Origin of the sequence: Oleiagrimonas sp. MCCC 1A03011 (assembly GCF_003267965.1) — a bacterium.
Taxonomy (GTDB): domain Bacteria; phylum Pseudomonadota; class Gammaproteobacteria; order Xanthomonadales; family Rhodanobacteraceae; genus Oleiagrimonas; species Oleiagrimonas citrea.
In genome coordinates, this window is record NZ_MSPY01000003.1 from 111,343 (window position 1) to 336,645 (window position 225,303).

General features: G+C 64.9%; 206 protein-coding genes, 9 tRNA genes and 1 pseudogene (2 of these 216 cut by a window edge). 119 read left to right on the forward strand and 97 right to left on the reverse strand.

The window, feature by feature from the left end:
* Window positions 1–526: the 5' portion of a zinc-dependent alcohol dehydrogenase family protein gene (locus tag BTJ49_RS07030; RefSeq protein ID WP_113064685.1), read on the reverse strand. The gene continues 461 nt to the left of window position 1, outside the view; 526 of the gene's 987 nt are visible here — the first part of the coding sequence; its start codon is at window positions 524–526; its stop codon lies beyond the left edge, outside the window.
* Window positions 527–910: 384 nt separating this feature from the next.
* On the opposite strand from BTJ49_RS07030, the gene BTJ49_RS07035 reads away from it, so the two are divergent.
* The 4 genes from BTJ49_RS07035 to BTJ49_RS07050 all read left to right on the forward strand — a co-directional run bounded on the left by BTJ49_RS07035 (window position 911) and on the right by BTJ49_RS07050 (window position 5,288).
* Window positions 911–2,434 carry a thymidine phosphorylase family protein gene (locus tag BTJ49_RS07035; RefSeq protein WP_240601763.1) on the forward strand — a complete coding sequence of 508 codons (1,524 nt, stop codon included), beginning with the start codon at window positions 911–913 and terminating at the stop codon, window positions 2,432–2,434.
* A complete protein-coding gene (locus tag BTJ49_RS07040; RefSeq protein WP_113064687.1) occupies window positions 2,431–3,342 on the forward strand; it encodes a ribose-phosphate diphosphokinase in 912 nt (303 codons plus the stop codon). The genes BTJ49_RS07035 and BTJ49_RS07040 overlap by 4 nt, the downstream gene beginning before the upstream one ends.
* Window positions 3,339–4,745: an MBL fold metallo-hydrolase gene (locus tag BTJ49_RS07045; protein WP_113064688.1), complete on the forward strand. Its 1,407-nt coding sequence runs from the start codon at window positions 3,339–3,341 to the stop codon at window positions 4,743–4,745. The genes BTJ49_RS07040 and BTJ49_RS07045 overlap by 4 nt, the downstream gene beginning before the upstream one ends.
* 105 nt (window positions 4,746–4,850) lie before the next feature.
* Complete coding sequence (locus tag BTJ49_RS07050; protein WP_113064689.1) at window positions 4,851–5,288, forward strand: universal stress protein; 438 nt, start codon at window positions 4,851–4,853, stop codon at window positions 5,286–5,288.
* A gap of 59 nt (window positions 5,289–5,347) precedes the next feature.
* Here BTJ49_RS07050 and BTJ49_RS07055 read toward each other — a convergent pair.
* A tRNA-Ala gene (locus BTJ49_RS07055) sits at window positions 5,348–5,423 on the reverse strand.
* 58 nt (window positions 5,424–5,481) lie between these two features.
* Entirely contained in the window at window positions 5,482–6,606 is a 1,125-nt protein-coding gene (locus BTJ49_RS07060; protein ID WP_240601764.1) for an HRDC domain-containing protein, read from the reverse strand.
* Between the two features lie 165 nt (window positions 6,607–6,771).
* On the opposite strand from BTJ49_RS07060, the gene BTJ49_RS07065 reads away from it, so the two are divergent.
* From BTJ49_RS07065 to BTJ49_RS07075, 3 genes are all read left to right on the forward strand, one after another.
* Window positions 6,772–8,733, forward strand: a complete 1,962-nt coding sequence (locus BTJ49_RS07065) for a formylglycine-generating enzyme family protein (protein ID WP_113064690.1) — start codon at window positions 6,772–6,774, stop codon at window positions 8,731–8,733.
* A 97-nt stretch (window positions 8,734–8,830) separates the two neighbouring features.
* Window positions 8,831–10,099: an MFS transporter gene (locus tag BTJ49_RS07070; protein WP_113064691.1), complete on the forward strand. Its 1,269-nt coding sequence runs from the start codon at window positions 8,831–8,833 to the stop codon at window positions 10,097–10,099.
* A 58-nt stretch (window positions 10,100–10,157) separates the two neighbouring features.
* On the forward strand, window positions 10,158–10,643 hold the full coding sequence (locus BTJ49_RS07075; protein WP_113064692.1) for a peptidylprolyl isomerase: 486 nt from the start codon (window positions 10,158–10,160) through the stop codon (window positions 10,641–10,643).
* Between the two features lie 7 nt (window positions 10,644–10,650).
* Here the strand turns inward: BTJ49_RS07075 and BTJ49_RS07080 are convergent, their stop codons facing one another.
* Window positions 10,651–11,481: a fructosamine kinase family protein gene (locus BTJ49_RS07080; protein ID WP_113064693.1), complete on the reverse strand. Its 831-nt coding sequence runs from the start codon at window positions 11,479–11,481 to the stop codon at window positions 10,651–10,653.
* A gap of 180 nt (window positions 11,482–11,661) precedes the next feature.
* Between BTJ49_RS07080 and BTJ49_RS07085 the strand changes: the two genes are divergently transcribed.
* Both BTJ49_RS07085 and BTJ49_RS07090 read left to right on the forward strand, forming a co-directional pair.
* Window positions 11,662–12,504 (forward strand): PP2C family serine/threonine-protein phosphatase, encoded by an 843-nt coding sequence (locus BTJ49_RS07085; protein ID WP_168184690.1) that lies wholly within the window; start codon window positions 11,662–11,664, stop codon window positions 12,502–12,504.
* 262 nt (window positions 12,505–12,766) lie between these two features.
* Complete coding sequence (locus tag BTJ49_RS07090; protein WP_113065080.1) at window positions 12,767–13,483, forward strand: LysM domain-containing protein; 717 nt, start codon at window positions 12,767–12,769, stop codon at window positions 13,481–13,483.
* 19 nt (window positions 13,484–13,502) lie between these two features.
* Here the strand turns inward: BTJ49_RS07090 and BTJ49_RS07095 are convergent, their stop codons facing one another.
* The 4 genes from BTJ49_RS07095 to BTJ49_RS07110 form a co-directional block, all read right to left on the reverse strand.
* Window positions 13,503–15,212: a protein kinase gene (locus BTJ49_RS07095; RefSeq protein ID WP_113064695.1), complete on the reverse strand. Its 1,710-nt coding sequence runs from the start codon at window positions 15,210–15,212 to the stop codon at window positions 13,503–13,505.
* 4 nt (window positions 15,213–15,216) lie between these two features.
* Window positions 15,217–15,750, reverse strand: a complete 534-nt coding sequence (locus tag BTJ49_RS07100; protein ID WP_113064696.1) for an FHA domain-containing protein — start codon at window positions 15,748–15,750, stop codon at window positions 15,217–15,219.
* 229 nt (window positions 15,751–15,979) lie between these two features.
* Window positions 15,980–16,066: transfer RNA gene (locus tag BTJ49_RS07105), tRNA-Leu, on the reverse strand.
* A gap of 23 nt (window positions 16,067–16,089) precedes the next feature.
* Window positions 16,090–16,668, reverse strand: a complete 579-nt coding sequence (locus BTJ49_RS07110; protein WP_113064697.1) for a cysteine dioxygenase family protein — start codon at window positions 16,666–16,668, stop codon at window positions 16,090–16,092.
* A 120-nt stretch (window positions 16,669–16,788) separates the two neighbouring features.
* Between BTJ49_RS07110 and BTJ49_RS07115 the strand changes: the two genes are divergently transcribed.
* Entirely contained in the window at window positions 16,789–18,333 is a 1,545-nt protein-coding gene (locus tag BTJ49_RS07115) for a DHA2 family efflux MFS transporter permease subunit (RefSeq protein WP_113064698.1), read from the forward strand.
* A 157-nt stretch (window positions 18,334–18,490) separates the two neighbouring features.
* Here BTJ49_RS07115 and BTJ49_RS07120 read toward each other — a convergent pair whose 3' ends face one another.
* From BTJ49_RS07120 to BTJ49_RS07170, 11 genes are all read right to left on the reverse strand, one after another.
* Entirely contained in the window at window positions 18,491–19,597 is a 1,107-nt protein-coding gene (locus tag BTJ49_RS07120) for a homoserine O-acetyltransferase (protein WP_113064699.1), read from the reverse strand.
* Between the two features lie 104 nt (window positions 19,598–19,701).
* Entirely contained in the window at window positions 19,702–20,784 is a 1,083-nt protein-coding gene (locus tag BTJ49_RS07125; RefSeq protein WP_113064700.1) for a tetratricopeptide repeat protein, read from the reverse strand.
* Between the two features lie 43 nt (window positions 20,785–20,827).
* On the reverse strand, window positions 20,828–21,262 hold the full coding sequence (locus BTJ49_RS07130; protein ID WP_113064701.1) for a cytochrome c-type biogenesis protein: 435 nt from the start codon (window positions 21,260–21,262) through the stop codon (window positions 20,828–20,830).
* Window positions 21,259–21,816, reverse strand: a complete 558-nt coding sequence (locus tag BTJ49_RS07135; protein ID WP_113064702.1) for a DsbE family thiol:disulfide interchange protein — start codon at window positions 21,814–21,816, stop codon at window positions 21,259–21,261. The genes BTJ49_RS07130 and BTJ49_RS07135 overlap by 4 nt, the downstream gene beginning before the upstream one ends.
* Entirely contained in the window at window positions 21,813–23,798 is a 1,986-nt protein-coding gene (locus BTJ49_RS07140) for a heme lyase CcmF/NrfE family subunit (protein WP_113064703.1), read from the reverse strand. Before BTJ49_RS07140 ends, BTJ49_RS07135 begins: the two co-directional genes overlap by 4 nt.
* Complete coding sequence (gene ccmE / locus BTJ49_RS07145; protein ID WP_113064704.1) at window positions 23,798–24,271, reverse strand: cytochrome c maturation protein CcmE; 474 nt, start codon at window positions 24,269–24,271, stop codon at window positions 23,798–23,800. Before ccmE ends, BTJ49_RS07140 begins: the two co-directional genes overlap by 1 nt.
* Window positions 24,268–24,498, reverse strand: a complete 231-nt coding sequence (gene ccmD / locus BTJ49_RS07150; RefSeq protein WP_113064705.1) for a heme exporter protein CcmD — start codon at window positions 24,496–24,498, stop codon at window positions 24,268–24,270. The genes ccmE and ccmD overlap by 4 nt, the downstream gene beginning before the upstream one ends.
* A gap of 1 nt (window position 24,499) precedes the next feature.
* Entirely contained in the window at window positions 24,500–25,252 is a 753-nt protein-coding gene (locus BTJ49_RS07155; protein ID WP_113064706.1) for a heme ABC transporter permease, read from the reverse strand.
* A gap of 48 nt (window positions 25,253–25,300) precedes the next feature.
* On the reverse strand, window positions 25,301–25,987 hold the full coding sequence (ccmB, locus tag BTJ49_RS07160) for a heme exporter protein CcmB (RefSeq protein ID WP_113064707.1): 687 nt from the start codon (window positions 25,985–25,987) through the stop codon (window positions 25,301–25,303).
* Window positions 25,984–26,619, reverse strand: a complete 636-nt coding sequence (ccmA, locus tag BTJ49_RS07165) for a cytochrome c biogenesis heme-transporting ATPase CcmA (RefSeq protein WP_113065081.1) — start codon at window positions 26,617–26,619, stop codon at window positions 25,984–25,986. The genes ccmB and ccmA overlap by 4 nt, the downstream gene beginning before the upstream one ends.
* Before the next feature lie 144 nt (window positions 26,620–26,763).
* The gene (locus tag BTJ49_RS07170; RefSeq protein WP_113064708.1) at window positions 26,764–27,684 is read right to left on the reverse strand and encodes a LysR family transcriptional regulator; all 921 of its coding nucleotides are present in this window, start codon (window positions 27,682–27,684) and stop codon (window positions 26,764–26,766) included.
* 182 nt (window positions 27,685–27,866) lie between these two features.
* Between BTJ49_RS07170 and BTJ49_RS07175 the strand changes: the two genes are divergently transcribed.
* The 3 genes from BTJ49_RS07175 to BTJ49_RS07185 are packed head-to-tail and all read left to right on the forward strand — an operon-like array spanning window position 27,867 to window position 30,382.
* Window positions 27,867–28,181 carry a hypothetical protein gene (locus BTJ49_RS07175; RefSeq protein ID WP_113065082.1) on the forward strand — a complete coding sequence of 105 codons (315 nt, stop codon included), beginning with the start codon at window positions 27,867–27,869 and terminating at the stop codon, window positions 28,179–28,181.
* Window positions 28,182–28,232: 51 nt separating this feature from the next.
* Complete coding sequence (locus tag BTJ49_RS07180) at window positions 28,233–29,366, forward strand: alkene reductase (RefSeq protein WP_206098381.1); 1,134 nt, start codon at window positions 28,233–28,235, stop codon at window positions 29,364–29,366.
* Complete coding sequence (locus tag BTJ49_RS07185) at window positions 29,363–30,382, forward strand: zinc-binding alcohol dehydrogenase family protein (protein ID WP_113064710.1); 1,020 nt, start codon at window positions 29,363–29,365, stop codon at window positions 30,380–30,382. The genes BTJ49_RS07180 and BTJ49_RS07185 overlap by 4 nt, the downstream gene beginning before the upstream one ends.
* Window positions 30,383–30,522: 140 nt before the next feature.
* Here BTJ49_RS07185 and BTJ49_RS07190 read toward each other — a convergent pair whose 3' ends face one another.
* From BTJ49_RS07190 to gluQRS, 4 genes are all read right to left on the reverse strand, one after another.
* Complete coding sequence (locus BTJ49_RS07190; protein ID WP_240601765.1) at window positions 30,523–30,900, reverse strand: DUF3293 domain-containing protein; 378 nt, start codon at window positions 30,898–30,900, stop codon at window positions 30,523–30,525.
* A gap of 78 nt (window positions 30,901–30,978) precedes the next feature.
* Window positions 30,979–32,385, reverse strand: coding sequence for an NAD(P)/FAD-dependent oxidoreductase (locus BTJ49_RS07195; RefSeq protein WP_113064712.1), 1,407 nt, complete (start codon window positions 32,383–32,385; stop codon window positions 30,979–30,981).
* 76 nt (window positions 32,386–32,461) lie between these two features.
* On the reverse strand, window positions 32,462–32,944 hold the full coding sequence (gene phaR / locus BTJ49_RS07200; protein WP_113064713.1) for a polyhydroxyalkanoate synthesis repressor PhaR: 483 nt from the start codon (window positions 32,942–32,944) through the stop codon (window positions 32,462–32,464).
* 84 nt (window positions 32,945–33,028) lie between these two features.
* Window positions 33,029–33,901, reverse strand: coding sequence for a tRNA glutamyl-Q(34) synthetase GluQRS (gluQRS, locus tag BTJ49_RS07205; protein ID WP_113064714.1), 873 nt, complete (start codon window positions 33,899–33,901; stop codon window positions 33,029–33,031).
* A 122-nt stretch (window positions 33,902–34,023) separates the two neighbouring features.
* Here gluQRS and htpG point away from each other — a divergent pair, with 122 nt between their 5' ends.
* Both htpG and BTJ49_RS07215 read left to right on the forward strand, forming a co-directional pair.
* Window positions 34,024–35,895: a molecular chaperone HtpG gene (gene htpG / locus BTJ49_RS07210; protein WP_113064715.1), complete on the forward strand. Its 1,872-nt coding sequence runs from the start codon at window positions 34,024–34,026 to the stop codon at window positions 35,893–35,895.
* A 125-nt stretch (window positions 35,896–36,020) separates the two neighbouring features.
* On the forward strand, window positions 36,021–36,626 hold the full coding sequence (locus BTJ49_RS07215; protein ID WP_113064716.1) for an ATP-dependent Clp protease proteolytic subunit: 606 nt from the start codon (window positions 36,021–36,023) through the stop codon (window positions 36,624–36,626).
* Between the two features lie 101 nt (window positions 36,627–36,727).
* Here BTJ49_RS07215 and BTJ49_RS07220 read toward each other — a convergent pair whose 3' ends face one another.
* The 4 genes from BTJ49_RS07220 to parE all read right to left on the reverse strand — a co-directional run bounded on the left by BTJ49_RS07220 (window position 36,728) and on the right by parE (window position 40,793).
* Window positions 36,728–37,252, reverse strand: coding sequence for a 3-hydroxyanthranilate 3,4-dioxygenase (locus BTJ49_RS07220; RefSeq protein WP_113065083.1), 525 nt, complete (start codon window positions 37,250–37,252; stop codon window positions 36,728–36,730).
* A gap of 207 nt (window positions 37,253–37,459) precedes the next feature.
* Complete coding sequence (locus BTJ49_RS07225) at window positions 37,460–38,227, reverse strand: anti-sigma factor (RefSeq protein ID WP_113064717.1); 768 nt, start codon at window positions 38,225–38,227, stop codon at window positions 37,460–37,462.
* Window positions 38,224–38,787, reverse strand: coding sequence for a sigma-70 family RNA polymerase sigma factor (locus BTJ49_RS07230; protein ID WP_113064718.1), 564 nt, complete (start codon window positions 38,785–38,787; stop codon window positions 38,224–38,226). Before BTJ49_RS07230 ends, BTJ49_RS07225 begins: the two co-directional genes overlap by 4 nt.
* 116 nt (window positions 38,788–38,903) lie before the next feature.
* Window positions 38,904–40,793 carry a DNA topoisomerase IV subunit B gene (gene parE, locus BTJ49_RS07235; protein ID WP_113065084.1) on the reverse strand — a complete coding sequence of 630 codons (1,890 nt, stop codon included), beginning with the start codon at window positions 40,791–40,793 and terminating at the stop codon, window positions 38,904–38,906.
* 215 nt (window positions 40,794–41,008) lie between these two features.
* On the opposite strand from parE, the gene BTJ49_RS15475 reads away from it, so the two are divergent.
* Window positions 41,009–41,524 carry a hypothetical protein gene (locus tag BTJ49_RS15475; RefSeq protein ID WP_146742293.1) on the forward strand — a complete coding sequence of 172 codons (516 nt, stop codon included), beginning with the start codon at window positions 41,009–41,011 and terminating at the stop codon, window positions 41,522–41,524.
* Window positions 41,525–41,641: 117 nt separating this feature from the next.
* On the opposite strand, the gene BTJ49_RS07245 is transcribed toward BTJ49_RS15475, so the two are convergent.
* On the reverse strand, window positions 41,642–43,441 hold the full coding sequence (locus BTJ49_RS07245) for an aminopeptidase P family protein (protein ID WP_113064720.1): 1,800 nt from the start codon (window positions 43,439–43,441) through the stop codon (window positions 41,642–41,644).
* Between the two features lie 59 nt (window positions 43,442–43,500).
* The gene (locus BTJ49_RS07250; RefSeq protein ID WP_113064721.1) at window positions 43,501–44,397 is read right to left on the reverse strand and encodes a LysR family transcriptional regulator; all 897 of its coding nucleotides are present in this window, start codon (window positions 44,395–44,397) and stop codon (window positions 43,501–43,503) included.
* A gap of 97 nt (window positions 44,398–44,494) precedes the next feature.
* Here BTJ49_RS07250 and BTJ49_RS07255 point away from each other — a divergent pair, with 97 nt between their 5' ends.
* The 13 genes from BTJ49_RS07255 to truD all read left to right on the forward strand — a co-directional run bounded on the left by BTJ49_RS07255 (window position 44,495) and on the right by truD (window position 56,441).
* Entirely contained in the window at window positions 44,495–45,058 is a 564-nt protein-coding gene (locus BTJ49_RS07255) for a DsrE family protein (protein ID WP_240601766.1), read from the forward strand.
* 28 nt (window positions 45,059–45,086) lie between these two features.
* The gene (locus BTJ49_RS07260) at window positions 45,087–46,091 is read left to right on the forward strand and encodes a substrate-binding domain-containing protein (protein ID WP_113064723.1); all 1,005 of its coding nucleotides are present in this window, start codon (window positions 45,087–45,089) and stop codon (window positions 46,089–46,091) included.
* 18 nt (window positions 46,092–46,109) lie between these two features.
* On the forward strand, window positions 46,110–46,793 hold the full coding sequence (locus tag BTJ49_RS07265) for a c-type cytochrome (RefSeq protein ID WP_113064724.1): 684 nt from the start codon (window positions 46,110–46,112) through the stop codon (window positions 46,791–46,793).
* A complete protein-coding gene (locus tag BTJ49_RS07270) occupies window positions 46,790–47,764 on the forward strand; it encodes a c-type cytochrome (RefSeq protein ID WP_240601767.1) in 975 nt (324 codons plus the stop codon). Before BTJ49_RS07265 ends, BTJ49_RS07270 begins: the two co-directional genes overlap by 4 nt.
* 158 nt (window positions 47,765–47,922) lie before the next feature.
* Window positions 47,923–49,599 carry a CTP synthase gene (locus BTJ49_RS07275; protein WP_113065086.1) on the forward strand — a complete coding sequence of 559 codons (1,677 nt, stop codon included), beginning with the start codon at window positions 47,923–47,925 and terminating at the stop codon, window positions 49,597–49,599.
* Window positions 49,596–50,426, forward strand: coding sequence for a 3-deoxy-8-phosphooctulonate synthase (gene kdsA, locus BTJ49_RS07280; protein WP_113064725.1), 831 nt, complete (start codon window positions 49,596–49,598; stop codon window positions 50,424–50,426). The genes BTJ49_RS07275 and kdsA overlap by 4 nt, the downstream gene beginning before the upstream one ends.
* Window positions 50,427–50,473: 47 nt before the next feature.
* Window positions 50,474–50,851, forward strand: coding sequence for a hypothetical protein (locus BTJ49_RS07285; protein WP_113064726.1), 378 nt, complete (start codon window positions 50,474–50,476; stop codon window positions 50,849–50,851).
* A 9-nt stretch (window positions 50,852–50,860) separates the two neighbouring features.
* Window positions 50,861–52,162 carry a phosphopyruvate hydratase gene (gene eno / locus BTJ49_RS07290; RefSeq protein ID WP_113064727.1) on the forward strand — a complete coding sequence of 434 codons (1,302 nt, stop codon included), beginning with the start codon at window positions 50,861–50,863 and terminating at the stop codon, window positions 52,160–52,162.
* A 19-nt stretch (window positions 52,163–52,181) separates the two neighbouring features.
* Window positions 52,182–52,484 carry a cell division protein FtsB gene (ftsB, locus tag BTJ49_RS07295; RefSeq protein ID WP_113064728.1) on the forward strand — a complete coding sequence of 101 codons (303 nt, stop codon included), beginning with the start codon at window positions 52,182–52,184 and terminating at the stop codon, window positions 52,482–52,484.
* The gene (ispD, locus tag BTJ49_RS07300; RefSeq protein WP_113064729.1) at window positions 52,474–53,172 is read left to right on the forward strand and encodes a 2-C-methyl-D-erythritol 4-phosphate cytidylyltransferase; all 699 of its coding nucleotides are present in this window, start codon (window positions 52,474–52,476) and stop codon (window positions 53,170–53,172) included. Before ftsB ends, ispD begins: the two co-directional genes overlap by 11 nt.
* Window positions 53,173–53,188: 16 nt before the next feature.
* Window positions 53,189–53,665, forward strand: coding sequence for a 2-C-methyl-D-erythritol 2,4-cyclodiphosphate synthase (ispF, locus tag BTJ49_RS07305; RefSeq protein WP_113064730.1), 477 nt, complete (start codon window positions 53,189–53,191; stop codon window positions 53,663–53,665).
* 212 nt (window positions 53,666–53,877) lie between these two features.
* Window positions 53,878–55,320, forward strand: a complete 1,443-nt coding sequence (mgtE, locus tag BTJ49_RS07310) for a magnesium transporter (protein ID WP_113064731.1) — start codon at window positions 53,878–53,880, stop codon at window positions 55,318–55,320.
* A gap of 98 nt (window positions 55,321–55,418) precedes the next feature.
* The gene (truD, locus tag BTJ49_RS07315) at window positions 55,419–56,441 is read left to right on the forward strand and encodes a tRNA pseudouridine(13) synthase TruD (protein WP_113064732.1); all 1,023 of its coding nucleotides are present in this window, start codon (window positions 55,419–55,421) and stop codon (window positions 56,439–56,441) included.
* Between the two features lie 151 nt (window positions 56,442–56,592).
* On the opposite strand, the gene BTJ49_RS07320 is transcribed toward truD, so the two are convergent.
* The 3 genes from BTJ49_RS07320 to BTJ49_RS07330 form a co-directional block, all read right to left on the reverse strand.
* The gene (locus tag BTJ49_RS07320) at window positions 56,593–56,979 is read right to left on the reverse strand and encodes a host attachment protein (RefSeq protein WP_113064733.1); all 387 of its coding nucleotides are present in this window, start codon (window positions 56,977–56,979) and stop codon (window positions 56,593–56,595) included.
* A 73-nt stretch (window positions 56,980–57,052) separates the two neighbouring features.
* The gene (locus BTJ49_RS07325) at window positions 57,053–57,502 is read right to left on the reverse strand and encodes a CBS domain-containing protein (RefSeq protein WP_113064734.1); all 450 of its coding nucleotides are present in this window, start codon (window positions 57,500–57,502) and stop codon (window positions 57,053–57,055) included.
* 109 nt (window positions 57,503–57,611) lie between these two features.
* Window positions 57,612–58,154 carry a Smr/MutS family protein gene (locus tag BTJ49_RS07330; RefSeq protein WP_113064735.1) on the reverse strand — a complete coding sequence of 181 codons (543 nt, stop codon included), beginning with the start codon at window positions 58,152–58,154 and terminating at the stop codon, window positions 57,612–57,614.
* Window positions 58,155–58,257: 103 nt separating this feature from the next.
* Between BTJ49_RS07330 and surE the strand changes: the two genes are divergently transcribed.
* From surE to BTJ49_RS07350, 4 genes are read left to right on the forward strand one after another with little or no spacing between them, the layout of a single operon-like run.
* Window positions 58,258–59,040 carry a 5'/3'-nucleotidase SurE gene (surE, locus tag BTJ49_RS07335; RefSeq protein WP_113064736.1) on the forward strand — a complete coding sequence of 261 codons (783 nt, stop codon included), beginning with the start codon at window positions 58,258–58,260 and terminating at the stop codon, window positions 59,038–59,040.
* Window positions 59,037–59,720 carry a protein-L-isoaspartate(D-aspartate) O-methyltransferase gene (locus BTJ49_RS07340; protein WP_113064737.1) on the forward strand — a complete coding sequence of 228 codons (684 nt, stop codon included), beginning with the start codon at window positions 59,037–59,039 and terminating at the stop codon, window positions 59,718–59,720. Before surE ends, BTJ49_RS07340 begins: the two co-directional genes overlap by 4 nt.
* Window positions 59,721–59,773: 53 nt before the next feature.
* The gene (locus BTJ49_RS07345) at window positions 59,774–60,382 is read left to right on the forward strand and encodes a VTT domain-containing protein (protein ID WP_113064738.1); all 609 of its coding nucleotides are present in this window, start codon (window positions 59,774–59,776) and stop codon (window positions 60,380–60,382) included.
* A gap of 32 nt (window positions 60,383–60,414) precedes the next feature.
* Window positions 60,415–61,323, forward strand: coding sequence for a peptidoglycan DD-metalloendopeptidase family protein (locus tag BTJ49_RS07350; protein ID WP_240601768.1), 909 nt, complete (start codon window positions 60,415–60,417; stop codon window positions 61,321–61,323).
* Window positions 61,324–61,419: 96 nt separating this feature from the next.
* Here the strand turns inward: BTJ49_RS07350 and BTJ49_RS07355 are convergent, their stop codons facing one another.
* The gene (locus tag BTJ49_RS07355) at window positions 61,420–61,788 is read right to left on the reverse strand and encodes a DUF805 domain-containing protein (RefSeq protein ID WP_113064740.1); all 369 of its coding nucleotides are present in this window, start codon (window positions 61,786–61,788) and stop codon (window positions 61,420–61,422) included.
* A gap of 213 nt (window positions 61,789–62,001) precedes the next feature.
* Here BTJ49_RS07355 and BTJ49_RS07360 point away from each other — a divergent pair, with 213 nt between their 5' ends.
* Together BTJ49_RS07360 and BTJ49_RS07365 are read left to right on the forward strand one after the other, a co-directional pair.
* Window positions 62,002–62,919 carry an arginine deiminase-related protein gene (locus tag BTJ49_RS07360; RefSeq protein WP_113064741.1) on the forward strand — a complete coding sequence of 306 codons (918 nt, stop codon included), beginning with the start codon at window positions 62,002–62,004 and terminating at the stop codon, window positions 62,917–62,919.
* 63 nt (window positions 62,920–62,982) lie between these two features.
* Window positions 62,983–63,657: a nitroreductase family protein gene (locus tag BTJ49_RS07365; protein WP_113064742.1), complete on the forward strand. Its 675-nt coding sequence runs from the start codon at window positions 62,983–62,985 to the stop codon at window positions 63,655–63,657.
* A gap of 97 nt (window positions 63,658–63,754) precedes the next feature.
* On the opposite strand, the gene BTJ49_RS07370 is transcribed toward BTJ49_RS07365, so the two are convergent.
* The gene (locus BTJ49_RS07370) at window positions 63,755–65,281 is read right to left on the reverse strand and encodes a peptide MFS transporter (RefSeq protein WP_113064743.1); all 1,527 of its coding nucleotides are present in this window, start codon (window positions 65,279–65,281) and stop codon (window positions 63,755–63,757) included.
* A 115-nt stretch (window positions 65,282–65,396) separates the two neighbouring features.
* On the opposite strand from BTJ49_RS07370, the gene BTJ49_RS07375 reads away from it, so the two are divergent.
* The 4 genes from BTJ49_RS07375 to mltF all read left to right on the forward strand — a co-directional run bounded on the left by BTJ49_RS07375 (window position 65,397) and on the right by mltF (window position 69,156).
* Window positions 65,397–66,233, forward strand: coding sequence for a hypothetical protein (locus tag BTJ49_RS07375; protein ID WP_146742294.1), 837 nt, complete (start codon window positions 65,397–65,399; stop codon window positions 66,231–66,233).
* A 68-nt stretch (window positions 66,234–66,301) separates the two neighbouring features.
* Window positions 66,302–66,670 (forward strand): DUF5668 domain-containing protein, encoded by a 369-nt coding sequence (locus BTJ49_RS07380; RefSeq protein WP_113064745.1) that lies wholly within the window; start codon window positions 66,302–66,304, stop codon window positions 66,668–66,670.
* A 79-nt stretch (window positions 66,671–66,749) separates the two neighbouring features.
* Window positions 66,750–67,658, forward strand: coding sequence for a glutaminase (locus tag BTJ49_RS07385; RefSeq protein ID WP_113064746.1), 909 nt, complete (start codon window positions 66,750–66,752; stop codon window positions 67,656–67,658).
* A gap of 88 nt (window positions 67,659–67,746) precedes the next feature.
* On the forward strand, window positions 67,747–69,156 hold the full coding sequence (gene mltF, locus BTJ49_RS07390; protein WP_113064747.1) for a membrane-bound lytic murein transglycosylase MltF: 1,410 nt from the start codon (window positions 67,747–67,749) through the stop codon (window positions 69,154–69,156).
* On the opposite strand, the gene BTJ49_RS07395 is transcribed toward mltF, so the two are convergent.
* From BTJ49_RS07395 to BTJ49_RS07415, 5 genes are all read right to left on the reverse strand, one after another.
* On the reverse strand, window positions 69,150–69,803 hold the full coding sequence (locus tag BTJ49_RS07395) for a methyltransferase domain-containing protein (protein WP_113064748.1): 654 nt from the start codon (window positions 69,801–69,803) through the stop codon (window positions 69,150–69,152). The two genes, mltF and BTJ49_RS07395, sit on opposite strands and share 7 nt — an antisense overlap.
* 554 nt (window positions 69,804–70,357) lie before the next feature.
* Window positions 70,358–70,996 carry a glutathione S-transferase family protein gene (locus tag BTJ49_RS07400; protein WP_113064749.1) on the reverse strand — a complete coding sequence of 213 codons (639 nt, stop codon included), beginning with the start codon at window positions 70,994–70,996 and terminating at the stop codon, window positions 70,358–70,360.
* Window positions 70,993–71,475, reverse strand: coding sequence for a MarR family winged helix-turn-helix transcriptional regulator (locus BTJ49_RS07405; RefSeq protein WP_113064750.1), 483 nt, complete (start codon window positions 71,473–71,475; stop codon window positions 70,993–70,995). Before BTJ49_RS07405 ends, BTJ49_RS07400 begins: the two co-directional genes overlap by 4 nt.
* A gap of 62 nt (window positions 71,476–71,537) precedes the next feature.
* Window positions 71,538–72,107 (reverse strand): gamma-glutamylcyclotransferase, encoded by a 570-nt coding sequence (locus BTJ49_RS07410; protein WP_113064751.1) that lies wholly within the window; start codon window positions 72,105–72,107, stop codon window positions 71,538–71,540.
* Window positions 72,108–72,137: 30 nt separating this feature from the next.
* Window positions 72,138–72,671, reverse strand: coding sequence for an META domain-containing protein (locus tag BTJ49_RS07415; RefSeq protein ID WP_113064752.1), 534 nt, complete (start codon window positions 72,669–72,671; stop codon window positions 72,138–72,140).
* A 105-nt stretch (window positions 72,672–72,776) separates the two neighbouring features.
* On the opposite strand from BTJ49_RS07415, the gene BTJ49_RS07420 reads away from it, so the two are divergent.
* On the forward strand, window positions 72,777–74,183 hold the full coding sequence (locus BTJ49_RS07420; protein ID WP_113064753.1) for a deoxyribodipyrimidine photo-lyase: 1,407 nt from the start codon (window positions 72,777–72,779) through the stop codon (window positions 74,181–74,183).
* 12 nt (window positions 74,184–74,195) lie between these two features.
* Here BTJ49_RS07420 and BTJ49_RS07425 read toward each other — a convergent pair whose 3' ends face one another.
* Both BTJ49_RS07425 and nhaD read right to left on the reverse strand, forming a co-directional pair.
* Window positions 74,196–75,425 carry a cation:proton antiporter gene (locus BTJ49_RS07425; protein WP_113064754.1) on the reverse strand — a complete coding sequence of 410 codons (1,230 nt, stop codon included), beginning with the start codon at window positions 75,423–75,425 and terminating at the stop codon, window positions 74,196–74,198.
* A 130-nt stretch (window positions 75,426–75,555) separates the two neighbouring features.
* Window positions 75,556–76,962 carry a sodium:proton antiporter NhaD gene (gene nhaD, locus BTJ49_RS07430; protein WP_113064755.1) on the reverse strand — a complete coding sequence of 469 codons (1,407 nt, stop codon included), beginning with the start codon at window positions 76,960–76,962 and terminating at the stop codon, window positions 75,556–75,558.
* Window positions 76,963–77,103: 141 nt separating this feature from the next.
* Here nhaD and ligA point away from each other — a divergent pair, with 141 nt between their 5' ends.
* The 3 genes from ligA to BTJ49_RS07445 all read left to right on the forward strand — a co-directional run bounded on the left by ligA (window position 77,104) and on the right by BTJ49_RS07445 (window position 81,182).
* The gene (gene ligA, locus BTJ49_RS07435) at window positions 77,104–79,506 is read left to right on the forward strand and encodes an NAD-dependent DNA ligase LigA (protein WP_113064756.1); all 2,403 of its coding nucleotides are present in this window, start codon (window positions 77,104–77,106) and stop codon (window positions 79,504–79,506) included.
* A gap of 6 nt (window positions 79,507–79,512) precedes the next feature.
* Complete coding sequence (locus BTJ49_RS07440; protein ID WP_113064757.1) at window positions 79,513–80,511, forward strand: cupin domain-containing protein; 999 nt, start codon at window positions 79,513–79,515, stop codon at window positions 80,509–80,511.
* Window positions 80,512–80,615: 104 nt separating this feature from the next.
* Window positions 80,616–81,182 carry a DUF1453 domain-containing protein gene (locus tag BTJ49_RS07445; protein WP_240601769.1) on the forward strand — a complete coding sequence of 189 codons (567 nt, stop codon included), beginning with the start codon at window positions 80,616–80,618 and terminating at the stop codon, window positions 81,180–81,182.
* A 19-nt stretch (window positions 81,183–81,201) separates the two neighbouring features.
* On the opposite strand, the gene BTJ49_RS07450 is transcribed toward BTJ49_RS07445, so the two are convergent.
* Both BTJ49_RS07450 and BTJ49_RS07455 read right to left on the reverse strand, forming a co-directional pair.
* Complete coding sequence (locus tag BTJ49_RS07450) at window positions 81,202–82,092, reverse strand: NAD(P)-dependent oxidoreductase (protein WP_113064759.1); 891 nt, start codon at window positions 82,090–82,092, stop codon at window positions 81,202–81,204.
* Between the two features lie 164 nt (window positions 82,093–82,256).
* Window positions 82,257–83,801, reverse strand: a complete 1,545-nt coding sequence (locus BTJ49_RS07455) for a cryptochrome/photolyase family protein (protein WP_113064760.1) — start codon at window positions 83,799–83,801, stop codon at window positions 82,257–82,259.
* A gap of 560 nt (window positions 83,802–84,361) precedes the next feature.
* Between BTJ49_RS07455 and BTJ49_RS07460 the strand changes: the two genes are divergently transcribed.
* The 4 genes from BTJ49_RS07460 to BTJ49_RS07475 are packed head-to-tail and all read left to right on the forward strand — an operon-like array spanning window position 84,362 to window position 86,349.
* Window positions 84,362–84,994: a hypothetical protein gene (locus tag BTJ49_RS07460; protein WP_146742295.1), complete on the forward strand. Its 633-nt coding sequence runs from the start codon at window positions 84,362–84,364 to the stop codon at window positions 84,992–84,994.
* Complete coding sequence (locus tag BTJ49_RS07465; protein ID WP_113064762.1) at window positions 84,991–85,527, forward strand: ATP/GTP-binding protein; 537 nt, start codon at window positions 84,991–84,993, stop codon at window positions 85,525–85,527. Before BTJ49_RS07460 ends, BTJ49_RS07465 begins: the two co-directional genes overlap by 4 nt.
* A complete protein-coding gene (locus tag BTJ49_RS07470) occupies window positions 85,524–85,937 on the forward strand; it encodes a roadblock/LC7 domain-containing protein (protein WP_113064763.1) in 414 nt (137 codons plus the stop codon). The genes BTJ49_RS07465 and BTJ49_RS07470 overlap by 4 nt, the downstream gene beginning before the upstream one ends.
* 52 nt (window positions 85,938–85,989) lie before the next feature.
* Window positions 85,990–86,349, forward strand: coding sequence for a hypothetical protein (locus tag BTJ49_RS07475; protein WP_113064764.1), 360 nt, complete (start codon window positions 85,990–85,992; stop codon window positions 86,347–86,349).
* A 107-nt stretch (window positions 86,350–86,456) separates the two neighbouring features.
* Here the strand turns inward: BTJ49_RS07475 and BTJ49_RS07480 are convergent, their stop codons facing one another.
* Entirely contained in the window at window positions 86,457–88,442 is a 1,986-nt protein-coding gene (locus tag BTJ49_RS07480; RefSeq protein WP_113064765.1) for a CocE/NonD family hydrolase, read from the reverse strand.
* Window positions 88,443–88,648: 206 nt separating this feature from the next.
* On the opposite strand from BTJ49_RS07480, the gene BTJ49_RS07485 reads away from it, so the two are divergent.
* On the forward strand, window positions 88,649–89,548 hold the full coding sequence (locus tag BTJ49_RS07485; protein ID WP_113064766.1) for a hypothetical protein: 900 nt from the start codon (window positions 88,649–88,651) through the stop codon (window positions 89,546–89,548).
* 170 nt (window positions 89,549–89,718) lie between these two features.
* Here the strand turns inward: BTJ49_RS07485 and BTJ49_RS07490 are convergent, their stop codons facing one another.
* Window positions 89,719–90,588 (reverse strand): CDP-diacylglycerol diphosphatase, encoded by an 870-nt coding sequence (locus BTJ49_RS07490; RefSeq protein ID WP_113064767.1) that lies wholly within the window; start codon window positions 90,586–90,588, stop codon window positions 89,719–89,721.
* A 169-nt stretch (window positions 90,589–90,757) separates the two neighbouring features.
* Here BTJ49_RS07490 and BTJ49_RS07495 point away from each other — a divergent pair, with 169 nt between their 5' ends.
* Together BTJ49_RS07495 and BTJ49_RS07500 are read left to right on the forward strand one after the other, a co-directional pair.
* Complete coding sequence (locus BTJ49_RS07495; protein WP_113064768.1) at window positions 90,758–92,011, forward strand: crosslink repair DNA glycosylase YcaQ family protein; 1,254 nt, start codon at window positions 90,758–90,760, stop codon at window positions 92,009–92,011.
* An 89-nt stretch (window positions 92,012–92,100) separates the two neighbouring features.
* Window positions 92,101–93,252, forward strand: a complete 1,152-nt coding sequence (locus tag BTJ49_RS07500; RefSeq protein ID WP_113064769.1) for an MBL fold metallo-hydrolase — start codon at window positions 92,101–92,103, stop codon at window positions 93,250–93,252.
* A 36-nt stretch (window positions 93,253–93,288) separates the two neighbouring features.
* Here BTJ49_RS07500 and BTJ49_RS07505 read toward each other — a convergent pair whose 3' ends face one another.
* A complete protein-coding gene (locus BTJ49_RS07505) occupies window positions 93,289–94,629 on the reverse strand; it encodes an MFS transporter (RefSeq protein ID WP_113064770.1) in 1,341 nt (446 codons plus the stop codon).
* Between the two features lie 603 nt (window positions 94,630–95,232).
* Here BTJ49_RS07505 and BTJ49_RS07510 point away from each other — a divergent pair.
* Window positions 95,233–97,116: a S53 family serine peptidase gene (locus BTJ49_RS07510; protein ID WP_168184692.1), complete on the forward strand. Its 1,884-nt coding sequence runs from the start codon at window positions 95,233–95,235 to the stop codon at window positions 97,114–97,116.
* 299 nt (window positions 97,117–97,415) lie between these two features.
* Here BTJ49_RS07510 and BTJ49_RS07515 read toward each other — a convergent pair whose 3' ends face one another.
* Window positions 97,416–97,790: an IS1595 family transposase gene (locus BTJ49_RS07515; RefSeq protein WP_206098387.1), complete on the reverse strand. Its 375-nt coding sequence runs from the start codon at window positions 97,788–97,790 to the stop codon at window positions 97,416–97,418.
* A gap of 52 nt (window positions 97,791–97,842) precedes the next feature.
* Between BTJ49_RS07515 and BTJ49_RS07520 the strand changes: the two are divergent.
* Window positions 97,843–97,953 (forward strand): annotated as a pseudogene (locus BTJ49_RS07520) (transposase); the annotation flags it as partial.
* 154 nt (window positions 97,954–98,107) lie between these two features.
* Here BTJ49_RS07520 and BTJ49_RS07525 read toward each other — a convergent pair.
* Window positions 98,108–99,526 carry a hypothetical protein gene (locus BTJ49_RS07525; RefSeq protein WP_113064772.1) on the reverse strand — a complete coding sequence of 473 codons (1,419 nt, stop codon included), beginning with the start codon at window positions 99,524–99,526 and terminating at the stop codon, window positions 98,108–98,110.
* A 232-nt stretch (window positions 99,527–99,758) separates the two neighbouring features.
* Window positions 99,759–101,147 carry a sulfotransferase gene (locus tag BTJ49_RS07530; RefSeq protein ID WP_240601770.1) on the reverse strand — a complete coding sequence of 463 codons (1,389 nt, stop codon included), beginning with the start codon at window positions 101,145–101,147 and terminating at the stop codon, window positions 99,759–99,761.
* Between the two features lie 364 nt (window positions 101,148–101,511).
* Here BTJ49_RS07530 and BTJ49_RS07535 point away from each other — a divergent pair, with 364 nt between their 5' ends.
* On the forward strand, window positions 101,512–104,058 hold the full coding sequence (locus tag BTJ49_RS07535; protein ID WP_113064773.1) for an excinuclease ABC subunit UvrA: 2,547 nt from the start codon (window positions 101,512–101,514) through the stop codon (window positions 104,056–104,058).
* Window positions 104,059–104,169: 111 nt separating this feature from the next.
* Here BTJ49_RS07535 and BTJ49_RS07540 read toward each other — a convergent pair whose 3' ends face one another.
* Window positions 104,170–104,973, reverse strand: a complete 804-nt coding sequence (locus tag BTJ49_RS07540; protein WP_113064774.1) for a hypothetical protein — start codon at window positions 104,971–104,973, stop codon at window positions 104,170–104,172.
* Between the two features lie 345 nt (window positions 104,974–105,318).
* Between BTJ49_RS07540 and BTJ49_RS07545 the strand changes: the two genes are divergently transcribed.
* Complete coding sequence (locus BTJ49_RS07545; protein WP_113064775.1) at window positions 105,319–105,954, forward strand: DUF6348 family protein; 636 nt, start codon at window positions 105,319–105,321, stop codon at window positions 105,952–105,954.
* A 277-nt stretch (window positions 105,955–106,231) separates the two neighbouring features.
* Window positions 106,232–106,444 (forward strand): cold-shock protein, encoded by a 213-nt coding sequence (locus tag BTJ49_RS07550; protein ID WP_113064776.1) that lies wholly within the window; start codon window positions 106,232–106,234, stop codon window positions 106,442–106,444.
* A 111-nt stretch (window positions 106,445–106,555) separates the two neighbouring features.
* Here the strand turns inward: BTJ49_RS07550 and BTJ49_RS07555 are convergent, their stop codons facing one another.
* Both BTJ49_RS07555 and BTJ49_RS07560 read right to left on the reverse strand, forming a co-directional pair.
* On the reverse strand, window positions 106,556–107,347 hold the full coding sequence (locus tag BTJ49_RS07555; RefSeq protein WP_206098388.1) for a class I SAM-dependent methyltransferase: 792 nt from the start codon (window positions 107,345–107,347) through the stop codon (window positions 106,556–106,558).
* Window positions 107,348–107,675: 328 nt separating this feature from the next.
* Window positions 107,676–108,101, reverse strand: a complete 426-nt coding sequence (locus BTJ49_RS07560) for a fosfomycin resistance glutathione transferase (RefSeq protein WP_113064777.1) — start codon at window positions 108,099–108,101, stop codon at window positions 107,676–107,678.
* A gap of 180 nt (window positions 108,102–108,281) precedes the next feature.
* Here BTJ49_RS07560 and BTJ49_RS07565 point away from each other — a divergent pair, with 180 nt between their 5' ends.
* Together BTJ49_RS07565 and BTJ49_RS15480 are read left to right on the forward strand one after the other, a co-directional pair.
* Complete coding sequence (locus BTJ49_RS07565; RefSeq protein WP_113064778.1) at window positions 108,282–108,512, forward strand: hypothetical protein; 231 nt, start codon at window positions 108,282–108,284, stop codon at window positions 108,510–108,512.
* Window positions 108,513–108,801: 289 nt separating this feature from the next.
* Window positions 108,802–109,017, forward strand: coding sequence for a hypothetical protein (locus BTJ49_RS15480; RefSeq protein WP_146742296.1), 216 nt, complete (start codon window positions 108,802–108,804; stop codon window positions 109,015–109,017).
* Between the two features lie 140 nt (window positions 109,018–109,157).
* Here BTJ49_RS15480 and BTJ49_RS07570 read toward each other — a convergent pair whose 3' ends face one another.
* The 4 genes from BTJ49_RS07570 to BTJ49_RS07585 all read right to left on the reverse strand — a co-directional run bounded on the left by BTJ49_RS07570 (window position 109,158) and on the right by BTJ49_RS07585 (window position 113,966).
* Entirely contained in the window at window positions 109,158–109,625 is a 468-nt protein-coding gene (locus BTJ49_RS07570; RefSeq protein ID WP_146742297.1) for a hypothetical protein, read from the reverse strand.
* 257 nt (window positions 109,626–109,882) lie between these two features.
* Window positions 109,883–110,659: a hypothetical protein gene (locus BTJ49_RS15485; RefSeq protein ID WP_146742298.1), complete on the reverse strand. Its 777-nt coding sequence runs from the start codon at window positions 110,657–110,659 to the stop codon at window positions 109,883–109,885.
* A gap of 143 nt (window positions 110,660–110,802) precedes the next feature.
* The gene (locus BTJ49_RS07580; RefSeq protein WP_113064781.1) at window positions 110,803–112,170 is read right to left on the reverse strand and encodes a hypothetical protein; all 1,368 of its coding nucleotides are present in this window, start codon (window positions 112,168–112,170) and stop codon (window positions 110,803–110,805) included.
* 635 nt (window positions 112,171–112,805) lie between these two features.
* Complete coding sequence (locus BTJ49_RS07585; RefSeq protein WP_113064782.1) at window positions 112,806–113,966, reverse strand: PilT/PilU family type 4a pilus ATPase; 1,161 nt, start codon at window positions 113,964–113,966, stop codon at window positions 112,806–112,808.
* Between the two features lie 566 nt (window positions 113,967–114,532).
* Here BTJ49_RS07585 and BTJ49_RS07590 point away from each other — a divergent pair.
* On the forward strand, window positions 114,533–114,745 hold the full coding sequence (locus tag BTJ49_RS07590) for a cold-shock protein (protein ID WP_113064783.1): 213 nt from the start codon (window positions 114,533–114,535) through the stop codon (window positions 114,743–114,745).
* A gap of 107 nt (window positions 114,746–114,852) precedes the next feature.
* On the opposite strand, the gene BTJ49_RS15840 is transcribed toward BTJ49_RS07590, so the two are convergent.
* The 3 genes from BTJ49_RS15840 to ppsA all read right to left on the reverse strand — a co-directional run bounded on the left by BTJ49_RS15840 (window position 114,853) and on the right by ppsA (window position 120,143).
* Complete coding sequence (locus BTJ49_RS15840) at window positions 114,853–115,710, reverse strand: hypothetical protein (protein ID WP_206098383.1); 858 nt, start codon at window positions 115,708–115,710, stop codon at window positions 114,853–114,855.
* Window positions 115,711–116,263: 553 nt separating this feature from the next.
* Window positions 116,264–117,346: a hypothetical protein gene (locus BTJ49_RS15490; RefSeq protein WP_146742299.1), complete on the reverse strand. Its 1,083-nt coding sequence runs from the start codon at window positions 117,344–117,346 to the stop codon at window positions 116,264–116,266.
* 409 nt (window positions 117,347–117,755) lie between these two features.
* The gene (ppsA, locus tag BTJ49_RS07600; RefSeq protein WP_113064784.1) at window positions 117,756–120,143 is read right to left on the reverse strand and encodes a phosphoenolpyruvate synthase; all 2,388 of its coding nucleotides are present in this window, start codon (window positions 120,141–120,143) and stop codon (window positions 117,756–117,758) included.
* Between the two features lie 190 nt (window positions 120,144–120,333).
* Here ppsA and BTJ49_RS07605 point away from each other — a divergent pair, with 190 nt between their 5' ends.
* Together BTJ49_RS07605 and BTJ49_RS07610 are read left to right on the forward strand one after the other, a co-directional pair.
* Complete coding sequence (locus BTJ49_RS07605) at window positions 120,334–121,149, forward strand: pyruvate, water dikinase regulatory protein (RefSeq protein ID WP_113064785.1); 816 nt, start codon at window positions 120,334–120,336, stop codon at window positions 121,147–121,149.
* A 64-nt stretch (window positions 121,150–121,213) separates the two neighbouring features.
* Window positions 121,214–121,699: a DUF1249 domain-containing protein gene (locus BTJ49_RS07610; RefSeq protein WP_113064786.1), complete on the forward strand. Its 486-nt coding sequence runs from the start codon at window positions 121,214–121,216 to the stop codon at window positions 121,697–121,699.
* A 150-nt stretch (window positions 121,700–121,849) separates the two neighbouring features.
* Here BTJ49_RS07610 and BTJ49_RS07615 read toward each other — a convergent pair.
* From BTJ49_RS07615 to BTJ49_RS07625, 3 genes are all read right to left on the reverse strand, one after another.
* Window positions 121,850–121,926, reverse strand: a tRNA-Asp gene (locus BTJ49_RS07615).
* A gap of 37 nt (window positions 121,927–121,963) precedes the next feature.
* Window positions 121,964–122,039, reverse strand: a tRNA-Glu gene (locus tag BTJ49_RS07620).
* 9 nt (window positions 122,040–122,048) lie between these two features.
* Window positions 122,049–122,124, reverse strand: a tRNA-Ala gene (locus tag BTJ49_RS07625).
* Window positions 122,125–122,293: 169 nt separating this feature from the next.
* On the opposite strand from BTJ49_RS07625, the gene BTJ49_RS07630 reads away from it, so the two are divergent.
* From BTJ49_RS07630 to BTJ49_RS07650, 5 genes are all read left to right on the forward strand, one after another.
* The gene (locus BTJ49_RS07630; RefSeq protein ID WP_113064787.1) at window positions 122,294–124,090 is read left to right on the forward strand and encodes a cation:proton antiporter; all 1,797 of its coding nucleotides are present in this window, start codon (window positions 122,294–122,296) and stop codon (window positions 124,088–124,090) included.
* Between the two features lie 202 nt (window positions 124,091–124,292).
* The gene (locus BTJ49_RS07635; RefSeq protein ID WP_113064788.1) at window positions 124,293–125,057 is read left to right on the forward strand and encodes an FKBP-type peptidyl-prolyl cis-trans isomerase; all 765 of its coding nucleotides are present in this window, start codon (window positions 124,293–124,295) and stop codon (window positions 125,055–125,057) included.
* 155 nt (window positions 125,058–125,212) lie between these two features.
* Window positions 125,213–126,559: a UDP-glucose/GDP-mannose dehydrogenase family protein gene (locus tag BTJ49_RS07640; protein ID WP_113064789.1), complete on the forward strand. Its 1,347-nt coding sequence runs from the start codon at window positions 125,213–125,215 to the stop codon at window positions 126,557–126,559.
* A gap of 11 nt (window positions 126,560–126,570) precedes the next feature.
* Window positions 126,571–126,783, forward strand: a complete 213-nt coding sequence (locus tag BTJ49_RS07645; RefSeq protein ID WP_113064790.1) for a SlyX family protein — start codon at window positions 126,571–126,573, stop codon at window positions 126,781–126,783.
* A 56-nt stretch (window positions 126,784–126,839) separates the two neighbouring features.
* Window positions 126,840–127,400, forward strand: a complete 561-nt coding sequence (locus BTJ49_RS07650; protein WP_113064791.1) for a DUF2058 family protein — start codon at window positions 126,840–126,842, stop codon at window positions 127,398–127,400.
* A 39-nt stretch (window positions 127,401–127,439) separates the two neighbouring features.
* Here the strand turns inward: BTJ49_RS07650 and BTJ49_RS07655 are convergent, their stop codons facing one another.
* A complete protein-coding gene (locus BTJ49_RS07655; RefSeq protein WP_113064792.1) occupies window positions 127,440–129,500 on the reverse strand; it encodes a 3-hydroxyacyl-CoA dehydrogenase NAD-binding domain-containing protein in 2,061 nt (686 codons plus the stop codon).
* Window positions 129,501–129,710: 210 nt separating this feature from the next.
* Between BTJ49_RS07655 and BTJ49_RS07660 the strand changes: the two genes are divergently transcribed.
* The 11 genes from BTJ49_RS07660 to recO all read left to right on the forward strand — a co-directional run bounded on the left by BTJ49_RS07660 (window position 129,711) and on the right by recO (window position 141,491).
* Window positions 129,711–130,190, forward strand: coding sequence for a hypothetical protein (locus BTJ49_RS07660; RefSeq protein WP_146742300.1), 480 nt, complete (start codon window positions 129,711–129,713; stop codon window positions 130,188–130,190).
* A gap of 2 nt (window positions 130,191–130,192) precedes the next feature.
* Entirely contained in the window at window positions 130,193–132,781 is a 2,589-nt protein-coding gene (locus BTJ49_RS07665; RefSeq protein ID WP_240601771.1) for an EAL domain-containing protein, read from the forward strand.
* 178 nt (window positions 132,782–132,959) lie between these two features.
* Window positions 132,960–133,550 carry an RNA polymerase sigma factor RpoE gene (rpoE, locus tag BTJ49_RS07670; RefSeq protein WP_113064794.1) on the forward strand — a complete coding sequence of 197 codons (591 nt, stop codon included), beginning with the start codon at window positions 132,960–132,962 and terminating at the stop codon, window positions 133,548–133,550.
* 2 nt (window positions 133,551–133,552) lie between these two features.
* Window positions 133,553–134,269 (forward strand): sigma-E factor negative regulatory protein, encoded by a 717-nt coding sequence (locus BTJ49_RS07675; RefSeq protein ID WP_113064795.1) that lies wholly within the window; start codon window positions 133,553–133,555, stop codon window positions 134,267–134,269.
* A 166-nt stretch (window positions 134,270–134,435) separates the two neighbouring features.
* Window positions 134,436–135,863, forward strand: a complete 1,428-nt coding sequence (locus tag BTJ49_RS07680; protein ID WP_113064796.1) for a DegQ family serine endoprotease — start codon at window positions 134,436–134,438, stop codon at window positions 135,861–135,863.
* Between the two features lie 147 nt (window positions 135,864–136,010).
* Window positions 136,011–137,801, forward strand: coding sequence for a translation elongation factor 4 (gene lepA / locus BTJ49_RS07685; protein ID WP_113064797.1), 1,791 nt, complete (start codon window positions 136,011–136,013; stop codon window positions 137,799–137,801).
* Window positions 137,802–137,917: 116 nt separating this feature from the next.
* Window positions 137,918–138,724 (forward strand): signal peptidase I, encoded by an 807-nt coding sequence (gene lepB, locus BTJ49_RS07690; RefSeq protein WP_113064798.1) that lies wholly within the window; start codon window positions 137,918–137,920, stop codon window positions 138,722–138,724.
* A 48-nt stretch (window positions 138,725–138,772) separates the two neighbouring features.
* On the forward strand, window positions 138,773–139,150 hold the full coding sequence (locus BTJ49_RS07695) for a DUF4845 domain-containing protein (protein WP_113064799.1): 378 nt from the start codon (window positions 138,773–138,775) through the stop codon (window positions 139,148–139,150).
* A gap of 4 nt (window positions 139,151–139,154) precedes the next feature.
* Window positions 139,155–139,811, forward strand: a complete 657-nt coding sequence (rnc, locus tag BTJ49_RS07700; protein WP_113064800.1) for a ribonuclease III — start codon at window positions 139,155–139,157, stop codon at window positions 139,809–139,811.
* The gene (gene era, locus BTJ49_RS07705) at window positions 139,808–140,716 is read left to right on the forward strand and encodes a GTPase Era (RefSeq protein ID WP_113064801.1); all 909 of its coding nucleotides are present in this window, start codon (window positions 139,808–139,810) and stop codon (window positions 140,714–140,716) included. The genes rnc and era overlap by 4 nt, the downstream gene beginning before the upstream one ends.
* A 58-nt stretch (window positions 140,717–140,774) precedes the next feature.
* Window positions 140,775–141,491 carry a DNA repair protein RecO gene (gene recO / locus BTJ49_RS07710; RefSeq protein WP_113064802.1) on the forward strand — a complete coding sequence of 239 codons (717 nt, stop codon included), beginning with the start codon at window positions 140,775–140,777 and terminating at the stop codon, window positions 141,489–141,491.
* A 7-nt stretch (window positions 141,492–141,498) separates the two neighbouring features.
* Here the strand turns inward: recO and BTJ49_RS07715 are convergent, their stop codons facing one another.
* Window positions 141,499–142,224, reverse strand: a complete 726-nt coding sequence (locus BTJ49_RS07715) for a response regulator (RefSeq protein ID WP_113064803.1) — start codon at window positions 142,222–142,224, stop codon at window positions 141,499–141,501.
* A 46-nt stretch (window positions 142,225–142,270) separates the two neighbouring features.
* Here BTJ49_RS07715 and BTJ49_RS07720 point away from each other — a divergent pair, with 46 nt between their 5' ends.
* The 8 genes from BTJ49_RS07720 (at window position 142,271) to BTJ49_RS07755 (ending at window position 149,623) form a co-directional block, all read left to right on the forward strand.
* Window positions 142,271–144,298, forward strand: coding sequence for a YdbH domain-containing protein (locus BTJ49_RS07720; RefSeq protein ID WP_240601772.1), 2,028 nt, complete (start codon window positions 142,271–142,273; stop codon window positions 144,296–144,298).
* A 69-nt stretch (window positions 144,299–144,367) separates the two neighbouring features.
* Window positions 144,368–144,985 (forward strand): YdbL family protein, encoded by a 618-nt coding sequence (locus BTJ49_RS07725; protein WP_113064805.1) that lies wholly within the window; start codon window positions 144,368–144,370, stop codon window positions 144,983–144,985.
* A 68-nt stretch (window positions 144,986–145,053) separates the two neighbouring features.
* The gene (gene rlmD, locus BTJ49_RS07730; RefSeq protein ID WP_113064806.1) at window positions 145,054–146,361 is read left to right on the forward strand and encodes a 23S rRNA (uracil(1939)-C(5))-methyltransferase RlmD; all 1,308 of its coding nucleotides are present in this window, start codon (window positions 145,054–145,056) and stop codon (window positions 146,359–146,361) included.
* Window positions 146,361–146,876, forward strand: coding sequence for a CYTH domain-containing protein (locus BTJ49_RS07735; RefSeq protein ID WP_113064807.1), 516 nt, complete (start codon window positions 146,361–146,363; stop codon window positions 146,874–146,876). The genes rlmD and BTJ49_RS07735 overlap by 1 nt, the downstream gene beginning before the upstream one ends.
* A 1-nt stretch (window position 146,877) precedes the next feature.
* Window positions 146,878–147,903 (forward strand): beta-N-acetylhexosaminidase, encoded by a 1,026-nt coding sequence (gene nagZ, locus BTJ49_RS07740; protein ID WP_113064808.1) that lies wholly within the window; start codon window positions 146,878–146,880, stop codon window positions 147,901–147,903.
* 14 nt (window positions 147,904–147,917) lie between these two features.
* On the forward strand, window positions 147,918–148,460 hold the full coding sequence (locus tag BTJ49_RS07745) for a hypoxanthine-guanine phosphoribosyltransferase (protein WP_113064809.1): 543 nt from the start codon (window positions 147,918–147,920) through the stop codon (window positions 148,458–148,460).
* 23 nt (window positions 148,461–148,483) lie between these two features.
* Window positions 148,484–149,230, forward strand: coding sequence for an S-methyl-5'-thioinosine phosphorylase (locus BTJ49_RS07750; protein WP_113064810.1), 747 nt, complete (start codon window positions 148,484–148,486; stop codon window positions 149,228–149,230).
* A 186-nt stretch (window positions 149,231–149,416) separates the two neighbouring features.
* Window positions 149,417–149,623: a cold-shock protein gene (locus BTJ49_RS07755; protein WP_113064811.1), complete on the forward strand. Its 207-nt coding sequence runs from the start codon at window positions 149,417–149,419 to the stop codon at window positions 149,621–149,623.
* Between the two features lie 90 nt (window positions 149,624–149,713).
* Here the strand turns inward: BTJ49_RS07755 and BTJ49_RS07760 are convergent, their stop codons facing one another.
* From BTJ49_RS07760 to BTJ49_RS07800, 9 genes are all read right to left on the reverse strand, one after another.
* Window positions 149,714–151,501, reverse strand: coding sequence for an ABC transporter transmembrane domain-containing protein (locus tag BTJ49_RS07760; RefSeq protein WP_113064812.1), 1,788 nt, complete (start codon window positions 151,499–151,501; stop codon window positions 149,714–149,716).
* Window positions 151,498–152,112 carry a YigZ family protein gene (locus tag BTJ49_RS07765; RefSeq protein WP_113064813.1) on the reverse strand — a complete coding sequence of 205 codons (615 nt, stop codon included), beginning with the start codon at window positions 152,110–152,112 and terminating at the stop codon, window positions 151,498–151,500. The genes BTJ49_RS07760 and BTJ49_RS07765 overlap by 4 nt, the downstream gene beginning before the upstream one ends.
* Complete coding sequence (locus tag BTJ49_RS07770) at window positions 152,109–152,981, reverse strand: hypothetical protein (protein ID WP_113064814.1); 873 nt, start codon at window positions 152,979–152,981, stop codon at window positions 152,109–152,111. The genes BTJ49_RS07765 and BTJ49_RS07770 overlap by 4 nt, the downstream gene beginning before the upstream one ends.
* Entirely contained in the window at window positions 152,978–153,532 is a 555-nt protein-coding gene (locus tag BTJ49_RS07775; RefSeq protein WP_113064815.1) for an RNA polymerase sigma factor, read from the reverse strand. Before BTJ49_RS07775 ends, BTJ49_RS07770 begins: the two co-directional genes overlap by 4 nt.
* 43 nt (window positions 153,533–153,575) lie before the next feature.
* Complete coding sequence (locus BTJ49_RS07780) at window positions 153,576–155,333, reverse strand: VWA domain-containing protein (protein WP_113064816.1); 1,758 nt, start codon at window positions 155,331–155,333, stop codon at window positions 153,576–153,578.
* 182 nt (window positions 155,334–155,515) lie between these two features.
* Window positions 155,516–156,943, reverse strand: coding sequence for an aldehyde dehydrogenase family protein (locus BTJ49_RS07785; protein WP_113064817.1), 1,428 nt, complete (start codon window positions 156,941–156,943; stop codon window positions 155,516–155,518).
* A 79-nt stretch (window positions 156,944–157,022) separates the two neighbouring features.
* Window positions 157,023–158,672, reverse strand: coding sequence for an acetolactate synthase large subunit (locus BTJ49_RS07790; protein WP_113064818.1), 1,650 nt, complete (start codon window positions 158,670–158,672; stop codon window positions 157,023–157,025).
* A 63-nt stretch (window positions 158,673–158,735) separates the two neighbouring features.
* Window positions 158,736–160,082, reverse strand: coding sequence for an exodeoxyribonuclease VII large subunit (gene xseA / locus BTJ49_RS07795; RefSeq protein ID WP_113064819.1), 1,347 nt, complete (start codon window positions 160,080–160,082; stop codon window positions 158,736–158,738).
* 39 nt (window positions 160,083–160,121) lie between these two features.
* Window positions 160,122–161,594, reverse strand: a complete 1,473-nt coding sequence (locus tag BTJ49_RS07800) for a phospholipase D-like domain-containing protein (protein WP_113064820.1) — start codon at window positions 161,592–161,594, stop codon at window positions 160,122–160,124.
* A 118-nt stretch (window positions 161,595–161,712) separates the two neighbouring features.
* On the opposite strand from BTJ49_RS07800, the gene BTJ49_RS07805 reads away from it, so the two are divergent.
* The 4 genes from BTJ49_RS07805 to BTJ49_RS07820 all read left to right on the forward strand — a co-directional run bounded on the left by BTJ49_RS07805 (window position 161,713) and on the right by BTJ49_RS07820 (window position 166,700).
* Window positions 161,713–163,902: an acetyl-CoA hydrolase/transferase C-terminal domain-containing protein gene (locus tag BTJ49_RS07805; protein ID WP_240601773.1), complete on the forward strand. Its 2,190-nt coding sequence runs from the start codon at window positions 161,713–161,715 to the stop codon at window positions 163,900–163,902.
* Window positions 163,903–164,213: 311 nt separating this feature from the next.
* The gene (gene ispG, locus BTJ49_RS07810; RefSeq protein WP_113064821.1) at window positions 164,214–165,485 is read left to right on the forward strand and encodes a flavodoxin-dependent (E)-4-hydroxy-3-methylbut-2-enyl-diphosphate synthase; all 1,272 of its coding nucleotides are present in this window, start codon (window positions 164,214–164,216) and stop codon (window positions 165,483–165,485) included.
* 13 nt (window positions 165,486–165,498) lie between these two features.
* Window positions 165,499–166,167 (forward strand): class I SAM-dependent methyltransferase, encoded by a 669-nt coding sequence (locus BTJ49_RS07815; protein WP_113064822.1) that lies wholly within the window; start codon window positions 165,499–165,501, stop codon window positions 166,165–166,167.
* A 53-nt stretch (window positions 166,168–166,220) separates the two neighbouring features.
* Entirely contained in the window at window positions 166,221–166,700 is a 480-nt protein-coding gene (locus BTJ49_RS07820) for a hypothetical protein (RefSeq protein ID WP_146742301.1), read from the forward strand.
* A 54-nt stretch (window positions 166,701–166,754) separates the two neighbouring features.
* On the opposite strand, the gene aat is transcribed toward BTJ49_RS07820, so the two are convergent.
* From aat to trxB, 4 genes are all read right to left on the reverse strand, one after another.
* Window positions 166,755–167,504, reverse strand: coding sequence for a leucyl/phenylalanyl-tRNA--protein transferase (gene aat, locus BTJ49_RS07825; RefSeq protein WP_113064824.1), 750 nt, complete (start codon window positions 167,502–167,504; stop codon window positions 166,755–166,757).
* Window positions 167,505–167,541: 37 nt separating this feature from the next.
* Window positions 167,542–167,958: a TIGR03067 domain-containing protein gene (locus BTJ49_RS07830; protein WP_240601774.1), complete on the reverse strand. Its 417-nt coding sequence runs from the start codon at window positions 167,956–167,958 to the stop codon at window positions 167,542–167,544.
* Between the two features lie 33 nt (window positions 167,959–167,991).
* A complete protein-coding gene (locus tag BTJ49_RS07835) occupies window positions 167,992–169,125 on the reverse strand; it encodes a GNAT family N-acetyltransferase (protein WP_113064825.1) in 1,134 nt (377 codons plus the stop codon).
* Between the two features lie 63 nt (window positions 169,126–169,188).
* Entirely contained in the window at window positions 169,189–170,151 is a 963-nt protein-coding gene (trxB, locus tag BTJ49_RS07840; RefSeq protein WP_113064826.1) for a thioredoxin-disulfide reductase, read from the reverse strand.
* Window positions 170,152–170,390: 239 nt separating this feature from the next.
* On the opposite strand from trxB, the gene BTJ49_RS07845 reads away from it, so the two are divergent.
* The 4 genes from BTJ49_RS07845 (at window position 170,391) to BTJ49_RS07860 (ending at window position 175,407) form a co-directional block, all read left to right on the forward strand.
* Complete coding sequence (locus BTJ49_RS07845) at window positions 170,391–171,455, forward strand: alanine dehydrogenase (protein WP_113064827.1); 1,065 nt, start codon at window positions 170,391–170,393, stop codon at window positions 171,453–171,455.
* 221 nt (window positions 171,456–171,676) lie between these two features.
* The gene (locus BTJ49_RS07850) at window positions 171,677–173,947 is read left to right on the forward strand and encodes a DNA translocase FtsK (protein WP_113065091.1); all 2,271 of its coding nucleotides are present in this window, start codon (window positions 171,677–171,679) and stop codon (window positions 173,945–173,947) included.
* Window positions 173,948–174,018: 71 nt separating this feature from the next.
* The gene (gene lolA, locus BTJ49_RS07855; protein ID WP_113064828.1) at window positions 174,019–174,681 is read left to right on the forward strand and encodes an outer membrane lipoprotein chaperone LolA; all 663 of its coding nucleotides are present in this window, start codon (window positions 174,019–174,021) and stop codon (window positions 174,679–174,681) included.
* Window positions 174,682–174,714: 33 nt separating this feature from the next.
* Entirely contained in the window at window positions 174,715–175,407 is a 693-nt protein-coding gene (locus BTJ49_RS07860; protein ID WP_113064829.1) for a YoaK family protein, read from the forward strand.
* 10 nt (window positions 175,408–175,417) lie between these two features.
* Here BTJ49_RS07860 and BTJ49_RS07865 read toward each other — a convergent pair whose 3' ends face one another.
* Window positions 175,418–178,438: a ligand-binding sensor domain-containing diguanylate cyclase gene (locus BTJ49_RS07865; protein WP_240601775.1), complete on the reverse strand. Its 3,021-nt coding sequence runs from the start codon at window positions 178,436–178,438 to the stop codon at window positions 175,418–175,420.
* 290 nt (window positions 178,439–178,728) lie between these two features.
* On the opposite strand from BTJ49_RS07865, the gene BTJ49_RS07870 reads away from it, so the two are divergent.
* Window positions 178,729–180,066: a replication-associated recombination protein A gene (locus BTJ49_RS07870; RefSeq protein ID WP_168184693.1), complete on the forward strand. Its 1,338-nt coding sequence runs from the start codon at window positions 178,729–178,731 to the stop codon at window positions 180,064–180,066.
* 18 nt (window positions 180,067–180,084) lie between these two features.
* On the opposite strand, the gene BTJ49_RS07875 is transcribed toward BTJ49_RS07870, so the two are convergent.
* Entirely contained in the window at window positions 180,085–180,843 is a 759-nt protein-coding gene (locus BTJ49_RS07875) for a DUF3047 domain-containing protein (protein ID WP_240601776.1), read from the reverse strand.
* Window positions 180,844–181,046: 203 nt separating this feature from the next.
* Here BTJ49_RS07875 and serS point away from each other — a divergent pair, with 203 nt between their 5' ends.
* From serS to BTJ49_RS07890, 3 genes are all read left to right on the forward strand, one after another.
* Entirely contained in the window at window positions 181,047–182,324 is a 1,278-nt protein-coding gene (serS, locus tag BTJ49_RS07880; protein WP_113064832.1) for a serine--tRNA ligase, read from the forward strand.
* 15 nt (window positions 182,325–182,339) lie between these two features.
* On the forward strand, window positions 182,340–182,711 hold the full coding sequence (locus BTJ49_RS07885; RefSeq protein WP_113064833.1) for a hypothetical protein: 372 nt from the start codon (window positions 182,340–182,342) through the stop codon (window positions 182,709–182,711).
* A gap of 72 nt (window positions 182,712–182,783) precedes the next feature.
* Window positions 182,784–182,873: transfer RNA gene (locus BTJ49_RS07890), tRNA-Ser, on the forward strand.
* Between the two features lie 100 nt (window positions 182,874–182,973).
* Here BTJ49_RS07890 and BTJ49_RS07895 read toward each other — a convergent pair.
* On the reverse strand, window positions 182,974–183,555 hold the full coding sequence (locus BTJ49_RS07895) for an FMN-dependent NADH-azoreductase (RefSeq protein ID WP_113064834.1): 582 nt from the start codon (window positions 183,553–183,555) through the stop codon (window positions 182,974–182,976).
* A gap of 109 nt (window positions 183,556–183,664) precedes the next feature.
* Between BTJ49_RS07895 and BTJ49_RS07900 the strand changes: the two genes are divergently transcribed.
* From BTJ49_RS07900 to BTJ49_RS07910, 3 genes are all read left to right on the forward strand, one after another.
* The gene (locus BTJ49_RS07900) at window positions 183,665–184,624 is read left to right on the forward strand and encodes a LysR substrate-binding domain-containing protein (RefSeq protein WP_240601777.1); all 960 of its coding nucleotides are present in this window, start codon (window positions 183,665–183,667) and stop codon (window positions 184,622–184,624) included.
* 80 nt (window positions 184,625–184,704) lie between these two features.
* The gene (locus BTJ49_RS07905) at window positions 184,705–185,850 is read left to right on the forward strand and encodes a pyridoxal phosphate-dependent aminotransferase (RefSeq protein WP_113064835.1); all 1,146 of its coding nucleotides are present in this window, start codon (window positions 184,705–184,707) and stop codon (window positions 185,848–185,850) included.
* Between the two features lie 2 nt (window positions 185,851–185,852).
* Window positions 185,853–186,686: an amidohydrolase gene (locus tag BTJ49_RS07910; protein WP_113064836.1), complete on the forward strand. Its 834-nt coding sequence runs from the start codon at window positions 185,853–185,855 to the stop codon at window positions 186,684–186,686.
* Here the strand turns inward: BTJ49_RS07910 and arsC are convergent.
* The 4 genes from arsC to BTJ49_RS07930 are packed head-to-tail and all read right to left on the reverse strand — an operon-like array spanning window position 186,683 to window position 190,110.
* Window positions 186,683–187,033: an arsenate reductase (glutaredoxin) gene (arsC, locus tag BTJ49_RS07915; protein ID WP_113064837.1), complete on the reverse strand. Its 351-nt coding sequence runs from the start codon at window positions 187,031–187,033 to the stop codon at window positions 186,683–186,685. The genes BTJ49_RS07910 and arsC overlap by 4 nt on opposite strands.
* A gap of 14 nt (window positions 187,034–187,047) precedes the next feature.
* Window positions 187,048–188,355, reverse strand: a complete 1,308-nt coding sequence (locus BTJ49_RS07920; RefSeq protein WP_113064838.1) for a pseudouridine synthase — start codon at window positions 188,353–188,355, stop codon at window positions 187,048–187,050.
* Window positions 188,352–189,236, reverse strand: a complete 885-nt coding sequence (gene scpB, locus BTJ49_RS07925) for an SMC-Scp complex subunit ScpB (protein ID WP_113064839.1) — start codon at window positions 189,234–189,236, stop codon at window positions 188,352–188,354. The genes BTJ49_RS07920 and scpB overlap by 4 nt, the downstream gene beginning before the upstream one ends.
* A gap of 4 nt (window positions 189,237–189,240) precedes the next feature.
* A complete protein-coding gene (locus BTJ49_RS07930) occupies window positions 189,241–190,110 on the reverse strand; it encodes a ScpA family protein (RefSeq protein WP_113064840.1) in 870 nt (289 codons plus the stop codon).
* Window positions 190,111–190,574: 464 nt separating this feature from the next.
* Here BTJ49_RS07930 and BTJ49_RS07935 point away from each other — a divergent pair, with 464 nt between their 5' ends.
* Window positions 190,575–191,129, forward strand: a complete 555-nt coding sequence (locus BTJ49_RS07935; RefSeq protein WP_343125524.1) for a PilZ domain-containing protein — start codon at window positions 190,575–190,577, stop codon at window positions 191,127–191,129.
* 24 nt (window positions 191,130–191,153) lie between these two features.
* Here BTJ49_RS07935 and BTJ49_RS07940 read toward each other — a convergent pair whose 3' ends face one another.
* Both BTJ49_RS07940 and BTJ49_RS07945 read right to left on the reverse strand, forming a co-directional pair.
* Window positions 191,154–191,612, reverse strand: a complete 459-nt coding sequence (locus BTJ49_RS07940) for a cupin domain-containing protein (RefSeq protein WP_113064841.1) — start codon at window positions 191,610–191,612, stop codon at window positions 191,154–191,156.
* Between the two features lie 8 nt (window positions 191,613–191,620).
* The gene (locus BTJ49_RS07945) at window positions 191,621–193,303 is read right to left on the reverse strand and encodes an AMP-binding protein (protein ID WP_113064842.1); all 1,683 of its coding nucleotides are present in this window, start codon (window positions 193,301–193,303) and stop codon (window positions 191,621–191,623) included.
* A gap of 166 nt (window positions 193,304–193,469) precedes the next feature.
* On the opposite strand from BTJ49_RS07945, the gene BTJ49_RS07950 reads away from it, so the two are divergent.
* A complete protein-coding gene (locus BTJ49_RS07950; RefSeq protein WP_240601778.1) occupies window positions 193,470–193,871 on the forward strand; it encodes a hypothetical protein in 402 nt (133 codons plus the stop codon).
* A gap of 57 nt (window positions 193,872–193,928) precedes the next feature.
* Here BTJ49_RS07950 and BTJ49_RS07955 read toward each other — a convergent pair whose 3' ends face one another.
* Window positions 193,929–195,122, reverse strand: coding sequence for a DUF4097 family beta strand repeat-containing protein (locus tag BTJ49_RS07955; RefSeq protein WP_113064843.1), 1,194 nt, complete (start codon window positions 195,120–195,122; stop codon window positions 193,929–193,931).
* A 158-nt stretch (window positions 195,123–195,280) separates the two neighbouring features.
* Window positions 195,281–198,031, reverse strand: a complete 2,751-nt coding sequence (gene acnA, locus BTJ49_RS07960; protein ID WP_113064844.1) for an aconitate hydratase AcnA — start codon at window positions 198,029–198,031, stop codon at window positions 195,281–195,283.
* A gap of 260 nt (window positions 198,032–198,291) precedes the next feature.
* Between acnA and BTJ49_RS07965 the strand changes: the two genes are divergently transcribed.
* Complete coding sequence (locus BTJ49_RS07965) at window positions 198,292–199,266, forward strand: LysR family transcriptional regulator (protein WP_113064845.1); 975 nt, start codon at window positions 198,292–198,294, stop codon at window positions 199,264–199,266.
* Window positions 199,267–199,334: 68 nt separating this feature from the next.
* Here the strand turns inward: BTJ49_RS07965 and BTJ49_RS07970 are convergent, their stop codons facing one another.
* From BTJ49_RS07970 to BTJ49_RS07990, 5 genes are all read right to left on the reverse strand, one after another.
* A complete protein-coding gene (locus BTJ49_RS07970) occupies window positions 199,335–200,900 on the reverse strand; it encodes a tetratricopeptide repeat-containing sulfotransferase family protein (protein WP_113065096.1) in 1,566 nt (521 codons plus the stop codon).
* Window positions 200,901–200,961: 61 nt separating this feature from the next.
* Entirely contained in the window at window positions 200,962–203,256 is a 2,295-nt protein-coding gene (gene pgi, locus BTJ49_RS07975) for a glucose-6-phosphate isomerase (RefSeq protein ID WP_113064846.1), read from the reverse strand.
* Between the two features lie 70 nt (window positions 203,257–203,326).
* Window positions 203,327–203,950, reverse strand: coding sequence for a high frequency lysogenization protein HflD (hflD, locus tag BTJ49_RS07980; RefSeq protein WP_113064847.1), 624 nt, complete (start codon window positions 203,948–203,950; stop codon window positions 203,327–203,329).
* Window positions 203,951–204,023: 73 nt separating this feature from the next.
* The gene (gene mnmA, locus BTJ49_RS07985) at window positions 204,024–205,136 is read right to left on the reverse strand and encodes a tRNA 2-thiouridine(34) synthase MnmA (RefSeq protein WP_113064848.1); all 1,113 of its coding nucleotides are present in this window, start codon (window positions 205,134–205,136) and stop codon (window positions 204,024–204,026) included.
* Window positions 205,133–205,630 (reverse strand): NUDIX hydrolase, encoded by a 498-nt coding sequence (locus BTJ49_RS07990; RefSeq protein ID WP_113064849.1) that lies wholly within the window; start codon window positions 205,628–205,630, stop codon window positions 205,133–205,135. Before BTJ49_RS07990 ends, mnmA begins: the two co-directional genes overlap by 4 nt.
* 128 nt (window positions 205,631–205,758) lie before the next feature.
* On the opposite strand from BTJ49_RS07990, the gene clpS reads away from it, so the two are divergent.
* Together clpS and clpA are read left to right on the forward strand one after the other, a co-directional pair.
* A complete protein-coding gene (gene clpS / locus BTJ49_RS07995; RefSeq protein ID WP_113064850.1) occupies window positions 205,759–206,103 on the forward strand; it encodes an ATP-dependent Clp protease adapter ClpS in 345 nt (114 codons plus the stop codon).
* Window positions 206,104–206,172: 69 nt separating this feature from the next.
* The gene (gene clpA / locus BTJ49_RS08000) at window positions 206,173–208,446 is read left to right on the forward strand and encodes an ATP-dependent Clp protease ATP-binding subunit ClpA (protein ID WP_113064851.1); all 2,274 of its coding nucleotides are present in this window, start codon (window positions 206,173–206,175) and stop codon (window positions 208,444–208,446) included.
* 188 nt (window positions 208,447–208,634) lie between these two features.
* Here the strand turns inward: clpA and infA are convergent, their stop codons facing one another.
* Window positions 208,635–208,853, reverse strand: coding sequence for a translation initiation factor IF-1 (infA, locus tag BTJ49_RS08005; protein ID WP_043101035.1), 219 nt, complete (start codon window positions 208,851–208,853; stop codon window positions 208,635–208,637).
* Between the two features lie 95 nt (window positions 208,854–208,948).
* Window positions 208,949–209,239: a polyhydroxyalkanoic acid system family protein gene (locus tag BTJ49_RS08010; RefSeq protein WP_113064852.1), complete on the reverse strand. Its 291-nt coding sequence runs from the start codon at window positions 209,237–209,239 to the stop codon at window positions 208,949–208,951.
* Window positions 209,240–209,361: 122 nt separating this feature from the next.
* Here BTJ49_RS08010 and BTJ49_RS08015 point away from each other — a divergent pair, with 122 nt between their 5' ends.
* The 5 genes from BTJ49_RS08015 (at window position 209,362) to aroA (ending at window position 214,956) form a co-directional block, all read left to right on the forward strand.
* Entirely contained in the window at window positions 209,362–210,207 is an 846-nt protein-coding gene (locus BTJ49_RS08015) for an FHA domain-containing protein (protein WP_113064853.1), read from the forward strand.
* 118 nt (window positions 210,208–210,325) lie between these two features.
* Window positions 210,326–211,414 carry a 3-phosphoserine/phosphohydroxythreonine transaminase gene (gene serC / locus BTJ49_RS08020; RefSeq protein WP_113064854.1) on the forward strand — a complete coding sequence of 363 codons (1,089 nt, stop codon included), beginning with the start codon at window positions 210,326–210,328 and terminating at the stop codon, window positions 211,412–211,414.
* A 10-nt stretch (window positions 211,415–211,424) separates the two neighbouring features.
* Entirely contained in the window at window positions 211,425–212,528 is a 1,104-nt protein-coding gene (gene pheA, locus BTJ49_RS08025; protein ID WP_113064855.1) for a prephenate dehydratase, read from the forward strand.
* Window positions 212,525–213,628 (forward strand): histidinol-phosphate transaminase, encoded by a 1,104-nt coding sequence (hisC, locus tag BTJ49_RS08030; protein ID WP_113064856.1) that lies wholly within the window; start codon window positions 212,525–212,527, stop codon window positions 213,626–213,628. Before pheA ends, hisC begins: the two co-directional genes overlap by 4 nt.
* Entirely contained in the window at window positions 213,628–214,956 is a 1,329-nt protein-coding gene (gene aroA / locus BTJ49_RS08035) for a 3-phosphoshikimate 1-carboxyvinyltransferase (protein ID WP_113064857.1), read from the forward strand. Before hisC ends, aroA begins: the two co-directional genes overlap by 1 nt.
* Before the next feature lie 4 nt (window positions 214,957–214,960).
* Here the strand turns inward: aroA and BTJ49_RS08040 are convergent, their stop codons facing one another.
* The gene (locus tag BTJ49_RS08040; RefSeq protein WP_113064858.1) at window positions 214,961–217,219 is read right to left on the reverse strand and encodes a glycoside hydrolase family 3 N-terminal domain-containing protein; all 2,259 of its coding nucleotides are present in this window, start codon (window positions 217,217–217,219) and stop codon (window positions 214,961–214,963) included.
* A gap of 136 nt (window positions 217,220–217,355) precedes the next feature.
* Between BTJ49_RS08040 and kdsB the strand changes: the two genes are divergently transcribed.
* The 7 genes from kdsB to BTJ49_RS08075 all read left to right on the forward strand — a co-directional run bounded on the left by kdsB (window position 217,356) and on the right by BTJ49_RS08075 (window position 221,677).
* Window positions 217,356–218,135 (forward strand): 3-deoxy-manno-octulosonate cytidylyltransferase, encoded by a 780-nt coding sequence (kdsB, locus tag BTJ49_RS08045; protein ID WP_113064859.1) that lies wholly within the window; start codon window positions 217,356–217,358, stop codon window positions 218,133–218,135.
* Window positions 218,132–218,602, forward strand: coding sequence for a low molecular weight protein-tyrosine-phosphatase (locus tag BTJ49_RS08050; protein ID WP_240601779.1), 471 nt, complete (start codon window positions 218,132–218,134; stop codon window positions 218,600–218,602). Before kdsB ends, BTJ49_RS08050 begins: the two co-directional genes overlap by 4 nt.
* 49 nt (window positions 218,603–218,651) lie before the next feature.
* Window positions 218,652–220,478 carry an excinuclease ABC subunit UvrC gene (gene uvrC, locus BTJ49_RS08055; protein ID WP_113064860.1) on the forward strand — a complete coding sequence of 609 codons (1,827 nt, stop codon included), beginning with the start codon at window positions 218,652–218,654 and terminating at the stop codon, window positions 220,476–220,478.
* A gap of 65 nt (window positions 220,479–220,543) precedes the next feature.
* A complete protein-coding gene (pgsA, locus tag BTJ49_RS08060; RefSeq protein WP_113065098.1) occupies window positions 220,544–221,140 on the forward strand; it encodes a CDP-diacylglycerol--glycerol-3-phosphate 3-phosphatidyltransferase in 597 nt (198 codons plus the stop codon).
* Between the two features lie 94 nt (window positions 221,141–221,234).
* Window positions 221,235–221,310, forward strand: a tRNA-Gly gene (locus BTJ49_RS08065).
* Between the two features lie 78 nt (window positions 221,311–221,388).
* Window positions 221,389–221,462: transfer RNA gene (locus tag BTJ49_RS08070), tRNA-Cys, on the forward strand.
* Between the two features lie 128 nt (window positions 221,463–221,590).
* A tRNA-Leu gene (locus BTJ49_RS08075) sits at window positions 221,591–221,677 on the forward strand.
* A gap of 760 nt (window positions 221,678–222,437) precedes the next feature.
* Here the strand turns inward: BTJ49_RS08075 and BTJ49_RS08080 are convergent.
* A complete protein-coding gene (locus BTJ49_RS08080; protein WP_113064861.1) occupies window positions 222,438–222,644 on the reverse strand; it encodes a hypothetical protein in 207 nt (68 codons plus the stop codon).
* Window positions 222,645–222,969: 325 nt separating this feature from the next.
* Between BTJ49_RS08080 and BTJ49_RS08085 the strand changes: the two genes are divergently transcribed.
* From BTJ49_RS08085 to BTJ49_RS08095, 3 genes are all read left to right on the forward strand, one after another.
* Window positions 222,970–223,623, forward strand: coding sequence for a response regulator (locus BTJ49_RS08085; protein WP_113065099.1), 654 nt, complete (start codon window positions 222,970–222,972; stop codon window positions 223,621–223,623).
* Between the two features lie 308 nt (window positions 223,624–223,931).
* Window positions 223,932–225,008 (forward strand): diguanylate cyclase, encoded by a 1,077-nt coding sequence (locus BTJ49_RS08090; protein ID WP_113064862.1) that lies wholly within the window; start codon window positions 223,932–223,934, stop codon window positions 225,006–225,008.
* Window positions 225,009–225,089: 81 nt separating this feature from the next.
* Window positions 225,090–225,303 carry the 5' end (the start) of a rhomboid family intramembrane serine protease gene (locus BTJ49_RS08095; RefSeq protein ID WP_113064863.1) on the forward strand. Its footprint extends 398 nt past the window's final position, so 214 of the gene's 612 nt are visible here — the first part of the coding sequence; its start codon is at window positions 225,090–225,092; its stop codon lies beyond the right edge, outside the window.

Sequence of the window (225,303 nt, forward strand, 5' to 3'; positions counted from 1 at the left end):
TGTGTGCTGCGGCGCCGAAACCGTACAGTCCGATGCGGCGCGCGTCGCCGGCGATCTTCAGCGAACGCCAGCCGATCAATCCTGCGCACAGCAGCGGTGCCTGCGCGGCGGCGTCGCCGTGCTCGCACATGGGCAGAGCGAAGCGCGCGTCGGCAAGGACATGCGTGGCGAAGCCGCCGTTCCGGGTATACCCGGTGAACTGCGGGTGGTCGCAGAGGTTCTCGCGTCCGGACCGGCAATAGGGACACGCGCCGCAGGTGTGGCCGAGCCACGGCACGCCGACACGGTCGCCCGGCGCGAGCGCTTCGACGTTCGCACCCACGGCCTCGACGCGACCGACGATCTCGTGGCCGGGAACGATCGGCAGGCGTGGGTTCGGCAGTTCGCCGTCCACGACATGCAGATCGGTGCGGCATACGCCGCAGGCGTGGATGCGGACGCGGACTTCGTCCGGGCCGGGGTCGGGCGTGGGTTGCTCGGTCCAGGTCAGCGGTTCGCCGATACGGTGCAGGATCATGGCGTGCATGGGTATCACCTCCGCGTCATGCCGTTGTCGATGCCGACATGCGCTTCGTCCCGTGCGTCCTTGTTGTGAGCAAAAGCCACGGACAAGCTGGGCATGGCGTCGGTCCGTCACGGGGTCAGGATATCGCCACAGCGGGTTCGCGCCATAGGGGCCCGAGCCATGCGTATCGGCGATATGCTTGCTGCGCACTCGTCGATATCCCCGTGAACGCTCTAGAATCGATTCTCATTGTGCAGACCTCGAGGTGAAGGCCGCCATGCAAGCCGAAATTTCGATGCCAGGAAACGCGGAGCGTGTGCATGCTCACGCGTCGGACAGGCGGACGTGCGGTTTCTCCGTTTCGTGCGGGGGCGGTGCATGAGTGCGACCGGGGAGGCTTCGGACATGTCTCGCGAGAAGGGCGTCTCGCCGGGTCTGAAGGCACGCCGTCTCGGCATCGATACGCATCATGAGCCGGTGGTGGTGTTGCGCGCCGACGCGCCGGTGTGTCGAGCCGAGGGCTTCGAGGCCCACGCCCGCATCGAGGTCGTGGGACGACACGGGAGCATCATCGCCACACTGAATGTGCTGACGACTGGTGAACTGCTCGCCGTCGATGAAGTGGGACTGTCCGAGTCGGCCTGGTTGCGGTTGAAGCCGGAGGCGGGCGAGTGCCTGCGCTTCCGTCATCCCGCACCGACCGAGGCCATGAGCCACATTCGCGCCAAGATCGATGGCGGCGAACTCAGCGAGCGGCAGTGCGACGCGATTGTCCGCGATGTCGTGGCTGGCCGCCTGAGCAACGTGGAAATCGCCGCGTTCCTGGTCGCGTGTGCGGATGGTCGCATGCATGCGCGCGAGGTCACGGGTCTGACCCGCGCCATGGTGAACACGGGCAATCGGTTGTCCTGGTCACAGCAGCAGGTCGTCGACAAGCACTGCATCGGCGGACTGCCGGGCAATCGCACCACGCCGATCGTGGTGCCCGTGGCGACTGCGCTGGGTCTGGTGATGCCCAAGACCAGCTCGCGCGCGATCACGTCGCCGGCCGGTACGGCCGATACGCTGGAGACACTGACCCGTGTCGATCTGAGTCTGGAGGACATCCGTCGCGTGGTCGAAGCCGAAGGCGGCTGCATGGTCTGGGGCGGGGCCGTGTCGCTCAGTCCGGCGGACGACTTGCTGATCCGGGTCGAACGCATGCTTGATCTGGACAGCGAGGGACAGCTGGTGGCGTCGGTGCTGTCGAAGAAGGCGGCGGCCGGTTCCACGCACGTGCTCATCGACATTCCGGTCGGGCCCACTGCAAAGGTTCGCAGCCAGGCGGAGGCGGAATCGCTGCTCGCGTCGCTGCAGGCCACGGCCACAGACATCGGCCTGACGCTGCGCGGCCTGCTCAGCGACGGAAGCCAGCCGATCGGACGCGGCATCGGTCCGGCGCTTGAGGCCCATGATGTGCTTGCAGTGCTTGAAAACCGTCCCGACGCGCCTGCCGACTTGCGTCGCAAGGCACTGGAAGTGGCCGCCGGGGTGATCGAGCTGGGCGGGCTGGCGCAGGGCGCGGATGCGCTGGCGATGGCGGAGCGGACCTTGTCCGATGGTCTTGCCTGGCGCAAGTTCCAGGCGATCTGCGAGGCGCAGGGCGGTCTGCGTGAACCCGGGCGTGCGCCGTTCACGCGCGTGATTCCGGCGTTGCATGCCGGCACGGTTTCGCGCATCGACAATCGCCTGCTGGCGCAGGTGGCCCGATTGGCCGGCGCGCCCCAGGCCGGCACCGCCGGGGTCTATCTGGAGGCACATGTGGGCGTCGCGGTGGAACGCGGGCAGCCGCTGTTCACGGTGCATGCGGAGTCGCGTGGCGAACTCGAATACGCCATGGATTTCGTCGACCGTCATCCATCCATCGTGCATGTCGAGGTGCGCGCATGATCGTGTTTCACGCCATGCCCGGAAACGGGACCATGGCCGCGCATCTGGCGAGGGAGTTCGGCGGCGAGGCGCGGATCGCCGATGTCGACGTGCATGCGTTCCCCGATGGCGAGAGCCTGGTTCGCGTGGAACCGCCTGACGCGGAGACCGACGCGGTGCTGGTCTGCACGCTGGATCATCCCGACACGGTTACTGTGCCCTTGCTGATGGCTGCCGCGACGCTGCGTGAACTCGGCGCGCGGCGCGTTGTGCTGGTCGCGCCGTATCTGGCCTACATGCGTCAGGACAAGCGTTTCGCGCCGGGGCAGGCGGTTTCGGCGCGCATCTACGCGGCCTGGCTGTCGACACATTTCGACGACCTGGTGACGGTCGACCCGCATCTGCACAGGATTGCGCGATTGGACGAGGTCTACACGTTGCGCAGCCGCGTGGTGCATGCCGCGCCGGTGCTGGCCGCATGGATCCGGGAACAGATCGACGATCCCTGGATCGTGGGACCGGACGGCGAGAGCGCGCAATGGGCCCGGGATGTCGCCGCCCGCATCGGTGCGCCGGTGACGGTGCTGGAGAAGACCCGCTTCGGCGATACCGATGTGGCCGTCACTGCGCCGGAAGCGCACGCGCATCGGCATCGCACCCCGGTTCTGCTGGACGACATCATTTCCAGCGGACGCACGCTCGCAGCCGTGGTCGAGCATCTGCACGCCCAAGGCATGCGCGATGCCGTGTGCGTCGCGGTGCACGGTCTGATGGCCGGTGACGCGCGCGAGTTGCTGCGGAAAGCGGGCGTCGCGCGCGTGGTGTGCACCAACACAGTCGGCGATGCGCGCGATGCCATCGACGTCAGTGCCGCGATTGCCGACGGCCTGCGCGACCTGCTGTTCAACATGGAGGAGGGCAACACATGATTCGTCTCAGCAGCCACGGGGCCGCCAAACAGGTGACCGGGTCGTGCCATCTGATCGAGTCCGATCGTGCGCGGGTACTGGTCGATTGCGGCATGTTCCAGGGCGGTCGCGAACTGGAGGAGGAAAACGCCGAACCGTTCGCGTTCGACGCTTCGCAAATCGACGCGGTGGTGCTCACGCATGCGCATCTGGACCACTGCGGGCGGCTCCCGTTGTTGCGCAAGCGCGGATTTCGCGGTCGGGTGTATGCCACCGATGCCACGCGTGATCTGACGCGGTTGCTGCTCATGGATTCGGCGGGGTTGCAGGAAGAGGATACCCGGCGCGCGCGGCGTCGCGCCTCGCGCAGCGGAGAGAAGGTGTCCGAGCCGTTGTACGGCCTCGCCGACGCCCTGCGCACCATGGATCTTTTTGCGCGTCCGGTGGCCTACGGCGAAACGCGCGAGGTGGCGCCGGGCATGCGCGCGACCTTCGTCGATGCCGGACACATCCTCGGTTCGTCCTCGGTGCAACTGGAGATCGAGGAAGAGGGCAAGCGCGTGCGGGTGCTGTTCTCGGGCGACATCGGCAACCCCGGGCGACCGCTCCTGAACGATCCGGCCCCGCCTCCGGAGCCGCCCGACTATGTGGTCATGGAGACCACGTACGGCGACCGCGATCATCGCCCCTGGCAAGCGTCGGTGGATGAGCTGGTCGAGGCGGTGTCCTCGGCCTATCAGCGCGGTGGCAATGTGCTGATTCCGACTTTCGCGCTGGAGCGTTCGCAGGAGATTCTCTATGTCCTGTTCCACGCCATCGAAGAGGGTCGCCTGCCACGCCGGCTCCCGGTGTTCCTGGATTCGCCGATGGCGATCTCGGCAACGCAGATCTTCATGGAGCATCCCGAGGCGCTGCGCACGGAGTTCGCAGAGGAGCTTTCCCGGATCGATCCGCTGGATCTGGGTGGCTTGCACATGACGCGAGAAACCGCCGAGTCGATGGCCATCAACCGCATCCGCGGCGGCGCCGTCATCATGGCCGGTTCGGGCATGTGCACCGGCGGCCGCATCCGGCATCACATCCGGCACAACATCTGGAACGAGAACAGCAGCATGATCTTCGTCGGCTATGCGGCCTCGGGCACGCTGGCGCGTCGGATCATCGACGGTGCCGGCCGCATTCGCTTGTTCGGCGACGATATCGTGGTGCGGGCGAAAATCCACACGATCAATGGGTTTTCTGCGCATGCCGGTCAGAGCGCGCTGCTCGACTGGCTGCAGCGCTGCGGCAAGCCGAAGAATGTGTTCCTGGTGCACGGCGACTACGATCGTGGCATGCAGGCGTTCGCTGCGCAGCTCGACCGGATCGGCCAGCCCTGGCACATGTCGGGCATGGGTGAGCCGATCCTGCTGGACGCTTCCTGACGCGTGCCGCGGCGCACGTCAGGAGCTAAGGCTGGGTTGACCGACGTCAACGCATGCCGGCATGCGACAGCGGATACTGTCTCCATTCCGAAAGAGGACACTGACATGTACAAGCACATCCTGCTTCCCACGGACGGTTCGGACCTCTCCCTACGCGCGGTGGACGCCGGCATCCAACTGGCGGCGAAGTTGGGCGCGAAGGTCTACGGCCTGCATGTGGCGATGCCGTATCCGGCGATGAGCTACATGACCGAGATCATCACCATCAGCGAGGCAACCTACAGCGAGGAAGCCGCCGAGCGCGCCGAACGCTATCTGGCCGAGATCAAGAGTCGTGCCGATACCGCCGGTGTGACCTGCGAAACCCACTACACCTTCGACGAGCATCCGGCCAAGGTCATCATCGATACCGCCGAGAGCAAGGGCTGCGACCTGATCGTGCTCGCCTCACACGGCCGCCGAGGCTTCGACCGCCTGCTGCTGGGCAGCGAAACGCAACGTGTGCTGGTCGGTTGCGAGCTTCCAGTGCTGGTCTACCGCTGATCCGTTTCAGCACAACGAAAAAGGCCGCCCTTGCAGGCGGCCTTTTTCGTCGAATCGATTGGTGGAGCGGAGGAGGATCGAACTCCCGACCTTCGCATTGCGAACGCGACGCTCTCCCAGCTGAGCTACCGCCCCACGTGAGCGGCGCATTCTAGCAGCGTGTGGTGGCGTCGCCAATAGGGTGCGTGAAGATTTATCGGTCGGGCAGGCGGGCCATCAGGCGGTCGTGCAGCAGATCCGTGCGCCAGCCAGTCAGGGCGCGGGGCCAGTTGCGGGTGGCGATCAGTTCTTCCAGCACCTTGCGCGGCGCGAGCAGCCCGGGCGGAAGGTCGATCGATTCGGCCAGGGCATGCACGTCGTGTTTCATCTCCGCGAGGACGCGCTTGCCGGCGCCGTCGAGCGGCGCGGGGATGGCATCGGTGGCCTCGATCTCGTCGTCGGTGACCGGGCGACGCAGCAGTTCCAGCAGTTCGGTGCGCTGCGGCGCGCGCAGGGCACGCTGTCCCTGGGTGAGGGCGGCGATGGCTGCGTCGCTGTCCGGACGTTCGTCGACCAGAGCCATGATCTGTGCGTCCTGAAGCAGCCAGGGCCTCGGCTTGTCGAGTGTGCGCGCCGTGTTCTCGCGCCACAGCAGCACGCGGCGCAGCAGGGCCTGCTTGTCCGGCGACCAGAAGGCGCCGCCGCGCAGGGCGCGTTGCGGCTGTGGATCGATGCCGCGATCGGAGGCGCGTTGCTTGAGCTGTTGGCAGTCGTGCTCGAACCAGTCGAGGCGATCCCGTGCTTCGAGTTCGCGCTGCAGGTGCTCGTGGATGGCATGCAGATAGACCACGTCGAGCGTGGCATAGCGGCGCTGCGAGGCCGTCAGCGGACGCTGCATCCAGTCCGAGCGCGTCTCGCCCTTGTCCAATTGCACGCCGGTTACGTGTTCGACCAGGGCGCGATAGCTCATGCCCAGGCCGAGGCCGCAGAAGGCGGCGGCGAGCTGGGTGTCGAACAGGCGCGCGGGGCCGCCAGGAAGCAGCGGCGCCATGACGTCGAGGTCCTCGCTGGGGCTGTGCATGATCCACAGTGGTGCAGCCGCGCGGTCCATGTTCGCCAGTGCGTCGCCGATCTCGAAGGCGAGGGGATCGATCAGGGCGCGGCGTCCGTCGTGTCCGAACTGGATCAGCGCCAGTTGAGCGTAGTAGGTGTTGCGGCGCATGAACTCCGTGTCCACGGCCAGCAGACCGTCGACGCTGGCGAGCCACGTATCGAGCTGTCCGCGGGTATCAATCCATTCGGCCTCGGCCGCAGCCGTGGAGGAGGTGTTCTGGTTCACGATGAAAGCTTCCGCAGCGCGTTGCGCGGAGGATCGTTGCCCTCGCGCACGGGTTTGCTTAGGGTGGTCCGACACGATAGCAGGCCGCCCGGTGCTTGGCATGTTCCACGGACCGGGTACCATGCGCGCAACGGTCCTCCCATCGTCCGGCCAGCGAGAGCCTCCATGCCCAACAGCAAGTCCGAACGTCGTCAGCGCGCCATGGGCGGCGCGATCGGCGTGAGCCTGCTCGGACTGGCCATGCTGTATCACTTTTTTCCCGCCTTGCTGCATGTGCCGGCCGAGGCCGACCGTCCGCAGCGGGCGGCGCGTCCGGGCGGCCCGATGGCGCCGCCGCTGGGGTTCGACCGTCGTCCGCAGGGCACGCAGAGCGCGTCGGTGCGCATCAATGAACTCGATGCGGGACCGCCGCTCTCGCTGGCACCGCGCGCGGTCATCGCTGCCCGATTGCGTCCGGCGCCTGCATCTTCGGCCGCGGCCCAGACCGAGACGCCTGCGCTCACCGATCTGCTGACGCGTGCCGCGGATGCGCTCGGCAAGGGCAACCTCAGCGGTGATTCGGACAGCGCGATGAGTCTGTACATGCAGGCGTTGAAGCTGCGTCCCGACAGCAACCGTGCGCGTGAGGGCCTGGCGCACGTGCAGCAGCGCCTGATTGCCGAGATCGAGGACGATCTGTCCAGCGGTGATGCCGATGCCGCGCAGACCACGCTGCAGGTGCTGCAACAACTGCCGAACGCGGGGGCGGAAAGCCAGCGTCTGCAGCGCAGCCTGCAGACGCTGCGCCAGGTGCGCCCGCTGCTGGCGCATGCGGCCGACCTGATGGGGCAGGGCCACGACATGCTGCCGGCCGACGACAACGCGTTGGCTGTCTATCGCCAGGTACTGGGCATCGATCCGGGCAACCATGTGGCCCGGCAGGGTCTGCAGCGCATTCAGCGCAAGCTGCTGGACCAGGCGTTGGGCGCCGTGGCGCAGGACGATTTCGACGGCGCCGACGCGGCCCTGGCACAGGCTGCGAAGATCGATCCCAATGCCACTGCGCTGCAGGATACGCGGGGCCGCATCGAGGGCATCCGCCGGCAGCGCGCGGAAAGCCGGCTGCAGCAGGCGGGCACTGCGCTCGATGGCGGCGATCTGGCGCTGGCGCAGAAGCTGCGCGATCAGGCGTTGCAGATCAGCCCGGACGTGCCCGGCGTCAATGCCTTCGATCAGCGTCTGCACAACGCGCGCATCTACGCGAACTACCGGCCGGGCCAGACCTTCCGCGATGCCTACGTGGACATCAGCGGGCATGCGCCGACCATGGTGGTGATTCCGACCGGCAGCTTCATGATGGGATCGCCGGACAGCGAGTCGGGACACGAACCCAACGAGTCGCCGCTGCACAAGGTCGACATCAAGCACGGTCTGGCGGTGTCGCGCACAGAGATCAGTGTTGCCCAGTTCCGCGAGTTCGTGCGTGAAAGCGGCTACGTACCGGATTCGGTGCGCCTGCACGGTTCCAACATCTACGACGGTCGGCGCGGCACGATGCGCGATGACAGTGATGCGACCTGGCAGGATGACTACGCGGGGCGTCCCGCGCGCGGCGATCACCCGGTGGTGAACGTGTCCTGGCGCGACGCCACCGCGTATGCCGCGTGGTTGTCCAAGCGCACTGGCAAGACCTATCGCCTGCTCAGCGAGGCCGAATACGAATACGTCATGCGCGGCGGCACGACCACGCCGTACTGGTGGGGCAGTGGGTCGCCCACGCGCGAGGTCGAGAATCTTCCGGGCAGTCGCGATCGATCGCCGCTACGGCGAAGCTGGACGCATGCCTTCCGAGGCTACCGAGACGGCTACTGGGGCGACGCGCCTGTCGGACATTTCGCACCCAATCCGTTCGGTCTGTACGACATCGACGGAAATGTTTCCGAATGGGTGCAGGATTGCTGGCACGACAACTACACGCGCGCGCCGCGCGACGGCAGCGCCTGGGTCAATCCGGGGTGCAGCCTGCGCATGGTGCGTGGCGCATCCTGGGGAAGTTCGCCGGAACAGGCGCGTTCGGCCTTCCGCGTTGCGGCCGAGCCGACCACGCGCAGCGGTCGTGTCGGTTTCCGCGTGGCGCGCGAGTTGTAGCCGCAAAAACTCGCACCTCCCATCGTCGTCCTGACGCGGCATGAGGCCGTGCTAGGCTCTGCGGATTGTCCTCAGGCTGTTGCGATTCGGGGGTCCCATGGCATTCGCCACTTTGCGCTCGCTCAATGCCGAGCAGCGTCACGCTGTTCTGGCCAGCTTCCTCGGATGGACGCTGGACGCCTTCGATTTCTTCCTGCTGGTGTTCGTGCTGGACGATGTGGCGCGCAGCTTCGGTTCGGACGTCGAGGCGGTCTCCTTCGGCATCCTGCTGACGCTCGCGGCACGCCCCATTGGTGCGCTGCTCTTCGGCCGCCTGGCCGATCGTTTCGGTCGACGGCCGGTGCTGATGGTCGACGTGGCCCTGTTCTCGGCGCTGGAGTTTATCTGCGCCTTCGCGCCTTCCCTGACGGTATTGCTGGTGCTGCGTTTCCTGTTCGGCATCGCGATGGGCGGCGAGTGGGGCATCGGCGCGGCGCTGGCCATGGAGAGCATTCCGGCGAAGGCGCGCGGCGCGGTGTCGGGACTGCTGCAGAGCGGCTACCCATTCGGCTACTTTCTCGGCGCGTTGGCGTACTGGATCGTCACCGACGTGCTCGGCTTCAGCTGGCGAGGCATGTTCGTGGCCGGCGCATTGCCCGCGCTGCTGGTGCTGTATCTGCGCATGAAGGTGCCCGAATCGCCGGCGTGGAAGGCCAACGAGCAGCGGCAGCGCCGGCAGAATGTGTTCGAGGCCATGCGTGGCCATTGGGGCCTGTTCGTGTTCATGATGGTGCTGATGGGCGCCTTCAACATGTTCAGCCACGGATCGCAGGACATGTATCCGACGTTCCTCAAGCAGCAGCTGCATCTGGGCGCGGGAGCGGTGACGGTGCTGACCATGCTGCTCAACGCCGGAGCCATCGTCGGCGGACTCTCGTTCGGTGCGTGGTCGGAACACATCGGCCGGCGTCGCGCGATCATCATCGCCGCGCTGCTGGCGATCCCGGTGGTGCCATTGTGGATGTTCGGTAACCAGATCGCGGCCTGGATGGGCTGGACGGCGCCGATCGCCTCGCTGGCGCTTCTCGGCGCGGGGGCATTCCTGATTCAGGTGATGGTGCAGGGCGCCTGGGGCATTGTGCCGACGCATCTGAACGAGCTGGCACCGGGCACGGTACGCGGCACGCTGCCGGGGTTTGCCTACCAGTTGGGCAATCTGCTGGCTGCGGCCACGGCGACGGCGCAGGCGGCGCTGGCGGCGCGCTTGCAGGGCGACTATGCGTCGGTCATGGCGGTGTGGCTGGTGGTGGTGGCCTTGGCACTGGCGGCGCTGGCGTGGCTCGGCCCCGAGGCGCGCGGACAGCGATTCGATACACACGAAGCATGACGGCGGCGCGCTTCGCGGCTATGATCCGTCGCTTTCCCGACGGGTTGGATCGCAGCACATGAAAGCCGGCAAAGACAAGGTGGTGTCCTTCCACTACACGCTGACCGTGGATGGCGCGGAAGCGGAAACCTCGCGTGCCCAGGAGGCGCCCCTGCAGGCCCTGCTCGGCCGTGGGCAGCTGATTCCCGGCATGGAGCGCGCCATCGAAGGGCGCGAGGCGGGCGAAACCTTTGCCGTCGACATCGCGCCGGAGGACGGATACGGCGAGCGTCGCGAGGATCTTACCCAGCGGCTGTCGAAGAAGTACTTCCACCAGGCCGCGCGGCTCAAGCCCGGCATGACCACGGTGCTCAGCCTGAAGGAAGGCGGTCAGCGCGCGGTGACGGTGAAGAAGGTCGGCATGAGCACCATCGACGTGGATCTGAACCATCCGATGGCCGGCAAGGCGCTGCATTTCGACATCGAGATCGTCGAGGTGCGCGAAGCCAGCGAGGAAGAGCTGGCGCACGGTCACGCGCACGGCCCGGGCGGCCACGAGCACTGAGCGCCGTTCAAACGGTACCGACGTAGCGTCGCAGGACCGAACGCACCGCGCCCAGATACCCGCGCCCGAACAGGTTCAGGTGATTGAGCAGGTGGTAGAGGTTGTACAGCGGCGCGCGTTCGCGCCAGTCGCGCGCCAGTGGCGCGCGCTCGGCATAGTGTTCGAAGAAACGGGGGCCGGGGTCGCCGAACAGGGTCAGCATGGCCAGGTCGGCCTCGGCCCAGCCGTAATATGCGGCGCCGGCATCGATCAATGCCGGTTCGCCGTTGCGGCAGCAGTGCAGGTTGCCGCTCCACAGGTCGCCGTGCAGCAGTACCGGCGCTTGTTCAGATACCCATTCGGTCAGTCGCTGGCATAGGTGTTCGATACGGGATTGGTCCGCGTTGTCGATCAGGCCGGCATCGTGCGCGCGCTGCGCCTGCGGCTGCAGACGGCGCTGGACGAAGAAGCGATGGCCGTCGGTATCCGGCGTGTTGTCCTGCCATCCGTCGCCGCACCATCCCTCGTGCTCCAGGCCGAAATGCGGCCCCTGTGCCGAGTGCTGGCGCGCGAGGCCGTGGGCGGCGCGAATCTGGAAGTCCTTCGCGGGCATGCCGTTGCCGAGATCCTCGATCAGCATCGCGTGAGGCTGTTCGGCATAGATTCCCGGTACGCGCATGCCACCGGCCTCGTGCAGCAGGCGCAGCCCATTCGCCTCGGCCTGCAACAGCGAGGCGGGGCGATCCGGTCGGTGCTTCAGCCAGGCCGACCGGCCATCGCGCATGCGCACGCGATGCAGTCCGTGGTCGGCGGGGACCGCGCCGTCGATGCATGTCGCGATGGACGAAGGGATGCTCATGACGGGTATCAGTCAACGGCAGATGACGGCGGCATGCAAGTTACGCGGTGGAAGCGGTCGAGGGACGGATATTCACGAGTGTGACCACGGTCTCTGGGTCCGTCGCCGACCGCGCCGGTATACTGAGGTGCGCGAATACGGTGCACGCTCGCCGCGATCGCACAGGGGGAATGCCGGATCGTGGACAAGCACATCGACTTCCAGTCCTCGCCGCGCGTGGCCGCAGGCCGCGCGCAGGGCGGCCGTGCGAGTCAGCAGGATGCCTTCGTCTGCTTGCATGATGCGGCCGAGGACACCCTGCTGCTGGTGCTGGCCGACGGCATGGGCGGCGATGGCGCGGGAGAATTGGCGGCCGACGGCGTGGTCACGACCGCGCGTCGCCTGTGGAACCAGAAGGCGTGGTTGCAACAACCGGCCGCACTATTCCTGGAGCATCTGTGCATGGAAGCGCACGAGGAACTTCATCGCCGCCGGCTCGGTCTGAGCCAGGGCGAACCGCATTCGACCGTGGTGGCGTTGCTGCTTCGCGACGATCGCGCCAGTTGGGTGCATGTCGGCGACAGTCGCCTGTATCTGTTCCAGGGGGCACGCTGCCTGGCGCGGACGCGCGACCACAGTCTGGCCGAATGGCGTGTGCAGCGCGGTGAGCTGCTTCCGGAGGACGTCGCGAGCCACCCCGATCAGCACAAGCTGCTGCGCGGTCTGGGCGGCGACGAGCCGCCCGAGGTCGATCACGGCGGCGCCATGCTGCATGCGGGGCAGTCTTTCGCGCTGTGCAGCGACGGCGTCTGGGAAAACCTTACTGCGCAGGAGCTCGGGCGTCTGGTGACCCGCGACGATCAGTCGGAAGCGCTGCGTGAGGCGCTGACTTTGGCGGTCGAGCGAGGCGGTCGCGAAGGCGACAACGCGGCCCTGATTCTGGTGCGCGCGATGGATGCAGGACGTCTGCATCGCGCCGCAGTCAGTTTCTGGCTGCATGTTTCGGATCTTTTGAAAGGCCGTCGCCGCGATGCGGCGGCCTGATGCCATGAAAGGCATGGAGCACGTGGGACGTATGACATCGAGATCGAGGTTTCAGGGGCGATGCCGTCGCGTGGCGCGCGTTGCGCCGGCATGGATCGCATGCGCATGGCTGCTGGGAGGCTGTGCGCAGCTGCAGACGTTCAAGCGCAACGTCCTCGGTATTCACAAGCCCGAGGTCACGACCACGACGAGGCCCGCAGCGGCCAGACCACCGGTTGCGGTGCGGCATCCGGAATCGGTCGTGCCACTGAAGACGATCATCATGAAACAGCTTCAGGTTGGGCACTACGCAAAAGGGCGCAAGCAACTGCGGCGGTATCTGGAAGTGCATCCCGATGATCGCTATGCGCGCGATCTGTGGCGGCAGCTGACCGTGAATCCGAACAAGCTCCTGGGCGCGCACTCACGCATGCATGTGGTGCAGCCGGGCGAGTCCTACGGCACGCTGGCGGCGAAATACCTGGGCTCGGCGACGCGCTTCCTGGCGCTGGCCCGCTACAACCACGCTGACAATCCGTCGGTCCTGCAGCTCGGGCAGAAAGTCCGCGTGCCGGCCGACAGTCCGGCCAAGGTGCGCGCGACGATGGCCGCCGCGCCGGTCGAGAATCCCGAGCCGGCTCCTTCGAATGCCGCCGCCGCACCGGACGATGCCAGCGGACCGGTCGACCGCGCAGAGCAACTGCAGTCGCAGAGCCTTGCGCTGCTCCACGAGGGGCACAAAAAGCAAGCGCTGGATAGGTTGGGGCAGGCGCTCGATCTGGATCCGAAGCTGAAGCCTTCCGACCACGACGCAAGTACGCTGCGCAAGCAGCTGCTGACGTCCTACCACCAGCGCGCGATCGTGCTGTACCGCGATCAGAAACTGGATCCGGCGATTGCGCTGTGGAACCGGGTGCTGGCCATCGACCCGAACTACGAGCCGGCAATCGTCTACCGCGCTCGTGCGCGAGAATTGAAGAGTCGCCTGAAACAGCTCTGAGCGAGAACACGGGAAACGTTCAGGTTTCCGCGTTCTCGGGCGTTTCCTCGGGAACGGGGAGGATCTGCGTAGTCTGCACCGCGCGTTCGGCGGTGCGCCGTGGAGCATGCCGGTCGGAGGCGCGCAAGCGTGCGTGCAGTGACTGGTTCATGAGATTGAAGGCCGTGAACAGGCGTCCCAGTTCGTCTCGGCGAACCAGACGGATGCGGTATTTGAAGTCGCCGCGCGCGACGCGGAGCATGGCTTCGCTGAGCAGGTCCAGCAGAATCAGCGGACGACGGAACAGCCAGTAGGCGGCCCCGATCACGGCGATCAGCGTCACACCGAGCACGATCGCGATGACCCACAACGTTGTGTGCTGGGCTGCGACCAGCGGTGCGCTGCTGACGCCCAGCCGCAGGTGACCCACGACCTTGTCCTGATAGCGGATCGGCGTGGCGAACAGCAGCATGGCGTCGCGTTCGCCGTGGACATGGCTGTGGTAACTGTCGACTTCGTCCTCGCGCGACAGGTAATCGTCGGCATTCAGCGCGGGCAGGGGCTTGCCGACCTCGCTGCGAATCGTGCTCGCGATGGTCTGGCCGTCGCGCCCGGCGATGGCGATGTAGTGAATCTGGCGGTTGCGGGCGATGTCCTCGACCAGGGCGCGCGTCGCGGCGCGGTCGCCCAGGAGGAGATTCTCCGCCGATTCGTGCGCGATCATACGGCCGAGCGAACTGCCGTAGTCCAGCCCCAGTCCGGTCACAGCAGTTCGCTGCTTGCCGTAGATCGCGGCCAGTCCGACCAACAGCACCAGGGTGAGGGTGACGCCCAGCATGCTGGCCCAGCGCACCCGCAGCGAGATGATGCGGCCGGTCAGGGGATTTTCCTGCAGTCGTGCGTATTCGCGCTGCGCCAGTTTCAGGTCGTCGATGAGTTCGCGGGCGCTCTGGTAGCGCGCATCCGGTGCCTGAGCCAGCAGGGTGCGCACGATGCCGATCAGGATCGAGGGCGTGGACGGATCGCGCGGCTCGATGGATGGCTGCGGGTTGCGTTTGCGCTCCTTGACCAGGCGCTGCACGTCGCCGGTTTCCTGCCACGGAAGCTTGCCGGTGACCAGCCAGAACAGCACCACGCCCAGCGAAAACAGGTCGCTCCGCGCATCCGCGCGATGCCCTTCCAGTCGTTCCAGCGCCATGAAGGACGGCGTGCCGCCGATGACGCGTCGCTGTTCGCCGCCTTCGGCGTCGCGCGGCACGCCGCGGCGTTCGGCGATGCCGAAGTCGCTGAGCTTGGCGTGCTTCCAGCCCTCCATGAACATGATGTTCTCGGGCTTGATGTCGTGATGGACGATGCCTTCGCCATGCGCATAGTCCAGCGCGTCGGCGATCTGCACGGCCATGTTCATGATGACCGGAAGCGACGGCGGCCCCTCTTTTTCCACGCGTGTGGAAAGCGCGTCGCCGGTCAGGCGCTCCATGGCGATGTAGGGGCGGCCGTCATCGGTCTCGCCGGTATCGAAGATCGTGACCAGGTGCGGGTGGTTCAGATGGCCCGCCGCGCGTGCCTCGACCTGAAAGCGCCGCCGGTAGCCTGCGTCGGCGGCGACCTCGCGATGCAGGCACTTGATGGCCACCCTGCGTTCGATATCGGGGTCGAAGCCCGCATACACGACCGCCGAGGCACCTTCGCCGAGGATGCCCTCGATGCGGTAGCGGCCGACCTGTGCGGGCAGGGCTTCGTCGATCATCGAATCAGTGGGCGTACAGCCACCAGGCCAGGGCGGCGAGCCCCGCGACCACCAGTACGCCGGCGACGATGCGCAGCGTGCGCAGGCCGCCGAGCGGGCCGTTCTCGCGCGTGCGGAACACGAACTCCGCCTGGCCGAAGCGGATGCGGTCGCCGTGCTTGAGCACAGCGTCGTGGACGCGTTGATCGTTGACGAAGGTGCCGTTGGTCGACAGCGTGTTCATGATCACGTAGTGCCCGTTCTGATTCATGATCCAGGCATGCGAGGACGACACGCTGAGGTCGTCGATGACGATGTCGCTTTCTTCGTGCCGGCCGATGGTCTGGCGGCCCGCCCGCAGCGAGAAGCGCTTGCCCTCCATGCTGTCGCTCGCGCCTTGCAGCACGGGACGGTTGGCGCTGGCGCGGTCCAGTGCATCGTAGTGCGGGCCGCTGGCGGTATGGCGGCGCAGTTCCTCGGCGGAGAACAGCTGCGTGCCCTGCGGACCGGACGTGCGAGCGTGAGCGCCGCGTCGAGACGGGTCGGCGTGATTGTTCATGTGGCATCCCCCTGGACAGGTTGACCAATATACCTGTCTTGCACCGCCTTTCGCTGTGCCGCAATGCCGAATCGTCCAGCTTGGGACCTCGTGCACATTTGCTCGATGAGGCCGGCATGCTCGCATTCATGTGCGGACCGAGGAGCGTGAGGATTTCCATGGTCGAAAACGACAAAACCCGCCGGGAGGCGGGTTTTGTCGCGAATCGACGGGTTCGTCGTTCGAAATTTGGTGCCGAAGGTGGGACTCGAACCCACACTCTGTTTCCAGAAACGGATTTTGAATCCGTCGCGTCTACCAGTTCCGCCACTTCGGCGCGGTCGGCGAGTATGCCGCAAATCAGTGCAGTTGGTCGAGTGACAATGCGCGATCGCCGCGTTCGTACCATTGACCTTCGAGCGGCGCGAATACCGCGCACTGGGTCATCGGACCGGAATAGATGTGCAGACTCACCGCGACATCGTCTGCACTGGGATTGCGGATGGTGTGATATTCGTGCGGTGGAATCAGGCTTCCGGCGGAGCCGGGGCCGGCCTGGATCGCGCCGACGGAGTTGAAACGGTAGCGGCGTTCCTCGTGCTCCAGCAGTTCGTACTGGGTGATCTCCAGCGCGCCGCGCCAGACGCCTTCGACGCACCACATGCCGCTATGATCGTGGATCGGCGTGCCCTGGCCAGGGCCCCAGGTCATCGCGGTGACGCAGTAGCCGTGTTGCTCGCTGCGGTACAGCTCCCGCCGTGCGTAGTGCTCGGGATGCGCCTCGAACACGCAGGCAGGAAGTTCGACTTCCTGTTCGCGGATCAGGCGGCACAGCGTGTTGCGCAGTGCATCGGTGATTTCGGTCGTGGAAGCGTGGCTCACTGCATGGTCGAGTGCATCGACCAGGGTGCGGCAGCCGGGGAATTCGAGAGCGAGCATACGCGGAGTCATTGCTGGAAACGGTCGATCCATTCTAGCAGTGCTGCGCGTAGCGAACAGTCGAGCGCGGGCAGATGTTCGCACGCAGGGATGCTACCCTGTGCCGATTGACTACCTGTCATGACAGTTATTGTGGCCGAATCGCATTACCAACCGCCCAATCAGGTGCTGACGACGCTGGGTCTCTCCCTGGCCACGTTCATGCGTGTCCTGGACACGACCATCGCCAACGTATCGCTGCCGACTATCGCCGGCAATCTGGGCGTGAGCTACAACCAGAGCACCTGGGTCATCACCTCGTTCACGGTATGCATGGCGATCTCGCTGCCGCTGACGGGATTCCTGGCGCGGCGCTTCGGCGAGGTGAAGCTGTTCGTGTGGTGCACGCTGCTGTTCTCGATCACCTCGATGCTGTGCGGTTTGTCCGAGAGCATGGGCATGCTGCTGGTGTTCCGCGCCATCCAGGGCGCGGTGGCCGGGCCGATGTACCCGATCACACAGAGCCTGCTGATCGCGGTGTATCCGCCGGAAAAGCGCGGCATGGCGCTGGCGCTGATGGGCATGGTGACGGTGGTCGCACCGATCGTCGGCCCCACGCTCGGCGGCTGGATCACCGACACCTATTCGTGGCCGTGGATCTTCTTCATCAACGTGCCCATCGGCATCTTCGCCAGTGTGGTGATCGGCGCGCAGCTGGCCGGCAAGAAGGAAGTCACCGAGCGGCCGCGTGTGGACTACATCGGTCTGATCGCGCTGATCATCGGTGTCGGTTCGCTGCAGATCGTGCTGGACAAGGGCAACGATGCGGATTGGTTCAATTCGCCGTTCATCGTGATCATGACCATCGTCTCGGTCGTCGCGTTGATCGTGTTCGTGATCTGGGAGCTGACCGACCGCGAACCCATCGTCGATCTGCGCCTGTTCCGTCATCGCAACTTCGCGGCGGGTACGGTGCTGCTGATCCTGTCGTATTCGACTTTCTTTGCCATGGGCTTGCTGTTGCCGCTGTGGCTGCAGCGCACGCTGCATTACACGGCGAGCTGGGCAGGTCTGGCCGGCGCGTCCATCGGCATCATGCCGGTGCTGCTCACGTTCTTCGTCGGCAAGTACGCGCCGAGGACCGATCTGCGACTGGTCGCCGCGGCGGCTTTCGTCGTGCTGGGACTGACCTGCTTCGCGCAGTCGCAGTTCTACGTCGGCGTCGACTTCATGCACGTGGCCCTGGTGCGCGGCTTCCAGGGGCTCGGCGTGGCGCTGTTCTTCATGCCGGTGTTGACGATCCTGCTGTCCGACCTCAAGCCCAACGAGATCGCTTCCGGTTCCGGGCTTTCCACGTTCCTGCGCACGCTGGGCGGCAGCTTCGCGGCGTCGATCACGACTTTCGTCTGGGACCGGCGCGCCGTGGTTCACCACGCGCAGCTGGCCTCGCACATCACGCCCTACAATCCGACGGCGCGCGCCGCGCTGGAGGAAATGGGCAAAGGCGGACACGACACGCGGGCGGCGTTGATCCTGAACAGCGAAATCACGCGGCAGGGATTCCAGATGGCCTTCAACGACATCATGCACGTGCTGGGTTGGGTGTTCATCGCGTTGATCGCGGTGCTGTGGCTGACCAAGCCGCCCTTCCACGCCAAGTCGAATGCGGCCGCGGCCGAGGATTGAGCAGGGAACGGCGGCGCTGCCCGTGGAAGAGGGCGGCCGCGGAATGCGATTCCACTTTTCCGGGGCCGTGCATGGATGGACGGTAAGCGTTGCGCGGAGCCGCGTCCGGCGCTTGAGTGGCCTGCCTTGGCGCTCGATGTCGCGTCAGGAGTCGGAGTCAGCGTGGTAGACGATCGAGGAAGCCGCCGATGGCGGGACCGTAGTGCTCGATGTCGACCAGGAACGCATCGTGTCCCTGCGGCGAATCCAGCGCCACGAACTCGACGTCGGCTCCGGCATCTTCGAGGCCCTTGGCGATCTGTTCCTGCTGCTCCAGCGGGAACAGGATGTCCGTCGTGACGCCGATGACCAGTGCGCGTTCGATGCAGATGCGCTTGAGACCCTCGTGCACGCTGCCGTCGCCGTATTCGGCTACGTCGAACCAGTCGCTGGCGCGCGAGAGGTACAGGTAGCAATTGGGGTCGAAATGGCGCACGAACTTGCGCGAGTGGGCTTGCAGATAGGATTCGACCTGGAACTCGAAGCCGAACGGATTGCCAGGGCGCTCCTCGGGATCCAGCCGGATACGTGCGAACCGGCCGTTCCACTCCATGGCCGAACGATAAGTGATGACACCGAGCTTGCGCGCGATGCTCATGCCACGTTCGGGGTAGTCCTCGTCTGAATAGCGGCCTTCGTTCCAGTTGCGATCCAGCCGGATCGCCTCGCGCTGCAGCGAGCGGATGGCGATGGCGAAGGGTTGCGCCTGCGGTGCGGTGTCGACACTGATATGCGTGCTCACTGTGCCCGGATGCTGCAGCATGTAACCCAGTGCCGCCATGCCGCCCATCGAGCAGCCGATCAGGCAGGCCAGCCGTGTGATGCCCAGACTCTCGATCACGCAGTGCGCGGCGTTGGCGACGTCTTCCAGCGTCAGTTCGGGAAAATCCAGGCGGTACGGTTCGCCATTGTCCGGGTTGATCGAGGCCGGCCCGGTCGAGCCCTTGTCGCTGCCCAGCGAGTTCACGCAGACGACGAACCAGCGGTTCGTGTCGATGGGCTTGCCCGGGCCGATCATTGCTTCCCACCAGCCATCCGAGGGGTCGTCCTCGTTCGACGCGGCGTGCGCGCTGGGCGATAGGCCGGTGAGGATCAGGATGGCATTGCCCGCATCGTCATCAAGTGTGCCCCAGGTTTCGTAGGCGACATGCGCGTCATGCAGTTCGCCACCCCGCTTCATGGCGAAGGGCGAGGGCAGGTCGTGATAGCGGCGAGCATCGGCCATGCGAAATCCGGTTCGGCGGCAAAGCGGGCACTGTATATCGAGAGGCTGGGGAACCCAAAGCCCCGTGGATGAAGCGCGCCGAACGGGGCTTGTCCCGCTCGGCTTCAGTGCACGTGGTCGATGGTCACGTCGACGGGGGCCGCTGCATGAGTCGAGATCGGTCCCGCGCTGCCTTCGAGATCGCCGGCGGCGGCCGTCGGCTGACCACTGTGCGAGATGCGTGCGGTCACCATCACCTCGGGCACGCTGGACAGGCGCATGGCCGGAGTCATGCCCATGCCATCGGTGAGCATCACCGTGGTCGGCAGTGCGGAAGCCTTCAGGCGAATGACGGCCAGCGGCATCGGCGGGCCACGCTGTGCTTTGGCGAAGACATACAGGGTGTCGCCGGGCTTCACATGATCACGAAGCTTCGGGTCCAGGCGCACGCGCACGGCAATGTGCGCGCCTTCGTCCGCCTTCGCAGCAGCGGCAGCGCTTGTCGACGATGCCGGAGACGAGAGCAGCGCCATGGCCTGTTTCTGCGTCTTGCCGGCGGCGCGCGCATTGGCCATCGCGATCTGCTCCTTCACCGCCTGCGCCACTTTGGAGCCGGGTTGCAACAATGCCTGCAGCCGTCGCCAGGTCAGCACGGCGTCGGCGAAATGGCCATGCTGGTAGTCGCTGATGCCCAGCAGCCACAGCCCGCGCTGATTGCGCGGGTCGGCCTTGACCGCCCGTTGCAGCAGCGAACGGGCCTGCCCCTCGATGCGATGATCCGCGCGCGCCATCGCGTCGACCTCGACCCAGGCGATCATGATGTCGGCATTGTCGGGAGCCAGCTTGAGCGCCTTGCCGTAGGCATCGCGCGCCAGCGCCGGACGCTCGGTGCCGGCGTAGGTGCGGCCGAGCATCAGCCAGCCCTGCAGGTTGTCCGGGTGCTGTTTGAGTTCCGCGCGCAGCTTGGCGACGGCCTGGTCCAGCGTCATTTGTGGCTGCAGGGCGCTCTTGTTCAGCGCAGCCGGCGTGCCGACGTGCAGGTACAGGCCCAGTGCGGCCAGCGGCAGGGCAAACAGCACCAGCAGCGAGAGAACCAGCGCGTGACGCGGCTGCCCGCTGCGGCGGCCGCGACGCAGCATCGGCACCACGACCAGCGCCAGCGCGAGCAGGACCATCAGGGTGGCGACAAGGATGAATTCGGTCTTCACGAAGTCGGCTCCTGGCGACGGTCGGTGGAAAAACGGAAAGGCATCACCAGTCCTCGTCGTCGATGGGCGGCGGAGTCGCAGGGGCGGAGCGCGCACGCTTGCGCACGGTGAACAGCACGCCGGCGGCGCCGAGCAGCACAATCAGACCCGGACCGAACCACAGCAGCCAGGTGGACGGTTTCAGCGGTGGGTCGTACAGCACGTAGTCCGAGTAGCGGTCGACCAGATACTGCTTGATTTCGTCGTCGCTGCGGCCGTTCTGCATCTGCTCGTAGATGATGTGGCGCATCTGCTGCGCCAGTTCGGCCTGCGAGTCGAGCAGGCTCTCGTTCTGGCAGACCAGGCAGCGCAGTTCCCGTGTCAGGTGCTGGAAACGTAGCTCTTGCGCGCGGTCCTTGAATTTCAGCGGGTCGATGGCGTGCGCGGCGAAGGCCACGCACAGGCCCAGCAGCAGGAGCAGAACGTGCCGGCGTTTCATGGCGACTCCTGTTTTGGTGCGGCGTGCTTCAGCGCCTGGATCTTCGGTTCGAGCACGTCGGCGATGACCTGCGGCGTCAGCGGGCCGATGCGCTTGTAGCGGATGATGCCGTCGGCGTCGATGAGGAAAGTCTCCGGCGCGCCGTAGACGCCGAAGTCGATGGCGGTAGCGCCGCTGCGGTCGGTGACGACCATGCTGTACGGATTGCCGTGCTGCGCCAGCCAGGCCTTGGCGGCGTCCGGGTCGTCCTTGTAGTTGTAGCCGATCACCGGCACACCGAGCTGGCGCGCTTCCTGCATCAGCACCGGATGCTCCTCGCCGCAGGCGATGCACCAACTGGCGAAGACGTTGACCAGGTAAGGCTGCCCGAGCATTTCCGCCTTGCTCACGCGCGTGGACGGATCGTCCAGCAGCGGCAGGCTGAAGGCAGGCGCGGGCTTGCCGATCAGCGGTGAGGGCACTTCGCGCTGGTCGTGGCGTGTGTTCCACCACAGGCCGAAACCGAACAACACGGCCAGCAGTGCGAAACCGATCAGGGGCAGCGCGCGGTTCATGCCTGCGAGGCCTCCGCCTGCGGGTCCGCATTGACACTCGGCGCCGGGCGATCCGACGAGGCTTCGCGCCGCAGACGGAAGCGTCGATCCGCGGCGGCGAGGAAACCGCCGAGCATCATCAGGATGCCGCCGCCCCACAGCCAGCGCACGAAGGGCTTCACGTAGATGCGCATGGCCCAGGCGCCGTTGTCCAGCGGTTCGCCGAGGGCGACGTACAGATCGCGCATCGGACCGGCGTCGACGGCGGACTCGGTCTGCACCTGGCCGCGCTCGTAGGTGCGCTTCTGCGGGTGCAGCACGGTCAGCGGCTGGCCGTTCTTCAGCACCTGCACGGCGCCCTGGTCGGCTTTCCAGTTCGGGCCGGTGGTGTGTGTGACACCCTGGAAGCGGAAGCCGTAGGCGCCGATGGTCTCCGTCTGGCCGGGCGCCATGCGGATGTCGTGCTCGACGCTCAGCGCGGTGGTCAGCAGGACGCCGGCGAGAAACACGCCGACGCCGAAGTGCGCCACCAGCATGCCCAGCATCTCCGCCGGATAACGGCGTCCGCGCGGCGCTTCGCGCCAGCGCTTGCGGGCGAAGGCCAGCACGCCGTAGAACACGTAGATCGAAGCCAGCCCGCCGAGGATCGCGCGCCACGACGGCACGCCGCTCATGCGCGCGATGAACAGCACGCTGGCCAGCACGACCGCCGCGATCGCGGCCTGCAGCCCGATGCGCAGCAGCAGCCGGCCTTCGGCGCGGCCCCAGCGCGCGAACGGTCCCAGCGGCAGCAGCAGAATCGCCGGCGCCATCAGCAGAATGAACAGCGAACCGAAGTAGGGCGGACCGACCGAGATGCGGCCCCAATTGAAGGCGTCGCCGATCAGCGGGAACAGCGTGCCCAGCAACACCATGGCGGCGGCGCTGGTCAGCAGCAGGTTGACGATCAGCAGCAGCGTTTCGCGCGACAGCGGTGCGAACGGTTTGCCGCCGGCCACCTTCGGCGCGCGCAGCGCATATAGCAGCAGCGAGCCGCCGATGACGATGCACAGGTAGATCAGGATGAACACGCCACGTTTGGGATCGGCGGCGAACGAATGCACGCTGGTCAGCACGCCCGAGCGCACCAGGAAGGTGCCCAGCAGCGACAGCGAGAAGGCGAAGATCGACAGCAGCACCGTCCACGCTGGCAGCGAGCCGCGCTTCTCGGTGATGGCCTGCGAATGAATCAGCGCCGTGCCGACCAGCCACGGCATGAACGAGGCGTTCTCCACCGGGTCCCAGAACCACCAGCCGCCCCAGCCCAGTTCGGCATACGCCCACCAGCTGCCGGCGACGATGCCCAGCGTCAGGAAGCCCCAGGCGACGTTGGTCCACGGCCGCGCCCAGCGCACCCACTGCTTGTCCAGGCCGCCGCCGAGCAGCGCTGCGATGGAGAACGCGAACGCCACCGAGAAGCCCACGTAGCCCATGTACAGCACGGGCGGATGGAAGGTCATGCCGGGGTCTTGCAGCACCGGATTGAGATCGGCGCCATCCATCGGCGGCGGCAGCAGGCGCGTGAACGGGTTGGAGGTCAGCAGGATGAACAGCAGGAAGCCGACGCTGAGCAGACCCAGCACGCCTAGCACGCGTGCGTGGAAGACTTCGGGAAGCCGCGTGCCGAAGAGTGCCAGCGCCAGCGTCCACAGATTCAGAATCAGCATCCACAGCAGCATGGAGCCTTCATGTGCGCCCCAGACCGCGGCGAAGCGGTAGTACCACGGCAGCGCCAGGTTGGAATTGCTGGCGACGTAGGCGACGGAGAAATCGTAGGTCAGGAAGGCGTAGGCGAGCACGCCGAAAGCCAGCGCCACGAACACCGCCTGGCCGATGGCGGCCGGGCGCGCCACGGCCATCATCGCCGGACTGTCGCGCCAGGCGCCGATCAGCGGCAGCACGCCCTGCAGGGTAGCCAGAAGCAGCGCCAGGACCAGCGCGAATTGTCCGAGTTCGGGCAGCATCAGGAGCCTCCCTTCGGATGCGCCATGTGCTTGGGATCGGCGCGTCCCGCCGCCTGCGCCTTGCGGATGGCGTCGGCTACTTCCTTGGGCATGTAGGTCTCGTCGTGTTTGGCCAGCACCTCGGTGCCGACGAAATGGTGGCCGTCCATGTGTCCGGTGACGATCACGCTCTGTCCCTCGCGGAACAGGTCGGGAAGAATCCCGGTGTAGACCACCGGCATGTCGTGGAACCGGTCGGTGACGGTGAATTGCACCTTCAGCGAGTGGCCGTCGCGCACAACGGAATGTTCCTTGACCACGCCGCCCAGGCGGAACTGGTGGTGCGGAGGCGCCTTGCCGGCATCGATCTCCGTCGGCGAGTACAGATAGTTCATGTTCTGCTGCAGGGCGAACACGGTCAGGCTGATCGCCACCGCGGCGGCCGCGATCACGAGCAGGACGATGATGAGTCGGCGTTTGCGCTTGGGATTCATGAGTCGAGTGGCGTCGTGGTCGGACCGGAATCGTCCGACGGGGAGCGTTGTGCGGCCTTGCGGGCCTCGCGCGCCTTTTGACGCTGCATGCGCGCATGCAGTTCCCGCAGCACGCGGCGACGGCGCAGATTGGGCGCGAAGAAGTCGATCAGCAGCACGACGAAGAACACGGCATAGGCCGGCCAGACGTACGCGGCGTAGCCGCCCATGTGCAGGAAGGCTTCCATGTCAGCGGCCCTCCCGCTCGGCCAGGGCGCGCACCCACTGCTTGCCGCTTTCCAGCGACAGCAGATCGGTGCGCACGCGACCGCACAGGCTGGCAGCCCAGTAGAACTTGCTCGCCAGCATCATCACCAGCAGCGGCCACAGCATGTCGGCTTCCATCTTGGATGGACCGAACAGCCGCACGGTGGTGCCCTGGTGCAGGGTGTGCCACCACTGCACGGAGTAGTGCACGATCGGCAGGTTGATGACGCCGACCAGCACCAGGAAAGCGGCCGCGCGCGCGCCCTGACGGCGATCCTCGAAGGCGTGGTACAGCCCGATCACGCCCAGGTACAGGAACAGCAGCACCAGCTCGGAGGTCAGGCGCGCGTCCCAGGTCCACCAGGTGCCCCAGGTCGGGTAGCCCCAGATCGAGCCGGTGACCAGAGTGATGAAGGTGAACGCCGCGCCGATCGGCGCCGACTGCATGGCCACCGATTCGGCCAGTTTCAGTCGCCAGACCACGGCAATGAAGCCGGCCACGGCCATCACGCCGTAGATGAACAGGCTCATCTCCGCGCTGGGCACGTGGATGTAGATGATCCGGAAGGCGTCGCCCTGCTGGTAGTCGGCCGGTGCGGTGACCAGACCGCCATACAGGCCCACGGCGGTCAGGATCAAGGCCAGCGCGATGCACCACGGCCGCAGCACGGACGCGAACCGGTAGAAGGTCGGCGGCGAACTGAGCTGATGCATCCACAGCGGAATCCATTTCATGTCAGCGCACCTTCGCGACGTCGTCCATGGTGGAAGGAGGGGGTGAAATCATGCATCGATGGCGATTCTCAGGGCGGCGGCGCAGGCCAGCGGCGCCAGGATCAGCATCAGTGCCAGCGCGGCGCCCAACCAGGCGATCGGCGCAATCCACGGGAGTCCCTCTTGGGCCGCGGACACGGCGCCGGCAGCGAAGATGACCACCGGCACGCAGAGCGGCAGCAGCATCAGCGCCAGCAGCATACCAGAGCGTCGGGTACCCGCCGTCAGCGCCACCAGTACCGAGCCGAGCAGGCTCAGCAGTGGCGTCGCCACCAGCAGGGCGAGGACCAGCACCGCGTTGGCATGCGTGGGCAGATGCAACATCGAGGCCAGGATCGGCGCGATCACGATCAGCGGCAGCGCCGTCGACACCCAGTGCGCGAGGATCTTCATGCCCAGCAGCAGCGCCAGTGGCTGCGGCGCCAGCATCAGCTGCTCCAGCGAGCCGTCCTCCAGGTCCGGCCGGAACAGGGCGTCGAAGGCCAGCAGCATCGCCAGCAGCACCGTGACCAGCACCACGCCGCCGGCCACGCGTGCCAGCAGGTCGTCGTTCGGACCGAGCGCGAAGGGGAACAGTGTGGTGACGATCAGCGCGTAGAGCACCGGCAGGGCGATGTCGCCTCGACGGCGCCAGGCCAGCAGCAGGTCGCGGCGCAACACGGCGACGCAGGCGGCACGCAACGAACCGGGCATCATGCGCTCAGCCTCAATCGGCGCGGTTCGCCGTGCAGGAACGTGACCGCGCCGTGGCTGGTGACCATGGCCGCGCCGCCTTCGGCGACATGGCGCTCGATCAGGCGGTTGACCAGGGCGATGCCTTCGCGGTCGAGGTTGGCGAACGGCTCGTCCAGCAGCCAGATGTCGGCGGGCACGAGCAGCAGTCGCGCCAGCGCCGAACGTTTCTTCTGTCCGGCCGAAAGCTGGCGCACGGGTTCGTGTTCGTAGCCCTGCAGGCCGACGGTGTGTAGCGCCTGCTGCGGCGTGATCGCTTCGCGGCAGCCGTAGAGGCCGATGGCGATGCGCAGGTTTTCCAGCGGCGAGAGATCGGCCTTCAGCCCGAGGTGGTGGGCGAGAAACAGCAGGCGACCGCGCGCCAGGTCGCGATCCAGCGGCGCGCCATCCAGGTACAGCGTGCCCTCGTCGGCGTGCAGCAGGCCGACGACGACGCGCATCAGCGTGGTCTTGCCGCTGCCGTTGTCGCCCTCGACCAGCACCACTTCGCCCGCGCGAAGCGCGAAGTCGAGCGGGCCGAACACCGGCTCGTCCTGACGCAGAAACGTCAGATCCCGTGCCGCGAGCAGGGCGGATGGCGAGTTCTCTGCTGTCATGGCGATCCCGCAGTCAATCGCGCGATTGTCCCAGCGGGCGCGGTGCCTGTCCATGCGACGGCTGGCCGCGTTGTCGAAAAGCTTTTCCGAAGCGCTGCACAGACTGCTGGCGGATGGCCCGTTCCGATGTTCTGGTCCCGGACATCATGGGTGGGTCCGCTCGGGTGGTCCGATGGCGGCGCAGCGTTCCTCCAGGAAGGCACGCAGCCGATGCACCGCCGGGCTGAGCAGTCGGCGGTCCGGACTCACCAGGTGCAGTGGGGCAAGGTCTCCACGCCAGGTCGGGCACAGGACCACCAGCCGTTTCGCAGCCACGTCGGCGGACACATCCAGCCAGGACTTGTACGCGATGCCGAGACCGTCCAGCGCCCAGCCGCGCACCACGTTGCCGTCGTCACTGACGCGATCGCCGTGGATGCCGACGTTGCAGACGCGACCGTCCGGCGCGGTGAAGCGCCAGTGCGTCCGCAATTCGTCGCTGAGCAGGAAGCGCAGACAGTTGTGCTCGCTCAGTTCCGCAGGCGACTTCGGCGTGCCGGTCCGAGCCAGGTAGTCGGGCGATGCGCACAGCACACGCCGGTTGTCCGGCGCCAGCGGCAGCGCGATCAGGGACGAGTCGGGGGGCTCGCCGTAGCGCAGCGCGACATCCATGGGCTGGCGGTACACGTCCGCGAGGCGGTCCGATAGCTGCAGTCGCAGCTGCAGCCGCGGATGCTGCTGAAGAAAGGTATCCAGCCATGGACGCAGGCGCTGGTGGCCGAAATCCGAAGGCGCGGAAATGCGCAGTTCACCGCGCAGCTCGGCACGGTCGCCGCGCAGTGCTTCGCGCCCCTCGTCGAGACTGCGCAGCGCCTCGCGTGCATGCTGCAGAAAGCGCTCGCCTTCGAGCGTCAGTCGCAGGCTGCGTGTGGAACGCACGAACAGCTGCGCTTCGAGTTCGGCTTCCAGTCGCTTCAGCGCCGCGCTGGCAACGGCCGGACTGGTGTCCAGCGCGCGGGCAGCGGCGGAGAGGCTGCCCAGCTCGGCGGTGCTGAGGAATAGGCGGAGGTCGGCGAGCGCTTTCATATTCAAAAAAATATTGAAACTGAAACTCTGTATGCGCTGTTTTTCATGCCTGTGCAAGTTTTCATACTGAGCGTCCCTGCTCGCCGACCCCGTTTCCCATGTCTGCCGAAATGCCTTCCACGCCCCTTTGGCGCTTCGATCACGTCCAGCTTTTCGCCGGCGCCGAAAGTCCGCTCGATCGCTTGTTCATCGAAGTGATGAGCTTGCGGGAAGGCGCCCGCCCGCCGTTCCCGTTTCCGGGGCAGTGGCTGTACGCGGGCAATCAGGCCGTGATGCACGTGATCGCGGACCGGCATGCGGGCAAGGCCGTGCGTTTCGGACACATCGCGTTCCGCACCGAGCTTGCCGCCGAGGCCGTGGTCGAACGACTGAATCGAGCCGGGTTTGTCCACGACGTTTCGATCGTGCCCGCATCCGGCGATGCGCAGTTGTTCGTGTCGCTGCCGGGAGGCTTGGTCGTCGAGCTGGATGCACCGGTCCGGTCCAGATCAGCCTGAGTTTTCGTTCGCTTCCACTTCCTTATCCATTCCCGATGACGAGGAATCATCATGTCCGATTCGCCCCTGTTTGAACCCTTTTCGCTCGGAAGCGTGTCGATGCCGAACCGCATCGTCATGGCGCCGATGACGCGCGCGCGCAGTACGCAACCCGGTGATGTGCCCAACGCACTGAACGCGACGTACTACGCGCAGCGCGCCAGCGCGGGACTGATCGTCAGCGAGGCCACGCAGATCTCGCCGCAAGGCAAGGGCTATTCGTTCACGCCGGGCATTCACAGCCCGGTTCAGGTGGACGGTTGGCGCGGTGTCACGGATGCCGTGCATGCCGCAGGCGGACGCATCTTTCTGCAGCTGTGGCATGTGGGTCGGATGTCGCATCCTGATTTCCACGACGGCGCGCTGCCGGTCGCACCGTCGGCGGTGCCGTTCGAAGGGAGCATCTGGAAGGTCGATCCGGCGACCGGCGAAGGCGGCATGGTGGCGTGCCCCGTTCCGCGCGCGCTGACTCGCGAGGAGATCGCATCCATCGTAAACGACTTTGCCGCCGGCGCGCGCCGCGCTATCGAGGCGGGCTTCGACGGGGTGGAGATCCACGGCGCCAACGGTTACCTGATCGACCAGTTCCTGCGCACGTCCTCGAATCGACGGCAGGATGAGTATGGCGGTTCGCGAAGCGGTCGTCTGCGTTTCCTGCGCGAGGTCGTCGACGCGGTGGTCGATGCGGTCGACGCATCGCGCGTCGGCATCCGCCTTGCCCCGTTCCTGACGGCGCGCGGCATGGCCTGTCCGGACATCCTGCCGACGCTGCTGGAGGCGGCCGATCATCTGCAGGCGCGCGGACTGGCTTATCTGCATCTGGTCGAGGCCGACTGGGACGACGCGCCGCAGTTCACGGAGGCGTTCCGGAAGGCGGTCCGCGCCCGTTTCGGCGGCGCGATCATCGTTGCTGGAAAGTACGACCGCGGCCGCGCCGAAGCGATTCTTCGCAGCGGGTATGCCGACCTGGTGGCGTTCGGGCGTCCGTTCGTCGCCAATCCCGACCTCCCGCGGCGCCTGGCCGAAGGACTTCCTTTGGCGGATTTCGATCCGGGCTCGCTGTTTGGCGGCGATGCCCGTGGATACACCGATTACCCATTCCTGCAAAGGGCCGGCACAGAGCAGGCCGAGGAGATTTCAGCATGAAAGCCATTGGTTACCGTCAACCGCTTCCGATCGATCACGCGGACGCCCTGATCGATCTGGAGCTTCCCGCGCCCGAGCCGGGGGCTCGCGACCTGTTGGTCGAGGTGCATGCCGTGTCGGTCAATCCGGTCGACGTCAAAGTGCGCGCCAAGAGCGCGCCCGGCGAAGGGCAGGACGCCAGGGTCCTGGGCTGGGATGTGGCCGGCGTGGTGCGCGAGACCGGGTCCGACGTGTCCCTGTTCAAGCCGGGTGACAAGGTCTGGTACGCGGGTTCGATCGCGCGTCCCGGTGGCAACAGCGAGCTGCATGCCGTCGATGAACGCATCGTCGGCCGGATGCCGAAAACGCTGGGTTTTGCCGAGGCGGCCGCGCTTCCGCTGACGGCGATCACCGCCTGGGAGCTGCTGTTCGATCGCCTTGGCGTGGCGCGCGACGGCGGCGAAGGACAGTCGTTGCTGATCGTGGGCGCGGCCGGCGGTGTCGGTTCGATCCTGGTGCAGCTGGCGCGCACGCTGACGCGCCTGCGCGTGATCGGTACGGCCTCGCGTGCACAGACGCGCCAGTGGGTGGCCGAACTGGGCGCCCATGACGTGATCGATCACGGGCGTCCGCTGTCCGAGGAGCTGGCACGCATCGGTGTCGCGAGCGTCGGTCGGATCGCGAGTCTCACGCACACCGATGCGCACTATCCGGAGCTGGTGAAGGCGCTGGCGGCGCAGGGCCAGCTCGCGTTGATCGACGACCCGGAACATCTCGATGCCATGCCGCTCAAGACCAAATCGGCATCGCTGCATTGGGAAATGATGTTCGCCCGGTCGCTTTTCGAAACGCCGGACATGATCGAACAGCACCATCTGCTGAACGCGGTATCCGAACTGATCGAAAGCGGTCAGCTGCGCACCACGCTCGGCGAACACTTCGGCGAGATCAACGCCCGGAATCTGCGCCGTGCGCACGCATTGATCGAGAGCGGCAGGGCGATGGGCAAGATCGTGCTGGAAGGGTTCGGCGGTTAGGTCGGAGCGGTCGAATGCGCCGTTCGCGGTGCATCGCAGGATGATTGCTGGCGAGTGCCATGCATGTCAGGGCCGATCATCGATCGCGGGAAGGCATGATGTGAGACGAACGCGACGCGAGAGCGTGTCGCGTTCTTCTCTCAGGGCCGCTCGTCGACGGTGTGCTGAACCCATTGCGCCCAATGCAGTTCAGCACACGCCGCGCCGCGACCGCGCACGATGGCGAGTTGATTGAAACGCTGCATCAGGGAGTCGAGAAGGGCGAAGTCTGCACCGATCACGAACAAACTCGGTTCGCGCCAGCTGCCGAGTGCGCCACAGGCGGCGCGGAGTGTGGCGTCGGGCGCCTCTTTGCGCAGCGCATCGCGCAACTGGCGCATGGCCCGGCGATTACTCTCGCGCGGCCGAGTCCGGCCGTGCGGGTTGCACGCCGTCACGAAGCCCCATGCCGTGTCTGGCTCTGGCAGCATGTTCAACAGCGCCTGTGGCAGGGGGTTGTCGACTCGGATCACGGCCACGCCACCCTCCCCGAGCCGCACGCGATAACTCGTGCGCCGGAAGATTTCATTCAAGGGATGGGAGGACGGCATGGCCTTTCAGCCACGCAGCGCCGGAAGCGGCGGCAGCGTGGCGCGCAGGGTACGCTCGGCGGCATCGAGATCGAGGCCGTCGAGAGACGTGCGCGCGCCCAGCAATTGATCCAGCAGCGCGCGCTGGGCGCGGCCGCGCTCGAACGCGTAGGCGTAAGGCAGGTGGGTGAACGTGACCATGCGGTAGCGCGGCATGAAGTGCGTCGGCGCGCGCGCGGCGAGCTGCTGGCCCAGCGCGCGTTGCAGCAGGTAGTGCGGGTCGGCGACCGAGTCGCGCATCTCGATGTAGTTTTCCAGCGCCATCGCGGCGATGGCGTCGGTGTCGGGCTTGCGCTGCGCCTGAAAAGCTGCGAACACCGCTTCGACATCGGCATCTTCCGCATCGGCGAGCATCGGCGCCAATGCGGCCGCATCCTCGAATCCGGCGTTCATGCCCTGACCGTGGAACGGCACGATGGCGTGCGAGGCGTCGCCGATCAGCAGCGCCTTGCCGCCCAGATGCCAGCGGTCCAGATACAGTGTGCCCAGCGTGCCGACCGGATTGGCGTCGAAGTCCGCGCGCAGCGCCGGAATCAGCGGCAGTGCGTCGGGGAACTGTTCACGGAACAGGGCTTCGGCTGCGTCGGCGTCGGTCACCGTGGCGAAACTGGGCGCGGCGCCCTCGTTGGGCAGGAACAGTGTGACGGTGAAGCTGCCTTCGTCGTTGGGCAGGGCGATGCACATGTAGCCGCCGCGCGGCCAGATGTGCAGGGCGTGGGGTTCGATCGCGAATCGACCTTCCGCATCGATGGCTTCGGGACGCTGCCCATCGGGGAATTGTGCCGGCGGCGGGATTTCCAGTTCCTTGTAGCCGTGACCGAGCATGTCGGTGCGCTCGCCGAGCGCTTCCACCCGTGACATCGCTGCGCGTACCGCCGAACCGGCGCCGTCCGCGCCGATGGTGATGGGGGCACCGATACGGCGGTGCGTGCCGTCGGTATGCCGCAGCTCGAGTTCGCCGAGCGCGAAGTCCGCGTCGACCAATGCCTGATCGAAATGCAGCTCGGCTCCGGCGCGTTCGGCTGCATCCAGCAGCAGCATGTTCAGTCCGCCACGCGACACCGACCAGATCACCTCGCTGTCATCCACGCCGTAACGTTGCAGGTTGGTGTGTCCATCGTGGTCATGGATCATGCGTCCACGCATCATGACCGCCTGCTTCATGACCGCGACTTCCAGGCCCGCCGCGCGCAGGGCATTGAGGCCGCGTTCGGCCAGTGCGAGGTTGATCGAGCGCCCACCGAGGAACCCCGCCTGGCGCGGGTCGGGACGCTTCTCGATCAAACGTATTTCGCGGCCACTTCGGCTGAGCAGCGTTGCCAGCAGCGCGCCGACCAAACCGGCGCCGACAATGGTGATCGGGGAGCGATGCATGCGCGAATTCCGTGCGGGTCAGTCCGTGACTGTCGGCAAGCGGCGCGCGTTTTGCAATCCCCGTGCGCGTCGCGGTTCAGCGCGAGCGTTGGGAAGTGGGCTTGGCGGCGTCCGGCGCGGCCGCTTCGCGCAGGCCGTCCTGCATCAATCGGCACAGCTCGATGTTGCGATCGATCAGATCCTGAAGCGTCGCGCCGGATGCTTCGTCGAGCGCCGAGTCCAGTTGCGCGCGAAACTGCTGCTGCTGGTCGATGAAGATCTGCAGGCTGCGTTCCAGATACGGTCCCATGAACCCCTGCAGGTCGTCGCCGTAGAAGCCGATGATGCGGGTCAGCAGCGGCGTGGACAGCATCGGCTGTCCGTGTTCCTCGTGTTCGGCGATGATCTGCAGCAGGACGGAGCGGGTCAGGTCCTTGCCGGACTTGGCGTCGCGAACCTCGAACGATTCGCCGTCCAGAACCAACTGGCGCACCTCTTCCAGCGTGATGTAGCTGGAGATTTCGGTGTCGTAGAGACGCCGGTTGGGGTACTTCTTGATGGTGCGCGTGGTCTCGGCCATGCGGCGAAGCTAACAGAACATATTGCGCTGCACCAGTCGCTACGGTTTGCTGCGCGAATGCCATGCAGAAGCTGTTTCTGCGCTTCAGGATGTCCCGGGCCAGGGAGCGCTGTGGCGGTGCGGGATGCGTCGTGGGTCGAAGGCTGCGAGCGCGTTCTGTAACAGCGTTCGGAGGTCGCCACCGGATGGTTCGGGCTGACCGAGAAAAGTCAGCGCGTGGCGCAGGGTCGGGAGCGGGTCGGTGCGGTCGAGCGGCAGGTCGCGCGTGCTCTTGGAGAGTTTTCCGGCGTCCTCGCGCAGAGCCAGTGGCAGATGCAGGTAGCTCGGAGTCGGCAGGTCGAGTTGCTGCTGCAGGAAGATCTGGCGCGGCGTCGAGTCGAGCAGATCGCATCCGCGCACGACCTCGGTGACGCCCTGGTGCGCATCGTCCACCACGCACGCCAGGTGATAGGACCAGCAGCCGTCGGCGCGGCGCAGCACGAAGTCGCCCACGCTCTCGCGCAGATTCTGTCGCTGGGAACCCTGCACGAGGTCCTCGAAGGCGAATGTCCGGTCCGGCACACGAATGCGCCAGGCCGGCGGGCGGTCGTCCTGCGGCGGCGTGATGCAGTGGCCGTCGTGATGCAGCCCATCGACGGCGCTCAGGTCGCTGCGACTGCACCAGCAGGCGAAAACCTCCCCATGCTGCTGCAGGTGCTCGAAAGCCTGCAGATAGGCGGTTTCGCGTTGCGACTGATACAGCACAGGTTCGTCGGCCTGCAGTCCGTAGTCATGCAGGGCAGACAGGATCGATGGTGCCGAGCCGGGCACGACGCGAGGTGCGTCGAGGTCGTCCACGCGCAACAGCCAGCGTCCATCGCTCTGGCGGGCGCGCAGCCAGCTTCCCAGCGCCGCGACCAGCGAGCCGGCATGCAGATCGCCCGTTGGCGAGGGGGCGAAGCGTCCACGGTATGTCATGCGCCGATGATGCCAGTGCGGGACTTGAAAGTGCGCGTCGCCGCCCCGATTGCAGCGTTCATGTCAGCCGGGGAGGGGGTTCCCGGCGCCCACTTTCCACGTTTCACCGGAGCCTGATACGCATGAACGCGAACGCCACCGAGACCCGCAAGTTCGAAGCCGAAGTCGCCCAGGTGCTGCATCTGGTCACGCACTCGCTGTACTCGCACAAGGAGATCTTCCTGCGCGAGCTGATCTCCAACGCCTCCGACGCCTGCGACAAACTGCGTTTCCAAGCGCTGTCCGATGCCGCGCTGAAGGGCATGGACGCCGACCTGCATATCGACGTGCTGTGGGATCCGGAGGCGCGCACCATCAGCGTGCGCGACAACGGCATCGGCATGACGCGCGAGGACGTCATCGCCAACATCGGCACCATCGCCAGTTCCGGCACGCGCAAGTTCCTGGAGAACCTCAGCGGCGATCAGAAGGCCGACGCACGCCTGATCGGCCAGTTCGGCGTCGGTTTCTACGCGGCCTTCGTGGTCGCCGACAAGGTCACCGTGCACACCCGTCACGCCGGCGCGGACGCCGCGGACGGTGTGAAGTGGGAGAGCGACGGCAAGGGCGAGTATCTGCTGGAGAGCGAGGAACGGGCCGAGCACGGCACCACCGTGACGCTGCACCTGAAGGCCGACGAGGACGAGTTCCTCAAGGCCTGGCAGCTGCGCTCGCTGGTGCACAAGTACTCCGACCACGTGGCCTTCACCATCCGCATGCCCAAGGACGAGGACGGCAAGCCGACCGACGAGCTGGAGACGATCAACGCCGCCTCGGCGCTGTGGACGCGGCCGAAGAACGAGATCGAGGACGAGGAATACGTCAACTTCTACAAGAGCATGGGCCACGACTTCAACGACCCGCTGGCCTGGACCCACAACCGCGTCGAGGGCACGCAGAGCTTCACCACGCTGCTGTACGTCCCGTCGCAGGTGCCGTTCGATCTGATGATGGGCGGACGCGACGAGCGCAAGGGGCTGAAGCTCTACATCAAGCGTGTGTTCGTGATGGACGCCGCCGAGCAGTTGCTTCCGGCCTACCTGCGCTTCGTGCGTGGCGTGGTCGATTCGGACGATCTGCCGCTCAATGTCAGCCGCGAGATCCTGCAGCAGAACCGCCAGGTCGACCGCATCCGCGGCGCCTGCGTGAAGCGCGTGCTGGATCTGCTGGACAAGCTGGCGCGCGACGAGGGCGAGAAGTTCGCCACCTTCTGGGGCGCGTTCGGCAACACGCTGAAGGAAGGCGTGGTCGAGGACCCGGACAACCGCGAACGCATCGCCGGTCTGCTGCGTTTTGCCTCCACGGCGGGCGAGGGTGCGGCGCAGACGGTATCGCTGGACGACTACATCGGCCGCATGCAGGCCGGGCAGGAGGACATCTGGGTCATCAGCGCCGAGACCCACGCTGCAGCTGCGGGAAGCCCGCAGCTGGAAGCGCTCAAGGCCAAGGGCATCGAGGTACTGCTGCTGTCGGACCGCATCGACGAATGGATGCTGAACTCGCTGACCGAATACAAGGGCAAGCGCATCCGCAACGCCGCCAAGGGCGAACTGCCGCTGGACGAGAGCGACAAGCAGAAGCAGGAAGAAGCCAGCAAGGAGGCCGAACCGCTGCTGGAGCGCATCAAGACGCTGCTGGGCGACCGTGTCGGCGACGTGAAGGTCTCGGCGCGTCTGGTCGATTCGCCGTCGTGCCTGGCGCTGGCCGATCACGAGATGGCGCCGCATCTGGCGCGTCTGCTGCGTGAGGCCGGTCAACCCGTGCCGGACAACAAGCCAGTGCTGGAAGTGAACCCGGCGCACGCGCTGCTGAAGCGCTTGCAGGGCACCGAGGACGATGCGCAGGCGGGCGATCTGGCGCTGCTGTTGCTGGAGCAGGCCGAGGTCGCGGCGGGCGCGCCGCTGGCCGATCCGGCGGCGTTCCTCAAGCGCGTGAACCGACTGATCGCCTCGTAGCACGCCGTTTTTCCCGAGCGCGCGGGGCGACCGCCGTCCGCCCCGCGCAGGAATCGTGCGGGATCGGGCGGACGCCGCCCGTCGATCGTGCGAGGATGCATTCCATTATCCGCAGAGGTTGCTCCATGCAGAATCAGATCCAGAACAAGTCCGACGCCGAGGCCGACAAGGGCGGCAGCCGCGACGCGCAGGTCGACAAACTGATGTTCCAGTCGCGTTTCGTGATGGTGTTCGGCGAGATCAACCATCGCCAGGCCCAGCGCGTGTGCGAACGCCTGCTGGCCATGTCGGAGGAATCGGACAAGCCGATCCGCATGCTGGTGTCCTCGCCCGGCGGTCACGTCGAATCCGGCGACGTCATCCACGACATGATCCGCTTCGTGCGCGCGCCGGTCATCACCATCGGCAGCGGCTGGGTGGCCAGCGCCGGCACCCATATCTTCCTGGCGGCGGAGAAAGAGAACCGCCTGTGTCTGCCCAACACCCGCTTCATGATCCACCAGCCCAGCGGCGGCGCGGGCGGTCCGGCCTCGGACATCGAGATCCAGGCCAAGGAAATCCTGCGCACGCGCGAGCGTATCGCGCGCGTCATCGCCGAAAGTACCGGCCAGCCTTATGACAAGGTGCTGGTCGACGTCGAGCGCGATTTCTGGATGGATCCGCAGCAGGCGATCGAGTACGGCGTGGTGTCGAAGGTGATCCGGCACCATTCCGATCTCGGCATCGAATAAGCGAATGCTTCATGACGACGGCGCGCGGCGGATGTTCCCGCCGCGCGCCGTTTTTCGTTCCTTCCGCGCGAGAAAGCGCGCTGGATGGACCCGCCTATGGATCAGTCTTCGTAGTTCGCCGGCGCCGGATTCAGATGGCCGCAGGCGTCGCAGGTGCGCGCTTCGCGTGAACCGTAGAAGCGGTCGAAGATCGGCGGGAAGTCGTTCTCGATGCTCTCGAGCATGAAATACTCTTCGTAGAGCTTGTGGTTGCACTGTTCGCAGTACCACAGCAGGCCGTCCTTCTCGTGCGGCAGACGCTTGCGCTCGATGACCAGGCCGATGGAGTCCGCCATGCGCTGCGGTGAATGCGGCACGCGCGGCGGCAGATAGAACATCTCTCCGGCGCGGATCGGCAGGTCGCGCGCTTCGCCGTCGTCCTGCACCTTCAGCACCATCTCGCCCTCGATCTGGTAGAAGAATTCCGGACCCTCGTCGTAGTGGTAGTCGGTGCGCGCGTTCGGGCCGCCGACGATCATGACGATGAAATCGCCGTCGACGATGCACTTGTTGCCGACGGGCGGTTTCAGCAGGTGCCGGTGTTCGTCGATCCATTGCTTGAGGTCGAAGGGCGGGGTCAGGGCCATGGTGTGGACTCCGTTGCGGGTGCCCACGGTAACGTCCAGACGATGTGTTGCAAAGTCTGGACCGTCGAGGACGAATCCCGTGCAGCCGACGTCGATGCAATCGGGCGCGACCTTGTTGCGCGTGGGCCTCGCCTGCTACATGCATGAAGACGAAAACGCCGGCGAAGTAGCCGGCGTTTTCGTGCGGACGGAGCATCGCGAGGTGCCTCAGGCGCCGCCGATGGAGCCCTTGGCGATCACGGGGCCGGTCGGCTGGCCGGTCGGCGAGCCGCCCTTGGGTTCGAGCGAGACTGCAAGCAGGGCCTTGTCGCTCAGCTGCTTCACGAGCGTCAGCGGCAGGTCCATGCTGTTGGTCTTGTCCGGCGTGAACACGCCTACCGAGATCGGCTTGTGTCCTGGCGGAATCAGCCACAGCTGGGTCGAGCGATTGTCAGCAATGGCCTGCGGTGTGGCCGGCACCAGGATCATGCGGTGATGGGTGACATCCATCGTCGCGGTCCAGCCGGCGATGCCGTTGTTCTGCTCGATCTTGGCGACCATGAAGGTGGTCGGCGGTGGCGTCGAGGCGGTCTGCACGGGCGCCGGCGAGGGCGTCGGGCGCGGCAGGGTGACCAGCAGCACGAGGCAGGCGGCGGCGACAGTGCTGGCGCCGATACCGATCCAGTGCCACAGGCGCAGGTTGTTCCACAGGCCGCCGCTGGCGGTCGGTTCCGGCGCGCCGCGGGCCATCACGCTGCCGCCCAGGCCGAGTTCGGCCAGGATGCGCGGCCACACGTAAGCGGCGGGCTGGGTGGCGGCGATTTCCTCGGCCAGGGGCGCGAGCCGCTCCTGCCAGGCTTCGACGGCGGCGGCCAGTTCGGGGTCGTCCAGCAGTTGCCGTTCGACCTCGCGTCGCTGTTCGGCGTCGAGCACGCCGAGCACGTATTCCGCGCCGCGAAGCTTCTCGTGTCCGTTGGTGTCGGTGGTCGTGGTCATCGTTCCAGGCAGGTGCGCAGTTTGATCAGGCTACGGCGAATCCAGCTTTTCATGGTGCCGAGGGGGACCGAACACCGGTCCGCCAATTCGTTATACGTAGCGCCGCTGAAAAAAGCTTCACGCACCGCGCTGCGATGTTTGTCTTCGAGTTCGTCCAGGCAGTGATCGAGACGCTGATGGTCCTGGCTGGTCTGCGCGTGCGATGGGGGCGTGGGCGCGTCGTCGGCGAAACCGTCGATCATGCTGTCGTCGCCGACCGCCTCGCGCCGCTTGCGCAGGCGGTCGATGGACTTGTTGCGGCTGAGCGTGATCAGCCAGGTCATCGCGCTGGCCTTGGAGGCGTCGAAGCTGGAGGCGCGTCGCCACACCGTGGTGAAGACCTCCTGCAGCGTGTCCTCGGCTTCGCCGCGGTCGCGCAGCATGCGCAGGCACACGCCGTAGAGCTTGCTCGAACTGTGTTCGTAGAGTTTCGCGAAGGCGCTTTCGTCACCGCGGCCGGACAATGTCAGCCATTGTGCGAGCTGCTCCCTGTCGAGCGCGGCATCGGGACTCTGGACCATGCAGTCATCCTGCTTCGTGCAAGTGATGTGTGGGCGTACGTGCCGCGCGCCGCGGGCACCGGGTCAGCATGGCATCGGCGCTGAAGCGGCGCAACACGCCGCTTCGCATGCGTCGTTCAGACTTCCAGCGAGGCGAGGTCGCCTTTCTGTTCCAGCCAGGCCTTGCGGTCGCTTGAACGCTTGCGCGCCAGCAGCATGTCCATGATCTGCGCGGTGCCTTCGTTGTCGTCCACGGTCAGCTGCACCAGTCGGCGCGTGTCCGGATGGATGGTCGATTCGCGCAACTGCGAAGGGTTCATCTCGCCGAGGCCCTTGAAGCGGGTGACCGAGACCTGGCCTTTCATCTTCTCGCGCTCGATGCGTTCGAGCAGGATGCGTTTTTCTTCCTCGTCCAGGCAGTAGAACACCTGCTTGCCCACGTCGACGCGGAACAGCGGCGGCATGGCCACGAACACGTGACCCTCACGGACCAGGGACGGGAAGTGCTTGAGAAACAGCGCCGACAGCAGGGTGGCGATGTGCAGGCCGTCGGAATCGGCGTCGGCGAGAATGATGACCTTGCCGTAGCGCAGACCGTCGAGATCGTCCTTGCCCGGATCGCAGCCGATGGCGATGGCGAGATCGTGGACTTCATTCGAGGCCAGCACGCCAGTGGATTCGACTTCCCAGGTGTTGAGGATCTTGCCGCGCAGCGGAAGGATGGCCTGGTAGTCCTTGTCGCGCGCCTGCTTGGCGCTGCCGCCGGCGGAATCGCCCTCGACCAGGAACAACTCGGTGCGGGTCAGGTCGCTGGATGCGCAATCGGCCAGCTTGCCGGGCAGGGCGGGGCCTTGCACGATCTTCTTGCGCACGACCTTCTTGGCGGCCTTCAGGCGCGCGCTGGCGTGGTCGATGGCCAGCTGCGCGATGCGCTCGCCGTCCTCGACATGCTGGTTCAGCCACAGCGTGAAAGCGTCGTGGATGGCATTCTCGACCAGCGAGGCGGCCGGTCGCGAAGACAGGCGTTCCTTGGTCTGGCCGGCAAACTGCGGGTCGCGCATCTTCACGCTGAGCACGAACGACAAGCGTTCCCAGACGTCTTCCGGCGCCAGTTTCACGCCGCGTGGCAGCAGGTTGCGCAGATCGCAGAACTCGCGCATGGCGTTGGTCAGTCCGGTGCGCAGGCCGTTGACGTGGGTGCCGCCCTGCGCGGTCGGAATCAGATTGACGTAGGACTCCTGCACCAGTTCGCCTTCGGGCACCCAGGCAAATGCGGTGTCGACGGTTTCCTGCTCGCGTTCGGCATGCTGCACGAGCAGTTCCGCGGGCAGGGTCTCGATGCCGCCCATCTCGCTCTTGAGGTAGTCGGCCAGGCCGTCCTCGTAGTGCCATTCGACGGTCTCGCCGCTGGCTTCGTCGGTGAGCTTGACGTTCAGGCCCGCACAGAGCACGGCTTTGGCGCGCAGAAGGTGCTTGAGCTTCGAAAGGGAAATCTTTGAAGAATCAAAGTATTTCGGGTCCGGCCAGAAGCGCAGCGTGGTGCCGGTGTTGCGCTTGCCGACGCTGCCGACGACTTCCAGTTCGGAGGCGCGGTCACCGTCGGCGAAGCCCATCTTGTACTCGTTGCCGTCGCGGCGGATGGTGACGTCCAGGCGCGTGGAGAGCGCGTTCACCACCGACACGCCGACGCCGTGCAGACCGCCGGAGAAGGCGTAGTTCTTGTTCGAGAACTTGCCGCCCGCATGCAGCCGCGTGAGGATCAGCTCGATGCCGGGCACGCCTTCCTCGGGATGGATGTCCACCGGCATGCCGCGGCCATCGTCGCGCACTTCCACCGAGCCGTCCTTGTAGACGGTCACCTCGACATTCTTGGCGTGGCCGGCCAGGGCCTCGTCGACGGAGTTGTCGATGACTTCCTGCGCCAGATGGTTCGGGCGCGTGGTGTCGGTGTACATACCGGGCCGGCGCTTGACCGGATCCAGGCCCGAGAGAACTTCGATGTCGGCGGCGTTGTAGCGACTGCTCATGTTGCGGTGGTCTTCGATCCGGTCGGTGGGTGGCGGTGCAGCATGGCCAGCGCCGTGCATGCGGTCAAGTGTGCGGCAAGTTCGACCTCCTGTCTGCTTTCTGAATCGGACGCGGCGCGGTTTAGGTGCGATTGAGGCGCGATTTCCTACGGTGCGGCCCGTGGTTCGACGCATCGGCGCCGCCACCGAAATTTCATCCAGCAGGAGGTTTCATCATGAACAAGCTACTTGGCAGTGTCCTGATCGCCAGCGCCGGTTTCCTGGCCGCCCCGGTCTTCGCGCAGGTGGCGGTCGGCGGCGGCGCGGCGGCCCATGTCGGTGGTCAGGTCGGCGGCCTCACGCAGAGTGCGGCCCGGGCCAGTGGTCATCTGAGCGTCCAGGCCCAGACCCGCGCCGCCGATGCCATGCAGCGTGCGCAGATGCAGACCCGCCAGGCCAAGCAGCGCGCGGCGCAGGCCAAGGCTAGCGCCGATACCACGGCTGCCGAGGCGCGCCGGCATGCCGAGCATGCCGCACAGGCCAGCGCTGATGCGGCGGATCGTGCCGGCGGTGCCGTGAGTACGTCCGCGGTGCCGCGTGCCAGCGCCACGGGTGAAGCCCGCATGTCCGCGCAGGGCGGGACGGGGTCCGCTCACGCCGGTATGCATGCATCCGCCCGTAGTTCCGTACATGGCGGTGCCAGCGCCGATGCGCGACTGCATGGCGACGCCGCGGCGGGCGGCGGTCACTGATCCATGCGTTCCGCGCCGGTTGCGCCCCGGCTCATCGATGCAGCGCATCCACAGAAGATGCATCCGCTTGATTGCGCCCGGCCTTGCGCCGGGCGTTCTTTATGGGTGATTCCGGCGTCAGACCGCAGCGCAGCGCGTCTCCAGCCAGGCGCGATCGGCGGGGTCGTCGAGCAGGGGCGATAGCGCCTCGGCGACGCGGGCGTGGTAGTCGTTGAGCCAGGCGCGCTCGCTTTCGTCGAGCAGTGCGAGGTCCAGGGCGCGGGTATCGATGGGACACAGCGTCAGCGTTTCGAATTCCAGGAAGGTGCCGAACTCGGTGTCCTTCCAGGTGCGCACGACGGCCAGGTTCTCGTGACGCACGCCGTGGCGGCCCGGACGGTACAGGCCGGGCTCGATCGACGTGATCATGCCCGGCTGCAGCGGAACCAGTGCGCCGCCCGGTGCCGGCGGGCGGATACCGTGCGGTCCTTCGTGCACGTTGAGGAAGTAGCCGACGCCGTGGCCGGTGCCGTGTCCGTAGTCACCGCCGTCGGCCCAGATCGGCGCGCGCGCCAGGGCGTCGAGCTGCGGGCCGCTGGCGCCGGACGGAAACCGTGCGCGGCTCAGCGCGATGGTGCCTTTCAGCACCAGGCTGCAGTCGCGGCGCTGCTCCGGCGAGGTTTCGCCGAAGGCCCACATACGTGTGATGTCGGTGGTGCCGCCCTCGTACTGGCCGCCGGAGTCGACCAGAAGCAGGCCGTCCGCGCGGAGCTCTGCATGGTGCTCTTCGGTGGCGTGGTAGTGCGGCAGCGCACCGTTGGCCATGTAGCCGGCGATGGTGCCGAAGCTCTCGCTGACGAACGCGGGGCGCGCGGCGCGTTTTTCGCGCAGGATGTCGGCCACGTCCAGTTCGCTCACCGTTTCGCCGGCCTGCAGACGGCGTTCGACTTCGCGCATGCCCTGGACCAGCGCAGCGCCGTCCTCGCGCATGGTGGTGCGGATGTGCGCGATGTCGGCGTCGCTCTTGATCGCCTTGAATGCGGTGGAGGGATTGGCGCGCTCGATCAGACGTGCGCGTTCGGGCAGGCCGTTGACGATGTCCACAACCACGCGCGCGGGATCCAGCATGACGCCGGCATCGTTCGGCAGCGCGGCCATGGCTGCCGCGGTCTCGGCATAGGCGCGCACGACGATGCCGTCTTCCTGCAGCGCGGTGCACAGAGTGTCGTCGAGCTTGTCCGGGTCCACGAACAACGTGCAGCGCTCGCGTTCGATCAGCAGGTGCGCCAGGAATACCGGGTTGTATTCGACGTCGCGGCCGCGCAGTCCGGTGATCCAGGCGATGTCGTCGAGACTGGAAAGCAGATGGTGGCTGGCCTGCGCGTGCTTCATCGTCTCGCGCACGCGCTGCAGACGTTCGCGGCGATCGCCGTCGCACCATGCGGCGGCCTGGGCGCGGACCGGCGCGTGCGGCAGCGCGGGACGGTCCTTCCAGACGGCACCGGGCAGGTCGAGGTCCGTGCGCAGGCGCGCGCCGGTCTTCCGCAACCGTTCGCGCAGGGTGCGCGCGCTGGACAGAGCGATGCTGTCGCCGGCCACGGCCAGCGTCTGGCCTTCGCCGAGTTGTTCGAGCAGCCAGTCCACATGCTCGGCGGTGTGCGGTACGCGCAGGCGCATGAGCTCGACGCTGGTGCCGGCCAGTTGCTGTTCGGCCTGTTCGAAGTAGCGCGAATCGGTCCACAGACCGGCGAAATCCCCGGTCACGATCAGGGTGCCGGCCGAGCCGTCGAAACCGGACAGCCACTGCCGCGCCTGCCAGTGTTCGGGCAGGTATTCGGACAGGTGCGGGTCGGCGCTGGGGATCAGGCAAGCCTGGATATCGTGCTCGCGCAGCGCGGCGCGGAGGGCGGAAAGTCGGGAAGGAATCTGCGTGTTCATCCGCGAATGCTAGCAGCCGAACTGTGTCGTCGGCAGGGCCGGAGGTCCCGTGCGGCGGGTCAGATGCGGGCACCCAAGCCGGGCTGCAGGCGCTCCAGGAACGCGCGCTGCAGCGGCGCGGCCTGTGTGGACGAACGGTACAGCACCTTGAGCGGGCGACGGATATGCAGCGACTTCAGGCCCAGTTCGCACAGCACACCGTCGCGCAGTTCCGCGTGCATGCAGATGCGCGGCAGCCAGGCCACGCCGCCGCCGTGGATCGCAGCCTGCTTCAGGGCTTCGGTGTTGCCGAATTCCATGATGCGTGGACTTTCCTTGATGCCGCGCTCGCGCAGCAGGGTGGTGATGACTTCGCGCGTGCCCGAACCACGCTCGCGCATCAGCAATGGCTGCCGGGCGATGTCTTCGATGGTCGGGCGACGACGTGCGAGCAGGGGGTCGTTCTTGGCGACGACCGGCACCAGTTCGTCTTCCTCGAACGTGATTGCGGACAGTCCTTCCAGATGCAGCGGACCTTCGATGAAGCCCAGCATGAAGCGCAGATCCACCACGCCGCGCGAGACCTGCTCGGTGTTGCCGACGAACAGCGTGATGTCGATGTCCGGGTGCTGCGTGCGCATGCCGGCCAGGATCCTGGGCAGCACGTAGGTGCCGATGGTGTTGCTGGCGCCGAGCGTGAGCCGTCCGCTGCGCGCCTCGGCGATTTCGCGAATGGCGGCCTCGGCCGCGTGCTCGATGGCGAACAGGCGCGTAGCGTGCTCATGCAGTACCCGGCCGGCCTGCGTCAGCCGCATGCCGCGCGGGACCCGTTCGAACAGGGGCACGTTCAAGCGCTCTTCGAAGGTCTTCAGTTCGCGCGAGAGTGCGGGCTGCGAGATATGCAGACGGCGTGCGGCTGCGCTGATGCTGCCGGTTTCGGCAATCGCGTGGAAGATCGACAGATGATGAAGATTCATAACAATAATCTATACATATCTTGCTTTATTTGCATTGGATGCATTGCTTCATCTGCGTGATGATCGAAGGCACATTGATTCCACGAGGAGGTGTGCCGTGCGTAGAGACCGTCTTATCCATGTCGCGACGATGCTGTTGTTCGCCGTGATCGCGCTGCCGCTGCAGGCATCCGCCGCCAGCAACAGCTTCTGGAAGACCCCGACGATCCAGGGCTACGGCAAGATCCACTACCTGGCCGATGCGGCCTATCAGCCGGATCCGAAAGCGACGTACAAGATTGTGTTCGCGCTGACCAAGGGCGCGAAGTCGCCCGATCAGGTCAACGGTTCGCTCGATCATGTGGCGCGTGCCGTGAACCTCTACGTGGCGGCCGGTGTGCCGCTCGACCATCTGAAGTTCGTCGCGGTCGCGAGTGGCGCGGCCACGCCGCTGGTGCTGGACAACGCGCATTACCGCGCCAAGTTCGGCGTCGACAATCCCAACCTCAAGCTGATCGAGGAGCTGCGCAAGGCCGGCGTCGACGTGTCGGTGTGCGCGCAGGCTGTGGCCGAGCATCACTTCCAGTACGGCTGGGTGTCCAAGCATGTCACGCTGGCGCTGTCCGGACTGACCACGACCACCGTCCTGCAGCAGCAGGGTTACGCGCTGAGCCCGCTCTGAGCGACGCCTTCGTCAGGAGACCGCAACCATGACATCGCGTATCGCACGACGCGCCGTGACGCTGGTGCTGGCCGTTTTCGCGGCGGCCGCAGGCATCGCGCCGGCGACTGCCGCAGCACAGACCGCGCAGCAGACCATGCCGCTGGGCGTGTTCCCGCCCTGGCAGGACGGGCGCAACAACGACAGCATCCAGCGCGGCCTGGAGTTCACCATTCCGCAGGTCGACAATCTGGCCGATTTCCACGGCAACCCGGGCACGGCGCGGCTGGTGCTGTACGTGGCCGGCAACTACTACTTCGCCATGGCGCCGCTGGTGCACGCCTTCGAGCGCATGCATCCGCAGTACAAGGGGCGGCTGTACTGGGAGACCATTCCTCCGGGACTGCTGCAGACGCAGATGCAGGCTGGCGGCACGATCACCGTCGGCAACATGACCTGGACCGCGCCGCCGGACGTGTACATGGCGGGGCTGGGGCGTGTGAAGAAAATGGTGAGGGACGGCGCGCTGGACGCGCCGGTCGTGCCGTTCGTGACCAACGACCTGACCATCATGGTGCCGAAAGGCAACCCGGCGCATATCCGCAGCCTCGCCGATCTGGCGCGTGCCGACATCAAGCTGGCCATGCCCAATCCGGCCTTCGAAGGCATTGGCAAGCGCATCGAGAAAGCGCTGGTGAAAGCGGGCGGGCCGGCGCTGCTGAAAGCCGTCTACACGGACAAGGTGAAAGCCGGCAGCACCGAGCTGACGCATATCCATCATCGGCAGACACCGTTGTGGATGATGCAGGGACGCGTGCAGGGCGGCGTGACCTGGCAGTCCGAAGCCCGCTTCCAGGAAATGGTCGGTCACCCGATCACGCACGTGGACATTCCCGACGCGCACAATGTCACGGCGATCTATGCCGGTGCCGTGGTGCACGGCGCGCCGCACGCCGAGGCGGCCCGTCAGTGGCTGGCCTTCATCCATTCGTCACAGGCGCTGGGCATCTTCAAGCGTTACGGCTTCAAGGCCTACGATGAGGGTGCGCGCTGACGCGCAAGGGGAGTGGACATGTCGATACGAACGCAACGGCGCCGTTTCGCGAAGATCGCGACTGCGCTGACCATCCTTGCCGGCGTGGCGGCGGCCCATGCCGCCACACCCGACGCGGCGCGCATCGCTCAGATCGGCAATGGGCGCGGTGCGGCGCCGTGCTCGGCCTGCCACGGCGCGCACGGCGGCGGGCAGGATGCTGCGGGCTATCCGCGGCTGGCTGGGTTGAACAAGGCGTATCTGCTCAAGCAGCTCGATGCCTTCGCCAGTGGCTCGCGGGCCAATCCGGTCATGCAGCCCAACGCCAAGGCGCTCAGCGTTGCCGAGCGCGAGGCGATGGCCGCGTATTACAGCGCCATGCCGGTGCCGGCTTCCGCGCAGCATCGCGATGCCAAGCCGGTGGCCGACGACGATCCGGGCGCGCAGCTGGCGCAGTGGGGCCGCTGGAGCGAGAAGGTGCCGGCTTGCGTGCAGTGTCACGGTCCGCACGGTGTCGGTGTGGGCGTCAGTTTTCCTCCGCTGGCGGGCCAACCGGCGAACTACCTCGTCGCCCAGCTCAAGGCCTGGAAGCAGGGCACGCGCAAGAATGATCCGCTGCAGCTGATGCAGCACGTGACCTCGAAGCTGAGCGAGCAGGACATGCGGCACGTGGCCGCCTGGTTCGCTGCGCAGCCAATCAACGCCAGGGGAGAGACGCCATGAATCGGATGATGCATTCGATGCATGCCTGGGCACCCGCCTTCGCCCTTGCGCTGGCCGCCTGTTCCGGGTCTTCGCAGCCTTCGGCGTCGACGAGCGCAGCGTCGTCCACGGCCGCCGTGCCGGCGAAGGCGGCGACGACGTCGACCGCCGCTCCGAAGCAGGCAGTCGCCAAGACCTTCACACCACCGCCGATCGACGCCATTCCGGACACGCCGTTCGGCGAGATGGTGCGCGAGGGCCGGGCGATCTTCATGGACACCCAGACTCATGCCAAGGCCTACGTCGGCAACGGGCTGAGGTGCAGCAACTGTCACCTGGACGCCGGTCGCCTGGCCAATGCCGCGCCAATGTGGGCGGCCTGGGGCATGTACCCGACGTACCGCAGCAAGAACGGGCATGTGAACACCTTTGCCGAACGCCTGCAGGGCTGCTTCCGCTACAGCATGAACGGCAAGGCGCCGCCGCCCGACAGCCCGGTCATCGTGGCATTGGAAAGCTACGTCTACTGGATGTCCAAGGGGGCGCCGACCGGTGTGGCGCTGGCCGGCCGGGGCTACCCGAAGAAGGGCTTCAAGCCGCCGCAGCCGCCGGACTATGCGCGCGGCCAGCACGTGTTCGAAACCAATTGCGCACTGTGTCACGGCAAGGACGGGCTGGGCCAGAAGACGGCGGGCCGCTATGTATTCCCGCCGCTCTGGGGGCCGCACTCGTTCAACTGGGGCGCGGGCATGCACAAGCTCGACAACGCCGCTGCCTTCATCAAGGCCAACATGCCCCTTGGGCGCGGCGGCATGCTCAGCGATCAGGACGCCTGGGACGTGGCCCTGTTCATGAACGCGCACGAACGGCCGCAGGACCCGCGTTTCACCGGCAGCGTGGCCGAGACGCGCAAGAAGTTCCATCACAGCAAGATGTCGCTGTACGGCACGGTGGTGAACGGTCATTTGCTCGGGTCCGGTTCCCCGCGCTGACCGGCGCGGTCATCGGGCGGCACGCGAACGGCGGAGGCCGGATTTCCGCCGATTTCGCGTGCGCGTCCTATCCCGGTGCTGAACTTCGGGCCCGTCTGGACTCGCAGCATCGCGGACGACTCTGTAGAATGGCCTTTTACCAGCACGAGCCGTCGTTCATGACCCCTCTGATCTTCGTTACTGGCGGTGTGGTGTCCTCGCTTGGCAAGGGCATCGCGGCGTCGTCGCTGGCGGCCATCCTCGAGGCGCGTGGCCTCAACGTCACCATGATGAAGCTCGATCCCTACATCAATGTGGATCCGGGCACCATGAGTCCCTTCCAGCATGGCGAGGTGTACGTCACCGACGACGGCGCCGAGACCGATCTGGATCTGGGCCACTACGAACGTTTCGTGCGCACGCGCCTGACCGGCCGCAATTCCATCACCACCGGCAAGATCTACGAGAGCGTGATCCGCAAGGAGCGCCGCGGCGACTACCTGGGCGCGACCGTGCAGGTGATTCCGCACATCACCGACCAGATCAAGCACTCGGTCTACGAGGCCACGCGCGGTCACGATGTCGCCCTGGTCGAGATCGGCGGCACGGTCGGCGACATCGAGTCGCTGCCGTTCCTGGAGGCCATCCGTCAGCTGCGCATCGAGCACGGTCCCGAGAAGTGCCTGTTCATGCACCTGACGCTGGTGCCGTTCATCAAGGCCGCGGGCGAGATCAAGACCAAGCCGACGCAGCATTCGGTCAAGGAACTGCGTTCGATCGGCATCCAGCCGGACATTCTGGTGTGCCGCTGCGAGCAGCCGCTGCCGGACGGCGAGCGCCGCAAGATCGCGCTGTTCACCAATGTGCCGGAGAAGGCCGTCATCAGCGCGGTCGATCTGGACGTGATCTACAAGTTGCCGTCCTGGCTGCACAAGCAGGGTCTGGACGACATTGTCGTGCGTCAGCTGGGACTGGAGGCCAAGCCGGCCGACCTGTCCGAGTGGGAGGCCACGGTCGAAGCCGTCGAGCATCCGCACGATGAAGTCACAGTCGCCATCGTCGGCAAGTACGTCGAGCACAAGGACGCCTACAAGTCGCTGGGCGAGGCGTTGCGTCACGGCGGCATCAAGCAGAACACCGCCGTGCATCTGAAGTGGCTCGATTCCGAGCAGATCGAGGCCGAAGGCGCCGCCGCGGTGCTGGGCGACGTTGACGCCGTGCTGGTCCCGGGCGGTTTCGGCAAGCGCGGCTTCGAGGGCAAGGTGCAGGCGGCGCAATACGCGCGCGAGCACAAGGTGCCGTACTTCGGCATCTGTTATGGCATGCATGCGGCGGTGGTCGACTTCGCCCGTCATGTGGCCGGCATCGAAGGCGCCGACTCCAGCGAGAACGACCGTCACGCCAAGGACCCGGTGATCGCCCTGGTGACCGAGTGGACCACGGCCAGCGGCGAGGTCGAGACGCGCAGCGAGCAGTCCGATCTGGGCGGCACCATGCGCCTGGGCGCGCAGGAGGCCCGTCTGAAGCCGGGCACGCTGGCGCACAATCTCTACGGTCGCGACGTGGTGCGCGAGCGTCATCGCCATCGCTACGAATTCAACAACCGCTACCGCCAGCAGTTCGAGGACCTCGGCATGGTGGTGTCGGGCAAATCCATGGACGATCTGCTGGTCGAGCTGGTCGAACTGCCGCCGCAGACGCATCCGTGGTTCCTGGCCTGCCAGGCGCATCCGGAATTTACGTCCACGCCGCGCGACGGGCATCCGCTGTTCATCGGCTTCGTGCGCGCCGCGCGCGAATTTCACGCCGTGCGCACCGGTCAGCAACTGGCCGACGCACAGGAGGCCTCGGCATGAAGTTGTGTCATTTCGAGGCGGGTCTGGACCGGCCGCTGTTCCTGATCGCCGGGCCGTGCGTGGTCGAATCCGAGCAGCTGCAGGTCGACACCGCTGGCACGCTCAAGGAGATCACCAGTGCGCTGGGTATGCCGTTCATCTTCAAGTCCAGCTTCGACAAGGCCAACCGCTCATCCGGAACCAGCTTCCGCGGCCTGGGCATGGAAGAGGGCCTGCGTATCCTCGGTGAGGTCAAGCGCCAGGTCGAGGTGCCGGTGCTGACCGACGTGCACGAATACACGCCGTTCGACGAGGTCGCGGCCGTGGTCGACGTGCTGCAGACGCCCGCGTTCCTGTGCCGGCAGACCGATTTCATCCAGAAGGTCGCCTCCGCCGGCAAGCCGGTGAACATCAAGAAGGGCCAGTTCCTGGCGCCGTGGGACATGAAGCACGTGGTCGAGAAGGCGCGCGCCGTTGGCAACGAACAGATCATGGTCTGCGAGCGCGGCGTGAGCTTCGGCTACAACAACCTGGTCTCGGACATGCGCAGCCTCGCGGTGATGCGCGAGACGCAGTGCCCGGTCGTGTTCGACGCCACCCACTCGGTGCAGTTGCCGGGCGGGCAGGGCGCGAGTTCGGGCGGACAGCGCGAGTTCGTGCCGGTGCTGGCGCGCGCGGCCGTGGCGACCGGCGTGGCCGGCCTGTTTGCGGAAACGCATCCGGACCCGGACAAGGCGCTCAGCGACGGCCCGAATGCCTGGCCGCTGGACCGTATGAAGGCCTTGCTCGAGACGTTGATGGAGCTCGATGCCGTGGTCAAGCAGCGCGGGTTCCTCGAACAGCACTGACGCATCGGCCGGAGCGGACATCGGTACATGACAGGGGGGAGAGCCACATGAACGAAAGCATCGCCATCCAGCCCGTTTCGACCTCGCCGCCAGATGCCCCGCGCAAGCATTCGGGGCTGGGTATCGCTTCGTTCGTGATCGGCCTGGTCACGCTGGTGATGATGTTCGGCGTGTTCCTTCTTGCCGTGGCCATCAACGTCCACAACGGCGGCGTTGCCCCCGACGAGCATGCGCCGCAGACCGTCATGCTCGGACTGCTGGTCATACTGACCGGCCTGATCAGTCTGGTCGGCCTGGGGCTGGGCGTGGCCGCCGTCGTACAGAAATCCCGCCGCCGCACGTTCGGCATCATTGGTCTGTGCCTGAACGCGGCGGTGGTTCTGTTGATTCTTCTTCTCCTCATCATTGGTCTGACCGCAAGCTGACAGGAAACCATGAGCACAATCATCCAACGCATCCACGCCCGCCAGATTCTCGATTCGCGCGGCAATCCCACTCTCGAAGCCGACGTCACCCTGGCCGACGGCAGCATGGGGCGCGCCGCGGTGCCTTCGGGTGCCTCCACCGGCACGCGCGAGGCGGTCGAGTTGCGCGACGGCGACAAGGGTCGCTATCTGGGCAAGGGCGTGACCAAGGCGGTCGACAACGTCAACAAGGTGATCGTCGACGCGCTGAAGGGGTTCGATGCGGCGGACCAGAAGAGTCTGGATGACAAGCTGATCGCGCTCGACGGCACCGAGAACAAGGGCAAGCTGGGCGCCAATGCGCTGCTCGGTGTGTCCATGGCGGCCGCGCATGCCGTGGCCGCTTCGCGCCGCGTGCCACTGTGGCAGTACCTGGCCGGCGGTCGTTCGGTGGAGCTGCCCGTGCCGATGATGAACATCATCAACGGCGGCGCACACGCCGACAACAATGTCGATGTGCAGGAATTCATGGTCATGCCGGTCGGGCTGCCCAGCTTCAGCGAGGCGCTGCGCGCCGGCGCCGAGATCTTTCATGCGCTGAAGAGCGTGCTGAAGGGACGCGGATTGCACACCACGGTGGGCGACGAGGGCGGCTTCGCGCCGGACCTGCGCTCCAACGAGGAAGCCATCGAGACCATCCTCGAAGCCATCGGCAAGGCCGGCTACAACGCCGGCGGCGATATCTGGCTGGGGCTGGACGCGGCGTCCTCCGAGTTCTACAAGGACGGCAAGTACGACCTGGCTGGCGAAGGCAAGGCCTACGATTCGGCCGGCTTCATCGACGTGCTGGCGGGCTGGTGCGACAAGTACCCGATCCTCACCATCGAGGACGGCATGGCCGAGCAGGACAACGCCGGTTGGAAGGCGCTGACCGAGCGTCTGGGCAGCCGCATTCAGCTGGTCGGCGACGACAACTTCGTCACCAACCCGAAGATCTTCCGCAAGGGCATCGACGACGGTATCGCCAACGCCATCCTGATCAAGGTCAACCAGATCGGCACGCTCAGCGAGACGCTGGAGACCATTGCCATGGCTGATGCGGCCAAGTACGCAGCGGTGATTTCGCACCGCTCCGGCGAGACTGAGGACACCACCATCGCCGACATCGCGGTGGCGACGACGGCCACGCAGATCAAGACCGGCTCGCTGTCGCGCAGCGATCGCGTCGCGAAGTACAATCAGCTACTGCGGATCGAGGAGCAGCTGGGCGATGCCGCGCGCTACGCCGGACGCGACGCGTTCCCGAACCTGTCGTCCTTCCCGGACGCATGACGGAACACGGGCCGCTGCCATGCTGCGCTGGATCGGACTGCTGCTGATCGCGTTTCTGCTGATTCTGCAGTGGAAGCTGTGGATCGGCGCCGACGGCATCCGCGAGGTGCACGCGCTGCGCGCCAGTGTGGCTGCGCAGCGCGAAGAGAACGATCAACTCACGCGTCGGAATCAGGCGCTGGAGGCGGACGTGAAAGACCTCAAGCACAATGGGCAGGCGGTCGAGTCGCGCGCGCGCTCGGAACTGGGGCTGATCAAGCCCGGAGAGACCTTCTATCAGGTGGTCGAACCGGCCTCGGCGAGCAGTTCCGATGCGCACTGACGAGGCCCTGTGGTGCGTGGTGCCGGCTGCCGGCCATGGTCGGCGGTTCGGCAGCGAAGTGCCCAAGCAGTACATGCCGCTGGCCGGTCAGCCGCTGATCCTGCGCACGCTGGAGCGGCTGGCCGCGCATCCGCGCATTGCCGGCCTGATGGTGGTACTGGCCGAGGGCGACACGGCGTGGGCAGGCATCGACACGATGGACGGCAAGCCCGTGCTCACCACACTTGGCGGCGCCGAGCGTGCGGACTCTGTGCTGGCCGGGCTGCGCGCCTTGCCGGGCGATGTGAGCGCGGATGCGTTCGTGCTGGTTCACGATGCGGCGCGTCCCTGTGTCCGCGCGGCCGACATCGAGCATCTGGTGGTTCGCGCCTCGGTCGGCGAGGGCGGGCTGCTGGGCGCGCCGTTGCGCGACACGCTCAAGCATGCCGATGCCGGCGGGCACAGTTGCGGCACCGAACCGCGTGACGGTCGCTGGCGCGCGTTCACGCCGCAGATGTTCCGCCGTGGTGCGCTGAGCGACGCGCTGACGCAGGCGCTGGCCGATGGCGTGGCGATCACCGACGAGGCCATGGCGATGGAGCGCGCCGGCATGACGCCACTGCTGGTCGAGGGCAGCGAGGACAACATCAAGGTCACCACCCGCGCCGATCTGGCGCTGGCCGAGTTTCTGCTTCCGCGCACGCGGTAAGGCAAGGATTTCAGACATGCGGATCGGACAGGGCTTCGACGTGCACGCCTTCGCCCCCGGCGATCATCTGATGCTGGGCGGGGAACGCATCGCGCACACGCACGGCGTGGCTGCGCATTCGGATGGCGACGTGGTCATCCACGCTCTGTGCGATGCCTTGCTCGGCGCGCTGGCGCTGGGCGACATCGGGCGGCACTTTCCGCCGTCCGATCCGAAGTGGAAGGATGCCGACAGTCGCGATTTCCTCGGCGCCGTCGCCGGCATGATCGAGGCTCGCGGCTATCGTCTGTGCAATGCGGACATCACCGTGATCTGCGAGCGACCGAAGGTCGGTCCGCATGCCGATGCCATGCGCGCCAATCTGGCCTTGGATCTGGGCGTCGACGTGTCGCGCATCAGCATCAAGGCGACGACCACCGAACGTCTGGGCCTGACCGGTCGCGGCGAGGGCATTGCCGCCATGGCGGTCGCCTTGCTGGAACCGTGCGGCTGACATTTGCGCCGAGGTTGCGCGCAATAAGCGCCGTCGCCGCCCATGCGCGCGCCCCAAGCCAGGTCGCTGCTGGTATCATGTGCGGATACACCGGCACAACGTCGGAACTTTCAGCTATGGACGTACCCAGTCAACCTCCCAGTTTGAACGTAACGTTCTCCTTGACCCGGTAACTCCGAAGGCGCGCTCCGCCCTCGGGGACGGAGCGTGTCATGAGCGAAGTCGAAACTCGCAAACCGCAGAGCCGCCTGCAGGAGCAGTTCGCGCAGATCAACGATTTGTTGCAGCGTCAGCGTCAAGCTGAGGAACTGCTACGTCGTCACGGTGGCGAACACAAGCGCGCCGAAAGCCTCATGCAGCGGCAGAATCGCGCCGAACTGCAGCGCTGCCTGGACGGCCTGCATCCGGCCGATATCGCCTACATCCTCGAAGCGCTGCCGCTGGAAGACCGTCTGGTCGTATGGCAGCGCGTGAAGGCCGACCGCGACGGCGACATTCTGCTGGAAGTGTCCGACGCGGTGCGCGAAAGCCTGATCGCGGACATGGACGAGGGCGAGATTCTCGCCGCCATCGAGCCGCTGGATTCGGACGAACTGGCCGATCTGGTCGAGGATCTGCCGCCCGAGGTCCTGCCCGAGCTGATGGCCAGCCTCGATCCGCAGCAGCGCGAGCAGGTGCAGTCCGCGCTGTCCTACGACGAGGACCAGGTCGGCGCGTTGATGGACTTCGAGATGGTCACGATCCGCGAGGACGTGACGCTGGAAGTGGTGCTGCGCTACCTGCGCCGCTTCGACGAACTGCCCGAACAGACCGACAAGATCTTCGTCATCAATCAGGACAGCGTGCTGACCGGCGTGCTGCCGTTGAAATGGCTGGTGGTCAATTCGCCGGACAAGAGTGTCGGCGACGTCATGGCGCGTGACGTCAACACCTTCCTGCCGACCGACGACGCCGACGATGCGGCACAGGCCTTCGAGCGCTACGATCTGATCTCCGCGCCGGTGGTGGACGGCGAAGGGCGCCTGATCGGCCGTCTGACCATCGACGTCATGGTCGACCGCATCCGCGAGGAGAGCGAATCCGAGGCGCTGGGCCGCGCCGGTCTGCGCCAGGAAGAGGACATCTTCTCCTCGGTCTGGGCCTCGGTGCGCAACCGCTGGTCGTGGCTGGCGATCAACCTGGTCACGGCCTTTCTGGCCTCGCGCGTGATCGGCCTGTTCCAGGGTTCGATCGAGAAGCTGGTGGTGCTGGCCACGCTGATGCCCATCGTCGCCAGTATCGGCGGCAGTTCGGGCAACCAGACCATCATCAAGATCGTGCGTGCCATTGCCACCGATCAGGTCGGTCTCAGCGCGATCTGGCGATTGCTGCGCAAGGAACTCGGCGTCGCCTTCTTCAACGGTCTGATCTGGGGCGGTGTGATCGGCTGCGTGGTCGCGCTGATGTACCACGACATTCCCCTGGGCCTGGTGATGACTGTCGCCATGGTGCTCGAACAGATGCTCGCCGCCGTGATGGGCGTCGGCATCCCGATGATGATGCTGCGCCTGGGACGAGATCCGGCGATGGGGTCGAACATCTTCCTGGTGTTCATGACCGACAGCGGCGGCTTCTTCATCTTCCTGGGGCTGGCTTCGATCTTTCTTCTGCATTGAGAGCACGCGAAGTGGGTCATGAGCCGTGATGCTCGAAGGGCATCTCGCTGCCCCGGATTCCGTTTCCCGTTTCTCGCTGCACACTGCTTGAATCCCTTATGACGAACACGAACCACGAACTCCCCCATGCCCACGGCGGCCCGCCGCTGACTGCACGCTTGCGTGCGAAGCCCGAGGACTTCGTGGTCGAGGAAATCCTCGGCTACGACGCGGACGGCGAGGGCGAGCATGTGCTGCTGACCCTCGAGAAGCGTGGTCACGACACGCAGTGGGTGGTGCGCGAACTGGCGCGCTTCGTCGATATCTCGCCCGTCGGCATCGGCTTTGCCGGTCTCAAGGATCGCCATGCGGTGACGCGTCAGGCGATGTCCGTGCATCTGGCCGGCCGCGACGAGCCGGACTGGTCGGCATTCCCGCACGAGGGCGTGCGCATTCTCGAGAGCGTGCGCCATCGCCGCAAACTCAAGCGCGGCGCGCTGTCCGGCAACCGTTTCGTGCTGACGTTGCGCAATGTGGAGGGAGATCGCGATGCGTCCGAACGCGTCCTCCAGGCCATCGCCGAGCGCGGCGTGCCCAACTACTTCGGCGACCAGCGCTTCGGTCGCGGCGGCGCGAATGTCGACCGCGCGCGAGCCATGTTCGCCGGCAAGCGCGTGGACAAGCGCACGCGTTCGCTGCTGCTTTCGGCAGCGCGCTCGGAACTGTTCAACCGCGTGCTCGCTGGACGCGTCGCGGATGCGTGCTGGGATACGCCACTGGACGGCGAGGTCTGGTCGTTGGCCGGCTCGCGGTCATGGTTTGGCCCCGAGCCGTTCGACGACACGCTGGCCGACCGGCTGGCGCGTGGCGACATTCACCCGTCCGGCCCGCTGTGGGGCAAGGGCGAGCCGCCGACTCAGGGCGAAGCCGGTGCCCGCGAACGCGCGGTAGCCGAAGCCGAGCCCGAACTGGTCGACGGCCTGGTCGCCGCCGGTATGGATCAGGAGCGCCGGGCGCTGCGACTGCTTCCGCAGCAGCTTTCCTGGGACTGGCTCGACGACACCTCGCTACAGCTTCGTTTCGCCTTGCCGGCCGGCAGCTACGCCACGGTCGTGGTGCGTGAATTGACTCGCCAGGCATGAATACGTGCGGCGGGGCGTCCCGCCGCGACTGTAGATTTCCATGACGGGGCCGCGTGACGACGATCACGTGCCGACAGCCGCGTCAGCGCTTATTCCGCACCATGAAACGGCTCAGTCACGATGTCCCAAATGGCTTCGGGTCCTGCCTGCGTCATGTCCTTGCCGACTTCCCGGCGGACGCATTCGCGCAAGGGCGGGGCATGCAGGGGCGCAGGTGTCCTAGCAAGTCCGGCGTCGCGATCAGCATCAGGTGCTCGAAACGATGCTGTACGTGGCCATCTTCGAGTACGGATGCGAGTTGGCGCGCGAAATTTTCGGCTGCCTTCGTCGCCGGTTCGGTATGCGGTTCAATGGCGTGACGCGCGGAGCCGGTGCGGTCGAAGGTTCTCGGTGGACGGTTTTCGCCGCGCGAGCCGGCCGGTGCGCGTCCTTCGGGATTGAGGAAATCTTCCTTCTCCGTCAGGTCGCGCTGTTCTTGATCGAATTCGAACAGGCGCGCACGAGCACGGCTGGCTACAAGAATCCAGGTTTTCGACATGGCTTGTCTCCTGGTTCGTCTGGGGGATCGTCAATGGGTCGTGGATGCCGGCCCGTGCATGCCCGCCGCTCGTTCACGAGCGGGTCTCCATTTCGTGGATCTGCTCTCGCGCCAGGGCGTGGGATAGATCGTTCAGGTGCATGCTCAGCGCGACAAAAATGTCGTCGGCCGACAGCAATCCTGCCAATCCGCCGTTGCGGTCGAGGACCGGAAGTCGCCGTACGCCACGCGTGCGCATGGTCTGCACGGCATCGAAGAGTTCCTCGCTCTCGGTGCAGGTCGCCAGCTGTCGCGTCATGATATCCCCGACCGAGAGCGTATCGGCGTCGGCATCCGCGGCGATGACCGAGACCACGATGTCGCGATCCGTGACGATTCCGATCGGAATGCGTTCGCCATTCGGCTGATCGACCACCACCAGCGTGCCAACGTGCTGTTTGCGCATCAACTGCGCGGCATCGCGAACGGAAAGGTCCGCATCGACGTGGACGACGTCGTGAGTGCAGATGTTGGCAATACGCATGGCAGGTCTCCCGTGTCGCGATTCGTCGCCTGTAATTTGGACTGCTTCCGGTTCGGACGACTTGATGCCAGTCAAAAAGCGGGACGGGCGCGCACCAGGGGGCGGGGCATTAACGCAGCAGCACGACCGTGGCGCCGGTGCCGCCTTGGGCGGGGCGGGCCGAGGCGAAGGCGAGCACGTCGCTGCGGCGGCGCAGCAGGCGGTCGGTCAGCCCTTTCAGCACTGGGCCACCAGGACGCGAGCGCAGTCCCTTGCCGTGCACGATGCGCACGCAGCGCCAGCCTTCGGTGTGGGCTTCGTCCAGCAGGTCGAGGATGCTGGTGCGCGCCGCCTCGGCATTCATGTGGTGCAGATCGGTCTCGCCCTGGATGCTGAACTGGCCGCGCTTGAGGCGGCGCAGCAGTTTCGGCGAGTGGCCCTCGCGCAGGTAGCTCAGTTCCTCGCCGATCTCGATCAGTGCCGGGTCGTACTCGGCGCGAAGCAGATCGCCGGCGACGGCGGCCTCGTCGGCCTCGCGCATGTGCGCTCGCGGACGGGGGCGGGGCTTTTCCGGCGCGGGCGCCTCGGTTTCGATGCGGCGCACCGGGCCGACCGCATCGCGGAACAGCGCGATGTCGTCGGTACTCGGCTCGGGCGGGGCGCGGCGGCTCATGGGCCTATCCTAGCGCGGGGCAGCCGCAGGCTGAATCGGCTAGAATGCGAGACTGTTTCCCGGCGTCGCGCACGCCGGTCTTTCTGCTGGAAGATGGTCCCCGATGCGAGTTCTAGTAAGCAATGACGATGGCGTGGATGCACCGGGCATCCGTGTCCTGGCCGAGCGCCTTTCCACCATCGGCGAAGTCACCGTGGTCGCACCCGACCGCGACCGTTCGGGCGCCAGCAATTCGCTGACCCTGGACCAGCCGATCCGCGTCCTGACGATGGACAACGGCTACCATCGCGTCGCCGGCACGCCGACCGACTGCGTGCATCTGGCGCTGTCCGGGCTGCTCGACAAGCAGCCGGACATCGTGGTGTCGGGCATCAACAATTCCGCCAATCTCGGCGACGACGTGATCTATTCGGGCACCGTCTCGGCGGCGATGGAAGGGCGCTTCCTCGGCCTGCCGGCGATCGCGGTGTCGCTGGTCAGCGAGGATCATCGTGGTCGTAACTACGAATCGGCGGCGCGTGCGGTGCTCATCATCATGCAGCATCTGCTGAAGGACCCGCTGCCGGCGGACACCATTCTCAACGTCAACGTGCCCGATCGACCGTGGTCGGACATTCATGGTTTCGAGGTCACGCGGCTGGGCAAGCGGCATCCTTCGGCGCCGTGCATTCGCCAGGAAGACCCGCGCGGACGCCCGGTGTGGTGGATCGGTCCGGCCGGAGAGGTCGACGACGACAGTCCGGGCACCGACTTCAACGCGGTCAGTCGCGGTTATGTCTCGGTGACGCCGATCCATACCGACCTGACGCGTTTCCAGGCGTTGGACAAGATCAGCGGCTGGGTCGGAGCGATGAGCCACGAGCTGCACGACGAGGACGCGGCATGAAGACGCATGCGTTGCCAGCCGAGGCCTTGCGCGGCGAGGGACTGACTTCGCAGCGCGCGCGCGACCGGCTGGTGGCGCGTCTGCGCGAAGAGGGCATCAAGGACCTTCGCGTGCTGGAGGCCATTCGCCGTCTGCCGCGTCACCTGTTCATCGACGAGGCGCTGGCCTCGCGCGCCTACGAGAACACCGCGCTGCCCATTGGTCACGGCCAGACGATCTCGCAGCCGTGGGTGGTGGCGCGCATGACCGAGGCGTTGATCGAGCGCGGCATTCCGCAGCGCGTGCTGGAGATCGGCACCGGTTCCGGCTACCAGGCCGCCGTGCTGGCCTCGATCGTGCCGCAGATCCACACCGTCGAGCGTATCGAGGAACTGCTGCGCAAGGCGCGTCGCCGCTTCCGCCAGCTCGGGATCGAGAATCTGCGCTCCAAGCATGACGATGGCAATCTCGGCTGGCCCGAGGAGGCGCCGTTCGACGCCATCATCCTCACTGCCGCAGGCGAGGGCATTCCGCAAGGATTGTTCGATCAACTGGCCCCGGGCGGAGTGCTGGTCGCGCCGGTGGGGCCGAGCGGGGCGCAGACGCTGCTTCGCCTGACGCGTGATGCGGAGACCGGCGAAGTGGTGCCAGAGGATCTGGGACAGGTCAGTTTCGTGCCACTGCTGGGCGGGCTGGTCTGAGTGGTCGCATCGATGTCCCGGCACGTCCGGTCCTGGAAGGAGTATTCGCACTGATGCGTCTTTTTGGTCCCCTCTACGAGCGCGCCCTGCGCTGGTCGAAGCATCCGCATGCGGAGCGCTATCTGGCCGGACTCAGTTTCGTCGAAGCGTTCATCTTCCCGATTCCACCCGAAGTCATGCTGGCGCCGATGGCGCTGGCCAAGCCCGAGCGTGCGTTCCGTTTCGCTTCGGTCAGCCTGTTGTTCTCGCTGCTGGGTTCGCTGGTCGGTTACGCCCTGGGCCACTATGCCTTCCAGGCGCTGCATCCGGTGCTCGACGCGCTGCATCTGCTGGCACCGATCGAGCATGGTGTGGACAGCCTGCGCAGCCAGATGAACCAGCACTGGCTGGGGTTGCTGCTGGTGTTGCTGCTGGCCGCGCTGCAGCCGGTGGTGCCGATGAAGTTCATCACCTGGGCTTCGGGGATCGTCGGTGTGCCGCTGGTTCCGTTCATGCTGTGCATGGCGCTGGGACGCGGCAAGCGCGTGTATCTGCTGGCGATGCTGATCCGTCTGTTCGGCAAGCGCGCCGAGGACATGCTGCATCGTCACATCGAGCGCATCGGCTGGGCCGCGCTGGTCATTCTCGCGGCGCTGGTGGTCTGGTGGCTGCTGGCACGATGAAATTGCCTGTGCGCCCGGCTATGCTGACCCGCATGCATGCCAAGAACGTCGCCGCCAGTCTTCTCGTCGCCTGTCTGCTGACGGCCTGCGTGGTACCGCATCACTCGGTGGTGATCGAGTCTCCGCACGGGCCGGAAACGGATGCCAACGGCGTGCCTGTGCATGCCAGCGGACCGATGACGGATACGCACTACACGGTGGTTCGCGGCGATACGCTGTACAGCATCGCCTTCCGGGCTGGCGTCGACTTTCGCGATCTGGCGCATTGGAACGGCATTCCGGCGCCGTATGTGATTCATCCCGGCCGACGCCTTCGCCTGACACAGCCCGTGCGTACGGTGGGTGTGCCCAGCCGGCCAGTCTTCAAGCCGGTGTCTCCGTCGTCATCACATTCGACATCGAGAACGGTCGCGCATCACGTACCGTCGCCGGCCAACAAGACCGCGCATGCCGCAGTCGAGGTGGCGCGAGCCGTCAGCACCACGGTTCCGGTCGCGGGTGAAGCCACGCCCCCGGATCGTGCGCCGGTATCGGCCAAGGCCGTGCCCGCCGCTCCGTCGCGCAGCACTGGTGGAGTGACCTGGCGCTGGCCCGCGGACGGTGCACTCGTGAATGCCTTCAATCCCCATGACCCCATTCCCGGCATCGAGATCGCCGGAAGGGCCGGCGATCCAGTGCGGGCGGCGGCCGACGGTGTGGTGGTCTACAGCGGCAATGGCCTGGTCGGCTACGGCGAACTCATCATCATCAAGCACAACGACACTTACCTGTCCGCGTACGGGCACAATCGCAAGCGACTGGTACGCGAGGGAGAACGCGTGCGGGCGGGGCAGGTCATTGCTGAAATGGGTTCTACCGGTGCTTCGCGCAACGAACTGGAATTCCAGGTGCGCAAGAATGGCAAGCCGGTCGATCCGACGCATTACCTGCCGTCGCGATAGTTCATTCGAAGTGCCGGCGGTATCTGCGGTACGGACATGAAAAAAAAGCGCGCCCTGGTATCGGGCGCGCTTTTTTTTTCGATCGCGTTTGGCGAGTCAGGCCGGCACGGCTTTCGGATTCGGGCCGTATTCGTTGGAGCCGGTGCTGTCGAGCAGCATGAACACCAGCAGCACAATGCCGCCGATGATCGGAACCAGGCTGATCAACACCCACCAGCCGCTGCGCCCCGTATCATGCAGACGGCGCACCGTGACGCCCAGCGACGGAAGAAACACCAGCAGCGAATACAGGCCGGTCAGGAAGTTCAGGCCGTGTTTGTTGGATTGCATGCCGAGCACCATCGCGATCACCGTCAGAAGAATGTAGGCGATGATGTTGAACAGCGTGAACATCCAGTATTCCTTGCGCCGCGCGCGGCCGGAGAACACGAAATATTTCTTGAGAACGTCGAAGTACCAGTTCAAGGTTCATACCCCCATGAGCATCCGATGGATGCGTTGGCGACTGCAGGCCCGATGATGCCGGGCTTTCCCCCTGGGCAGGCCGGTCGCGTCGACCTGCTCGTCGATGGTCGCAGCATGCGGCATGCGCGGCAACTGGGGCATGCAATGCGCGAAGGGACTGGTGTTGCCGCACACAGCGCGTAGAGTGGGGCTTTCACGAACACGACAGCCATCATGATTACGCGTGATCCCGAAGCGTTCCTGCACGCATTCGCGGCGTTGCCCTACACGGCGGCGCGGCCAGCGACCGCACGAGCGGCGTTCATGGTCGCGCCGTCGCATTTCGGTCTCGCCGGGGAGTCGGCGCAAGACAATGCCTACATGCGGATGCAGGATGTGGTCGATCCGCAGCGTGCGGCACGTCAGCATGCCGCGCTGGCCGAAGCGCTGCGCGACGACGTCCCCGTCGTGACTTTCCCGGGTATTCCGGACGCGCCGGATGCGGTGTTTCCCAACAACGTCTTCGCGACGCGGCCGGGTGCATTGGTGGTCGGGCGCATGCGTCACGCGGTGCGCCGCCGGGAAGCGCTACGCGCAGACATCCGTGGATTTTTCCGTGATGTGCTCGGATACGAGGAAATCGATCTGTCGGGGCCGTCGCAACCGGTAGCCGAGTTGACCGGTTCGCTGGTGATCGATCATGCGCGCGGCGTCGGATTTTGCGGTCTTGGCGAACGTTGCACCGAGGCCGGTGCGGCGGCCATGCATCGTGCGTTCGGACTCCAGCTCACGTTCTGCTTCGATCTGGCGCCGGGCGAATACCACGCCAATGTGCTGATGACCGCGCTGGCCGGACGTGGCGTGCTGCTGGTGCCGGACGGCTTCCGCGATTCCGCGGCTGCCGAGGCTGTTGCGCGTGCCTACGAGGGGCGCGTGGTGATGCTCGAGGCCGCACAGAAGGAACGATTCGCCGCCAACGCCATCACGCTGGATCCGCATCGGGTCTGGATGAGCGGGACTGCCGTGAGCAGTCTCTCGCCTGCGCAATGTGCGCAACTGGAAAGGCTGGGATTCCGGATCGGGGCGGTCGAGCTGGATGAGATCGAGAAGGCCGGTGGCAGCTTGCGCTGCTGCGTGGCGGAGATCTTCTGAGCGCCCAGGTGCGTCGCGCGGACGGGTTATCATCCAGGGCGATCCATTCGCACGAGTCCACGCATGACCGCCAAGCCGTACGCCACCGTAGCGCTGCCCGCGGGCGAATCCATGACCGATGCCGAGCGCGAACAGCGAGCGGCCGCGTTCGCCGAGACCATGGCGCAGCGTCGGACCGTGCGCGATTTCGCGCCCACGCCGGTTCCGCGCGCGATCATCGAGCAGTGTCTGCGTGCAGCGGGCACGGCGCCCAGCGGTGCGAATCAGCAACCCTGGCGGTTCGTGGCCGTCAGCGACCCGAACATCAAGCACCGCATCCGCGAGGCCGCCGAGGCGGAGGAACGCAGTTTCTACGAGCACCGTGCACCGGAGCAGTGGCTGGAAGCGCTGGCGCCGCTGGGCACGGATGCCGACAAGCCGTTCCTGGATGTCGCGCCCTGGTTGATTGCGGTGTTCTACGAGCGCTTCGCGCTGGACGCGGACGGCAACAAGCACAAGCGCTACTATCCGCACGAATCGGTGGGTCTCGCCACGGGACTGCTGATCGTGGCGCTGCATCAGGCTGGATTGGCGACGCTCACGCACACGCCCAGTCCGATGGGATTTCTCAACGAAATCCTGGAACGTCCCCGCAACGAGATGGCGTACTTGCTGCTGGTGGCCGGCCACCCGGCCGAGGACTGCCGGGTGCCGGATATCGAGCGCCTTCCGCTGCAGGATTACACGCGCTTCATGTAGTCAACCGCGCCGCGGACTGCGTTCCCCGGATAGGGTTCCGCTGGCATGAACGCGGGGCGGAATGCCATCCGCCCCATGTATCGACATCTGAGGGTGATCAGTGACCGTCGCTGGTGATCTGCATGTCCTCCCCGATCAGTCGGCGCTTGATGAGTCGGCTGAACAGGGCCAGCACCACGCCGACACCGATCGAGATGGCGGCAATGGTCAGGTAGATGCGCGGCATTTCGCCGACGTCATGCGCGCTGAAGCGGCCCGCGATCAGACCGGCCAGCAACTCGCCGAGCGCCATGAACAAGAACCAGGTGCCCATCAGGCGGCTGGCGTAGCGCTTCGGTGAAAGCTTGGTCGTGGCCGACAGGCCGACAGGACTCAGGCACAGCTCGCCGATGGTGTGCAGCAGATAGGTCAGGGTCAGCCACATCGGCAAGGCCTTGTGGCCGGCCACGACGATCCAGGCCGCGCCCATCATCACCAGGAAGCCGATGCCGATGAAGACCATGCCCAGGGCGAATTTCATCGGTGTCGACGGATCCAGCTTGCGTCGGCCCAGCCAGACCCAGAACCAGGCGAAGAACGGCGCCAGAAGCAGGATCAGCAATGAGTTCTCGCTCTGGAACCACGAGGCCGGGAAGGCGTAACCGAACACATGCAGGTCGGTGTAGCGCTCGGCGAACAGGTTGAAGTTGGAGCCCGCCTGTTCGTAGCCGGCCCAGAACAGCGCCTGCACCAGGAACAGGATGGTCAGTGCGGCCAGTCGCTTCTTCTCCACGGCGCTGAGCCGGCCGAAGAAGAACAGCCACAGCAGGAAACCCAGGCCCAGCAGGAGGATCACGATGCCCGACCACAGCGCCAGCGGCACCGGTGCATAGACCACCGCGCCGCTGTAGCCGAGGCCGACCACGACCACGATGACCGCCACGCCAATCCACAGCGCGCTCCAGGAACGCTTCAGGAAGCGGTGCTGGCGCGCGGGGTCGTCATAGGCGGGCAGGGCATGCGTGCCTGCGCCGCCGAGGTTGCGCAGCGTCAGGCGATACTGGATCAGACCGAACACCATGCCCACGCCAGCGGCGACGAAGCCGTAGTGCCAGTTGATCTTCTGGCCCAGATAGCCGCAGATCAACGGACCGAGGAAGCCGCCCAGGTTGATGCCCATGTAGTACAGCGAGAAACCGGCGTCGCGACGGCTGCCGCCTTCGGGGTACAGCTCGCCGACCAGGGCGCTGGCGTTGGGCTTGAGCAGACCGGTGCCGAGCACGATGAACACCAGGCCCAGGAAGAAGGTGCCGCGGCTGGGGATCGCCAGCGTGAAATGGCCCAGGGCGATGATCAGACCGCCGTACCAGATGGAACGCTGCTGACCGATCAGGCGGTCGGCGATCCAGCCGCCGGGCAGCGAGGTCAGGTAGACGGCGGCCGTATACAGACCGTAGATCGCGGTGGCGGTCTTGTCATCCAGGCCCATGCCGCCGGTGCTGGTCGCCGCGACCATGAACAGCACCAGCAGTGCGCGCATGCCGTAGAAGCTCAGGCGTTCCCACATCTCGGTGAAGAACAGCGTCATCAGGCCGCGCGGATGGCCCATGATGGTGGATTCGCCTGTCGGTGCGGTGTCGGTCATGTGCGGAATTTCCGTTCGTGCGTATCGGCCAAGCGTCGGTCATGCGCCATCGCGGCGTCAACTTGTGGTGGTACGCCCCGGTATACTCCGGCTGTGGACGATGGGGGAATGAAACATGGGATGGTTTCGTCGCAAGCCGTTGCTGGATGCTGAACTCTCGGGCTGGCAATTCGATGTGTTCGAGTGGTTGCTGCGGCATGCCGGAGGCATGTCGGCACTCGCGCGCAGGCAACTAGTCACACCGACGTCGAAAGATTTCCCGCAGCGTGGCTTCCAAGGACATGCTATGGCCTTGGCGCTGTTTGAACAGGTCAAAGAACATGCCGGCATGCTCGATTGGCCTTGTGTGCTGCAGCCGCAACAGGCCGATCCGGACATCCATGTGGGGCCGGCGTTGCTGGTGCAGGGGGCGCCACAATCGCCGGCAGGCACCTATCGACGCGGAGAGGAAGGTGTAGTCATCACCTACCGCAGTGCCGGTCTGAGTGACCCCGAGTCGCTGATCGCGACACTGGCCCATGAACTGGCGCATTACCGCACGGCTGATTTCCCAGAGCCGCCGCCGGGTGGCTGTGAACTGTGGGAGCCGGCGACCGACCTGACCGCCGTGTTTCTCGGCTTCGGTCTGTTCCTGACCAACTCCCATTTCCGTTTCTCGCAGCACATGAACCAGGACAGTCTTGGCTGGCGGACGACCCGCCACGGCTATCTTTCCGAGCCGGAGTTGCTGCATGCTCATGCGATCTTCTGTGCACTGCGGGGGCTCCCCGTCGCCGAGACATTACGGCACCTGAAGCCGGCTTTGCGCGGCTTGTGCAAGCGCTTGTTTCGTGAAGTGGCCGCTTGCACGGAAAGGCTGGATCAGCTGCGTGCCATGGTTGGGACATCGGTTCATTCTGCAGGTGGGCAGGCAGATCTCGTTCGGGCATCGGCGCTCATCGGTCGTTCCTGACAGGCGTCACTTGTGGATGAGAGAGGCCGGCTCTAGGCTTGGTCGCGACACTTTTCGGAGCCCTAGCCGTGAACGACGACAGCAACAAGCCCGCGCCGCGGTCCTCGCAGAGCGTGGTGACCGGTCTGGTCGTGATCGCCATCGGCGTGTTCTTCCTGCTGCGCAATCTCGGTATCGAGATGCCCTGGATGGACCTGCCCAACTGGTGGGCGCTGTTCATTCTGGCGGCCTCGTTGGGACCGCTGCTGCAGGCGGTCAACCGCTACCGGCACCAGGGACAGTTCGATGGCACCACGGGACGCTACCTGCTGACGGCGCTGGTGATCGCCACCATTGGCCTGATGCTGCTGCTGGAGGTGCGCTGGCACCTGTGGTGGCCGGTGTTCATCATCTATGGCGGATTGTGGATGGTGCTACGCGACCGCGGCGACGAGTGACACATCTCTGGGATGCGTTGACGGATGCGCTCGGCTAGGATCGCCGTTTGTTGACGGACGCATCGTGCAGAGGAGCCGCGTGCAGTACCAGCATATTCTCGACCAGATCCACGAGGAGATCGCGCCGACTCTTCCGCAGGGGCGCATCGCCGACTACATCCCGCAATTGGCGTGCGTGGACGAGCGCAAGCTCGGCATGGCGATCTGCGATGTCGACGGTGGTTTCGCCTGGGTGGGGGATGCCGACGAGCGATTTTCGATCCAGAGCATTTCCAAGGTTTTCACGCTGACCCAGGCGGTGCGCACGGCAGACGCGCAGTTGTGGCGGCGGGTCGGGCGCGAGCCGTCGGGCACGGCGTTCAATTCGCTGGTGCAGTTGGAGTTCGAGAACGGCATTCCGCGCAACCCGTTCATCAATGCCGGCGCGCTGGTGGTGACCGACATCGTGCTCTCGCACCTGGGTGACGCCAAGGCGGCGCTGCGCGAGTTCGCACGGCGGCTGAGTGGCGCGGACGATATCGACTACGACCTGCGCGTGGCCGATTCCGAGGCGCGTCTGGGCTACCGTAACGCCGCGCTGGCCTACTTTCTGAAGAGCTTCGGCAATCTGGAGAATCATCCGGATCAGGTGCTGGACGCGTATTTCCATCACTGCGCGCTGTCGATGAGCTGTGCCGAACTGGCGCGTTCGTTCATGTATCTGGCGCGCCACGGTCTCAATTCCGACGGCGAGGTCATCTCGTCGAGTCAGGCCAAGGCGATCAATTCGCTGATGCTCACGAGCGGCACCTACGATGCCGTGGGCGCGTTCGCCTACAGTGTCGGTCTGCCGGCCAAGAGCGGCGTTGGTGGCGGTATCGTCGCGGTGATGCCGGGCATGTTCAGTCTGTGCGTGTGGGCACCGGGTCTGGACGGGCGCGGCAATTCGATGGCGGGAAGCCGTGCGCTGGAGCGTTTCGCCGAGCTGAGCGGCCAGTCGATCTTCTGATCGGCACCGTCGTCGCGTTGCGGCGGCGCGCATGACGCTAACGGCCCGATTCGGGTATGGTGCGGTCAGGCACCGACAGGGGGCATGCATGCAATACAGGCAGGTATGCAGTCGCAGCGGTTTTCACAGGGTATGTGTACTCGTGCTGGCGCTGCTGTGCGCAGGATGCGGACCGACACCCGGCCGTCTCTCGGATATCCGCGAACGCGGCACGCTGATCGTTTTGACGCGCAACGCGCCGACGACCTACTACATCGGCCGTAATGATCGGCCGCAGGGGACCGAATACGAGTTGGTGAAGGATTTCGCCCACTCGCTGGGCGTGAAGCCGAAATTCGTGTTCAAGAATTCGATCGCCGAGCTGCTGAAGGCGCTGGACGACGGCGAGGGCGACATGATCGCCGCGGGGCTGACGCGCACGCCGCTGCGGCACCGGCGTTTCGAATTCGGTCCGGATTACCAGCAGGTGACCCAGCAGGTCGTTTGCCGGCGCGACGGCGCACAGCCGGATTCGGTCGCCGAACTGGCCGACGTCGACTTGGAGGTGGTCGCCGACAGCAGCTATGTCGATCGTCTGCGCGCGCTGCGCAAGAAGCATCCCGGACTGCACTGGCGGGTGAACGCCACCGAAGGCACCGAGCAGCTGCTGCGCAAGGTCTGGGCGGGCAAGCTCGCATGTACGGTGGCCGACTCGGACATCGTCGCCATCAACCGGCGCTATTTTCCCAATCTGACGGTGGCGTTCGATCTCAGTCCGCCGCAATCGCTGGCCTGGGTGCTTCCGCGCGGCTCCGATGCGCTGCGCAAGGCGATGGACGGCTGGATGACGAAATACCGCGACAGTGGACGTCTGCAGCACCTGATGAAGCATTACTACGGTCTGGCGGCCGTGTTCGACTACGTGGACACACGCACCTACGTGCGGCGCATCGAAAGCGTGTATCCCGAGTTCGCCGGGTTGTTCCTGCAGGCGGCGGACGTCTATGACTTGCCGCCGATGATCCTGGCTGCGCAGTCGTACCAGGAGTCGCACTGGAGGCCCGATGCGATCAGCTCGTCCGGCGTGCGCGGCATGATGATGCTCACGCGCAACACCGCCAGCGCGCTGGGCGTGAAGAACCGGCTCGATCCGGCCGCGAGCATCCGTGGCGGCGCGCGCTATCTGGCGCGGATGCGGCGACGATTGGGGCCGAACATCCGCAAGCAGGATCGGATCTGGTTCGCTCTGGCCGCGTACAACGTCGGGCTGGGGCATGTGCGCGACGCGCGGCGGCTGACCAAGCGGCTGGGACACGATCCCGATCGCTGGGCAGACGTCAGCAAGGTGTTCCCGCTGCTCAGCGAATCACGCTACTACCGCTCGCTCCCGCACGGTTACGCACGCGGGCTGGAGCCGGTTCGCTATGTCCACCGGATCCGCAATTACGCTGACATTCTCCGCTACCGGCTGAATATGGTGGACGAACCGGAGAATCTCGCGCTCGATGACGATCAGTAGCGGCGCCAGGTCATCAGGCGACCGCGGAACGGCGCATTTTCCTGCGGGTCGAAACGCATGCGCTGCTGTTCGAGGGCGTATCCCTGTTCGATCAGCATGCGCGACAGGCGGTTGGCGTGGCCCCGTCCGGGATCGGTGATGATGATCTCGGCTTGCGGTCGCGCGTGCTGCTTCAGCACGTCGGCCAGCAGGGCTACGTGCTGGGCTTCGTACAGGATGTCGCTGCCGATGATCAGGTCGAAGGTGCCCAGTTCCGGCGAGGGTACCTGCCAGTCGAGCGCATGGAAGGCGATGTCGGGCAGCTGGTTGCCACGGCTGTTGATGGACAGGAACTCGGCGGCCAGCGGGTGGTAGTCGCTGGCGGTGATGTTCGCACCACGGCGGCTCAGCACCAGGCTGGACAGTCCCAGACCGCAGCCCAGTTCGAGAATGCGCTTGCCCTCGATCTCGTGGGCGCACATGTGGTCGGCCAGGACGCGTCCGGCGGGCCACAGATGGCCGAACAGGCTCCATTGCGCCGAGGAGATACCGATGCGTTCGGCGGCGTGATCGGGGTCGTCGAATTGCTGCAGGTCTTTCAGGGCCTGCAATCGGTAGCCGTGACCGCCGAGGTCGATCTGGAGTTCGCGCGTGAGGTATCCCGACATGAGACGCTCCTGAAGAAGACGGACACCCCGCAGTGGGGCGGTAAGCAAAAACGGAGCGAAACGGGGACTGCGCGCGGCGGACCGGCGATTCGCAATAGATTGTGCAACGGCTCGATTCTAGCCGAAGTCCGCCTCCCGCGCCGGTGTGGGTGCCGCCGTACAGCGTGGGGCGCTCATGCGAGCCAGTTGCCATGGCCCATCCGAGCCACACCGCGGCGGCCCGTACGCAGACTGATGCTCGGGTCCAGAACGTTTTCTCGACCGAACTCGTCGACCTGTAGGGAGAGGCGGAACCTGCTCATCGACGATGTCTGTGTCGGCGGCGCATCCGATGTCATCAGCCAGCTGTCACGGAGTGCGTGATCTTTTTGCCTTGACTGGATGGTCTGTGCTCCCTGTCCGAGGGTTCTATGCATAGAGGATCAGGTCGGAGCAGCGTAGCTGGGATTCAAGGCGCAAGACACGGAAGGCTGGCTCGAACCGGGGGCAGCGGGCAGGCGTTTGCCCCGATGACCGGCCCCTCGTTCGGGTCACGGCGCGGTACCGCGCATGCTTCACGCGGTCGCCGACGGAGTTTCATTGCGCTGTGGAAAGGGGTGCTGCCAGGCGTCGAGCGTCTCCAGTCGCGCGTTCCAGCGTTGCACGGCCGGGAACGTGTCCAGCGGCAGCTGCATCGACTGCGCGTACGGCAGGGCGACCGCCACGGCGAAGTCGGCCACGCTCAGGCGCTCGCCGACCAGCCAGGTGCGTTCGCTCAGATGGGCGTCCAGGACGGCGGCGTGGGCATGGAAATGCTTCATCGCGCGCTCGACCTTGTCCGGCGCGGGGGACGCATCGGCGAAACGCCGTTTGACGATGTGTTCGAAGTACAACTCGCCGCAGGTACGGCCGAAATGCTGCTTGTCCCAACTCAGCCAGCGCAGGATCTCGATCTGGCGTTCGGCGTCGTCAGGCCACAGGTCGGCGCCGGCGCGCCGCGACAGTTCGCACATGATGGCGTCGGCTTCCCACAGCGTGCGTTCGCCATCGACCAGCGTCGGCACCTTGCCGTTCGGATTCAGTTTCAGATAGTCCGGCGTCTTGTGCTCGCCGCGCGCCAGATCGAGGTAGACGTACTCGACCGGCGCATCGAGATGGGCCGCCACGGCACAGGCTTTTCGCGGCGAGAGTACGTCGGAATAGTAGAGCTTCATGCGGGCGAATCCTGGTTCTGCGGTTCGTATGACGAGTTCGGCAAGGGGGCGATGCAGGGACCGCCGGCCAATTGGTGGAGGTTGTGCACGGTGGTCTCGCCGAGTTCCTCGACCAGCGATTTCTGCACCGCTTGCCAGGTCGGCAGCGCTGTTTCCAGTGTGTGCCGACCGTGCGCAGTGAGCGTGGCGATTCGGCTGCGCGCATCCTCGGGATCGGCACGCAGGGTCAGCAAGTCGCGCTGCGCGGCGACGGCCAGATTGCGGCTCATGGTGGTGCGCTCGATATCGAGCAGATCGGCCAGCGCGCCCACGCTCTGCGGGCCGGCAAGGCGCAGCGCGGCGAGGATGGTGAACTGCGTCGCGCGCAGGCCGTGCGCGCGCAGCGCCTGGTCGAAACGCCGCGTGATGCGCCGTGCGGCGCGGCGCGAGGCGAGGCAGGCGCAACGCGTGGTTTCGAAGAGGGAAGTGCGATCATCCATCAAATATGTATATACACATATTTGCCCCAAAGCAACGGAACGAACGGTCGAGTCGTGAGCCGTCAGGTGCCAGGAAGCGTTCGCAGGTGTCGCTCGATGGCGAACACGTGAGTGTCATCGTCGCCGAGTTCGCGCAGGGCGTCGGCCAGCCGCAGCAAGTAGTCGCGGTTGCTGCCGCTGGGGCCTTGCGCCTGCGCTATGTGGCGGGCGATATCGGCTTCGCTGGCGGGTCCCAGGTAGGCCGCATTGTCGTCGCTGGCGATGTAGACCAGACCTTCAGCGTGGTCGCCGTCATCGAACGTCATCTCCGTGGTGAAGCGCAGATAGCCGTTCTTCTCACGCACGTCGAGGTGCGTGAATACATCGGGACGGATGCGGTAGGCCATGCCCGCGCATACGTTGCCCGTCTCCGGGACCAGCGTGGCCACGCGACCGGGCGCGTCGGGCGTGCCGCGGTGGTCGTGCGAACCCTGCCAGAAGCGTCGCGCCCAGCCGCGGATGCGTGCCGGGCGGCGCTCGATGTACGGGAAGTCGGCCTTGTAGATCAGCGAGCCGTAGCCGAACAGCCACACGTTGTCGTGTCCGCTGAAGTCATGCCGGTGCCGGTTGGTTTCGGTGGTGTCGTGGGACATGCGGCAGAACTGGGGACGCGATGCGGTGGATCAAGGCGAGGACGGCGAGGCGGCGTCCGGTTTGGGCTTGCCGACGAACAGCAACGTCTCGTTGTCGCGCGTGACCATCTGCAGGCGCGGCGCGGCGGTGGTGCGGATGAGCGACAGCTGCGGCGTCTGCTGCAGCACGTGCAACGCGGCCTTTTCCATGCGGTTCAGTGCCGGATCGGCGCAGGCCATCATGGTGTGCAGCAAGCCGTCCACCTTCAGTGCGCCATCCTGCACGCGATAGGTGCCGCCGATGGCGTTGCAGGCGTGCTCGACGTGCATCTGCGTGCCTTCAAACACGATCTGCAGCGGCGGATGGCCCGCGGGCATCAGCGCGTCGAGCGGCGCACCGGCCGCGGTGCGTGCCTCCTGCAGCGTCCAGACATAGCGCGGCAGGTCCTGGCCCATGCGCGCGGTCGAGGCTTCGGGATGGTGCAGGACCGGCGTGACGACCGGGTGATCGGCCTGCTGATGCGAACAGGCTGTCAGCGGTAGGGCGATGAGGGCGGCGGCGATCCAGTAGGGGGTGAGGCGCATGGTCCGTGGCTCCTTGGTCCGTGATTCTTCCAGCGTACATCCTTCTGCGTCACGGCAGCTGAATGCGGCTGGATTCGTTCTCCGCGAGTCGACAGACTATGCGTCATGGGAATAGCCATTGTCTGGTTCCGCCGGGACCTGCGCCTGCAGGATCATCCGGCCCTCGCCGCCGCGGCCGCGCGTCACGAACGCGTGCTGCCGGTGTACATTCACGCACCGGACGAGGAGGGCGAGTGGGCGCCCGGCGCGGCCAGCCGCTGGTGGCTGCATCATTCGCTCGACGCCTTGCAGCGCGACCTGCATCGTCATCACGGCGAACTGCATTTGCGCGCCGGTCCCAGTCTGCAGACGCTGCGGGCGCTGATCGAGTCCAGCGGCGCGGAAGCGGTGTACTGGAACCGGCTCTACGAACCGGCGCTGGTGGCGCGCGATACCGAGATCAAGAAGGCGCTTCGCGAACAGGGTCTGCATGTCGCCAGCTTCGACGCGGCGCTGTGGCGCAATCCGTGGCAGGTGCTGACCAAGCAGGACGAACCGTACCGCGTGTTCACGCCGTTCTGGCGCAATCTGCGCGCGCAACTCGGCGACGAGCCGCCGCTGGACACACCCAGCCCCCTGCGGCTGGAAAAGGCCGAAGGCAGCGTGACGCTGGACGCGCTGGAACTGTTGCCGCGCCTGGACTGGGCCGACGGTTTCGGCGCGCACTGGACGCCGGGCGAGCGCGGCGCGAGCGACATGCTGGAGCGCTTCGCCGACGATGCCCTGCGCGGGTACGGCGAACTGCGCGACCGGCCGGCACGCACCGGCACCTCGCGTCTTTCTCCGCACCTGCATTTCGGCGAGATCACGCCGCGCATGGCGCGGGCCGCGCTGCGCGAGCACGCTGATGCCGAGGGGGCGGACAAGGGCCTGGAACCCTACCTGCGCGAACTCGGCTGGCGCGATTTCGCGCACCATGTGATGTACCACTTCCCGCACAGCGTCGAACGCAATCTCAACGAGCGTTTCGACCGTTTCGCCTGGGTCGAGGACGACGCGGCGCTGGAGCGCTGGCAGCAGGGGCGCACCGGCGTGCCGCTGGTCGACGCCGGCATGCGCGAACTGTGGGCGACCGGGTGGATGCATAACCGCGTGCGCATGATCGTCGCCAGCTGGCTGACCAAGAACATGCGCCAGCACTGGCTCAAGGGTGCGCGCTGGTTCTGGGATACGCTGGTCGATGCGGACCTGGCCAACAACAGCCTCGGCTGGCAATGGGTGGCCGGCAGCGGCGTCGACGCGGCGCCGTATTTCCGCATCTTCAATCCGGTCACGCAGGCGCAACGCTTCGACGCCGACGGCGAGTACATCCGCCGCTGGGTTCCCGAGCTGCGCGACGCGCCGAAGAAACTGCTGCACGAGCCGTGGGCGCAGGACGGGTTCGCGTCGTCCTGCGGCTACCCGCTGCCGATGCTCGACATCAAGGCGTCGCGCCAGCGCGCGCTGGACAGTTACCAGGACATCCGCGACTGAACCGTGGGCGGGTCACTCGTGACTGTGGCCGGATGTCGCCGCGTCGCCGTCCTCGGTGGGTGGTTCGGGTTCGCTCGGGCTGCGCTTGAGCAGCATCGATAGCACTGGCGGCGTGACCACGGCGGTCAGCAGCGACATCGCCACGATCACCGCGTAGACGCGCTCGCTGAATACGCCGGCAGCCAAGCCCAGCGCCGCGATCACCACGCCGACTTCGCCGCGCGGCACCATGCCGAAGCCGACGATGGTCGCGCCGCGCTTGCCCAGCGCCAGTGCGCCGAGGAAACCGCCCAGCAATTTGGAAAGGATCGCGATGACGGTCACCACGATCAGCATCCACACAGCGTCCCAACTGGCCAGTTCGTTCAGGTTGATCTTGGCGCCGGTGACCACGAAGAAGAACGGCGTCAGCAGCGCCAGCAGCGGTTGCATGCGCTTTTCCAGGGTCTCGCGCTGCTTGGTCTCGGAAGCGATCATGCCGGCCAGGAACGCGCCGATGATGGCGGCCAGGCCGAATTTCGTCGACAGGAAGGCCAGGCCCAGACACAGCGCCAGGACGATGGTCAGCGGCGAATGCGAGCTGATCGGCTTGTCCAGCCAGTAGGAGCGCCGCCGCGCCATCTGCGTGCCGGCCCAGCCGAAGATGGCCAGGAAGCCGATCGCGCCCAGCAGCGTGAACAGCAACGACTGCACGTTGATCTCGCCGCCGCCCTGCAGCGAGGACACCACGCCCAGCAGCAGCATGGCGAGGATGTCGTCGATCACCGCCGCACCGAGAATCACGCGGCTCTCCGTGCGCCGCAGTACGCCCAGTTCCTGCAGCACGCGCGCGGTAATGCCGGCCGAGGTGGCGACGAAGGCCGCGGCCACGAACATCGACTTGACCCAGGCGAAGCCCGACCCATGCGCCCACAGCACGCCGGCAATGAACGGCACGATGACGCCGAGCACGCCGACCAGGAAGGCGCTCTTGCCGACTTTCTTCAGGTCTTCCAGCCGGGTTTCCAGGCCAACCGAGAACAGCAGCAGCACCACGCCGATTTCGGCCAGCGCGTCGAGCGGCTGGCCGGCAGCGATCTGCGCCGGCGCGATCCAGCCGAGCAGCGACGGGCCGATGATGCAGCCGGCGGCGATCTCGCCGACCACGCCCGGCATGCGCAGGCGCTGGGCGATTTCCGAGCCGACCTGAGCGGCGACGAAGATGATGAAGAGCGTCAGCAGGATGTCACTGGCGTGATGCATGGCGGAACGATTCCGTCAGGAGTGGCGTTGCCCCGATCCTACATGAGCGAAGGCCGCCGAAACATGCGCGTTCGGCCGCACGGCGCGCCCCCAGATTGGGGATGTCTGCGGTCGTCGGTGGATGTAGCGCTCAGGACACGCCGAACAGATGCATGGCGTCGAAGGCCAGATGCACCAGCACGCTGGCGACGAAGCCCAGCGCGATGGCCCAACTCCACTTCAGGTGGGTGCGGAAGGTGTACAGACCTCGTGACACGCCCATCAGCGCCACACCTGCGGCCGAGCCGACCGACAGCAGGCTGCCGCCGACGCCGGCCGTCAGGGTGATCAGCAGCCACTGGCCCAGATCCATCGGCGGGTTCATCTTCAGCACCGCGAACATGATCGGGATGTTGTCGATGATCGCCGACAGCAGGCCCATGCCGGTGTTGGCCAGGGTGAAACCGATGCCGCCGTAGAGCAGGCGCGAGGCCATTTCCAGATAGCCGATCGCGGCCAGCCCGCCGACGCAGGCGAACACGCCGTAGAAGAACAGCAGTGTGTCCCACTCCGCATTGGCGATGATCTTGAAGATCGAATAGCCCTTTTCCTCGATTTTGGTCTGGCCGTTGGCCAGGGCGTAGCGGCGCAGGCGGCGGTCGATGCGTGAGGCCACCAGGTTCAGCAGCGCCAGGCCGGTCAGCATGCCGAATGCGGTCGGCATGCCCAGCCACTGCTTGCCGACCACGGTCATGAAGATGGTCAGCGCGAAACTGATGCAGATGCCGATGCCACCGTGCTTGATGTGCGCCTCGCCGGACAGGCCCTCCGGCTTGCCACGCGGCACCGCGAAGTTCATCGCCAGCGCCGGCACCAGCCAGTTGACCAGCGACGGCACCAGTAGGGCGAAGAAGTCGGCGAACTGGGCCTTGTGCGCCTGCCACACCATCAGCGTGGTGATGTCGCCAAACGCGCTCCAGGCACCGCCGGCGTTGGCCGCCACGACCAGGTTGATCATGGCCAGGGTGATGAAGCGCGCGTTGCCCGCGCCCAGCGCAAGAATCACCGCCGACATCACCAGCGCGGTGGTCAGATTGTCCAGCATCGGCGACAGGAAGAACGCCAGGGTGCCGGTGATCCAGAACAGCTGCCGGTAGCTGAAATGCCGCTTGGTGATCTGCGCGCGCAGCGCTTCGAACACGCCGCGTTCGCCCATGGCGGTGACGTAGGTCATCGCCACCACCAGGAAGAAGAACAGTTCCGAGTAGTCCAGGAACATGCCCTCGAAGGCGATCTTCACCGGCGAGGCCGCGTCGTGACCGGCGCCGACCTTCCACGCCAGCATGCCCCAGATCAGCGCGGCGGCCAGCAGCACCGGTTTGGACTTGGCGATCTGGATGCGTTCCTCGGCGACCACGGCGGCGTAGGCCAGCACGAAGAACAGCAGCGCCAGCCAGCCGATCGGATGGTGGGTCAGGTGGAAGTTCGCCTCGGTGGATTCGGCCATGGCGGCCGTCGGCGCGAGCGCCAGGGCGAAGAGGGCGATGATCGAGCGCATGCGGGGTCCTTGCATTGAATCGTCGCGTCCGCGCGCGGACGCGGGACGCAATGCTGCAAAGGTACGCGGTTTGCCGGTTCGCTGTCAGCCTGCGGTGTGCGGGCAGGTACACTTCGCGGGTCATTGAAGGAAAGTGCATCGATGTCGAACGATTCTGCCCACGCCGATCCCGCGCAGCGCGTCGAAGCGCTGCGCAAGCGCCTCGAAGACGCCAACTACCGCTATCACGTGCTCGACGATCCGGATATTCCCGACGTCGAGTACGACCGCATGCTGCGCGAGTTGGACGAACTGGAGACCGCGCACCCGGAACTGGCGAGTCCTGATTCGCCCTCGCGCAAGGTCGGCGCGCGCGCCGAAGGCGGTTTCGCCGAGGTACGTCATGCCATGCCGATGCTGTCGCTGGGCAACGCCTTCGAGCAGGAGGGCGACGACGACGCCACGCGCTTCGCCGAGGTCGGCGATTTCGTGCGCCGCGTCGAGCAGACCCTGGGCCGCAAGGACCCCGTGTTCTCGGTGGAGCCGAAGCTGGACGGTCTGGCCATCAGCCTGCGCTACGAGCACGGCGTGTTCGTGCAGGGCGCCACGCGCGGCGACGGCGAGACCGGCGAGGACGTCACCGCCAACCTGCGCACCGTGCGTGCGATCCCGCTGCGGCTGCGCGGCGAGGGCTGGCCGGACGTGCTGGAAGTGCGCGGCGAGGTCATCATGCTGCGCAAGGACTTCGAGGCGTTCAATGCCTGGGCGCGCGAACACGACGTCAAGCCGCTGGCCAACCCGCGCAACGGCGCGGCCGGCTCGCTGCGCCAGCTGGACCCGGCCAAGACCGCGCAACGGCGCTTGAGCTTCTTCGCCTACGCGGTGGGTGTCGTCGAAGGCGGCGAACTGCCGGCCACGCATTCGGCCACGCTGCAGCGCCTGCGCGACTGGGGCTTTCCGGTATCGCCGCTGGTCGACACCGCCATGGGCTTCGAGGGCCTGATTGCTTATTTCCGCCGCATTGGTGCGCAGCGCGACAGTCTGCCGTACGACATCGACGGCGTGGTCTACAAGCTGGACGACTACGAAGGCCAGCGCGAACTGGGCTTTGTCTCGCGCGCGCCGCGCTGGGCCATCGCGCACAAGTATCCGGCGCAGGAAGAGATGACCGTGCTGGAGGACATCGAGATCCAGATCGGCCGCACCGGCGCGGCCACGCCGCGCGCGCGGATGCAGCCGGTGCAGGTCGGTGGCGTCACCGTCACGCACGCCACCCTGCACAACGCCGACCAAGTGGCGCGGTTGGACGTGCGCATCGGCGACACCGTGATCGTGCGCCGCGCCGGCGATGTCATTCCCGAGGTCGTGCGCGTGGTGCCCGAGCACCGCCCGCCGGACGCGCAGCCGTGGCGCATGCCCGAGACCTGTCCGGTGTGCGGCTCCGAGCTGCTGCGCGAGGACGACAAGGCGGTCTACCGCTGCACCGGCGGCCTGATCTGCGCGGCGCAGCGCAAGGAGGCGCTGATCCATTTCGCCTCGCGCAAGGCGATGGACATCGACGGGCTGGGCGAGCGCTACGTCGACGCGCTGGTCGAGCTCGAGATCGTGCACACCCCGGCTGACCTCTACGGCCTGACAGTCGAGGATTTTCTCGACATGAAGCGCCGCGCCGACGAACGCGACGGCACCACGCCGGAAACCGTCAAGCAGGGCAAGATCGCCACCAAGTGGGCAGAGAATCTGGAGGCGGCGATCCAGGCCAGCAAGCACACCACGCTGGCGCGTTTCCTGTTCGCCCTGGGCATCATGCATATCGGCGAAAGCACGGCAAAAACTCTCGCCAAGTGGTTGGGATCATTGGAAATGATCGAGGCCATGCCGGCGCAGATCCTGCGCGTTCTGCCTGACGTGGGCAGCGAAGTCGCGACTTCGATCGCGGCCTTCTTCCAGCAGTCGGGCAACCGCGACGTGCTCGACCAGCTGCTGGCGGCGGGTATCGAATTCAGCGACGTCGGCCCACCGTCGCCGCTGCTTGGCGAACGGCTCGACTTCAAGGTGCTGCTGAATCAGGCCGGCATTCAGGGATTGGGACCGACCAACGCCGCGCGTCTGGCCGAGCAGTTTCCTACCCTGGACGCGTTGATCGAGGCGGGTCCCGCGCACTGGAGTTCGGCCGGCTTGCCGAAACCGGCGGTGGCCGGACTGGAAAATGTCCTGGCCGACGCGAAGCGCGTGGCGCGGCTGCGCAAGGCCGAGGCCGCGATGCGGCGTCTGCTCGACGCCGTACCGGCGTCCGGCGACACCGCGGAAACTGATCAGCCGCTGGCGGACAAGACCGTCGTGCTGACCGGTACGCTGTCGACGATGACCCGCGACGAGGCGAAGGAAAAGCTCGAGGCGTTGGGTGCGAAGGTCAGCGGCAGCGTGTCGAAGAAGACCGACTTCGTGGTTGCCGGCGAGTCGGCCGGTTCCAAACTGGCCAAGGCGGAGTCGCTCGGTGTCGCGGTCTGGGACGAGGCGAAACTGCAGGATTTCCTGACCGAGCACGCAGGTGCGCAGGCGTGAGACATCATGACTGATCCGCAACCGGCGACGCCGCTGCGCGTCACGATTTCCTGCGCCGACCTGGACGCTGCGCTGGCGTGCTACACGGACGAGCTGGGCTTCCGGCTGGACATGATCATGCCGGCCGATGCACCGCGCATGGCGGAACTGTCCGGATACGGCCTCTCGCTGGGTCTGCGGCGCGTTGAGCACGCAGCGCATCCCGATGATGCCGAAGGCGGAGCGGAGACCATTCCGGCAGAGCGGGATGCCGTCGCTTCGACCGACTGGATCGTCGGACGCGCCGGGATGCAGTACCGCGACCTGATTCCGGGCCGGTGGGACGGGCGCGTCATCGCCTCGCATATTCGCATTCCCGACGGCGGGCCGGTACCCGATTACGTGCACTATCACCGGGTCGGCTTCCAGATGATTTTCTGCCGTCGCGGCTGGGTGCGCGTGGTCTACGAGGACCAGGGGCCGCCGTTCGTGATGCAGGCGGGCGACTGTGTGCTGCAGCCGCCGACGATCCGGCACCGCGTGCTGGAGGCGTCGCCGGGGCTGGAAGTGGTGGAGGTCGGCTGCCCCGCCGAGCATGAAACCTGGCGCGATCACGCCTTGACGCTGCCGACTTCGGAGCGGCGTCCGCAGCGTTTGTTCGGCGGGCAGCGTTTCGTGCACGCCGTGGCGACCGAGGCTCATTGGCAGGCTGCGTCGGCGTCGCACTGCCTGTATCGCGACACGGGTATCGCGAAGGCGACCGACGGCGTGGCCGATGTTCGGATCTTGCGTGCAAATTCGGAGCAGGCATGCAGCGCGCCGGCATGGCTTCCGGAAGGCGGTGCGCGGTTCGTGTTCGTGCTGCGCGGGCGGCTGCGTATCCATGGCGTGGACGGTGCGCTGCGGGAACTGTCGACCGACGGAGCATGCCTGCTCGTCGGTACGGATGCGTCGAAGTTCGAGGCCGTCGACGCCGATACCGAATGGCTGGATGTCTGCCTGTCGCCGCAGGCGCTGCAACCCTGACGGTTCGGTGGGCACGACGGCGCGCGGCATCCGTGCCTTCCGGCAGACGTCGGCGGATCTGCATTCGGCTAGGCTGATCTGCGATCTATCAGGAGGATGAATCGGTGTCTGCTCACTGGATGACCTATGCGATGGCGGTGCCTCTCGTGGCGCTGCTGATCTGGCGCCGCATCAGCCGGCAGTTCGGCCGTCAGCCGGTGCGTCGCAAACGCATGCTCGCGCGGATCGCGATCCTGGCCGTGCTGGCCGCATTGCTTGGTCTGAGCGGACTGCGCGATCTGCACCTGCTGGAAGGACTGGTGGGCGGCATCGCACTCGGCGCCGTGGTCGGTCTGGTCGGATTGCGCCTGACGACCTGGACCGTGGATCCGCAGCGCGGCGATTGCTACATCCCCAATCGCTGGATCGGCGCGTTGCTGACCGCCGTGCTGCTTGGGCGACTGGCCTGGCGCTTCATTGTGGTCTGGCCGCAGGTCGAGGACAGCGCGCGCGCCGCCAGCATGACGCCGATCCAGCATGCCTCGACGCCGTTGACGCTGTTGGTGTTCGGTCTGCTGGTCGGGTACTACATCGTCTACTACAGCGGGTTGCTGATGCATCACCGCCGCTTTCTGCGCGAACGCAGCACCCGGCGCAACGAGGCGGCGCCCATGCCCGAGCCACCCGCCTGATGCGTGGACCGCGCTGGGGTCAGTTCTTGTCGCGATCGTCCAGATGCGCGCGCCGCGCGGCGACGGTCGCCAGCGACGCCCAGTCGCGTTCGCCGCCGCCGCCGGCCAGCGCTTCCAGCAGCGCCTCGCGCGCCACGCCGGCGAAGGGCAGGGGCACACGAGCGTCGTCGCCGGCTTCGAGCGCCAGCCCGACATCCTTGAATCCCAGACGCACCGGGAAGCCGGCGGGTTCGTAGCGTGATTCGGCGATCAGCTTGCCGTAGCCCTGGTAGGCCGGCGCGGCGAACAGCGTCTGCGTCATGATCTCGAGGAAATCGGCGGCCTCAATGCCGTGGGCGCGGGTCAGCGCCGAGGCTTCCGCCATGCTCTCGATGGCCGAGGCCAGCATGAAGTTGCCGGCGATCTTGGCCACGCTGGCGCGTACCGGGTCGTCACCGAGTGGCCAGGTGCGCTGGCCGACGGCATCGAACAGCGGCTGCACGCGCTCGAGGCTGTTGCGGTCGCCTGCGCACACGACATGCAACTTGCCTGCCGCAGCCATGTCGGGACGGCCGAACACCGGCGCGGCGACATAGTGCACGTCGCGCGCCGCGTGCAGGTCGCTCAGTTCGCGCGCCAGTCGCACCGAGATGGTCGCGTGGTTGACGTGCACGCCGCCGGTCGGCAGCGCATCGAGTACGCCGCCATCCAGCAGCACAGCGCGGACGGCCGCATCGTCGGCCAGCATGCTCAGCACCACGCCCCCGGATGCAACCTGCGCGGGCGTTTCGGCAATGTGTGCGCCCTGCGATTTCAGTGCGTCCAGCGGTGCCTGCGAGCGGTTCCAGACGGTCACGGTGTGTCCGGCGGAGAGCAGGTTGGCGGCCATGCCCTGACCCATGGCGCCCAGTCCGATGAATCCGACGTGCATGAGGGACTCCTTGCGATGCGTTGCGGGGAAACCCGGATTATTTCATGCGGCGTCTGTACGTACGGTGGATCGGTGTGGCGTCTTTCGACCAGACGGCGGTCGAGCGGTACGTGCCGCCGATGCATGATCGATCCGCGCGTGCATCGGTGCGCGGTGATCTACACTCATTCTCCGCGAAGCGTTCGCGCCTGTTCGCGGATGCGCTGCATTTCCTGCGCGTCGCGGCGCTGCAGGTTGCGCACCTGCAGTTTCATGCGTGGGTGTTCGGCGAAGCGCTCGCGATGCCGGTCGAGAAAATCCCAGTACAGCACGCTGACCGGGCAGGCGCGCGGACCGGTGGTGTCGTCCGGTCGGAAGCGGCAGTTTGCGCAGTAGTTGCTCATGCGCTGGATGTACTTGCCGCTGGCGACATACGGTTTGGAGGCCATGATGCCGCCGTCGGCCCATTGCGACATGCCGATCACGTTGGGCAGTTCTACCCACTCCACGGCGTCGATGTAGATGGCCAGGTACCAGGCGTGCACCTGGCTCGGCTCGACGCCGAGCAGCAGCGTGTACAGTCCGGTCACCATGAGCCGCTGAATGTGGTGGGCGTACCCGGTCTCCAGCGTGTCACGCAGGCTCGCACGCAGACAGTGCATGTCGGTGTCGCCGGTCCAGTAGAAATCGGGCAGCGCGACGTGCGTGTCCAGCGCGTTGTCGCGGGCGTGTTCGGGCATGCGCTGCCAGTACAGGCCGCGCACGTATTCGCGCCAGCCCAGGATCTGCCGGACGAAGCCCTCGACCGCCTCGATTGGCGCGTCGCCGCGTTTCAGCGCCCGGCATGCGGCTTCGCAGACTTCGCGCGGACCGAGCAGCTTGAGGTTCAGCGCGGCCGACAGTCGGGCGTGGTAGAGCGCACCCCGCCGCGGCGGGAGGCCGTCCCACATGGCATCCTGCCAGCGTCCGAAGCAGGGCAGGCGATGCGCGACAAAGTCCTCCAGTGCGTCCAGCGCCTGGGCGCGGGTCACCGGCCAGTCGAAGTGCTCCAGCGAGCCAGGATGGCGGGAGAACGCATCCTGCACCGTCGTCAGTACCTCGCGCGTGAGCGCGTCCGGTTCGAAGCCGAGGTGGTCGGGCAGATCCGAAGGCGGCCCGTCGCGGCCGAAGGCGGAGCGGTTGTCGTGATCGAAATTCCACTGTCCGCCGACCGGCGTGCCGTCGTCCTGCATCAGGATGTCGTGTTCGCGGCGCATGCGGCGGTAGAAGTGCTCCATGCGCGGCTGCCGGCGTCCCTGCATCCAGTGCTCGAAATCGGCGCGGGGGCACAGGAAGTGGGTGTCTTCGCGCAGCGCCACCTCGATGCGTCCTTCGAGGCGTCGCCGCAGGTCGAGGAGCGCTTCGCGCAGGCGCCATTCACCGGGTTCCACCACCAGCACCCTGCGCGGCTGCAGGCGTTCCAGGTCCTGTTCCAGCAGCGCGATCAGTCCGAACTCGGACGCGGGGTCGAGTTCGGTGTAGTGCACCGTCAGGCCCTCGTCGCGCAGCGCATCGCGGAAATGGCGCATGGCGGAGAGGAACAGCGCGATGCGCGCCTTGTGGCTCCAGACGTGCGTCGCCTCGGCCGCACATTCGGCCATCCACACCGCGTCCTTGTCCGCATCGATATCCGCCAGCGCGGGGGAGTGCCTGTCCAGTTGGTCGCCCAGTACGACGACGAGATGGCGCATGACTACTGCTCCGTATGTCCGGTTCGCATCGGGATGGCGAGATCGGGCCCCGGATGGGGCCAACCGCACCCGAAAGAGGCGATGATGCCCGATTTCACGCGTTGTGTTTTCGCGTACGCGAGGGGATCTCCCTCATTCGAATCGGCTGGCGGGATCGTATTTTCTTGCGTGAGCGAGGGGTGGGACCAGTACGGTCTATGGGTGGTGCGCGTATTGCAAATAGTGCCTATCCGGTCACAAAACCGATTTCGTTTCGAAGGCTAACTAGAGTCGCAAGAACGTTCGACAGGCGTCATGCCCTGCATGGCGTGTCATGCATGACCGTGCCGTTATCAGGATGATGAAGGGGGTGCGCAGTGGAGAACGAGTACCCGAGTGACGCTGCGCCCCACGCAGCGTCCGAGCATGACCGGGATGTGCGTGTGCGCCCGCTTTTCCGCCATCGCGATCCTCTGTGGCGGCTTCCCCGCAGCGCCGGACCCGCAGGCGCGGCTTCCCCGATTTCCCCGATATCTTCCCCTCCCGATCTTTCCGAATCCATGCCAGCGACCGATTCCGGCGTGAGCGGTCTAGGGCCCGTGTTGCAGTCGCTGCGCGAGGGTGCGGCCCGCGGGACCGGACAGGCCACGCTTCTGCACGGGGCCGTCGCGGTGTTCCACGTCGATTTCAAGGCACAGCGCGTTTCCTGTCTCGGAGCCGGACCGCCGGACGAGCGCCGGCTAGGTCAGCATCTCGCCGCGATGGCCCGCGAGGTTCGCCTGAGCGAGAGCGTCGACCCGAACGTGAACGAGCGAGTTCGCGACCGTCGTAGTCAGGCGCTTTCCAGCCTGCTCTGGGATGCGGCGCTGGACGCCGGACCAGAGCACCGGATTGCCGAGATCGACGCCGATACCGTCGTGCGGCTTCGGCGCTGGCCGGGATTTCACCTGCTGGCCCACCGTCACGATCACTTCCGTCTCTGTTCGCTGATGCTCAGGCGTCCCAGCAGTGCGCGCGAGTGTGTCGACATGCTGGGCATCGACATGGAGCAGACCCAGGCCTTCGCCCACGCTGCATACGTGGCCGGGTGTGCGGAGCTGCGGCCCGCCGAAGCGTCGTCGGCGCATGCGGCGAAGGTCGGCTGGCGTCATGGCGGTTCGCGCCTGGCGGATTGGTGGCGCAGCGTGCGCGAAGCGCAGAGGGCGGCTTCGTGAGGGAGCACAAGATCGTGGTGCTCGGTTCGATGGGTGCGGGAAAGTCCACGCTGGTGCGCGCCATTGCCGCGGGCAACATCGTCGATACGGATGTCGCCAACACCGATCCGAGTTCGGACAAGCTGACCACGACCGTGGCGCTCGACTACGCCGACATCGCACTGCCGGACGGTGACCGTCTGCGTCTGTACGGCGCGCCGGGACAGACGCGCTTCGATTTCGTCTGGCCGTCCCTGCTGAAGGGCGCGGCCGGCGTAGTGATCATGGTCGACGCCACGCGCGAACCGGTGAAGGCGGAAGTGGAGCGCTACCTGAGCGTGGCGCGCGACGCCGGCGACATGCCGATCGTCATCGGCCTCAGTCGACTGGATCTGGTCGAGGAGGGGGCGGAGCGCGTGCTCATGGATGCCGAAACCGCCATCGACGGCCGCGTGCCGCTGGCGCCCGTCGACGCACGCAACGAGGAACAGGTGCTGATGCTCATGGACATGCTGGTCAGCGAAATCGAATCCGCCGAAATGGGGTGCGCATGAAATCCACGGCAAGGGATACGCCGGTAAGCACGCAACACGCCGATCTGCAGAAACATCTCGATACCCTGGCCAGCGGACTCGTCGGCATCCGCGCGGCGGTCGTGGCCAGTGTCGACGGTTTCGCCATCGCTCATTCCAGCACTTCCCAGGTCAGCGAGGAAAAGCTCGCTGCGATGACCAGCTCCATGCTGGCGCTGGCTTCGGCCATCGGCCGCGAGCTGGCGCTGGGCGAGTTGCAGGCGCTGATGCTCGACGCCGAGAACGGCAAGGTCCTGATGCTGGCGATCAGCAGCGCGCGCGAACCCTTGCTGCTCATGGTCGCCTGCTCGCAGAAAAGCGTGATGGGCAAGGTCCTGTGGGCCGCCCGCGAATGCGCCAGGGAAATCGCGGCGACGCTTTCCTCGGCCTGACAACGGTCACGATCGTTCGTGGCGAACATTCAACCGAAGAAGGGGAACGAAGATGTCCAATCTGTCCGAATCGCTGCAGGAACTGCTGTCCATCGACGGCGCACAAGCCGTGTCGCTGGTCGATTACAGCAGCGGGATGCTCCTGGGCGAGGCCGGTTCGGGAATCGACATGGAAGCGGCCGCCGCGGGCAATACCGAGGTGATTCGCGCCAAGATGCGCACGATGGATGCCTTGAAGCTGGATGACGAGATCGAGGATGTACTGATCTCGCTGCACAAGGCGTATCACATCATCCGACCCATCGCCTCGAAGGATGGGTTGTTCCTCTATGTCGTGCTGGATCGGAACAAGTCCAATCTCGCGCTGGCCCGTCGCAAGGTGCTGGAGGTCGAGAAGGGACTCGAGCTGTAATTCACCGGCTGTTCGCAACGCATGCGCCGCATGCGGGCGCAGCGCTGGGACTGTGCCGGGAATGTGCGTCCCGCGCGAAATCCATCGCGCGGGGCGGACGTCTCCATTCAGTGCTTCGAGTCGACCGCGGTCTTCGGAAGAACCGTGAACGTGATGGACGACGGGTAACGCGCGTCGTGATGCACGGCGTTGTGGGCGACGACCCAGTGCGTGCCCGTCTCGTTGTTGCCGCCGGTGTTCAGGTTGCGGTCGAAGCGGGGAAAGTCGCTGCTGCTGATCTCCACGCGCAGGCGATGGCCGGGCAGGAAGGCATCGGCGATGTCGCTTGGCTGAAAGCGCACCTTGTACACCTCGCCGGGTTTCATCCAGACCGGTGGCTTGTTGTATCCGTTCCGGTAGCGCATGCGCTGGATGTTGCTGGTGAGATTGTAGGCCTTGCCGTCCGGGTAGACGTCCATGACCTTGTAGGTGAAATCGGTGTCCCGGGCGTCCGAAGACACGTAGAGCGTGACGTCGATCGGTCCGGTCGCGACCATGGTCTTCTTGAACGGCGCGGTCTGATAGACCAGGACATCCTTGCGGTTCTCATACGGCGTCTGGTCCACCGCACCCCACTGCTTGAACTTGCCGATGCAGCATCCGCCATGCGTGCCGACAGGGTCCGCCGGGTCGTAGGTGAAGCGATCGGGGAGGTCTTTGATCACCGTGCTCGCGGACAGCGTGCCGTCGCTCGCTTTGTCACCGCTGCGCAGGTAGAAGGTCCGTTGCGTCGTGCCCGCCGGCGGCCAGGTCTCGGCATGCATCCACACGTTCTTGCCGAGCAGGTAGTACATCACCTTCGGCTGCTTCTTCAGGATGCCGTTGTGCTCGCCTTTCAGGAAATGGTCGAACCAGGCGTAGATGAGTTTGTCGTAGTCGAAGCGCGCATCGCCGACATCGAGCTGTCCGATCTTGGTGTGCTTCTTCGACAGCGAATAGGCGCAGTGCAGGGAAGGGGCGATGACGGCGTACTGCTCGTTGGCGACGGGTTTGGGCGCGGTGCGTCGCACGAAGTTGTACGCGGCCAGATTCGGCGAGACCGAGACGTCGTACCAGCTCATGAACCACAGGCCGGGTTTCTTGATCGGCATGCTGTCGTTCCACAGGCCGCCCTTGTACCAGGCCGGGTCGTTCGGTGTGCGGTCGATCATGTCGCCGCCGGTCGCGACCGGCATGTGATCGGCGTAGATGCCTGGTGGACCGCCGTAGTGCTTGATGATGTCGCGAACCGGGAGGTGCCAGAACGCCTTCTCCCAGTCGACGTCGAGGTAGTGAGGCTGCAGGTCGTACATTTTCGCCGCCCGGATCCGGTCCGCCTGCGACATGTTGTGCGGGAACATCGGCCGCAGCGGATTCTGCTCGTAGTAGAGCCACTCCGTGAACAGCATGCGGTAGGCGCCGCCGCGGAACCAGTTGCCCTGTTCGTAGTACGGACCGACTCGTCCGACGCCCGCGCCGAAGCCCTGCACGTTGAAGGTGGTGTAGGCAGGGTCGTTACGCGCGACCACGCCCAGTTGCCATTCGGCCGAGGACGAACAGCCCATCGTGCCGATCTTGCCGTTGGACCAGGGCCGCGACGCCAGCCATTTGATCTCGTCGGAGCCGTCCGTGGTCGGTGCGCCAAGGATGTCGTAGGTGCCTTCCGAGAAGAACTGGCCGCGCTCGCTGACCAGCGCGAAGGCGTACCCGTGGCGGACCGCTGTGACGGCTTGTTCCAGGTAGGGGCCGGGAGCCTTCTGGGTGACGTCCCAGTAGTTGGTGTTGTACGGCGTGCGCCAGAAAATGACGGGCACTTTGCCCTTGGCGTGTTTGGGGCGATAAATGTCAGCGGACATCCGTTTGCCGTCCCGCATCGGGATCATCACCTTGCGGTCGATGATGGCCATGCGTTCCAGGGTTTTTTCCGCCGCCTCGCGCTTGGCGATGCGCCGGGCCTTGGCGTCGTCCTTTTTCTTCGTGCTGCTCGTGGATGCATGGGCCGGCACCCAGGGGGCCGCGAACAGTGCAATCCATGACGCGGCGACAAATACGCGTAGAGCCTTGACGGTCCGCATGCAAAATCCTCCCCTTGAAGATGTCCCGACTATAGGCAACATTCCCACCCGCTGCACGCGGGGCGCTCCGGAGCGTCATGCACGTGGGGCGCAGCCGTTGCGCGGTTTTCGGCAGGGTGGAGCAAACATCGGGGATGTGCCTTTAGTCCCGTAGACCGGGGGGAGGGGTAGCGGTACGGTATATCTTCCCCATCCAGGGTGATCGCATGATCCTCTACGCGGAGACATGCATCATGAAAACCAAAGTCTTGGTTCTGGCCGCCGTGTTCCTGCTGGTCCCCTTGGCGGTAGTCGCTGGAGAAAGCCCGCTTCATGGCATCTGGAAAGTGGATGCGAATACGATCCGGGCCTCTCATCCGCATGCATTCGTGATCAAGGACGGCATCTACGAATGCCAAAGCTGCACGCCGTCCTTCAGCCTTCCGGCAGACGGCGCCTTCCATGCCGTTCCGTCCGATCCCCGACGGGATGAGATGGCGGTTCTGGTGATCGATGCCCACAAGGTGCAAATCACCGAGCGCAAGAACGGCATCATGGTCGCCAATACCCTTCGCGAGATGAACGGAGACAATGCGCTCGCTGAAGTGACCTATCAGGATTTTTCGGGGAAGAGCCCCGTGATCAGCAAGTTCCGTCATCATCGCGACGGCATGGCCTCCGGTGATGCGCACCCGGTCTCGGGGAACTGGCACAAGGCCGTATACACCAGCGTCTCGAACAGCGGGCGCGCCTTCACCTACAACGTCAACGGCCGTCGCATGGAGATGAACGATCCGCGCGGCCACGCTTTCGTCGCGCGCATGGACGGCAGCGAAGCGCCGTACACCGGCTCGCATCTGGTCAGCAGCGTCTCGGTGGAGAAACTGGCGCCGCATCGTGTGCGTATGCAGACCCGGCACGAGGGGCAGGTAGTCGGCATCACCACCGTGCACGTGCTTCCCGGAGGGAACATGATGCGAGTCGTGAAGGAGAGCCCGGTGGACGGCAGCCGACTCAGCTATGTGGCGATGCGCGTGCGATCGACTTCGCTGACTTCCGACCTGGCTCCGATGGGCGGCATATCGCCTGGATCGTGTGACGCAGGTGGTTGCGCCACCGTGCGCTGAAGAGCGCGACATGAAAGTACGCGGTGTGAACTCGCCTCAGTGACCGCGTATGCACGTACTGCATCGATTTTGTGCAGAAGGCCCGGCGGACGAAGAGATTCGCCCGCCGGGTTTGCATGCGCGCGAGCAGCGATGCGGGTAGACCGATTGTTGCGCCTCGTCGGCAATCGTCATTTTTTCGGGTCGGGTCGCGCGATGGCGCAGCTCCGATCATGCAGATTATCGCTGTTGCCGTTGTTCTTGTGGTTTTCCGGGGTGGCGTCCGCTTCGGCGCGTGTGCTGAGCAGGATGAAACCGGGGGTTCCGTCGACACGTCGCGCACCGGCCACGACCAGGCTGTGCCACTGCATCTGATCCTTGTCGCCGAGATGTCCGGCCAGCGCCGCGAAGGGGTTGATGGTGAGGCGTTTGCCTTCCACCCAACGTGCGATGTAGCGCCTGCCATGGGCGTCGGGAAGACGCATCGGCAGCATGTTCCATGTGCGGGTCAGATGCGGCAGCGCGTGCTGCAAGGCTTCCCGCACGGATGGCTTCACGCAGTCGACATGGATGTGCAATTGGTTCTGTGACCGGCCGTGGGCGGAATTGACGACCAGCGCGATATCCTCGCGCGGAACAGGACGGCCTAGCGCCGCCTCGGTGTACATGCGCGCGAGCCAGGCATCGGCCAGGTAGTTGGGCGCGTCGGGGTGGAGGAGTTTCGGACTCTCGATGCCGGTGATGCGCGCCAGCGGCAGCACGAGGTACTGATAGCGTCCTGCGCGATCCTTGAAGACGGCATAGCCGCGCGATGGATGCTCGGCGTCGACCACTGCGGTGCATGGGGCCGGTGGATAGATGCCCTGGGTCGCCGTGGGCATGCAGCGATCATGAATGAAGTGCCAGAGAATATCCGGGTTTTCGCGGTGCGGTGGGGCAGCGGTGGTCGCAGGCTTCGCGGTCGCGCATGCCGCACACACGAGAAGGGCGAGCAGGCCGGGGAGCAGCGGTAGGAATCGATGGAAAAAGCGTCTGCGCATGGAGTGCGTGAATCGTTGCATGGCGGGGGTATTCGCGATGAGGGGCTGTTCCGAAGCGCCGGCATGCCTGGCATTTCAGTGCGGACGCAAGGTGTTCGACTATATTGCAAACGTCTGAATGCAGGAAACGCTGTCTGATGCCTCCTTCACGCCAAATCTCCGTGCCATGCTTCCGTCCCCCAGGGCGAGCATGACGTTGCCGGTTTCCGCACGTCGCGAGGTTCTGTCCCTGAGTCAGGCTCGGGCGTTGCATCTGGCCGCGCAAGGTTTGCTGCACCCGCCCGTACGCCGCGCCCGACGCGAAGATGTGGTCACCGCGATCACGCGCATGCGCATGCTGCAGATCGACAGTATCCACGTGGTGGCGCGCAGCCCCTATCTGGTGCTGTTTTCACGTCTGGGCGGTTATCCGCAGGAATGGCTCGACGAAGCGCTGGCCGATGGGCGGCTTTTCGAGTGCTGGGCTCACGAGGCCTGTTTTGCGCCATCCGGGGACTTCCCGCTGCACGAGGCGGCACGCTCGTTGCGCGAGCGACATTGGGCATTTCGCAGCGCTCATCGTATGCGCCGTGAGCATGGTTCCACCTTGCACAAGTTGCTCGAACAGGTGCGCGAGCAGGGGCCGCTGCGCGCGGGAGAATTGGAGAAACGGCAGCCGCGGACGCCCGGATGGTGGGAATGGAGTATCGAGAAGAAGGGACTGGAAGCCTTGTTCGCACTGGGCGATGTCATGGTGGCGCGACGTGAGCGGTTCCAGCGCGTCTACGATGTGACCGAACGCGTGCTTTCGAACATGGCCGTGCCGGATTCGGAGGCATGGACGCCGGACCGCGCGCGCATGTGCATGACCGCCGATGCCATTCGTGCGCTCGGCATCGCACGACCGTCATGGGTGGGCGACTATCACCGCCAGGGCAGGGTGCCGGACTCCTTGCTGCAGGCATTGATCGACCAGAACGAGGTATTGCAGGTCGAAGTCCGCGGCTGGGATGGCCCGGCGCTGGTGCATCGCGATCATGCGTCGCTGCTCGGACGTGTCGCGGCGGGACGCCTGCGCGCCACGCACAGCACGTTGCTGTCGCCTTTCGATCCGGTGGTCTGGGACCGCACCCGGGCGCGCGAACTGTTCGATTTCGACTATGCGCTGGAGTGCTACACGCCGACACACAAGCGCCGCTACGGCTATTTCGTGCTGCCGCTTCTCCACCGCGGGCGACTGGTCGCACGCGTCGATGCCAAGGCGCATCGGCGGGAAGGGGTGTTCGAAGTGCGCGCCTTGCACATGGAAGCTGGCGTACGGGCCAGTGATGGCGTGCTGCGGGGCATCGCAAAAGCGCTGCGGAATTGCGCGCTGTGGCACCGCACTCCGCACGTCGTGGTGACGGCCAGCGATCCCGCAACGATCAGAACGGCCCTCGAGCCCCTGCTGAGTCGGCCTTCGTAGGCCGTGCAGTTGCCGGCGGCCTGTCCGAGTCTTGCATGCGTCCGGCTTCGCGCCCATATCTCTCTAACATTACGAATTCTGGAGCGGGCATGCGTTCGTTCGGCAGTCAGTCACGGGGCGAGCGCCTGGAGCGTTTGCATGATCTTCCGCAGTGGGATGGTGAACGTTTGCGCAATGTGCATCCGGTGCTTCCCGGACTTCGCGATGCCGACGCCACACGTCCCACGTTGCGCGATTTCCTGCGCACGGACGAAGGTCGGCGGCCTCCGCAGCCGTTGCCGTCGATGGATCCGCGCGAGGCATGGGCCCGTCGCGCCGACAGCCGACTGCGCGTGACCTGGCTGGGACATTCCACGGTCCTGATCGAAATCGATGGATACCGCGTGCTCACCGATCCGGTGTGGGGGCAGCGTGCCTCGCCTTTCCGTCTGCTCGGTCCCAGCCGTTTCCAGCCGGTTCCGGTGAGTCTGCGACAGATGCCCGAGATTGATGCCGTGGTCATCTCGCATGATCACTACGATCACCTGGACTATCCGACCATCCGCGCGCTGGCGAAATCGAGTGTGCCGTTCATCACCTCGCTGGGCGTCGGCGCACACCTGGAAGCCTGGGGCATCGCTCCCGAGCGCATCACCGAGCTGACATGGTGGCAGCGTCATCGCGTGCCAGGCACGGGACTCAGCGTGACGGCCGCGCCCTCGCAGCATTTCTCGGGTCGAGGGCTGAAAGATCGCAATATGACGCTGTGGTCCTCGATGGTGATCGAAGGCGAACGGCACCGGGTTTTCTTCAGCGGCGACACCGGTCTGACGACCGAGTACGAGGCCATCCGCGACCGTCTTGGTCCGTTCGACCTGACCATGCTGGAAGTGGGCGCGTTCCATCCATCCTGGGGCGATATCCACCTGGGGCCGGACAATGCGCTGACTGCCCATCGCATGCTGGGTGGCGGTGTCCTGATGCCGGTGCACTGGGGCACCTTCGCCTTGTCGACGCACGATTGGGACCAGCCGGTCGAAACGCTTCTCGCGCAGGCCGACCCGAACCATTCGCACTTGCTGCTTCCCCGCTTGGGCGAAGCCGTGCAGCCGGCGGAGCGTCGTCCGGCCGAGGCATGGTGGCGGACGTCACAGCGGTCCGACGCACCGGGCGCAGAAGCAATCTCCACTCCTCCGGATAGCGCGGCGGAAGCCTCGGAAGCGGACACGCTGTCCGGCAAGGTGCCCTGGCCACTGGATTGATCCGGTCGTTCGCGGTGTTCGGATGCGCCTGGCGCTTCAGGAGACGGGTCTGTTTCCCGTATCGGCGTCCGTGCAGAGTGATGCAGTCCCTGATGTGGGCAATGCGCCGCTGAGAGCGATCGCGACTCCGAGCAGGCAGAGAATCGCCACATAATGCGCCGGAGCCATCGCTTCGTTGCGCAGCCAGAATGAGACGGCCAGGGGTGTGAGTCCGCCGAAAAGAGCGTACGCGACGTTGTAGGCGAAGGAGATGCCCGAGAAGCGCACGGCTGGCGGGAAACTGCGCACCAGGGCGACGGGTACGGTGGCGACCATGCCCACGAACAGCCCCGTCAATGCATAGAGCGCGGTGAGATGCGAGGTGCCTGCGGCCAGGGCGGCGAACAGCAGGTAGGTCGTCGCGGCCAGACCGGCTGCGCCCGTGCCCAGTGTGACGCGAAGGCCGAAACGGTCGACGGCCAGGCCGGTCAGCACGCAGCCGAGGGTCAAGGCCAGGGTCGCCGCGGTGTTCGCGCGTAGAGCGGTGGCGGGAGTAATGCCGAACAATTTGGGCATCAGGGCGGGAAGCATCAGGATGACCACCACGATGGCTGCCGTCAGCATCCAGGTCATCAGCATCGACATCACGATGGCGCGGCGGTGATGACGCAGGACCACGCTCAACGGCAGGCGGCGCTCCAGCGTCTGACGTTCGCGCATGGCGCGGAACACGGGGGTCTCGGCCAGATAGCGCCGCAGTATCACGGCAAGAACGCCGAATACGCCGCCAACCAGAAACGGGATGCGCCACGCCCAGTGCAGCACGGCATCGTCGCCAAAGGCGCCGTGCACGACATCGGCGATCAGCGATCCGAGCAGAATGCCCGCCGTCAGTCCGCCGGTCAGCACACCGCAGGCCAGGCCGACGCGCTGGGGTGGAACATGCTCGGAGACGAACACCCAGGCGCCCGGCACTTCACCGCCCACAGCAGCCCCCTGCAGCACCCGCATCGCCAGCAGCAGCAAGGGGGCGGCATAGCCGATGGATGCATAGGTCGGCAGCAGTCCGATCACCAGTGTCGGCAGCGCCATGAGGAGCACGCTGAGCATGAACATCCGCTTGCGGCCGTGGCGGTCGCCGAAGTGCGCCATCACGATGCCTCCGAGCGGCCTCGCCAGATAGCCGGCGGCGAACAGACCGAAGGTCTGCAGCGTGCGCAGCCATTCGGCGGTTTCCGGTGGGAAGAACAGTTGACCGATGGCGCCGGCCAGGAACACGAAGATGACGAAGTCGTAGAATTCGAGCGCGCCGCCCAGCGCGGAGAGCGCCAGCGTTTTCACATCCTGTCGCCGCAACAGGCCGGATGCTTCGGCGGCGCAGGTTGTTTCCGCGCTCATGTCCGGATGTGCTCCGCAGCGTAGCGGTTCGTCATCGTGCCCATGCCTGAACTTCCCCGTTGAAAAGGCGTTCCGGCAAGCATAGCGAAGGCGGCGTGTGCACGTCGTGGTTCAGCCAAGCGCGCGTGCGTATCGGTCAGGCTGGCTTACTTCGTGCGGCAGCACGCGTCGCTCGTCGCCATGCTTGGCGGCATCGTGACGTAGTGACTTGGCTCATCGTGAGCGCGCGGGAAGCGCCGCGGCGAGCTTTTCGACGTGCCACCGATGAGCTGCCGACTAAAACCACGCGTTCGGCAGCGCTGGTTCGGACATTCATTTCGTCATGTATGCATGATCTCGAAACGAAGTTTCTTTCCGGAAAACCGAATCGCGTTATCCATTTTTATGGATAACGTATTCCTGGTTATTTCTTGACACGGAAGCACGCGCGACCCTATATCTGGTGAGCGTTGTGATGCACGCGCAATGCGTGCCGGGCCGGAGCATAGGGGAAAAGTGTGCTGCACGGCCATGCACAACGTCGAGGAATTTCATATTCACCAGCGGAGGGGCACCATGATTCGGGGTACGTTATTTTCCTTGCTGTTTGCTTCGGCGGCAGGCATGGCGGGGCTTCTTGTCTCGCAGCCGGCGCATGCCGACACGCAACAACTCGGTCCTACGGACGAGACCATCACCACCACTATCGTCTTCGGCGTTCGCCATGAGGAGCAGCTGAAGCGCTATATCCAGGAAACCGTCACGCCGGGAAGTCCGCACTATCGCGATTTTCTCTCGTTGCGCGAATTCGTGACGCATTACGCGCCGTCTCCGGGTCAGCTGCGAGTGACTCAGCGATATCTGGAGAGCTACGGCCTCAAGGTCGACAAGGTTTTCAAGGATCACCTGGCCATGACGGTCAGCGGTCCGTCCAGTGCGTTCGAACTGGTCCTGCAGACGCAGATGGACAATTACAAGGAGGATGACGTCCGTCATCATCCGCATCGCCGGCATCATTTCCATCGTCCGCGGCATCAGCCGCACATGCCGCGTTTGCTGCTCGACAACGACGTCATCGCCGTCGTCGGCCTGAGCAATGAATATCAGTTCAGACCGATGCACGCCTCGAAGGCGCATATTTCGCATGCCGATGCGCTGCAGCTTGTCCCGGGCAGCAACACCATCGCCACCGGCGTTCCCGGGCAGTACACCGTTGCGGACGTGGCCAATCTGTACAACATCAACCCGATGTACGCCGAAGGCACTACCGGTTCCGGCGTCACGCTGGGTATCGCCACCTACGCGGATTTTCTGAAGGACGATGCATACGCCTACTGGAACCTGATCGGTCTGCCGGGCAAGGCCGACCGCATCACCAAGATCCATGTCGATGGCGGCGGCGATTTCGGCGCAGATGCGGGTTCCGGTGAAACTTCGCTGGACGTGGAGCAGGCCGGCGGCCTGGCGCCGTATGCCGACATGATCGTCTACGATGCGCCGAACGGCAGTCAGGGCGGCATCGACATGTTCTATCAGATCGTGTCCGACAACCGTGTCGATACCCTGTCCTACAGCTGGGGCCTGCCGGAGATTTTCTACTATCCCGAGCTCAACGGCGGCGTCGATTACACCAACACCATGAAGGCGTTGAATCAGGCGTTCATGGAGGCTGCGGTGCAGGGCATCACGCTGTTCACCGCCAGTGGTGATTCGGGTGCCTATGACACCAATCGTTCGCTGCCGGCGCCGTATTTCACGACGCCGCTGACGGTCGACTGGCCGGCCAGTTCGCCCTACATGACGGCGGCGGGCGGTACGACCGAGCCGGTTTCGCTGACCGGTCGCTGCGGATCGGGCACGTACCCCATCGACGTCCAGGGCGAGCGCGCCTGGTCGTGGGGCTATCTGGCCGATTTCTATCAGACCTGCTATGGCCTCTCGCCGATCGAGGCCGGGGTCTTCTCGGAAGGTGGCGGCGGCGGCGTCAGCGTGTACTGGCATCGACCGTGGTACCAGTACGGCATCGTCGGTGTACGTCGTAGCGAGCCGGGACAGAGCATGACCGAGTTGGACGTGAATCCGACGGTCGATTATCTCGACCTGCGTGCCGGGTATGCGGGTCGCAACGTGCCGGATATTTCCATGAACGCCGATCCGTTCACGGGGTACCTAGTCTATTCCAGTGCTGACGGTGGTCTGCTTCAGGGATATGGCGGCACCAGCTTTGTGGCGCCTCAGTTGAACGGTGTGGCGGCGCTGGTCAATCAGCGCAATGGCGGTCGGATCGGTCTGCTGGCGCCGCAGCTTTATCAGATGCTGCGTCGTTACGGTTACGGCCCGGACTCGCCGTTCCACGACATCACCGACGGTGACAACTGGTACTGGGAGGGCGTGCCCGGCTATGACCAGGCTACCGGTGTCGGCACGCCGGATGTGGCTCGACTGGCCGTGCTGCTCAGTACGCACAATGGCCATCATGGCCATGGCGGTCATCATCACGGTCACTGAAGTGATGATGTAGTCGTTCCTTCTTGCGTCCGCCCGGGAATCGGGCGGACGCAAGCATCACTATGATGTTCTAGTATTTCGGTAGGGACTAACGCCGTACAAAGTGCACAGTCATTGTCTGCATATGCCTTCTAAATAAGGTTTCCTAGCCTTTCCGGACCAATGTGGGCCCGATTTCCTGTATCGAAGTCTGCCTGAGAAGCTTGTGCAGCAAGGGTTTCAGGTCCTCGCCGCGATGGTTGTAGCGGTAGCAAACTTCGGCCGGATACAGATGGAAGTATTGCCGGGGCACGCCCCAGTCAGTACGGATACAGCCAGTTCTTGGCATAACTCCAGAAACCCTCGATGCCGTTGATATGGGCGCGCCCGACTGGGCGGTCCTTCTCTTTACGGATCATCACATGCTCGCCACGCAACTTCAGTGTGGCATAGGCCTGCCACTGGTCGGTGTAGTACAACGCACCTTCGTGCGTATGCGCTTCGATCTCCCGCATGATCGATACGCGATCATGCACGGGGATCGGCATGGCTTTGACCTGACCGTTGCGTTTGACCAGTCCGAACACGATCACCTTGCCGGCAGCGCCCCAGCCGCGTTTGCCTTTGCGGGCGCCACCGAACGTGGTTTCGTCGCATTCAATGGCGCCCTCGAAAGGTTTGACCTGCTCCCCGATTTCAGGGCCAACGCCAGCCTAGTAGAGTCCGTTCCCAGCAAGGAGAACGGACATGAAAAAGCGGTTCACCGAGGAGCAGATTCTCGACTTCCTGAAGCAGGCCGAGGTCGGCGTGCTGGTCAAGGAGCTGTGCCGGTGTCACGGTTTCAGCGACGCCAGCTTCTAAACTTGGCGCGCCAAGTTTGGCGGCATGACGGTTCCCGATGCACGGCTCTTCGTGCGCTTCGCTCGTGCTCCATCTATCCTGTCTGCGTGCACCGGCGCGTGCACCGTGGCCATTAATCCAGTCACCATGGATGTATAGGCCCTTTCATGTGTCACGGGTGTTTCGAGGTTGTCTCCAATCGCCAGCTTCCGTTTGCGTCGATGCGCAGGCACTGGGATGCTTGCGATGGGCATCGTGCGACGCGGTGTATGCGATTGATCGGAAGATGCAGGCGCCAAGCTAGGCCGGCTCTGCCTACGGCATAGAAGCGGTGCTCGTCATGGGTTTCGACCCAGAGAGGTGTCTTCATATGCCGGACTTGGAGATCCTGCAGCATAGTTTCTGCCCATCGGGCGCGTCCAATCAGGCCTGGGTGGTCAAGATGGCGAGTGCCCGCCACGGCAACCCATGAAGAGGCCGCGATCAGTGCGAGGATGATGGGCAAGCGCGGGTGTTCGATGCTAGCGTGCGCCCAGACGATTAGGGGCATGATTACAGCGATCGCTGCATAGTAGGCGTAGCTGTTCCATGACAGCAGGAAGTAGGGGCCGTAGGCGACTCCGGAGAACAACAGCAAGGCCAGCCACTGGCGTGCATGCAATCGCGCGCGAATGCGCCATAAAGGGATGGCCAGCGCGAGCAGCATAGGAAGCGCGGTGGCAGCGATCCAGCTGATGGCCAGCACTCTGTCTCCTGTGATGATCATACGTAGTGCTTCGCGCGGTACATTTGCGACCCACGCCATAAACGCCAACGTATTTCGAATTAAATTGCTGCCTAGCTTCAGTGTGTACGCGGCATCTTGATGAGTAGTAAAGCGTGTATCCAGTATCAGCCAGATCACGCAGATGACGATGCAGCCAGAAAGGGTGGCAAGTTCTCCCTTGCGCATCAATCGTTGCCCGGTAAATAACCGGAAGAAGATCATCAGGAAGACCGTCAGAATAGCGGATTCCTTGCTGAGCAACGCCAGTGCCAGGGAGAGTGGGACACTGACTAGAAGTAGGAGGCGTCGATAGCCTTTGGTTTCTGCACTGAGAACCCAGGCGCTCAGATTTAGCGCAGTGAACAAAATTAGGAGTGAGTTGTTGGCTGCTGCCGCCCAATGTAGCGGGAGAATATGCATCGCCAGTCCGCCGTAGACAACACCGGTCAGCGCCGCGGTCGGCTTTGGATTTTTCCACTTGCAGGCACGAGCCGTGGCGAGCGCGAGCAAGGCTACAGCGGTACTCGCCATCACATGCAGGCCAAGGTTCACGGCATGGGCGGCTGGTGCGCTGTCATCAAGCCACCCATCGACAACACGCCAATACATCGCCTGTGAGAGAGGGCGCCAGAACTTCAGCGGTGTCGAGGGCCAAAAATCCGACCACCAGTGGATGGATGCGGCGTGTGCGGCGCGGAGGAAGACATAGTCGTCTCCCCAGAAAGGGGTATTCAGTGCCGGGACCCACATCAATAGAGTGCATACGCCGAACAGCGCGATCACCGGCCAGGCAAAGTTGGAGGGAGTATCGGTGATCTGCTTCAAGAGTGTTCTCGGGTGTTTGGCGCGGTTGTACGAATTATTGGTTAAGAGGAGGAGTCACAAATATGACGGGTAATTCGAGAGTCGCTACGGTTGTTGGCGAGAAATCAATGTATATGTCTGATGGTTCGGGGAACCTATTCGAAAGCTCCATGGATTGCGAAAAACCAACGAATCAGTCTAGCTGGGCTAGAAAATTGTGGCATTACGTTCGTGTAGTGATGCGTTCGAGTCATCAGTCCGCCAGCGTGATGCCGGCATCCTCGAGCAACGCACGTAGTTCCCCCAGTTGCGGCGCATAGCGTCGCCAGCGGCCGACTGCGCTGGTATAGATCGGGGCGCGCACTTGCCAGGCATTGGGCGTGTTCACCGGGGCGGCGTTGTTTTCCGAATGCAGGCAGGCTTCATCCCAGGGCAAGTCGCAGAATGCCAGGGTCCGGCGTATCTCGGTTTCCGGATCTTCCACCAGCGATTCATAGGACACTTCCAGCAAGCGTCCCGGCAGCACTTCGTTCCAGTGCCGCATCAGGCGATCGAACTGGATGTAGTAGCGGCCGGTATCGAGCAGATCGAGCGAGTAATCGTAGAAGCCCGACTCCAGCCGGAAGAGCTGGCGGAAATTGCCGAGGCAGGTGTCCAGTGGGTCGCGTCGCAGGCACAGGATGCGAGCCAGCGGCAGGGCGCGCGCGATGAAGCCGGCATAGAGGAAATTGTGCGGCATGTTGTCGGTGAAGCGCGGCGCGGCGTCCGTGCCGGGGCGGGTGCTTTCGATGTAATCCTCGCCCAGTTGTTTCCAATCGATGTGCCGGGTGGTAGCGGCGATGTCCGGGGTGGACAGCAGCGCGACAGGGCTGCCGGATGCGCGTTGCAGCACCGTCGAAAAGTTTTGCAGTTCGCCGGCGGAATACACCTGCGGGTGGCTGGATAGGATGCGGTCGAGGAGGGTCGTGCCGGTACGCGGCATGCCGACGATGAAGATCGGTGCGTGGGCGGTCCCGTCTTCTCTGGAGCTTTCCATGCGATCGGGAAAGGCGCGCACGAGCGCGTCGAACATGCTTTTGTCGCGCTCGGCCGAAGCCGGGCGTGAGCTTCGCGCGGCGGCCTTGCCTCGCGCAAAATGCGCAAAGGCCTGCGGGTAGTCGGCCAGATCCTCATGCTCTTTTCCCAGCGCCATGTTGAGGAAGATCTGTGCACCGAGATCTCTGTCATGTTGCCGGATGAGCGACTGCAATCTTTCCAGGTGCTGACTTTCAGGCGTCTGTCGCTGCAATTTGGACAGACTCAGATGCGCGGCCCAATGGCGCGGATCGAGTCGGATGCAGGCTTCCAGTTCCTGTTCGGCACGCTTCACCTCGCCCTGGGCGGCAAGCGCGTAGCCAAGGTCGAAGTGGAAGGGAGCGAACGACTCCTGCCGTGCCAGTGCGCGCTCGAAAGCCATCACGGCGGAGGCAATGGCATGGGCCTGCATGTACACGTGTCCGAGCATGTTCAGGAGGCGCGCGTCCTGGAGATCGCGCGAAAGGGCCTCGTCGGCCGCCGCGCATGCCTCGGGAAGCCGTCGGGCCAAGGCGAGTGAGCGGGCGTAATACGCGAAATAATCCGCGCGTTGCGCGTCGAGTTCCACGGCCTTGCCCAGTGCGTCCACGGCGTTGGGCACATGCTGCATTTGCAGGAAGGCCACGCCGGCCATGAAATGCAGTTCCGGGTCTTCCGGAGTGGTTTGCAGCAGGCTCGCTGCACGATGCTGCACCATAGGCCAGTTTTCTTGCCTGAAGGCATTGATCAGACGCGTGCGGGTTCGGGAGGAGTCGATCATGGTTTCTCAGGTGGCCAGATGGATGGTCTCAAGTCCGGATGCGGGCGGCGAGGCGTCTTCTCGCCGAGCATGCCGCAAGGAAGGTCGTAGCGGCAATGTCCGCCCCCAGTGTGCTCGAACACCTTCACGTGAACCTGATACCGTTCCCTCCGATTTCCAGCAGGGACAGATCATGCCCGTAGCCCCCTCGACGCCATCCGAGGCGCTTGATGACGACAACGGCTGCGTACGAGTGCGCGGCGCTCGCGAGCACAATCTCCGGCAGGTCGACGTGGACCTGCCGCGCGATGCCCTGGTGGTCTTCACCGGGGTGTCCGGTTCCGGCAAGTCGTCGCTGGCCTTCGGTACCGTGTATGCGGAAGCGCAACGGCGCTACTTCGAATCGGTCGCGCCGTATGCGCGGCGGCTGATCGAGCAGGCCGGCGTGCCGGATGTCGATGCCGTGGATGGGCTGCCGCCGGCGGTGGCGCTGCAGCAGCGACGCGGGGGCAGCAGCGCTCGGTCGTCGGTGGGCAGTCTGACCACGTTGTCCAATGCGCTGCGCATGCTCTACTCACGCGCAGGCCATTACCCCGCCGGTCAGGCGTTGCTGGAATCGAATGCCTTTTCGCCAAACACACCAGCCGGCGCCTGCCCGGATTGCCATGGTCTGGGCAAGGTCTTCGATGCAACCGAGGCGTCGATGGTGCCCGATCCGTCGCGAACCATCCGTGATCGCGCCATTGCCGCCTGGCCGCCGGCCTGGCAGGGCAAGAACTATCGCGACATCCTGGTCACGCTGGGTTACGACGTGGATACGCCGTGGCGCGATCTGCCGCAGGCCGACCGTGACTGGATCCTGTTCACCAAGGAACAGCCCGTGGTTCCGGTGTACCGCGACACGGCGCCGGAGGACGCGCGCGCTGCCTACGCTCGTGGCGAGGCCGGCAATTACAAGGGCACTTATGTCAGCGCACGCGAATACGTGATGCACACGTTCGCGACCGCGACCAGCGAGAGCATCAAGAAGCGCGTGGCCCGCTACCTGGTGTCCCGTCCGTGTCCGACCTGCGGCGGTGGTCGTCTGCGGCGCGAAGCGCTGGCGGTGACGTTTGCCGATATGGATATCTCGACCGCTTCCCAGTTGCCCATGCGTCAGCTTGCCGAGCGTCTGCGTGCCGCCGAGAACGCGGCGGACGGCGATGCCGGGGCGCATCCGGAAAGACAGTTGGTGGCCCGGCGTATTATCGTGCAGGATCTGTGCGAACGCATCGCCACGCTGGACGATCTGGGTCTCGGCTATCTGTCCCTGGACCGCAGCACGCCGACGCTGTCGCCCGGCGAGTTGCAGCGGTTGCGCCTGGCCACGCAGCTACGCGCCAAGCTGTTTGGGGTGGTCTATGTGCTGGACGAACCCTCGGCGGGCCTGCATCCGGCCGACACCGAGGCGCTGTTGCGTGCGCTGGCGAAGTTGCGCAGCGGTGGCAATTCGGTCTTCGTGGTCGAGCACGAGCTGGACGTGATTCGTGCGGCCGACTGGCTGGTCGATATCGGCCCCGACGCAGGCGAGCAGGGCGGTAAGGTGCTGTACAGCGGACCGCCGGAGGGCCTGAAGGATTGCGATGCATCGCACACGCGCCGGTACCTCTTCGATGCCGGCGAGGCGTCCCTTCGCACGCCACGCGAACCCGTCGCCTGGTTGCGGCTGGAAGCGATCACGCGCAACAACGTGCAGGATCTGGACGTAGGTATTCCGCTGGGTGTGATGACGGTCGTCACCGGGGTGTCCGGAGCCGGCAAATCCAGTCTGGTCAGTCAGGCGCTGGTGGAGCTGGTCGGTGCACATCTTGGCGTGCAGGCGGAAGCGACGGACGAGAGCGACGAACTTGCCGCCGGCGACATGCCGCCACCCGCGGGAGGCCGGATGGTCGCGGGCATGGACATCGTCACGCGTCAGGTTGTCGTAGATCAGCGTCCCATCGGCCGCACGCCGCGCTCCAATCTGGCCACGTATACCGGCTTGTTCGATCACGTGCGCAAACTGTTTGCCGCCACGCCCGAGGCACGTCGGCGCAAGTACAACGTCGGCCGCTTTTCTTTCAATGTCGCCAAGGGGCGCTGTTCCACTTGCGAAGGAGAGGGCTTCGTATCCGTGGGGCTGCTGTTCCTGCCTTCGGTGTTTGCGCCGTGCCCGACCTGCCACGGTGCGCGTTACAACGAGGACACGCTGGCCGTGACCTGGCGCGACAAGAACATCGCCCAGGTGCTGGATCTCACGGTGGATGCCGCCGCCGAATTCTTCGGCGATGAAGTGCCGGCGCTGGCGCGCGCCTTGTCGACGCTGCGCCAGGTGGGACTGGGCTACCTGCGGCTGGGGCAGCCGGCGACCGAACTCTCCGGCGGCGAGGCCCAGCGCATCAAACTGGCCACCGAGCTGCAGCGCAAACCGCGCGGTCACACGCTGTACGTGCTGGATGAACCCACGACCGGACTTCATCCGGCCGATGTCGATCGCCTGATGCAGCAGTTGCAGGGTCTGGTCGACGCGGGGCACACGGTTCTCCTGGTCGAGCACGACCTGCGCGTGATCGCAGACTGCGACTGGGTCATCGACATGGGGCCGGGGGCCGGCGACGAAGGCGGCTCGATCGTGGTGCAGGGGACGCCTGCGCAGGTGGCCGCCTCCACGCACGGCAAGACGGCCGGCTACCTGGTGCGCGCGCTTCGAGATGGACGATGAAGGAACATCACTGAGCACGAATGGCTTCCGAGTCCCTGTTCGTGCAGGACGCGGATGCCTATTCTTTCCTATTTGCCGAGAGTCACGTTGTTGCCGTGCCCATGCCCTTGCTTATTTTTTCGGCAGCGGCGCGAACGAAACTCGCTTTTTCGGTGTACTGGATTTTTTCGTCTGCACACTGGGCGCTGAGATGCTTGTATTGAGCGCGGTATTCCTGCGCGTCGTGCTGTCCTGGGATGGCGTGACGTCGTGGAAGTTCGTCGTGTTCTTGCGGTAGGTGTGCGTTTGCGATGTCGTCGTCTTCAGTTGCTGTCCCCCCGACAATTCATGCGGAAACTGTTGATGCACTGGATGCATGGTTCCTGGATCGGTCGAACTCACGTGCGTGAGGTCCGCGCTGCTGGGCGCGAGGCGTTGCACGGGGATTTTGTTGGGCAGCTCGCGTGTGCCGATGTTGGCCTGTGAGGTGGTGTCACTGGTGATCGGTTTGGCGAAAGGATTGCTCTTCGTGCCGGTTACGTGGAGTGAACCCTGTGGTGCCAGCAGCGAACCCGCAGTCGTGAGCGGGTCGTAGGCGTAGGGGTTGATCGCGTGGATTTCGTCGAATTGAGAAAGCCCTGTGGAGCGTCGAATCGTGTCCGGAGCATTGGCATCGCCATAGACTTCGTACGAGATCTTCGCGGAACTGTTCCTGCGTGGATTCGTGGCCAGTTCGTCCTTGTAGTCGACGTTGTAGACCGGCCGCATGAAAGATGAATTTTTTCGGGTCAGGTGTGTCGGTGTCATCGGATGATTGCCGTGCCCGATGTTCAGCACCGCCATATCCAACTCGTCGACTTTCACGCGCCGGCCCTGGGATGTGGTCACGAAGCCTCTGGTGGAAGGCTTCTTCTTGCCGTCGTTGCTCCGGTCCATGGCGCTTTCCTTGGTGAGTGCTAAGGCTGTCGATTTTTCGTTTCCGGGCAGTTGTCGCGATAAAAGAGCGGATTGTCAATGATTTCGGAGAAATGTCCTTGTTCCCGCGAGTGCGGTCGGAGACCGGGTGACAGCCTTGCCGAGGCGCATACAGCGTAGTCCAGGAAGGCAATGGCCGATGGCTCCCCCAAGCCGTCGGCATGCACGCATCGAGAGCGTTTTCGTGTGCATCGTCGGACGGTCTGCTCGCCCAGGCGGTGATCGAAAGAGACGCCGCCCCTGTTTTTCCGTGCCGGAACAGTGCACCCTGACCGCCGTCTCTGCCCGCACGATCACGGAATCCCCATGCACGACGATGCATTGCAACGCCATCTGCTCGAACTCTTCGCCCGGCACGACATCGAGCTGGAGCCGGACGAGGAGGGCTGGCTGCTGAGCCCGGATGGCTGGCCTGCGATTCGTGCGACCTGGCACGATGAAGGGCGGCTGGATATCGATGTGGCGCTGTCGGAAGAAGGGCGCATCGAAGAGAGCCTTGCCGGGGAGGGCGATGGCGAGGCCGGTCTTAACGATGCGCTGGCGCGGTTCGAGTCCGGCGTGCTTCCGGTGCTGCTAGCTGCCTGCTGGTATGTCACCGACGAACGCACGCTGGGTCTGGCTCGCTGGGAGTTGGGGTTGCGCGAATGGGATGTCTTTCTGGGACGGTGGATGGTGCGTGGTGCGCTCGCCTCGGCGGATATCCCCGATGGCGTCGCACCGGCCATCCAGGCCGCAGTGGAGCGTGAAGCATTGTCCCCCGGCCAGCATGTCCTGCGGTTGTTCCATGCGCACGATGATGCGTCGACGTCGCACAGCGAGGCGCTGCTCGACAATGCGCCGTGGGCTGCCGGGACACAGGCGTTGGCGGTATGCGAGTGGCCGGCGGATCGCGACGCCTATCGCGCGCATCAGGTGATCGTGCTGGATGTATGCGACTACTGAACGGTCTCTGTGCCGGAGATGAGATCGCGGGTGGGGCAGTCGCGACGTTCCAGGCGCGAGGTGTCGATTCCACCCGGAATATGAACGGACCCATTTTTTCGATTGCTATTTGGGCCGCATGCGCTTAATCTTTCGCCGCTGAGTTTCAAGGGTCACAGTGAATCGTGGCCCGATGTTGTAGATCCAAGTCACACTACATCGTTGAACCCTTTTCCTCCTTGCGACCAGCTTCCTGCCGCGCAGCGGCTTTTTTCTTCCGTTCCAAGGAGTACATACGATGTCTCAGACCGAAACCGGTACCGTCAAGTGGTTCAACGACGCCAAGGGCTTTGGCTTCATCAGCCGTGAAAACGGCGGTGAAGACCTGTTCGTGCATTTCCGCTCGATCCAGGGCTCGGGCTTCAAGAGCCTGCAGGAAGGCCAGAAGGTCTCCTTCGTGGTCACGCAGGGTCAGAAGGGCCTGCAGGCCGATCAGGTTCAGGTTCTCTGATCCTGTTCAACCTGTGAAGAAAAAGCCCGGCCATGTGCCGGGCTTTTTTGTGCCTGTGTGTTCGATTTGATCGGCGGAGGTCTGAAAGGGCTTTCCGAACGCACCATGTTTTCAGTGGGCCGTGGCGCGGATGAACCAGGTGCTTGAAGGGGCCCACACGCCGTCGTCCCGGGCATAAGAAGCGAAGGTTTCACGCAGCGCTGCGACGACCTCGTCCGTGCATGCCGTGCCCTGTTCGCCGGCGAGGCGAATGATCTCGCCTGCAGGCCCCAGCGCCATGGCGAAGGCGATGGCGTCGTCCAGATCGCGACCGATGCAGATGTCGCAGTCGTGACGCTCCAGCGTGATGTTCGAGAATCCGGCGCCGCCCAGCATGTCGCTGACCATGTCCGCGCCGGCCATCGAGAAGGGGCCGGGACCGCAGTGAACCTGGTCCGTGTCTTCGTGCGACACGACCGGAACGATCGCCTTCACGCGCAGTTCCGCTTCATGCAGCCAGGGGTTGTCCTCGCGCTTGCGCCAGACGATCTGCGTGAAGGTGCCACCCGGCTTCAAGGCCCTGCAGATGTTGCGCATGGCCGCACCCGGCATGGCGAAGAACATCGTGCCGAAGCGTGCGAAGGCATGGTCATAGGGGCCGCCCAGGTCATCCCACTCCACGTCGCGGATCTGGAAGTTCGCGTTCTGGACGTCGTTGTCCTGTGCGTCCTGTTGCGCCGCGCGGATGAAGTTCTCGGCGCAGTCCACGCCGGTCGCGCTCCCTGCGGGGCCCACGCGCTGCGCAATGCGTAGGGTGCTGTCGCCGAAGCCGCAACCGACGTCCAGTACGTGAGCACCTTGCGGATAGGGATGCCTCTGCAGCGCGGCATCGCTGTGCTGCGAAAAGGCCGTCCACGAGCAAATGCCTGAATCGGACGAACTTGTCGAACAGAATCGTGTTCCAGGCTTCGATAATGATGCTGTTGCTGTCGTTCATCGCCGTCCTCGCTCTGACAGGAGGTGCCTTCGGAGTCGCGATCAAGCGACGGTCCGGCGGCGGCTGCAGGCATCATCGCGCGCAAGGCTGGGTGCGATGCGCAGACGTGTGCAATGTGTACGCGTATCGGTACACGGCCGCGTGTTCGTTATCCTGCGACCGGCAACAAGTTGCAATAGACCGTTCGTGCATGGCTGTCAGCCATGTCCGGGCGGCGAACGAACCGTGCTTGCGGCCGGTGGTCCGGCGTTCTTTTCAGGATTCCTGCGTGTAGAGGCGGAGTCCTTCGTAGGGCTGCTCTCTAAGCATCGCCAGGCGACTCTCCAGGCCGCCGACGTGGATCTCCAGCTTGTGACCATCCGGATCGAGGAAATAGAGCGAATCCCCCTCGCTCCGATTGTCCTTCCAGCGTGCGGCGCCGTATGCCTGAATGCGTTCGCTGCAGCGGCGAAAGGATGGCTTGTCGATCGTGAAGGCGAGGTGGGTGTATTCCGGAAGCGGGCCATCGCGCGTTTGGTCATCTTGCGACAGGCAGATCCACTCGTTGCCGGCCAGCAGATAAGCACCGCGCGTCCATCGAGCCATCGGCTTCAGTCCGACGACTTCGACATAGAACTGGAACGAACGCGCCAAGTCGCCTACCGCCAGCGTGACGTGGTTGATGCCAAGGATTGCGTGCATGCTTTTCTGTCAGTTGAAGATAGGGTTCCGGCCCTTTCTGGCCACGGCGATCAATGCGTCCGGTCGGGCTTGCGGCGTGATTTCTTCGATCTCCATTTTTGGGGGAAAGTATGAATCTGGCCACTCTTTTCATGACGGGACCGTGCCAAGCTGATGTGCGAGGGGTGACGGAGATACGGTATGAAACCGATCGGTTTGCTGATGGGCGCGTGCCTGTTGGCCGGACTGACCGGCTGTACGGTCCAGCAGTTGTATGCGAGCGGGCAGTCCTGGCAGCGCAATGAGTGTTTCAAGTTGATCGACAGCGTCCAGCGCAATCAGTGCCTGGCGCAGACGTGGATGCCCTACGATCAATATACGCACGAGTTACACCAAGATAACGTCGAACGCGCGCAGTTGGCGCGACCCTGATCTCTGCGTCCAGTGCAGTCCATGCATCGAGGCGCGGCTTCTGCTCTGTGCAGAAATCGCTCTCTGACACGCCTCCGACATTCGCCGATATCGACGAGCTAAATCCGTTTCAATAGGTGATGAGGCGCTCATTTCAGGGGGCATATTGCCCGTCCAAGTTTTTTTGATAAGTGTGGCAGGGCAGGACTGTTCATGGATGCGGTCTTGCTCGATACGGAGGACGGTGATCCGACTCTTGTATATGGACGTATATACATCCAGTTCTAATATAGCTAAGGATTCCAGTGCAATGAAAAAACAAAAGTTTATGGTGCATGCGCTCGCCGTTGCGGTCATCTTTGCTGGAGCGGCTTTCACTACGCAGGCGATGACGGTCTCCAATGCAAACAGCGTCAAGAATGCCGCCGTGCAACGTCTGCCGAAGTGTCCTGTTGGCTATGAATCCTGTCCGGCATTGAATAACCAGTGCGTAATCATGGGGACGTGCTCGACTACCACGAACTGATCGCCTGGATTTTTGCAGCGACGGGAGCGGTAGCCCTTTGTACCCTCCAACAGAAAGGCGGGCGATGTCCGCCTTTCTGTTGGCTGGCGCAATCATCATGGATGACTCGCAACGTGGCCTGCCTGTCCCGCTCCGGACGTTTACTTGATCGCTTTTTGTTCGTTGATCGCGCTTTGAATGGACTGGAGTTGCGCGGATCTGGTTGCGGAGTCGAGTGCGGAGATGGGTAGCCGGGGCGGGGGCGCTGGGTGGAACTTGCCCCAGTCGTAGTTGGCTTGGCTTTGCGCAGTTTTCTTGTCGGAATGTGGTGAGTTTTCCAGCGTCTTCACGCGCTCGGCCAGACTGGCAATATTTCTATCCGTCTTGTTTACCTGCTCGAACAGCTTGTTGACCTGATTCGTTTGATCGGCACTTGCTTCCAACTGGTTCTTCAGCATCTGGTTGATCTGAACCTGCTTCTGAAGCCTTTCATCCGCTCTCCTCAGCTCGTCGGTAGCGTTGCTCATCGATGTGTACAAGCCGATCACGATGGCAACGCCCACGCCGATAACCAGGCCCTCGCCAAGCTTGGCGAGGATCCTCTTGAGTGTTTCATTCGATGATTTCATCGTTGCCGTCTCCTCGAGGTGCCGTGCCCCTGATGTCATCCTGTGCGTTAAGTCATCTTCTTATTCGCGAGCAAATCGAACCGCTGTAAACGTATCTGTTGCGGCTGCTGGTGCGGTGAACGCTTTGCATGGAGTTTTTTGTCGAATGCATGCGTTGATGTGGTGGTTGGATGAGAAAATCAGGCTTTCCCGGAACGCATTGCGTCCGTGATTCCGCCTGCTGGCACGGAAATGGTGACGAAGACATCGTTCGTGCATCAGCCTGCCGGGACCAGCACATTCAGCACCAGGGTGGCGTGGCTGAACCCGGCATCGCACATGAAGCCATCGTGATCGGTGGCGTGGAATGCAGCCAGCGCTCGCGTCATGTCCGGCGTGATCGTGAAGCCATTGTTCGGTCGCGTCCCGTGCAGCCACGCATTCACTGTTTGCGTCACATTCACATGGTGCGGGTGAACGTTGGGCCCCGGGTGCGGGCGCGCCGGCCGCGATGGGATGAACCTGCGGGGTCCGAGCGAACCGCCGCTGTAGTAGATGCCTCCGCTCCATCCTTCGGTGGCCTCACCGATATACATCACCTTGCATTGCTCGGCGGTTCCACGGCCGATCGGCGGGTCCAGGGGAGACAAGCCGCCGGATAGCTCAAGCAGTGCGGAACCCACTGCGGCATTGCGCGGCACGCTGGAGAGGTCGAACTGCACCGCTGCCTGGGATGTGGTCATCCAGCGTTCGTGACAACTCTGTCCACGATGGACGCGAACCACGTAGCTGGCCAAGTCGGTTACCACGGGTGGGGAAAGATGAGCCTCTCTGAGGAATTCGTTCCATGTATAGGAAACAATCGGCGTCCGGTTCAATGATGGCCAGCAGATACCGAAACGCTCATCCCGAACGGATCCCTCTATCGTGGCGGTCTGGCTGGCCGGAATCACGATCTGCCGCTGTTCCAGTGGTGGGAGATGGATGCAGCTGGGCAGTACGCTCAGCGCGACAACTGCAGGCATCAAGCGAACAAGAAATCGAGAACCGGTCATGACGAACTCCCTTCGTGATGATGTCATTCGCCCGCTGGACGGCGAGACGAAAAGTCGTTGCATCGCAGATTTCCCCATGGGGCCGATGCCGCATCCATGGGTTCGGACGTTGCGAGGCGATGACCTCGGAACGGTCCGAAAACTCAGGGGCGACAATTTCCCCGCGCCCCATGCACGGTCAGCGAGGCGCGGACACGATAGTGAACGTCGCTGCCCCGCAGGTCGAAGCTGAGATTGCGCGTTCTGCCGACCAGCGAGAGGATGTCGCGCATCGACAACGCCACCGTGGCCAGTCCGAAGTTGTCGTCCTCGTTCTTCCACGAGAAGGTTTCGTGCCACGCACCGGTATCGCGACTCATCTGCACGGCGCCGTCCGCGCGAAGCGAACGATCGAGCCGTTCCTGGGCAACGTTGCGCCAGTCCGCCAGACGGTCCTGTATCCACCGATTGCTGGAGAAATCCTTTTCCCAGCCACGCACGGCAATGCCGAACACGGTACGCATTTCATCCAGATCGGCGTGTGGAATGGGGCGGATGCCTGTCGTGTAGACGGGCAGGTCGTTGGTCGGGATGGGGTTGGGGATGGAATGGACACCGACGTTGTCGCCGAGCATCGGCGACACGAAGCCGTCGATGTGCGCGCTTGCCCCGGGCAGGTCCGCATGATCGACGACGGATCCATCCATCTTGACCATTAACGCCATGAAGTAGGGTTCGTCGGCCTCGAAGAACCATTCCTGCTGATCGATGATTTCCAGCGAGATCCAGCGCAGTTCGATCTGCAGGTCGTCTTGGCGGGTGAACGCGTTTCCGCCGAAGCCGCCGGTCTTGTGGGTGATGCGGATATGCCGTTCATCGACGATCTGCATATCGAGTGCGCCGGTCTGATTCACTTCGCCTTTCGGCACATCGGCCCATTCCCCCTGGATTCGAAGACCCTCGCGCTGCCCCATGAACACGTTGACCCAGCGTCGTCCCGGCTCTTCGTCGGAATGCGGCTCGGCCTCCGGGTTCTCGCCGACCCAGGCCATTTCGCCGGTGCCCGATACCTCGCGGATGTAGTACGTGCCGTGATCGTCGCCGATCCAGACTCCGGTCAGATTCTCCAGGCCCGAGCCGACGAAACCCGGTTGGACGCGCGCGACAGAGCGGTTCACCGGCGCATTCACTTGCATCGTGCGCAGTCCGGAAAGACCGAACGGTCGCGATTGCCGCAGAATGGAAACGAGGGGAGGGCCGGCAAACACCGGCCGCATTTCCAGGTTCAGGGGACCGTGGTTGCAGGTCAGACCCTTCGGGACGTCGATGAATGTGCCTTCCCAGCGATCGTCCGCCGCTTCTCCCGGAATGAAGCGCCCCTTGAAGACCTGTGCCCATTGCAGCGTGTCGTGTTCGCCGAACCACCACATGTCATCGATACCGGCTTCGCGGTCGGTCACCTGATGTACGTAGTAATCGCCGTTGTCGTTGCCGCGGCCGAAGAATCGTTCGGGGAAAAAGATCGATGGCATGGGAGGCGTCTCCTTGACGTATTCGGAGGACGAAGGCGATATCGCCGGAGCAGATGTCCTTCGTCTCTCTTCCAGATGCCGCGTTCAACCGTTGATTGGCGGCGGCCATGTCATGGGAGTATTCGCCTGCGGTGACGATGCAGGTATCGGGAAACGCCTACTTCCTAAGCACTAGGTTTGGGCCAGGAGCTGAAGCTGCGTGCCCTGATGCGCGGAAGAAGGGGTGTATTCGACGACGTTGCCGCCGTTTCCGAGTCTATGGTCGGAGTTGTCCTACAAAAGCGATCGGCTTGAGGGTGCTTTCGCGATGAAGTCCGCATCATGCACAGGGGTGCTTCGGTCGGGCTGGTTTTGGACGAGAGCTTCGGCACGGAGATGGCTCGGCGACATGGCCGGGTCCTCTGACAACTACGGGCCTGCAGTCACGGAATCCAGCATCGCTTCGTCCCGTGCTGTCGCTAGGTTTCATCCTTTGTTGGTGATGTGATGCATCGCCTCCGTCCCTTTTTCTGCGATCCCCGCGCCGCGATGAAACGCAGCGAAAGGCGGGCCGATGTCTACGTGGCAACCGGTCCCGGCAATGGGGAGACGGGCGTTTGGGTTCCATTGGCGGAGACGGCGAAATGGCGACCCCGTTAGTTCGGAGGTGTGCCTGTCCCCGTTATGGTCTCTTCGTCGTCGTCGCTCAGCAGACCGACGTTGTCCAGTTCATGCTCTCCTTCGGTCGGTGCCGGTCCCTCCAGGCGCACGCGCAAGGCCAGATCGGTATGTGAATCGGCATGGGAAAGCGCATCGGCATAGCTGATTCGTCCACTGGCGTACAACTCGTACAACGAGTCATCGAAAGTCAGCATGCCGTGCTGTCCGCTCTGCTTCATCGCCTCCTTGATCGAAGACAGTTCGCCTTTCTCGATCAGTGACGCCACGTAAGGCGTCGACAACAGGATCTCCACCGCCGGCACGCGTTTGCCGTCGGTGCCGCGCAGCAGGCGTTGCGAGATCACCCCCTTCAGGTTCAGCGACAGGTCGACGAACAACTGATGATGGGCCGAATCCGGGAAGAAATTGATGATGCGGTCCAGCGCCTGGTTGGCGTTGTTGGCATGCAGCGTCGACAGGCACAGGTGACCGGTCTCGGCATAGGCCATGGCCGCCTGCATGGTCTCGCGGTCGCGGATTTCGCCGATCATGATCACGTCCGGCGCCTCGCGCATGGCGTTCTTGAGCGCGCTGGCGTAGCTCAGCGTATCCAGTCCGACTTCGCGCTGATCGACGATCGAGCGGCGGTGCACATGTTCGTATTCGATCGGTTCTTCGACGGTGAGGATATGCCCGCTGCGGTTGCGGTTGCGGTATTCGATCATCGCCGCAAGCGTGGTCGACTTGCCGGATCCGGTGCCGCCGACCATCAGCACCAGGCCGTTCTGCAGCATGATCAGGTCGTGCAGGATGGGCGGAAGGTTCAGTGCCTCGATGCCCGGGATGTTGTTGCTGATATAACGCACCGCCACCGCGACATGGCCGCGCTGGCGGTAGATGTTGATGCGGTAGCGTCCGATGTCGGAGAGGGACAGCGCCAGGTTCATTTCCATTTCGTGCTCGAACTGGCGTTGCTGCTTCTCGCTCATCATGGCGTAGGCAATGTCGTGCACCGCTGCCGGGTCGAGTGGATCCTTCCCGAGGTAGCTGGTTTCGCCGTCAATCTTGATGCTCGGTGGCGCTCCCGCCGAAAAGATGATGTCGGAGGCCTGGCGTTGCGCCATGAGGTGCAGGTATTCGGTCAACTCGATGCCCATGTGCTCTGACTCCTTGAGTCGCTGCCACGATACGTCGATTCCCCGCTAGGATGACACGCTGCAGTCCCGTAGAAAAGCCGACTCGGCGCGTCTATCAGGAAGTGATTTCAAACACTTGCGGGTGAACGTTGACCCACTCTCGACCGCTGGCTTCATGGTGCCAGGGACGGCGATCGGTGCATTTTTCATGGCCAATTCAAACGGATGCAGGTGTATCCGCCACCGTTTCTCCGCTTTTTCAGATGCCTGAGGCGAGAGCGTTTGGCAAGGAGCGGCAACGGCTGCGGTGTTATCGATGCACTGTTTCATCGCTTCTGTGCTTTTGGGCCCAATGAAACTCATTGTCCCCAGCACCATTTTTTTCGCCATTTTTGATGGCGGACGCTTTATTTGATTGCTACCCCGCGAAATAGCGCGTACAGTGGCTGCGCTGAGTTTCAAGGGTCACACTGAATCGTGGCCCGATGCTGTAGATTCAAGTTGCACTACATCGTTGAACCCTTTTCCTCCTTGCAACCAGCTTCCTGCCGCACAGCGGCTTTTCATCCGTTCCAAGGAGCAAAATCATGTCTCAGACCGAAACCGGTACCGTCAAGTGGTTCAACGATGCCAAGGGCTTTGGCTTCATCAGCCGTGAAGACGGCGGTGAGGACCTGTTCGTCCACTTCCGTTCGATCCAGTCCTCGGGCTTCAAGAGCCTGCAGGAAGGCCAGAAGGTCTCCTTCGTGGCCGTCAAGGGCGACAAGGGCATGCAGGCCGATCAGGTTCAGATTCTCTGACCCGATCCGTCATGCAAGAAAAAGCCCGGCCATGTGCCGGGCTTTTTTTGTATCCGAACAGCCACTTTGCGGCGGGGCTGTTTTCCCGTCCCGCTCTTCTCGAACATCTACTGGGCCGTCGCCTCGGAATCCGGTGCCGCTTCGTCCTGCACCGTGGTGGATGATTCCTCGGAACGCATCAGGCTGCGACGTTTGAGCAGGAATACGATGGCCCCCACGGGCAGTCCGACGCTCAGAATCCAGGGGCTGTACAACTGCGCTTGAGCCCCCGCGCCGAACAGCTGGATGGTGAGGAGGTTGAAGTGCAGGGCACCAGTGGTCCAGTTCAGGGACAGTGACGTCACGCCGAAGAGGATGAACACGATCCACAACCATTTACGCCGGCGCATCGGGGTGCGGATGCAGCGAATCAGGGCGTAGAGAACGAGGAGTGGAACGCCGATGACGGCGGCCAGCATCGCGAAGTATCCCGGGCCCTTGCCGTACAGCGTGAAACGGTTGGCGTGTTCCACCGAATCGGTAAGCGGGTTGATCCACATGCCCGTGATCATGCGGCCGCGCTGGTCGACATGCTGCGTGACGGTGATCAGCACCCAGGCATGGCCGGGGTACTGGTATTCGTAGATCAGTCGGGATGTTTTCCCGTCATTGTCACCGTTGAGCTTGCTCATGTGCCAGGCGCCAACCAGCTTGTGAGACAGCGGTTTGCCCGAGGGCAGCATATCCACCATCTTCTTCAGCTTGGCCTGGGCATCCGCTCCGATCTCGGTCGGGTCGAAGCGCTGCAAAAGCGCATCCAGATGACCTGTTTGCAGGTCATGAATGGCCTCTAGCGCCGTCTGCTTATCCGGCTTGCTGGTGAATCCATCAAGCATCGCCTGCTGACTACAGCCGGAGAGCGAGACCACGATCGACATCAGAAGCAGGAGCATGACGCCGAGGTGAGGGTGGAATTTGACGCGCATAGATACTTCCCTGTGGTGTGATCGCGAACAGTCGCTCTGAGCCGTGCCAATGCTCGAAGATATTGTCCCTGGCACCTTTGTTCTTTGCACTCCTCCGGCTCCTTGGTTAGGAAGTGCCGGCAATTTCAAACGCTTGTAAGTGAACCTGGAACCGTTTTTGGCGTTCGTTTACGATTTGCGTCAGTACAGAGTTACATGCTTATCGATATCGAAACCGTATCGCATGTGGAGAAATTGTCCCTGACACCATTTTTCTTTCGACCGTCGGCCTCCACGTAGCAGACAGGACCGCACGCGGACCGAGCCATGAAGGGGGTGGGACGAAAGAGCCCGTGATTCTGTGCAGCGCAAGCGCGCACCTGGACGGATCCCACGTTGACCGACGAGTGTTTGGCTGGCAACCAGAACGGTGACTGGCGCGATCCTCGCGCCGAACAAAACGCAGCGGAAGTCGGCCCCCTGGCTACGTGGCACCGATCTCCCCGGCAGCGGGGAGACGGGCTTCTATGGTTCTATTGACAGGCGGCGGCGAAATGGTGACACCTTTTTTGAGTTAGTCACTGTCGTTTGATTTCTCTACTTCTTGGTCGTAATCGACAAACAGGGTGGGGTTTCCGTCAACTTCAAGAGAGGTAATTTCTGACATATTTTTATTAATTAAGTCAACCGACTGGTTAATCTTGGTGATCTCGGGATTTTCTTCTCCTTCATTATCGTTGCTTCTTGGTCTTGCGTTGACTTCAATTTTGGCGCCCTTGTCAAGTCGACCCGCTAAATAGCGCAGGGCTCGAGGAAGGCCGTTTTTCAGTTCATTTTTCCTGCCTTCGTCGCCTTTATAAAACTCATCCACAATCTCATCTCCAATTTTTCTTAGATGATTGGCAACGGTCTCTTCGATGTATTCTTCGAGTGGCCTTGTAACTTTTTCAGGGAGATTTTTTTCGTCGAGCTGGCGTTTTAAATTTTTTATTTCTAGATTTGTTTTATATAAGTTTACAATTTTATTGAGTGTAATTGCTATGCAGGCTGCTGTGGCTGGTGCGGAGTCTAAAAAAATGTGCCAGTTAGATGCGCTAATTGTCGAAACCGAGGGGCTGCTGCCATCTTCATTTGATATCTCACTAATTGTTCTAATGCAATAATCAATTTCTGATATCTCTTTATTTAGAGAAATGAGTCTATCGCTCGTTATTTTTCTGGGTATTGAAAAGCCTACTTCAAATTCTCCATCGTCGAGGTCATCAAATTCAATTCCAAGATCCCCTAAGCTATCATCAATGCTTTTTGCTCGTTCAAAAAACTGCTTAAAATCAACGTTTATTTTTTTGATGTTTGATAATGCTAATGACGGTGTCATATTATTTTCTTGTATAGTTTTATCTATGCGTGACAATAGGCCTTTTCCTATGCGGCTAGAGGCATTTATTTCAATAAATGCTTCTAGCCAGGTTGGGTGAGCAGAGTTTGACTCGGCGCTCATTAGCCTTTCACGTACTTCCTTTAGTTTTTCTCGAAACGCATTCGCTGTGTTGTCGTTTGGCTGCTGGATCGATTGTTGTAGTGTTGTCTCAAGTTGAGCCATTAATTCAGGAAGGTTGGCTCCTTCTATTTCGACAACAATGCGATTTATGGCCACATGAAATCTTCCTAAATTCAATTCACACGCTCCTCATATTGCATGGCAGAAATTGATTTAAAAATTGTTTTTTACTTGCAGTGTATGCGACGGGATCTTTCTTTATGTTCTGACTAATCGCGGGTCATGACGAGGTCGGACCACAAGGTGTGCGATTACCGAATCCAACTTGAAGTGCGTTGCTTTCATGATGACCCCCTTCTTCCGCAGCATGCGCGGAGCTTCGCCCAATCCTGTCGCAAGGTGATCCCCCGATCACCAACAGAAGGGCGGAATACCCCGAGTATCTCTCCCGTGAACGCACGCTGCAATCAGGGAATTCCTACAAACGCGCAGGTTGATGGGCGGTAGGCACCCAAAGAAAAAGCGGGCCGAAGCCCGCTTTTTTCAATCACTTAAAGCCGAAAGTTCAGGCTTTCTTGTGCTTCGCCAACCGCAACCAGGTATCCACCACGGTATCCGGATTCAACGAAACCGACTCGATCCCCTGATCCATCAACCATTCCGCCAAATCAGCGTGGTCGGAAGGCCCCTGACCGCAGATGCCGACGTACTTGCCCTTGGCGCGCGCTGTGGAGATAGCCATCGCCAGCAGCTTCTTCACCGCCGGGTCGCGTTCGTCGAACAGGCTGGCGACGAGGCTGGAGTCGCGGTCGAGGCCCAGGGTGAGCTGGGTGAGGTCGTTGGAGCCGATGGAGAAGCCGTCGAAGATCTCCAGGAATTCCTCGGCCAGCAGGGCGTTGGACGGGACTTCGCACATCATGATGATCTTCAGCGGCTTTTCGTCGCCGCTGTGTGCGCCTTGCTTGAGGCCGTTCTTTTCCAGCACCTCGACGACCTTGCGGCCTTCGTCCAGCGTGCGCACGAACGGGATCATGACCCAGACGTTGTCCAGACCCATGGCCTCGCGCACCTTCTTCACGGCTTTGCATTCCAGGCCGAAGGCTTCGCTGAAGGTCGGGTCGACGTAGCGGCTGGCGCCGCGGAAGCCGATCATCGGGTTTTCTTCGTGCGGCTCGTACTTGTCGCCGCCGATGAGGTTGGCGTACTCGTTGGACTTGAAGTCGGACAGACGCACGATCACCGGCTTCGGGTACACCGAGGCGGCGATGGTGGCGATGCCCTCGGCCAGGCGCTCGACGTAGAAGGGCACCGGGCCGTCGTAGCCGGCGATGCGTTCGTCGATCTTGGCCTTCACCTCGGCGCTCTGGCGGTCGTATTCCAGCAAGGCCTTGGGGTGCACGCCGATGTGGCTGGCGATGATCATTTCCAGGCGCGCCAGGCCGATGCCGGCGTTGGGCAGCATGCCGAAGTCGAACGCGCGCTCGGGGTTGGCGACGTTCATCATGATCTTCAGTGGGGCCTCGGGCATGTCGCCCAGGTCCGTGGTGATGCGCTCGAAGTCGAGCAGACCTTCGTAGATGTAGCCGGTGTCGCCCTCGGCGCAGGACACGGTGACTTCGGTGCCGTCGGTGATGCTCTGCAGCGCGTTGCCGGTGCCGACGACCGCGGGCACGCCCAGTTCACGGGCGATGATGGCGGCGTGGCAGGTGCGTCCGCCGCGATTGGTGACGATGGCCGAGGCGCGCTTCATGATCGGCTCCCAGTCGGGATCAGTCATGTCGGCGACCAGCACGTCGCCGGCCTGGAACTGGTTCATCTGTTCCAGCGACTTGATGACGCGGGCCTTGCCGGCGCCGATCTTCTGGCCGATGGAGCGGCCCTCGACCAGGACTGTGCCTTGCTGCTTCAGTTCGAAGCGTTCGCGCTGGGTGGCGCTGGCGCGGGATTTCACGGTCTCCGGACGCGCCTGCACGATGTACAGCTTGCCGGTGTTGCCGTCCTTGGCCCATTCGATGTCCATCGGACGCTGGTAGTGCTTCTCGATGGTCAGGGCCTGGCGCGACAGTTCCTCGACGTCGGCGTCGGTGATGCAGAAGCGGCTGCGCAGATCGGCGGGCGTCTCTTCGATGCGCACGCGCTCGCCGTCGGTGTCGGAGTAGACCATGCGCTGCTGCTTGGAACCGAGCTGGCGGCGCAGCACGGCAGGCTTGCCGTCGCGCAGGGTGGGCTTGAAGACGTAGAACTCGTCCGGATTCACGGCGCCCTGGACAACCATTTCACCGAGGCCGTAGCTGCCGGTGACGAAGACCACGTCGCGGAAGCCGGATTCGGTGTCCAGAGTGAACAGCACGCCGGAGGCGCCGATGTCCGAGCGCACCATCAGCTGCACGCCGGCGGACAGGAACACGTCTTCGTGCTTGAAACCGTGGTGCACGCGGTAGGCGATGGCGCGGTCGTTGTACAGCGAGGCGAAGACCTCCTTGACCGTGTGCAGCACATCGTCGATGCCGGACACGTTGAGGAAGGTCTCCTGCTGACCGGCGAAACTGGCGTCGGGCAGATCCTCGGCGGTGGCCGAGGAGCGCACGGCGACGGCGATGTCGTCGGAGCCGGCCTGTTCGCACAACTTGGCGTAGGCGTCGCGGATGGCCTGGGCCAGGTCGTCGGGCAGGGCGGTGTCGACGATCCAGCCGCGGATCTCCTTGCCGCCGGCGACCAGTTCATCGACGTTGTCCACATCCAGGGTTTCCAGACGCTTGCGGATGCGTTCGGCCAGACCGCTCTTCTCGAGGTAGGTCTGGTAGGCGTCGGCCGTGGTGGCGAAGCCGCCGGGCACGGACACGCCGAGCTGGGCCAGGTTGCCGATCATCTCGCCGAGCGAGGCGTTCTTGCCGCCGACCTTGGCAAGGTCGGTCATGCGCAGGCTGTCGAGCCAAAGCACCAGGTCACTCAAAACGGGAACTCCCTTGGGGTGAACGGACGCAACGCCCTGAAAACGGGTGAAACGCCATGAAAAGAATCGGTATTGTCGCCTGCCGGACCGTCTACAACAAGGTTTGCGGCGGCGTGCGTTCAGGACACGGGCGGTGCCGAGCGCGGCTCCGGTAGACTGCCGGGCACGTCTTCCAAGGAGTTTTCCGCGCATGCGTCGCACGGTGTTCTTCATTTCCGATTCCACCGGTGTCACCGCCGAGACCATCGGTCATTCGATTCTGGCCCAGTTCGAGGGCATCGACTTCGACGCCCATCGCCTGCCGTTCGTGGACGATGCGGACAAGGCGGCGGCCGCGGCGCTGCGGATCAAGACCGCCTACGCAAAGAGCGGCATGAAGCCCATCGTGGTCAACACGATGGCGGATCAGGCGTTGTGCAGCGTGGTGGCGGGCAGCGGGGCGTTGATGATCGATCTGTTCGCGCCGTTCATGGGGCAGCTGGAGCAGGAGCTGGGCACCAAGCGCTCGGGTGCGGTGAACCGTTCTCATGGTCTGGTCGACACCAATCGCTACGACCGCCGCATCGACGCTACCAACTACGCGCTGACTCACGACGACGGCATGAGCACCAAGTTCGACGACGCCGACGTGATCCTGGTCGGCGTGTCGCGTTCGGGCAAGACGCCGACCTGTCTGTACATGGCGCTGCAGTACGGCGTGAAGGCGGCCAACTATCCGCTGACCGACGACGATCTGGAGCAGGACCATCTGCCGAGTTTCCTGCGGGTGCACAAGCCGCGCCTGTATGCGTTGAACATCGACGCCGAGCGCCTGGCGCAGATCCGCTCCGAGCGGCGGCCGAACAGCCGCTATGCCAGTGTCGAGCAGGCGCGCTGGGAACTGGGCAGGGCGCAGCACATGTTCCTGACGCACAACATTCCGCAGATCAACACCACGCACCTGTCGATCGAAGAGATCGCCTCGCGCATCCTCAGCCATATGGGGCTGGAACGGGACGTGTTCTGAACCTGTGCGTAAGAGAATGTCCGGCCTGTCGCGGCGTCGACCGCGGCGATGCTAGCATCGGGCCATGAGCGAGATTCTCGACCGTCCGACCAGCGTTCTGCCCAGCCGCTTCGGTTATCTGATGGGGCTGTATACGGAGAACTATGCGCGCCTGGCGCGCCTGTTCGCGCCGCATCGGCTGGAGGCCGGGCACTATGCGTCCGATCCCGGCGACGGCCTGCAGGTGCACATGCACGTGCTGGAGCGTCATCGCTACACGCTGGAACTGGACCTCAGCTACGGCTTCGTCGATGAGCGCACGGGGTTGCCGACGCCGTCGGCACAGTTGCGCATGTATACCGATGCCAAGCAGGCCGAGGCCTGGCACTGCGAACCGGGCCGGCACCTGTGGCAGGTGCTGGGTCCGTTTCCCGAGGCGCGCACGGTGATGCAGCATCGTCTGCGCATGAACAGCTTTCTCAATCGCTGGCTGGAATACCTGGCCGACCAGGGGCATTCCATCGGCACGCTGCAGCGCATCGACGAGACGCCGAAGGTGCGTTACGCCTGAGTTCCGGGCTTCGGCACGGGGCATGCACTCCGCTTTGTTCAGTGACGCCGTGCGGTCTGGTCGTGTGGCGCGCTGCGTCGTGCGTGCGCCGTCGTGCTGCATTCCGGGCAAGAAAAAAGCCCGCGCGAGGCGGGCTTTTTTCTTCAATAGTGGCGGAGCGGACGGGACTCGAACCCGCGACCTCCGGCGTGACAGGCCAGCATTCTAACCAACTGAACTACCGCTCCGCGTTGTGTTTCCAGCTTTCATCCCTGTTGCCAAACTTGGCGTCCCCACGGGGATTCGAACCCCGGTCGCCACCGTGAAAGGGTGGTGTCCTAGGCCTCTAGACGATGGGGACAGGGTTTAGTGGTGGAGCCAGCCGGGATCGAACCGGCGACCTCTACAATGCCATTGTAGCGCTCTCCCAGCTGAGCTATGGCCCCGCCGCTGGAAGCGCGAAAGAATAGAGATGTGCCCCCTCTTCGTCAAGCGTTTTCGTGCAAACAATTTCAACTTTTTTTCCGGGGGCGCCGAAAGCACTGTCGCAAAAGGGATTCCGGCAAGGTTCGGGGAGTGTCCGGCATACTGCACGCAAGACCTCGGGGAGCATCTATGCACGACATCGGCTTCATTCGCGACCTCGCCATCGTGATGCTGGTCGCCGGCGCGGCCACGCTGATCTTCCATCGACTGCGTCAGCCGGCGCTGTTGGGCTACATCCTGGTCGGTGTGCTGATCGGTCCGCACACACCGGGCCCGCTGGTCGCCGATCCGCGCACCATCAACGACATTTCCAATCTCGGTGTGGTGCTGCTGATGTTCACGCTGGGGCTGGAGTTCAGCGTGCGCAAGTTGCGCAGCGTCGGCGCGGGCGTGCTGGTGGCGGCGGTGGCGGAGGTCGGCCTGATGCTGTGGTTCGGCTACAGCCTGGGCGAGTGGCTGGGCTGGTCGCGCATCGACGCGCTGTTCCTGGCAGCGATGGTGGCGCTGTCCTCGACCATGGTGGCCTCGCGCATGCTGGCCGAGGGCAAGCTGCGGCATCAGCCGTTCGCGCGGCTGGTGGTGGGCGTGCTGGTGGCCGAGGACGTGATGGCGGTGGTGCTGCTGACTGTGCTGACCGCCGTGGCGCTGGGCGGCACGGTGGCCTCCGACGCGATCAGTGTGGTCTGGCATCTGGGGCTGTTCGTGGTGGTGGGCCTGATTCTGGGATTGCTGTTGCTGCCGCGCCTGGTCGATCACGTGGCCGGATACGGCCGTGACGAGGTGCTGCTGATCTGCGTGCTGGGCATCTGCTTCGGTGCCTGTCTGCTGGCGGCGAGTATGGGTTTCAGCGTAGCGCTGGGCGCGTTTCTGGCTGGCGCGGTGGTGGCCGAGTCGCGCAGCTCCGGTCGTGTGGTGCACCTGGTCGAGCCATTGCGCGACATGTTCGCGGCGTTGTTCTTCGTCGCCATCGGGCTGAAGATCGATCCGGCGATGCTGTACCACTACATCGGTCCGGCGCTGATCATCGCGGCGGTGGTGGTGCTCGGCAAGACGTTCGCGGTGAGCCTGGGCGTGTTCCTGACCGGACACGATGCGCGCACCTCGATGCGCACGGGACTCAGCATGGCGCAGATCGGCGAGTTCTCCTTCGTCATGGCCACGCTGGGCGTCTCACTGGGTGTGGTCAGCGACTTCATCTATCCGGTGGCCGTGGCGGTGTCGGTGCTATGCATGGCGATGTCGCCGTATCTGGTGCGTTCGGCCGACCGCATCGTCGACGGCATGTCGCGTGTAGTGCCGCGTCCGATGCGCAGTCTGGCGCGCAGCTATAGCGAATGGCTGGAGAATCTGCGGCCGGTGGACGAGAACGCGGTGATCGCTGCGATGTTCCGCCGCTTCCTGTGGCACATCGGCGTGAACATCGCGCTGGTGGTAACGCTGTTCGTGATCGGCGCGTACGTCAATGCACACAACTGGCGGTTCTTCTCGCAGTTCGGCATCGATCGCGACACGCGGCATTCGGTGATCTGGGCCTGTGCGCTGTTCCTGTCGCTGCCGATGCTGATCGCGGTGTACCGCAAGTCGGACGCGCTGGGCATGTTGCTGGCCGAGCTGGGTATCCGCGAGCGTTTTGCCGGGCAGTACACGTTTGCGATCCGCAACGTGCTCGCGCGGATCATTCCCTTGCTGACGCTGGTGGCATTGGCCTTGCTGGTGGTGGCCCTGAGTTCGGCGATTCTGCCGCCGCGCGGTGTGGCGCTGATGCTGATCGTCGCGGGTGTGCTGGCAGCGCTGGTGCTCTGGCGCGGACTCGTGCGCCTGCATGCGCGTCTGCAGGCGGCATTGAAAGACACATTGAGTCCGGATGGCCCCACGGCATTGCCGTCGAAATCCACTGAAAAACAGGATGGTGCCGGCGCAAGCTGATGCGGAATGTCGCGGGACGTGTGATCCCGCGCCGGAAAAAGGCGTTGCGGCACGCCGCGCAGGAACCTTTGTGGGGCACGTTTGTCCATTGTCGCGCGCCGTTGCCAAGCCGGCTGCAAGACCGGCACAATGCTCGGCCTGTCCGTGTCAGGGGAGGTCGATTCCGATGGCGCCGGCACAACCACACACGAGGGAGTATCGAATGAAGCATTTTCCGCGTTATGCGATGACGGCCGTCGCCGTTGCCGCGCTGGCCATGTCCACAGGTGCGTTCGCGCGGACGGGCGGCAAGTCCAAGGCTGCGCCCAAGGTCAACAAGAACGAGGCCAGCTACGTGGTGGGCTGGGATCTGGCGAGCCAGCTGCCGCCGATCGTCCGCGACGAGATCAATCCGTCCATCGTCGCCAAGGCCCTGCAGGACGCGCTGTCCGGCAAGAAGCCGCAGATCGACGAAGCCAAGGCCAAGCAGGTGCGTGAAGCGTTCGTCACCGAGCTGCGCAGCAAGGCCAAGGCCGAGTACGAGAAGATGGCCACCAAGAACAAGCGCGAAGGCGCCGCGTTCCTGGCCGCGAACAAGAAGAAGCCGGGCGTGAAGACCACGTCGTCGGGCCTGCAGTACAAGGTCATCAAGCAGGGTACGGGTCCGCATCCGGGTCCGAAGGACACCGCGGACATCGAGTACGTGGGCACCTTCATCGATGGCAAGAAGTTCGACGCTTCGGCCGACCACAAGGGCGGTGGCCCGACCCCGATTCCGCTGTCCAGCGTGATCCCGGGTTTCCGCGAAGGCCTGGAGCTGATGCAGGTCGGTGGTCACTACAAGCTGTACATTCCGTCGGACCTGGCCTACGGCGAGCAGCCGCAGAACGGCTTCCCGCCGAATGCCACGATCATCTTCGACGTGAAACTGGACAAGACCACGCCGCCTGCGCCGAGCAGCGGTGGCAAGGGCGACAGCGGCAACTGATCAAGTTCCGTTCGACCTTGCAAGTGTTCGTACGGGGCGCGGAACGATCCGCGCCCCGTCTTGTTTCCGGCGTCGTGGAGAGGCGTGCGCTGGTCCCCGTCCCGCGGGCTGCCTACAATATGCAGTCTGTTCCAGTCAGTGGATAAAGAGCCATCATGAAAGTGACGATCTTCGGTACCGGCTATGTGGGCCTGGTCACGGGTACATGCCTTGCCGAAATGGGCAATCACGTAGTCTGTGTGGATGTGGATGCAGACAAGGTGGCCGGCTTGGAGCGGGGTCAGATCCCGATCTACGAACCGGGTCTGGAACCGATGGTGACGCGCAACCACGCCAGCGGACGCCTGCGCTTCACGACCGAAGCGGCGCCGGCCATTGCTCAGGCCGAAACGATTTTCATCGCCGTTGGAACGCCGCCGGATGAGGACGGTAGCGCCGACTTGCGCTACGTGCTCGAAGTCGCTTCGACGATCGGCGAGCATCTCGATCACTACGCCGTGGTTGTCGACAAGTCCACGGTGCCGGTCGGTACGGCCGACCGTGTGCGCGCCACGTTGCGCGCTGCGCTTGATGCACGTGGCGCCAAGGTCGAGTTCGACGTCGTTTCGAATCCCGAGTTCCTCAAGGAAGGCGATGCGGTCAACGATTGCATGCGTCCGGACCGGATTGTCATCGGCAGTTCCAGCGACCGGGCGATCGCGCAGCTGAGCAAGCTGTACGCACCGTTCAATCGCAATCACGAGCGTCTGGTGGTGATGGATGAGCGTTCCGCCGAACTGACCAAGTACGCGGCCAATGCGATGCTGGCGACCAAGATCAGCTTCATGAACGAGATCGCCAACATCGCCGAGCGCGTCGGTGCGGACGTGGAACAGGTGCGTCTTGGCATCGGCTCGGACCCGCGCATCGGTTTTCATTTCATCTATCCGGGTGCGGGCTACGGCGGTTCGTGCTTCCCCAAGGACGTGCAGGCGCTGGAACGCACGGCGAAGGCGCACGATTACACTGCGACGCTGCTGGAGGCCGTGGAAGCCGTCAATGCGAAGCAGAAGCACAAACTGTATGAACTCATCGAGCGTCACTTCGAGGGCGATCTGAAGGGTCGGACCATCGCGCTGTGGGGACTGGCGTTCAAGCCCAATACCGACGACATGCGCGAGGCGCCCAGCCGCTATCTGATGGAGGCGCTGTGGAAGGCCGGTGCGCGCATTCGGGCCTTCGATCCCGAGGCGCGCGACGAGGCGCGGCGCATCTATGGCGAGCGCGAGGATCTGCTGCTGTGCGATTCCCTGCAGGAGACGCTGGAAGGCGCCGATGCGCTGGCCGTGGTCACCGAATGGAAGGCTTTCCGCAGCCCGGATTTCGAAATGCTTGCCGAGCGCCTGGGTGAGCGCGTGCTGTTCGACGGCCGTAATCTGTACGATCCGGAGCAGGTCGAAGAAGCGGGACTGGCCTATTACGGCATCGGTCGCGGTCGTTCCGCGCAGGTCAGCCACAGCTGAGTGAGCAGACCATGACCCAGGAATCCGAACGCTTGCAGGACATCGAAGTCCGCCTGACTTTCCTCGATGATGCGGTCGGCGGTCTGTCCGAGGCGGATGCCGACCTCAGCCAGCGACTGCTGGCGGTCGAGCAAGCATTGCGCGCGTTGCGCAGCGAGGTTACTGCGTTGCGTGCCGCGGTCGGCCACGACGCACATAGCGAGCCGCCGCCGCCACACTACTGAAACGCCGGCCTGCTTGGATGCATGCTGGGACGTCATGATTGAAAGGGTGCCATGTCATGGCCGATTCGTTGCGAGATCAACTGCTCAAGGCCGGCTTCGTCAGCAAGGCGAAGCCGAAGCCGGAGCGTCGCGAGTTCAGCAAGAAAAAACGCGGTGGGAAAAATCGCGGTAGTGCCAAATCTGCTTCGGCATCGGAGTCGGCTTCCGGTGAAGTCGATCTTGCGCGCGCCTATGCGATGCGCGCAAAGGCCGAGGCTGGCGAGCGTCGGCGCGAGAAGGCCGAAGCCGAGCGTCTGGCGCGAGAGCGCAAGGAGCGCAAACGCAAGCTGCGCGAAGTGCTGGACGGCGCAGTCCTGAACAAGGCCGATGCAGAGCTGATGCGTCATTTCGAGTACGGCGGAAAGATCCGTCGCGTGCATGTCGATAGCGATCAGTTGGCGCGACTCAATGCCGGCGAACTGGCGGTCGTGCAGCAGGGAGGACGCTATCTTCTGGTTGCGCTGGATGTCGCGGACAAGGTGCGCGCCTTTGCGCCCGAGCACATCGCATTGCAGGTCGATCCCGAGACCGAGAGCGGCAAGGGCGACGACGGCGTGCCGGACGACTTGGTCTGGTGATGTGCGGTCGGCGTCCCGTGTGGACGCCGACTCTCCGGTTCAGACGTCCGAGCGTTCGCGCAGGAGTGGACTGTCCCACCCGTCGCGCGGACGGAAGCGATCTCCGTGACTACGCGCGAGGGTCTCGAGCCGATTGCGCAATTCGTCGGCGCCTGTTTCGCGGATGTACTGGATCGGACCACCGAGGAACGGTGCGAAGCCCGTGCCGAAAATCACGCCGGCATCCAGCAGGTCGGCCTCGTCGACGACCTTGTCGTGCAGGCAGGCCACGGCTTCATTGACCATCGGAAGAATCATGCGGTCGGTGATGTCGTCGGCGGGCTTGTAGCCGGACTCGACCTCCGGCTTCTGCGGCTTGCCGTCTTCCCACACGTAGAACCCGCGACCGTCTTTCTTGCCGCGCTTGCCGTCGTCGAGACGGTCCTCCATGCCGTGTGGAATCTGCAATCCGAGGAAGGGCGCCAGCTCCTTGCCCACGGACACGCATACATCCAGCCCGACGGTGTCGGCCAGTTCGATCGGACCCATGGGCATGCCGAAGCGACGCGCGGCCTTGTCCAGCACGGCGCCGGGGACGCCCTCGCCGAGCATGCGGATCGATTCCAGCAGATAGGGCATGAGGATGCGGTTGACCAGGAAGCCCGGCGTGCCGGCCACGGCCACCGGCAGCTTGCCGATGGCCTTGCAGAAGGCCAGGGCGCGCTTTTCGGTCTGCGCGTCCATCTTGTCGTGCCGCACGACCTCGACCAACGGCATCTTCGCCACAGGATTGAAGAAGTGCAGGCCGAGGAAGCGCTCGGGATGTTTCAGGCCGCTGCGCAGTTCATCGAGCGGAATCGAGGAGGTGTTGCTGGCCAGCAGCTCGTTGGCCTGGAACTGGGGTTCGATGTTCGCATAGAGCTTCTGCTTGGCTTCGGCGTTCTCGTAGATGGCCTCGATGACGAGATCGGCGTCGGCCACGCCCTTGCCTTCGACGTCCGCGCGCAGGCGTGACATCGGCTCGGCGGCTTTGTCTGCGGACTTCAGCTTCTTTTCGTACAGCGCGCGGGCACGATCCAGTGCCGGCTGTACATATTTCATTTCGCGATCCTGCAGCGTGACCTGGAATCCCTTGAGTGCGCTCCAGGCTGCAATGTCGCCGCCCATGACGCCGGCGCCGACTACGTGCACGTGCTCGATGCCATGTTCGGTATCGGAGCCGAGCTTCTTCAGTCGTTCTTGCAGGAAGAACACGCGGATCAGGTTGCGTGCGGTCGGCGTGGCGGCGAGCCGGGTCACTGACTTGGCCTCCAGGCGCAGGCGCTGACTGATATCACTTCCGCCGCGGCGCCAGACTTCGATCAATGCGAACGGTGCCGGGTAATGCTCCTTGCGCACCTTGGCGGCAGTCTGTTTGCGCACCATCGGTGCGAGGATCTGCCGTGTCGGCCAGATATTGGTGGCCCAGGCCATGAAGCGTTGCGGAAAAGGTCGCTTGCGCGGACGGTGCACAAGCTTGCGCGCCATCTCCATCAATGCATCGGCTTCGCACAACGCGTCGACCAGACCGGCGGCGCGAGCACGGCCTGCCGAGAAGGGGCGACCAGTGAGCATGGCCGGCAGTGCCTGCGGTGCGCCGATCAGACGCGGCAGACGAGCGGTGCCGCCCCAGCCCGGATGGATGCCGAGCATGACTTCGGGCAGTCCGATGCGCGTGTTCGGGGCGTTGACGGCCACACGCTGATCGCAGGCCAGCACCAGTTCCGTGCCGCCGCCCATGCAGGCGCCGTGAATGGCGGCGACGGTGGTGCAGGGCAGGCGCGCCAGTTTCTGGAAGACCTTCTGGCCGTTGCGGATGTTGTCGAGCACGCTGTCGTGGCGTGCGAACTCGATGAATTCGTGGACGTCGGCGCCGACCGCGAAGCCGGCGGACTTGGCGGAATGGACGATCACGCCGCGCGGCGCTTCGATGGCCAGCCGCTCGACGATTTCGTCCAGTTCCTCGATCACCGCGCGCGACAGTGCATTGACGCTGCTGTCGGCCCGGTCCAGGGCCAGGGTCACGATGCCGTCGTCGTCGCAGCCGGTCTGCCAGTGCTTGAAGCGCAATCCCTCGAACATGAGCTCTGTATCGCCAGCGGAATGGGACGATCACGATACCGCGAGGTTTCCGTGAATGCGAGGTGCTTCACAGCGGTGCTGAACCTGTGGCGTATACATGTCCGGGGAACCCGTGCGCATCGGGCTAGCATCGCTTATGCTGCGCAGGCGACGCGGCCGTGTGGATGGGGCGCAGGTGCTGTGTCACGCAACATTGGAACGAACCATACGATGGAAGCGGCAGGACTCCAGCCAGGCATAGACACTCTCGACCGCATCGTCGACGCCGAGTCGACGCTTGTGGTGCTGCGTACCGATCAGCCCGAGGTGTTGGTCGAACAGTTCAGGCAGATTACGCGTCGAAGCGGGCAGAGCGCATATGTGTGGTACCACGACGGCGGTCTGCACAGCCTGCGCGAAGGCGGTGTGCGGGTTCCGGGATGTCGGCGCGTCGGCGACACGCTGCGTTATGTGCTGCAGAGCATGCATTTCGGCATCTATCTGATGATCGGCGTGCAGGGGCCGCTCGACCGCGCCGAGCAGACGCTGCTTCGTCAGCTCGAGCGGCGACGTTCGGAGCAAGTGCGACGGGTGGTATTGCTGACCAACGACGACGCGTTGATCGAATCGGTCGACGGATTGGCAACGGTGATCGGCGGAGCCGTGGCGGGTGCGCGGCCGCGGTTGCGCGACGGACGCTGGGTGGTCTGACTATGTTCGCCAAGTTGGCACCGCATGTTCTGATTGTGGCCGCGGACCGCGATGATCGCCGTAGACTCTTCGATGCGCTCGACGGACAGGGACTCGCAGCGTTGTACACCGCTCGCGACGCGCGCCAGGCTCGCAATCTGCTGTCCGAAAGCGCCGAATTGCAGGCGGTGATTCTGGATTTCCATGGCGAGGCACACGAGAACGTCGCGCTGTGTGCACATCTTCGCAGCCTGCCAGAGGCTGCTGGCGTGCACATACTCGGCATCCTCAGTGCCGATCCGCAGCAGCGATCCTGGGGGTACCAGCATGTTCCGCCCGGTGTCGATGACTGGCTCCGGAGTCCGATCGATGTCGGGGAAACACGTGTCAAATTGCTGACCCTGTTGTCCGGGAAGGACCGCAAGCCGGCCATTGTCGGTGCCGGCGCGATGGGCGATTACCGCTTTGCCTTCGATTGCGATGACAACGAATTGCTGGTCCTGGATGCCGACAACGGCGAGATCCTGGACCTGAATCCTTCCTTTGAACGCAGCTCCGGCTACGGGCGCGAACAGCTGCGGGGCCGGGATGCGGCGCCCCTGCTCGGCTTGAGCGAGAGTCAATTCGCAAAGATGCGCGAGGTGGTGGAGAAGGACGGCGTGGCTCGCCGCCGCTGCAATCGCGGGCGCGCGAACGGCGAGTCGGACGTGGTCGACTTGACCATGCAGCCGGTCACGCGCGGCGGTCAGCTCGTGCATCTGGTCAGTCTGAGGGATCGCCGTGAACTGGAAGCCGCGCGCATGGCCATGGGGCTGCTCGCCCGCATGCAGGCCACGGGCAAGGGTGAGGATCGCATGGCCGCCTCGGCCCGACTGTTGGCGGATCTGCTGCAATTGGACTACGTGGCGGTCTACTCGGCGCGCCCCGAACTCGAGGACGGCCCGCAGTTGCTGACGCGTGAGCTGCGCCGCCAGTTCACCAGCGATGCGCCGGACCCGCTCAACGGTGGCACGTTGAAGCTGGTGTTGGACGGCCGCCCGGTGCTGCTGCCGGCGATCAGCCCGCAGGTGGCGCAGAATGACGATTTCATCGCCAGGATGGGCTTCGGCGCATTCGCCGGATTGCCGCTGCTGGACGAACGCCGCAATGTGCTTGGCGCCTTGCTGATCGGTTCGCGCGACTCCTGGCGCGGGCGGCCGCTGCTGGCCGAGACGCTGCGTGTGGCCGCGGCGCGCTTCGGCTTCGATCTGGAGCTGCAACGCGCACGCGAGCAGGGACGCGCCAAGGGCCTGCAGGACGGCCTGACCGGACTGCCCAATCGCCTGCTGTTCAATGACCGCCTGGAAACCACGCTGCGTGAAGCACGCCGCACCGGCGAGATGTTCGCCGTGCTGTTCGTGGATCTGGACCGCTTCAAGAGCATCAATGATTCGCTGGGACATTCCGTCGGCGACAAGGTGCTCAATGCCGTGGCGCAGCGTCTGCGCAAGTCGGTGCGCGGCTCCGATACCGTGGCGCGCTATGCCGGCGACGAATTTACGGTGATCCTTCGCCACATCACCCAGCGCGACGACGTCAAGCGCATCGCCGAGAAGATCGTCAACCTGATGGAAGTGCCGCTGACGCTGGAAGGTGATTCCGAGCTGCGCATGACGGCCTCGATCGGCATCAGCTTCTATCCGGACGACGCCACCACGGCCGACGACCTGCTCAAGTACGCCGATGTGGCGATGTACAACGCCAAGGGCATGGGGCGGAACAACTATCAGGTCTACCAGGCGGTTTCGGAGGAGTCGAGCCAGCAGCGAATCGCCCTGGAAAGCAATTTGCGCAAGGCCGAGGACAACGGCGAGCTGCGTGTGTACTACCAGCCGCAGATCGACGTCGAGTCCGAGGACATCGTCGGCATGGAGGCGCTGGTGCGCTGGGAGCATCCGGAACTGGGCATGATCAGTCCCGGCTTCTTCATCCCGCTGGCCGAGGAAACCGGTCTCATTGTCGGCATCGGCGAATGGGTGCTGCGCACGGCCTGCGCCGACGCTTATGCCTGGCAGCAGCGGTATGGCCTGCGGTTGCGCGTCGGCGTCAATCTGTCTGCGGTGCAGCTCCGTCAGAAGAGCTTGCCCAAGATGGTGGCCGATGCGCTTGCTTCCAGCGGGCTCGATCCGAGCAGTCTCGAGCTGGAAGTGACCGAGAGCATCAGCGTGAAGTCGGTCACCAACCTGATGGAGAATCTGGACGCGCTGCACGAGATCGGGTGCCAGATCGCCATCGACGATTTCGGTACCGGGCACGCTTCGCTCGATTATCTGCGGCGTCTGCCGGCGCGGCGTATCAAGATCGACCAGAGCTTTGTGCGCAACATCGGCGTGGACCCGGATGACGAGGCCATCGTCAAGGCCACCATCGACATGGCGCACAGCCTGAAGCGGGATGTGGTCGCCGAGGGTGTCGAGATCGAGCCGCATCTGCGTTTTCTGCGAGAACAGCACTGCGACGAGGTGCAGGGATATCTGTTCTGCCGTCCGCTGCCGGCGCAGGCCTTCGATCGCATGATGGCCGAGCGGCAGCGTCTGTTCGGGCGGCGTGCCGAAGGCGGCATGGCCGGTTGATGGTCGTGCGTGGGGGCTTCTTGACGACCCTGGCGACCGCCCCCATCCTCGTTAGCGAACTCCGGCCGGATTTGCCGGTCATAGTCAGGGTTGCGCGTATCGGCGCTCATGTCGATGCCGGGTGAACACCTGATACGGGCGCAGTCCCGCAGGGGACTGCAGAGGAGAATGGCCCGGCATGGGCGAAAACGAACTGGACCGCGCGCTCGTCGAGCGCGTACAAAATGGCGACAGGGGCGCGTTCGACCTGCTGGTGCGCAAGTACCAGCACAAGGTGATCGGGCTGATTTCCCGTTACATCTCCGACCGCAGCGAATGCGAAGACGTTGCGCAGGAGGCGTTCGTGCGCGCCTGGCGCGCCCTGAAGTCGTTCCGCGGCGATAGTGCGTTCTACACCTGGATGTACAAGATCGCCGTCAACACCGCCAAGAATCACCTGGTTGCACGCGGGCGGCGTCCGCCGGCCGATGACATCGCCGTCGAGGACGCGATGTACGGTCCGACCGCGGAGCGTCTGTACGAGACGGCCACCCCTGAACGCGAAATGATGCGTGAGGAGGTGGAACAAACCGTGTTTTCCACTGTCCAAGAACTGCCGGACGAGCTGCGCACGGCCATCACCCTGCGGGAGGTGGACGGTCTCAGCTATGAGGAGATCGCCGAAGCCATGGATTGCCCGATCGGCACCGTGCGCTCCCGTATCTTCCGGGCCCGTGAGGCCATCGACCGGCAACTGCGGCCCCTGCTGTCCCATCGTGAGGAATCGTAAAGATGAACGAAGCCCACCGTGAGAACCTCTCCGCCTTGACCGATGGCGAGCTTGCGTTCGATCAGGTTCGCTTCCTGCTGCGGCGCGTCGAGCACGACGCCGAATTGCGCGCGTCGTGGACCAGTTACCACGTCGGACGCGATTGCCTGCGTGGCGAATTTTCCGGGGCGGCGCGCGTCGATTTCGCCGACCGTGTGATGGCTGCGCTGGATTCGGCGCCGTCTTCCGCCGCGGTCGGTCACGGCTCGCGACGATGGTTGCGCTGGTCCGCCGGCGGTGCGATTGCCGCCAGTGTGGCCGCCGTGGCCCTGATGGTTGCGCAGCCGCAGACCTCGTCCCCCGGCGACGCAGCCGCAGGCGGTCCGGCCATTGCCGCAGCGAACACGTCTTCGGATGTTTCCGCCAACACCGTGATGCGCGCCCCTGAGGTGCCGAGCTGGTTGTCGATCACGCCGATGGCGGGTCAGCTCAGTCAGCGCGCATCGGCCAGCACACTGGATGGTCAGTTGCGCGGTGACACGTTGACGCCTGCCACGTACCAGTTGAGCGGTGATGCGCTCATTCCCACCACGTACGCAAGGCGGGCGGCGCCGTACATGAGCATGCGCGGTTATCCGGCGCACGAGGCCGCCAATGCCCGCCAGTACGGGCGGGCGGATGTCGGCGGCTGGGTCATCCCGATGACGCCGAGCTCCGAATCGCCGACGAAGGCGCACTGACGCAAATAACGGGACGGCGGCGTGCGCCGTCGTCCTTCGCGTTCTCGTGACGCCATTTCCCAAATCGAAGAACCCCGCGGACCATGCGTTCCGCTGGTCGACCCGTTGTGGCCATGTGCGACAAGGCATCTGTTTCGACGAAACCATCCAAGGAGGCAACCACCCCATGAGAGCCATTACGATGCGTCTCGGCGCCACCTTCGGTCTGCTGATGCTCGCCATCGGCGCCCAGGCCGCGCAACTGCCGGATTTCACCGGCATCGTCTCGAAGAACGCGCCTGCGGTGGTGCATGTCGAGGCCAAGTACGACGGCGGCAAGTCGCCCTCAATGCAGATGCAGCAGCAGGGCGGTCCGGATCAGCAGCAGATTCCGGAGATTCTTCGTCGTTTCTTCGGCGGCCCGATGGGGCCCCAGGAAGATCCCGCGCACACCTCATTGGGTTCGGGCTTCATCATCTCCAGTGACGGCTACATCCTGACCAACGACCATGTGGTCGACGATGCCGACTCGGTGACGGTGCGCCTGCAGGACCATCGCACCTTCAAGGCCAAGGTCGTGGGCTCGGACAAGCTCTATGACATCGCGTTGCTGAAGGTGAAGGCGCACGACCTGCCGACCGTGTCCATCGGCGATTCGAGCAAGCTCAAGCCGGGGCAGTGGGTGCTGGCGATCGGCTCGCCGTTCGGCTTCGACTACACCGTGACCCAGGGCATCGTCAGCGCCGTGGGACGCAATCTGGGGCGCCAGGACCAGCCCTACACCTCGTTCATCCAGACCGATGTGCCGATCAATCGCGGCAACTCCGGCGGTCCGCTGTTCAATCTGGATGGCCAGGTGGTCGGCATCAATTCGCAGATCTATTCCAACACCGGCGGCTACATGGGCGTGTCGTTCTCGATTCCCATCGATCTGGCCATGAATGCCGTGCAGCAGCTCAAGACCAAGGGTCATGTGTCGCGGGGCATGATCGGCGTGGGTATCCAGAATGTCGACCAGGACAAGGCCAAGGCGCTGGGTCTGGCCGATGTGCGTGGCGCGCTGGTGCGCACCGTCAATCCGGGCAGCCCGGGTGATCGGGCCGGACTGAAGGTCGGCGATGTCATCACGGACTTCGACGGGCGCGTGGTGAATACTGCTTCGGATCTGCCGCCGATGGTGGCGGCCACCGCTCCGGGTACCGAGTGCACGCTGAAGGTGATTCGTGACGGCAAGACGCGCACAATCAAGGTCAAGCTCGGCGAGCTGAAGGGCAATGGTGACGGGCCGTCCGCCGGTTCGATGGGCAGCAGCAGTTCCAAGCTAGGCTTCAGCGTGCAGTCCATGACCGACGATCAGCGCCAGATGCTGGGCCTCAAGCGCAGCGAGGGCGGCGTGGTCATCGACCATGTCGATGGTCGCAATGCCGCCGAGGCCGGGTTGCGCCCCGGTGACGTGGTGCTGATGGTCGGCCGCAAGAAGGTCTCCACGGTGTCCCAGTTCGACAAGGCCATCGCCGAGTACAAGCCGGGCAGCACGGTGATGCTGCTGGTTCGCGATCGAGGCGGCAATACGGCATTCGTCACGGTCACGGCGGCCAAGCCGGGTAGCGAATAACGTCCTTTTTGCGCACCGCCGCTGCCTGCGGCGGTGCGCATGGACACGGCGTTCCATGCGATAATCGACGCCTTGCACCGTCTGCGTCCGCGGGCGGTGCCTTGCCATGTGCACACGGCAGCATGGCCCAAGCCAAGCACGGATTCCATGGATCATATTCGCAACTTCTCCATTATCGCCCACGTCGATCACGGCAAGTCGACGCTTGCCGATCGCATCATCCAGCTCTGCGGCGGTCTGACCGAGCGCGAGATGGCCGAGCAGGTGCTCGACAACAATCCCATTGAGCGCGAGCGCGGCATCACGATCAAGTCGCAGGCTGTGTCGTTGCCGTACACCGCGCGCGACGGCAAGACCTACCAGCTCAACTTCATCGACACGCCGGGCCATGTGGACTTCTCCTATGAGGTCAGCCGTTCGCTGTCGGCGTGCGAGGGCGCGCTGCTGGTGGTCGACGCAGCGCAGGGCGTGGAGGCGCAGTCGGTGGCCAACTGCTACACCGCGGTGGAGCAGGGCCTGGAAGTGGTGCCGGTGCTGAACAAGATCGACCTGCCCACGGCCGACCCGGACCGCGTCAAGGAGGAAATCGAGGCGGTGATCGGCATCGAGGCCGACGACGCCATCGCGGTCAGCGCCAAGACCGGCGAGAACGTGACCGACGTGCTGGAGGCTATCGTCCAGCGCATCCCGCCGCCGAAGCCGGGCGACACCGACAAGCTGCAGGCGCTGATCATCGACTCCTGGTTCGACAACTACCTGGGCGTGGTGATGCTGGTGCGCGTGATGCAGGGTGAACTGAAGCCCGGCAGCAAGATCCAGGTGATGTCGACCGGCCGCTCGCACGGTGTCGACGAGGTCGGCGTGTTCACGCCCAAGCGCAAGAAACTGCAGCGGCTCGGCGCGGGCGAGGTCGGCTGGGTCAACGCGGCGATCAAGGATGTCCACGGCGCGCCGGTCGGCGACACGCTGACCCTGGCCAACGATCCGGCGGACAAGCCGCTGCCCGGCTTCCAGCAGATGCAACCGCGCGTGTTCGCGGGACTGTTCCCGGTCTCGGCCGACGACTATCCGGACCTGCGTGAGGCCCTGGACAAGCTGCGCCTCAACGACGCCGCGCTGTTCTTCGAGCCGGAATCCTCCGAGGCCATGGGCTTCGGTTTCCGCTGCGGCTTCCTGGGCATGCTGCACATGGAGATCGTGCAGGAACGTCTGGAGCGTGAGTACGACCTGGACCTGGTCACCACCGCGCCGACCGTGGTCTACGAAGTCGAGAAGACCGACGGCGAAGTGATCAGCCTGGACAATCCGGCCAAGCTGCCGGCGTCGCCGCAGATCACCGAGGTCCGCGAGCCGATCATCGTTGCCAGCATCCTGACGCCGCCCGATCACGTGGGCGCGATCATCACGCTGTGCGAGGAGAAGCGTGGTGTACAGAAGGGTATCCAGTACTTGGGCACGCAAGTGCAGATCAGCTACGAACTGCCGCTGGCCGAAGTGGTGCTGGACTTCTTCGACCGCCTGAAGTCGGTGTCACGCGGCTACGCCTCGATGGAATACCACTTCCAGCGGTTCCAGCCCGGCCCGTTCGTACGCGTGGACGTGCTCATCAACGGCGAGCGTGTCGATGCGCTGAGCCTGATCGTGCACCGTGTGCAGGCCGAGACCCGCGGTCGGGACCTGGTCGAGCGCATGAAGGGACTGATTCCCCGACAGCAGTTCGACGTCGCCATCCAGGCGGCCATCGGCGGGCAGATCATCGCCCGCTCGACGGTCAAGGCGTTGCGCAAGAACGTGCTGGCCAAGTGCTACGGCGGCGACGTCAGCCGCAAGAAGAAACTGCTGGAGAAGCAGAAGGAAGGCAAGAAGCGCATGAAGCAGGTGGGTCGTGTGGAGATTCCACAGGAAGCCTTCCTGGCTGTGCTGAAGGCCGACAAGTAGACGGTGCAGGGAAATAGGGCACAATCGGCGGCAGGAGTGCCGGCGGTTTTCCCGGCATTCCATGGCAGGGCGAGTGTGATTCCACGCGCCGCCCGCGTGATTTTCAGGAAATAGGCATGGCATTCGATTTTGCGTTGACGCTGCTGGTTCTCACCGTTCTGTTCGGTCTGGTCTGGGGGCTGGACCGCGCTTTCCTCTATCGTGCGCGCAAGCGCCGCGCCGAGGAAACGGGCAAGGACTATCGCGATCCGTGGCCGGTGGACTGGTCGCGATCGCTGTTTCCGGTGGTGCTGCTGGTGCTGGTGCTGCGTTCGTTCGTGGCCGAGCCGTTCCGCATTCCCTCACCCTCGATGTATCCGACCTTGAAGGTGGGCGATTTCATTCTGGTGAACAAATTCAGCTATGGCCTGCGCCTGCCGGTGTTCCACACCAAGATTCTGAAGGTGGGCGAGCCCAAGCGCGGCGATATCGTGGTGTTTCGTCCGCCGTGGTCGCCGGATCAGGACTGGATCAAGCGTGTCGTGGGTCTGCCTGGCGACAAGGTCGTGGTGCGCGGCGAGCAGGTCTTCGTCAACGGCAAGCGCGTCGAGACGCAGCCCATCGGGCCCTATGCCGGCGACGTGTCGGACAAGTACGACCGCATGATCATGAGCAAGCAGGGCATGGTGCTGGACGAGAATCTGGATGGCGTGCATCACCACATCATCGAGACGCCGCTGGCGCATTTCGCGCCCAACGTGCCCAATGGCGACAATCCGGTCACGGTGCCGCAGAATTGCTATTTCGTGATGGGCGATAATCGTGACGACAGTGACGATAGTCGCTACCACGGCTGCGTGCCGGAAAAGGACCTTGTCGGCAAGGCCTTCTTCATCTGGCTGAGCCTGCATTCGATGAACCGCATCGGAACGGTATTGCATTAACTGGCATCAGGGCGGCCCGGCGGGCGCCGCATAGGGGAGACCGAAATCATGAAATCCAGGCAGAAAGGCATCACGCTGTTCGGCTTTATCTTCATCATTCTGATCGCGGGTTTCTTCGCGTACATGGCGATGAAGCTGTTCCCGCCGTACTACCACTACATGGGCGTCGAGAAGGCGATGAAGGAAATATCGCAGGAGGACCTGACCGGCAAGAGCCGCGACCAGATCCGTCGCGAGTTCATGTACAAGCTCAGCTTCCAGTACGCGGACGATCAGTTCGGTTCGAAGAACGTCCGTTTCGAACAAAATAGCGGTGGTTCGACCACGCTTCACGTTGTGTACGACAAACGCGTGCATTTCATCTACAACATCGACTTCCTGATGCATTTCGAGAAGAGCGTTCCGTTGTCCGGATCGGTCGAGTGAGCGTGTGAAGCTGGATCATTCCTTTCGCGACCCGGCTCTGTACGAACTGGCGCTGACTCATCGGAGCATCGGCCGGCCGAACAACGAGCGTCTGGAATTTCTCGGCGACGCGTTGCTGGATCTGGTGGTCGCCGAGATGCTGTTTGAAGCCCACCCGAATGCAAGCGAAGGCGAGTTGACACGCTTGCGTTCGGAGTTGGTCAATGGCAAGCGACTGGCCGGCTTGGCACGCAAACTCGAGCTTGGCGACAAGCTGCGTCTGGGACCGGGGGAACTGAAGAGCGGTGGATATCGACGTGATTCGATTCTTGCCGACGCCTACGAAGCCCTGATTGCGGCGGTATACCTCGATGCAGGCTTCGATGCCTGCCGGCGCGTGGTGCAGAAGCAGTTCGCTGCACTGGTGCAGGACACGCCACGTTCGCGCAAGGATGCCAAGACGCGTCTGCAGGAGTGGCTGCAGGCGCGCGGGCTGACGTTGCCGACCTACGAGCTGCTTGCCGCGCACGGCGAAGATCACGCCCGCACCTTCGAGGTTGCATGCACGCTGCAGCAACCCGACACGATGCGTTTCGAAGCCCAGGGCAAAAGCCGTCGCGCGGCTGAACAAAGCGCGGCCCAACAGGCGCTTGTACGACTCGAGCGCGGAGACACGAAATGAATGATTCCGCCGAGCAGGATTTCCGCTGCGGCATGGTGGCCCTGGTCGGGCGCCCGAACGTGGGCAAGTCGACCTTGCTCAACGCCCTGATCGGTTTCCGGTTGAGCATCGTTAGCCCGAAGCCGCAGACGACGCGTCACCGCATTCTCGGTATTGCCAACAGCGACGACGGTCAGATTCTGTACGTGGACACGCCTGGCCTGCACCGCGGTGCGCGCAAGGCCATGAACCGGAGCCTGAACCGTGCCGCGCGCGCGGCCATCGCCGAGGTCGATGTGGCGGTTCAGGTCGTCGAGGCCGGACGATGGACCGACGAAGACGAGGCTGTCTACGCAGCGCTCGCCGAGCGTTCGGTGCCGTCGCTGCTGGCGATCAACAAGGTCGACAAGCTGCGTGACAAGGAAGCCCTGCTGCCGTTCGTGGCCGAGTTGTCCGAGCAGCACAGTTTCGATGAAATCTTCTACGTCAGCGCGCTGAAGCGCAAGGGTCTCCAAGATCTGGAGAAGGGCATTCTTTCGCGGTTGCCGTCACGCGCGCCGATCTTCGGTCCGGACGACGTGACCGACCGGAGCGAGCGGTTTCTCGCCGCCGAAATGGTGCGCGAGCAACTCATGCTGCGGCTGGATCAGGAGCTGCCGTATGCGACCACGGTCGAGATCGAGCGCTTTGCGGATCGCGAGGACGGTCTGGCGGAGATTCATGCCGTGATCTGGGTCGAGCGCGACAGCCAGAAGGCCATCGTCATCGGTGCGCGCGGGGAACAGCTCAAGGCCGTCGGTGCGGCCGCGCGGCGCAGCATCGAGCGTGTGTTCGGACGGCGTGTCTTTCTCAAGCTCTGGGTCAAGGTCCGTGCCGGCTGGGGCGACGACGAGAACGCGCTGAAACGCTTCGGTTACACCGACTGATCCTCTCGGCGGTCGTCCTGCGCTAGCCTAGCGATTCCGCTTTCGGACTTCGTTCCCGATGCTTCTCGTCCAGCAGCAGCCTGCCTATGTCCTGCATGCGCGTGCCTACCGCGAGACGTCTCTGCTGCTCGAGTGCCTGACGCGCGATCATGGGCGTCTCGGCGTGGTGGCGCGAGGCGTGCGCGGTCCACGCTCGCGTTTGCGCCGGGCCGACCTGGAGCCTTTCCAGTCGCTGGAGCTGGACTTCACTTTGCGTGGTGAGCTGGCCACGCTGCGCGGCATCGAGCCGGTGGGCCGGTTGCTGCGATTGAAGGGCGATGCGCTGCTTTCGGGTCTGTACATCAATGAACTGGTCGTGCGCATGTGCGCGCGCCAGGATCCGCAGCCGATGCTGTTCGATGCGTATGCCGATACGCTGTCACGACTCGACACTGCGCAGGCGCCAGGTTGGCCGCTCCGGCGTTTCGAGCGGGATCTTCTGGATGCGCTGGGGTATGCCATGCTGCTTCGTCATGAGGCGGATGCCCGAACGCCGTTGGATCCGCAGGCGCTGTATCGCTATTTCCCGGAGACCGGCGCTCAGCGTTGCGCTCCGCAGGCGCCGCAGGCTGTACGGGGCGAGGATCTGCTGGCGCTGGCTGCCGATCGCTGTCCGGAGCAGGATGGCCTGCGCCGCCTGCGTGGATTGATGCGCGAGGTGTTGCGCTTTCACCTGGGTGGTACCGAGTTGCGTGCCTGGCGGATGTTGCGTCCTGGCCCACCTTCGGCGAGTTGAGTCGACCTCAGTCGCTGGACGGCGCGCGTTCTTGCAGCGCCAGCAAGGTTCCCGCGAGTCGTTCGCGGAAATGTTCCAGCGCCGCATCGCGGCGTTCCGGCGTGGCGGACGAAAGTTGTTCGCATGCACGCGCCAGCGGCAGCGCGCCGCAAAATCCGCACGAAGCGCGGAGACGGTGCAGGCGCTCGTTCAGCGCCCCGCGTTCCTGGATCAAGGCGTCGAGCTGTGCGGACAAGGTCTCGAGTTCTTTGCGGAACAGACCGCGCAGCGCCTGTAGCGTGTGCGCGTCACCGCTGGCGTCCAGGGCCGCGGTCTCGTCCAGCAAGGGAGGAGCATGCGGTAGCAGGGCTTGCACAGCCTGTTCGAGCTCGTGAACCTGCAGCGGTTTGCGCAGGACTTCACGAAAACCGCTGGCGCGAAGCTCGCGCTCCATGTCCGGTGTGACTTCGGCGCTGCTGGCAATGGCGGGTACGCCGTGCGAGGCCGAGGTGGTCTCGCTCGACAGCGCGTCGAGAATCTCCCGCGCGCCGTGGCCGGGAAGGCGGCAATCCAGCATCAGCAGGTCGTAACGGCGCTCGCGTGCACACGACAAGGCCTGTGTCCCATCGGCACAGGATTCGACGTCCAGCCCCAGCCCACGCATGGCCTCCGCCATGAACAAGGCGCTGACCGGGTCGTCCTCTGCGAGCAGGACGCAGGCGGGCGAAGCGGTTGCTTCGTTGACGTCGGGCATGGTCGTTGATGTGACGTTAGGGAAGAGTTTGGCAGAATGGCCTGCGATGAACCTGCGATCAAGCCGTAATTACTGCGCATGCTGGATGCTGTTGGCGATCTCCCTGCTGGGAGCGCACACGGCACGGGCCGCGACGTCGGTACAGGCGGCCTCGGTCGTGCTGCCGGGTGTCGCGCTGAAGCAGGTAGACGGAACTCTCGCTCCCGATGCGGATGGGCAGCTCGCCTTGCACCTGAGCATCGCCAGCGCCGATGTCGATGCGCTGGGCTGGAAGCATGTCGGGGTCGATTTGCAGGGAACGTTGATACGCAGCCGCTCGGATACCTGGTACTGCCAGGGCCGCCTCACGCTGCGCGGTGCGCCGGGAGGGATGCTGCGCAAATCGGGGCGCTTCGGTCTGATCCTGGATATCGGGGCCAACACTCTGCAACTGGATCTCGGGGATGGAAAGGACGAGACGGTGTCCCTGGCGTTGCCGCTGGATCAGACCACCCATGTCCAGGCGCAATTCATCCATGTTCCGCTGGCCTGGCTGCAGGGGCCGCTGTCGCATGCCTGGTCGGGACGCCTGAAACGGGGAAGCATCGACGGCACGATGGCCATGGATTTCTTTCCGGATGGCCTCCAGGGGGCGGCGTCGCTGCAGTTGAGCAAGGCCAGCTTCGATGGCGGCTCGGTCGCGGGCGAGGGCGTCGGTCTGAAGGGGCGCCTGAAGATCGACGTCAATGCCCAGCGCAGTCAGATCGGCGTAAGCGGCACGCTGCGCGGTGGCGATCTTCTGCTGGGGCCGGTTTACGCAAATCTTCCCGCTCATGCGACGCAGTTGGCGTTCGACCTGACGTCTCAGGGCGGTAGCATGCGCGTCGATCACCTCAGTTTTTCCGATCCGCGTACGCTGTCCCTGGCCGGCGGCTTCATCTTCGGGGCGGATGGCAGTCTGCACAGCATGACGTTGAATCGTTTCGGCGCACGCTTTCCGGCGGCGTACCAGCGTTACGGAAAGACCTGGTTGTCCACGCTGGGGTTGAATGACCTGAAGACCGACGGCGGCCTGAGCGGCGCCCTGGTGCTGGGCGCGAACGGTATGCGCGCACTGCGTCTGCAGGCTGACCAGTTCGATGTGCGCGACGGCGCAGGCCGCTTTCGTGTCCATGGCCTGAACGGTGAACTGGACTGGAACCGCAGTGGTACGCGACCCGCCACGGCAATGTCCTGGAAGGGCATGGATCTGTATCGCATTCCCCTGGGGGGCGGCACCAGCCACTGGCGCAGCGAGCGTGGCGTGTTGCGCCTGACCTCCGCCGTCACGGTGCCGGTGCTGGGCGGTCAGCTCGGCATTCAGCAATTTGCCTGGCAGCCCGGAGCCAGCGAGGGCGACCGTGTGGACATGACTTCGACCGTGACCGGCGTGGACATGAGCAAACTGAGCCACGCCTTGGGGTGGCCGCGTTTCCACGGGACGTTGGCCGGTTCAATGCCGGGTCTGAGCTACGTCGAAGGCAACATCCGTTTGCAGGGCGGATTGGCGCTGAACGTATTCGACGGTTTCGTCGATGTCACCGATCTCTCGCTGAAGCATCCCTTCGGCGACACCCCGGAGCTGGCGGCCGACGTCAGCTTGCACAAGCTCAACCTGGGCGCCATGACCGACGTATTCGATTTCGGCAAGATCACCGGCGAACTGCATGGCGGCATTCGCGATCTGCGCCTGGTGGATTGGGCGCCGGTCGGCTTCGATGCGCAGTTGCTGGCCGACTCTGGCGGTCGAATCAGCCAGCGAGCCGTGAACAACCTCACCTCGGTCGGCGGGGGCGGTATCGCCGGTGGCCTGCAAGGCGCCGTGCTCAAGCTGTTCAAGAGTTTCCGCTACGACCGGATCGGCCTCCATTGCAAGTTGGAAGGCAGTGTGTGCCGGATGGGCGGTCTGGAGCCGAAGGACGGCGGATACTTGATCGTGGACGGCGAGGGTCTGCCTCATCTCACTGTGATCGGTCATCAGCATCGCGTCAGCTGGCCGACACTGGTTTCGCGTCTGAAATCCGCCATTGAAGGCGGTGGTCCGAAGGTCGAGTAAACCCTTTCGGCGCGTGCGCCGGCAGGGCTTTTTGTGGGACCATGCATCCATCTTCAGGAGAACTCCGTCATGCGTAAGCTCGTTGCCCTTTTTGCCGTGCTGATGCTGACCGCGCTGGTCGGTTGCGTCACCATCAACGTCTATTTCCCCGAGGCGGCGGCGCAGAAGGCGGCCGACCAGTTCATCGGTTCGGTCATCGATCAGGGGGCGCAGGCGGCACCGGCGCCGAAGAATGGGGCATCCTCCGGCATGGAATCCAAGCCGGCCGAGGGCGGACCTTCGGCCAGCGTGATCGATCTGTTGATTCCTGCCGCCTATGCGGCGGGCAGCACCCCGGACCTGCGGATCCATACGCCTGCCATCGATGCGATTCATGCGCGCATGAGCAAGCGTTTCCGCGAGTCGCTGAAGTCGCTCCTCGACGAGGGCGCCATCGGATTCACCCAGGATGGTCTGGTCGCGGTGCGCAGTCTTTCCGCGGCGCCGCTGGCGCAGCGTGCAGGGGTGAAGAGCACGGTCGCGGCCGAGAACAAGGACCGCAATCAGCTCTACACCGCGATTGCCAAGGCCAACGGTCATCCCGAGTGGGCTTCACAGGTTCGTGAGACCTTTGCCCAGTTGTGGGTCCAGCGTGCGCACGCCGGCTGGTACTATCAAAACAGCGCTGGAGTCTGGAAGCGCAAGTAACGCGTCCCGCGTGGGTCGTCCACTCCTTTTCCATCGCCCGGGTCGTCGCCCGGGCGTGTTTTTTGCCCATGAAGAAACATACCCAAGTCGAAGTCGATATCACCGATCTGAGTCATGACGGACGCGGTGTCGCGCACGTCGACGGCAAGGCCATGTTCGTGCGCGGCGCACTGCCGGGCGAACGCGCCACGGTGCGCGTGACACGCAGCAAGCGTCATTTCGACGAAGCCGATGTCGAGACCCTGCATACCCGCAGTCCGGAGCGTGTCGAACCGCGCTGCGCGCACTTCGGACAGTGCGCCGGCTGCAGCTTGCAGCATCTGGACCCTGCTGCGCAGATCGTCGCCAAGCAGCGCGTGCTGGCCGAGAATTTCGAACGCATAGGCAAGGTGGAACCCGCGCGCTGGCTCGATCCGCTGCATGACGAGCCCTGGCAATACCGCCGCAAGGGGCGGCTTTCGGTCAAGCACGTGCTCAAGAAGGAGCGGGTGCTGGTCGGTTTCCGTGAGTCCAATCCGCGCTTCGTCGCCGACATCCGCCGCTGCGAAGTGCTGCATCCGGCCCTGGGACCGAAGATCGAGGCCATCGGCGACATGCTGTCGACGCTGCAGGCTGCCGCGCAGATCCCGCAGATCGAGTTCGCGGCCGGCGACGAGACCGTGGCGCTGGTCATCCGTCATCTGGAACCGTTGAGCGACAGCGATCAGGAAAAGCTGACCGCGTTCGCGCGCGAGCACGGCTTCGCGATCTACCTGCAGCCCGGTGGATTGAGCAGCGTGCACCCGCTGTGGCCGGAGGCGCCGCACCTGTCGTTCACGCTGCCCGACCACAACGTGAAACTGGATTTCGAGCCGCTCGACTTCGTGCAGATCAACGGCGGCATGAACCGTCGCATGATTGCTCTGGCCTTGGAGCTGCTGGACCCGCAGTCGACGGATCGCGTACTCGACCTGTTCTGCGGGCTGGGCAACTTTACGCTGCCGGTCGCACGCCGGGTGGCGCAGGTCGACGGCGTCGAGGGCGATACTGAGCTGGTGCGCCGGGCCGGTGCCAACGCGCAGGCCAACGGTATCGACAACGCGCAGTTCCATATGGCCAACCTGTTCGAGGATCACCGCAAGGCGGCCTGGGCGCGACAGGGCTGGGACAAGCTGCTGCTCGACCCGCCGCGCGCCGGCGCCGACAAGGTGCTGGAGTTCCTGCCGGGCAAGGCTACGCATCGTGTCGTGTACGTTTCCTGTCATCCGGGTTCGCTGGCGCGCGATGCGGAGATCCTGGTGCGCAAGCACGGCTTCCGGCTCAGCGCGGCCGGCGTCATGGACATGTTCCCGCATACCGCCCACGTCGAATCCATCGCCCTGTTCGAGCGCGACTGATGGCGACCGAGATCGAGCGCAAGTTCCTGCTCGATGGCGAGGCCTGGCGGCCTCTTGCCGTGCGCAGTCAGCGCATGGAGCAGGGCTATCTGGTCGATGCCGCGGCGATGGAAGGCGGTTTTGCCCGTTGCTCGGTGCGCGTGCGCATCGCTGGCGAATCGGCCTGGCTCAACGTGAAGTCGGCGCGGCTCGGCATCGAGCGCGCGGAATACGAATATGCGTTGCCGCTGCCGGACGCGAAAGCCATGCTCAGGGATCTGTGCCGTGGACGGGTGGCGAAGACTCGCCATTTCGTTCCGGTCGATGCGTACACCTTCGAGATCGACGAATTCGAGGGTGAGAATCAGGGGTTGATCGTCGCTGAAGTGGAGCTGGAGCGCGTTGATGCCGAAGTGCCGCGCCCGGCCTGGCTTGGGCGCGAGGTCAGCCATCTGGCGCGCTACTACAATGTTCATCTCATCGCGCATCCGTATGCGCGCTGGTCAACGCGCGAGCGCGCGGGAGAGGAAGACTGAGATGCTGCTGATCGGAACGTCGGGAACCACGTTGACGGCGCACGAGCGCGACCAGATCCGTTCGCCGATGGTGAGTGGACTGGTGCTGTTCAAGCGCAATTTCGCGTCACGCGAGCAGGTTGCCGCGCTGGTCGCCGAAGTGCGCGCGGTGCGGCCGGACTCCGATTTCGTCATCGCCGTCGACCAGGAAGGCGGCGTGGTACAGCGCTTCCGTGAAGGATTCACCCGTCTCCCGGCGCTGGCCACGCTCGGCGCCATGCACGACCGGGACCCGGAACAGGCGCGCGCGCTGGCCGAGGAGCACGCCTGGGTCATGGCCAGTGAACTGCGTGCCATTGACGTCGATATCAGCTTCGCACCGGTGGTCGATCTGGCGCGCGGCAACCGCATCATCGGCACACGCGCGCTGCACGAGAATCCGGAGGTGGTCTCGTCGCTGGCCGACGCCTACATCCGCGGCATGCACATGGCCGGCATGGCGGTGACGATCAAGCATTTTCCCGGACACGGCACGGTGCTCGAGGATACGCATATCGAGTCGGCCGTCGATCCACGTTCTCTCGACGACATCCGCGAAAGCGATCTGCTGCCGTTTGCCGAGAGCATCGCGCTCGGTGTCGAGGCAGTGATGATGGCGCACATCGTGTATCCGCAGGTCGACGCCGCGTCGGCGGGGCAGTCGAAGGTCTGGATCGGAGAGGTTCTGCGTCACGAACTCGGATTCCAGGGGCTGATCTTCAGCGACGACATCAGCATGGTCGGCGCCGGTCAGTCCGGCAGCCTCGAACAGCGCGTCAAGGCGCATGCCGAGGCGGGATGCGACCTGATCCTGGCATGCCAGCCCGACGCGGTGGATGCGGCGATGCAGGCGGTGGAGACGCTGGCGCTGGAGCCGTGCTCGGCCGACCGCGTGGCCACGCTGCGCGGTGCGGCGGCGGCGACCTGGGACGATTTGACTGACAACCCGCAGCGCGATGTCTTCATTGCGCGTCTGGACGCGCTGCGCAAAGAGGAGGTACAGGCGTGAGTGATGCATCCACGATGTCGTTCGAACAGGCGCTGGAAGTGTCGGATGTGCTGTTCGACCGCGAGACGCTGCAACGGGCGATAGCCGAGGTCGGTGGACGTCTGGATGACGCGCTCGACGGTGAGCGGGCCGTGTTCCTCACGATCATGCAGGGTGGCCTGATCTTCGCCGCGCAACTGGCGCTGTCGATGCGCACCGATGTCGAATTCGACTACGCGCACGCCACGCGCTACCGCGGGGCGACCCGGGGGCGCGACCTGCAGTGGCTGCGCAAGCCGGAAGCGCCGATGCAGGGACGCACCGTGCTGCTGGTCGACGACATCCTCGACGAGGGGCATACCCTGCAGGAAGTGCGCGAGGCGTGCCTGGAGATGGGTGCCAGACGCGTACTTGTCGTCACGCTCTGCACGAAGCTGCACGACCGCCGGGTACCCGGCATGCAGGCCGACTTCAATGGCGTCGACGTGCCGGACCGCTATGTATTCGGCTACGGCATGGATTATCACGAGCAAGGGCGGAATCTTCCTGAAATCCGTGCCTTGCGTACCCCTTCCTGAGTTCGTCGAATTAGTTCCTCAATATGAGTACATCACGCATCGCATACGCCGTGATCGGCGGGACCGGTCTCTATCAATTGCCGGGTTTGGAGAATATCGAGCGGGTATCCGTGGATACGCCCTACGGCAAACCATCGGGCGAGGTCGTTTGCGGTGATTTTCACGGACGCCGTTTCGCATTTCTGGCGCGTCATGGCGAGAACCATTCCGTGGCGCCGCACCGGGTCAACTATCGCGCCAACGTGCATGCGTTGCATCAACTCGGCGCCGGGGCGGTCATCGGCGTCAATGCGGTCGGCGGCATTCGTGACGACATGGGGCCGCGGGTTCTCGTGATTCCCGACCAGATCATTGATTACACCCACGGTCGTCTGAGCAGCTTCTGCGATGTCGAAGGTGCCGAAGTGCAGCACGTGGATTTCACCGAACCGTACACGTCGGCGTTGCGCGAGGCACTGCGCGAGGGCGCTTCGCGTGCCGGAGTGACGGTGGTTGATGGCGGCTGCTACGGCGCGACGCAGGGCCCCCGTCTGGAAACGCGCGCCGAGATTGCCCGCATGCGTCGCGATGGTTGTGACCTGGTCGGCATGACCGGCATGCCCGAGGCGGTATTGGCGCGGGAGCTCGAACTCCCCTATGCATGCCTGGCGCTCGTGGCGAACTGGGCGGCCGGTTGCGGCGATGCCGTTGAAATCAGCCTGGAAGAGATTTTCGCGCATCTCGATGCGGCCACGGCCCACGTTCCGAAAATACTGGCTGCATTGCCGTAAATGACCGGAATAAAATGAAAATGCCCGAACAGCGATAAAGTCGATCGGATTTTTTGCCGAATACCTGCATGTTTCCCACTTGCGCCAAGTGTGGAAACGTGGTGATACTGCATAGGTGTTGCGTTCGGGGCGTGCCGGGGGGTACGTGGGACGTAGCGCTTCCGGTTCATTCGAGAGGTTCGAGCAATGCGTTTTGGTACGGTGAAATGGTTCAATGACGCCAAGGGTTTCGGCTTTATCGCACCCGAGGACGGCGGGGAGGACGTATTCGTCCATTATTCGGCGATCGCGGCAGAAGGCTTCCGAAGCCTGAAGGAAGGTCAGCGAGTCAGCTTTGAAGTGGTGGAGGGTCCCAAGGGCGCGCAGGCGTCCGGAGTCACGGAAGCGGTTTGACCGCACCGGTACAACGACACCAAATGCTTGAAACCCCGCGCATGGCGCGGGGTTTTTTTATGCCGGAGCTTGCGCCTCGGGGGCCGTAGATCAGGCGGCGAACTGCAGTCGAGCCAGTTCGGCGTACAGCCCGCCTTCGCGCAACAGGCTCTCGTGCGTGCCCTGGGCGATGATGCGCCCGCCATCCATCACCACGATGCGGTCGGCGCGTTGCACGGTCGCCAAGCGATGGGCGATGACCAGCGTGGTGCGTCCCTTTTCCAGATGCGCCAAGGCTTGCTGGATGGCCGCCTCGGACTGTGCGTCGAGCGCCGAGGTGGCTTCGTCCAGCAGCAGAATGGGCGCATCGCGGAGGATCGCGCGGGCGATGGCCACGCGTTGGCGCTGCCCGCCGGACAGGCGCACGCCGCGCTCGCCGAGTTCGGTGTCGTAGCCGTCCTCGAGTTCGCGCAGGAAGCTGTCGGCCTCGGCGGCGATAGCCGCTTCGCGCACGGCCTCGTCGCTGGCGCCGGCGCGGCCGAAGCGGATGTTCTCGGCCGCGCTTCCGCCGAAGATGACGGTTTCCTGCGGCACCAGCGCAAACGCGCCGCGCAGATTGGGCAGGGCCAGCGCGCGCAGATCCACGCCGTCCAGGGTGATACGACCGCGTTGCGGATCGTAGAAACGCAGCAGCAGCGCGAATACGGTGCTCTTGCCGGCTCCGGACGGCCCGACCAGCGCAACGGTTTCGCCGGGCTGCACCTGGAGATCGAAATCGTGCAGCGCGATGGCGTCAGGGCGGGTCGGATAGCGGAATTCGATGTCCTGCATGTGCAGCGCGCCCTGAGCGCGTGGGCTCGGTAAGGGCGTGGGGGTCGGAGGCGAACGCACTTCGGGGATTTCGTCGAAGAGTTCGCCGATGCGCTCCATGGCGCCGGAGGCGCGCATGACCTCGCCCCACACGCCGCTGACCGAACCGACCGATCCGGCGGCGAAGATCGCATACAGCACGAACTGTCCCAGCACACCGGCGTTGAGTTCGCCGGCCAACACGTCGCGCGCACCGGCCCACAGCACCAGTGTGATGGCGCCGAACACCAGGGTGATGACGGCGGCAGTCAGCCCGGAACGCATGCCGATGCGCCTGCGGGCCGTGGTCAGGGCGCGCTGGATCGCACCGCCGTAGCGTTCGCTCTCGATCTCCTCGCGCGCGTAGGCTTTCACGGCCTGGGCAGCGTTGAGGGTCTCGTTGGCAATGGCGGCGGCGTCGGCCAGACGATCCTGGCTGTGGCGCGACAGACGTTGCACACGGCGGCCGAAAATCAGGATCGGCAACATCACCGCAGGGATCACCAGCGCGGTCAGGCCGGCCAGGCGTGGACTGGTGATGATCATGGCGACGGTTGCGCCGATCAGCATGACCACCGAACGCAGCGCAACGGAGATCACGGATCCGACCAGCGTCTGCACCAGTTCGGTGTCGGTGCCGAGGCGCGAGATCAGCTCGCCGACGCGTGATTTCTCGTAGAAACCCAGATCCAGTCGCACCAGATGGTCGTAGAGCTTGCTGCGCATGGTCGCCAGCGAGCGCTCGCTGAGCAGGGTGATGCAGTAGAAGCGCATGGCCGTCGCGATGGCGATGACCAAGGCGACGCCGAACAGCGCCATGAACGTGCGGTTGATAACCTGCGGGTCGGCTCCGTTGAAGCCGTGGTTGATCATGTGGCGCACGGCCACCGGCAGGGTCAGGTTGGAGCCGGAGGACAGGCCGAGAAAGATCAGCCATCCGACCACCAGTCGCCAATGAGGACGCATGAACGGCCACAGTCGGCGTAGCGATCCGAGATGGCCGCGTCTGGTTTTCTTCTCGTCACGATTCGGGGAGGGAGTCGTATTCATGGGGTGTCGCGATTCCTTTCGTCGAGATGCCGTACGCGGCTCTGACCGCGGCTGAGATCGGCCAGCAATACTTGCAATGCATCGAGATGGCGCGTCGCCACCTGTGCGGTCACGGTGACGCGTTCGGGGCCGAAGTCCTCGTGCTCGATGCCCAGATGCCAGTCTTGTACACGAGCCTTGAACAGCGGAAGTTCGGCATAGCCCAATTCGAATTCTACTTGTGTGGTGTCCACGATCGGCGTGCGCGAAGCCTGGCGCAGGCACTCGGCTGCGGTGCCGCCGTAGGCGCGGATCAGACCGCCGACGCCCAGCTTGATGCCACCGAACCAGCGTGTGACCACGGCGACCACGCCGTCCAGCTCCTGTCCTTCGATGGCTTGCAGGATCGGCTTGCCCGCACTGCCGCCCGGCTCGCCGTCGTCGCTGAAACGGTAGTCCTGGCCGATGCGGTACGCCCAGCAGTTGTGGTTGGCCGTCGCATCGGACACGCGTTCGATGAACGCGATGGCGGATTTCACGTCCGAGATGGGCGCGACCTGGGCAAGGAATCGGCTCTTGCGAATCTCGTCCTCGTGCCGATGCTCACTGGTCAGGGTGAAAGTGTCGCTCACTGGGGTTCGGTACCGTCGGACGGGCTGGGTGCGTACGGTACAAGATCGGACGGCAGCGGCGCTTCGGGGAAGCGTTCGGTGATGGCGCGCACCAGCTGGCGGGCGCGGCTCTTGTCGTTGCGTGCGAGGGCCAGTCGGGCCTCATCGATCAGCCGTTTCGCGGCAGGAGGCGTTGTCGCTTTTTTCGGCGATGCCGTGCCGGGCAGGATCTCAGACTGCGTCCGTCCGGCGACCTGTGGCTCGGCGGAAGCCGTGGGTGCGGGTTGTGCGATCGCAGCGGCCTGCCGCGACGTTTTGTCGGCCGGAAGAACCCGCACCGGGATGACCAGCCGCTCTTCCATCGCATCGGATGCGGCCATCGTGGACGGCGTGGGCGCGCGATCCGCAGCGTTGCTTTCACGCCCGCGTGGAACCTGGTTCGCCAAGACCTTGGCCTTGGGCGCGGCCGCTGCGGGAGGTGGAGGCGCTGCGGCCGGTGCGTGACGCTCGCCGGGCAGGATGCGAACGGCGATGACCTGACGCTTCGAATCCGCCGCGCCCGCCGCTGTCGGTGCCGCAGGTTTGGCCGCTTTCTCCTGCAAGGCGGCCGGGGCTTGCGTCCTCGTGACGGTGTCCTGGCCGTTCGAATGCATGTACCAAGTGAGTCCGGCTGCCATGACCAACGAGGCCGCGCTGCCGAATGCAACGAACAGACCGCGATAGGTCCGCCGCTGCGGCTTGGGCGCCACGGCACGACGCGCGGCATCGAGCACGCGCGCGTCCAGCGCCGCATCGGGTTCGATGGCGGGGAGTTGCCGATACAGCGAGGCCAGCTCGCGCTCTTCGCGGTCCAGCATCGGGTCGCTGTTCGGTGGCGTTGGCGTGCTCATGGTGTGACCAGTTCGCGAATGCGTTTGAGGGCATAGCGAAGGCGCGATTTTGCAGTTTCGCGCCCACAGCCCGTTATGGTGGCGATTTCCTCCAGACCAAGTCCCTTTTCCATGCGCAGCAGGAAAACTGTGCGCTGTTCGTCGGGCAGGTGTTCCAGCGCGCGTTGCAGGCGACGCCGCTGTTCGAAGGTGGACAGCGCCTGTTCCGGCTGTTCGCCCTCGTCCGCGACCTGCATCCGCAGAATCCGTTCGTTCTCCTCGCCGGAGGCCTGCGGCCGCTTGCGGCGGTAGCTGTCGATGACCAGGTTGTGCGCGATCTGGTAAAGCCAGGTCCGGAACTGCGCTTCGGGCCGGTAGCGCTCGCGTGAGGCGATGACTCGACTCCAGGTTTCCTGGAACAGTTCATCGGCCGTATGCCGCGTGTCGACGCGGTACAGGATGAAGCGATACAACCCGCCGCGATGACGTTCGTAGAGGATTCGGAATGCCTCTGCATCGCCCGCGACATAGGCTTGCATCAGTGCGTGGTCATTGTCGCGGCGTTCGTCCATGAACGCCGAGGGTACGGTATTTGCGAGCAAGCGGCATCCGCTCCTAGCGATACATGACTGCGGTTCGGACGGTTCCAGTATCCGTGTCTTGCGGCGTGGCTGCGGTGGTCTGAAGGCCTTCGGCCAGTTCGACCAGGCGCACGAAGCCGGCGCGGTCCCCGCGCGGATCGTCGCCGCGTGCGGCGCGGGCGAGGGCGGCGATGTCGTGGAGCGTGTAGCCATCGAGTTGCTTGCCGCCGCGCAGCGCATCGGCGAAGGCAGCCACGGCGGCGGCGAAGCGTAACCGTCGACTGGCCTGCCCATGCACGTCGCGGTCCGTGATCGGGCGCTCGATCAAGCGACTGCGGGTCTGTTGCGGCTGCTTGTAGCGCAGGCGGAGCCAGGCGATTTCGCGACTGCTGGCACGCGTTTCGCGATCCTGTGGCGCGTAGCGCAACGGATCGATGCGCGCGGCCACGCTCCCGGTGGGTGTGATCTCGTACAGTGCGGTGACGTTGGCGCCGGCACCAATGTCGCCGGCATCGACCTTGTCGTTGTTGAAGTCTTCGCGGCGCAGCTTGCGCTTCACGTAGCCGATCAGGCGGTACTCGGACACGCGCGCCGGGTTGAACTCGACCTGCACCTTCACGTCCTTGGCGATGGTCAGCAGCGTCTGCGCCATCTCGTCGACCAGCACGCGCCGGCCTTCGCCGAGCGAGTCGATGTAGTGGTGGCTGCCGTTGCCAGCGTCGGCCAGGCGCACGGCCATGGCATCGTTGTAGTTGCCGGTGCCGAAGCCGAGTGTGCTCAGGGCGATGCCACTGCGGCGTTTGTCGGCGATCTCGTCGGTCAGCGCCTGCACGCCGGTCCGGCCGACATTGAAGTCGCCATCGGTGGCCAGGATCACCCGGTTCACGCCGCCCTTGATGAAGCCCTGGCGCGCCTGTGCATAGGCCAGTTCGATGCCGGCCTGGCCGTTGGTCGATCCGCCCGGCTGCATGGCGTCGATGGCGGCGAGGATGCGTGCGTGCTGGTCGCCAGGCGTGGAGGGCAGAGCAATGCCCGCGCTGCCGGCATACGTGACGATGGCGACACGATCGCGATGGCGCAGCTTCGGCACGATCTGGCGCAGCGAGGCCTTCAGCAGCGGTAGCTTGTCGGGACTGGTCATCGAACCCGAGGTGTCGACCAGGAACACCAGGTTCGCGGCCGGGATGTCTTTCGCCGGCACGCGATAACCCTGCACGCCGACCAGCAGCAGTTGGCGCTCCGGGTTCCACGGGGCGGGCGCGATCTCCGTGGTCACACTGAACGGCTGGCTCCGGTTCTTCGGTGGCGTGTAGCCGTAGTCGAAGTAGTTGATGAATTCCTCGGCGCGCACGGCGTCGTGCGGAGGCAGGCGCCCCTGTTCGATCATGCGCCGCACGTTGGTGTACGAACCGGTGTCGACGTCCAGGCCGAAGGTCGAGACGGGGTGCTCGGCGACGCGCTGTACGGGGTTGTCCTCGTAGTGTGCATAGTGCTCGCGGTCCTGTGCAGCGAGCGGTTGCCAGCCGTATACGGGCGGTGCCGCCATGACATTCGTTCGCAAAGCGCGTTGCGGCATCGGTGCGGCAGGAGTGATGGCGTCAGCGCGCATCTCCGCCACCGGCGGCGGAGGCGGCGGCGCCACGGCATCGGCGACCTTGGCGGCGGGTGGGGTCGGCTTGAGTTGAGCCGTCTTGTCACGTTCCGCCGCGGACGGCGGGCTGGTGGTCGAGCAGCCGGTCAGCACGACCAGCAGGGCAGTCAGCAACAGGTAGAGCATCGATTTCGCGTTCATGGCGCATGGCCTCCGGTGCAGGTCATGGAGTGGAACGCACGATGCCGTGTAACGGGGTTAAGCGAGGTCGAATCGACCGAGGACGGACTGGCCGATGGATGATAGGGCGGTCCGACAGGTCATAAAAAAAACCGGCGCACCGCGATGGGTGCGCCGGTCGGTGTGATGCACATGCGTCGAACTCAGGCGTCGCGGATGACCATCAGGCGCAGTTCGCTCATGTCCTCCATGGCGTACTTGATGCCTTCGCGGCCCAGGCCGGAGCGCTTGATGCCGCCGTAGGGCATGTTGTCGACGCGGAAGCTGGGGATATCGCCGATCACCACGCCGCCCTGTTCGAGGCGGTCCCAGGCGCGCATGGTACGGGTCAGGTCGTTGGTGAACACGCCCGCCTGCAGGCCGTAGTCGGAGTCATTGACGCGGTCGATGGCCTTGTCGAAATCGCTGAACGGTTCGAGCAGGGCGACCGGGCCGAAGGCTTCCTCGCAGCTGACCTTGGCGTCGTGCGGGACGTTCTCCAGCACGGTAGCGTCGAGCATGCTGCCGTCGCGCTTGCCGCCGCACAGGACCTTGGCGCCATGTTCCTTGGCCTCGTTGATCCAGCCATGCAGGCGCTCGGCGGCGTCTTCGGTGATCATGGGGCCGAGGAAGGTGTCCTTCTTCTTCGGGTCGCCGGCCTTCAGTTTCCGGGTTTTGGCGACGAATTTGCGCTTGAGCTGGTCGTAGATGGATTCGTGCACGAGGATGCGCTGCACGCCGATGCAGCTCTGACCGGATTGGTAGAACGCACCGAAGATCAGCCGGTCGACGACGAAGTCGAGGCGGTCGGTCTGATCCTCGTCGACGATGCAGGCGGCATTGCCGCCCAGTTCCAGCACGACTTTCTTGCGGCCGGCCTTGGCCTTCAGGTCCCAGCCGATCTGGCCGCCGGTGAACGACAGCAGCTTCAGGCGTTCGTCCTCGACGAACGGCGCGGCCTTGTCGCCGGTCACGGGCAGTACCGAGAACGCGCCCTTGGGCAGATCGGTTTCGGCCAGCACCTCGCCGATGATGAGTGCGCCGACCGGCGTCTTCTCCGACGGCTTGAGCACGAACGGGCAGCCTGCGGCGATCGCCGGCGCGACCTTGTGCGCGACCAGGTTGAGCGGGAAGTTGAACGGCGTGATCAGCGACACCGCGCCCAGCGGCATGCGCTTGGTGAAGCCGCGGTAGCCCTTGGCGCGTTCGGAGATCTCAAGATTGATGACCTCGCCGCCGATCTGCGGCGCCAGTTCCGCGGCGATGCGGAAGGTGTCGATCAGGCGCGTGACTTCGCCCTTGGCGTCATGGATCGGCTTGCCGGCCTCGACGCACAGCGCCTTGGCCAGTTCGTCGCTGCGCTCGGTCATGCGCTTCACGCAGTGATTGAGTACGTCCTGGCGCTGATAGGGCTTGAACTCGCGCATCGGCTTTTCGGCCTTCACCGCCGCAGCGATGGCCTTCTCGATGGCCTTGTCGTCGGGCAGGGCGACGCGCGTGGCGATGCGGCCGGAGAACTTGTCGCGGACTTCCAGATCCGCGTTCGGCTGCATCGGTTTGTTGGCGAGGTAGTAGGGGTAGCGTTTCTGCATGGGGAATCTCCTTGAATGCAAAACGGGGGATGCGTTGCGGGGCGCGCGCGATGTGTGGACCGCGCGCGCTTCGATGGGATCAGGCTTTGAGCTTGGCCGAGCGCTTCTTGATCTCTTCGTCGAGCACGGCGTGGTTGACCGAGTAGTCGATGGCCAGATCGACGACGTGCACGCCGCCCTCACGGAAGGCGCGTTCGAGCGTCGGCGCGAATTCGTCGGCGCTGGATGGGCGATGACCCCTGGCGCCGTGGGCTTCGGCGAAGGCGACGAAATCGGGGTTGCCGAATTCCATGCCGTATTCGTCGAAACCCATGTCGGCCTGTTTCCAGCGGATCATGCCGAAGCCGTTGTCCTGCAGGATCAGGATCACCAGGTCCATCTTCAGGCGCACGGCGGTTTCCAGCTCTTGCGCGTTCATCATGAAACCGCCGTCGCCGCAGATCGCCATCACGCGGCGATCCGGGTGCACCATCTTCGCGGCCATCGCCGAAGGCAGACCGGCGCCCATTGAGGCCAACGCGTTGTCCAGCAGGATGGTGTTGGACTGGCGTGCGCGGTAGTAGCGCGCGAACCAGATCTTGTACATGCCGTTGTCGAGACAGATGATGCCGTCGTCCGGCATGATCTTGCGCACATCGTCGACGATGCGCACCGGATGCACCGGGAAGCGGTCGTCCTCGCGGTGTTCGGCGAGCTGTTTGTTGAAGGCGTCGCGCACGGTGTCGAAGAAACTGAAGTCCCAGCGTTTCTGCGGCTCCAGCGCTTCGGTCAGGCGTTCGACGGTGTGCGCGATGTCGCCGACCACCTCGATTTGCGGGAAGTACACCGCATCGACCTCGGCCGAGGAAAAGTTGATGTGGATGACGGTGCGCTTGCCGCGGCGCATGAAGAACGGCGGCTTTTCCACCACGTCGTGGCCGACGTTGATGATGGTGTCGGCGGCGTCGATGGCGCGATGCACGAAGTCGCCGTCGGATAGCGCGGCGTTGCCCAGCCACAGCGGGTGTTCCTCGTCGACCACGCCCTTGCCCATCTGCGTGGTGAAGAAGGGAATGGACAGTTTGTCGATGAAGGCGCGCAGGGCCTTGGCCGTGCGCTGACGGTTTCCGCCGGCGCCGATCATCAGGACCGGATGCCTGGCCTGGGTGATGGCCTCGGCAGCCTGTACCAGCGCGGCCTCGTCGGCGGATGGACGACGTGCGTACTCGGTGGGCAGCAGGATCGGATCTTCGATATCGTCACGGGCGACGTCCTCGGGAAGCTCCAGGTGCACGGCGCCGGGCCGCTCTTCCTCGGCCTGGCGGAAGGCCTCGCGAATGCGCGCCGGGATGGTCTGGCCGGACACGATCTGCGTGGTGTACTTGGTCAGCGGATGCATCATGTCGACCACGTCGACCAGCTGGAACATGCCCTGCTTGTGTTGGCGGATCGGTTTCTGGCCGGTCAGCATCAGCATCGGCATCGCGCCCAGCTGGGCGTAGGCGGCGGCGGTGACCAGGTTGGTTGCGCCGGGGCCGAGGGTGGACATGGCCACGCCGGCCTGGCCGGTCAGACGGCCGTAGGTGGCGGCCATGAAACCGGCGGCTTGCTCGTGGCGGGTGACCACGAGACGGATGGAGGAATCACGAAGGGATTCGACGATGTCCAGGTTCTCTTCACCGGGAACACCGAAGATGCACTGGACGCCTTCGGCTTCCAGTGCTTTGACGAATAGGTCCGAGGCTTTCACGCGCGCTCCTTTCCGGAGGTATCCGGAGGACGGCGTCCGGCCCGGATCGTGCCGGGCGCCTGGTTACTTGGGGATGTGCTTCACCGGCAATATGCCGTCGCGAAGTCGAACTTCAAGTGTGGCATCCGGCGCCACACTCTGCACTGAACGCACGGTCTTGCCGTGTTCGTCGAACACGATTGCATAGCCGCGGTCGAGCGTGGCCAGCGGGCTGACGGCGTGCAGGGCGCGGCGCATGGACGCGCAGTCGCGCTGCGTGCGCTCGAGTCGATGCAGCATGCCGGCCTGCAACCGGCGATGCTGTTCGTGCAGGCGCTGTTCCAGAAGCGGAATCTGCCGGCGCGGATGCTGGGTGCGCAGACGTAGGGCGGCATGTTCGACCTGCTGTTCGGCATCGTGCAGGGAACGCTGCATGCGCTGCGTCAGGCGTGCACGCACGGCGCGCAGGCGCTCCTGTCCTTGCTCCAGACGTGCCTGCGGCCGTTGCGCCTGCATGCGCGTCATGAGCTGGTCGAGCTGCTGCGTCGCGGTCTGCAGATGTCGTGCGAACAGTAGCTGCAGGCGTTCGCGCTGCCGGTGCAATGACTGCAGCAGATCGGCTCGGTCGGGCACCAGCAGTTCGGCCGCAGCCGACGGCGTGGGGGCGCGCAGGTCGGCGACGAAGTCGGCGATGCTGAAATCCACCTCGTGTCCGACGGCGGACACCACCGGTACCGCGCTGGCATGGATGGCGCGTGCCACGGCTTCGTCGTTGAAGGCCATCAGGTCCTCCAGCGAGCCGCCGCCGCGGGTCAGCAGGACGACGTCGTAACGTTCGCTGGCGGAGGCCTTGCGCAGCATCGCCGTGATGGCCGGCGGTGCTTCGCGGCCCTGTACCGGCACCGGCAGTACGTCGACGCTGGCCAACGGGAAACGGCGTTCGAGCACGCTGAGCACGTCGTGGATGGCCGCACCGCTGGCCGAGGTGATCACGCCGATGCGGCGCGGGAAGCGGGGCAGGGCACGTTTGCGTGCCTCGGCGAACAGACCTTCGGCCTGCAGTTTCGCCTTCAGCTCCTCGAAGGCCCGGCGCAGCGCACCTTCGCCGGCTTCCTCCATGTGTTCGACGATCAGCTGATAGTCGCCGCGCGGTGCGTACAGACTGACGCGGGCGCGCAGCAGCACATGCATGCCGGCTTCCGGACGGAACTTCAGCCAGGTGCTCTTGGGCTTGAACATGGCGCCGCGAATCTGCGCGCCGGCATCCTTCAGCGTGAAGTACAGGTGGCCGGACGCGGGTCGCGCGACATTGGACAGTTCGCCCTCGATCCAGATGCGCGGCAGGGCGTCTTCCAGCAGGTCGCGCACGAGCTGATTCAGCGTCGTGGGCGTGAGAATCTCGGAAGCGGAGCCGGGGCGTTGAGTGGGCATGCGGGGGACGGCGGCGATGCGGGAACGGGGCCGCTCACCCTAGCATGGTGCGTCGTCGTCGGCGTCGATCAGTTGTTCCTTGCGCCGCTGTCGATACAGGCGATATCCGCGTGTCGCCAGACCCAGCCCGAGCCAAAGAAGCATCAGTGCCAACGGCCACCCGAGCACGGCCGGCCAGATCAGGGATACGACACCCAGCAGCATCAGGGTTGCGGCGCCGATGATCAGCGGCGTGGCCTCGGCGCTGCCCAGCACCCGTCGTTCGGTCAGCGCGGCGCCGACGGTGTTGGCCAGGCGCAGGCTGGCGGCGGCGGCCCGTCCGGAGCTGCCGCCGGGGCGGCGTGGCCGGCGCGGTCGTTCGGATTGCTCATGCACACGCGTGCCGCGGCGGCGGCGACGCGGGGCGAGCACGATCTCGGTGGCGTTCTCCAGATCCTTCTCGTAGCGCTCCTGCATCTGTGCGGCGAACGTCTCGTCCTCGACCGCAACGTCGATTTCGCAGTTGCCCAGCCAACTGGCCAGATTGAGATTGGACGAGCCGACTCGCGCCCACTGACCGTCGGCGACGGCGGTCTTGGCGTGCAGCATCGAACCGTTCCATTCGAACACGCGCACGCCGGCCTCCAGCAGCGGGCGATAGCCGGCGCGCGAGAAACCCGCGACCAGGGGGATGTCGCTGGAGCCGGGCACAAGCAGGCGTACGTCGACGCCATCGCGTGCTGCCGCGGCGAGTTGCTGCACGTACGGTGCGATGCCGACGAAATAGGCATCGGTCAGCCACAGGGTCTCGCGGGCCATGCCGGCGATGGTCTGGTCGAGCCGGTAGACACCGGCCGTGGCCGGACGCGTCGCGATGATGCGCAGGCTGGTGTCGCCGCTGCGTGTTATAGCGTCGGTGTCGCCGATCAGGGTTTCGTCCAGCGGTATGCCGAGCGTGCGCCAGTTGTCGGCGAAGGCGCGCTGAAGGGCGGCCAGCGCCGGTCCTTGCAGGGCGACGCCGGTATCGCGCCAGGGCGGCACGTTGCGTCCCGGCTTGCCCAGCCATTTCTCGCTGATGCAGACCCCGGACAGAAAGCCGATGTCGTCGTCGATGCACAGCATCTTGCGGTGGTCGCGGCTGAGCATGGCGAGCGGGCGTGTCCACTGCGGCGGCGCGTAGACGCGCACCTGGCCACCGGCCGCGATCAGCGGACGCCAGAAACCCGACCGCGATTGCCCAAGGCAGCCGAGCCAGTCGCGGATCACGTGCACGGCGACGCCGGCTTGGGCGCGTTCGATCAGCGCATCGCGCAGCATGCGGCCGATACGGTCGTCGCGGATGATGTAGTTCTCCAGCAGGATCGAGCGCCGGGCGCGTCCGATGGCCTCGATCCAGGCATCGAAATGCGCCGCGGCGTCGATCAGCAATTCGATGCGGTTGCCGTCGATGCGTTGCGCGCCGGCCGCGCGACTGAAGGCACGCTCGGCCATGTGGCGCACAGCGTTGGAGGCGGCAGTCGAAGACGTGGACATGGCAGGAGTCTACCGCGAGCGACGCGAGTGAGAGAGCGCTGTGGGGCAGACGGCGTGCGCATGCTTGAACCGTGTCGCGGCCATGCCATGATGGATGCCCCGCGAATGGATCACGTTCATGACCCAGCCCGAGACCGTCGAAAGCGTCGAGTCCTGCGTCGAGCACATCCTGCAGCGTTGCGGCATGCATTGGCGCGTGGCGGCGCCGCTGGGGCTGGGCAAGCCCAATGCGCTGCTCAATGCGCTCTACCAGCGCGCGTGCGCGGACGAGCGCCTTTCGCTGACGCTGTTCACGGCGTTGTCCCTGACCCGGCCCGAAGCGGGCGATGGCCTGCAGGCGCGATTCCTGAAACCGTTTCTTTCGCGTCATTTCGGCGATGACTATGTCGACCTCGACTACGCGCTCGACATGCGCCACGGGCGATTGCCCGGCAATGTCCGTGTGCATGAGTTCTATCTGCAGTCCGGCGTCTATCTGCGCGCGGACAGCGTGCAGCGCGAGTACATCAGCCAGAACTACACCCATGTCGCGCGGGATCTGGTGGCGCGTGACATCAATCTCGTCGTGCAGCTGGTCGCTGTGCGCGCCAGCGGCGATGGCGTGCGCGTGAGTCTGGGTAGCAATCCGGATGTCACGCTTGACCTGCTCGATCGGCTCGATGCCGCCGGCCGCCCGCGACCGATGCTGGTTGCAGTGGCGCATCCGGACATGCCGTTCACCGGCGGCGGCGCCGAAGTGCCGGCCTCCATGTTCGATCTGCTGCTGCGCGAAGAAACGCCACAGCCGTGTCTGTTCGCCTTGCCGCGCGAGCCGGTGGACGACACCGAATACGCCATCGGCATTCATGCCAGCGGGCTGGTTCGCGACGGCGGCACGTTGCAGATCGGCATCGGCTCGCTGTCCGACGCGCTGGTACAAGCACTGACGCTGCGCCAGCGCAAGAATGATCGCTACCGCGCCATGCACGCTGCGCTGGACGCTGGCGGCGAAAGCCGCGCGCTGGCGCGGTCGCTGGGTGGATTGTCGCCGTTCGAGTTCGGTCTGTACGGCGCCAGCGAGATGGTCATGGACGGCTTCATGCAGTTGCACCGGGCGGGCATTCTCGGGCGGCGTGCCTACGACGACATGGCGCTGGAGCAGGCGGTCGCCGACGGTCGTGTCGCTTCGCCGCTGCCGCCGCATGCCGCCGAGGCTTTGCACGAAGCCGGCGTGCTGCCGGACCGCATCGACGAGAAACAGATGGCGCGTCTGAAGCGCTTCGGCCTGCTGCCGTTCGAGGCGCAGCTGCAGGCCGTCGACGTGATGTGTCCGGATGGCCGTCGTCTGCCGCGCCGGCTCGACACGTCCGACGCGCGGGTCGTCTGGAGCCGCATGCTCGAAGGGCGGACGTTGCGCGATGGTCGTTATCTGCGCGGGGCGTTTTTCCTCGGTTCGCACGATTTCTACGCCTGGCTGCGCGCGCTGGACGGTGAGGACTGGCACGGACTGGACATGACGCGCGTGTCCGACGTCAATCAACTCTACGGCGGGCGCGAGAAATTGGATGCGCTGCAGCGACGGCATGCGCGTTTCTTCAACATCTGCATGATGGCGACGCCTTTGGGCGCGGTGGTGTCCGATGCGCTTGAGGACGGGCGCGTGGTCAGCGGCGTGGGCGGCCAGTACAACTTCGTCGCCATGGCGCACGCGCTCGACGATGGTCGTTCCGCGCTGATGCTGCGCAGCACGCGTACCGCGCACGGCCGGCTGCATGCCAACATCCGCTGGAACTACGGGCACACCACGATTCCCCGGCATCTGCGCGACCTGGTCATCACCGAATACGGCATCGCCGATCTGCGCGGACGCTCGGACGAGGAGTGTGTCCGCGCCATGCTGGCAATCAGTGACGCGCGCTTCCTGGACGGCCTGGTCGCCGAGGCGAAGGCAGCGGGCAAGCTGCCGCGGGATTTCATCATGCCCGATGCCTGGCGGCGCAACACGCCCGAACGACTGCGCGATGCATTGCGTCCGTTCCATGCCGAGGGGCTGCTGCCGACCTTTCCGCTGGGCTGCGACTTCACCGAGGTCGAGCAGCGGCTGCTGCCGGCGCTGGGCTGGCTGCGCGATCATGCTGAAGGTTGGGGCAATCGTCTGCGTCTGCTCCGGGCGGTGCTGGCGCCGGGCAAGGCTGTGGCCGGTGAGGCCGAAGCGCTCCAGCGCATGGGCTTCATGCAGGGCGGCGGCATCGGCGAACGCCTGCAGCGGCGCTTGCTGCAGACGGCGTTGCGGCGAAGCGGCCGGGACCAGGCTTCCCGCCCTGGATGAGTCGCTGGGTTCCTGCTTGTGCAGGAATGACGGGGGGGATTCTGTTCGGGAGGTGCGGTCAGGCCATGTGTGGCGAGGGTTGGGTGCACTGCGCGATACCTGAGTTCCTGTTTTGCGCAGGCATGACGAATTGCAACCGGCGCAGTAAGCGGCACGAGGGCGTCATCCCGGCGAACGCCGGGAACCAGCGCCTGTCTGACGACATGTGCGGAGCGCGGACAGGATTTTCGGATCTGCCTCAGGTATCCGGGCGATCGGCCGCGTCGCCGCATCGGTTATCCTTGGCGTCCTCGCATACTTCGATTCCGACCATGTCCGCCGTCCCCGAGCATTCCTCCGAAATCACGCCCCGCAACGCCGAGTCCGAGCCGCGCCGTCACAGTGTCGGTGTGCGCATCGGTCCAGTGCAGGTCGGCGGCGGCGCGCCGGTCGCGGTGCAGTCGATGACCAATACCGACACCGCCGATGTACAGGGCACGGCGAAGCAGGTGGCGGAGTTGGCGCGCGCCGGTTCCGAGTTGGTGCGCATTACCGTGAACAATCCCGAGGCGGCCGCTGCGGTACCACGTATCCGCGAACGCCTGGACATGATGGGCGTGTCCGTGCCGCTGGTCGGCGATTTCCACTACAACGGCCACCAGTTGCTGGAAGCCGAGCCGGCCTGCGCCGAGGCGCTGGCGAAGTACCGCATCAATCCGGGCAACGTCGGCTTCGGCAAGAAGAAGGACTCGCAGTTCGCCGCGATCATCGAGAAGGCGCTGGAATACGACAAACCGGTGCGCATCGGCGCCAACTGGGGTTCGCTGGACCAGTCCATGGTCGCCGTGCTGATGGACGAGAATCACCAGCGCGCGAAGCCGTGGGACGCCGCGCACGTGGCGCGCGAGGCACTGATCCGCTCGGCACTGGATTCGGCTGCGCGGGCCGAGGAACTCGGTCTGTCGCGCGACCGCATCATCCTCTCGGCCAAGGTGTCGGGTGTGCAGGAGCTGATCGCCGTCTACCGCGATCTGGCCGCGCGTTCGGACTATGCGCTGCACCTCGGTCTGACCGAGGCCGGCATGGGCTCGAAGGGCATCGTCGCCTCCAGCGCCGCGCTGGCGGTGCTGCTGCAGGAAGGCATCGGCGACACCATCCGCATCTCGTTGACGCCGGAACCCGGGCAGTCGCGCACGCAGGAAGTCATCGTCGCGCAGGAACTGCTGCAGACCATGGGCCTGCGCGCCTTCACGCCGCTGGTCACGGCCTGTCCGGGCTGCGGGCGCACCACCAGCACGGTGTTCCAGGAGCTGGCCAAGGCCGTGCAGGAGCATGTGCGCGCGAAGATGCCGGAATGGCGCGTGAAGTACGACGGTGTGGAGAACATGACGCTCGCTGTCATGGGCTGCGTGGTCAACGGGCCGGGCGAGTCCAAGCACGCCAATATCGGCATCTCGCTGCCGGGTACGGGCGAGGCGCCTTCGGCGCCGGTGTTCGTCGACGGCAAGAAGACCGTGACCCTGCGCGGCGAAGGCATCGCGCAGGAGTTCATCGGTATCGTCGAGGACTACATCGGCACGCATTACACCGCACGCGGCGATTGAGTCGCGGTCCGACATGGATGAGGAAACCCGCATCCGCGCGCTCTGGGACGCCAACGCGGCGGCCTGGACCCACGCGGTGCGCAGCGGCGGCATCCGCAGCCGCCGCGTGGCGACGGATGGCGCGATCCTCGACGCCGTGCTCGCGCGGCATCCCCGCACCACGCTGGATATCGGCTGCGGCGAGGGATGGCTGGTGCGCGCACTGGCAGCCCTGGACATCGACGTGCTGGGTGTGGATGGCGCCCGCGCGCTGATCGAACAGGCACAGGCGGCCGGTCCCGGCCGGTATCGTGTGCGGACCCAGGAAGCTCTGGGCGAGCATGGGCTGGACGCGCGCTTCGACGTGGTGACGTGCAATTTCGCCTTGTTCGGCAAGACCGTGGTCGAGCGTCTGTTCGAACGCGTGCCGGAATGGCTGCACCCTGGCGGGGCGTTGATCATCCAGACACTGCATCCCGACTCGGTCTGCGACGGCGCGGAGGCCCGGGACGGCTGGCGCAGCGGCTCGTGGCAGGGTTGCGGCGACGGATTCGGCGATGCGCCGCCGTGGTACTTCCGCACACTTGCGAGCTGGACAGCGTTGATCGAGGCCAGCGGGCTGCGCGTGGTCGAGCGTCGAACGCCTCGCGACCCCGAGGGTGGCCGGGCGCTGTCGCTACTGCTGGTGGCCGAGGCGGCCTGATCGCCGCGCCGACGAGATTTCGATAGAGTGTCTTGTTGGTGTGTGTCAGGGAGATGCGCGCCGACGTCGCGGTGCGCCGCGATCGGACAAAACAACAGGGGGGAATACGGATGTTGAAGCGTGCACTTTTCGGACTGGTCGTGCTCGGGGCTTTTCTGCTCTGGCATTTCGGCAGGAACGCGACCATGCCCTCGCTGGCCGAGGAAGCTCAGATGGCTCCGCCCGCACAAGCCACGTCGGTCACATTCAAGAAGGATTCCTGGGCGTGCACCGCCGAGGAGTTCAAGCATCAGGTGCTTCAGGACAAGAGCCACTACGCCAGTCCGGTGGTGATCAAGATCGTTGGCGGCGCACCGCAGTTCTGCCGCGAGATCAACACGAGCCACGGATATACGCTGGTGAAGAGCGACGCGGCGCCCGGCCCGTGTCCCGATCACAGTTGCGTTGCTTTCAGAGCGGAGGTTCGGTTCAAGGGGCGTACCTACCCCTGGGTGCTATATGCGCCCAATAGCTTCATTGCATCGTCGAACTGAGACGTCTTCCGGGTACGGATGCGTCGCGAGCCGCCGCGATTGCCGTGCGCGCGGTCACGGGCTGGATTTCGCCGTTCGCAGCAGGTCGTCGGTGAGGCGCGGTGGAGTCGGGCGCCAGATGTCCGCAGTGAGCGGTTGCGACGCCAGCGCTTCGGCACGGGCGACGAAATCCTTGCGTGGCCATTCTTCCGCGCCGAGCGAAAGCAGGTGCGGGTTGCTCACTTGCGCGTCGAGCAACGGTGCGCCGCCTTCACGCAGCAGTGCGGCGAGCGCGCACAGCGCCAGTTTCGAGCCGCCGCTCTGTGCGCTGAACATCGACTCGCCGCAGAAAAGCCGGCCCACGGCCACGCCGTATACGCCACCGACCAGGGCGTCGTCGTCCCATACTTCCACGCTGTGGGCGTGGCCGAGGCGGTGCAGGACGCTATAGGCCTGGATCATCGCAGGGCCGATCCAGGTGCCGTCCTGACCGGGGCGTGGAGCGGCGCAGGCTTCGATGACCCGGTCGAAGGCCTGGTTCACGGTGATCCGCCAGCCTTTGCCGCGGACCTGGCGGCGCAGACTGCGGTTGGGTCGAAGACGTTCGGTGCGGAACACGCAGCGCGGGTCCGGCGACCACCACAGGATCGGGTCGCCTTCACTGAACCAGGGGAAGATGCCGTGGCGATAGGCGGCCAGCAGGCGCTCCGGTCGCAGGTCGCCGCCGACAGCGAGCAGGCCGTTCGGATCGCGCAGTGCGTGCGAGACCGGCGGGAAATGCGGCGGTGAACCCGGTTCGAAAAACGTGAGCGGAAGGCGCGTCATGACACGCTCATGGTGCCACGACGCGGAACGGTACGCTTCAGTCGCGGCGCACGAAGCTGCGCATGGTCAGTCCCTGCGTGGTGCGGAACTGCGTGGGTCGCGCCATGCCCGGATCGGCGGCGATGAACACGAAGCGGTCGTCGTCCAGCTTGTAACTGGCCAGGATCGGCTGGCCGGCCTCTTCGCCGATGGCGTCGACCCAGGTGATGGACTTGGGCGTGGTCGTGGCGTCTAGCGTGAAGGTGCCGTGCAGCATGAGTGTGCCATCTGGAGAGCGAGCTTCGAAACGATGGCCGTCGATGAGGGTGATGACACCTGCGCCACCATAGGTATCCGGCGGGTCGATGACGCCATTATCCTCGACGCCGACCTGCACCCATTCGCCTTGCAGCAGGGCAAGGTCATGTTCGCTGGCATTCGAATGATCGTTTTTGTTCTCTTCGTTCATGCTCATGATGCAATCAGTCCTTGAAATGTATGGTGCATCCTATGCTTCGGCGTATGGACTGTGCACGCGCAGCTCCTCGGCATAGACCTGCATGTCCTCGTCTTCCTCACGCAAGGCACGCGCCACGGCCGCGCGGAATCCCTCGTGGACCAGGAAATGGCGTGAGTGCGTGCGGGTGGGCATGAAGCCGCGCGCCATCTTGTGGCGGCCCTGTGCACCTGGTTCGAAACGTTGCAGTCCGTGCGCGATGGCGTGTTCGATGCCGAGGTAGTAGCACAGTTCGAAGTGCAGGCCGGGTACATCGACGCGGGTGCCCCAGTAGCGGCCGTACAGCGTGTTTTCGCCGCGAAGGAACAGCGCCATCGCGAGGATGTCGTCGCCGTGCCGCGCCAGCGCCACCTGCACGCTGTCGCCGAGCGAGGCTGCCAGATGGCGGAAGAAGTCGAGCGTCAGCGCGGCGTGGTTGCCTTTCTCGTCGAAGGTGGCTTGGTAGAGCGCGTGGATCTGCATCCATTCGGCGTCGCTGAGGCGGTTGCCGGCGACCATCGCGCACGCCAGTCCGCTGTCGGCGACCTGGCGGCGCTCGTGGCGGATGTTCTTGCGCTTCTTGTGCTTGAGCGCGGCGAGGAAGTCCGCGAAGTCGCCGTAGCCGCGATTGTGCCAGTGGTACTGGATGTCGTGGCGCGGCAGCCATGCATCGTCGAAGGCGTCCAGGTCATCGTCGGTCAGGAAATTGGCGTGTACCGAGGACAGACCGTGGCGGCGCGCTTCCTCGGCGAGAGCGTCGATCAGCGCGCGGCGCAGGGCCGGCGCTTCGTCGCCGTCGGCGACCAGCAGGCGCGGCCCGGGGATGGGCGAGTAGGGCACGCCCAGCAGCAGTTTCGGGTAGTAGTCGCCACCGGCCTGTTCCCAGGCATGCGCCCAGCCCCAGTCGAACACGTATTCGCCGTGCGAGTTGCCTTTCAGGTAGACCGGGGCGGCGCCGATCAGGCGCTCGCCGTCGTGCAGGGTCAGGTGATGCGGTTGCCAGCCCCACTCGCGACGAATGCAGTCGTGGCGTTCCAGTCCGGCGAGGAAGGCGTGCGAGACAAACGGGTTCGCCGCGCCGGCTAGCGCATCCCAGGCCGAGGCCTCGATGTCGTCCAGGGAATCGTGGAAGCGGGCCGTGAGCATGCGGTCAGGATAGCGGGACCGACCGGCGCATCGTGATGCGCCGGTCGGTCGACAGACGGCGGATCAGCCGTTGAGATTCTGCTGATCCAGCCAGCGCTCGGCGTCGAGCGCCGCCATGCAGCCGAAGCCGGCCGAGGTGACGGCCTGACGGTAGACCTGGTCAGCCACATCGCCGGCGGCGAACACGCCGGGCACCGAAGCCATCGTGGCCATGCCGGCCAGACCGCTCTTGATGGTGATATAGCCGTTCTTCATGTCCAGCTGACCGTCGAAGATGCCGGTGTTCGGGGTGTGGCCGATGGCCACGAACATGCCGGTGACTTCCAGGTCGCGGGTGCTGTCGTCCTTGGTGCTGCGCACGCGCACGCCGTTCACGCCGGAATCGTCGCCCAGCACTTCGTCGACGGTGTGTTCCCAGACCATCTCGATCTTGCCGGCGTTGACCTTCTCGAACAGCTTGTCCTGCATGATCTTTTCGGCGCGCAGCGAGTCGCGGCGGTGCACCAGGTAGACCTTGCGGCAGATGTTGGCCAGGTACAGCGCTTCCTCGACCGCGGTGTTGCCGCCACCGATGACCGCCACGTCCTGTTCGCGGAAGAAGAAGCCGTCGCAGGTGGCGCAGGCCGACACGCCCTTGCCCTTGAAGTGCTCCTCCGAGGCCAGTCCGAGGTACTTGGCGGTGGCGCCGGTGGTGATGATGAGCGCGTCGCAGGTGTACTCGCCGCTGTCGCCCTTGAGGCGGAACGGGCGCTGGGTCAGGTCGGCGGTGTGGATGTGGTCGAAGATCATCTCGGTCTTGAAGCGCTCGGCGTGCTCGGCCATGCGCTGCATGAGTTCCGGACCCTGCACTCCATTCTGGTCGCCGGGCCAGTTGTCGACGTCGGTGGTGGTCATCAGCTGGCCGCCCTGTTCGAGACCGGTGACCATTGTCGGCTTCAGGTTGGCGCGGGCGGCGTAGACCGCGGCGGTGTAGCCGGCGGGGCCGGAGCCGAGGATCAGAAGACGGCTGTGCTTGGGGGTGCTCATGTATAATCCTTGGGGTTTGGTACGGCGTATCGGGTCGTGCCCGCCAGCTCCATTCGGAGCGCTTTCCGCCATGCTTCCACGGTGCCTTCGACGGTACCGCGGCGTTGCGGGTTGGTGCTGCGGAGTGAAACAGAATGGGGAAGGCGGCGCGGCGATTCAAGACGTACCGGTCGGTGCGCAGCGCGAACCCGCGCGGCGCGTCCTTTTTCAGCAGAAGTTCTTGCGAGGTTGTTCGTCCCATGCGTATCGGCATTCCTTCCGAAACCAAGACCCTCGAGGGCCGTGTTGCCTTGGTGCCCGCCGCGGCCGGCGATCTGGTCCGTCGTGGCCACGAGGTCTTCATCCAGTCCGGCGCGGGCGAGAAGAGCGGCTTCTCGGACGAGGCCTACACCCAGGTTGGCGTGCAGATCGCGGCCGACGCCGCGGCGCTGTATGCGGCCGGCGAACTGATCGTCAAGGTCAAGGAGCCGATCGCGGGCGACCTGGAGCATCTGCAGAAGCATCATCTGCTGTTCTGCTACCTGCACCTGGCCGCCGAGCCGGCGCTGACCGAGCGTCTGCTCGAGATCGGCCTGACCGGTGTGGCCTTCGAGTCGGTGGAAGAGAACGGTTCGCTGCCGCTGCTGACGCCGATGTCGATTATCGCCGGTCGCATCGCCACCCAATGCGGCACCACCCTGCTGCACCGCCCGAACGGCGGCAAGGGCAAGCTGCTGGGCGGTCTGGCCTCGGCCGAGCGCGGCAAGGTGGTGGTGCTGGGCGCCGGCGCGGCCGGCGGTGCGTCCGCTGCGCTGGCGGCGCAGGCCGGCGCCAACGTGGTGGTGTTCGACAAGCGCCAGGACCGCATGGCCGAGATGATGGCGCTGGGCCACAACGTGACCGCGCTGTATGCCTACGAGCAGGCCGTGGCCGAGCACGTGGCCGACGCCGACCTGGTCATCGGCGCGGTGCTGATCCCCAGCGCCAAGGCGCCGCGCGTGGTCACCGAGGACATGGTCAAGACCATGGAGAAGGGCAGCGTGCTGGTGGACATCTCCATCGACCAGGGCGGTTGCTTCGAGACCTCCAAACCGACCACCTGGGCCGAGCCGACCTACGATGTGCACGGTGTCACGCATTTCGCCGTCACCAACATGCCGGGTGCGGTGCAGCAGACCTCCAGTCAGGCCATTTCGGCGGCGATCCTGCCGTACGTGCAGCGCCTGGCGGCCGGCGTCAGCTGGCGCGAGCATGAACCGCTGCGTGCGGGCATCAATGTCGAAGGCGGCGAAATCGTGCATCCTGCCTTGAGGGCCGATGCGTAACGCCCGTGTCCCGCGCTGGGCCGGTTTGTCTGCCACGCGGCGGCACCGGGTTCGGCGCGGGCGATTCGGGGCATGAACAAGTGCGCAGGACGTGCTATAACGTTTCCTGAAATTTCATGCAGTTGCCCTGATTTCTTGAGGTAGTACACCACGTGGCACGCAAGACCAGCGCCAAGGCCAAGGGGAAAGCGCAGGAACCGGAGAGCGGCCTCAACGAGGACCTGCGCCGGCGTCTGCGCGAAGCCGGCGTCCTGTTGTTGGTGCCACTGGCGGTGTATCTGCTGCTGTGTCTGGCGACCTACAGCGCACAGGACCCGAGCTGGTCGCACGCGTCCGAGGTTGACGACATTCACAATCTGGGCGGCATGGTCGGCGCGTGGATCGCCGACCTGCTGCGCTATCTGTTCGGTGTCGTCTCCTACGCCTTTCCGCTGCTGTTGCTGGCGCTGGGTCTGAAGGTTCTGCGCCGCGACGTGAACGCGGAGTCGGTGACGCCGTACGAGCCGGCGCTTCGTCTGGTCGGTTTCGTGCTGTTCTTCATCGTCGGGCCGGGGCTGGCGGCGCTGAACTTCGGTCACTACCGTGCCGCGCCGGCCGGAACCGGCGGTGTGCTCGGCGAGGCGGTCAGTCATGGTCTGGGCAGTGCCTTCGGTCAGGGCACGCCATTGTTGCTGTTCGCGCTGCTGTTGATCGCGATCACGCTGGCCACGGGCCTTTCGTGGTTCCGTGTGATGGATGTCATCGGCCGCGGTGTGCTGGCATTCGGTGCCTGGCTGGGGGCGCGTCTGCGCAAGGCGCCGGACATGTTGGCGGCCCGTGCGGCTCGCGCCGAGCGCACGGCGGTCAAGAAGGTCGAGGCGGTGAAGCAGGCCAGGCGCGAACCGATCCGCATCGAACCGATCGAGCCGCGCGTGGAGAAGAGCGAGCGCGCCACGCGCGAGTCGCAGATTCCATTGTTCAAGAGTTCCTCTGCCAAGGGCGAACTGCCGCCGCTGTCGCTGCTGGACGAGCCGCCGCCGCAGGGGCCGGGCTACAGCGAGGAAGCGCTGGAAGTGCTTTCGCGCCAGGTCGAGCTGAAGCTGAAGGATTTCCGCATCGAGGCGCGCGTGGTCGGGGTCTATCCCGGTCCGGTCATCACCCGTTTCGAGCTGGAACCCGCGCCGGGCGTGCGCGGCAGCCAGGTGTCCAATCTGGACAAGGACATTGCACGCGGCCTGTCCGTGGTCAGCGTGCGCGTGGTCGATGTGATCCCGGGCAAGAACGTGATCGGCCTGGAGATTCCCAACACCAAGCGCGAGATCGTCTATCTCTCGGAAATCCTGCGCTCGAAGGAATACGACGCCGCCAAGAGTTCGTTGTCGCTGGCGCTGGGCAAGAATATCGGCGGTCGGCCGGTCGTGGTGGATCTGGCCAAGATGCCGCATCTGCTGGTGGCCGGCACCACCGGTTCGGGCAAGTCGGTCGCCGTCAACGCCATGGTCCTGTCGCTGCTGTACAAGGCCAGCAAGGACGACGTGCGCCTGATCATGATCGATCCGAAGATGCTGGAGCTGTCGGTCTACGAGGGCATTCCGCATCTGTTGGCGCCGGTGGTCACCGACATGAAGGAGGCCGCCAACGCGCTGCGCTGGTGCGTGGCCGAGATGGAGCGCCGTTACAAGCTGATGGCCGCGGTCGGCGTGCGCAATCTGGCCGGATTCAACAAGAAGGTCAACGAGGCCGAGAAGGCGGGGCAGCCCTTGCTGGACCCGTTGTTCAAGCCCAATCCGGAACAGCCGGAACTGACCGCCGACCCGCTGCAGCCGCAGCCGCACATCGTGGTCATCATCGACGAATTCGCCGACATGATGATGATCGTCGGCAAGAAGGTCGAAGAGCTGATTGCGCGTCTGGCGCAGAAGGCGCGTGCCGCCGGCATCCACCTGATCCTGGCCACGCAGCGCCCGTCGGTGGATGTCATCACCGGCCTGATCAAGGCCAACATTCCGACTCGCATTGCGTTCCAGGTCTCGAGCAAGATCGACTCGCGCACCATTCTCGACCAGTCCGGCGCGGAGACGTTGCTGGGCCACGGCGACATGCTGTACCTGCCTCCGGGCACGGCCACGCCAGAACGCGTGCATGGCGCCTTCGTCGACGATCACGAGGTGCATGGCGTGGTCGAGTGGCTGAAGTCGCAGGGCGAGCCCGACTACATTGAGGGCGTGCTGGAAGACGTGCAGACGCTGGGCGATGGCAAGGTCATCAGCGAGTCCGGTTTGCCGCAAGATGCCGATGAAGGCGGTGGCGGCGACGCGGCGCTGTACGACAAGGCCGTGGCCATTGTCACGCAGACGCGCCGCGCGTCGATCTCCGGCGTGCAGCGGCATCTGCGCATCGGCTACAACCGCGCCGCGCGACTGATCGAACAGATGGAGGCCGACGGCGTGGTCAGCGCGCCGCAGCACAACGGTACCCGCGAAGTGCTGGCACCGCCGCCGCCGCGCGATTGAGGCGCTTCAGCCTCGCTTCAAATCATTTCGCTCAAGCTGAACGCATCCTTCTTGTTTCTGCAGGTTCGTCCATGAAGATTCGCTTCGCCACGCTGCTGTTGATCCTGTGCCTCGCACCGTTCGCTGCGCAGTCCGCGCAGACCGCCCGGGCCCGTCTGGACGCCTTTGCGCACAATCTTCATGCCTTGCGCGGGGACTTCACGCAGACCCTGACCGACGCCAATGGTCGAACCGGTCAGACCAGTCGCGGCACCGTGGCGTTGCAGACGCCGCGATTGTTCCGTTGGCAGACCAAGACGCCGTATCAGCAGTTGATCGTCGCCGACGGCAGTCGCGTGTGGACCTACGACCCGGACCTTGAACAGGTCACGGTGCAGCGGCAGAGCCTGCGCGAAGCGCACAGTCCGCTGACGGTACTGACCGATCCGTCGCGCGTGGACAAGGAATTCACGGTGACCGAACTGGGCACACGCGACGGCCTGCAATGGTTGCAGCTCAGCCCGCGGGACAGCGCGCAGAATATCCAGTCGGCGCAGCTCGGTTTCGATGACAAAGGGCTTGTGGAGATGCGCTTCACGGACCGTCTGGGCGCGGAATCGGTGATTCGCTTCAGTCATTGGCAGCGCAATCCGTCGCTGCCTTCATCGTTGTTCACCTTCACCCCGCCGAAGGGCGCGGACGTGGTCGGCGACACCAGCGGCATTCCCGAAGTGCGTCCGCTGGGTGGCTCCTGACCCGGTTCCGGGACGCACGTACAGGGGAGTGCGATGATTCGCCGTCTGCCGCGCTGGGTCTGGTTCGGGGGCACGCTGCTGGCGCTGCTGGCCGGCATGGTCAATGCCGTCGGCTATCTCAGCTTCGATCACCAGGCGGTCACGCACATGACCGGCACGACGACGCTGGTCGGCGTCAGTGCGGTGGAAGGCAATCATGCCGGCCTGATTCGCTACCTGGGCGCCATGCTGGCATTTCTGACGGGCGCGGCGACCAGCGGCATGATCGTGCGCGACACATCACTGCAACTCGGACAGCGCTATGGCGTCGCACTGGTGATCGAGTCGCTGCTGCTGTTCGCCGCGGTGCCCCTGATCCATGCACACGCAAATGCGGGGTTATGGGTCGCTGCAGCGGCCTGCGGACTGCAGAACGCGATGGTCACCACGTTCAGCGGCGCCGTGGTGCGGACCACGCACGTCACCGGGATTCTCACCGACCTCGGCTTGCTGATCGGCCATCGTCTGCGCGGATTGGCGATCGACAATCGCCGGTTGCGTCTTTACCTGCTGTTGTTCGGGGGCTTTCTCAGCGGTGGTTTCGTAGGCGCGTATGCATTCGGTTTCTGGCGCGAGCGGACGCTTTTTTTGCCGGCAGTCCTCGCGGCGCTGATCGGGTTCGGTTACATCCTCCACCGTCGTCGCAGTCTTCGCGCTGCACGCAGACCGAAGATCTCCAAACGCTGAAAGCGACTCGTCAGGAGGCGGCCTTGCAGCGATTGCGGCCGCTGTCCTTGGCTGCATAGAGCGCTGCATCGGCCCGTGAAATCCACTGCTGCAGCGACTCGCCTTCGCGCAGCGCCGCGACACCGATGCTGACGGTCACGGTGATCCTGCTTCGCTGGTGGTGAATGGATGTCTGCGCCAGCGTCTCGCGTATGCGTTCGGCCATCTGCATGCTCTGTTCCAGCGAACTGTCCGGCAGACAGATCACCAGTTCTTCGCCGCCGAAGCGAGCCGCAAGATCGGTTTCGCGGCAATGCGTGCGGATTACGCTGGCGACTGCGCGGATCGCGGCGTCGCCGGCAAGGTGTCCATAGGTGTCGTTGACTTGCTTGAACCGGTCCAGATCGAGCAGGACCATGCAGGCGTGTCCCGATTCGGCCTTCGCGCGCACTTCTTCGGCCAGTTCCAGGAAGCGGCGACGGTTGTACAGGCCGCTGAGTTCATCGGTGCCGGCGAGCTGGTCCAGACGGAGGTTCGCAGCTTGCAGGTCGCGGGTGCGTTCGTCGACCTGCTGCTGCAGCCGTTGCGCCTGACGGCGCAGATACAGCGTGCGCAGATGGACCAGCACGAAGATCAGGAGCAGCGCCAGCACCGCAATGGCCAGTCGGAATGGCAGCGTTTCGTACCAGAGCGGCCTGACCACGACCGGGAACGAAGTCGTTACGACATGGGGGTACATGCCGTGTGTCCGGGCGCGCAATTGCAGGGTGTACCGGCCATGAGGGAGGTTGGTGTAGATCGCGGCTGGCGGCGTTCCCTTCGGCGTGTGCGTCCAAGTTTCGTCGAACCCCTGCATGCGATAGCTGTAGGCGGTTTCGCGTGGCGCATGGTAGTCCAGCAGGGCGAATTCCGCGCGCAGGCTGCGACCACTGCGGTCCACGGTCAGGGTCTGGCCGCTGTGCGGCAGTTCGGCCGGCGGCACATCGTGTCCGTTGAGCGTGGCGGCGGTGATCGACAATCGTCCCTTTGCGCCGTCATCGGATTGCACCCGCGGGCGCACTACGCTCAACCCGCCCAGTCCGCCGAACAGCAGTCGACCATCCGCCTTGGCGGCGGCGATGTAGATGTAGCTGGCGATATGCAGTCCGTCGCGAATGCCGAGATTGCGCGCATGGCCGGTATCGGGATCAATCTTCGCCAGCCCGTTGGACATGCTGACCCAGGCCGCGCCATCGTCGTCGATCAGCACGGCGTTGATCTTGTCGCTGGCCAGGCCCTGAGCCTGATTGATGACACGGAAGTGGACCGGCGCGTTCGGCCGATAGTGATCGATGACGGCCAGACCGCCGAATGTGCTCACCCAGATCCGCCCACGCGCATCGCGTGCGATACCGCCCACGTAGTTCTGCGGCAGGCTCTCGGCGTCTCCGTCGTGGTGTCGCAATGAACGAAAGCCGGTGTCCGCTCCGGCGCTCTTCGCGATGCTGATGCCGCGCGTGGTGGCATACCAGATCTCGTCGCCCACCTGCACGATCTGACGGACTGTGTCACTGGCCAGGCTATGCGGGTCGTTCGGCTGATGCATGAAGTGTGTCAGCCGACCGTTGCGAAAATCGTAGCGGTAGACACCTTCGTAAGTGCCGATCAGCAGATAGCGGCCGGCACGCAGCAGCGTCAGTACCGGTTTGTTGTCGAGCTCCGGCAGTACGGAATCGTGCACGGCGAACGTCTTCGGATCGATGCGTGCCATGCCCTGGGAACCGACCCAGATGCTTCCATCCGGTCCCTCCGCGAAGGCCTGCACGTCGCGATGCGCCTGACTGCCTCCGAGATGCAGGTGGCGAAGATGCTCGCGGTCCGCGGGGATGAGATCGATCTTGCCCATGCCCAGGCCGAGCCATACCCGGTTCTGGTTGTCGACATAGATGCCGTGGACGTTGGGGTCCGCCAGTGCACGGGGTTGAAGCGGCGACGAAAGAACCGCGAAAGCGGTGCGCGCATGTCCGTTGCTCCGCGCCACGCCGAGGTCGGTCGCGACCCAGCGATTGCCGGTCGCGTCCTCCAGCAGTCCGCGCACGGTGTTGCCAGGCAGGGAAGAGGCGCGTGCGGGGTCGTGATCGATATGCTGGCTGGTGGCCGCGCCTACGCGATAAGCGACAATGCCGGCGCCATCGGTGCCGATCCACATCGTGCCGTCGTCGGTTTCGAGCATGGCGCGTACGGTCGGGCGGCGTGCGCCGGCATCGTAGCCGCTGAAATCGGGAACGGGGTGCCAGCGTCCACTACGGTCGCGGTAGACCGCGCCGGACTGCCCGCTGCCTGCCCAGATGCGACCTTCGCGGTCCTCGGTGATCGACCAGATCTGATCGTCGAGCACGGTCGTCGAGACGGCATCGTCGTTCGCGCTTGGCCGCACGAACTTGCGCGTGCCGGCCATGCGTTCGAACAGTCCCCGGTCGTTGCCGACCCAGAGGTTTCCGGCACGGTCCTCGAATACGCTGAAGTTGCGCGGCGCCAAACGCTTGCCGAGCGGGACGTGACGAATCGTATCGGTATGGGTGTCGAGGCGGTCCACGCCGCGATCGGTGGCGATCCAGACGATGCCGTCCCGGCCCTGCGAGAGGTCGTAGATCTTGGCGTCGGAGGTGCCGTTCGGACCGATCGGGTAGGTGTGGAACGCATTGGTGGCGGGATCGAAAACGGCCAGGCCGCCGGCGTTGGTGCCGACCAGGATGCGTCCATCGGGCAGCGCGAGCAGGCTGCGCACGTAGCTGTCCGGAAGCGCCGACGCCTTCTTTCCGTCGGTATCGAAACGTTGCATCCGGTAACCGTCGTAGCGCACCAGCCCACCCATGGTGCCGATCCATATCAGCCCGTTGCGATCCTGGGCGACGGCAGTGGTCACCGAATGCGGCAGGCCCTCGTCGATGCCGATATGGGTGAACCAGGGCGTATCGAAGGCCGACCAGGACGCGGCAGGCGCCGCCATCGCCATGCCGGCACGGCACAGCAGCAGCCAGCCGGTCAGGGCCAGCAGGAGAAATGTGCGCATGGGGGAATTCATGCTGCGCCCATGTGCGAACAACAGGCGCGAACGCGGGTTGTATCGGCCTTCAAGCGAATGAATCCCCGGCTTTCTTGACGAATCGAGTCCCCGCATCATACAGGGGCGAGGGCGCGCCCACACTGTCTGTGCCATGGCCTACAGGCCGTGTTGAGCGAACGCGTAAGGTGCGCTCGTCTTCGCGGCGAAGACGTCAGGGGGCTGAGCGATGACGATCAATGACATCTTCGGACACGCGGATGGTCGCGGTGCTGCGGTCGAATCTCTATGATGCCGCCATGGTGCAGCACAAAACGCCCTCGATGCCGGGCCTGTTCGCCGAGCCGGAAGGCCTCAAACCCCTGGCCGAACGCATGCGGCCGCGTTCCCTGGACGAGATCGTCGGCCAGCGTCGTCTGGTGGGCAGCGACAGCGTGCTGCGGCGTGCTCTGGAAGAGGGGCGCGTGCACTCCATGGTGCTGTGGGGGCCGCCAGGGTGTGGCAAGACCACGCTGGCGCTGCTGGTGGCGAAATACGCCGATGCCGAATTCCGCGCCATTTCCGCAGTACTTTCCGGTCTTCCGGACGTGCGCAAGGCGCTGGCCGAGGCCGAGGGCCATTTCGCGCAGGGGCGCCGGACGGTGCTGTTTGTCGACGAGGTCCATCGTTTCAACAAGGCGCAGCAGGACGCTTTCCTGCCGCATATCGAGAAGGGCGTGATCCTGTTTGTCGGCGCGACCACCGAGAATCCGTCCTTCGAGCTGAACTCGGCACTGCTGTCGCGTTGCCGCGTGCATGTGCTGGAAGCGGTCGCGCAGGACGACATCGTGCAGGCGCTTCGGCACGCGTTGGACGACGAGGAACGTGGCCTCGGCACGCAAGCGCTCGACGTCGAGGACGACGCGCTGCGGATGATCGCGCAGGCTGCGGATGGCGATGTGCGTCGCGCGCTGACCCTGCTCGAGATCGCCGCCGAACTGGCCGAGGGCGGTCGCATCGGGGACGCCACGCTGGAACAGGTGCTGGCCGATCGCACGCGTCGTTTCGACAAGGGCGGCGAGCAGTTCTACGACCAGATTTCGGCGTTGCACAAATCGGTGCGCAGCTCCGACCCGGACGCGGCCGTGTACTGGCTCACGCGCATGCTCGACGGCGGCTGCGACCGCAGCTATCTGGCCCGGCGCATGACGCGCATGGCGGTCGAGGACGTCGGTCTGGCCGATCCGCGCGCCTGGCGCATGGCGCTGGATGCGTGGGATACCTACGAACGTCTGGGCACGCCGGAGGGCGAGCTGGGGCTGGCGCAACTGGCGATCTACCTGGCCATCGCGCCGAAGAGCAATGCGGCCTACAAGGCCTACAACCAGGCGCGCGCCGCGGTGGGGGAAACCGGCACGCTGGAAGTGCCGATGCATCTGCGCAACGCGCCGACCAAGCTGATGAAGGGACTCGGCTACGGCAAGAACTATCAGTACGACCACGATGCCGAGGGCGGCGTGGCGCTGGATCAGCAGTGCCTGCCCGATGCGCTGGACGGGACGGCCTTCTATGAGCCGGTCGAGCGCGGGCTGGAAATCAAGGTCAAGGAACGGCTGGGCGCGCTGCGCGAGGCGCGGCGCAAGGCGCGCGGCGGCTGACTGCCGCCACCGAAACGGTCAGGGCGCGTTTCCCGCTCGCGTCGCTGTCGATGCGTTCCGGGTGGCATCGGGGGTCAGGGTGATGTCGCCAAACCAAGCGTGCGCGTTGCCGCCGGTGTTGTCCGAATCCGCGGCCAGCGCAATGCCTGTGATGGGCGGGGCCTTGTGCCCGAACGCCGCGCGGAAGTCCGCAGCGAGGTCGCGCGTCTCGGGCTGCCAAGCCCCGGCATGGCGATTGCCGCTCTGCAGCACGATCGTGCGCACACCGCTGAAGAACGGACTGGGTGCAATGGTGCCGACGGCATGGCGGTTGTCCCACACATAGCACAGCGCGGCGGTGGGCAGTGGATGGCCCAGGACATGCTCGGCCAGGCTGAGTTTCATGCGCTGATACAGCGAGAGGCTGCTTCGCGGCACGGCGAAGAACACGTATACGCGCGCGGCGGAGTCATCGCCGGAGCGCCGCGTCATGTCGGCGGCGGCGACGCTGTGGTCGACCTTCCAGCGCCAGCTCAAAAGGGTGGAGGCGGGCAGATCGAGTTTGTGGGCGACGGCGGCGGCATTCTTGTCGGTGTCGATGCTGAGTACAGTTTTTCCGTTCTCCCGCATCAGCGTGGTCGGCGCGGCCGGACGATGCCGCGACATGGCGTAATCGCGCCATCCCGAGGGAAGCGCTGTGCCGGGTGCATCGGTGGAGAAGCGCAGGGCGGCGCCGGCATGGGGCGCGGGAGTCAGTGCGACCGACGTGCCAAGCAGCAGGGAAAACAGGATCTTCAAGCGTTTCTCCGGGAGGATGCGTGGGTTCGCGCCGAATCGTGCGGTTGGGCGACTGCCCCGTTATCGTGCCGGCTGGCGCGTGCATGCGCGGTGAATGGTAACGCGGCCATCGCCGTGACGACTTTTTGCAGCGCGCAAGGTTTGCGCGATCCCTTGGCCTGCCGCGATAATCGTCGTTCCTGCGATAGGTAAAGGATGTTCCCATGCTCGATCCGGTGCTGCTGCGCTCGCAGCTTGCCGAAACCGCTGCGCGCCTGAAGTCGCGCGGCTTCGATCTCGATACGGCTGCGGTGGAGGCCCTGGAGGCCGAACGCAAGCAGTTGCAGACGCGCACCCAGGAACTGCAGGCCGAGCGCAACACGCGTTCGAAGAGTATCGGCAAGGCCAAGGCCGCCGGCGAGGACATCGCGCCGCTGCTGGCCGAGGTGGCCGGGCTGGGCGATCAGCTCAAGGCCAACGAGCAGGCTCTGGCGGATGTGCAGGCGCGGTTGTCCGACATCGCGCTGGGCATTCCCAATCTGCCCCATGCCGCAGTGCCGGAGGGCAAGGATGAAAACGACAACGTCGAGCAGTCGCGCTGGGGCGAGCCGCGCGCGTTCGATTTCGAGGTCAAGGACCATGTCGAACTCGGTGAGCGTCACGGCTGGCTGGACGGCGAGGCCGGCGCCAAGCTCTCCGGCGCGCGTTTCACCGTGATGCGTGGCCAGCTGGCGCGCCTGCATCGCGCGCTGGCGCAGTTCATGCTCGATGTGCAGACCGAGCAGCATGGTTACCTCGAATGCAACGTGCCAGTGCTGGTGAACAGTGAGAGCATGCTGGGCACGAGCCAGTTGCCTAAGTTCGAGGAAGATCTCTTCGCCACGCAGGTCGGCGACTCCAAGCGCTACCTGATTCCCACCGCCGAAGTGCCGCTGACCAATCTGGTGCGTGACAGCATCGTCGACTCCGACGCGCTGCCGATGCGCATGACCGCGCACACGCTGTGCTTCCGTGCCGAGGCTGGCAGCTACGGCAGGGACGTGCGCGGCATGATCCGCCAGCACCAGTTCGAGAAGATCGAGATGGTGCAGGTGGCGCATCCGGCGCATTCCTACGATCAGCTCGAGGAGATGGTCGGCCATGCCGAGAAGATCCTGCAGCTGCTGGATCTTCCCTACCGCAAGATGCTGCTGTGCACGGGCGACATGGGCTTCGGCTCGGCCAAGACCTACGACCTCGAAGTCTGGCTGCCCAGTCAGCAGGCCTATCGCGAAATCTCCAGCTGCTCGAACTTCGAGGATTTCCAGGCACGCCGCATGCAGGCGCGCTGGCGCAATCCCGAGACCGGCAAACCGGAGCTGGTGCATACCCTCAATGGTTCCGGTCTGGCGGTCGGCCGCTGCCTGATCGCGGTGATGGAAAACGGGCAAAATGCCGATGGTTCGATTACCATTCCCGAGGCCCTGCGTCCGTACATGCGTGGCGCATCGACCATCACGTAAGTCAAAGAAGAAATCATGGAGACCAAGGATCGCTGGCAGCAGGGATTGGCTATTGCGGAGCTGGCGGTCATGATCGCGGGCATCCTGCTGTATTCGCAGCTCTGTGGATTCGCGCAGCCGTGGCAGTTCCTCGGTTTTCTGGTCGGCCTGGGGATTCTGGCGCTCTGGGTGCGTCTTTCGCGGATCAAGCTGCGTCGTCAGCTCGCGGTCGTGCTGCTTCTCGCGGCATACGCCTCGTTCGTGCCGATGCTGCTCGGCGGGGAAGTGTCGCGTCGAGTGTTTTTCTTCGGCATGATGCTGCCGACGACGGTGTTCGGCGCAGCGATCTACTTCGGCGCCTTGCGCCGGGTGCAGCGCAAGCGCCCGCTGGGACCGCCGGACGTCTGATCGGCGCGGGTCGAGGTTGCGGCCCGGCATCGCACGACACATGAAGTGGTGCGATGCCTCGACAATGCAAACGGTGAGGTGGCCGAGCGGTTTAAGGCACCGGTCTTGAAAACCGGCGTGGTAGCGATACCACCGTGGGTTCGAATCCCACCCTCACCGCCATCGATGCAAGTCGCTGATTGCCTGTCTCAAAAGGAACGCATGAAAAAGCCGCGGCGGACACGGATCCGCCACGGCGAGGCACGTGTGTTTGCAGCCAGAATCAGGCTGCGCGGCGCGTGAGGCCGTGAATGGTGTTGCGGGCCTGCTCGAGGGCCTTCTGTTTCTGTTCCGGTCCCATGGCAATGCCTTCGGCACGCACGATGTCGATGTCGGTGATACCGATGAAGCCCAGGAAGCCGCGCAGATAGTTTTCCTGGAAGTCCATGGCGGCGGCAGGGCCTTCGCTGTAGATGCCACCTCGCGAGGACGCGATGATGACGCGCTTGCCGCCGGCCAGTCCTTCGGGGCCGTTTTCGGTATAGCGAAACACCTTGCCGGGTACCGCGATGCGGTCGATCCACGCCTTGAGCTGGGTGGTGATGCCGAAGTTGTACATCGGTGCACCCATCACCACGATATCCGCGTCGAGGAATTCGTCGAGAATCTCTTCGCCCAGCGAACTCGGTTCGCGGCTGACATCCACCACTGGCTGCCAATGCGGGATCGGGTCGGCGGCCAGGTCGCGGTAGACGATGTTGGCGTCGGGATGGGTGTCGCGAAGGCTGGCCACGATGTCCGCTGTCAGTTGGCGGCTTACCGAATGTGCGCCGAGGGCGCTGGCGTCCAGATGCAGAATGTTCATGGAATGACTCCGAGAGGAAGTGGGTTCTATCTGCGAACTATTCTGGTATCTGGACAATGACTCCGGAAGAGGGCATAAACGAACATATCGTTCATCAAGGAGAACAGTCGTGGAAGACCGCGACGGTGCACTGCACGACCTCAACGACCTGTATTTCTTCGCCGCGGTCGTCGAGCATGGCGGTTTTTCGGCCGCCGGGCGCGCATTGGGGATACCCAAGTCGCGCCTGAGCAAGCGGGTGTCGCAGCTGGAGGATCGGCTGGGCGTGCGTCTGCTGCAGCGGACCACCCGCCGCTTCGTGGTCACCGAGGTCGGCGAGCGCTTCCACGCGCATTGCCGCGCGGTGTTGGAAGAGGCTCAGGCGGCGCAGGACGCCATCGACGAACTGCGCAGCGAGCCGCGCGGCGTCGTGCGCGTGACCTGTCCGATCTCGCTGTCGCAGACGGTGATGGCGAAACTGCTTCCCGAATTCATGAACCAGTATCCGAAGGTCCAGGTTCGCCTAATCTCCACGGATCGCCGGGTGGACCTGATTGGCGAGGGCATCGACATTGCCGTCCGCGTGCGTGCCAAGCTGGACACTGATGCGACGCTGGTGATGCGCACGTTCGGCGAGTCGCGCATGCTGGCCGTGGCCAGCCCGAAACTGCTCGATGAGCTGGGGCGTCCGCAGCGTGCGATGGATCTGTCGAAGCTGCCCGCATTGTCGCCGTTCGAGCATGATGCGCCGCAAGTCTGGCCGCTGACGGACGGCAGCGGAGCGAGTATCGACGTGCCTATGCAGGCGCGACTGATCACCGGCGAATTCTCGGTCCTGCTCGCGGCAGCTTGCGCCGGCATGGGCGTGACCATTCTGCCGGAGTGGATCGTGGCACCGGCCATGGCTCGCGGCGAACTGGAAGCCGTGCTGCCGGGCATGGGCACCGTGCCCGGCACCATGCATTTCGTCTATTCCAGTCGACGCGGGCTGCTTCCGGGCGTGCGTGCGCTGGTCGATTATCTTGCCGAACGTCTGCCCAAGGCGGCCGAGCAGAACCACATGGACTGCCGCAAGATGCGCGCCGGATAGGGCGTACGGAGCGTCCTTCGGCATACGGGACGCATGCTAGTATCGACAGCATTTCGGTCCTACGCAGAGACGTTCAGCGCATGCATATCGAGACCCGGTTGCCGAAGGTCGGTACCACCATCTTCAGCGTCATGAGCCAGCTGGCGCTGGAGTACAAGGCCGTGAATCTGGGGCAGGGGTTCCCCGATTTCGAGCCGCCTGATGCGCTGTGCGAGGCGCTGACGCGCGCGATGCATGAAGGCCATAATCAATACGCGCCGGGTATCGGCGTGGCTCGTCTGCGTGAGCAGATCGCGCGCAAGACCGAGCGTTCCTACGGTCGTCGGGTCAGCGCCGATACCGAAGTCACCGTGACCTCGGGCGCGACCGAGGCGATCTTCGCCGCGATTGCCGCGACGGTGCGTGCCGGCGATGAAGTGATCGTGTTCGACCCGGCCTACGACTGCTATGAGCCGGCGATCAATCTGCAGGACGCGCGCGCCGTGCATCTGCCGTTGTCGTTGCCGGATTTCTCCATCGACTGGCAGCGCGTACGCGATGCGATCACGCCGAAGACGCGCATGATTATCGTGAACACACCGCACAATCCCAGCGGCGCGATCTTCAGCGAGGCCGATCTCGACGCGCTGGCCGACGTGGTCCGCGATACCGACATCGTGGTGCTTTCCGACGAAGTCTACGAGCACATCGTGTACGACGGCGCGCTGCACCAGAGTGTGCTGCGCCATCCGGAGCTGGCTGCACGTAGCTTCGTGGTCAGTTCGTTCGGAAAGACCTGGCACTGCACCGGATGGAAGGTGGGCTACTGCGTGGCGCCCAAGCCGCTGTCGGTGGAGTTCCGCAAGGTGCATCAGTATCTGACGTTCTGCACCTTCAGTCCGGCGCAGTTCGCGTTCGCCGAGGTGCTCGAGAAGATGCCCGAGCATGCCGACCAGCTGTCGGCGTTCTATCAGGAGAAGCGCGACCGTTTCCGCGCACTTCTGGCCGGTTCTCGACTGAAGCTGCTGGACGTGCCGGGCGGCTATTTCCAGCTGGTGGACTATTCCGAGATCCGCGACAGCGACGACATCAATTTCAGCGAGTGGCTGGTGCGCGAGTGCGGTGTGGCGGGTGTTCCGCTGACGCCGTTCTACGAAACACCGCCGTCGTCGCGCTTGTTACGGCTGTGTTTTGCCAAGAACGACGCCACGATGGAAGCCGGCGCCGAGCGGCTGTGCGCGCTGTGAGTATGCAGCCGCTGCGCCTGACGCTGGTGCAGGCCGATACGCGCTGGCACGATGCCGCGTCCAATCGTGCCTACTACCGCGAGTTACTGCACCGCCATGGTGAAATCGGCGATCTGGTGGTGTTGCCGGAGATGTTTCTGACCGGCTTCACCAACGAGACCGATTCGCAGGCCGAGCCGCTGGAAGGTCCGGGGCTGGAATGGATGCGCGCGCGGGCGGCGGAATGTGACGCGGTGGTGACCGGGTCGCTGGTGATCCGCCGCGAGGACGGCCAGAGCGTGAACCGGTTGCTCTGGGTGCGGCCGGACGGTTCGTTCGCACAGTACGACAAGCGGCATCTGTTCCGCATGGCGGGCGAACATCATCACTACGCAGCGGGTGCTTCGCCGTTGACGATCGAGTTGCACGGCTGGCGTGTGCGGCCGCTGGTCTGCTACGACCTTCGCTTTCCGGTGTGGTCGCGCAATCGGCGCTGCGCCGGCGCGCGCGGCGGCATGGATTACGATGTGCTGCTGTACGTGGCCAACTGGCCGGCACCGCGGCGCACGGCATGGCGAACGCTGCTGCGCGCGCGGGCGATCGAGAATCTCGGGTATTGCGTCGGCGTGAATCGGGTCGGCACGGACGGCAACGATGTTCCCTATGCCGGCGACAGCGCCGCGATTGATCCGCTGGGCGAGTCCCTTGTGGAGCTCGGCGAGCAGGAGCTAGTGGTCACGGTGTCGCTGGATCCCGAGTCGCTGATGTCGCATCGCCAGCGTTTCCCGGCCTGGATGGATGCCGACACGTTCACGCTCGGCGAGCCGGTGGGGCCGGACGGCGATACGACGAGCTAGTCCAGAAGCGCGAGTACGTTTTCCGGCGGCCGCCCCAGGGCGGCACGATTTTCCTTGAGCACGATCGGTCGTTCGATCAGGATCGGATGCTCGACCATGGCGGCAATCAGCGCTTTGCGATCCAGGGCCGTGTCGTCGAGCCCCTGTTCGGCATAAGCGCTCTCGCCGGTGCGCATCAGGTCGCGCGGCTGCATGTCCAGTGCGTGCAGAATGCGGTCGAGTTCGGCAGCGTCGGGCGGCGTTTCCAGATACAGGCAGACGTCGGGCTCGATGCCGTGTTCACGGAGCAGGGCCAGCGTGGCGCGGGACTTGGAGCAGCGCGGGTTGTGCAGGATGCGGACGGTCATGGCGGACTCCGGGTTCAGCGATTGCCGCTGCGGTTACCGCCGCTGCCGCCACGGCCGCGCCCGCCGCCGGGCTTGCCGCCACCGCCACCGCCACCGCCACTCTTGCGGCGTCCGGCGTTGTTGCCGGACGGCTTGCCACTACCGGGCTTGCCACCGCGCGGCTTGCCGGTCGTGCCGTTGCGGGTGTCGCCGGCGAACCAGGTGCGCACCGAGGGAAGTTCCTGCCCCGGCGCGACGCCGCGCTTGTTCTTGCTGCGGCGGTTGTTGCCGCCGGTCTTCTCGGGACGCGCCACGTTGCCGTTGACGTCGCCGCCCTTGCCGCGACGCGGGCCTCCGCGTCGGCCGCGCGAGGGCGCATCGTCGCGCACGCGATCGAAAGCGGTCAGCTCGCGAGCTTCGTTCTGGTAGTTGCCGGTCCAGGCGCGCGGCTCGGATTTGCCTTCGGGGTGGTATTCCTTCACATGGCGGCTGGCACGACGCTGATGCAGGACCGGACTCAGCGTGAGCGTCGGCTGCGGCGCACCCAGACCGACCTGCTTGCGCAGTTCCTGCACGGCGGTATCGTCCAGGGTGTCGCAATCGCCGCGGCGCAGAGCGCGCGGAAGTTCCACGCTGCCATAGCGGATGCGCTTGAGGCGGCTGACCAGGAAGCCCTGTGAATCCCACAGTCGGCGCACCTCGCGGTTGCGGCCTTCGCGGATGACGACGCGGAACCAGCTGTGGCTGCCGCCGCGGCTGATGACGGCGATGTCGTCGAAATGTGCCGGTCCGTCGTCCAGTTCCACGCCGGCCTTGAGTTTCTCGAGTGTCTCGTCCGGCACTTCGCCATGCACGCGGCACAGGTATTCGCGTTCGACGCCGCTGCTCGGATGCATCAGCGCGTTGGCCAGTTCGCCGTCGGTAGTCAGCAGAAGCAGGCCGGTGGTGTTGATGTCCAGGCGGCCGACCGCGACCCAGCGCGCGCCCTTCAGGCGGGGCAGCTGTTCGAACACGGTCGCGCGGCCGTCGGGGTCGTCACGTGTGGTGAGGACACCCTCGGGCTTGTTGTAGATCAGCACCTCGACATCGCTGCGGTTGTCGGTGGATACCACGTATTGCTTGCCGTCCAGGACGATGCGGTCGCCCGAGCGCACGCTGGCGCCGATGGTCGCGGGCTCGCCGTTGAGCTGCACTTCGCCTTGCTGGATGCGCTGTTCGAGCATGCGGCGCGAACCGAGTCCGGCGTTGGCGAGGACCTTGTGCAGGCGCTCGCTGAGGTTGGATGTGGCGGTATCGCCGCTGTTTCGCTTGAGGGTAAGAAGGGTACGGCTTTGCGCGCTCATGCGCGGTTCTCCTCGGTATCTGTTTCGGCGGCGACCGGTTCGTCGTCCGCGTGGGCCTGCGCCTCGTCGGCGGTGGCTTGGGGTGCAGTGGATTCGTCGACGGTCTCGATCTTCTCGATGTGATCGTCGGCGGCGTCTTGTTCGGTATTGGAGGACGTGTCCTCGGTGGATTCGCCGGTTTCTTCGGCGCTCTCGTCATTTGCGGGTGCGGCGCGCTCGGAGGATTCCTCGCCGACATCGGCATCGGACTCGGTTTCCGCACCCGGTTCCGCGTCGGGCAGGGCGGCGTGCGCGGTGGCCTCCTTGTTATCAGAGTCCTTGTCGCCGTCCAGGTTCAGTTGGGGGTCGAACTCTTCCATGTCGCGGATCTCGGCCAGCGAGGGCAGCTCATCCAGCGAGCGTAGATTGAAGTAATCCAGGAATTCGCGTGTGGTGCCGTAGAGACCCGGTCGTCCGGGTACGTCGCGATGGCCGACCAGGCGGATCCATTCGCGTTCCTCCAGCGTCTTGATGATGCTGGAGGACACTGTCACGCCGCGCACCGATTCGATTTCACCGCGGGTGATCGGCTGACGGTAGGCGATCAGCGCCAGGGTCTCGAGCAGGGCGCGCGAGTAGCGGCTGGGACGCTCGGTCCACATCTTCGCGACCCATTCGTAGACGTCCTGTCGCACCTGGTAGCGGAAACCGGACGCGACTTCGACCAGCTCGACGCCGCGTCCCTCGCAGTCCTCGCGCAGAGCTTCGACGGCCTTGCCGATCTCGCTGTTGGCGATCTTCTCGTCCTCGTCGAAGAGGGCGCTCAGGCGTGCGATCGACATCGGCGTGGACGAGGCCAGCAGCGCAGCTTCCAGAATGTTCTTCAGTTGCTTGAATTCCATGGATCTACTCGTCGGAACTCGTGGCCGAACCGGCCTTCAGGTAGATGGGCGCCAACGGCGCGTCCTGCATGATCTGGACCAGACTTTCCTTGGCCAGTTCAAGAATGGCGAGGAAGCTGACGACGACGCCGAGGCGTCCCTCGTTGGGATCGAACAGGCTCTCGAAGCGGTGGAACGCGCCGTCGCCGAGGCGGGAGAGCAGGTCGCCCATGCGCTGACGCACGCTCAGCGGTTCGCGCTCGATGTTGTGGCTGCCGAACAATTCGGCACGGTGCATCACGTCTTTCAGTGCCAGCAGCAGTTCGCGCATCTCGACCGGCGGCGGCATGCGGATGACGTTGCGGTCCGTCACATGGGCGTGCGCAGTGCTGAAGTCGCGCTCCATGCGCGGCAGTTCGTCGATGTCCTCGGCGGCCTGCTTGAATTGTTCGTATTCCTGCAGGCGGCGAACCAGTTCGGCGCGCGGGTCCTCCTCGGCGCCTTCTTCTGCAGGCGGACGCGGAAGCAGAAGGCGCGATTTGATCTCGGCCAGGATCGCGGCCATCAGCAGATATTCGGCGGCCAGTTCCAGCCGCATCACGTCGCGCATCATCTCAATGTACTGCATGTACTGATGCGTGATTTCGGCGATGGGAATATCGAGGATGTCGATGTTCTGGCGTCGAATCAGGTACAGAAGAAGGTCCAGTGGCCCCTCGAAAGCTTCCAGGATCACTTCCAGCGCATCGGGCGGGATGTACAGATCCTGCGGCATTTCCAGCACCGGCTGGCCATGCACGAGCGCCAGGGGCATTTCCTGTTGCTGGGGTACGGCCGTGAACGGCTGCTGCGGCGGCACGGGCGTCGGATCGGCTTGAACTGGCTGGTTGGTCATCAGGGTGCTTGAACCCTTGGCAATCCGGCTGGGCCGGTTCGTTGCATGAGCTGGCCACGGCACGGCCGGGGCATGGCGTATCGATAGATCAACGCACGCCCGATGCGGGCGTCGTACCTGGTCGTGTCAGGCAGTGTGCGGTGAATTCCCATGTTCAGAGCCGCAGCGAACCCGTTCGAGGCGGCGATCCCAAACGGGTCGGTCGCGCGCACTCGGCGTCGCGTCTGCGCAATTGTTCAGTGGGAACATTGCGCGACAAGCTCTTCTATTACGAAAAACGTGTGGTCCGGTCGAGCTGTCTTGGCATGCTTCGACGCGGAATCCATTACTCACCCGTAGGACTAGAGTATAGCCTGCATAGACGCAAGTCCAGTACTCTTCTGGGGTGCCCGAATCGGGTTGACGCGTAGCGACCAACGCTGACCCGGAGGGTCGCCGTGTGTGCTGCAAGGTGGCATTAGACGATGCCTGGATTGGGTTTTTTCCCGCATTTATGTGATTTTCGTCACAAATATGAGCAGAATTGGGTCATCGGTATCGATGAAGGCGCCCGTACAAGGATGCTGGCCTGGTTGTTGCTTAGGGACTCAGTGCCGAAAGCGTATTACCGCGCGACGTTCGGACTGTTCAATGAAGGGCTCGGGATGACTGAAAACACGAATAACGGGATGGATGCTCAAGGTCGACGTGTGCGGCATGCACGCATGCGCATCGAGACCACGGTGCTGCTCAATCGCGGCACGGAATCGTTTCCCACCGAGCTCGAGGATATTTCGGCTACCGGTGTGCGCCTGCGCAAGCCTTCGCACTGGAACGGCGAAGTCGGTCAGACGTGGGTGGTCGACATGATCTTCGGCAGCAACCTGCATATCCATGTCGATGCGCGGGTCATGCGGATTTCCACGCAGTGGATCGGTCTGGAATACTCGCGGATTCCCGAGAACAAGCAGGAAACCCTGTGGAGCCTGCTGGGCGGTTACGCCGACAAGCTCGAGCCCTGGGAAGAAGAAAACCTCTGACGCGTCGTGTACTGGCCGTGCGTATCAGCGCGGCCAGGGCGTGCCGTCGCGATGACGGTACACGTCGTCCGTGGCATCGATGATCATGTCGATATCCGGGTAACGGCAGATATCCTGCGCGCTGCGAGACCCCACTTCGAGACAGATTGCCGTGGCCTGCGAGCGATTGATCAGCTGGTGGCCGTCGCGCTCGCCTTTCGGGAAGGCCGCGCAGTCGCCTGCGTGCAACACGGTTTCACCCTCATCCGTGACCAGCACGACCTCGCCCCGGACGATCCAGGCGAACTCGTCCTCGTCGCTGTGCCAGTGGCGCTGGCTGGAATGCACACCGGGCGGCAGTTCCAGAAGATTGACGCCGAAATCCGTCAGGCCGCCGGCTTCGCCGAGCCGTTGACGCACACGGTCCGCGCAGGCGGCGTCATGCGGCGGCGGGTAGGAAGAGCCTGTGTGGGCGGGGATGCGGTCCAGGTCGAGTTTGGGCATGGGGTGTCTCAGGAGGCGACCGGTTTTTCCTCGCGCAGTTCGCGGCGCAGGATCTTGCCAACGTTGCTCTTGGGCAGTTCGTCGCGGAACTCGATGAACTTGGGCCGCTTGTAGCCGGTCAGCTCGTCATGGCAGAACTGCTTGAGCGCTTCCGCCGTCAGGTCCGGGTCCTTCTTGACCACGAACAGCTTGACCACCTCGCCGGAGTGCTCGTCGGGCACGCCGACGGCGGCGACCTCGGCCACTCCGGGGTGGTCCATGACCACGTCCTCGACCTCGTTCGGATACACGTTGAAGCCGGACACCAGGATCATGTCCTTCTTGCGGTCGACGATGTAGACGTAGCCTTTCTCGTCCATCTTGGCGATGTCGCCGGTGTGCAGCCAGCCGCTGGACTCGAGCACCTTGGCGGTTTCCTGCGGGCGCTGCCAGTAGCCCTGCATGACCTGCGGACCCTTGACCATCAGTTCGCCGACTTCGTTGAACGGCAGGCGCTCTCCCTCGTCGGACCAGATCTGCACTTCGGTGGACGGGATCGGCAGGCCGATGGAGCCGTTGTATGCGGGAATGTCGAGCGGGTTGATGCAGACGGCCGGCGAGGTCTCGGTCAGACCGTAGGCCTCGGCCAGTGTGCAACCGGTGACTTTCTTCCAGCGCTCGGCGACCGCGCGTTGCACGGCCATGCCGCCGCCCAGGGTCAGATGCAGGCGGGAGAAGTCCAGGTCCTCGAAACCGGGCGTGTTGAGCAGGCCGTTGAACAGCGTGTTGACGCCGGTCAGCGCGGTGAAACGGACCTTGCCCAGTTCCTTGACGAAGCCGGGCATGTCGCGTGGATTGGTGATCAGCACGTTGAGACCGCCCAAGCGCATGAACACCAGTCCGTTCGCCGTCAACGAGAAGATGTGATAAAGCGGCAGGGCGGTGATGATGACTTCCTCGCCCTCGGTGGCCTGGTCGCCGATCCAGGCGCTGGCCTGGAGCATGTTGGCGATCATGTTGCCGTGGCTGAGCATCGCGCCCTTGGCGACGCCGGTGGTGCCGCCGGTGTACTGCAGGAAGGCGAGGTCGTCGTGGCCCAGTTCGACGCGGTCGAAGCGGCCGTCGCCGCCGCGCGAAAGCGCATCGCGGAACCGCACGGCACCCTCAATGTGGTAGTCGGGCACCATCTTCTTCACGTGCTTGAGCGCGAAGTTGATCAGCGTGCCCTTGGCCAGTCCCAGCATGTCGCCGATGCCGGTGGTGACGACGTGCTTGATCCCGGTCTCGGCGATCACTTTCTGCAGTGTCGCGGCGAAGTTGTCCAGCACCACGATGGCGGCCGCGCCGGAGTCTTCCAACTGGTGCTTGAGCTCGCGTGCCGTGTACATCGGGTTGGTGTTGACCACGGTCAGGCCCGCGCGCAGTGCGCCGAACAGGGCGATCGGATACTGCAGTACGTTAGGCATCATGATCGCGATGCGGTCGCCCTTGCGCAGACCCAGGTCCTTCTGCAGGTAGGCGGCGAACTTCGCGCTGAGGCGATCGATGTCGCCGTAGCTGAGTTCGCGGCCGAAATTGGTGAAGGCGGGGCGGTGGCGGAAGCGCTCGAAGGCTTCCTCGATCACGGCGACAACGGACGTGTACAGTTGGACGTCGATGGTTTCCGGTACGCCGGCCGGATAATGGGCCAGCCAGGGACGTTGTTCACTCATGATGCCATGCAACCCCTTTCGTAATGGACGCCGGCGTCGTGCGCGCCGGTCGGACAATGCAAACGATCGTTTGCATTGGAGCATAGCCCTCCGGAGGCGGCAACCCGCTGAACGGTGTGGGCAGGCCATAAGGCAGTACGGAAAAGGCCGGTGGCTGGCAGTATGCGTGCTGCTCGCGCTGTTGTCGGCCTGTCACCGCAGTCCGCCGGAGCAGCAGGTGCGCGCAGCCATCCTGCAAGCGGTCGAGGCCGCGCGTTCGCGTGATGCCGGCGCGCTGGACGATCTGCTGACCCCGGATTTCGTGATGCCGGACAGTCGGTTCGATCGCAGACGTCTTCTCGGTCTGCTGCGCGTGGCGAGACTACGCAATGAAAAGGTGTCGGTGCTGCTCGGTCCGGTGGATGTCGAGATGCGGGGCGAACGCATCGTGGCGACGTTCACGGTGACGCTGGGCGGTGGCGGCCGGCTGATCCCGGAACGCCTGGGTGTCTATCGCGTGGAAAGCGCCTGGCGCGAGGAGGGCGGCGATTGGCTCTGCTACAGCGCGCGCTGGAAACGCACGCTGTAGCCGGATGGGTCCGGATCCGATGCGACCGTGCAGCGTCGCATCGGATCCGGGGAAACGTCAGCGCAGTGTGACGTCGCCGCTACCGGTACTGATGCGACCACGTCCGGTGGCAGCGCCGACATCGGCGCGGAAGTAGCGGCGACCGGATTCGACGTTGCGCAGTCCCGCCCAATTGACGTCGATGTCGGAACCGCTGATGTCCAGGCGCACGGCCGGTGGCGTGCCGGTCTTCAGGGTGATGTCGCCCGAGCCGCTGCGCAGGGTGAAGTCCTGCATGGCGGACAGGTCGCCGTACAGGTCGATATCGCCCGATCCGGCTTCCACGCGGGCCTTGGCGACTTTCGCCAAGTCGTTGAGTTTCACGTCGCCGGAGCCGGTCTCGACCCGCAGGTTGCCGGCCAGCTTGTCCAGCGTGACATCGCCGGAGCCGGTATGCAGTTCGACGCGCTGGCCGCCGAGGTGGCCGCCGTTGATGTCGCCGGAGCCCGTATGGACTTCGGTGCTGCCGTCGATGCGGTCGAGTTCGAGGTCACCGGAGCCGGTGTGCGCCTCGACGGTGCCGTGCACATCGGCGACCTTCATGTCGCCGCTGCCCGAATGGGTCGACAACGAGCCGGTCAGGTCGGCGATGGCCATGTCGCCGGAGGCGGTCTTCAGCTCCAGGTCGTTGCGCAGGTGGCCGGCGTCGATGCGGCCGACGCGATTGTCGATCCGCGCCTTCACACCGGCGGGCAGGGCGACATCGAGATCGACGTGCAGCGGCACGCCGTGGTCCGATCCCTGATACACCCGCACGCGCTCGTTCTGGTAGTCGAACGAGGACGAGGAGTGGTCGCCGACGCCGATGCGGAAACCGAGCACCTTGATGTCGTGATCCTTGGCGCGGGTCGGGTTCGTGGGGATGTACCGGTAGTGGTCATGTTGCCCGACCGGGTAGTCGACGTGCACCAGCACGGTGCCCGATTGCTGGCTCACGTCCAGGCGGATGGTGTCGGCCAGGGCGCGCGCGGCGGCCATGTCGTCGCCGCCGGCCACCACGGTGGCCGTGATTTGCACCTGCGAACCGTCATTCGGATGGATGGCGACGTGGCCAGCAAGATTCTCGACATGCACGGCGCTGCCAGTGGGCACGCTCACGGCGCGGTCGAGTTTCTTGGTGAAGGTCTGCGCCGGTGCGGCCAACGCGGTGGCGGCCGTGCCGCCGAGTACGAGGGCGGCAAGTAGGCCGGAAAAAAGGCGGGGGTGTCCCATGGCGATCTCCTCTACGCTGCGGGGAACATCTCTGTTCTTGTACTGCCGATGGGGGCCGCAGCGCAGTGCGGAAGGTCATGCGCTGGAGCTGAACGGCAAAAGAAAACCGCCGGCCCGTAGGCCGACGGTTCCTTGGATGCAGCGGAGCGGGAAAGGGTTTAAGCCGCTTTCTTCGCCGCCAGATCGCGCAGCACGTACTGCAGGATGCCACCGTGGCGGTAGAAGTCGCGCTCCTTCGGCGTCAGCAGCATCACGCGGACGGTGAAGGTCTTCTCGCTGTTCTCGCCCTTGGCGACAACCTTGGCTTCCTTCGCGTTGCCGTCCTCCAGACCGGTGATCTCGAAGGTTTCGGTGCCGTCCAGGCCCAGGCTCTTGGCACTGTCGCCGTCCTTGAACTGCAGCGGCAGCACGCCCATGCCGACCAGGTTCGAGCGATGGATGCGCTCGAAGCTCTCGGCGATGACCGCCTTCACGCCCAGCAGCAGTGTGCCCTTGGCAGCCCAGTCGCGCGACGAGCCGGTGCCGTATTCCTTGCCGGCCAGCACGATCAGCGGGGTGTTCTCTTCCTTGTACTTCATGGCCGCGTCGTACATGGCCATCTGTTCGCCGCTCGGCACGTGCTTGGTGTAGCCACCCTCGACGCCGTCCAGCATCTGGTTCTTGATGCGGATGTTGGCGAAGGTGCCGCGTACCATCACGTCGTCGTTGCCGCGGCGCGAACCGTAGGAGTTGAACTGCGCCGGCTGCACGCCGCGCTCCATCAGGAAGCGGCCGGCCGGGCTGTCCTTCTTGATCGCGCCGGCGGGCGAGATGTGATCGGTGGTGATCGAGTCGCCGAACAGACCCAGGCAGCGCGCGCCGTGGATGTCCTCGACCTTCTCCACGTCCATCGTCATGCCCTCGAAGTAGGGCGGGTTCTTGATGTAGGTGGAGGCGTCGTCCCAGGCGTACTGCTTGCCGTCCGGCGACTGGATGGCGTTCCAGCGCTCGTCGCCCTTGAACACGTCGGCGTAGCTCTTGGTGAACATGTCGGCGGTGACCGAGCTGGCGATCAGATCGCTGATCTCCTTGTTGGTCGGCCAGATGTCCTTCAGGAACACGTCATTGCCGTCCTGGTCCTGACCGATCGGATCCTTGTCCAGCTCGATATCGAGCGTGCCGGCGAGGGCGTAGGCGACCACCAGCGGCGGCGAGGCCAGGTAGTTCATCTTCACTTCGGGATGCACGCGGCCTTCGAAGTTGCGGTTGCCCGACAGCACCGAGGCCACGGCCAGGTCGCCCTGGTTGATGCCCTGGCTGATCTCGGCCGGCAGCGGGCCGGAGTTGCCGATGCAGGTGGTGCAGCCGTAGCCGACCAGGTAGAAGCCGACCTTCTCCAACTCGTCCATCAGGCCGGTGGCTTCCAGGTAGTCGGTGACCACCTTGGAACCCGGGCCGAGCGACGGCTTGACCCACGGCTTGGCGGTCAGGCCCTTGGCGGCGGCCTTCTTGGCGACCAGGCCTGCGCCCAGCATCACCGCCGGGTTGGAGGTGTTGGTGCAGGAGGTGATGGCGGCGATGACGACCGCGCCGTCCTTCAGTTCGAAGTGCTTGCCGTCCTTTTCGACGGTGACCGAGCCTTCGCTCATGGCGCTGGCCGGATTGCCGACGGCGGTATCGCCGCCTTCGTTGGCGAAGCGCTCGGCGTCGCCGTTCTTCGGCTTGCGGTTGGCGGTCAGCGGACCGACCACTTCATGGAAGTTCTTCTTCACGTCGGTCAGCAGCACGCGGTCCTGCGGGCGCTTCGGACCGGCCATGGACGGCTTGACCTCGCCCATGTCCAGTTCCAGCGTGGCGGTGAACTCGGCGTGCGGGGTGTTGGCGTCGTGCCACAGGCCCTGGGCCTTGGCGTAGGCCTCGACCAGCGCGACCTGCTGGTCGCTGCGGCCGGACAGACGCATGTAGTTCAGCGCCTCGGCGTCGACCGGGAAGATGCCGCAGGTCGCGCCGTACTCGGGCGCCATGTTGGCGATGGTGGCGCGGTCGGCCAGCGGCAGGTGCTGGAGGCCCTCACCGAAGAATTCGACGAACTTGCCGACGACGCCGTGCTTGCGCAGCATCTGCGTCACGGTCAGCACCAGGTCGGTGGCGGTGGCGCCTTCCGGCAGTTTGCCGGTCAGCTTGAAGCCGACCACCTGCGGGATCAGCATCGACGACGGCTGGCCCAGCATCGCGGCCTCGGCCTCGATGCCGCCCACGCCCCAGCCGAGTACGCCCAGGCCGTTGATCATGGTGGTGTGCGAGTCGGTGCCGAACACGGTGTCCGGGTAGGCCCACAGCTGGCCGTCGACGTCCTGGCCCATGACCACGCGAGCCAGATGCTCCAGATTCACCTGGTGCACGATGCCGGTGCGCGGCGGCACCACCTTGAAGTTGTCCAGCGCCTTCTGGCCCCAGCGCAGGAAGCCGTAGCGTTCCTGGTTGCGCTCGAACTCGATCTTCACGTTCTCGTCGATGGCGCTCTCGCTGCCGAACTTGTCGACCTGGACGGAGTGATCGATGACCAGCTCAGCCGGCGACAGCGGGTTGATCAGCTCGGGATCGCCGCCCAGGTTCTTCATGGCGTCGCGCATGGCGGCCAGGTCGACCACACAGGGAACGCCGGTGAAGTCCTGCAGCACCACGCGTGCGGGCGTGAAGGCGATCTCGGTGTCCGGCTCCTTCTTCGCGTCCCAGGTGGCGACCGCCTCGATCTCCTTGGCGGTGACGTTGGCGCCGTCCTCGTTGCGCAGCAGGTTCTCGAGCAGGATCTTCATCGAGTAGGGCAGGCGCTTGAGATCGAAGCGCTCGCCCAGCTTGGCGAGACTGGCGTAGGCGTACGACGTGCCGTTGACGTCGAGGGTGTCGCGGGTCGAGAAGGAATCGTTCATAACTGCTCCTGGCTTGAATCGGCTACAGGTTTCCGGCACGCGAATCACGTGCCGGCGACCGGAAAAGACCTTAATTATCGCGCAAAACCCGTGAACGGCGCGAATACGAGTGCGTTCGCGTCGACCTCTGCGGGGCCGGGTGGCCGCTAAGCATGCGGTCGGCGGGCTACAATGCGATGAACTCCGCGTGCGCCGACGACGGCTGCGGAGCGCGCAAAGGATGCGGCCGAACGTTGCGCCGCACAAACGGATTAGATGGCATGCAGCATGCGAAGATTTCGATGGCCCTATCGGCCGTGTCCTTGCGCGACCTTGCGCTGGTGCAGGCGGTCGCCCGCGAGGGCAGTTTCGCGCGAGCCTCGGCGCGCATGCACATCAGTCCCTCCGGCCTGTCGCATCAGATTCAGAAGGTCGAACAGGCGCTGGGCGCCACGCTGTTCGAACGCGGCAGTCGCCATACGCTGCTGACGGCGCTGGGGCGGCGTCTTCTGGCGTATGTCGACGCCGTGCTGGATGCGGCCGAGGGCCTGGAGCGCGCTGCGCAGGACGGCGAGGCGGCATTCGGCGGCGAACTGCGTCTGGGGGTTCCGGCCACGCTGGGGCCGTATCTGTTGCCGCATCTGATCGAGCCGTTTCCGCAGCGCTTTCCGGGCGCGCGGCTGGCGCTGTCGGAAGGCAAGCTGCGCGGATTGCTGCGGCGGCTGCGGGAAGGCGAGCTGGATGCGGTGATCGCGCCGCGAACCGTGACCGCGAACCGTGGTCTGGGTTCGTGCGAGATGTTCTTCGAGCCGTACGAACTGTTGCTCAATGCCAGTCATCCGCTGGCCGAACGGGACTGCATCGCGCTGGGGGAGCTGAATCCCGACGACGCCACCTTCATGGCCGAGGGGCACGATGCCGACGTGCAGGACGCGCTCGGTGCGCAGGACGTCGATGGTGTCGAGGAGAAGATCCAGGACGTCAGTCTGGAAAGCCTGGCGACCCTGGTGGTTCTGCGCGGCGGCTACGCGCTCGTGCCGTCGCTGGCGCATGCGAGGTTGGCTTCGATTCCCCGACTTGCGCTGGCGCGCATCGACGGTACGCCGCCCGGGCGCGAGATCCGGCTGTACTGGCGTCAGGCTTCGCCGTGGCAGGCGGATCTGGAGGCGTTCGGCGCCTTGATCCGGCAGCTGGCTGCGTCGATTCCTGCGTTGCGGGTCGACGGTGACACTGCGGCGGATGCAGCACAGGCGTGAGCGAGTCGCGGGTACGCGACGATTCCGTAGACAGGCAGGAATCCGGGCATCGTGCTTGGCGCTGAACGTCAGTCCGTGGCGTCGGGATGCGCCAGTCCTGCGCGCAGCGGATCCAGGGCCGCGCCGTAGCGTTCGGCGCGCGCGGTGTCGCGCCGAAGCGGCTGGCGGACCTGCGCGGCGCTGGCGGTGCGCACGCTGCGATGGGCGTTATGGAAATCCAGGCAGGCGTTGTCGAAGGGCAGGCCGCAGGCGTCCAGCAGGGTGCGGATCTGTGCCTTGGGTGCATCCAGCAGGTCTTCGTAGCGCTGTAGCACGATGCGTTCGGGTTCGTGCGCGCGCCAACGGTCCATGGCGTGTTCATAGTCGCGCAGGTAGGCGGCCAGGTCGGTCAGGTCGTTGCTGAAATGAGGCAGGCGGTAGAACTGCTGCTTGAAGCACGACCAGCCGGTCTCCAGCGGGTCGCGGCGCGCGTCGATCACCACCGCGCCGGGCAGCATCGCGCGCAGCAGACCGGTGTAGAGCCAGTTCTCCGGCATCTTGTCGGTGTGCCGGGGACGTTCGGTACGCCAGCGGGCGGTGCGCGCGAGGTAGTCGCGACCCAGACGCGCCCAGTCGTCCGCATCGGCTTCGCCGAGCCACTGTGGGAACGGTTTCTTGCGGCGCGTGGTCTCGGCGGCCAGCACGGCGCCGAGGTCGGGTAGTTCGCTGGCGCCCTCGACGTGCGGATGCGCGGCGAGGATCTGTTCGACCAGTGTCGAGCCGGCGCGCGGCATGCCGACGATGAAGATCGCCTCGCGGCCGCGTTCGGCGTCCTGGCTTTGCGCGATGTGCGCATCCTGCGCGACCACGCCTTCGACCAATCGGTGGAAGGCGTGGCGGTTCCATGTCGCCAGCGACTGCGATTCGCGGTTGGCCTGCGCGATGGCGTCGAAAGCCTCGGCGTAGCGTTCGCGGTCCTCGTGCAGCTTGCCCAGCGCATGACGCATGGCGATGCGGTCGGGCGGTTGCGCGGCGGGATGCTTCAGCGCCGCGTTCAGCTGCAAGGCATCGGACTCGCCGAGCGGGCGCGTCTTCATGTTGGACAAGCCGCGCCAGGCATCGCCGTTGGCCGGGTGCAGTTTCAGCGCGGCGCGGTAGCTGGCGTCGGCGTCGTCGAAGTGGCCCAGATGCACCAGCGCGTCGCCGAGCAGTACGTGCGCGGGCAGCATGTCGGGCGCCAGGCGCGTGGCCTCCTGCAGCGCCTCGACGGCTTCTTCGGTGATGCCTTCCTGCTGCAGGTTGCGCCCGAGATTGAACCAGGCGAGCGCGAATTCCGGCCGCAGTCGGCAGGCTTCGCGCCAGTGCGCGAAGGCTTCCTGTTTGCGTTCGAGTCCGTACAGGGCCGAAGCCAGATCGCTGAGCGTGGCGCTGTCGTCGGGACGCTGAGCCCGCGCCTGTTCGAGCAGCTTGGCGGCCTCGGCGAAACGCTGCTGGCGATTGCGCAGGATGCCCAGCAGGCGAAGCGCTTCGGGGTGATTGGGCGTTCCCGCCAGCACCGCGACCAGCAACTGCTCGGCCTGGGCCGGTGCACCGTCACGGATCGCGCGCGCCGCCGCGTGCATGCGCGGTACGGCGGATGCGGGCAAGCCCTGCATCCGCGGGTCATGATCGGGCGGAGCGGAGGTGCGCGTCATGCCCTGCGTGCGCCCGCCGCGCTCAGCGCGGCAGTTCCCAGATGCGGAAGCCGCCGTGGAAGGCGTTGCCGTTCTCTCCGCGCAGCACACCGTCCGGGAGATCCTTCAGGTGCCGCACGTTGCCGCCGCCGAGCATCACGTAGTCGGGCATGAAAGCGTTGCGCATCACCTGGATCAGCTCCAGCACGTTGTCGGTCCAGGCGTCCTTGTTCTCGTTGTAGAACTTGTCGCTGACGTAGTGCTCGTAGGTGTGCTTGCGCCACGGCATGTGCGAGAGCTCGGTTGGTTGCAGCACGCCGTCGATGATGAGGGCGGAGCCGAGTCCGGTGCCGAGCCCCAGGAACAGCATGCGGCCGCCCTGGTAGCTGCCCAGTGCCTGCATCGCGGCGTCGTTGACCACGCGTACCGGACAGTTGAAGGCGCGGCGGAAATCGAAGTCCTTCCAGCCCGCGCCGAGGTTGATCGGGTCGGTGCGAAGACGGCCCTGGATCACCGGCGCGGGTACACCGAGGGTGACGGCGTCGTAGCGCCAGTCCTCGACCAGCGGCAGCAGCTTGTCCATCATCTGCTGCGGGGTGAGGTCCGGGCCGGACTTGAAGCGGCGCATTTCGTCGCGGTCGGAGATGCGCATCTTCACGTGGGTGCCGCCGATGTCCAGCACCAGCACGGTCGGCGTGCCCGGGCCCTGGTTCTCGGCCTGCGCGCGTGCCTTGCGGTACCAGCGGATCGCGGTGTTGGTGGAATCGTCGTGGGACAGGCGCTTGCGCGGCGACTCGATTTCCTCGGCCACTTTCTTGGCCAGCACCTTGCCCAGTTCCACGCCCCACTGATCGAATGGGTTGATGTCCCAGATCGCGGCCTGCACGAACACGCTGTGCTCGTACAGTGCCACCAGCGCGCCCAGCGTGGCCGGGGTCAGGCGCTGGGCGGTCAGCAGGCTGGACGGGCGGTTGCCCTCGAACACCTTGTGCGGCGCCAGCGCGGCCGGCACGCCTTCGTCGCGTACTTCCTTCAGCGTCTTGCCGAAGGCCAGTGCTTCGGCCTGGGCGATGACGTTGGCCAGCAACAGGTCGTGATGGCGGCCGCTGGGGTTCAGCGACTGGCCGAAGGCGATGAAATCGCACGGAATCAGGCGCGTGCCCTGATGGATCAGCTGATAGAACGAATGCTGGCCGTTGGTGCCGGGCTCGCCCCAGAACACCGGGCCGGTGGCGACGTCCACGGCCTTGCCGCCGCGTGTGACGCGCTTGCCGTTGGACTCCATGGTCAGCTGCTGCAGATAGGCCGGGAAGCGCTTCAGGTACTGCTCGTAGGGCAGCACGGCGACGGTCTCGGCGCCAAAGAAGTCGTTGTACCAGACGCCGAGCAGACCCATGATCGCCGGCAGATTCTCTTCCAGCGGTGCGTTGCGGAAATGCTCGTCCATGGCGTGGAAGCCGTCGAGCATCTCGCCGAAGGCGCGCGGGCCGATGGCGATCATGGTGGACAGGCCGATGGCCGAATCCATCGAGTAGCGGCCGCCGACCCAGTCCTCGAAACCGAAGGTGTGCATGGCCGGAATGCCGAACTTGCGCACCGCCTCGCGGTTGGTCGACAGCGCCACGAAGTGTTTCTTCACCGCCTGCTTGCTGCCGGCGGCGGCCAGCAGCCAGTCACGCGCGGTGTGCGCGTTGGTCATCGTCTCCAGCGTGGTGAAGGTCTTGGAGGCGACGATGAACAGCGTCTCCTCCGGCTCCAGGTCGCGCACGGCTTCGGCGAAGTCGGTGTGGTCGACGTTGGAGACGAAGCGCATGCGCAGCGTGCGATCGCTGTAATGGCGCAGCGCCTCGTAGGCCATCACCGGCCCCAGGTCGGAACCGCCGATGCCAATGTTGACGATGTTGCGGATGCGCTTGCCGCTGAATCCGGTCAGGTCGCCGTTGCGCACGGCATCGGCAAACACCGCCATGCGGTCGAGCGTGGCATGCACGCCGGGCACGATGTTCTTGCCGTCACACTCGATCACGCTGCCGGCCGGTGCGCGCAGGGCGATGTGCAGGGCGGCGCGGTGCTCGGTGTTGTTGATTTTCTCTCCAGCGAACATGGCGTCGCGTCGCGCTTCCACGTCGCACTCGCGAGCCAGCGCGAACAAATGCTGCATGGTCGCGTTGTTAATGCGGTGCTTGGAATAGTCCAGCCGCCAGCCCGCGGCTTCGGCGCTGAATTTCTTCGCGCGTTCGGAATCGCGTGCGAACAGATCACGCAGACGACGCTTGCGCATGCTCTCGTAATGGCGTTCAAGGGCCTGCCAGGCGTCTTTCTTGCGTAACGTGCTCATGGGTCTCCAGAGGGATCGTGCGTTGTGCGGGGATACAAGAGGACAAAAATGCGACAGAACGGCCCCGGGATCAACCGCTGTCCAGCGTTGCGCCGGTCAGCAGGCCGCGCGCGAGCATCGCGGCCTGCTTGCGCTTGAAGATCAATTGCCACTGTCGGCCGCCGATCTGACGCCAGAGCACGGCCGCGCGAACGGCCGCCAGCAGCGAGGCGCGGATGCGTTCGACGACGTTCTGCTGCTGCAGCAACAGCGGTGAGCCGCTGACCATCACGCGCGGGCGCAGCGTAGAGATGGTCGCGGTGTACAGGTCGGCCAGGCGCGCGGTCACTGTGGCGTGCGTGCAGCCGAAGTGGTCGGCCTGACGTTGCGCCTGGACGATGCCTTCCTGCAGTTGCTTGACCAGCCGTTGACGGCCGGACAGCGTGCGTTCGACGCGCAGCACGGTGACGGCCATGCGCGCGATGGCCAGTTCGTGGCGGGTGTCGTCGAACTGCTCGGTCAGCGTGCGTAGCCCCATACGCGCGCCGGCGATGCCGCCGAACACGTCGGGCACGCTGTCGGCGTCGATGCGGAAAATGCTGGCGAGGGAATGCTCGAGCGCGGTTTCGTCGCAGCTGCCGCGCGTCGCCAGTTGATGCGCCAGTGCGCAGCCCTGGAAGACACCGGCCAGCGCCAGGACGCGATCCTCGTTCATGCGCGGCTCCCGGTGAAAAGCGATTGAAGCGTGGTGTGGCGCGGCAGAGGCAGCGTCATCCGGATCGTTCCTTTCATGCGTGAGTGGTGGGCGCGGACCATCCGCCGAACGCGGCATCGGTCGCTTCGATGATGCCGCCGCCGAGGCAGGCCTCGCCATCGTAGAACACGATCGACTGGCCCGGTGTCACAGCGCGCTGCGCGTCCTCGAACACGATGCGCGCCTCGTCACCGTCGAGTCGGACGCGGCAGGGCTGGTCGGTCTGGCGATAGCGTACCTTGGCGGTGCAGGCGAAGTCGTCCGCCGGCGCCGTGCCGGCGACCCAGGTCAGCGAGGAGGCGCGCACGCGGTGGGACTGCAGCCAGTCGTTCTCGCCGCCCTGGGCGACATAGAGAATGTTCTGCCGTACATCCTTGCCGACCACGTACCACGGTTTGCCGGATGCGCCGCGCCGGCCGCCGATGTTCAGGCCGCTGCGCTGTCCCAGCGTGTAGTACATGACGCCGTCGTGCTCGCCGACGGTCTCGCCGTCCGGCGTCTGCATCGGGCCGGAGCGGGCCGGGATGTACTGCGCCAGGAAGCTGCGGAAGTCGCGCTCGCCGATGAAGCAGATGCCGGTGGAGTCCTTCTTCGCGTGCGTGGGCAGGTGCGCGGCCTCGGCCATGCGGCGCACGTACGGCTTGGCCATGTCACCGATGGGGAACAGCGTGGCGGCCAGCTGCTCTTGTCCCAGCGCATGCAGGAAATAGGTCTGGTCCTTGTTCGTGTCCGTCGCGCGCAACAGACGCCATTGGCCATCGCGCTGGTCGATGCGCGCGTAGTGACCGGTGGCGATCTTCTCCGCGCCCAGGTCGCGGGCGTGTTCGAGGAAGGTGCGGAACTTGATCTCGCGGTTGCAAAGCACATCGGGATTGGGCGTGCGTCCGGCGCGGTATTCGGCGAGAAAATGCTCGAATACGCCATCCCAGTATTCGGCGGCGAAATTGCGGTTGTGGAAACGCAGGCCGAGCGCAGCGCACACGGCGACGGCGTCCTTGCGGTCCTCCTCGGCGCGGCAGGGGCCGTCGCGGGTGTCTTCTTCCCAGTTCTGCATGAACAGGCATTCGACATCGTGGCCCGCTTCGCGCAGGCGCAATGCGGCAACCGAGGAGTCGACGCCGCCGGAAAGGCCGAGCATCACTTTCATGCGTGGGCCGTGTCCTGGTCGAGCAGACTGGTCACGGCGCTCAGCGGCAGTCGCTGGCCGCCCAGCCAGGCGTCGATGCTGCGCAGCACGAGTGGACTGCGCAGACGCTCGCCCAGCGCCTCGATCTCGTCGCGTCGCAGCCATTGCGGGCCGATGATGCCGTCGTCGAGCACATGGTTGGGTCGATGCCGCAGCGCGCGGCCGGCGAAGCTGAAGCGCACGATGTGCTCGCGGTGCTGCGGGCTGTACCACTGGTGCACGCCGATCAGATGCTGAAGCTCGATGTCCCAGCCGGTTTCTTCCAGCGTTTCGCGAACGGCGGCATGGGTGAGCGCCTCGTCCGGCTCCAGATGGCCGGCGGGCTGGTTGTAGCGGATGGCACCGCTGACCGATTCCTCGACCATCAGGAAGCGGCCGTCGTCGTCGGCGACGATGCTGGCCACCGTCACGTGCGGGCACCAGATCGCCGGCGCGGGGGCTTTGGCATCGTTCATGCTTATGGCGTTTCGTCGTAAGGGTGTGGAAAAACGCCATTGTGCCATCACTTACGCCACATGGCCCGGATCGCTTGCGCGCGTCGGGCCTGCGTATAATGGAGGCGAAACAGGACGATTCTTCAACCATGGCCCATTCTTCCGACCACGATCACGATCACGATCACGATCACGAGTACGACCACGGCGTCGCTGTCGAGTCTGCCAAGCCGAAGCTCGGCAAGCCGCCGATGTTCCAGGTGGTGCTGATCAACGACGATTACACGCCGATGGATTTCGTCATCGACGTGCTCCGCGCGTTCTTCGCGATGGATCAGGAGCGTGCGGTGCAGGTGATGTTGCACGTACATACCCGCGGCAAGGGCGTGTGCGGTGTTTTTTCTCGCGAGGTGGCCGAAACCAAGGTCACGCAGGTCAATGAGTACTCAAGGACCCATCAACATCCGTTGATGTGCACTATGGAAAAGCTCTGAGCGACCCCATTTTGAGCGTATAGCCCCGCCTGCGGGCGGGCCGCAGAGTCCAACCAGGAGACGATCCGAATGTTTAGCAAGGATCTCGAGCTCACCATTGGCCATTGCTATAAGTCGGCGCGTGAGCAGCGCCACGAGTTCATGACCGTGGAGCATCTGCTGCTGGCGCTGCTCGACAACGCCTCGGCAACCACGGTTCTGCGCGCATGCAATGTCGATCTGGGGCGCCTCGGCGAGGCGCTCAGCAAGATCATCGAAGAGACCGTGCCCGTGCTGCAGGACGGCGACGAGCGCGACACGCAGCCTACGCTGGGTTTCCAGCGCGTGCTGCAGCGGGCGGTCTACCACGTGCAATCCTCCGGGCGGAAGGAGGTCACCGGCGCCAACGTGCTGGTGGCGATCTTCGGCGAGAAGGATTCGCATGCCGTGTATTTCCTGCATCAGCAGGAAGTGACGCGTCTGGACGTGGTCAACTACATCTCGCACGGCATCGCGCGCATCGGCGACGACAGCGAGGCGCCGCCCGCGGCCGAGCAGCGCGAGGGCGAGGAAGCGGCTGCCGAGAGCGGTAACAACCCGCTACAGGAATACGCCAACAACCTCAATGAGCTGGCCGAGGAAGGTCGCATCGACCCGCTGATCGGCCGTCAGGAAGAGGTCGAGCGCACCATTCAGGTGCTGTGCCGCCGGCGCAAGAACAATCCGCTCTACGTCGGCGAGGCCGGCGTCGGCAAGACCGCGCTGGCGGAAGGTCTGGCCAAGCGCATCGTCGAGGGCGATGTGCCCGAAGTGCTGTCCGACAGCACCATCTGGGCACTGGATCTGGGCGCGCTGGTCGCCGGCACGAAGTATCGCGGCGATTTCGAGAAGCGTCTGAAGGCGGTGATCGGTCAGCTGAAGAAGGAAAAGAACGCGATCCTCTTCATCGACGAGATCCACACCATCATCGGCGCCGGTTCGGCGTCGGGCGGCACCATGGACGCCTCGAACCTGATCAAGCCCATGCTGGCCTCGGGCGAGCTGCGTTGCATCGGTTCGACGACGTTCCAGGAATTCCGCGGCATCTTCGAGAAGGACCGCGCGCTGGCGCGGCGCTTCCAGAAGATCGACATCGTCGAGCCGAGCATCGCCGAGAGCGTGGAGATCCTGCGCGGTCTGAAGGAGCGCTTCGAGAAGCATCACGCTGTCGAGTACAGCGGCGAGGCGCTGCAGGCCGCCGTGGACCTGTCGGTCAAGCACATTCCCGACCGTCTGCTTCCGGACAAGGCCATCGACGTGATCGACGAGGCCGGCGCCCGCCAGCGCCTGTTCCCGGAGAACGAGCGCAGCGACCGCATCGAGGTCGCCGACATCGAGTTCATCGTCGCGCGCATGGCGCGGATTCCGGCCAAGCAGGTTTCCGCCTCCGACCGCGACGTGCTGAAGAACCTGGAGCGCAACCTGAAGATGGTGGTGTTCGGGCAGGATCCGGCCATCGAAGCCCTTTCGGCCTCGATCAAGATGGCGCGTTCCGGTCTGGGCGACCCGAAGAAGCCCATCGGCAGCTTCCTGCTGGCCGGTCCGACCGGTGTCGGCAAGACCGAGGTCACCAAGCAGCTCGCCATGCAGCTGGGCATCGAGATGATCCGCTTCGACATGTCCGAGTACATGGAGGCGCACTCGGTGTCGCGCCTGGTCGGCGCGCCTCCGGGCTACGTCGGCTTCGATCAGGGCGGCTTGCTGACCGAGGCGGTCACCAAGCATCCGCACTGCGTGCTGCTGCTGGATGAGATCGAAAAGGCGCATCCGGACGTGTTCAACATCCTGCTGCAGGTCATGGACCGTGGCGTGCTGACGGACACCAATGGTCGCGAGGCCAATTTCAAGAACGTGATTCTGGTGATGACCACCAACGCCGGCGCGCAGCTGGCGTCGCGGCGGACCATCGGCTTCGTCGAGCAGAACCATTCGCCGGACGCCATGGAGACCATCCGCCGCACCTTCACGCCGGAATTCCGCAACCGTCTGGATGCGGTGATCCAGTTCAGCTCGCTGGACTTCGAGCACATCCTGCGCGTGGTCGACAAGTTCCTGATCGAACTGGAGACGCAGCTCAACGAGAAGCAGGTGGCTGTCGACGTCAGCGCCGAGGCGCGGCGCTGGCTGGCCGAGCGCGGTTTCGACCCGCAGATGGGGGCGCGGCCGATGGCGCGCGTGATCCAGGAGCACATCAAGCGCCCGCTGGCCGACGAACTGCTGTTCGGCAAGCTGGCCGATGGCGGCAAGGTGAAGCTCAGCGTCGCCGATGGCGAACTGTTGGTCGAGACCGAGGCCGGAGAGAAGCTGCCGGCAACGGTGAGCTGAGACGGCAAGCATCCGCATGGGTGCGCAAGGCCCAGGTGCGATCCGTCGCACCCGGGCTTCTTTGTCTGCGGATGCGTCATCGTCGGATCGATGGTTATGTGAGGGACGGGCACGAGAAAAAGCCCGGGGTGCTCCCAGGCTTCGTCGTGGCTCGATTGCGTCGGCCGCGCGGACGAAAGTCCGGCGGCTTACTTCATGCGGTAGGTGATACGACCCTTGGTCAGGTCGTACGGCGTCATTTCGACGCGCACCTTGTCGCCGGTCAGGATGCGGATGTAGTGCTTGCGCATGCGACCGGAGATGTGGGCCGTGATCACGTGGCCGTTCTCCAGCTCCACGCGGAACATGGTGTTGGGCAGGGTCTCGAGGACCTTGCCTTCCATTTCGATGACGTCGTCTTTGGCCATAAATTCTTCAGCGAGCGGGCCGGTACGGCCGCGTAAGCCGTGCATTTTGCCACGCAAGGCCGCTCGATCAAAGACGCAAACGCGCGGCGGGGCGGTCAGGGTGTCTTGGCGGGGCCGAAATACTCGTCCAGTTTGGCGTGAATCTCGTTCTCGATGCGCGGCTTGAGGGCCGACACCAGCATGCCCAGGCGCGCCTGCACATGCACGTCGTGGGCACTCACGGCGATGCCGCCATCAACGCCCATGTGGCTGAATCGCAGGGTGTCATCGTCCCAGCGGGTGTCCACGCCGAACTTCTCGCGCATGCGCTGCGCGACCTTGTCCACGGCGGCATGTGCCTGTTCCAGACCCAGTGAATGAGTACGGCGGATGTCGATCGAAGGCATGGCGTGTCCGTGACGTGGAAGCGGTTGATGCGGGCGCAGAGCATAGCCGATGCGGTGTGCATGTGCCGCTGGACGGGTCAGTCAGCGGCGGTTGCACGACGGTCTGCGAGCTTAGAGGTATCATGAGCATTGCAAGCAACGGGGCAACGCACGTCGGCGCCGGACGGGATCGTTTCGATATCCGTCCCATGTGCGCGCACGACGGCAACGGGTCGGCCAACATGCGCATCGAATTCGCCAATGCCGAACATCCGGGTGTCGACTGGAACCGTCGCACGTTCCGTATCGGCAGTGCCGCCGACAACGATCTGGTGATCCATGCGCCGGGCGTGGCCGCACATCATCTGCAACTGACGCACGATGCGCGCGGCATGGTGCTGACGGTGATGCCAGGCGCCGGGCGCGTGTATCTCAATGCGCGCCAGGTGCGCGAGCGTGCGCTGCTGCGGCCGGGAGACAGCCTCGGCATCGGCGATACCCGCCTTCGCCTGTGCCGGCCTGCGGCGGTTGCCGATTCGGACGTGCGCATCGGGCAGGCCAGTCTGCGCGCGGTCGCCGGTCCGCTGTCCGGACGTGCGCAGCGTATCGATGCGCGCCTGGATCTGGGTAACACGGGCCGCTGGCCGCTCGGCATCGCACAGGCGCCCGATGCTTGCGTTTCGCTGGTGCGCGAGGACGGACGCTTACTGCTGCGATGCGTGCAGTTGCCGGAATCCTGCCCCGTGAGCGTCAATGGCGAATCCGCACGCGAAGCCGTCCTGGGCGATGGCGATCAGATCTCGCTGGGGGCGCATCGTTTTGTCGTGGATGCCTGCGAGCTACGCCCCGACACGCCGGTGGAAACACCGGACGAAGACAACGTCTTGCCCGAGGACAGCGTGGGGCCGAGACGGGAAGTGTGGTGGCTGATCGTCACGGCAGCAGCCCTGGCGCTGGCCATTGCCGCGTTCCTGTTCGTGCGACTGTGACCTCCTGACCCGCATGTGACGAATGGGCATGTCGACAGGCTTGCAGCCTGCCCATCGCGAGCCATAATCGGAATGTGCGGCTGCGAGCCGCGTTTTTTTCGAAAGGCGAATTGCAAACATGACCGATCCCGTCCGACCGTGGAACTTCAGCGCCGGTCCCGCTGTGCTCGCACCCGAAGTGCTGGCGCAGGCGCAGCGCGAACTGCTGGACTGGCGCGGCACCGGCGCATCGGTCATGGAGGTGTCGCATCGCGGCCGTGATTTCATGGATATGGCCGAGGAAGCCGAACAGGACCTGCGCACCCTGATGGGCATTCCCGACCGCTATGCGGTGCTGTTTCTGCAAGGCGGCGCGACGCAGCATTTCGCGCAGCTGGCCATGAATCTTGCCGCCCCCGGGGACAGCGCCGACTACGTGGTCACCGGGCACTGGAGCCAGAAGGCCGTGCGCGAGGCCGAGCCGTACGTGCGGACGCGCGTGGCGGCCAGTACCGAAGCGGACGGCTTCCGCCGCGTGCCGTCGGTCATCGACGTCGATCCGGGTGCGGCGTATCTGCACTACACACCCAACGAGACCATTCACGGCACCGAGTTCCATCGGATTCCGGAGAGCGGCGACGTGCCGCTGGTGGCGGACATGTCGTCGGACATCCTGTCGCGGCCGCTGGATGTGTCGCGCTTCGGCATGATCTACGCCGGGGCGCAGAAGAACATCGGGCCGTCCGGCCTGGTGCTGCTCATCATCCGCGAGGATCTGCTGCAGCGCACGGGCCGGCCGATGGCGGACATCTTCCGCTATGCCCGGCACGTCGAGCGCGACTCGATGCTCAACACGCCCAACACCTGGGGGTGGTACCTGGCCGGTCTGACCTTCAAGTGGATCGCCGCGCAGGGCGGTCTGGACGTTATCGGCGAACGCAACCGGGCCAAGGCCGAGGCGCTCTACGCGGCTATCGACGGTTACGGTGGGTTCTACCGCAACGACATCGACCCGGACTCGCGCTCGCGCATGAACGTGCCGTTCCGCCTGCACGACGAGGCGTTGAACACGCTGTTCCTGGAGGAGTCGTCACAGGCCGGATTGCTGGCGCTGAAAGGGCATCGCGCACTGGGCGGTATGCGCGCCTCGATTTACAACGCGATGCCGATGGAGGGCGTGAAGGCCCTGATCCAATTCATGCGCGATTTTGCGCAGCGCCACGGATGAGGGGCGTGCGATGAGCAAACCGGCCACCGACAAACCGACCTTCACTCTGGTGCAGGCGCGCGAGCGTATCGACGCCATCGATCGCGACATCCAGGGCCTGATCGCCGAGCGCGCGCAATGGGCGCAGCAGGTCGGCAAGGCCAAGGGCGCGCTGAAGGCCGCCGTCGACTACTACCGGCCCGAGCGCGAGGCGCAGGTACTGCGGCGCGTGGTCGACCGCAACGACGGACCGCTCTCCAATGAGGAAATGGTGCGGCTGTTCCGCGAGATCATGTCGGCCTGCCTGGCGCAGCAGGAACCGTTGAAGATCGGCTTCCTCGGCCCGCAGGGCACCTTCAGTGAGCAGGCCGCGCGCAAGCATTTCGGCCACTCCTCGCATGGACTGCCTCTGGGCAGCATCGAGGAAGTGTTCCAGGAGGTCGAGGCCGGCAACGCCGATTTCGGCGTGGTGCCGGTGGAGAATTCCGGGCAGGGCACAATCCAGGTCACATTGGACATGTTCCTGACCTCGGAGCTGAAGATCTGCGGCGAGGTCGAGCTGCGCGTGCACCAGTATCTGCTTTCGCGCACCGGCCGCATGGAGGACATCGAGCGTGTGTACTCGCATCCGCAGTCGCTGGCGCAGTGCAAGTCGTGGCTGCGGCAGCATCTGCCCCATGCCGAGCGCGTGCCGGTGTCGAGCAATGCCGAAGCCGCGCGCCGCGCGCGCAACGCGGACGACGCAGCCGCCATTGCCGGCGAGAGCGCGGGGCTGGTCTACGGGCTGAAGCCGCTGGCCGGTCCGGTCGAGGACCGGCCGGACAACACCACGCGCTTCCTGGTGCTGGGTCGCGAGCTGTTCCCGCCCTCGGGCAACGATCGCACCTCGGTGCTGGTGTTCGTGAAGGACCAACCGGGCGCGCTGGCCCACGTGCTGGGGCCGCTGGCCGCGCACGACGTGACCATGAATCGCATCGAGTCGCGACCGGCGCATGGCCGCAAGTGGCAGTACGCATTTTTCATCGACATCAGCGGGCATGTCGAGGACGAGGCGGTGCGCGCGGCGCTGAAGGAGATGTCGCCGTTCGCCCGCGAGGTCAAGATCCTCGGCTCGTACCCGGTCGCGGTGCCGTGAGTTTCGATCCCGAGCGCCTGGCGCAGCCGGCGATTCGCCGTCTGCGTGCCTACGATCCCGGTCACGATCTCCCGCGCCTGCGCACACGTTTTGGCGCGGTGCTGGCCGAACTGGGCTCGAACGAGAATGCGCTGGGTCCCAGCCCCGCGGCGCTGGAGGCGGCGCATGCGGCGTTGAGCGAGACGTACCGCTATCCCGATCCACGCTGCGGTGCCTTGCGCGAGGCGCTGGCGCAACAGCACGGCGTGACGCCGGACCAACTGGTATTCGGCAACGGTTCGCACGAACTGCTGATGCAACTGGCGCAGATCTTCGCCGGCGCGGATGCGGCCGTGATGCACGCGCAGTTCGGTTTCGCGGTGTTCCCGATTGCCGCGACGGCCGCGGGTGCGCCTGCCGTGTGCGTGCCGGCGTTGCCGCGTACGCACCCGACGGCGCCGCTCGGGCACGATCTGGATGCCATGGCGGATGCGTTGCGCGAGGACGTGCGCCTGATCTATCTGGCCAACCCGAACAATCCGACCGGCACCTGGTTCACGCACGCGGCGCTGGAAGCCTTCCTGCAACGCGTGCCGCGCGACACGTTGGTCGTGGTCGACGAGGCCTATGGCGAATACATGCAGGCGCCGGGACTGGATACGGCGATCGCGTTGCTCGACGCCCATCCGAACCTGATCGTGACGCGCAGCTTTTCCAAGGCGTACGCGTTGGCCGGTCTGCGCATCGGTTACTTGTTGGCGCACGCGTCGGTAGCGGCGGTGCTAGAGCGGCTACGCGAGTCCTTCAACATCAACCAGGTGGCGCAGGCCGCGGCGCGCGCGGCGCTGGACGATGCCGCGTATCTGCAGTCGGCGATCGACATCAACGCGGCCGAGCGTGCGCGGATGGAGCGTACGCTGTCTGAGCGCGGATTCGCCACGCTGCCTTCGCAGACCAATTTCCTGCTACTCGACCTGGGCGAGGATGCCCAGGTCCTGGAGCAGCGCCTGTTCGATCAGGCCGTGATCGTGCGCCCGATGGGCGGATACGGTCTGCCGCACACTCTTCGGGTCAGCGTGGGATCGCGGGCCGAGAACGACCGATTTCTGGAGACTCTGTGATGCAAGCGCGACGGGACTGGATCGCCGGTCCGGCGGGACCGGTGCACGGCACCTTCGATGTACCCGGCGACAAATCGGTTTCGCACCGCGCGGTGATGCTTGCGGGCATCGCCGAGGGCGTGTCGCACGTACGCGGTTTTCTCGAAGGCGAAGACACGCGCGCCACGGCGCGCATCATGCAGCAGTTGGGCGTGCGCATGGAGACGCCGGCGCCGGGACAGCGCATCGTGCATGGCGTCGGTCTTCATGGGCTGCGCGGCAGCGATGCGCCGCTCGACTGCGGCAACGCCGGCACCGGCATGCGTCTGCTGGCGGGACTGCTGGCCGGCCAGGCCTTCGACAGCACACTGGTCGGCGATGCTTCGCTGAGCCGGCGGCCGATGCGTCGTGTCAGCGATCCGCTGCAGCAGATGGGCGCGGTCGTGGAAATGCGCGAAGGCGGGCTGCCGCCGTTGACTCTGCGCGGCGGACATTCTTTGCATGGCATCGAGTACGCTCCGCCGATGGCCAGCGCGCAAGTGAAGTCGGCAGTGCTTCTGGCCGGGCTGTACGCGCAGGGCGAGACCGTCGTGCGCGAAGTGCGCCCGACCCGCGACTACACCGAGCGCATGCTGGCCGCCTTCGGATGGCCGGTGCAGATGGAGCCGGGCTACGTGCGGCTTCGCGGCGGAGCGACGCTGCAGGGCGGTGAGGTCGTGGTGCCGGGCGACTTCTCCTCGGCGGCGTTTCCGCTGCTGGCGGCGGTCATCACGCCCGGTTCGCACTTGCGCCTGCGCGCGGTCGGCCTGAATCCGCGCCGCACGGGTCTGCTCGAGGTACTGCGCCGGATGGGCGCGGACATTACCGTGCACGAGGCGCGCGAGGAGGCCGGCGAGACGCTGGCTGATCTGGAGATCCGTCACGCGCCGCTGCGCGGCATCGACGTGCCGGTCGAGCATGTCAGCGACATGATCGACGAATTCCCCGCGTTGTTCGTTGCTGCCGCCTGTGCTGAGGGCGTGACCCGCGTGCGCGGCGCGGCCGAGCTGCGGGTCAAGGAATCTGATCGCATCGATGCCATGGCGCGCGGTCTGCGCACGCTGGGCGTGACGGTCGAGGAAACGCCGGACGGCGCGGACATCGTCGGGCAGGGCGAAGGACGCTTCGGCGGCGGCGAGATCGACAGCCACGGCGATCACCGCATCGCGATGAGTTTCGCGGTCGCGGCTTCGCGCTCGGCCGAGGCGGTGCACATTCTCGACTGCGCAGCCGTGGACACGTCCTTCCCCGACTTCGCCACGCAAGCGGGGCAGTGGGGTCTCGACCTGCGGGTGCGCGAGACGCGCTGAAGATTCAGCGCGCCGCGTCGAGCGTGAACGACGATTGCAGCGTGGCGGTGGAATCGCCGCCCACGTAGAGGTCGTAGGCGCCGGGTTCCATACCCCAGGAGCCGTCGCCCCGATCGAAGGCAAGGTCGGAGGCACGCAGCGTGAAGGTGACTTCGGTCGATTGTCCCGGTGCCAGCATCACGCGCTGGAACCCTTTAAGCAGACGCAGCGGCGGGCTGCGGCTGGCGACTTTGTCGTGCACGTACAGTTGCACGACATCGGCGCCGCGGCGTATGCCGGTGTTGCGCACCCGTACGCGCACGTGCAGGACCCCATCGGGGCGCAGGTGACTGCGGTCCACATGAAGATCGCTGTAGTCGAAGTGCGTGTAGCTCAAGCCGTAGCCGAATGGATACAGCGGCGAGTTCGGCACGTCGACGTAGTGGCTGCTGTAGTGCAGGGCGAGGTCGCTGCTGTCGTCGTAGGGACGGCCGGTGCGCGTGTGCGCGTAGAAGATCGGCACCTGGCCGACATCGCGCGGGAAGGTCATCGGCAGCTTGCCGGAGGGATTGATCCGGCCGAACAGCACGTCGGCCACGGCCAGACCGGCCGCGTCGCCGGGCACCCAGGCTTCGAGGATCGCGTCGGCATGATCGTGCAGCCACGGAATGGCCAGCGGTCGTCCGTTGATCAGCACGGCCACGGTGGGTGTGCCGGTCGCGATCACGGCCTTGGCCAGTTCGAGTTGGCGGCCGGGCAGGCCGATTCGCGAGCGGCTCAGTCCCTCGCCGAACAGGTCGTGGCTTTCGCCGAGCACCAGCACGGCGACGTCGGCCGCGCGCGCGGTCCGCACGGCGTCGGCGATGCCGGCATCGTTGCCGCCCCGCACGGGGACGCCCTGGGCGAAGCGCACGTGGTCCGCATGCGTGGCCTGCTGGCGCAAGCCGGTCAGAATCGGGGTCACATCTTGCACGCGTCCAGCGGCGGGCATCTGGCCGAGCATGGTGGCGCGATCGCGCGCCAGCGGACCGATGACGGCGATGCGGGCATCGCGCTGGAGTGGCAGCAGACCGTGGGCATTCTTCAGCAGCACCATGGATTGCGCCGCGGCCTCGCGTGCCAGGGCACGATGCGCCGGCGAGCGCGTCACGCGGCGGGCGCGCGCGGCGTCGTCATAGCGGTACGGATCGTCGAACAGGCCGAGGCGGTACTTGGCTTCCAGCACCCGGCGCACGGCGCGGTCGAGCACGCGCATCGGTATCTTGCCGCTGCGCACCAGGGCCGGCAGCTGCTTCAGGTAGGTGCCGCCGTGCAGGTCGATGTCGACCCCGGCCTCGAGCGCCATGCGGGCGGCCTCGGCGTCATTGGCGGTCACGCCGTGCAGGGTCAGTTCCGGGATGGCGTCGAAATCGGACACGATCAGGCCTTGGAAATCCCATCGCTTGCGCAGCAGACCGTTCAGCAGTGCGCCATCGGCGGTAGCGGGGATGCCGTTGAGCGTGGTCAGCGAGGGCATGATCGCGCCGACGCCGGCCTTCACCGCCGCGCGGAACGGCGGCAGGTAGACGTCCTCGAGCTGGTCTTGCGGAATGTGCGCGGCGTTGTAGTCACGTCCGCCCTGCGCGGCGCCGTAGCCGACGAAGTGCTTGGCCGTGGCCATCATGGTGTCGGATGCGGCCAGGTTTGTGCCCTGGAAACCTCGAATCTGCGCGCGCGCCATGGCCGCGCCGAGGTACGGGTCTTCGCCGGAACCCTCGACGCCGCGCCCCCAGCGCGGATCGCGGGTGATGTCGACCATGGGGCTGAAGGTCCAGTCGACGCCGACAGCCGTCGCTTCCTCGGCGGCCGCGCGGTGCACGCGTTCGACCAGCTGGGGATTCCAGGTCGAAGCCAGCGCCAGCGGTACCGGAAAGATGGTGCGGAAGCCGTGATTGACGTCGCCCATGAACCACAGCGGGATCTTCAGGCGCGACTGCATGGCTAGCTTCTGCATGCGACGTGTGTAGGCCAGAACATCGGTATCCGGCAGGACGCCGTTGGTGCCGCCGAGGCGACCATTGCGGATCAGCGTCTGCAGGTTGTCGGCTCCCTTGCCCATGATGCTGAGCTGTCCGATTTTCTCCTCCAGGGTCATGCGGGACAGCAGTTTGTCGACGAAGGCGTGCATCGCAGCGTCGTCATGACGCGGCGGCGCGGCATATGCCGGACGTGTGCCGCTGGCGAGGGCAACGAGGGCGAGCAGGGCGCTGCAGGCGAGCAGGCGCGGAGCATGTCCAGAATGCATGGTCGAACTTGGATGTGGGATGGGGAAGCCCCATCATATCTGTCCATCGATGCATGACGAGTGCGTCTGCGCACTGTCTGCGGAAATGACCGTGGCCGGACGCGCTAAGCTGGAATGAACCACTGCGGGGATCTGCATGCCTTCCGAATCCGTTCCGTTCATCGTTGCCATTCCCGCGCGCTACGCGTCCATGCGGTTGCCGGGCAAGCCGCTGCGCAGGCTCGGCGATCGTCCGCTCATTGCGCATGTGGCCGCTCGCGCGCTGGATGCCGGTGCACGCGAGGTGGTGGTCGCGACCGATGACGAGCGTATCGCGGCGGCGCTGGAGACCATGCCGGTCACGGTGTGCATGACCGACGCCGACTTGGCATCCGGCAGCGATCGCATCGCGGCTTGCGCCGAGCAACGGGGCTGGGATGACGACGACATTGTGGTGAACCTGCAGGGCGACGAACCCTTCGCCCCGGTCGGCGGTCTCCGTGCCGTGGTCGACGCGCTGGCCGGCAGCGATGCACCGATGGCCACGCTCGCGGTCGAGCTGGACGATGTCGAAGCGCTGCTCGATCCGAACTGCGTGAAGCTGGTGCGGGCGGCGGACGGTCGCGCGTTGTATTTCAGTCGCGCGCCGATTCCGTGGCCGCGCGATGCGTTCGCGTCGCATCGCGAGTGTCTTCCGGCGGGCATCCCGTTTCTCCGGCATATCGGTCTGTACGCGTATCGCGCAGGCTTCCTGCGCCGTTTAGCGCGGCTGTCACCGACGCCGCTGGAGCGCGCCGAGTCCCTGGAGCAACTGCGCGCGCTCGAACACGGTCACGCCATCCAGGTGGCGCTGACGCCGGAACCGTTCCCGCCGGGTATCGACACGGAGGACGACCTGCGTCGCGCCGAACGCCATCTCCGGGAGATCGCATCGTGAGTGAAGGGCAAGGCGTCCTCTTTGTCTGTCTGGGCAACATCTGTCGCTCGCCGCTGGCCGAGGCCGTGGCGCGCCTGGAGTTCGAACGCGCGGGGCTGAACCTGCCGGTCGATTCCTGCGGCACCGGCGGCTGGCACGCCGGTGAGGGTGCCGACCCACGCTCGGTTCGCGCTGGCGCCGAAGCCGGATACGATCTCTCGCCGCATCGCGCGCGGCGACTGGAGGACGCCGATTTCACGCGCTGGCGCTGGCTGCTGGCGATGGATGCAGCCAACCTCGACGAGATGCGTACGCGCTGTCCGTCGTCGCTGCACGGCCGCCTGGGCCTGTTCCTGGATGTGGCCGGCGTCCGTGCGGAGGGCGAAGTACCCGATCCCTACTACGGCGGACGCGAAGATTTTCGCGCTGTGCTGAACCTGGCCCGCGACGGCGTGCAAGGATTGATCGAACGCCTACGTGTCGCCTGATGCGCAGAAGTCCTCCCATTCGATCCGATACCTAGATTCGATATCTCCGATGTCCGCTCCATCTTCCAGCACCTTCGACGGCAAGGCGTTCGTTCGCACCCTGACCACATCGCCCGGCGTCTATCGCTATTACGGCGCCGACGATGAGCTGCTGTACGTAGGCAAGGCGGCGAATCTGAAGAAGCGCGTGGGCAGCTACTTCCTGAAGCCGCGCATGGAACCGCGCATCGCCTCGATGGTGTCGCAGATCGCGCGCGCCGAGACCACCGTGACGCGTACGGAAGCCGAGGCGCTGCTGCTGGAATCCCAGCTGATCAAGGAGCTCAAGCCGCGCTACAACATCCTGCTGCGTGACGACAAGAGCTACCCGTACATCTACCTGTCGAGCACCGACGAGTATCCGCGTCTGGGCTTTCACCGTGGCGCACGCAAGGCGCCGGGTCGATACTTCGGACCGTTCCCGAGCGCCTGGGCTGTGCGTGAAAGCCTCAACGCGATGCAGAAGCTGTTCAAGGTCCGTCAGTGCGAGGACAGCTATTTCAGCAACCGCTCGCGACCATGTCTCCAGTACCAGATCGGACGCTGCAGCGCGCCGTGCGTGGAGTACGTGACACGCGAGGACTACGCGCGCGATGTGCGCCACGCCGAGATGTTCCTGGAGGGTCGCAGTAGCAGCGTCATCGAGGAGTTGAGCACGGCGATGGAGGAGGCCAGCACCGCGTTGGACTTCGAGCGCGCCGCGGCTCTGCGCGACCAGGTGGCCGTGCTGCGTCGATTGCAGGCGCAGCATCACGTGCAGGGGGCCAGTGCCGACATGGACGTGATCGCCTGCCGCATCGAGGGTGGCGTGGCGTGCGTCAGCGTGCTGTTCTTCCGCAACGGTCTGTCGCTGGGGTCGCGCGACTTCTTTCCGCGTCTGCCGCTGGACGCCAGCGAGGCCGACGTGCTGGAGCAGTTCATCGCGCAGTACTACGTCGACCGGCCGGTCCCGTCCGAGCTGGTGTTGAGCGCGACGCTCGAATCGCGCGAGGCGCTGGCCGAGGCGCTGGGGCAGCGCAGCGAGCATGCTGTCGCGATCAAGCAGGCCGTGCGCGGCGAGCGGGCGCGTTTCCGCGACCTGGCGCTACGCAACGCCACGGCGGCGCTGACCTCGCGCCTGGCGAGCCGGCAGACCCTGAGTTCGCGTTTCGAGGACTTGGCCAAGCTGCTGGAGCTGGACGCGCCCCCGCGCCGCATCGAGTGCTTCGACATCAGTCATACCCGCGGTGAGGCGACTGTGGCGTCCTGCGTGGTGTTCGGACCCGAGGGGCCGGAGAAGTCGCACTATCGGCGTTTCAACATCGCCGGCATCACGCCCGGCGACGACTACGCCGCCATGCACCAGGCGTTGACGCGCCGCTTCCGCCGGCTGGCCGAAGGCGAGGGCGCGCGGCCGGATATTCTGCTGATCGATGGCGGTAGCGGTCAGGTTGCGCAGGCGCTGGATGTGCTGGCCGAGCTGGGGCTGGGCGACATCCGCGTGGTCGGCGTGTCCAAGGGACCGGCACGGCGCGTGGGCGACGAGAACCTGATTCTGGCCGATAGTGGCCGCACGCTGCATCCCGGCTCCGCATCACCCGCGCTGCACCTGATCGACGCCGTGCGCGACGAGTCGCACCGCTTCGCCATCAGCGGGCACCGCAAACGCCGTCAGAAGGCGCGTCAGCGCAGTGTGCTGGAAGATGTGCCCGGCGTCGGGCCGCGCCGTCGCGCGGCCTTGCTGCGGGCCTTTGGGGGGCTGGGTGGTGTCGAGGCCGCCGGGGTCGAGGAATTGATGCAGGTCGGCGGCATCCACCGCGACCTGGCCGAGCGCATCTACGCCGCCTTGCATGGCTGACCGTTCATGCAGGGGCCGATGATGCTTGCGTATGCTGTCTTGAAACAACGGGAATGATTCATCCGATGCGTATCAACCTACCTACCTGGCTGACCCTGTTCCGCGTGATGCTGCTGCCGATCATGGTGCTGGTCTACTACTCGCACGATCTGCTTCCGTGGATTCCGTGGCGCATCGCCAATGTGACGGCGGCCGCGATCTTTCTCGCCGCGGCCATCACCGACTGGTTCGACGGTTATCTGGCGCGACGCTGGAACCAGACATCGGCGTTCGGCGCCTTTCTCGATCCGGTGGCGGACAAGCTGATGGTGACGGTGACCCTGTTCCTGCTGGTGCAGAGTCATCCGACCGCGTTGCTGGCGGTGACAGCCGCGATCATCGTCGGGCGCGAGATCGGCATCTCCGCGTTGCGCGAGTGGATGGCCGAAATCGGCATGCGCTCGCACGTGCGCGTGGCGATGCTCGGAAAGATCAAGACGGTGATGCAGATTGTCGCCATCGTGGTGCTGCTGCTGGAGCACGACAAGGACGCCGAGACGCTGCGCAACTGGTACGTCGGCGAGACGTTGCTGGTGCTGGCGGCGGTGCTCACGATCTGGTCCGGACTGGTCTATCTGCGCGCTGCATGGCCGGCGTTGCGCGGTGATTCGTCGGCGAAGTGAATGCGTGCGACGCCGCGAAAACGACGTTGTGAAAGAAAATGATCACACAAGGGTTGACACGCTTCCGCGAAACCGTAAGATACGCGGCTCCCGGGCGGGAATAGCTCAGTTGGTAGAGCACGACCTTGCCAAGGTCGGGGTCGCGAGTTCGAGTCTCGTTTCCCGCTCCAGTTCTTCTGCAAAACCTCGGTTCGCCGAGGTTTTGTTTTTTCCGACGTACGCAGCTAAGCTGCGCGCGGAGCGTCACCGGCCAGGTGGCAGAGTGGTTATGCAGCGGCCTGCAAAGCCGTGTACGCCGGTTCGATTCCGACCCTGGCCTCCAAGCTCTCGACGCGCTACTGGCGCGTCATCGAAGACCCCGCCGCGAGCGGGGTTTTTCGTATCCGGGGAAGCCGCGCCACAAGCTACGCGTCGATTGCAGTATGCTCGGCGCTTCGCGTCTCCCTCCGGGCCCGGCTGGCGAAACTGGTATACGCAAGAGACTTAAAATCTCTCGGCCGCAAGGCCATGCGGGTTCGACTCCCGCGCCGGGCACCATTTACTGTGCGGAAGATGTTCCGGGGCGCAGTGGTCAGTCGTTGGACGATCAGGGGTGGCTCGACGATGAGTCGAAGATCGACGCGATCTCTCAAGTCCGATGGGTCTTTGCAGCACTTGCCACACTGACAGGAACGAATCGCTTTGCAGGTCGGAATGTGGCGTGTTCGCTGGATGGCAACACGGTTCAACGTTGATGGCCAGGCGATTGCAATCGCGTACATTCACCGTCCGCTTCCAGACATTCAGTGCGTCCCGTGTTCAGCGGCTCTTGGACGCATGCGTGTTTCGGACTCGCTGTCGCATCCAGGGAGTCCAATGAGGTCATGCGTTGATTTGCATCAGGCGGGCGGGAGTACGAAAGTTCTTCCCGTCTACCGCCAGGCTATCCATCCAATCGGATGTACTGGTGTGCGACTTCCAGTCTGAGGCGTCGGTTGTTTGGGGAGCACGATATGCAATGGGCTAACGCATGCATGACTGTATCGATGGCGATGTTCCTCGCATCGGCTCACGCGGCACCGCCAACGAGCGATGCGCAGATTCGTCGTGCAATCGTTCGTGCGTCCATTGCGCGTTATCCGGGTCGTTTTGTCCCTGTCCGTACAGCAGGGATCGGGCAGGGTGGCGCTGTGGGCGCCGTAGCGCGTATCTGCGTCCCGGCGGCTATGCGCCGCGCTGCTACCCGCAGGATGTTCCTGCGCGCGAAGTGCGTGCCTATCGCAGGAAGGCTGCGGACAAGAAGTAAGTGGGGGTGGATTCACTGTGCCGATGCGGTGGATTCGTCGCGCTGCTCGTGCATGCGGACGATGACCTTGTCACCGCTGCCGCTGCGTTCCCCGCGAGCGAGGGCCAGTGCCAGACGCACGGCGGAGATGCGATCGGCGCATTGCGCCGTGGCGACGGTATCGCGGCGGATGAGCCAGCCCCCGTCGCTGGGTTCAATCAGATAAATATGCGGTGCCATGTTGCGCGTACCCCCCAGGGAGCGCCCCGTTATCCGCGCATTATCCCTTGCGAGCGGTACCACGCCTGTCAGGCAATGCCGATACATGTTGTAAGGGCGTGCATGCGTCCAGTTCGGCTGCAGGCGTCATTTTTGCGCATATTCTGACAAATCAGTTGCTTGCGCAAGCCGTTCGAACCTGTTTCTGGCCTGAAGTTCGCGGCCGTTGTCGATGTACCGTATTCTTGTAGGCGTCGTCTTACAGCGTATGCTTGCATTGCACGGTGGCGGTCTCTACCGTTTCGCGGGATGCAGATTCCGCATCGTGCAGGGGAGGGTTCCGATCGTGATCAAGGTAGTGCTGGTCGACGACCATGAGCTGGTGCGCACAGGGTTTCGAATGATCCTGCAGCAGCAGTCCGACATGGTCATTGTCGGAGAGGCGAGCACGGCGGAAGACGGGTTGCGTCTGGTGCGCGCCGAGAAGCCGGATGTCGCCCTGGTCGACGTGCACATGCCGGGCATGAGCGGTGTCGAAATGACCGAGCGCGTGGTCCGCGCCAAGTTGCCGACGCGCATCGTGGTGTTGACAGTAGTCGAGGATGTGCGTTTTCCCCGGCGACTTCTCGAAGTGGGCGCGTTGGGATATCTGACCAAGGGCTGCAGTTCCGACGAACTGGTCGCGGCCGTTCGACAGGTTGCTCAGGGCAAGCGCTATCTGGCGCCGAACATCGCACAGCAGCTCGCGCTGGCCACGCTAGACGGCGAAGGTTCGCCGTTCGATGCATTGTCCAGTCGGGAGCTGGAAGTGGCGATGATGCTGGTTCGCGGTCTGCCGCTGACGGTCATTGCCGAACATCTCAGTCTCAGTCCCAAGACCGTCTCGACCTACAAGCAGCGCCTGCTGGACAAGTTGAAGGTCGATCACGTGATCAGTCTTGCGCATCTGATGACGGCGCACGGCATCACCGATGCGCGCGCACAGGCCGGCGTCGAGTAGGGCGTCTCGTATTTTTCCGCTTTGCCTCATTATCGAGTTTCTCTGGCAGGTCGGAATGCGACCTTGTGCGGCAGTTCGCAGAATTTTTTTGTTCAACTTGATCCGGTTTGGCGTGGCCGGTTCGTGAAAACCAATCAAGAATATAATTTAAGATGCTGAATTTATTTGTTTTTATATAAGGGTCTCGTCGCGAGATTCTTTATCTAGGTCGATGGCACGGTTGTTGCTCCCTCCCGAGGACCGGGCGTTACTCCTTTCCGAACGAAAGGAATGCGTCGGAGTCACATCGCGAGAGCAGGGGGCTACCTTTGTCCTTCGAGATCATCAACAAACGTCAGAATGAACTGCGCTACGTCGAGCAGACGTACCACATGCGCATGCTGGGACTCGCTCTGGGCCTGTTCCCGGTCGGCGCGGTGCTGTTTGCGCACCATGCTCCGGTCTGGCAGTGGGTGCTGCTGGCGGTCTATGCATTGCTCTGGCCGCAGGCGGCCTATCTGATAGCGCGCAGTTCGATCACGCCTGGAAAAACCGAATTCCGCAGCACCCTGGTCGATGCCACGATGGCCGGGCTATGGCTGGCGCTGATTCATTTCAATGCACTGCCCAGTCTGAGCATGATCATGATCATGGGCATGGCGCTGGTGTCATCGGGTGGCTGGCGACTGATGGTGCCGGGCGTGTTTCTTATGGTGCTCGGCATTCTTCTCGGCATTCTGCTGGACGGGTTTCAATGGTTGCCGCACTCCAGCGGCGGGATTGTGCTGCTGACCATTCCCTTGCTCGTGATGTATCCGGTGGCGGTGAGTGCGGCCACCTATCGTCTTGCGCGTCATGTCGGCAGGCAGAATCAGTTGCTGAGTCAGCTGAGCCGCACCGACAGCCTGACGACATTGCCCAATCGCCATCACTGGCAGCAGGCTCTGACACTGGAGTTCCAGCGTTTCCTGCGCACGCATCGCCCGGCGACGCTGGTCATGCTGGATCTGGACGGCTTCAAGCAACTCAACGATACCTACGGTCACACGGTCGGTGACGATGTGTTGCGCCGCGTGGCCGATCTTCTGCACGAAAACAGCCGCAACATCGACACGCCCGGTCGTTTCGGCGGCGACGAATTCGGTCTGGTCATGCCGGAAACCGATCGTGATGGCGCGCGCATGCTGATGGAGCGCATCCGACGCGAGATCGAGCGCGAGGAGTTTGATGTCGATACGTCGCTGCGGGTCACGGTCAGCATCGGCTTGGCCGAGATCACGCGCGTCATGAGTGACCCGATGGACTGGATCAAGGCGGCTGACGACGCGCTGTATCTGGCCAAGGAGCAGGGCCGGAACCGGGTCTGCACTGCGCCGTATGCCGCGCCGACGGGGGCGTTGGGCTAGTGCGATATGCGGCTCGGCATGCGCGACCCGGTCGCGGTGCCGTATAGTCGGCGACTTTCCGCATAAGGCGAATGTCTGCCCATGATCGTCACCGTGCTTCTCATCGTCGCCACTTGCGTGGTTTCGTTCTACGCCTTCAAGCGTCAGGGGTTGGCGATGGAGTTGGCCATGTGGCCGCCCGGTGTGCGCGGCAAGCGGCAGTACTGGCGCTTCCTGACCTACGGCTTCGTGCATGCGGACATGCAGCATCTGCTGTTCAACATGATCACGCTGTTCTTCTTCGGGCGCGCCGTGG

Bases quoted from the DNA above. Each gene is read 5' to 3' on its own strand.
- BTJ49_RS07410 (WP_113064751.1), bottom strand. From the start codon at position 72,107: ATGTCCCACGACACCACCGAAACCAACCGGCACCGGCATGACTTCAGC.
- BTJ49_RS08040 (WP_113064858.1), bottom strand. From the start codon at position 217,219: ATGCATTCTGGACATGCTCCGCGCCTGCTCGCCTGCAGCGCCCTGCTC.
- serS (WP_113064832.1), top strand. From the start codon at position 181,047: ATGCTCGATCCGGTGCTGCTGCGCTCGCAGCTTGCCGAAACCGCTGCG.
- BTJ49_RS07570 (WP_146742297.1), bottom strand. From the start codon at position 109,625: ATGAAATCATCGAATGAAACACTCAAGAGGATCCTCGCCAAGCTTGGC.
- lepB (WP_113064798.1), top strand. From the start codon at position 137,918: ATGGCATTCGATTTTGCGTTGACGCTGCTGGTTCTCACCGTTCTGTTC.
- BTJ49_RS07485 (WP_113064766.1), top strand. From the start codon at position 88,649: ATGATCCTCTACGCGGAGACATGCATCATGAAAACCAAAGTCTTGGTT.
- BTJ49_RS07805 (WP_240601773.1), top strand. From the start codon at position 161,713: ATGACCCAGCCCGAGACCGTCGAAAGCGTCGAGTCCTGCGTCGAGCAC.
- BTJ49_RS07870 (WP_168184693.1), top strand. From the start codon at position 178,729: ATGGTGCAGCACAAAACGCCCTCGATGCCGGGCCTGTTCGCCGAGCCG.
- BTJ49_RS07920 (WP_113064838.1), bottom strand. From the start codon at position 188,355: ATGAGCGCGCAAAGCCGTACCCTTCTTACCCTCAAGCGAAACAGCGGC.
- BTJ49_RS07550 (WP_113064776.1), top strand. From the start codon at position 106,232: ATGTCTCAGACCGAAACCGGTACCGTCAAGTGGTTCAACGACGCCAAG.
- BTJ49_RS07370 (WP_113064743.1), bottom strand. From the start codon at position 65,281: ATGACCGACACCGCACCGACAGGCGAATCCACCATCATGGGCCATCCG.
- BTJ49_RS07750 (WP_113064810.1), top strand. From the start codon at position 148,484: ATGAGTACATCACGCATCGCATACGCCGTGATCGGCGGGACCGGTCTC.
- BTJ49_RS07405 (WP_113064750.1), bottom strand. From the start codon at position 71,475: ATGGATGATCGCACTTCCCTCTTCGAAACCACGCGTTGCGCCTGCCTC.
- eno (WP_113064727.1), top strand. From the start codon at position 50,861: ATGAGCACAATCATCCAACGCATCCACGCCCGCCAGATTCTCGATTCG.
- BTJ49_RS07320 (WP_113064733.1), bottom strand. From the start codon at position 56,979: ATGTCGAAAACCTGGATTCTTGTAGCCAGCCGTGCTCGTGCGCGCCTG.
- lolA (WP_113064828.1), top strand. From the start codon at position 174,019: ATGAAGATTCGCTTCGCCACGCTGCTGTTGATCCTGTGCCTCGCACCG.
- BTJ49_RS07110 (WP_113064697.1), bottom strand. From the start codon at position 16,668: ATGCTCGCTCTCGAATTCCCCGGCTGCCGCACCCTGGTCGATGCACTC.
- BTJ49_RS07965 (WP_113064845.1), top strand. From the start codon at position 198,292: ATGCAGCATGCGAAGATTTCGATGGCCCTATCGGCCGTGTCCTTGCGC.
- pgsA (WP_113065098.1), top strand. From the start codon at position 220,544: ATGCGTATCAACCTACCTACCTGGCTGACCCTGTTCCGCGTGATGCTG.
- BTJ49_RS07065 (WP_113064690.1), top strand. From the start codon at position 6,772: ATGCCCAACAGCAAGTCCGAACGTCGTCAGCGCGCCATGGGCGGCGCG.
- BTJ49_RS07155 (WP_113064706.1), bottom strand. From the start codon at position 25,252: ATGAAATGGATTCCGCTGTGGATGCATCAGCTCAGTTCGCCGCCGACC.
- ispD (WP_113064729.1), top strand. From the start codon at position 52,474: ATGCGCACTGACGAGGCCCTGTGGTGCGTGGTGCCGGCTGCCGGCCAT.
- BTJ49_RS07040 (WP_113064687.1), top strand. From the start codon at position 2,431: ATGATCGTGTTTCACGCCATGCCCGGAAACGGGACCATGGCCGCGCAT.
- BTJ49_RS07470 (WP_113064763.1), top strand. From the start codon at position 85,524: ATGAAATCCACGGCAAGGGATACGCCGGTAAGCACGCAACACGCCGAT.
- BTJ49_RS07050 (WP_113064689.1), top strand. From the start codon at position 4,851: ATGTACAAGCACATCCTGCTTCCCACGGACGGTTCGGACCTCTCCCTA.
- BTJ49_RS07450 (WP_113064759.1), bottom strand. From the start codon at position 82,092: ATGCACGTCGGATTCATCGGACTGGGCGCCATGGGTCAGGGCATGGCC.
- ccmE (WP_113064704.1), bottom strand. From the start codon at position 24,271: ATGAATCCCAAGCGCAAACGCCGACTCATCATCGTCCTGCTCGTGATC.
- BTJ49_RS07535 (WP_113064773.1), top strand. From the start codon at position 101,512: ATGCCCGTAGCCCCCTCGACGCCATCCGAGGCGCTTGATGACGACAAC.
- BTJ49_RS07245 (WP_113064720.1), bottom strand. From the start codon at position 43,441: ATGAACACGCAGATTCCTTCCCGACTTTCCGCCCTCCGCGCCGCGCTG.
- BTJ49_RS07170 (WP_113064708.1), bottom strand. From the start codon at position 27,684: ATGAAAGCGCTCGCCGACCTCCGCCTATTCCTCAGCACCGCCGAGCTG.
- BTJ49_RS07500 (WP_113064769.1), top strand. From the start codon at position 92,101: ATGCGTTCGTTCGGCAGTCAGTCACGGGGCGAGCGCCTGGAGCGTTTG.
- BTJ49_RS07970 (WP_113065096.1), bottom strand. From the start codon at position 200,900: ATGCAGGGCTTGCCCGCATCCGCCGTACCGCGCATGCACGCGGCGGCG.
- BTJ49_RS07715 (WP_113064803.1), bottom strand. From the start codon at position 142,224: ATGCCCGACGTCAACGAAGCAACCGCTTCGCCCGCCTGCGTCCTGCTC.
- BTJ49_RS07860 (WP_113064829.1), top strand. From the start codon at position 174,715: ATGATTCGCCGTCTGCCGCGCTGGGTCTGGTTCGGGGGCACGCTGCTG.
- BTJ49_RS07635 (WP_113064788.1), top strand. From the start codon at position 124,293: ATGAAGCATTTTCCGCGTTATGCGATGACGGCCGTCGCCGTTGCCGCG.
- kdsB (WP_113064859.1), top strand. From the start codon at position 217,356: ATGCCTTCCGAATCCGTTCCGTTCATCGTTGCCATTCCCGCGCGCTAC.
- BTJ49_RS07115 (WP_113064698.1), top strand. From the start codon at position 16,789: ATGACAGTTATTGTGGCCGAATCGCATTACCAACCGCCCAATCAGGTG.
- BTJ49_RS07745 (WP_113064809.1), top strand. From the start codon at position 147,918: ATGTCGTTCGAACAGGCGCTGGAAGTGTCGGATGTGCTGTTCGACCGC.
- BTJ49_RS07495 (WP_113064768.1), top strand. From the start codon at position 90,758: ATGACGTTGCCGGTTTCCGCACGTCGCGAGGTTCTGTCCCTGAGTCAG.
- BTJ49_RS07340 (WP_113064737.1), top strand. From the start codon at position 59,037: ATGAAGACGCATGCGTTGCCAGCCGAGGCCTTGCGCGGCGAGGGACTG.
- BTJ49_RS07955 (WP_113064843.1), bottom strand. From the start codon at position 195,122: ATGGGACACCCCCGCCTTTTTTCCGGCCTACTTGCCGCCCTCGTACTC.
- BTJ49_RS08010 (WP_113064852.1), bottom strand. From the start codon at position 209,239: ATGCCTTCGATCGACATCCGCCGTACTCATTCACTGGGTCTGGAACAG.
- BTJ49_RS07945 (WP_113064842.1), bottom strand. From the start codon at position 193,303: ATGAGTGAACAACGTCCCTGGCTGGCCCATTATCCGGCCGGCGTACCG.
- BTJ49_RS15480 (WP_146742296.1), top strand. From the start codon at position 108,802: ATGAAAAAACAAAAGTTTATGGTGCATGCGCTCGCCGTTGCGGTCATC.
- ligA (WP_113064756.1), top strand. From the start codon at position 77,104: ATGTCGAACGATTCTGCCCACGCCGATCCCGCGCAGCGCGTCGAAGCG.
- BTJ49_RS07830 (WP_240601774.1), bottom strand. From the start codon at position 167,958: ATGAGCATGAACGAAGAGAACAAAAACGATCATTCGAATGCCAGCGAA.
- rlmD (WP_113064806.1), top strand. From the start codon at position 145,054: ATGAAGAAACATACCCAAGTCGAAGTCGATATCACCGATCTGAGTCAT.
- BTJ49_RS07775 (WP_113064815.1), bottom strand. From the start codon at position 153,532: ATGGACGAACGCCGCGACAATGACCACGCACTGATGCAAGCCTATGTC.
- BTJ49_RS07185 (WP_113064710.1), top strand. From the start codon at position 29,363: ATGAAAGCCATTGGTTACCGTCAACCGCTTCCGATCGATCACGCGGAC.
- BTJ49_RS07510 (WP_168184692.1), top strand. From the start codon at position 95,233: ATGGCGGGGCTTCTTGTCTCGCAGCCGGCGCATGCCGACACGCAACAA.
- BTJ49_RS07780 (WP_113064816.1), bottom strand. From the start codon at position 155,333: ATGAACGCGAAATCGATGCTCTACCTGTTGCTGACTGCCCTGCTGGTC.
- ispF (WP_113064730.1), top strand. From the start codon at position 53,189: ATGCGGATCGGACAGGGCTTCGACGTGCACGCCTTCGCCCCCGGCGAT.
- BTJ49_RS07265 (WP_113064724.1), top strand. From the start codon at position 46,110: ATGTCGATACGAACGCAACGGCGCCGTTTCGCGAAGATCGCGACTGCG.
- BTJ49_RS07630 (WP_113064787.1), top strand. From the start codon at position 122,294: ATGCACGACATCGGCTTCATTCGCGACCTCGCCATCGTGATGCTGGTC.
- serC (WP_113064854.1), top strand. From the start codon at position 210,326: ATGACCGATCCCGTCCGACCGTGGAACTTCAGCGCCGGTCCCGCTGTG.
- BTJ49_RS07425 (WP_113064754.1), bottom strand. From the start codon at position 75,425: ATGCATCACGCCAGTGACATCCTGCTGACGCTCTTCATCATCTTCGTC.
- BTJ49_RS15840 (WP_206098383.1), bottom strand. From the start codon at position 115,710: ATGCGCGTCAAATTCCACCCTCACCTCGGCGTCATGCTCCTGCTTCTG.
- BTJ49_RS07640 (WP_113064789.1), top strand. From the start codon at position 125,213: ATGAAAGTGACGATCTTCGGTACCGGCTATGTGGGCCTGGTCACGGGT.
- BTJ49_RS07350 (WP_240601768.1), top strand. From the start codon at position 60,415: ATGCATGCCAAGAACGTCGCCGCCAGTCTTCTCGTCGCCTGTCTGCTG.
- scpB (WP_113064839.1), bottom strand. From the start codon at position 189,236: ATGGAATTCAAGCAACTGAAGAACATTCTGGAAGCTGCGCTGCTGGCC.
- BTJ49_RS07580 (WP_113064781.1), bottom strand. From the start codon at position 112,170: ATGCCATCGATCTTTTTCCCCGAACGATTCTTCGGCCGCGGCAACGAC.
- BTJ49_RS07590 (WP_113064783.1), top strand. From the start codon at position 114,533: ATGTCTCAGACCGAAACCGGTACCGTCAAGTGGTTCAACGATGCCAAG.
- BTJ49_RS07610 (WP_113064786.1), top strand. From the start codon at position 121,214: ATGAGCGAGATTCTCGACCGTCCGACCAGCGTTCTGCCCAGCCGCTTC.
- BTJ49_RS07275 (WP_113065086.1), top strand. From the start codon at position 47,923: ATGACCCCTCTGATCTTCGTTACTGGCGGTGTGGTGTCCTCGCTTGGC.
- BTJ49_RS07675 (WP_113064795.1), top strand. From the start codon at position 133,553: ATGAACGAAGCCCACCGTGAGAACCTCTCCGCCTTGACCGATGGCGAG.
- BTJ49_RS07545 (WP_113064775.1), top strand. From the start codon at position 105,319: ATGCACGACGATGCATTGCAACGCCATCTGCTCGAACTCTTCGCCCGG.
- BTJ49_RS07475 (WP_113064764.1), top strand. From the start codon at position 85,990: ATGTCCAATCTGTCCGAATCGCTGCAGGAACTGCTGTCCATCGACGGC.
- BTJ49_RS07645 (WP_113064790.1), top strand. From the start codon at position 126,571: ATGACCCAGGAATCCGAACGCTTGCAGGACATCGAAGTCCGCCTGACT.
- BTJ49_RS07400 (WP_113064749.1), bottom strand. From the start codon at position 70,996: ATGAAGCTCTACTATTCCGACGTACTCTCGCCGCGAAAAGCCTGTGCC.
- pheA (WP_113064855.1), top strand. From the start codon at position 211,425: ATGAGCAAACCGGCCACCGACAAACCGACCTTCACTCTGGTGCAGGCG.
- BTJ49_RS07505 (WP_113064770.1), bottom strand. From the start codon at position 94,629: ATGAGCGCGGAAACAACCTGCGCCGCCGAAGCATCCGGCCTGTTGCGG.
- BTJ49_RS07865 (WP_240601775.1), bottom strand. From the start codon at position 178,438: ATGCGCACATTTCTCCTGCTGGCCCTGACCGGCTGGCTGCTGCTGTGC.
- BTJ49_RS07820 (WP_146742301.1), top strand. From the start codon at position 166,221: ATGCGCGCCGACGTCGCGGTGCGCCGCGATCGGACAAAACAACAGGGG.
- BTJ49_RS07260 (WP_113064723.1), top strand. From the start codon at position 45,087: ATGACATCGCGTATCGCACGACGCGCCGTGACGCTGGTGCTGGCCGTT.
- BTJ49_RS07910 (WP_113064836.1), top strand. From the start codon at position 185,853: ATGCAGCCGCTGCGCCTGACGCTGGTGCAGGCCGATACGCGCTGGCAC.
- BTJ49_RS07285 (WP_113064726.1), top strand. From the start codon at position 50,474: ATGAACGAAAGCATCGCCATCCAGCCCGTTTCGACCTCGCCGCCAGAT.
- phaR (WP_113064713.1), bottom strand. From the start codon at position 32,944: ATGGCCGAGACCACGCGCACCATCAAGAAGTACCCCAACCGGCGTCTC.
- BTJ49_RS07735 (WP_113064807.1), top strand. From the start codon at position 146,361: ATGGCGACCGAGATCGAGCGCAAGTTCCTGCTCGATGGCGAGGCCTGG.
- BTJ49_RS15475 (WP_146742293.1), top strand. From the start codon at position 41,009: ATGAACAAGCTACTTGGCAGTGTCCTGATCGCCAGCGCCGGTTTCCTG.
- BTJ49_RS07135 (WP_113064702.1), bottom strand. From the start codon at position 21,816: ATGAACCGCGCGCTGCCCCTGATCGGTTTCGCACTGCTGGCCGTGTTG.
- BTJ49_RS07180 (WP_206098381.1), top strand. From the start codon at position 28,233: ATGTCCGATTCGCCCCTGTTTGAACCCTTTTCGCTCGGAAGCGTGTCG.
- BTJ49_RS07440 (WP_113064757.1), top strand. From the start codon at position 79,513: ATGACTGATCCGCAACCGGCGACGCCGCTGCGCGTCACGATTTCCTGC.
- BTJ49_RS07990 (WP_113064849.1), bottom strand. From the start codon at position 205,630: ATGAACGATGCCAAAGCCCCCGCGCCGGCGATCTGGTGCCCGCACGTG.
- BTJ49_RS07195 (WP_113064712.1), bottom strand. From the start codon at position 32,385: ATGCATCGCTCCCCGATCACCATTGTCGGCGCCGGTTTGGTCGGCGCG.
- BTJ49_RS07215 (WP_113064716.1), top strand. From the start codon at position 36,021: ATGCAGAATCAGATCCAGAACAAGTCCGACGCCGAGGCCGACAAGGGC.
- BTJ49_RS07220 (WP_113065083.1), bottom strand. From the start codon at position 37,252: ATGGCCCTGACCCCGCCCTTCGACCTCAAGCAATGGATCGACGAACAC.
- BTJ49_RS07930 (WP_113064840.1), bottom strand. From the start codon at position 190,110: ATGACCAACCAGCCAGTTCAAGCCGATCCGACGCCCGTGCCGCCGCAG.
- BTJ49_RS07360 (WP_113064741.1), top strand. From the start codon at position 62,002: ATGATTACGCGTGATCCCGAAGCGTTCCTGCACGCATTCGCGGCGTTG.
- BTJ49_RS07800 (WP_113064820.1), bottom strand. From the start codon at position 161,594: ATGTCCACGTCTTCGACTGCCGCCTCCAACGCTGTGCGCCACATGGCC.
- clpS (WP_113064850.1), top strand. From the start codon at position 205,759: ATGGCCCATTCTTCCGACCACGATCACGATCACGATCACGATCACGAG.
- BTJ49_RS07560 (WP_113064777.1), bottom strand. From the start codon at position 108,101: ATGCACGCAATCCTTGGCATCAACCACGTCACGCTGGCGGTAGGCGAC.
- BTJ49_RS07420 (WP_113064753.1), top strand. From the start codon at position 72,777: ATGGGAATAGCCATTGTCTGGTTCCGCCGGGACCTGCGCCTGCAGGAT.
- pgi (WP_113064846.1), bottom strand. From the start codon at position 203,256: ATGAGCACGTTACGCAAGAAAGACGCCTGGCAGGCCCTTGAACGCCAT.
- BTJ49_RS07835 (WP_113064825.1), bottom strand. From the start codon at position 169,125: ATGCTCACGGCCCGCTTCCACGATTCCCTGGACGACATCGAGGCCTCG.
- BTJ49_RS08080 (WP_113064861.1), bottom strand. From the start codon at position 222,644: ATGGCACCGCATATTTATCTGATTGAACCCAGCGACGGGGGCTGGCTC.
- BTJ49_RS07655 (WP_113064792.1), bottom strand. From the start codon at position 129,500: ATGTTCGAGGGATTGCGCTTCAAGCACTGGCAGACCGGCTGCGACGAC.
- BTJ49_RS07885 (WP_113064833.1), top strand. From the start codon at position 182,340: ATGGAGACCAAGGATCGCTGGCAGCAGGGATTGGCTATTGCGGAGCTG.
- surE (WP_113064736.1), top strand. From the start codon at position 58,258: ATGCGAGTTCTAGTAAGCAATGACGATGGCGTGGATGCACCGGGCATC.
- BTJ49_RS07140 (WP_113064703.1), bottom strand. From the start codon at position 23,798: ATGCTGCCCGAACTCGGACAATTCGCGCTGGTCCTGGCGCTGCTTCTG.
- BTJ49_RS07090 (WP_113065080.1), top strand. From the start codon at position 12,767: ATGAAACAGCTTCAGGTTGGGCACTACGCAAAAGGGCGCAAGCAACTG.
- BTJ49_RS07415 (WP_113064752.1), bottom strand. From the start codon at position 72,671: ATGCGCCTCACCCCCTACTGGATCGCCGCCGCCCTCATCGCCCTACCG.
- BTJ49_RS07230 (WP_113064718.1), bottom strand. From the start codon at position 38,787: ATGGTCCAGAGTCCCGATGCCGCGCTCGACAGGGAGCAGCTCGCACAA.
- truD (WP_113064732.1), top strand. From the start codon at position 55,419: ATGACGAACACGAACCACGAACTCCCCCATGCCCACGGCGGCCCGCCG.
- BTJ49_RS07345 (WP_113064738.1), top strand. From the start codon at position 59,774: ATGCGTCTTTTTGGTCCCCTCTACGAGCGCGCCCTGCGCTGGTCGAAG.
- BTJ49_RS07375 (WP_146742294.1), top strand. From the start codon at position 65,397: ATGGGATGGTTTCGTCGCAAGCCGTTGCTGGATGCTGAACTCTCGGGC.
- BTJ49_RS07120 (WP_113064699.1), bottom strand. From the start codon at position 19,597: ATGGCCGATGCTCGCCGCTATCACGACCTGCCCTCGCCCTTCGCCATG.
- BTJ49_RS07760 (WP_113064812.1), bottom strand. From the start codon at position 151,501: ATGAATACGACTCCCTCCCCGAATCGTGACGAGAAGAAAACCAGACGC.
- aat (WP_113064824.1), bottom strand. From the start codon at position 167,504: ATGACGCGCCTTCCGCTCACGTTTTTCGAACCGGGTTCACCGCCGCAT.
- BTJ49_RS07695 (WP_113064799.1), top strand. From the start codon at position 138,773: ATGAAATCCAGGCAGAAAGGCATCACGCTGTTCGGCTTTATCTTCATC.
- BTJ49_RS07325 (WP_113064734.1), bottom strand. From the start codon at position 57,502: ATGCGTATTGCCAACATCTGCACTCACGACGTCGTCCACGTCGATGCG.
- ccmD (WP_113064705.1), bottom strand. From the start codon at position 24,498: ATGGAAGCCTTCCTGCACATGGGCGGCTACGCCGCGTACGTCTGGCCG.
- BTJ49_RS07585 (WP_113064782.1), bottom strand. From the start codon at position 113,966: ATGGGCATCGAGTTGACCGAATACCTGCACCTCATGGCGCAACGCCAG.
- BTJ49_RS07895 (WP_113064834.1), bottom strand. From the start codon at position 183,555: ATGAACATTCTGCATCTGGACGCCAGCGCCCTCGGCGCACATTCGGTA.
- mgtE (WP_113064731.1), top strand. From the start codon at position 53,878: ATGAGCGAAGTCGAAACTCGCAAACCGCAGAGCCGCCTGCAGGAGCAG.
- BTJ49_RS07845 (WP_113064827.1), top strand. From the start codon at position 170,391: ATGCGTATCGGCATTCCTTCCGAAACCAAGACCCTCGAGGGCCGTGTT.
- rpoE (WP_113064794.1), top strand. From the start codon at position 132,960: ATGGGCGAAAACGAACTGGACCGCGCGCTCGTCGAGCGCGTACAAAAT.
- aroA (WP_113064857.1), top strand. From the start codon at position 213,628: ATGCAAGCGCGACGGGACTGGATCGCCGGTCCGGCGGGACCGGTGCAC.
- ccmB (WP_113064707.1), bottom strand. From the start codon at position 25,987: ATGATGCCCGGTTCGTTGCGTGCCGCCTGCGTCGCCGTGTTGCGCCGC.
- BTJ49_RS07080 (WP_113064693.1), bottom strand. From the start codon at position 11,481: ATGAGCATCCCTTCGTCCATCGCGACATGCATCGACGGCGCGGTCCCC.
- kdsA (WP_113064725.1), top strand. From the start codon at position 49,596: ATGAAGTTGTGTCATTTCGAGGCGGGTCTGGACCGGCCGCTGTTCCTG.
- BTJ49_RS07935 (WP_343125524.1), top strand. From the start codon at position 190,575: ATGCCTGGATTGGGTTTTTTCCCGCATTTATGTGATTTTCGTCACAAA.
- BTJ49_RS07330 (WP_113064735.1), bottom strand. From the start codon at position 58,154: ATGAGCCGCCGCGCCCCGCCCGAGCCGAGTACCGACGACATCGCGCTG.
- BTJ49_RS07815 (WP_113064822.1), top strand. From the start codon at position 165,499: ATGGATGAGGAAACCCGCATCCGCGCGCTCTGGGACGCCAACGCGGCG.
- BTJ49_RS07095 (WP_113064695.1), bottom strand. From the start codon at position 15,212: ATGATCGACGAAGCCCTGCCCGCACAGGTCGGCCGCTACCGCATCGAG.
- BTJ49_RS07660 (WP_146742300.1), top strand. From the start codon at position 129,711: ATGGAAGCGGCAGGACTCCAGCCAGGCATAGACACTCTCGACCGCATC.
- acnA (WP_113064844.1), bottom strand. From the start codon at position 198,031: ATGAACGATTCCTTCTCGACCCGCGACACCCTCGACGTCAACGGCACG.
- BTJ49_RS07905 (WP_113064835.1), top strand. From the start codon at position 184,705: ATGCATATCGAGACCCGGTTGCCGAAGGTCGGTACCACCATCTTCAGC.
- BTJ49_RS07540 (WP_113064774.1), bottom strand. From the start codon at position 104,973: ATGGACCGGAGCAACGACGGCAAGAAGAAGCCTTCCACCAGAGGCTTC.
- BTJ49_RS07075 (WP_113064692.1), top strand. From the start codon at position 10,158: ATGAAAGCCGGCAAAGACAAGGTGGTGTCCTTCCACTACACGCTGACC.
- BTJ49_RS07035 (WP_240601763.1), top strand. From the start codon at position 911: ATGTCTCGCGAGAAGGGCGTCTCGCCGGGTCTGAAGGCACGCCGTCTC.
- ftsB (WP_113064728.1), top strand. From the start codon at position 52,182: ATGCTGCGCTGGATCGGACTGCTGCTGATCGCGTTTCTGCTGATTCTG.
- BTJ49_RS07755 (WP_113064811.1), top strand. From the start codon at position 149,417: ATGCGTTTTGGTACGGTGAAATGGTTCAATGACGCCAAGGGTTTCGGC.
- mltF (WP_113064747.1), top strand. From the start codon at position 67,747: ATGCAATACAGGCAGGTATGCAGTCGCAGCGGTTTTCACAGGGTATGT.
- BTJ49_RS07650 (WP_113064791.1), top strand. From the start codon at position 126,840: ATGGCCGATTCGTTGCGAGATCAACTGCTCAAGGCCGGCTTCGTCAGC.
- BTJ49_RS07565 (WP_113064778.1), top strand. From the start codon at position 108,282: ATGAAACCGATCGGTTTGCTGATGGGCGCGTGCCTGTTGGCCGGACTG.
- BTJ49_RS07225 (WP_113064717.1), bottom strand. From the start codon at position 38,227: ATGACCACGACCACCGACACCAACGGACACGAGAAGCTTCGCGGCGCG.
- clpA (WP_113064851.1), top strand. From the start codon at position 206,173: ATGTTTAGCAAGGATCTCGAGCTCACCATTGGCCATTGCTATAAGTCG.
- BTJ49_RS07680 (WP_113064796.1), top strand. From the start codon at position 134,436: ATGAGAGCCATTACGATGCGTCTCGGCGCCACCTTCGGTCTGCTGATG.
- BTJ49_RS07480 (WP_113064765.1), bottom strand. From the start codon at position 88,442: ATGCGGACCGTCAAGGCTCTACGCGTATTTGTCGCCGCGTCATGGATT.
- nagZ (WP_113064808.1), top strand. From the start codon at position 146,878: ATGCTGCTGATCGGAACGTCGGGAACCACGTTGACGGCGCACGAGCGC.
- BTJ49_RS07100 (WP_113064696.1), bottom strand. From the start codon at position 15,750: ATGAACAATCACGCCGACCCGTCTCGACGCGGCGCTCACGCTCGCACG.
- BTJ49_RS07490 (WP_113064767.1), bottom strand. From the start codon at position 90,588: ATGCAACGATTCACGCACTCCATGCGCAGACGCTTTTTCCATCGATTC.
- BTJ49_RS07720 (WP_240601772.1), top strand. From the start codon at position 142,271: ATGAACCTGCGATCAAGCCGTAATTACTGCGCATGCTGGATGCTGTTG.
- BTJ49_RS08015 (WP_113064853.1), top strand. From the start codon at position 209,362: ATGAGCATTGCAAGCAACGGGGCAACGCACGTCGGCGCCGGACGGGAT.
- parE (WP_113065084.1), bottom strand. From the start codon at position 40,793: ATGAGCAGTCGCTACAACGCCGCCGACATCGAAGTTCTCTCGGGCCTG.
- BTJ49_RS07665 (WP_240601771.1), top strand. From the start codon at position 130,193: ATGTTCGCCAAGTTGGCACCGCATGTTCTGATTGTGGCCGCGGACCGC.
- lepA (WP_113064797.1), top strand. From the start codon at position 136,011: ATGGATCATATTCGCAACTTCTCCATTATCGCCCACGTCGATCACGGC.
- BTJ49_RS07455 (WP_113064760.1), bottom strand. From the start codon at position 83,801: ATGCGCCATCTCGTCGTCGTACTGGGCGACCAACTGGACAGGCACTCC.
- BTJ49_RS07940 (WP_113064841.1), bottom strand. From the start codon at position 191,612: ATGCCCAAACTCGACCTGGACCGCATCCCCGCCCACACAGGCTCTTCC.
- BTJ49_RS07770 (WP_113064814.1), bottom strand. From the start codon at position 152,981: ATGAGCACGCCAACGCCACCGAACAGCGACCCGATGCTGGACCGCGAA.
- BTJ49_RS07130 (WP_113064701.1), bottom strand. From the start codon at position 21,262: ATGAAACGCCGGCACGTTCTGCTCCTGCTGCTGGGCCTGTGCGTGGCC.
- hflD (WP_113064847.1), bottom strand. From the start codon at position 203,950: ATGAACGAGGATCGCGTCCTGGCGCTGGCCGGTGTCTTCCAGGGCTGC.
- BTJ49_RS07250 (WP_113064721.1), bottom strand. From the start codon at position 44,397: ATGAATCTTCATCATCTGTCGATCTTCCACGCGATTGCCGAAACCGGC.
- era (WP_113064801.1), top strand. From the start codon at position 139,808: ATGAATGATTCCGCCGAGCAGGATTTCCGCTGCGGCATGGTGGCCCTG.
- xseA (WP_113064819.1), bottom strand. From the start codon at position 160,082: ATGCCCACTCAACGCCCCGGCTCCGCTTCCGAGATTCTCACGCCCACG.
- infA (WP_043101035.1), bottom strand. From the start codon at position 208,853: ATGGCCAAAGACGACGTCATCGAAATGGAAGGCAAGGTCCTCGAGACC.
- BTJ49_RS07725 (WP_113064805.1), top strand. From the start codon at position 144,368: ATGCGTAAGCTCGTTGCCCTTTTTGCCGTGCTGATGCTGACCGCGCTG.
- trxB (WP_113064826.1), bottom strand. From the start codon at position 170,151: ATGAGCACCCCCAAGCACAGCCGTCTTCTGATCCTCGGCTCCGGCCCC.
- arsC (WP_113064837.1), bottom strand. From the start codon at position 187,033: ATGACCGTCCGCATCCTGCACAACCCGCGCTGCTCCAAGTCCCGCGCC.
- ccmA (WP_113065081.1), bottom strand. From the start codon at position 26,619: ATGACAGCAGAGAACTCGCCATCCGCCCTGCTCGCGGCACGGGATCTG.
- BTJ49_RS07785 (WP_113064817.1), bottom strand. From the start codon at position 156,943: ATGCAGAAACGCTACCCCTACTACCTCGCCAACAAACCGATGCAGCCG.
- BTJ49_RS07365 (WP_113064742.1), top strand. From the start codon at position 62,983: ATGACCGCCAAGCCGTACGCCACCGTAGCGCTGCCCGCGGGCGAATCC.
- gluQRS (WP_113064714.1), bottom strand. From the start codon at position 33,901: ATGACATACCGTGGACGCTTCGCCCCCTCGCCAACGGGCGATCTGCAT.
- uvrC (WP_113064860.1), top strand. From the start codon at position 218,652: ATGTCCGCTCCATCTTCCAGCACCTTCGACGGCAAGGCGTTCGTTCGC.
- nhaD (WP_113064755.1), bottom strand. From the start codon at position 76,962: ATGCGCTCGATCATCGCCCTCTTCGCCCTGGCGCTCGCGCCGACGGCC.
- ispG (WP_113064821.1), top strand. From the start codon at position 164,214: ATGTCCGCCGTCCCCGAGCATTCCTCCGAAATCACGCCCCGCAACGCC.
- BTJ49_RS07605 (WP_113064785.1), top strand. From the start codon at position 120,334: ATGCGTCGCACGGTGTTCTTCATTTCCGATTCCACCGGTGTCACCGCC.
- BTJ49_RS07395 (WP_113064748.1), bottom strand. From the start codon at position 69,803: ATGTCGGGATACCTCACGCGCGAACTCCAGATCGACCTCGGCGGTCAC.
- htpG (WP_113064715.1), top strand. From the start codon at position 34,024: ATGAACGCGAACGCCACCGAGACCCGCAAGTTCGAAGCCGAAGTCGCC.
- BTJ49_RS07270 (WP_240601767.1), top strand. From the start codon at position 46,790: ATGAATCGGATGATGCATTCGATGCATGCCTGGGCACCCGCCTTCGCC.
- BTJ49_RS07070 (WP_113064691.1), top strand. From the start codon at position 8,831: ATGGCATTCGCCACTTTGCGCTCGCTCAATGCCGAGCAGCGTCACGCT.
- BTJ49_RS07045 (WP_113064688.1), top strand. From the start codon at position 3,339: ATGATTCGTCTCAGCAGCCACGGGGCCGCCAAACAGGTGACCGGGTCG.
- recO (WP_113064802.1), top strand. From the start codon at position 140,775: ATGCTTCTCGTCCAGCAGCAGCCTGCCTATGTCCTGCATGCGCGTGCC.
- BTJ49_RS15485 (WP_146742298.1), bottom strand. From the start codon at position 110,659: ATGACCGGTTCTCGATTTCTTGTTCGCTTGATGCCTGCAGTTGTCGCG.
- mnmA (WP_113064848.1), bottom strand. From the start codon at position 205,136: ATGAAAGTGATGCTCGGCCTTTCCGGCGGCGTCGACTCCTCGGTTGCC.